Raw genomic sequence first — 230,686 nt, 5'->3', positions numbered from 1 at the left:
TTGGGGCTAGAAATTGTTTCATGCGCTCAGAATCTGGATTTTCGAATACTTTTTGTGGGGAACCACGCTCTTCCACTATACCTTGATGGAGGAATAACACCTGATTGGATACGTCACGCGCAAAGGCCATTTCGTGGGTTACCACTAACATGGTGCGCCCTTCCTCAGCCAGGCTACGCATTACCTTGAGCACTTCGCCCACCAATTCGGGGTCAAGTGCGGAAGTTGGCTCATCAAATAACATCACTTCAGGGTTCATAGCCAAGGCGCGAGCAATCGCAGCGCGCTGCTGCTGTCCACCAGACATGTGGGCTGGGTAATAATCTTTACGGTCGTGCAAACCAACACGCTCTAACAAGCCTTCTGCTTGCTCAATAGCTTCTTTCTTTGGGATGCCTAACACATGAACCGGCGCTTCAATGATGTTTTCTAATACAGTCATATGTGACCAGAGGTTAAAACCTTGAAACACCATCGACAGTTTAGAGCGAATTCGTTCTACTTGTTTATTATCAGAAGGTAAACGCTCACCATTGCGTAAGTGTTTGAAGCCAATCTTTTCGCTATGAAGTGCAATATCGCCTTGGGTTGGGATCTCAAGTAGATTCATGCAGCGTAAAAAAGTGCTTTTGCCAGACCCAGAAGAACCGATGATGGAAATCACATCGCCCTTGTTTGCGGTAAGGTCAATACCCTTAAGTACTTCATTATCGCCAAACACCTTGTGGATATTTGATGCTTCTAGTGCAGCCACATCACTCATATTTTATGTTTACCTTGTTAATGACTGCCTAAGCAACCAGCCTTGTTTCCTAAGGCGCGTAGTTATTGTTAAATAATTTGTTACACGTTCAACCCAACGAAAAGTATCATCGCAAAAGACAAAACTCAACATTTTATGGGGCATTTAGCTCTCTTATTATTACAAAACACCCTATTAAGCGATTTTATTAGCATCTTTATATTCAATCTGTATGCATAGATACGCCATTAAACGCCTGCGCAACGAATTTAATTTCAGTTTTAGAATTTTAGCTCGGTTTTTACCAAAAATATGCCTTTTAGTTCAGTTTGCGCCCAGCGATGCATTCTCTGTTGCGAAATTGTAAAATACCACTTCAAGATTAACCGTAATTAAGTGAGCCAAATCTCATTACTAATCCCTCTATTTTAGTAAGTAAATTACAGAATAAAGCCAGCAACTTCAGCTAAGCTTCGCTTTACCCCACAAATAAGTAGTAAAATTACACAAATTATGGGCTTTTTTGACACAGATCAAATTCCAAATCTTGCTTACTTTGATACAATTTTGCTATCTAAAGTAGCAGGTAAAAGTTGTGCTTAAGAACTACAAAACAAGCGGCCTAAGAATTACCGACAATAATATTCAAAATCGCCGAATTTTGTGTTTTTTTCATATATCTTTAACGCAGTTAATTTCAACACTTTCTAACTTTAGCTGCATACTGTTAATTCACGCTTTATACTCACTACCCTTATATGTTGTTCGTCCCATTGAGACGATTATCGCGAGTGAGAAGGATCTCAGGCTTAACATCACATAATTAAGCACCTGCGATTTACCGGTTTTTATATTTGTTTTTGAGGAAACTATGTCTAGTAACAACCACCAGTCTCAAGACGAAGAATTGAGCTATTCAGAAGCGCATCGACCGGCTTCTGAGTTTGAAACTCGTTCCGACTACTTAGACCACGAACTAAAAATCATGAAACCTCGACGCTGGGGTTTAAATTTACCAGGTCGTGACTTCCGCTTCGAATGGGAAGATTTGGTGCCAGCCATTGCCGGTACTATTGGTATTATCGCGATGTACTCTGCAGTAATGATGGCATGGGCTGATGGTCTAACCGAGCGTTGGGACCACATCAACCTAGGTACTGAGTTTGCTATTGAGGTAGCTCGAGTAGAAATGCTTATCCCTGCGTTACTTTTCTGTGTATTAGCTTCGGGGGTATTTAACCCGCGCGCTAACCTTGCAGGTAACCATGGTCCAATGATTCCATTGATTGGCGCCATCGCTTTAGCAGGTGCTCACCCGCTTGCATTAGCTATCTTACTTGGTGTGTTTGGTTTACTTCTTAGCTTCTTTAAAGGTGGCTCTAAACTGGTGAACTTAACCAGTGAAGGTGTTGCTGGCGGCTTGCTGGTATTCCTTGGCTTTGGCGGTACTATGTCCATGATTGGTGACATTCAATCTTGGTCTAAAGGTCTTGAATCTGTTGATGCTGGTATTGCTGCAGGCGAGATGGGCTATGTAGGCTTAGTTGTTTTAGCCGCTACCATTGTATTGTATGCATTCTTAGCAAAAATCGGTAAACGTTGGTTAGCGATTCCAGCCTGTGCGGTTATGGGTCTAGCAATTGCCTTAGCATTTGGCGCTGGTTTTGACCTTACTTTTAAAACCGAGATGGGCCTACCTAACCTAAACCCAGTTTACTGGTGGGGCTCTACTGAGCAAGGTTGGCAGTTAGGTTTACCTAACATGGAACACTTTATCGCTTCACTACCGTTTGCAATTTTAGCTGTAGCAATGTGGTCACCAGACTTCCTAGGTCACCGTATTTTCCAAGAACTTAACTACCCACGCGGTACAGACAAAGTATTAATGGATGTTGATGACACCATGACTACTTGTTCAGTTCGTCAAATTGTAGGTACTGCTGTAGGTGGTGGTAACATCACATCTAGCTGGGGTACTTACATGATCCCAGCCGCGATTGCTAAACGCCCAATTCCTGGTGGTGCAATTTTGCTTGGTTCACTATGTATCATCATTGCAATTTTAGGCTTCCCAATGGACGTTGCGGTATGGCCTCCAGTAATGAAGATTGCTTTACTAGTAGGTGTGTTCTTGCCATTACTAGAAGCAGGCATGCAAATGATTAAAGACACTAAAGATTCACAATCTGCTGGTATCTGTATCTTTGCAGCAGCGGTAACTAACCCAGTATTAGCTTGGGCACTGACAATGTTACTTGATAACAATGGTCTAATCGGTGATAAAGAACGTCCGAAGAAGCTATCTTTCGCAGATCGCATTGTTATCCCCGCTACCGTATTATTGATTTGTTTTGTAGCCATGATGGCTGTAGGTATGTTGGAAGGTAAATACGGTATTCCAGCATTGTTATAGTATTAAATCTTTACCTCTCGGAACAGGCGCTATACTTGTTCCAAGGGGGTTGGATAGCGGCTCTTTAGCTATCTGTTAAACCATAGAATATTCATTTGTATACCAACTTATAGGTGGGACAAAAAATGGCAGAGAAGAACGATGTTTTTGCTAGTGCTTGGGCAGGCTTTAAAGCCGGCGAATGGCAAAATGAAGTTAACGTTCGTGACTTTATTCAGACTAACTACACTCCATACGAAGGCGATGAAAGCTTTCTAGCTGGAGCAACCGAAGCAACGGATAAGCTTTGGGCCAAAGTTATGGAAGGCATTAAAGAAGAAAACCGCACTCACGCGCCGGTAGACTTCGACACTTCAGTAATCTCAACCATTACTGCTCACGATGCTGGTTACATTAACCAAGATTTAGAGCAAATTGTTGGCCTACAAACTGAAGCGCCACTAAAACGTGCGATTATCCCTAACGGCGGTATTCGTATGATTGAAGGTTCTTGTAAAGCTTACGATCGCGAATTAGATCCAATGGTAAGCAAGATTTACACTGACTACCGTAAAACTCATAACCAAGGTGTATTTGACGTTTACACTGGCGCTATCATGAAGTGTCGTAAGTCAGGTGTACTAACTGGTTTGCCAGATGCTTACGGCCGTGGCCGTATCATTGGTGACTACCGTCGCGTAGCACTTTACGGTATCGACTTCTTAATGGCTGACAAAGTTAAGCAACACCGTTCTTTAGAAGGCGACTTTGTAAACGGTTCTGACCTAGCTTCTACTATGCAGCTTCGCGAAGAAATCAGTGAGCAGCACCGCGCACTAGGCCAAATTAAAGAAATGGCAGCTAAATATGGCTGTGATATTTCTCGCCCAGCAGAAAACGCAAAAGAAGCTGTACAGTGGACTTACTTCGGCTACCTAGCTGCTGTTAAATCACAAAACGGCGCTGCAATGTCGTTTGGTCGTACTACCACTTTCTTAGATGTGTACATTGAGCGTGATATCGCTGCTGGCACACTAACAGAAAGCGAAGCACAAGAATTAGTAGACCACTTAGTAATGAAGCTACGTATGGTTCGTTTCCTACGTACGCCTGAATACGATGATTTGTTCTCTGGTGACCCAATCTGGGCAACTGAGTCTATCGGTGGTATGGGTACTGACGGTCGTACACTAGTAAGCCGTACAGCTTTCCGTTTCTTGAACACGCTATACACAATGGGTCCTTCTCCAGAGCCGAACATTACTGTTCTATGGTCTGAGCAACTACCTATTAACTTCAAGAAATACTGTGCCAAGGTATCTATCGATACTTCATCTATCCAGTATGAAAACGATGACCTAATGCGTACTGACTTCGACAACGATGACTACGCAATTGCTTGTTGTGTATCACCAATGGTTGTTGGTAAGCACATGCAGTTCTTCGGTGCTCGCGCTAACTTAGCTAAAACACTGCTTTACGCAATTAACGGTGGTATGGATGAGAAGCTTAAGATCCAAGTTGGTCCTGTTTCTGACAAGATTACCGATGAAGTTCTAGACTTTGACGACGTAATGAGTCGCCTAGATAGCTTTATGGATTGGTTGGCAGAACAATACGTGACCGCACTTAACTGTATTCACTACATGCACGACAAATACAGCTACGAAGCTTCATTAATGGCGCTTCACGATCGTGACGTTCGCCGTACAATGGCTTGTGGTATTGCAGGTCTGTCAGTTGCTGCTGACTCATTGTCTGCTATCAAATTTGCCAAAGTTAAGCCTATTCGTGACGAAGACGGTATTGCTACCGACTTTGAAATTGAAGGTGATTACCCTAAATTTGGTAACAACGACGACAACGTAGATGACATTGCTGTTGACCTAGTTAACCGCTTCATGAATAAGATCCGTAAGCTTAAAACTTACCGTGATGCGATTCCTACACAGTCAGTTCTTACTATTACTTCAAACGTTGTATACGGTAAGAAAACAGGTACTACTCCAGATGGTCGTAAAGCAGGTGCTCCTTTTGCTCCTGGTGCTAACCCAATGCACGGCCGTGATGAGAAAGGTGCGGTAGCGTCTTTAACGTCTGTTGCAAAACTGCCATTTGCTAACGCACAAGACGGTATCTCTTACACCTTCTCTATCGTGCCAAACGCACTAGGTAAAGATGACGATACTCAGAAGTCTAACTTAGCAGGCTTAATGGACGGTTACTTCTACCACAACGCTGACGTAGAAGGTGGTCAACACTTGAACGTTAACGTTATGAACCGTGAAATGTTGGTTGATGCGATGGAAAATCCTGAGAAATACCCTCAGCTTACCATCCGTGTATCGGGTTACGCAGTGCGCTTTAACTCGCTAACGCCAGAGCAACAACAAGACGTAATTACTCGTACTTTCACACAAAGTATGTAATTGAACGTTAAGTAGTTCTGCTTAGCAGAGACTGCGGTTATAATTAACCTTGCCCAAGTTTTTGGGCAAGGTTTTTTTTTGGAGAAACAAATGTCAAAGATTGGGCGAATTCACTCTACTGAGTCTTGCGGAACCGTTGATGGACCAGGGATCCGGTTTATTGTATTTATGCAGGGTTGCTTGATGCGCTGCCAATATTGCCATAACCGCGATACTTGGGATTTACACGATGGCAAAGAAGTTAGCGTTAGTGAGCTAATGAGTGACCTTACCCCTTATCGACGTTTTATGAATGCTAGTGGTGGTGGTGTCACAGCTAGCGGTGGAGAAGCAATACTACAAGCTGAATTTGTACGCGACTTATTCCGAGAATGTCAGGCTCAAGGTATTCACACCTGTTTAGATACCAACGGATATGTGCGTAAACATACCGAGGTCATTGACGAACTACTTGAAGTGTCAGATTTAGTCATGCTCGACATTAAACAAATCCATGATGATGTGCACCAAGATTTGGTGGGCGTAAGTAATAAACGTACCTTAGATTTTGCTCGCTACTTGCACAAGGTAGGGCAAAAAACCTGGATACGTTATGTTGTCGTGCCAGGCTTTACCGACGACGAACAATCAGCACACGACTTAGGCGAGTTCTTAGCACCTTTTGATAATGTGGAAAAAATTGAATTATTACCCTATCACGAGTTAGGTAAGCACAAATGGACGGCCATGGGCGAAGATTACCCACTTGCTGGCGTTAAACCACCGAGCAAAGACACCATGGAAACCATTAGCGGCATATTAAAGCAGTATCACGATAAAGTGATTTACTAATAGCATCTCGAGAATAAGCTATACATGATTATTTGCCCTATATGTCAAAGCGCGTTGAGCCTTCAAAATAAACAATGGTCCTGTGATAAGGGCCATTGTTTTGATCAAGCTAAAGAAGGTTATACCAATTTACTGGCAGTTCAGCATAAACACTCTAAGCAGCCAGGGGATAGCAAAGCCATGCTGCAAGCTAGGCAGCACTTTCTCAATCAAGGGCACTTTGCATTTTTGGCCGCGGCCGTCAATCAAATAATTAGCCAATATTCTGCCCGAAACATTTTAGATCTAGGCTGCGGAGAAGGCTATTACACACAAACCATTAGCAATCAGCAAAGTAATGCCAATAATGTAGTCGGCGTTGATATAGCAAAAGAGGGTATTCGCATGGCAGCTAAACGCTGCAAACATGCGCAGTTTTTTGTGGCTAGTAACCATCGCCTTCCGATTGCTGATAACAGCATCGACTTTACCGTAAGAGTGTTTGCCCCCAGCGATAATCAAGAGCTATTGCGTATTAGTAAGCCCAAAGCTTACTTGTTAAAAGTTGTTCCAGGCGCGATGCACTTGTCCAAACTGCGCACGATGTTATACAAAGACTTGCAAGCTCACTCAGAGCAAGCAGAAGGAATGCTAGGATGGCGGTTAATAGAACAACAAAAAATTGCCGAAAACACTACTTTAAACTACCCAGATATGAACGCGCTTTGTATGATGACCCCCTTCGCCTGGAAGAAAAACAAAGAGTTAGAGGAGCACCTTAAGCTAGGTGATAAGTTCGAAATGAACTTTGAATTTGTATTACAATTGTATCAGCGGGACTGATCGCTAAAATCATCAGCCAACACAAAACTCTTATCAAAACGTTTGAAGGCCTTGCGCAACAAATCTGCTAATTCTGCGTAACGAGGTTGAGTAACAGCCGGAGAAACACGTTCACCGGCCTCTGCCAATTTGTGATGTAAATCACGATACCAAGTAGCAAGACTTGGTGGAAGCTGTGAATTAGCACGACGTCCCAGCCAATACAAACCGTGTAAAGGCATCAGGAATATCACCAGCGCCATCATCACAGATTGTGGTAATATTTCAGTCAAATTAGCCATATACGGCATCATAACCGTAACTACTGCAATCGCAGGCATGGTTTTTATTGCCAGTGAAGTAGCAAAAATGACGCGATTCTCAGGGAAGATGGGGGCTAGCACAGGCTGCTTGGGCCAACGTTTCATGTATTCACGACCATCATTTAACATTTCAGAGAATTTGCCCATAGGGACCTCGCCACTCAAAATTGACCTAAACCAATAAACTAGTAATTTTTTTACATTTTTAGCCAGTTATTAGTATGACATATATGAATAGAATTTGCTTTCGGTTATCATTACAACGGCAAACGGTTTCATATAGATCAGCTTATTTGTTAAGTGTAGCTTGATTGAGACCAAGGCACTAGGTCAAATCTAATTTGCCTTAGTCAGAGACTTAAAATCTGAAATGAAAAACGTGTCTCGCAACGCCCAACGTTTTTCCTTTCACTGTCTATAATTGAACAAATTCAACAACAGGTGTCTATAAATGAGCAACAAGCTGGTACTCGTTCTTAACTGTGGTAGCTCTTCACTTAAATTTGCGGTGCTTAATGCGTTAAGTGGCGAAGAGATTATTTCTGGTTTAGCAGAATGCTTTAATTTGGAAGATGCGCGCCTAAAATGGAAAGCGCACGGTGAGAAAAACGAATCAAGCCTAGGTGCTTATTCTGCCCACCGCGAAGCAATTGAATTTATCGTAAAAAACATTTTAGAAACTAACCCAGAAATCTTAAACGACATTGTTGCCGTTGGCCACCGCATTGTTCACGGCGGAGAGAAGTTTACTAAATCAGCTATCATCGATGAGTCTGTAATAGAAGGCATTGAAGCATGTTCAGGCCTAGCTCCATTGCATAACCCAGCGGCTCTTATTGGTATTCGCGCAGCTCAAGCTTGTTTCCCTAAACGCCCACATGTTGCTGTATTTGACACAGCCTTCCACCAAACTATGCCAGAAAGCTCATACTTATATGCGCTGCCCTACAAGTTATATCGCGAGAAAAGCATTCGCCGTTATGGCATGCACGGTACCAGCCATTTATATGTATCTCGCGAAGCGGCAGCTATGTTGGAACAGCCAGTTGAACAAACTAACGTTATTACCGCTCACCTAGGTAATGGCGCATCAATTTGTGCAGTTAAAAACGGAAAAAGTGTTGATACCAGCATGGGCCTAACACCACTAGAAGGTTTAGTAATGGGTACCCGTTGTGGTGATATTGACCCAGCGATTATCTTCCATCTAGTTGATCGTGAAGGTTACACGCTAAAAGAAGTAAACAACATGCTGCACAAACAGTCTGGTTTAATGGGCTTAACAGAAGCAAGCAGCGACTGTCGTTATGCCGAAGAAGGGTACAGTGAAGGTAAAGAAGCCGCCATTCGTGCCATGAACGTATTTACCTACCGTTTAGCAAAAAGCATTATGTCTTACGCGGCAGCAATGGATGGTAAGCTAGATGCATTAGTATTTACCGGTGGTATTGGCGAGAACTCAGCGCTAGTGCGTAAGCTAACTATCGAAAAACTTGCCCTATTAGGCTTTAACTTAGATGAGCAAGCAAACTTGGATGCACGCTTTGGTAATTCAGGTAACATTAGCACTAGCTCAAGTCGTCCAATCTTAGTTATTCCAACTAACGAAGAAATGGTAATCGCACAAGATGCTGTGGCATTAACTCAAGCTTAATGCAGATTCATTATCAGGGCTGAGTGATACTCAGCCTTGTTTTATCACTTAACTTAAGAGGTACAGCCGTGGCTCGTACAATTATGTTAATCCCAGTTGGCGTTGGTGTTGGTGTAACATCCGTCAGCCTTGGTATGGTTCGCGCTATGGAACGTAATGGCGTAAACGTAAACTTTTTTAAACCTATCGCACAACCTAAAACGCGAGAGAAAGGGGCAGAACGCTCAACGGCTATTATCCGCCAAGCTTCGAACATTGTTCCGCCAGAACCTTTTACTCAGGCTTATGCAGAAAACCTCATCAGTGCTAACCACATCGACGACTTACTCGAAGGCATTGTAGCGCGTTTTAATTCTGCTACATCTGGCGCAGAAATCGTGGTAGTTGAAGGTTTAGTACCAACGTCTGAATCACCTTATGCGACCAACGTAAACTACGGTATTGCTAAAGCGCTAGACGCAGACATGGTATTTGTTACCAACCCAGGTAGCGATACGTCTCAGCAGCTAAAAGAGCGTATGGAAATTGCCTGTAACAACTTTGGCGGTTTAAAGAACAAACGCATTATTGGCTGCATTATTAACAAAGTTGGCGCGCCAATCGACGAGCACGAAATTACTCGTCCCGATCTGACTGAAATGTTCGATAACAAATCAGATCACTCTACCAACCTTGAAGTACTGCAAATGTTTGGCAAGAGTCCATTACGCATCTTAGGTTGCGTGCCTTGGAATGCACCGCTGGTTGCGCCACGTGCTCGCGACTTAGCTAACCACTTAAATGCCACCATCATTAATGAAGGTGACATGGATACCCGTCTCGGTCGTGTAACCTTCTGTGCGCGCAGTATTCCAAACATGGTTGAACACTTTAATGCAGGCAGTTTGTTGGTCACTTCTGGCGATCGCTCAGACGTAATTGTATCGGCCTGTTTAGCTGCCATGAACGGCGTTAAGATTGGTGCCTTGCTACTTACTGGCGGTTACCAACCTGAGCCACAAGTACTTAAGCTATGTGAAGGTGCATTTGCTACAGGTTTACCTGTTATGCTTATCAATTCAAATACTTGGCAAACTTCATTAGCGTTACAAAGCTTTAATGCAGAAATCCCAGTAGATGATTCTCAACGCATCGAATTAGTACAAGACTACGTTGCTGGTCACATTGATAAACATTGGATTGAGTCACTTACAGCTATCTCTGCTCGTGCTCGTCGTTTATCACCACCTGCTTTCCGTTACCAGTTAACCGAAATGGCGCGCAACGCTAACAAGCGTATCGTATTGCCAGAAGGCGAAGAGCCACGCACTATCGCTGCTGCAGCTATCTGTGCCGAACGTGGTATTGCGCGCCCAGTATTATTAGGTAACCCTGAAGTGATACAACGTATTGCTAGCCAGCAAGGCGTAGTACTCGGTGAAAGTGTTGAAATCTTCAATCCAGTTGATATTCAAGACAAATACGTTGCCCCAATGGTAGAGCTGCGTAAAGGCAAAGGCCTTACCGAAGTGGTAGCCAAAGAGCAATTAGAAGACAACGTAGTATTAGGTACTATGATGCTAGCCAACGACGAAGTAGACGGTTTGGTATCTGGTGCGGTTAACACCACCGCCAACACTATCCGTCCCCCGCTTCAGTTAATTAAAACCGCGCCGGGTTACAACTTGGTAAGCTCTATTTTCTTCATGCTACTTCCTGATCAAGTATTGGTATATGGTGACTGTGCAATTAACCCAGACCCAAGCGCTGAACAATTAGCAGATATTGCTATTCAATCGGCTGAATCTGCACTTGCTTTTGGCATCGAGCCACGTGTTGCAATGATTTCTTACTCTACTGGTAGCTCTGGCTCTGGTTCAGACGTAGAAAAAGTACGAGAAGCAACCAAAATAGCTAAAGAACGTCGTCCAGAATTAGTGATTGATGGTCCACTCCAATACGATGCTGCAATTATGGAAAACGTAGCGAAGAGCAAAGCGCCAAACAGCCCTGTAGCGGGTAAAGCCACCGTATTTATCTTCCCAGATTTAAATACCGGCAATACTACTTACAAAGCGGTACAACGTAGTGCAGACCTAATCAGTATTGGTCCAATGCTGCAAGGCATGGCTAAGCCAGTGAACGATTTGTCTCGCGGCGCACTAGTAGACGATATTGTTTACACCATTGCGCTAACAGCTATTCAAGCCGGCCAAAGAAAATAAAACACTAAAACGCATAAAACTAAAAAGCCGATCTATGATCGGCTTTCTTATCAACAACAAAGATAAATGAACTAAATAGCTAAACCAATCAACAAACCTTTTTCTTGCCATACTTTCACTTTAACACCATCTACCTCTAACTCTTTTTGCTTAATAATGTTTAGCCACTCTTCTGGCAGCTTGGCTTGATAAAAAGTGTGAACTTGTAAGCTTTGACGGTTTCTTACTTTTAACTGAGCGGCAATGCGGCCATCAATGCTGCAGTAGCGCCCCCCCATTATCTGCCATTTTTCTTTATCTAATAGTTGAGATTGAATTAGCTTAAAATCCAAACGGTTAAGATGCTTTTGAATATCATTAATCGATGAAGACATAACTTCCATTTGCATCTGGCTGTTATGGTTGTAGGCAATTTCTTTAGAAATAGCAGAATAGTTGATGCCAGCAAAAAACGCCAAATAGACAGTCACAGCCAACACACAAGAGACAGCGCTTGCCCAAGCCCATTGGCTAGCATCCATTCGCTTACTTTTAGCTAAGCCTTGCAGCTTGTTTACCTGTTTCTTAGACAGTTGCAGTTCTTGAAAATAATCTCGAGTAAGTTGCTTGAAGCTACCATCTTGCGCACCAAAGCTCATTTTAAGACACTTCCTCAATTAAGTGGCCAAACTCATCACTTAACCGTTTTTTTAGTCGAGATACTCGAGATAACAATGTGCCTCGAGCCACACCACTAGTAATGGCTATCTCTTGAACGCTCAAGCCTTCCACCGCCCACAAATACAGTAGCTCTCGCTCGTCCTCAGATAAACGCTCCATCACCAAGCCAACATGCTGCTGATCAATAAGCAGTAACTCCATATTTTGTAGGCTTTTTTCTACAATAGATGCATCAATGTACTGATCTTCATCCACCACTAACTCCAACTTTTTACGGCGGAAGTTATCAATAAATTCGTTGCGAATAACTCGCATCATGTAAGGTTGTAAGGGTTCTGGCGGTGGGTCTTTTTGCAACACTTTTTCGCAGCAGCTTTGTAGTAACTCGTAAGCCTGCTCACTACTGTGGCATAGTGAAAAGCCATAGCGGTATAACTGGTTAAGCAACGCATCCGAATATACCGGTCGAGCTTTACGTTTAAACAATTTCAGCATGCTATTTACTGCTAACTATCCAGCAGACATTCCTTTGTTATTTAAGTAACTCAGCGCTGATACGCCGAACAAGCTATCACTTACTCACTGTGCGATTAAACAAATAGTAAAACTTCATTCATGGCAGTATGTCTTGCAAACTCAATCGGTTATCACACCCAATTTAACTAACACTATTGTCTGCCGCAGCTAAAGCTAACTTTCATTTAACTCCATTTAAGTTGTTAATTAGTGACTTATCGATAGAGAACTTACAAAGAATAAACCAAATCATCACTAATACGCAGGCTACAGCTCCCATTTTTAGAGTTTTAACATGGCCAAAATTAAAAATTAGCCCCGAAACCAGCAAAATGACCTAGAGAGTAGCAAAACTAACGATTTTTAGATAACTAACAAAAACCAGCTACCACTATCTTCTTCATCTTAGGGCTGTAACAGACCTAAGGTCGATCAAATAGGCGCTTATGAAAACCGATTGACCTGTACCTAAGTAAAAAAGAACTACAACTCGGTAATTCGTCTACAGTTTTCTAAAAAATGCAACCACTAATATGGCACCACAAAGCATCGCTTCTTTTTTAGACAACATTAAAAAGTCATATAAAACAATAAGATATTTACAAACAGTGGTTTCATACACACTTTAATCCACAGAATGTGTGGATAAAAAAATAAAAAGACAATAGTTATACACAGAAAAAGGCAATTATTGAGCTATGCATAACTATTTATTCACATTATCCCCGCTTATTCTTCATCTGTAGGTACTTTGTGAATTAAAGCCTGAATTTGATGAGCAACCCCAACGGCTTCTTCTACGTCTAGCAATACAGCAATTCCCTGCCCTTCTTCTTGGTCAAACTCCGCCACTGCACTAATGGTATTTAATATCGGCTTGGCAAGGTGGCTTTCCACAACAAACAACAATACGTCTCGCTGTGCTTCTAGATTCAATCCAAAGAAGGTTTTTTTGCGATGCACACCTTCACCTCGCGCATTGTTTATTACCGTTGCACCAGTAGCACCAGCAGCACGTGCCGAATCGAGTACCACAGTAGTCTTTTGGTCATCAACAAAGGCAAGAATCAATTTAAATTTCATCGTCATCTCCTGACAAACTAGAACTTGCTAAGAAACTAGTGACTTGCGCATAAGCAAGCACCGAAATGATGGGGAATAAGCTGGCAAACGCAATTAAGCCAAAGCCATCAAGCAAGGGGCTACGCCCAGGTACCGATTCAGCTAAACCTAAACCCAGAGCGGTCACTAAAGGCACAGTAACCGTAGATGTGGTCACGCCTCCACTGTCGTATGCCAAAGGCACAATCGCTTTAGGAGCAAACAGGGTTTGTATCACCACTAAAATGTAACCTGCAATAATGTAGTAATGCAGCGGGTCGCCTACCACAATTCGATAACTGCCTAAGGCCAAACCTAAAGCCACACCAATTGCTACAGAGATCCGCAAACCACCTATTGATACAGCTCCGCCCGACACGCCATTAGCTTTAATGGCTACCGCTAACAGAGAAGGTTCGGCAATCGTTGTGCTAAAGCCAATAGCTGCAGAAAACAGATAAATCCAAGCATAAGCCGCCCAATGTTCCGACACGACATAAACCGCAGACTCATCTAAGCCCAAAAATTCTGCGCTGGTGAGTTGTTTTGCCATGGACTCGCCCAGTGGAAATAGTGCCTGCTCTAAGCCCAACAAAAATAACACCATGCCCAGCACAACAAATAGCGTGCCTAGTAACAGCTGCTTTGGCTGACTAATCGGCCGCTTAATCACCAAATACTGAAAGACCAATATGGTCACAACAATGGGGAAAATGTCCCCCAAGGTGCCAAACAGCGTCTCTAAGAAATTTAGGCTTGCGCTAATCAATAGACTATCCCGTAGAGCATCACAAACATCATCGGGGTTAAAGAGGCTAAAGCAATTAACCCAAAGCCATCAAGCAAGGGGTTACGGCCTTTAATCGCCGAAGCTAACCCCACGCCAAGGGCGGTTACTAAAGGTACAGTGATAGTAGAAGTGGTTACTCCACCAGAATCGTAGGCAATACCAATGATTTCTTGAGGCGCAAACATGGTAAGCAACACAATCAACAGATAGCCGCCAATGATAATTAGATACAGCGGCCAACCTTTTATGATGCGAATAACGCCAATCACAATTGCTAGGCCAACGGCAAAGGCTACACTTAAACGCAGCCCCGCGGCATACTCCTGCATACTGGTTTCGGTATTTTCAATATGCTTGGCTTGTGCGGCTACTTCTGCGGCCTCTTTGGCAACAGCCACTAAGGCTGGCTCGGCGATGGTAGTGCCAAAGCCCAAACAAAAAGCAAAGCTAAGCAGGGCTAGCAAACTACCTTTATTGGCAAAGGCATGGGCAAGGTTTTCGCCTATAGGAAACAGCCCTAGCTCTAAGCCCATCACAAAAAAGCTTAAACCAACAACCACCATTACAGCACCACTTAAGATGCTCAAAACATTGGGTAAACTGCTGTCTAGCACTCCCCATTGGAAAAACAAAACAACCACAACAATCGGCGAGATATCGCGAAGACTTTTAAGCAGAGAGGAAAATAGGTGAGAAAAACGAAACCCCATATACGCTCCTTGTATTAAACCTTTGAATTAAAGGCTTAATACAAGCTTAGCAGAGCGTTAGCTAACGCTGAGTAGCAAAGGCCAGTAAAGCGCTAAATTGTGATATTTGTAGCTAAGGCTGATTTTGGAAGATCATTACTTTTAAGCCATCATCTGGGCTTTTTTCGATTACCGCATCAGGCCTTGCCAGCGTTTCAATCAGCTTTAATTGGGGGGCTTCTGTGGCAATGGCATCAAGCAAAAAGTTACGCCCTAACCATGGAGCATTTAAACACAACATGGCTATGCCGTTTTCTGTGAGCAAACTCGGCAGCTGGCGAAGAATCCGTGGGTAATCTTTTTCGACCAAGAAACTGCCTTTTTGCATTGATGGCGGATCAGCAATCACCAATTCATAAGGGCCATGTTTGCGCAACTTACCCCAAGATTTAAACAAGTCGTGGCCAAAGAAACGGGCTTTTTTGTCATCCAGCTGGTTTAGCCGCAAGTTATCGCGGCCAACACTTAAGGCTGCTTTACTCATATCGATATTAACAACCGACGCAGCACCACCAGCAATCGCGGCTACGGCAAAACCACAAGTATAAGAGAACAAGTTAAGTATTTGTTTACCTTCGGCTTGCTGCTTTACCCATTCTCGCCCTTTGGCCATATCTAAAAAGATCCCAAAGTTTTGATGAGTGCCAACTTCAACCTTATAGCGTAAACCAAGCTCACTCACTTCACTCGGCGTTTGCTCACAACCCCATAAGTGGCTCACTGGAGCCATGGCTTGGTCACGCTGTTGCAAAAATACGCCCTCAACCAAAGGCTCGGCACTTAATTGATCCACTAACTGACCCACCAACTCTTCACTGAGAGGTGCATAAGCCACAATCAGCATGATTGGTGGTAGCCATTCAATATTGAAGGATTCAGCACCTTCTACGCAGTGGCCGCGACCATGTACAACACGTAATGCATTATCACTTAGCTGCGGAAGTTTAAGCTTCATCTACCGGTTCACTCTCTTTCTTTAAATCGTCTGGGTGGCTAAGGATACGCGAGAACCAGTGGCCACTGTTACTAGATTCCAAGCCAATTTTGATAATCATGGTTAAGGGTACCGATAACAACATGCCAACACTGCCAAACAACCAGCCCCAGAATATTAACGACAGCACCACTACCAGCGAAGACAAACCTAAACCTTTGCCCATAATACGCGGTTCAACTATGTTGCCCATCACCAAATTTACACCCACATACAAACCCGCCACAGCCAAAGCTTGGCTTGGTCCTAACTGCAACAAGGCTAGCAATACCGGTGGAACAGCGGCAATAAGCGACCCCACATTAGGAATATAGTTAAGCAAGAAGGCCAAAATACCCCACAATATGGCGTAATCTAAATCCAATAAGCTAAGCACGATTGTGATAGGAATTGCGGTAAATAAACTAATCATGGTTTTAACCGCAATGTAGCTATTAACGGCTTTTAGAAACTTATTTACCTGAGACATACGCACATCAGGATTATGAATTGCGTCGTGCATCCGTTGTGGCATGGTATCGGCTTCTAGCAACATAAAAATAGTCACTAACAAAATAATGAAGATGTTGGTTGCTGCTCCGCTTAAGCCTGTTAAGGTATTAGCAAATAGCCCCAGAATAACCCCAGGGTCAAAGTAATCAGTCACAATGCTCATCGACAGGTCGATATCAAAACCCGCTGCAAATGCACTTAAACCAGCCAATTGCACCAACAACTGTTCTCGATACACCGGAATAGAGGCTCTAAAGTCACTAATCGAGCTACCTACAACACCTGCTAACAGCATGATTAAACAAACAATTAGCAACAGTACCATCATTACCGACAATACCCGTGGAATTCTTAAACGGGTTAAAAAATTAACGATGGGGCTGGCAATAATGGCAATAAACATCGACATCAAAAATGGAATTAATACTGGTGTTGCAGCTTTCAGCCCTGCCAGTAAAACCACTAAGGCAGCGGCTGTGACTAAGCCATGGCGCATCGAGGTGGTTTGATTCACCACTCACTCCTAGAAATAACTGATTATGCTCAGCAGTTTAGCTTGCATAAGCGCTGGCGAAAAGGCTAAATAAAATCCTATAGCAAACGGGAGTAACCAGATGTTTTACTTATGTAGCCTTGGCAGCAACATTCAGCCACTCGAGCACCTTCCTGCTGCGCTATGCCAACTTAGTGAACGCTTGCATACACTCACCATTAGTTCGTTTATCGAAACCACGCCTTTTGATATGCAAACTGAACATAAATTTATAAATGCCCTAGGCTGGTTTGAATCGATGCAAAGCCCCAGCCAACTTAAACAGTTTTTTAATCAGCTTGAAGCTAGGCACGGACGTAACCGCAATGATCCGTTATCTAGTGCTAAAGACCGAAGTTTAGACATTGATTTAATTGGGCCAGTCGAACATAAAACTACCCTCGCCTATTTAGCCATAGACCCTTTTTTGCTCACTCTACAACGGCAACTATTTACCACCCCAACACAAATGCTCCCTCAAGCACTAGATATAAACCTGCAACTAAGCCCGCAGCAGTGCCTACCACTGGGTAAGCGACCTACCACCATCCACTTTAATCGAGCATCCGGTTAGGAACTCATTGTTAATCAATAACTCAATGGTTTGCCAAACCGGCGCTATGCCGCCTTCTTTAGCTAATGGGGTTTGTGCCAGCACCCGCTCACGATGCTGTTGATCATGCTCATCCAAAAATAACATCGGCCCTGGCTCTATGCCATTCACTCTCACCTCTGGTGCCCAATGGCTGGCGTAGGCTTTTAGCATATTAGCTAAGCCCGCTTTAGAAGCGCAGTAAGAGCGAAATTTAGCATGTGGCTGCTGAGCATAAATATCGGTCATCATCACCACACAACCTTTGGCTTTACATAATGCGCTATACATAGTCTCGTTAATCAGTTTTGGCGCCAACATGTGCACTGCATACATGGCGTCAAAAAACTCAGCTTGCTCAGCAGCGCTGTGGTTTGGCTCATCGCAAACAAATAACGAAGCGTTATGAATGAGTACGTCCAAGCTGTCGCAAAGTTTTGGTAGCTGCTCAACAAAGCCTAATAGCTGAGTGCGCTGGCTAAAATCGGCTTGTATTAATATAACCCCCAAGTCTCTTAGATCGTCTAGCTCTGCGCGCTCACTTCGATATTGACCAATAACCCGATAACCCAAGCCAACAAACTGATGTGCAAGAAAAAAACCCAAACGTCTGCCAACGCCCGTAATCAAAACCGTCTTCATCTTGCTTCCCATCCTCTAAATCTCTGCTATTGTTAACTAAATCAAAGAGTAACATGGCTAGCCCTAACAAGGACTGCTCAATATTATGAAAATACTACTTACCGGTGGAACTGGCTTCATCGGCAGCCGCTTAGTAAAACATTTACAATTTAGTCATGAACTGACGATATTGTCACGCAACCCTATTCGCGCCTATCAAAAGCTTGGGCATAACTTACTGGCTATTCCTTCTCTTAAAGATCTCAATAACCTTAACGAATACGATGCCGTTATTAACCTAGCGGGTGAACCCATCGCCAACAAACGTTGGACCGAGCAACAAAAGAAGCGTATTTGTGATAGCCGCTGGGCACTCACCGAGCGCTTAGTCGAGCTATTTGAACAAAGTGAGCAAGCACCAGAAACCTTTATAAGTGGCAGCGCCATTGGCTATTACGGCGAGCAAGGCCAACAAGCTTTAGATGAAACCAGCATCATCGAAGATGACTCCTTCCCTCATCAAGTATGTAAAACCTGGGAACAAATCGCTTTAAAAGCGGCAAACGAGCATACCCGCGTGTGTGTTTTGCGCACTGGCGTGGTCATTGGCATAGAAGGTGGCGCATTGGCAAAAATGTTGCCGGCCTTTCGTTTAGGTTTAGGTGGCCCAGTGGCCGATGGCCAACAGCAAATGTCGTGGATCCACATTAGTGACATGGTAGACGCCATAATATTTCTGCTCAACAATCAGCAATGCCATGGCGCTTACAACTTAACCTCACCTAACCCCGTCACCAATCAACAATTTAGCCAAGCGCTAAGCAAGCAACTTAAACGCCCATGCTTATTTCGTGCACCAGCTTGGGTGTTAAATACCGCAATGGGTGAAATGGCCAGCTTAATTACTGGCGGGCAAAAGGTGCTGCCAAAACGGCTAAGCGGAGAAGGCTTTAACTTTCGCTACAAAGAGCTAGACCACGCCTTCAAGGAAATACTGCCGCGTCGCTAGCGGCTAAAGTCCAACATCAATTAAGCCGTTTAAAGATGTAAGCAAGTAATACTAATAAGCTAAACGCTTTAACCTATAAGTTGTTTTCACCAATAGAATACGCCACCGTTTGGCTAATAGCCGCTAAAGGTAAACTGCTTTGTAACTGCCAACTGTTAAACACCTCTTGTACTGCTTTTAGCCCTTTAATACTGGTTGGCGCTTTGTTTATCACTCCACGATTAACCAAGTAAGCCACCACATCATTCGACAAGATAAAAGTATCTTTACCCATGCGACGCAAGGTATAAGAGGCAGAGTTACCGCCAAGGCGCGCACCTTGCTTCTTAAGCAGTAACCACAAACCTACAATGTCGTCGCTTGGCCACTGAGCCACAAACTTGGCAAAGCTGCCATGCTCGCTGGCAAGGTCTAAGATCATCTGGGCGTTATGTGGCACGGTGATGATTTTTTGGCGATTGCGAATAATGCTGACATCGTTACATAAACGTTCAATATGGCTGTCGTCCAGCATCAGCATTTTTTCTGGGTCAAAGTTGAAAAAGGCCCGCTCAAAATCTGGCCATTTGTTTTCTACCACTCGCCACACAAAGCCAGACTGGAATATGGTTTTAGTCATGGCCGACAACCAGCGGTCATCACTAATGCCAGCTAAATGCTCACTGCTTAAAGGGGTAGTCAGTAAATGTTGTAACGCAGCATCGCCACCTTTACGCTCCGCGGCTCGTTGCCAAATAGAAGAAAAGTCTTCAACCACAATCAATCCTTATTTGTTAAATCAGAGATGCCTAAGTGAGAATTATTCTATACCGCTTAGCACTATTGACTAAAGCCTGTTGTTTAGCATTTTTTAATAGCGACTGATTCGACCACACTGACAAAAATATTTAACATTAGAAATCTGTAACATAAAAGCGTTATAGTTTTCATAAACCTAAATGAAGATAGCGAAATATGCCCAGCAAACTTAAACATGATTTTGAGTTTGAGCCAGACTACGGATACACCTTAAGCCAACTTAAAGCGCTGCGCCCTGATGATCGACCCAGAGGTTTTAAAAGCTTTTGGCTAAACAAATATCAGCATGCCCTGCAAATTAGGCCCGACGTCGCTATTCAAGATTGCCACCAAGACACTCCCAACTGGCGCATTTTTAAGTGCTATTACAACTCGACTAAGCAAATGCGTTGCGGCGGCTGGCTGCTACTTCCCCACTCGGGTGTGGTAAAACAAGCAATCATTAGTGCCCATGGTTATGGTGGTATCGAACAAGTAGACTGCCCGGTATCGCTTAAAAATACAGCAGTGTTAATGCCCTGCTCACGGGGCATTGGCTTAAGTGCCAAAGCGCCTATTTCAGACAACCCCATGTGGCACGTACTGCACAACATTCAAGATAAAGAGCGCTACATTATTGGCGGTTGTGTTCAAGATTTATGGTGCGGAGTAAGCGCCTTGTTACGCCTATTTCCACAAGTTACTAATAAAATCGGCCTAATGGGCAGCAGCTTTGGTGGCGGACTAGGCATATTTGCTAGCGCTTTTGACCCACGCATTCAACGTGCTCATTTTCATGTTCCCACTTTTGGTAACGTAGCGCTTCGTTTAAAGCTGGCTACCCACGGCAGCGGCAAAGCATTACAAGGCTTTTACCAACAGCAACCCAAACTCGCATTAAGTACATTACGCTATTTTGACTCAGCCACCGCAGCCACTTACTTAAGGTGCCCTAGCCATTGGGCCTTGGCCTTATTTGACCCTTTTGTCGCACCACCTGGGCAGTTTTCGGCTTACAACAACGCTCCTCAGCCTAAACAACTCACAGTGCTAAAAGCAGGCCATTTCGACTACCCCGAGCAACAGCAGCAGCGCCAACAGGTTAATCAACAATTGGCTACATTTTTTGGTGAACTCACTAAGCATGAATAGAGAATATCATCGTTGGTGGAGCCCCAATTTGCATCGCGATATGGAGCTGTTGGTATTTGGTCACGCAGGGGCTAAAGTGCTGGTATTTCCTACTCGCGGCGGGCGTTTTTATGAATACGAGAACCTAGGGCTCGTTAACTCAATCGCTCACAAAATTAATGCCGGACAGCTGCAGTTATATTGTGTCGATAGCATCGATATCGAAAGCATGTATTGTTTTTGGGCCCACCCTGCTGGGCGAATTCAGCGCCACCAGCAATACGAAGACTACATTCTGCGCGAAGTACTGCCCTTAATGGCGCAGAAAAATGACCACCCTTGCACCATCTCTCACGGATGCTCCTTAGGTGCTTATCACGCCGCTAACATTGTATTTCGCCACCCTCACCTTTTTAACAGGTTGGCGGCTTTTTCTGGCCGTTTCGACCTTACTTGGCAGGTTGAATCTTTCAGTGATTTATTCGAAGGCTTTTACAACGACAACGTCTATTTTCACACACCTACCCACTACCTAGTAAACCTAAACTGCCCTCAACGCTTATCCGAGCTAGCCAATACCGATTTACTGTTCATTATTGGTAATCAAGATCCCTTCCTGCAAAATAACCACACCCTAAGCCATATTCTTAATCACAAAGGCTTAAATCATCGAATGATTGAATGGCAGGGCCGCGCCCACCGCGGACGTTACTGGCGAGAAATGGTGCCGCAGTATTTGTAGCGGTCAATTAAAATATGTAGGTCTTTAATATGTTTAAAAACAGATATCGTTTTATATGTTTATTTTTTTATTGTGCTTTGATAAGCAGTTGCAGTGAGAAGAATAACGAAATGAAACTATCAGAAACATTTTCAACGGAAACCACCAAGTTTATCGAAGCGGTTGTAGAAAAGAATTTTGACAAAGCTAACGAGCAGCTGCTTAAGGGAGCAAATATTAACGAAATAGGGCTTAACGGAATAACTCCGTTGCTCTGGGTTTATACTGATTCAAATGATGCGCATAAGCTAATAGAGTATATGCTACTCAACGGAGCAAACCCAAGTTACCGAGATGAACAAGGTTTCTCTGCATTGTATTTAGCTACAGGCGGAGATCGGAAAGAGATCCTTGAAGTGCTATTGAAATATGGTGGAGACCCTAATTTGGAAGCGCCAGAAAAATTGGGCGGAGCATTTAGAAGAACGATGTTAATGGTAGCCATTTCTAATTTTAGAGAAGAGTATTTTGATCTGTTATTGGATCATGGTGCAGATGTAAATTGGAATATAGAGGGCAATAAAGGTTCGCTAAATATAATTCAATCAACTATAAATGTCGGTCATTTTGATTGGACTTTATTTTTCCTTAAAAAAGGATTCAAGGGGAATTTACAAGAAGTTGCAGTGTCAGCTCATGTAAGAAAGGTATCCGATGACATGAAACCTTATAAACAAGACGTTTTTACTTATTTAGAAACTAAAGGCGTTAACATACAGCAAGCCATTGCGAATTTCGAAGCCAGAGGCGTTGTTCTTAATGAGTAAAGAAAATAAAGTTAAAAGGACACCTAATTTTTTTAACTAGTCCAAATAGAGGAAGCCTCACCCACAGCACATGTTAGTTAACCTGGGCTAGGGATAGGAAGTAACGATAACTCTGCAACCCAGTACTTAATCTAGCTTCATGTTTCTGTCGAGATAGTTTTGCTTAGTTTAAGGCGAAGGTGCGTGCCAATAGCTAGCCTACTGCAAGTAGCTTCAACACCGAAATAAGTAAAAATAGCCGCTAGAAACTAGTTTGTTATCCCGAGCTCAGGTTAGTTATTTGGACTAATATCCGTATTTTTTCGTGACCTCACTCCACCAAACACTCAAGCAACCTTGCTTCTAAATCATCATCTAGCTGATTAGCAATCACTTCTATGCGGCTTTCTAGACAATCGTCTAGCTCAGCTTCACTTAAGCCATCGCTGGTGTAGTTGTAAGCAAATACGCCGCTGCTAGTTATAAATACAGCTTTTATGCGCTCTACTTTTAAGCTTAATAGCAGCAAACACAGCTTCTTGCGATCGAATACTTTATTAGGGGCAAAACGCCAGCCTATACTGTTAAACCCTTCGCCTTGGTTGCTGGCTTTTAAGTAACCACTCTCTGGAATAACTTGCTCGGAGGCAAGTGGTTTATCGTGACCATGATGATGATGTTCATCAGGTGCATAGCTACCCGCCGTAGCGCCTTGCAGGCAGCTAATGTCCATCTGGCCGTTTTTGCTAAACAGAACTTGCGCACCTTTGCGCCCGTGTTGAGTAACATATTCACGTAGCTGTTGCTGCTCATCTGTTTGATAAAGATCTAACTTATTGCCTATCACGGTATCGGCTATGGCAATTTGTTGGTTGAAGGTTTCGTGGCTAGTGTAACGGGCATCACTAAGGTTTCTGGCATCCACTAGCGTAATGGTTTTATTTAACGACAGTACTTGCTGGTAGTACTCTGATGAGAGTACTTCTAACACTTCTTTTGGGTGGCCTAAGCCTGTTGGCTCTATTAATAAGCGGTCTGGCTTAGATTCACTCAACAACTGGTTTAATGCGATTTGCATTGGCAAGCCCGCAGCGCAGCACATGCAGCCTCCTGGAACTTCGCGAATATATACTTGTTGCTGCTGATGTTGACCTTGAAGCAAGGCGCCATCTATACCAATTTCGCCAAACTCATTTACAAGTACCGCCCAGCGTTCGTTTTCTGGTTTATTGCGCATTAGCTGCAAAATAGCTGAGGTTTTACCTACACCTAAAAAGCCAGTGATGATATTAGTGGGTACGGCGCTAATGGGCTGGCGCTTACTGCTCATGGTTTGTGTTCCAATTAATTAAAAAAGGTAAGCATTGCTGCAAAAACTAAGTATTGTTTATAGCATTACTTAACGGAGGAAAGAACGTTGATTACTAGACTAACTCAAGCAAGTCTTTAAGTTTAAGACTTGGTTTAATGATGGGGCTAAACAAGTAATACAGGTTAAAAAAGTTGAAAGCCTTAATGCTCTGGGCAATCGCAATTGTTGTGATCATGCTGGTGACACAAACGATAGTTCATCCAGTGGCCAATAGCTACCAACGTTGCGCCTAACAAGGTAAGCGATTTTTCGCCAATTTCCCCAATGCGGTCTTCACCAAGGGCAACTGCCAAAATCAATAGAGCCAAACCAGCAACACCCCATAGCAGCACTTTAGTTCGGTTGTGTTGTTTACATCCCATGGTGAGTGCATAAGCGCTAATGGGTATAACCGCTACTACCATCCAAAGGTGAAAAGCCTCGCTGTGTAAAGGTAGCGCAACCATGCTGGGAACCAAAACAAACAACAGAGGTAACGCCAAACAATGAATGGCGCACGCAAATGATAAACCGATGGCGAACTTATCGCCGATTGCTTGAGTGACTTTCATTCACTTTCCTTGTTTTAATGTTGATTGAATTAGGCCACTTGCTGAATACAGTCTTCGCATAGGCAGTTCATTTCCAATTGCTGACTAACTAAGGTAAAACCAGCCTGCTCGGCATTGTGTTTTAACTCGTTAATGGTTGAAGCAGCGATGCTGATTTCTTTTACTTTACTGCACTTACCGCATATCAAAAATTGCGGTACCCCATGGCTATGGCTGCAGCAAATATGCGCACATGCGACATATTTATTGGCCAAGCTAAGTTTGTGCACAAGATGCTCGGTTTCTAGAAAATCAAGGATGCGATACACCGACATGGCAGGAATGCTTTGGTCGAATAGTTGCTTACAATAATCGGTGAGTTCATAAGCAGAGAGCGCTTTGTTTGACTGCACCAAACCAGATAAAACCTGCTTGCGTTTGGTGGTTAAGCGTACACCTCGTTGCTTGCAGTGTTGCTCGGCATGTTGAATAACGCTATCAATTTGCATCATAGATTTGCTCATATTTTGTTTTACTTGGCTATCAATCATCCCTCGATAAAATGTTACGTTATATCATAACTTGAATTCAAGGCTTATTTTGATTTTATGTTCGAGGTAAATTGCAATGGCCTTGTTAATAGTAAAGCCAGATTGATCAACAAACCTTTAGGCGCTTTATAGGTAAGAGTAATAAAGAGGCTATTTGTTGCATCACTTATAGCCTCTTTAAGAATACGTTCAGAGCAATAACATAAAAGCTTTAACGCCGAATAATGATTGAAGCTTCTAGCTGAAAGCTACGGCCAAGCTCTTGTTCAATACGTGCTTTAAGCCCATCTAATTGTTGGTCGTTAAGTGAATGTTCACTAACCAACTGCAAATGCAAAGTGAGCGGCTTGGTACTTTGCGCTCGCACTGTTCGCAGCAATACCTCATTAAAGGTTTTACCTTGTAAGTGCTGCACTATTTGCGCTTCTTCTGATAGGCGGTTAAAACTAAATACCAATGGAATGCTCACAAGGGTCACGGCAACTAAAGCGATGCCTAACCCCTTTCTGGCGCGGGTAAACGGGGCAAAACCTAGCGCTAAAAACGTTAAAGCGGCCGAAAATACAATGCCGGCTAAGTTAGTTAAAAACAACAAAAAGGCGCCAGAGGCAACGCCAATATTGAGCCAGCCTAAGCCTATGCCAGTTACTGCTAAAGGCGGCACCAACGCCACCGCAATAGCAACGCCTGCCAAGCTTTTGGCTGCATCAATCCGCGCATGGGCATAAGCACCGGCAATGCCGGAGATAATCGCCACCCCTAAATCAAGCAGATTAGGGCTTAGTCGCGCCGAAATCTCGGGCGTAATCACTTCCATGGGAATAATAAAGCTGGCGCTTGCGGCAAAGCCCAAGGCTACACACAAGCCAGTAAACAAGGTACCTAAACTAGCGGTCATTAAGCTAGGATCTTGACGAGTAAGCGCCATAGAAAGCGAAATAATAGGCGCCATTAACGGCGCTAAGATCATCGCACCAATAATCACCGGTGCCGAGCTGGCATAAAGGCCAATGGAGGCTAGCAAAGTAGACAGGACCATCAAGGTTAAAAAGGCCGGCGAGGTTGTGGCGTTGTCACGCAGCAATTGGTAGAGCTCTTTAAACTCTTCTTTGGCGGCATGCGCTATCCAAGGCAGTGGCTTGGCAGCTAGGGCGTTAATTGCTTCACCCTCTGGTAAGTTGGCAATTTTACGGCTCTCTTTTACAGCTACGGCACTGTCTTGGCAAAGCATGCTAGCTGAGGGGAAAATACGTAAAGCACGGTGCTCGCAGTCAACGACTAAGCAGGTAGCTTTTGCGGGTATACCATCGTGCCAATACTCAAACTCACTCTCCGCGCTAAGCTGTATCGATTTAGATTTGATTAAACTAAGAAAACGCGGCTTTCTTACCGCCCGACCAAACATAGCGAGTACTAAAAAACGGAACATTTCCATGATGCTGCGAGGCGCTAACAGCATGCTTTCTAACATACCGTCGTTACAGTGAGTATCGGTAAGTATCCGTTTAGATAGCATTGAACCTTGAGCATGTTCAATAATAACCAGCCCCACTAACGAGGTCTCTAAGCAAGTATCACTTCCGGTGGTAAAACTAAGTTTTTGCGGCCTGATATCACCAATTTTCTTAATATTTTGCCAAGTTTGCGCGATGCGTTGTCGCCACGAACCATTGTGCCCGCCAGGGCGTAGGTTAAAGCTATGACCTACCACTAAGTGATTTAATACCACTTGCTGGTTACAACGCAGCACATCAATTTTTGTGGCTTCGGCTTGCCGAACCTCCGCCAAGGTTTGCTCTATAGAGCTAGCCAAACTAAAAGCACGACGGGCATGGTTTGCTTTAGGATGCGGCAATACTGCTACTATCCATTGTTGTTCTACCGCTAAGGCAATGGCGGTAGTTAAGGCTTCATCGCTAAGATAACAATAAACGACGCTGTCAGCTTTAAACTCGGGCGGTTGGTTCACATCCCACACTTTTGGCAATATTACATCGTCGAACAGCGGAACGAGTTTTTGACTCACCATATCACTGGCGTCGGGCTCAAATAACAAAAAACTATCGGCCATTCCTGTTTCCATACAAGAGTTTAGATTTTACCTCAGCATGGGGGTTGTCACTTAAAACTGCAAGTAACAGCGCTACCAGTGAGTACCCATTTTTTAGCGCTCTACTCATTTAGCACTGCCTAAATATTCTACATTTAGCCTTGATAACCATAGATTTTCTTTAATGCTTAAAATTTTTTTAGCATTAATAACAAATAAAACAGTTAAACAAGCTGCGCGACTAAAGCCTTAATTTGCGGGCATTTAGACGTCCATGCGGCTAACTAAACTTGAAAGTATCGTTCATTTTGTAAACACGACACCAAAAACCGCCGCTATTTTTTTCTAGTGTATTCTGCTATAACTTGCCTGAAACACTAAGGGTTCACGCTGTTTTGTAAGGATAGTGCAGAACATGAACTCAATAAAAATAACGAATTAAAAACACAACAAGGACCATTATGAAACGTGTCATTCAATCTGCGATTGCCGCAGTTACACTGTTATCAAGTGCTGCTTTTGCTCAGCAAACATTGTTACAAGAAATCACTGAATCTGGCGAGCTACGCGCTTGTTTTGATGCTGGCTACATGCCATTTGAAATGAAGGCCAAAAACGGCCAGTTCATTGGTTTTGATATTGATTTAGGTAAGCAAATGGCGCGTGCAATGGGCGTTAAATACGTACCAGTAAACACCGCTTGGGACGGTATTATTCCTACCCTACTTACTGGTAAGTGTCACCTAATTATGGGCGGCATGACCATTACGCCACAACGTAACATGCAAGTTAACTTTGCAGACCCATACGTAGTCATTGGCCAATCAATCCTACTTAGCCCTAAATTAGAAGGCAAAGTAACCAGCTACCGTGACCTAAACAGCGACCAATACACTGTGGTAACTAAATTAGGTACTACTGGTGAAGGTGCCATTAAGCGCTACATTCCTAAAGCTAAAGTAAACCTATTTGAAACCCAATCTGAAGCGGTACTAGAAGTGACTAACGGCAAAGCCGATGCCTTCATTTACGACTTACCGTTTAATGCGATTTACGCGGCAGAAAACCAAGGTCAGCTAACTCACCTAGATCAACCGTTCACTTTTGAACCGCTAGGTTGGGCTGTTCGCCAAGGCGATCCTGATTTCTTAAACTTCTTGAACGGTTACTTGCGTCAAATTAAAGGTGACGGCACCTACGACCGCATTTACGACAAGTGGTTTAAAGATGATGCTTGGTTAAAACAAGTTCAATAGTAAGACTTAAGTGGCTGCCCTTAGCAGCCACTTTTCTTTACTAAGCGCGCCTTAAGCGTGCTTAGTAAAGTAAAACCAAATATTAATAAAAGAGCTTCAGATGCAAACTCAAGCAAGCAAAATTCTGTGGAATGGCGTTTTTGTTGCCATTTTACTTAGCCTATGCGGACTCATTTATCTGTCGGGCGAAAAAATTGACTATAACTGGAACTGGCAACGTGTTGTTCCTTACATCGTAAATAACGAAGCAGCCAGCATTACCGCGCCGCAAGACGGCAGTATTGAAAGTAATGCAGCAGGCCAACTGCAACTAGTATCAGATGGTGGCGAGGTATTAGTAAATCTATCTGAGTTTGAAAACATCTCAGTATACGAAGGTGACCTAGTATTTGAAGGCGACCAACTAGCCTCCTCCGAGCAGTGGCGAATTGGCCCGCTCACCGAAGGCTTAATTGTTACGATTAAAATTTCATTATGGTCATTGGTTTTTGCCATTTTGCTTGGCTTAGTGATTGGCTTAATGCGTATCGCCGACAACCCAGCGCTGCGCAAACTATCCATCACTTATATCGAGATTATTCGCGGCACACCGCTGCTGGTACAAATCTTCATTGTGTACTTCTTCATTGGTACCGTATTCGATTTAGAACGCTTTACTGCAGGCGTGATTGCTTTATCGGTGTTTACTGCAGCCTACGTAGCCGAGATTATCCGTTCAGGTATTCAATCTATTCCTAAAGGCCAAATGGAAGCTGCCCGCTCTTTGGGTATGAACTACCCACAAGCCATGGTGAACGTAATTTTACCGCAGGCCTTTAAACGAACCTTGCCACCAATGGCAGGCCAGTTTATTAACCTGATTAAAGATTCTTCATTGGTATCGGTGATATCCATTACTGACCTAACCAAAGCCGGTCGTGAAGTTGTTAGTGGTAGCTTTGCACCTTTTGAAGTGTGGTTTACTGTAGCCCTACTTTACTTGGTACTTACCAGCAGCCTGTCTTGGGCTATTCAACGCTTAGAAAAGAGGTTAGCTGCCAGTGACTAAAGATTATCAAGGCAACGACATGATTGTTGCAAAGAACATAAACAAAATTTACCCCAATGGCTGCCACGCATTAAAAGACGTATCGGCAACGGTAAACCGTGGTGAAGTAGTGGTGATTGTGGGCCCTTCTGGCTCGGGCAAGTCGACGTTTTTGCGTACCTTAAACCAGCTAGAAACCGTAAGCAGCGGCACCATTCATATTGATGGTACCGATATGTACGCTAAAGGCACTAACATTAATAGCTTGCGTGAAGAAGTAGGTATGGTGTTTCAAAACTTCAACTTGTTCCCACACAAAACAGCCTTAGGCAATGTAATGCTAGCGCCACTTAAAGTGGCTAAACGCCCCAAACAACAAGCCGAAGACGAAGCCAAAGCCTTGCTACTTAAAGTAGGTTTAGCAGATAGAATGGGCAACTACCCTTCTCACCTCTCTGGCGGCCAGCAGCAGCGTGTGGCGATTGCCCGAGCACTGGCGATGCAGCCCAACATTATGTTGTTTGACGAGCCCACCTCGGCGCTTGACCCAGAAATGGTAGGCGAAGTATTAGATGTAATGAAAGGCCTCGCAGCCGACGGCATGACTATGGTGGTAGTGACCCACGAAATGGGCTTTGCCCGAGAAGTGGCAGACCGAGTATTGTTTATGGAAGACGGCGAGCTCTTGGTAGAAGCTACGCCAGAAGCGTTTTTCGACAACCCCAGCCACCCAAGGCTACAGCAATTTTTGTCGATGGTTCTTTAACGAAACCTTGAATTACACGACAAAAAAGGGAGCTTAAGCTCCCTTTTTTGTTTGCCGGCATTACGCCAATAATTTTGTGACTATTTTACTGACTTTTCCGTTTTATTCAGTAATTCTACGATGTTCTCGGAGAGCGGCCCTAGCTCTTGATATAGCTCGTCAGCTTTTTCAAGCTCATTGTTGTCATGTAATTCTAGGATCTCTTTTACAATTTGATGCAGCCGTGCATGCGGAGCTTCTATTTGTTTAAAATAACTTAATTGCTTATATTGCTTCGCTCCATCACTGTAATACCAACGACCTAATGCACATTCTTTATGTGAACAAGCTTGCTGCTTGGTAATCGCAGATACATCACCCTTCAAGAAGTCTCTCACTTTAATTTTCCATGCTAGATGGGCATTTCGCGCCATATCAAAGTCGAAATGGCTGGCGGGTTCTCCTAGATTATATTGGTTCAACTGCAGTTTTAGTGAAGTCGACATTTTAGTTAATTGCTCGATCTTAGATTCAAGCTGCACAATATTATCTGCAGTCTTATAAGATTGAACACTTATCGAAGTAACATTCTTATTCATTTCTTCTGTAACTTTCGACTGCTCTTCAGCAGCAGTCGCAATTTGCATATTCATGTCGTTCACATCAGCGACTGAAGTAACAATTTCGGTAAATGCATCCTCGGTTCCTTGGATTTGCCTAACGGACTGGTTCACTTTCTCTAAACCCTTCTCCATTGCAACTACCGCGTTACTGCTACCCGTTTGTAAACGTTCAATCATCGAATTTATTTCGACAGTGGATTGCTGAGTTCTAGATGATAAAACTCGGACTTCATCCGCTACTACTGCAAACCCGCGGCCCTGCTCTCCCGCTCGAGCCGCTTCAATAGCTGCATTTAGTGCCAGCAAGTTAGTTTGGTCAGCAATACCACTGATAGAATCTGTAATGTCACGTATTTGTTGACACTCTTGGGCTAATACATTTATTGAATCGGCAACTTTACTCACATCTGCTGACAGCTCAAGAATGGTCTCCCGAGTTTCACTCACCATTTGTTTGCCACTATTAGCTGCATTATCAGCAAAGGACGCAAGTTCCGCATTTCGTGCGGTATTTTCAGCGACTTCTGCAACGGTAGCGCTCATTTCATTCATCGCAGTAGCCACTAACTCTGTCTCGGAGTGCTGACGAGTCATACTATTTTTGGTCATATAGCTGGTTTCAGACAACACATCGGTTGCGACTACTAAATCTTGTGATGACTCAGTAAACCGCCCAATAATGGCTTTGAGCCTACCTTGCAGCATCTTAGTAGACATTACCGCTTCGCCAAGTTCATCTCTTTTCAAGATCTGAATATTTTCTGTTAGATCGCCTTCCGATACACGTTTAATAATGGTGTTTAAGCGCGCAATACGCATCACTACATCTCGATTAAACAAATAAAACAAACCAGTAAAAAGTATACTTATCCATACATTTGTAACAACATCGAACAATTCGCTGCTAAATAAATGGCCAGCAGTGAATTGAGTAACTAAAAAAGAAATAAATGCTAAGCCAATTAAGCTATTTACTTTAGTGCTTAATTGCATACGATCAATTAAGGTTGGCGAGGGGAAAGTCCGTTGTGGATTCTGTAATAACTCCACATAGAGAGATTGAGCAGTTTCGATTTGTTTTCTCGACGGGCAACTACGAATCGATTGGTAACCCACTTTTTTACCAGCTTCGAACACAGGGGTAACATAAGCATCGACCCAGTAATAATCCCCATTTTTGCATCTATTTTTTACCAAGCCCTGCCAAGGCTTATCAGCTTTTATGGTAGTCCATAAATCGGCAAAAGCAGCTTTTGGCATGTCTTTATGACGAACAAGATTATGATTTGAATCAACTAACTCTTGTTCGGTGTAGCCACTTACTTCAATGAAATCTTTATTGCAATATTTAATCACCCCTTGTAGGTCTGTGACGGACACTAGCGTAGCTCCCTCTGCAAAAGTGCGCTCTTTCCCTGCCATTTGTTACACTCCTAGCTATGACTTTATAAGGCTATTACCATAGTTAAGTTTAGATATTTTAATTATAAATACTATGATTATCCCTACATAAAAAAAGGAAAAACACCGTTTTCTTCAAATTAATAAATAGCCTTAAAACAATAGGATGTTTCACACACAACCACCATTTTGTTGGAGTCAACAACACTCACTTTAGAACTAGACATACTTGTAAGTTCACGAACGAATAAGAAAGTATTTAAGTAATAATTCATGCAGAAGGTGATAAACGATAGTAATTAACTTTAAGCATGCAAAGATTTAATCCTCTGGGGTCTACATAATCGTAATCTTGAAAGGGGGGGATTCGCAAACTTTTCTGAGCTAAACGGTATAACCGTCACCTCAGCACTCCCAAGCCTTTCGATAACAAATAATTATTAAATTAATAATTTTTAATAATTTCATAAAATCAACCAAGCTACATATACTTTCTCCATCGAAGCAAAACAACGCAACAGTTTACAAATTAAGGTTTGGAGAAGAATTATGAAAATGAATCATGTAGGCATCATGGTTGGCGACATGGATAAAGCAGTTGAGTTTTACACCAAAGCGCTTGGCCTAAAAATTGTTATGGACAACACTAAAGTGATTGAAGAGCGCGAAACTGCTATTGGCAGAATGTGTATTGCAGTATTTGGCGAAGGCTTCAAAGGTTTTAACATTGCTCACCTTGTGACCTCAGACGGTATTGGCGTAGAAATGTTTGAAATGAAAGAGCGCGCAGAGCGTCACGAAGTAGATTTCTCTTGCTTGGGCATCTTCCACTTCTGTTTACAAACCGATGACTTTGCAGGCGCCATTGAACGCACGGAGCAGTACGGCGGTAAAGTACGCATGGACATTATGCGCTACCACCCAGAAGATGACAGTAAACCAGCTAAAATGGTTTATTTAGAAGACCCATTTGGCAACTTGTTCGAACTTTACTCGCACACTTACGAAGACACGTATGCCTCTGATTACGAGTAAGTAATACCATAATATAGCTATCATAAAAGGCTTAGCAGGAGGCTGTAACAGATTCTGTGTATCTGCCATCTAGTTAATGTGTTTTTCTAGACGTTCCTCGAACTCGATAATAAACCGACTCATAGCTTGGCGCCAGTTTTGAATGGGCATTGTCCATTTCTTGCTGGCGTCTTTGATTGCTAAGTACACCATCTTGGTTGCGGCCTCATCGTTTGGGAAGAGTTTCCGCTTCTTTAGTGCCTTGCGTATTACGCTGTTGAGAGACTCAATCGCATTGGTGGTGTAAATGGCCCGACGGATATCTTCAGGGTAGTTAAAGAGCGTATTGAGGTTCTGCCAGTGATTGCGCCAAGATTTGGAGATTTGCGGATACTGGCTATCCCAGACTTCGCTAAAGCGCTCCAGCTCAAGTAAAGCTTCATCTTCTGTAGCTGAGCGATACACACGCTTCAGGTCGGCTGTAACCGCCTTGTAGTCTTTCCAGGATACATACTTCAATGAGTTTCGCACCATATGGACTATGCAAAGCTGGATATGTGTTTGGGGGAAGACGGTATTGATCGCATCAGGGAAGCCCTTCAGGCCATCTACACAGGCGATAAGTATATCTTCAACACCACGTTGATTGAGTTCAGTTAGAACACTCAGCCAAAACTTAGCACCCTCGTTTTCGGCTATCCACATGCCCATTAACTCTTTCTGGCCGTCGGTGTTAATGCCCAAAGCAAGGAAGATAGATTTATTGATAATGCGTTTGTCTTGGCGGATTTTGACCACGATGCAGTCGAGATAGACGATAGGATAAATGGCATCGAGTGGTCTAGATTGCCACTCCACAATTTCCTCCATCACCGCATTTGTGACACGCGAAACTAGGCTGGGTGATATCTCGGCCCCGTACCACTCATCGAAAGCATTCACGATGTCACGCGTACTCATACCTTGCGCATAGAGCCACAAGATCTTGTCATCCATGGAGGTAAATCGTGTTTGATGTTTTTTGACCAGCTTGGGGTCAAAAGAGCCAAGGCGATCCCTAGGAGTATCAAGCTCAAACTCTCCGTCTTCGGTTTTTACGCGCTTAGTGCTCTTTCCATTGCGGGTATTATTCGACTTGGAAGGTTTGTGTTTTTCATAACCAAGATGCTCATCCATTTCAGCGTTGAGTGCCGCTTCAACAGTGATTTTTTTGAGCATCTGGCTGAATTCAGTTAAATCATCGGGAGTTTTGATTCCCTTTGCAGCTTCTATAGCAAAAGCTTCAAGTGCTTTCTTATCCATGTGCCTATCCTTAGCCATTACGGCTTTAAGTTTAGACAGTTACACAGAATTTAGGACAGGCTCCTTAGCAGCGATGCTAAGCCTTTTGCTTTAGCTTTTTAAGTAAGCAAAATAACCGCCTGTATTCACCATTTTGCCTAATTCTAGCAATCTATTATTTAACGTGGTAAGCCTTAGATACGGCATAGCTATCTTCAAACCAGTTCCAACTTTTTACTTTTCCGTCAACAACATGAACACGCACTGCCCAACTAAATTTGCCAGTATCAATACCCGATTCATTGGCAATGGCGCTCATAGTGCCCATAAATACCGCTTGCTCACCATTGGCAAAGCTATAGTCGGTAGTCCAACTAGTTACCTTTAAACCCGCACCAAATTTAGGAAGAAAGCTGTTAAACACCGTTTCTTTACCCTGCCAGTTTCCAATCCAAGGAATATTGGAATCACCTTCGTTATGCCAAACAAAATCATCGCTCATTAGCAAATCAAGCTTCTCCATATCACCGGAGCCAGCCGCCCATAAAAACGCCTGAGCTGTCTCTAGCGTTTTGGCTGAGTCAACCTGCTTCACCGCATCAGAATCGGCGTGCACAGGGCTTAGCTGGAACATAGCAATAAGGCCAATTAACGTTAGCATTGAATTTTTCTTAATCATGGTATTTCTCCGAATGAGTTTTTGCTGCTTGGTCCAATCACTATACCTGTGCTAATTTTTAGATAAATTCACCAAATAAGCACTTTAGGTATGCAAAAATGCACAGTATTAGATGGGCCGACTTACAATATGTATTAGCCGTTGCCAATGAAGGCTCTTTATCGGCCGCGGCAAGGTCACTAGGTGTAAATCACAGCACAGTATTACGCCGACTAAATGCCTTTGAATATCGTCATAAGCTGCGGGTTTTTCATAAGCTGCCAACAGGCTATAAATTAACAGTGGAAGGTCGCCAGTTACTTGACTCTGCATTGTCTATCGAATCAACCGTTAAAAGCTTAGAGCGAAGAATGTTCGGCCAAGAAATGAAGCTGGAAGGGACGCTACGCTTAACAACCACCGACTCGCTATTGCGCTTTGTTTTAGCCAAGCACTTGGCTGTATTTCATCGGCTTTACCCGCGGATCCAGTTAGAACTTAATGTAACACCTCGTCGTTTGGAGCTTTCCAACTTAGAGGCTGATGTAGCGATTCGCCCAACTCAATCTCTGCCAGAAAATCTTAAAGGCATTAAGTTGTGTGAAATGGCTTTTGGCGTTTATGGAACGCCAAAATACATATCCAGCTTGAAGGGGAAACATCCTTTACGATCTGCGCATTGGTTAGAGATGAACCAAGGCAGCGCCTCTCACTTAATTTCAACATTCATTCCTGAGGAGCAAGTGGTGCTTAAAGCTGATTCATTCGAGCCGCTTCTTATGGCCGCCGAGCAGCATATTGGCTTAGCCTACCTGCCTTGTTTTGTTGGTGAATCTTCAGAGAAACTGCAAAGAGTGGACTTGAATGTAGAGCACAAACAAACTGGATTATGGATGATGACACACATAGATCTAGAAAACTCGGCCAAGGTAAAAGCCTTTTTTGACTTTATGGAAACAGAACTAAAGTCAGACCAAAACGTTTGGCGTACTTTAGCAATCTAATTGCTAATGGTTAAATGCTGTAGCTAAATCACTGGCTCTGATTGTCAGGGTTCGAGCAAATTCAGCTAAGGAAAATGTTGATACTAGAGCGTTTTTGGACAGAAATGCGCTAGCGCATTCGCTTATTCAAAGGTGCTTCGGATTAGCGTAAGTATGGGAAAGTGCTAATTAGCAATGTTACAGGGCATTCTTAAAAAGAAAGAGCCAGAATTTGTTTTCCGACTCTTTTATCTGATTTAAAGCGTCCCTGCGGCATGACGCTTAGCGATGTCTTTAAACAGCTCTAGCATTCCTTGATTAAATAAGAAATCATCACTCATCTCAAAGCTTTGGCATAAGTCCATGTCTGGGTGACCACAACGACTAAGGTTATCTAAGCTGTAGCCAGGAATATCTTTACCTATAGAGTGGATGAGTCTAGATATCCCTAAACCTTCGCCGCCACTACCGGTGCGGTCGTAATGATGAAAGCCCTTTGATGTTTGTGGCTTAGAGGGGTCACCAGTATTAAAAAAGCGCGGTAGGTTCTCTACAAACCATGCGGCTGCGCCAATGGGGAATTCATATTGCTCTACATAGCGATATGGTTCACCACTAAAAGGGCTAATACCATCATTCCAATAATAAATAATTAACATAGCCCCATCAAAGAAAAGCTGCCAATCTCGAACCGTATCTTTAAACCTAACATCAGTAATCTCGGCAATTTTTTTCCAAGCGCTAGGTAAGTTTTCCGGCTGGTATACGGGCCATTCTGGCTTGCGAGGCACTGGCACAAAAGTAGATGCATCAAATACGGGAGGTTTGTTCATAATTGTAATCCAGGAATTTCGCTAAGTTCTACCAACTGTACGGTGCCATTATTTTGCATGGTACTAAAGGTATCGGGATTTTTATCGTACGAAAAGGTTTCTAATATACCGTGTGGGGTATTGCCATTAGGGTTATTCATATTTTTGGTAAGACCGTTACCTAGCCAATGTTCATTGGCTCCTGCCTCTTTATATAAAGCTAAACGGTTCTCAAACAGTTTTTTGTCATATTCGCTAAAATTACCGTCTTTAAACATTAAGTTCTGTAGCTCCTTGTCCCATACGCCATGCTCTTTAACTTGATTTAGCGCAGTAACATCTTTATTAAACTTCGCACTGAACTCTGGCGTCATTATTTCATCAAGTAGCTCTGGATGGGGAATTCGGTCTGCCAACTCAGACTTCGAAAAGTTTTTCATATTGTCATAGTTCGGCACCATGGCGTAGCTTCCGGCCTTCTCGGTGGCTTTAGCTTTGTCGATAATGGCTAAGGTATAACTTGCCTTAGGGTCATAAGGTATACCCACTCCGGCAGTCACTAGCCTTGGGTCGGTATCCCTATCTTCTAGCTGGTCAAAAGTTGTGGACCAATACTTAACTTTTTTACCATCGTATTGGCCTAAGTATCCATCAGGCCCTGCATATTTTGTCTCCAAAACCCTTACAATATACTTGTCATCAATATTACCCGCTTTGGCTATCTCCAATAACTCGGCTTGAGTATATTTAGGTGTATAACCACCGTTATCAATAACCTTGGCTCTTGAGTCGTTCAATAAGTTTTCAGCTTCAGCAAAAGAACTTGGGTTCACACGTTTGCGTTGATGGTTTGGGACATTGCTTGGCTTTTGTTTACCTGCATCGGTAGGCACTTGTGCCCCCGCAGGTTTAGTAATCTGCTGCTCTACTTTGCCGCCAGTTCGGCCCGATTTAGTTTTAAATTGGGCTTTCTTTTTAAGCTGTTTAGCGAGAGTTTTGAACAAGCCACCGAGTTTATCTAAATGGCGCACCTTGTTAGCCGCTACTGCGGCGGTACCTGCACCTCCAGTAAGGGCGACTAGAACTGCGCCAAGCACAATATCAAATATGGCAGCGCCGCCCATTTCGGTAAGTTCGGTATGATGCTGTGCGTCGGCGAAGTCTTTTACAAATTGCAGTAAGGCCGTTTGGGTTTCATCGTCATCGCTAATAAAACTAGCAACTTCATAAGCCTCGGTGAGGTTTTCTTTGGTAATAGAGGCGGGGTCAAAGCCTAGTGCTCTTACATAAGTTCGGTGTTGCTCTGCACGCCAATTACTGGCAAAGCTTTCTGTCCAGCCTTTATCGTCATCAACGTTGTAGGCATCCCAGCCAGCGTTTAAAGCTCGTTTAAGCTGCCCTTGCGCAGAGCCAAGCTCTATAAGGTTATAGGTAAATTCAGCCGCGTCACCAAGCGCACCACCAGCCCCAGTTAATAAAGAGCCAATACTCGATGCGCCTTTTTGAAGCGAATTTAGCTCACCATATTCGGCCGCGATTTTAGCGCCCTCTGCTCGCTCGGCAGCAATGATGCTGTTAAGCACTCCAGCAATCTCAGCTCGAGTAGCAGCAATAGCGGCGTCATCGACTTGCTCGCCAAATTCAACATCAACATTATTGGGTTTAAGGTTAGGTAGATGCGCTAAACCATTGGCATCTAACGTGCCTTTTAATACTGTGCCGTCTGCTAAGCTTGCTTTGTAAGGCAAGTTAGCCGCAGGTGAGCCATCTGGTAGTGCGCAATACAAATCTAAGGCTTCACGAATGTCTTCACTAGATTGACCACCATGGCCTAAGGGCGCTTGAGCAGGTTTGGCACGAGTAACAACACTCTCTGGCAAAGTGGCAACAGGCATGCCGCCTTCGATATTAGAAGGCGGTGGCGGCGCTAAGTTTTTGCCTTTAAGAACCTTTACCTCACCGCTCACAATGCCATTACTAAGCCAAGCAATTTTCTGCTGCTCGCTTTTGTGGCTAGCCATGTAATCGCCAGACACGTGAAAGTAAAGTTTGTTTAAGTCGAACTGATAACCCCACATAGGGCTATGGTTTTGCAGTAAAGACTGCGCCCAATAAATATCGATGCTGTGATTAACGAGTTCACCTTGGTTTTCTGTGTGACCTGCGTGTCTTGGTAAAAACATATAAGACTGACCAAAAGCATCAACTAACAGGGTTTGATTAAACTTAGACTCCTCGAAGGGGTTAGCGTTTGCTTGCATTATTGCCTCTCAAACACGCTATCGATTTTACTACCTTAAACATGCGATTCCTTGCTTGTTCACTGGATTTAAATTGACTTTATAATCAATAAGGTCGTGATGCTATCAGGCTAGTAATAAGGGAGTCAATATAGATGTTGAAATACTCATTAAGCTTATCGCTAGAGATGATAAAAATTGGCTGAAAATACGAAGATTTGATTTGAGTTACTTTAGGCTTGAAACACATAAAGGGGCAAAAGCTTGTTACAACACCAGCCTTCACCTCGCCTTCAATTAAAACCCTTAACTGTAAGCTGAGTTGCTAAACAACAAAAAGCCGCCCAATAAGCAGCTTTGACATTTCCTGGCTGGCCAAGCCGTATTACTGCGACTGTTCTACCGCCACACTCACCGCAACACTGGCACCCACCATAGGGTTGTTGCCCATGCCGACTAAGCCCATCATCTCTACATGCGCTGGTACTGAAGAAGATCCTGCAAATTGGGCATCGCAGTGCATTCTACCCATGGTATCGGTTAAACCATAGGAAGCTGGCCCTGCGCCAACATTATCCGGGTGCATGGTTCGCCCAGTACCACCGCCAGAAGCTACCGAGAAGTATTCTTTGCCCAGTAACAAGCGCTCTTTTTTGTAGGTGCCCGCAACCGGATGCTGAAAACGCGCTGCATTGGTAGAGTTACCAGTAATGGATATATCCACACCTTCGTGATGCATTACTGCCACGCCTTCTACCACGTCGTCGGTTCCATAACAGCGAATAGAGGCTCGGTGTCCTTTACCAAACACTTTTTCTCGGGTGATATTGAGCTCGCCGGTTTGATAATCAAACTGCGTTTGCACGTAGGTAAATCCATTCATGCGAGCAATCATATAGGCGGCGTCTTTACCTAGGCCGTTAAGAATCAGGCGCAGCGGTTTGCTTCTTACTTGATTGGCATATTCAGAGATTTTAATCGCCCCTTCTGCAGCGGCATAAGACTCGTGACCGGCCAAGAAGCAAAAGCAGTCTGACTGAGTAGAAAGCAAGCGAGAAGCAAGCTGGCCATGCCCTAATCCCACTTTACGTTGATCGGCTACCGAGCCTGGTACACAAAAACTTTGCAAGGCCTCACCTATCGAGAGAGCAGCTTGCTCAGCGGTTTTATCTTGCTTTTTAATTGCAATGGCTCCGCCCAGTACATAAGCCCAGGCGGCATTTTCGAAAGCAATCGGTTGAGTGGTCAAGGTAATGTCATGTGGGTCAAACCCGCGAGACTGACACAGCTCTCGAGCCGCTTCCAATGATTCAATCTGATACTGGGCTAAGGTTTGCTCAATCCGCTCAATTCGGCGCTCTTTTCCTTCAAATTCTGCCATGATACTGCTCCCTATACCTTTCGCGGATCAACATATTGAACGCCATCTTCGAAGCGCCCATAATGAGATCTGCTGTCATTTAAGGCTTGATTAGCGTCTATACCATCGGCAATTGCACTCATCATTTTGCCCATTTGCACTATCTCATAACCGATGATTTCGTTGTCTTCGTCTAAGGCTATACGTGTAACATAACCTTCTGCTAGTTCTAAATAACGTGCCCCCTTCGCTTTGGTGCCATAGGCAGTGCCTACTTGCGAACGTAAACCCTTACCTAAATCATCTAAGCCCGCTCCAACAGGCAGGCCCCCTTCAGAAAAAGCGGTTTGACTGCGTCCATAAGCAAGGTTTTCAAAAATTGAGCGCATCGCTACATTAATCGCATCACAAACTAAATCAGTATTAAGCGCCTCTAATAGCGTTTTTCCGGTAAGGATTTCTGAGGCCATTGCTGCAGAATGGGTCATGCCCGAGCAGCCCACTGTTTCAATTAAGCACTCTTCAATGATGCCATTTTTCACGTTAATCGATACCTTGGTTGCGCCTTGGTGTGGGGCGCAGGTGCCCACCCCATTTGATAAACCTGAGATGTCGGTGACTTCAATGGCATTCACCCACTTTCCTTCCATGGGGATCGGTGAGTTTCGATGGTCGGGCCCGCGAGCAATCGGACACATTGACTCGATGGTATTGGTAAAAGACATACTTAACACTCCTCAATTCACACGTCTTATCAAGAGGATAGACGATAAGTAAACAAGTAAGCGGTCAATTCCTCAGCTAAGAAGAATTAACCGCTTTAGCGATGGTGTTGTTTGGTTATTTTTGTGGGATGTTAATAGGGCAAACGAGAGCAGTCGTTGTCACTTTGAATGGCTTGATACAGCGAATCTCCATTGCTAGCGTTTATCACCAGTTTAACTCTTACCCCACGATACAAAGACTGCTGGTCAACTTTGCAGATATCAGCCCTTACTTGTTGGGCGAGCAGTTCGATGTCTTTAGCACTAGAGCCTTGCTCAGCTAAGGTTAAATGGTAGTGAACCAAGTCTCCTTGAGCGCTGGCTGTTGCGTTAACTGACTCGAGCATAAACTGGCGTTGCTGTTGGTTATAGCTCGCTGCTAAAGCTTGAGCAGCTTGGTCTCGAGTGGGGAGCGGTTCGGCTAAAGAGGCAGAAGTAAAAGTAGTTAAACTAGCAGCCAATAAGCACTGTAAACCAAGATTGCGGATAAACATAAGCGGTACTCAATATTATACATCAGACTTTGAGTGTAGTAAGTACGGGCTTAAATCCACAATAGACAGAAACAGAAAATCACAACTAAGTGTTAGTTGTTCAATACAGAATAAGAAGGAAAATTGGTGGAGCTACGCGGGATCGAACCGCGGACCTCTTGCATGCCATGCAAGCGCTCTCCCAGCTGAGCTATAGCCCCGATAAACGGTAGGGTGTGAATTGGTGGAGCTACGCGGGATCGAACCGCGGACCTCTTGCATGCCATGCAAGCGCTCTCCCAGCTGAGCTATAGCCCCAAAATCACACTGCTTTCAACACAATATCTGTCGAAAGCGAGCAGAATTCTAAGCAGCCGGAACTAGAGTGTCAACCGTTTTTACCAAGAAACGAGCCACTTGCTCAATTAGCCAACAATTCAAGACCATTTATAGAATTTTGTTTAATGTTGGCAGCGGTAAACTGCAGTAACACAGTTGCCTTGCAGATTAAACTCCATGCTTTCGCAAAGAGACTCAACTAAACGCAGCCCCCTGCCCGAGTATTGTTGTTTAGCGCTTTTTTCAGCAGCGAGTGAGGCTTCAAAGCCATTGCCACTATCTGCCACTTTAATGGTAAATTGGCGAGCCTGCTTTCCATCAAACTCAATCGCAATGCTTACCGCCCCATCGGTGAGTTGTTTGGCTCTGTGCTTACGCTTGCGGTAATACTCTTCAAAACCACTGGCTGAAGTTTTTATCGCCGAATCTAGCCCTAATACACCGTGTTCAAAAGCATTGTTAAACAGCTCACTGACCACGGTAAATAAAATATTGCGGTCGGTTTGGTGTACCGATAGCTCTTGTAAGGTGGTCATTAGCAAGGGGATGGGAGTAAATTTTTTAAGGCTAGTGGCATCTAACTTAAGCGACCAGCTCCATTGCCCAGCAACTAAAGGACCAGTTTTATAAATATCGGTAGATTGTTGATTTGGCCTATTTAGTAAATCAGGAATCTCTACCATGCTAATGTCATCCAATTGCTCAGTACCCATACAAAATAGCTGCAATTCGTGCTGGATGCTGGCAATAAAAGAAGGGTGCGCAGCTTTGTTGGCGATTGCATTAACCAAGCGCTGCTCGCCAAACATCTCTCCACTGGCGCTCAGCGCTTCAGTTACTCCATCACTTAACAACACCACATGATCATAAGGTAACCAAGGTAGCGTTTTGAGCTTAAGTTCCACTTCGTTTTGAATACCCAGAGGAAGTGATTCAGACCTTAGACGCTCACGAATACCTTGTTGTTGAGTATTGTAAACAACTAGCTCTGGCATGCCGCCGTTCCACACCGTTAACGATTTTTGCTGAAGCGAGAGCTCTACAAATATACCAGCCATAAACATACCGGTGGGTAATAAGCGGTGCAGGCGACGGTTAATTTGCCGAAGAATGGCTTCACCAGTATAACCTTTGCGAGTCATGCCTCTAAAAATATCGGCAACGGGCATTGCACCTATTGCTGCTCGCAAACCATGCCCAGTAAAGTCACCCAGCAAAACATGAATATCGCCATTTGGCCGATACTCTGCAAAAACAACATCTCCGGAAAAGGTAGACGCGCTATCTAGCGATACAAGCAGTTCTTGGTCGGCACAATGTGAGTTAGCTACGGCACTACTAAACACCCGTTCGGCCAACTCCTCTTCTTCTTGAAGCTGGTTATGTAATCGGCTGATTTCACTGTAAATGGCTTTTGTGCGCTCAAACCCTAATGCTTTTGCTTTGAGCACCGCTTGATGAACCGGCTTAAATAGAATGTCGTCTCCGCCACAAGCAATGCATTTAACCAATGCATCCACTTCATTTTGCGCGGTAACAAATAAAACTGGGGTAAATTTGGGGGTACTTAAACGTTTGATTTCGGCAGTTGCTTGATAACCATCCATTACAGGCATCAATACATCCATGAACACAATATCGATGTCTTGCTGCTGAAACAGCTCTACGGCTTCTTGGCCATTTTCTGCAAATACCACTTGATAACCAATATCACCAAGTATTTTGCCTAACAGTAAACGGTTAATGCGAGTATCATCAACCACTAAGGCTGTACCTTTAACCGCCTTGTTAAGAAAACTTAGCGTATCAACTTCAAACACTAATTTTCGATTTTTAGTAGTTTATCAAAGTTAGCTATTTCTAGTATTTTTAGAATTGCCGGCGATGGTTTACGAATAGTTAAAGCCAGAGCTTGGCTTTTTTCGGCATGCTCTTTAAGCAATAACATCATGCCTAATGCCGAACTATCCATATAATCAGCACTGCTTAAGTCAAGAATTAGCTGGATACCCTCTACTGATACGTGCTCGTAGCAAGCCCTAAAGTCACGATGTAGGGAATAATCAAACCTGCCAGCTACACTGATAATAAGCTGCCCTGAATCTTGATCTAACTGACTACTAATAGACATCGAATCTCCTTATAACGATCACTATTGGTTTATGCGAAAAACCAAATTTAGTTTACTTAACTCAACCAAGTACTGAAGCTTCCCTTGCTTCAAACTTATTCATGCTCACTTGGTCATAACTTATTGCTTAATATCCACAAAAAAGCTTAGTGCACCCACAACAATAGCAAAAAAAAAGCCAAATACTAGGGTCTATTGATCTTTGCTGATGGTTTTTGCAGCAATTTATTAGCCATTTAGGCAAGGCAGTGAGTGTGCAGTTAAGTGGGCTTAATAATCACTCGCTAACGCTGAATAAATGGCTAATAAATGCTGCCCGAAGGGTTCGGATAAGCGAACTTTACTCTTTTTTTAAGCACTTCTTGCTTAGCCCACTAGGCTTCTAAGCGCTCGCCGCGATTAAAGCCCGCTTATCTCGAACAAAATTTCAACACCAAAGATCAACAAACCCTAGATGCTCAAGACTTTATTTACAAATAAGTCATTTGTAAATAAGCATGTTACAAATAGGCTTAGCAGCTTTAGCTCTAAACTAGGCTTTCAGCATGTTATGTCATTGTGTCAATTTGGTTACAGGGTTGGCATTGAAATGCAATATAGATGAGATCTAAAGAAGGTTTTTAATGTATAAACACTGGTCGAAAAACAAACTGTGAAGCAATTCAAGGTAATCGCTGCAGTGCTTGATGCAAGATGACTTATCTACTGATGCATAATATAGGAACACGATGAGTATTAGACTTCAATTGCAGTTCTTGCTGGCACTAGGCTTACTGCTTGCAGCTTGTGGCAGCATGTTATTGGTATAAACAAACTATTTACGCTAAGAAATAAAAAAGCCAACGCTTAGCGTTGGCTTTTTAAGTATTAACGGCGCTTTACCAGCTAGCTTTGTATGCGCGATATGCTTTATCTAACGACTTAGCTTGCTTCTTACTTACGCCAATATGGCTTAGTGCAAAGCGTAAACGAGCCCGACTCATGTCTGGACCAAGAATAGCCATAGCATCAACTACCGAGGTAGAACTGGTTTTGCCAGTAATCGCCACAAATATAGGCTCTAAGAAATCACGAATTTTAACATCTAAATGAGTAGATAATTGCTTAGCTACCGCAAATACCGTTTCTTTGTCCCATTGACGCTGCTCTTCTAGTTGCCAAATAAACATCTGTAACAAACTACGAATTTGCTCTTCTTCCAGTTTACCTGCGGTAAGCAACTCTGGTGCGTATTCTGGAATACCCGATACAAAGTGCCCAGCTAGAGGTGCGAGATCACTTAATACATCTAATCGTGCTTTTGCTTGCGGAATAATGCTCATCAAGGTTTCTTGATTGTAGGCCCACTCAACTAAACGTTGAGCTAACTGCTCATCAGTTAACTCTTCTCGGATCCATAAACCATTTAACCATTTAAGCTTCTCCACATCGAATACGGGGCCACCTAACGACACTCGCTTTATATCAAAATGTTCAACCATATCTGCCAAAGTGAATTTTTCACGCTCATCAGGCATTGACCATCCCATACGGCCTAAATAGTTAAGTACCGCCTCAGGCAAGAAGCCCATTTTACGATAGTAGTTGATACTAGTAGGGTTTTTACGCTTACTTAACTTACTTTTATCTGGGTTACGTAACAAAGGCATGTGGCCTAACATCGGCGCTTCCCATCCTAAGTCTTGATAAAGCTTAAGTAACTTAGGTGCAGAGTTTAGCCACTCTTCACCACGAAATACGTGAGTAATGCCCATTAAGTGGTCATCAACAACATTAGCCAAGAAATAAGTCGGTAAGCCGTCTGCTTTAAGCAGCACTTGCATATCTACTTGCTCCCACGGGATCTCAACCTCACCACGTAGGTAATCGGTAAAACTAAAGCTGCCCGACTCAGGAATTTTCATCCGTATAACGTAAGGCTTGCCTTCAGCTAAGTTGGCGGCAATTTCTTCGGCGCTAAGCTTTAGGCCGCGGCCGTCATATTTAGGTTGTAGGCCTTCTGCCATTTGTTGCTTACGCATTTCATCAAGCTCTTCTGAAGTTGCAAAGCAATAAAATGCTTTATCTTCATCAATCAGCTGTTGAGCGTACTTTTTATAAATCTCGCTGCGCTCGCTTTGACGATATGGACCTAAAGATCCGCCACAATCTGGACCTTCATCCCAGTTCAAACCAATCCACTTCAAGCTTTCGTATATAGCTTGTTCTGATTCACGCGAGCTGCGTGCTTGGTCGGTATCTTCAATACGTAGAATAAATTCGCCGTTATGTTGTTTGGCAAAACAGTAGTTAAATAATGCGATATAGGCGGTACCTACATGAGGGTCCCCCGTTGGTGAAGGTGCTACGCGAGTACGAACTGTCATATTTATTCTCTAGTTAAATAGTTGACCGAGTTGAATAGCGGGATTTTACCACACCCGCCAAAATTCGCTAGCTAGCAGCGACACTACGACTAGGTATAATTAGCCAACAATTTGCCCAATGCGGTAGCCTAAATAAGCATTTTGTCGAGAATTTGTGCAAGCAGTCAGTTTCCTTAAAATTTGCGTTGACACACACGCAGACCACCCTATAATACGCCCCCACAAGACGGTCGCTTAGCTCAGTTGGGAGAGCATCGCCCTTACAAGGCGAGGGTCACTGGTTCAAGCCCAGTAGCGACCACCATATTTAAAGTGAATGGTTCTTTGAACCGTTTATTAGTAAGACACAATTCGGTCGCTTAGCTCAGTTGGGAGAGCATCGCCCTTACAAGGCGAGGGTCACTGGTTCAAGCCCAGTAGCGACCACCATATTTAAACACTTAACATGAAGTGTTAGTGGTCGGTAAGGGCATAGCCCTACTCTCTGCATGGCGAGAATCACTGATTCAAGCCCAGTAGCGACCACTATATTTAGACAAATGGTTCATTGAACGGTTTGTAGTAAGACACAATTCGGTCGCTTAGCTCAGTTGGGAGAGCATCGCCCTTACAAGGCGAGGGTCACTGGTTCAAGCCCAGTAGCGACCACCATATTTAGACAAATGGTTCATTGAACGGTTTGTAGTAAGACAAAATTCGGTCGCTTAGCTCAGTTGGGAGAGCATCGCCCTTACAAGGCGAGGGTCACTGGTTCAAGCCCAGTAGCGACCACCATATTTAAAGTAAATGGTTCTTTGAACGGTTTACTAGTAATACAAAATTCGGTCGCTTAGCTCAGTTGGGAGAGCATCGCCCTTACAAGGCGAGGGTCACTGGTTCAAGCCCAGTAGCGACCACCATATTTAAAAGGCCTGCATCATTTGTAGGCCTTTTTGCTTTCCGCCAAATAGTTAACTCAAACCTATCGCTTAGCCATAAAAAGCGGGAGAGCAACGCCCTCCTCTTTGTTAGGCGAGGGTCACTGGTTCAAGCCCAGTAGCGACCACCATATTAAAAAGGCCTGCATTGTTTGCGGGCTTTTTTGCTTTCTGCCGAACAGAAAACTCGAACCTATCGCTTAGCCATAACGAGCGGGAGAGCATCGCCCTCCTCTTTGCTAGGCGAGGGTCACTGGTTCAAGCCCAGTAGCGACCACCATATTAAAAAGGCCTGCATTGTTTGCAGGCTTTTTTGCTTTCTGCCAAACAGAAAACTCGAACCTATCGCTTAGCCATAACGAGCGGGAGAGCGTTAAACGCTATATAGCATTTTTTAATAGATCATTTATCACTTGCTTCCTAAGCAGTTCAAGCTCGCCACTCTCTTGCATATCTATAAATACCGCGTCGATTTTCTCGACCAAATCGGCATGTTTTTTATGCACATAGTGATAGAGCAATTGCGACTTACCGGAGGGCCAACCACATGTACATTACCTATATCCATGGTTTTTCTTAACCACATACCGTTGACCCAAGATGAAATAGCAAAATCAATTTATTGTGCACTTAACATGGTCATCATCTTGGCAGATGTATTAAAAACCCTCTGAAGAGGAAGATCTCGAGTACATTCTTCAGCATGCTTCACGCCTCTCACTATCCCAACAGTATAAGGAGCTAAATCTGCGCACTGCTTTATATCTACATTCTGTACCGAACTAAATACTACCTGATCGATGTAGTTAATCGGAGTGGGTACTCGGAAAAGGTTTGGGTAACTATTGGCGATACTCCAAACACGGTGAACTTCACCATCAACCTCTCCTTGATTAGATTGTTTCATGGCTCGTTTGGGGGGCATGTCAACAAACTCGACCTCGATGCCCAGTTTCTAGTAGGCAACCTTGACCACTTTAGCGCCAATAGATGCAGTAAAGTTATTAGGGAGATTAGCGAAATACAAGGTCGTTGCTTCAGATTTAGCCTCGGCATGTATTGACCAAGAAAGCCATGACTAAAACAGCTTCATTTGAACGTCTTCTATTTCAGTTATCTACGTAGATAAAACTTAATTCACTCCTCTGTCAAACGCGAACTCTCATTGTTTGCAACTAACAATGAAAAGGCCAGCAACGAGCTGGCCTAAGTTTAGATCATCTAAAACGTCTTAATACTGCTTATAAATACTTAAGCCGTCCTCTGAAAAAGCGATAACTTTGAAGTCCTTATAAGCAGCTCCTTTTTTTGCCATGCCCGGCGAATGCTGTGGCATACCAGGCGCAGCTAAGCCTTTAATGTTTTTGGGGCGTTCTTTTAACAAGCGGGCTATATCACTTTCCGGTACATGCCCTTCGATTAAGTAGCCATCAATCACAGCACTATGGCAAGACTGCAGCTGTGGGGGCATGTCGTAGCTTTGTTTTAGTACGTTCCACTGTTGTTTGTGATGCACATTCACCTGATACCCTTTTTGCTCCATAATTTTGGCCCATTCGGTACAACAACCACAAGTGGGTGACTTATATAGCTCGATGCTAGTTTTAGCCAATACCGAACTGCTGAAGCAGACCAACAGGCTTAGTAGTATTTTGTTTAGTATTTTCATCATTATTCTCTTATTCATTCACTAGTAATTGTAGAGCCTGCCCATTAACTTGTAGGCTTACCGAAAAAGCTGGCGCAACAAACTGCACAGCTTGGGTATCTAAAGGCTCTATATGTAATGTTTGATTTATTGCCAAGGGACTAAGATCTACCGCTATAGAAACTAAGGTGTCATTTTTAACAACCAACTGGCTCAACTGTTTGGGTATAAGCTGCTGAGTTGTAATGTCGGTATCTTCACCGATACTCCACTCCACCAGCGGCATTGCACCTAAACTGGCTAGGTATTGCACAATCAACCCTCGTTGCTCTGGCGCTAAAACGTCGCTTAGCAACTGCATAGTAGGTTCATTTTCTAAGGCGTAATTAAGCTGATCTAAGCTGGCACCACGAATGTCACCTCCCACATTCCCCGCCCCATTCGCGTATTTACCATGGCAAGCTGCGCATCCATAACCGCCAATAGTTAAATACAGCTTTTCACCAAGTGCATTTTCATTCGGCTCCGCATAAGCCAAGTTTGCATGGGCGCTAAGCAGCATCGCTGCCACTAATCTATAAAACGACATGTTCATTATTGTTCCACTTTTGCCTTAGCACACTAAGACCTAATTTTTTTCGCTACCAAACAGAAAAGAGGTAGCGCCTTAATAACTAGGATTCAAGATAGTAGCCGTGTAAAAACACACCTGAAATACAGCCTGTTTATTCAATTCTATTATTCTTGACCAGTTGTTAAACTTAAGGAACTTAACCAATAGGAGGGCGATAAAGAGGCTCAGCAGTATTAAATAGGGCAATACTGCGGGTAGAGGAAAAAGCTAAAAGGCTGCTGGGGGATTCAGCAATATTGAATTCGAGCAGATTCATCAGCGGCGGAGCCATGCAGCTTACGGTACAACAACTCACCCCACCAAAAACTGCCTGAATAGGGTTGTACTCAGTAGTCTTGTTTGCAGGGGAATAGCCAGCATAAACATGGCAGTCTTGCATAACTTGGTGATCAGTTGAATCGATTACTTGTGGGCTAACAAGCAAGCTAGTACTAATGCTACTAAGAACAAACGCTAACACCACGCAAACAACTACCCCAAAACGCACATAACTCAATGGTACTTAACCACTCAACAAATTCTAAAGCTACTGTAGCGTCACCATTACACCATTGCAAGCCAGCATGTTGTTATCTTTGTACAATTAAACTCACAGTAGTTTTTTAGACCTCAATTTCACTAACTTACTTTCTAAATAACTATAAATATACATAATTCGACATCAAATAAGCTACTCAATACTTGGTTAAATCGAGCAGCTGCCTTTCAATAACTTGAAGAACCACCCAGTCTGGGGACAGACTCTCAAGCTCATTCTCTAATCTAGATAAGTCACTATTATGGTAATGGCCAACATATAATGGACTAAAATGATGAGCCCATAAATTTTGCTGTTTTTCAAAGAACGAATCAGCTAATACGATTGCACTTTTGGCATGAGCGATTCCAGTAGAGTATTTATAATTGTGGTGATGAATGCTCACAACCTTTTCTCCCTCCTCACAACGGCTATCTGATGAAGACTCCCAATTTAACTCTATGCACACGGAATCGAGGTCGTCCATCGCCGCGTTGTTATAGTTTTCATCTTCAATTAACGAAGGGTCAAGGCCTAATAGTTTACTAAGATCCCCTCCGTTAACTGACTGGTTTACCCAATCGCCTGAGCTACTTACGTGTTCGTCCATTTCATCCATGGAGTGTTTAAAAGCGATCCAAGCACCATAGTTTGTCCAGTGACTATCAGTTTTTTGATAAAGCCAATACTCTGTACTTTTTTCATCCTTCATAAACTGGCGTAAATCTAAAAGGTGGACATCAGAATCTACCGCTGCTTCGATGAGCTGTTGCGTCGCATAATTACCTTTAACGTAATTCCCTAGATACTCAGGATAGATAGTATGTTTATTAGGCACAAGAATAAGGAGAAACTGGCTGTTGTAGCTCTCTACCAGTGTTTGTATTGCTTTTACGCTTGCAGACCAACTTGCAACATCATTCTCCTGAAGAAAAGAACCATTTACTGTTGCGCTATAAACTTGATTGGTATTATCGCCTAAATACATCCAAGGGGCTTCTGTTCCCATGATCACAGAGTCTGGATCAGCGCTAATATGATACCTGTAAAAAAAACGGTTTATACTAGGTTTTAGCCAAGCAAACCCAAATGCATTAACTCGATTTCGCGTGGCTTTTTTAAGTGACTCGTAAGATGTAAACCCTTCCACATAATAAAACCAAGCTATCCCCATCAAAGGAGGAATCAACAACAAAAATAGAAAAACACTTAAAGTCAATTTAAATCTTTTTAATTCATTCATATCATTAAAAATCAAAGTAGAGGAAACTACTCTGTTGGCCAGAAAATATAGTCAAAACAGACACAATTAACAAAAAAGTAGTTAAAACACCCAAATACCGTTTTTTATTTTCACCATTTATTTCATAACTTTTGGCAACCTCGATAGCATTTGGTGACTTGACAACAATAAGCATTCCCCAAAAAATACAAATTGAAATCCATATCGATTGAATGCCAGCTGGAAGTATCAATAAAGATCCTGATAGAGAAAGGCCAGATCGAATAAACTCAACATCACTCCCTAGTTGATTAACATTAAACATTGCTTTTAATACTAACCACGCATCTGTTAAATCACTGGCTCTAAAGAAAACCCAAGTAACGTTAATAAAAATAAATGTTAATACCCAGGCGAATAGCTTTGGCATCTGAATCGCTGTACTTTCCCACATCCGATGAATGGCTAAAGCAACACCATGCAGCCCCCCCCAAACTACAAACGTCCATGCAGCTCCATGCCACAATCCGCCCAAGAGAAATGTAATAATAACATTTCGAATCGCTAGCGCCCTTCCATTACGGTTCCCCCCAAGGGGAATATAGAGGTAATCTTTTAACCAGCGAGACAGTGTCATATGCCATCTCCGCCAAAAATCCTTTATTGTCAGTGATTTATATGGAGAATTAAAGTTTAACGGTAGTTGTATATTAAACATTAAGGCGATGCCAATAGCCATATCTGCATAACCTGAAAAATCAAAATAGAGCTGCAGTGTATAGCTTAAGCTAGATTGCCACGCACTGATCATTTTCAGTGTTTCTGGTTGAGCAAAACCGGTATCAGCCCACACTGAAAATGTATCAGCCAAGACGACTTTTTTAAACAGCCCTATAGAAAAAAGTAACAATCCTATATTGATGTTTTTCCAGTTTACTTTTCTTCGAAAATGCTGAGAAAACTGAGGCATCATTTCACTGTGATGAACAATTGGACCAGCGATAAGCTGAGGGAAAAACGTAACATAGAGCACATAATTAAGAAAAGATTGCTCACTAACCTTTTCTGAAAAGCTGTCCAATAAAAAGCTTATTTGCTGAAAAGTAAAAAAACTGATAGCCAATGGTAGGACAACATTCATAAGATTGAAATCCAGACCAAAAACATCATTAATATTTATAATGATGAAATCCATATATTTAAAATAGGACAAAACGAGCAAATTGGAGACAACACCTATACTTACCCAAAGCTTTCTAATCCATCCGCTAGATACCAAGATGCATCGAGATAAGTAAAAATTAAAAACAACAGAAGAAACAATTAGAGCAAGGTAGCTAGGATTCCAAAAACCATAGAAAAAAAGAGAAGCGACAATCAACCAACATTTAGCAAAAGAATAACCTAAATACTTAGACACTAAAAAAAAAGCGACTAATGTAAAGGGTAAAAATGCAAATAAAAAAGCTTCCGAGTTAAATAACAAACCAACTCCCTAACAATCAATAAATATAACTTAAAACGTTAAGCTCATTACTCAGGTTAGGGGCTATTGTAGAGAGAAACTTAGAAATTGTCAGGCCTCTATTTGTTTCCTAAAAAATTGAATCATTTCATCACGGGTTTTACGGTGATTCAAATGGAAAATATCCATCGGGAATAGCAGCTCAATGACCCCAGTATCGAACATTCGTTTTACTTCATACTCATTGTGAGCAACATCTTGTTGATACATATAATTGAGCCAAGTCCGGTTGGTATGAATAATAAACTCCACCCGCATTCCGCCTAAACGCGCAAAAAACTTCATCATAGGGGTTTTTTCACTAGAGCCCACTGCCCTGCCGCGATACTCAGATCTATCGGTTAAGGTATCGGAAATGTCTTCTAGCACCATTAAGGAGTTTGCGCTAGAAGCGCTGCGCGTGAGGTGCTTTTGAAAGGCCTTAATATCGCTAACCGAATCGAGAACCGCCATTAAGCCAAGCTCGTCATCTACGGCCACCGCGGGATTCTTCTGGTTTTTGCGTAATAACTTTAATACTTTTGCTTCTGGCGGCTTTTTACGAATAGAAACGTAGATTGGAACTTTACGCTCGCCAACAGTAAAACTTCGGCGCTTTAACAAGGTGAGTTTTTCGCGATCGCCACGTTGAATAAGCTTAGCTTGCTGAGGATTTAATACTTTCACCTCGCTACAAGCGTAATCGTCGTTAAGGTGTTTTGAGTGTAAATAAACCGGGTCTAGCTCCCCAATCTTGAGCTCTTTACTCCACACATAGCCATTCAAAAACTCAAGAAACGCTGAAAACTTGTTTTCGATTTCAGTTTCTCGCTCACGCTGCTCGATGCTGCCAGCCAGGGTCATTAAAATAAGTTTACGTCGCGCTTCAAAGCGAGCTTTTTTGTGGTAGTCATCATTGAACATAATCAGCAATAACTCCACCGGATTATTGGTAACCTCAATTTCGTTGGTATTTTCAATATGCGAAGCATAAGGAGAAAGGATTTTCCCCTTAATTGAGTGAATAACCGCATCTGCAGTACGCGCATATTCATCAATCCGGCTCTCAATTTCGTTTAAGTTGCCATCAATACCAAACATATTGCCCAATAAAGACAAGGCTCGTTCGCTGCGTTGTTTACGCAAGCTTACGTCGTCAATCAAGCTCTGAATTTGTGAAAAGCTGTCGATGCCCAAGAACTCAAATATCTGACTTCGCAGCGCCCGGTATTTAGACACATTATTACTATCTTGCTGCAAGCGTTTTACCCAGCTGCGAACACCAGTAGAAAATGGGTGAGCTACAAAGGCATCACGGCTTACCGCAAAGGGACCATCCTGCTGAAGCGAAGTAAAAACACTATTTGGAGAAAGAACCGACATAAATAACCTAAATCACCAAGTACAACTAAACTCAAGAATTAACGAAGCAAAATATACACCAAAAGAGGTAATAATTCAGAGGAATCACTATTTGCCCTATTTTCTTACCACGATGCTCAGCAAAACCAAGCTACGGCTAAGTTAAGCGCAGTAAACACTGGCTAGCCGCAGGCTTAGTTAAGTGATCAACAATCGCACCCAAACGATGCAACAAACGCGGTTAATCGGGCTTTCTTAGGTAAATAAGCCAATAGCCTAGCCCCACAAATACCCCTCCAACAATGGTGTTACCTAAAGTGACCTGAAACAAATTATTGATGAAGAAGTTGCCAAAAGTGAGATCGGCAAAGTCAGCAGGGCTTAAACCAATAGCTTGTCAAAACTCGCGGCCTACAAGATTTTTAATGCCAATGGCCATAGGTACTTGGAACATATTGGCAATACAGTGCTCGTAGCCCGCCGAGACAAACATTGCTACCGGCAGAATCATCACTATTACCTAGTCAGTTAAACTGCGGGCGCTAAACGTCATCCATACCGCAATACATACTAAAACATTACACAGAACGCCCAAGGCTACCGCTTGAAAAAAATCATTGTGCAGCTTGTGCTGGGCAATACGCATGGTATTGATACCAACCTCCCCTTCGGCAAAGGTATATTACTTGGTCATTAGCATTAGCATTAGCGAGACTAGGACAAAAGCACCTGCCAAATTACCAAAGTAAACAAATGACCAGTTAACACATAAGCTTTTCCATGAGATTTTACCGCTGGCTCTTGCCACCAGCGTCAATACAGAGCTAGTAAACAATTTACCACCGGTAATAATCTCAAAAATCAGGCCCAAGCTAAATGCCAAGCCGCCGATTGAACGAATAAAACCCCAAGGAAAATCTCCCGCACCAGTGGTTACGGTGGTATAAAAACAAAGGCTATGCCGATATGTGCGCTAGCAGTAAGGGCGAGTAAAAGTACTTTAAGCGGATCTTTGGTGGCTTTACTTACTCCAACGTCGACAGCACGTTCAGCCATTAGGGGTGGAAGCAAAGAATCGAATTGACTCATAGGGATCACTGTATTGGCGGTGGTTAATCAAGCGTAGCTGAATCGACAAATAACAGGCCATTTAAGCCAAGCGTTCAAAGCGACTGCTAATGACTATTCAACAAAAAGGCCCGCTAGCAAACTAGCGGGCCTTTATAGTAGTGATAATGAGAGAGTTTCACTTAGCTTTGCAGCAAATCAACTAATTGTTGTTCATTCCATACTTCAATGCCTAAATCTTGGGCTTTAGTCAGCTTAGAACCTGCCGCATCACCGGCAATCACAATGTCGGTTTTCTTTGAAACACTGCCGGTTACTTTAGCGCCTAAGGCTTGCAGCGCTTGTTTAGCTTCGCTTCTGCCAAGTTGGCTTAAGGTGCCAGTAAGTACAATTACCTTACCGTTCATGGCCAAGTCTTCTTCTGCCTTATCTTCTATCGCAGGCCAACTGAGTTGTTCAGCCAGCGCATTCACGAGTTCAGCATTTTGCTCTTGCGTGAAGAAGAAACGCAGATGCTTAGCAACAATTTCACCTACATCGGGCACATCTTGCAGTTGTTCAAGGCTAGCACCGGCTATTGCGGGTAAGCTTTTAAAATGTTGAGCAAGGTTGCCAGCAGTGGCTTCACCTACCTCACGGATCCCTAAGGAATAAATGAAGCGCGCCAAAGTGGTCTCTCGTGCTGCTTCAATACCTGTAAGCAACTTATCGACAGACTTCTCGCCCATGCGCTCTAAGCTCAACAAGGCGTCACGTTGCTGCGCAAGGTGAAACAAATCTAAGGGGGTTTGCAGTAACTCAGCTTCGACTAACTGCTCTACCAACTTGTCCCCAATACCGTCTATATCTAAAGCTTTACGGGCAACAAAGTGTTTTAGTGCTTCTTTACGCTGCGCACCACAACGCAGGCCTGCAACGCAACGTGCAACTGCTTCACCTTGGATGCGCTCGATGGCGCTATCACACACCGGGCAGCTTTCGGGAAAAACTATCTCTTTTGCATCTTCCGGGCGACGCTCAAGGATAACTCCAGCTACCTGCGGAATCACATCACCAGCTCTGCGTACAATCACGCTATCACCAATACGCACCGCTAAACGCTCAATTTCATCAGCGTTATGCAAGGTGGCATTACTCACCGTAACACCACCAACAAAAACCGGCTCTAAACGAGCCACGGGAGTTATCGCTCCGGTTCGCCCAACCTGAAATTCAACATCTCGCAATATGGTGATTTCTTCTTGGGCCGGATATTTATGGGCAGTTGCCCAGCGAGGTGCTCGCGCAACAAAACCCAATTGTTGTTGCAGTTCCAAACTATCGACTTTGTATACAACGCCATCAATTTCATAGGCGAGGCTATTGCGGCGCTCCCCAATCTCTTGGTAATAGGCAAAACACGCCTCACTGCCGCTAACAGTGCGAACTTCAGGACACACCGGTAAACCATAATTTTTTAAGCTTTGTAAATTCTGAAAATGACTTTGACTTAAGCTTTCACTCACCACGCCCAAGGAGTAGGCATAAAATGCCAAAGGACGCGTGGCGGTGATTTGCGAGTCTAACTGTCGTAAACTTCCTGCTGCTGCATTGCGTGGGTTGGCAAAGCCTTTTTCACCCTTTTCGATTGCTTGTTGGTTAAGCTTTTCAAAACCCGCCTTAGGCATGAATATTTCGCCGCGCACCTCTAATCTTGCGGGCCAATTATTACCCCGTAAACGCAGAGGAATAGAGCGAATGGTTTTCACATTCTCGGTAACATTTTCACCGGTGCTGCCATCTCCACGCGTTGCAGCTTGCTGCAGCACACCATCAACATACAATATACTCACGGCTAAGCCATCAAGCTTGGGCTCGACGCAATAGGTAATTGCATCAGCAGTTACCAGTCGCTCTTGCAAACGTTTATTAAAGGCACTTAACTCTTCCTCACTGAATACGTTGTCTAAGGACAACATCGGCATTTCGTGCTGAATTTGATCAAAGGCTGATAGTGGCGTTCCGCTAACACGCTGGGTAGGCGAGTCGCTGCGTAGCAGTTCTGGATGAAGCTTTTCTAAGCTCTGCAATTCTCGAAATAAGCGGTCATATTCAGCATCAGGAACCGAAGGCTCATCCAATACGTAATACTGATAGTTATATTGCTCGAGTTGAGTTCTTAGCTGCTCAATTTGTTGTTCTGGCTTGTCCATGAGAGACCTTTCAAATAAAAAAGCCTTCCCAAATACATGTATTGGAAAGGCTTAAAAGTACACATAATTTATTAGTTTACGAGCAGTTGCTTACGCTCGTATTCACGCACCCGTTGCTCATAGTGATTAACGGTTTGCTTGGTCAAAGGGTTACGCTGATCATCCAACATAATCGCGTCCAAATCTTTAGCCAAGGTCATTGCTGCGTTATACATTAAGGCAAAGTTTTTAGTCGGTTCGCCCTTACATGGCACTGTCATGAAAATGCTCACGCCCCGGGTTTCCAGTTGGTCCATGGCATCAATATCAAAAGTGCCAGGGTTAACCATATTAGCCAAACTAAATATCACCGGACCAGTGCCGCTGTTATCTAAGTGACGATGAAAAATATCCATGTCACCATGGCGCAAACCAATTTTGTCTATGCTTGCTAACAGCGCAGCACCTTTTAAGTAACGGCCACTCTGAGCCATAACATTTAAGATAAACACGTCATCGGGTGCATTAGGATCGTTAACCGGCTCTTGGGGTTGTTCGATTTCTGGCTCAAGCAGCTCTTCTTTGACTTCGTCCATATCAAAGGCGAACTCTGGTTCGCTAGGCGTAGGGCTGACTTGTGGCTGAACATTACTTGGCTCGTTCTCAGGTTGAGTGTTTAAACCTGTTAAACCTTGGTTGTCGGCTATGCTCGGTGCTTCGTCTACCGCAGAAAAGCTAAACTCGGGCTCTTTACGCTGCGCTGGCGAACTTAATTCAGCTGCAAACTCTGGAGTGGATTCAAGGTCTGCAGACTTAACTACAGGCTTCTCTACCGAAGCAATTTCTTGCTGATTAATCGCATCTTCAATAGGGTCACCAATAACCCGAGCTTGCCCTACTCCTAGGTCATCAAAACCTTGGTCGTCACGTGTTGCTGAAGATTCTTGAGCCCCTAAAGATTGTTTGGGACTAACCAGTTTTTCAGGTCGTTGTTTGCGGCTACTCCAAAAACCATGAGCGAGCAAAGCAATAATTAAAATGATCCCAACAACGATAAGTACGATGCGTAATTCCTGCATTTAACTGTTCTCTAAAGCTATTATTCCACCATGGCTATCGCTTCTGCGATATCCACTGCTACCAAGCGCGATACGCCTGGCTCCTGCATTGTTACCCCGGCAAGTTGCGAGGCCTTTTCCATTGTCACTTTATTGTGACTGATAAATATAAATTGAACCGTATCAGACATACTATGCACTAAATCGGCAAAACGTCCCACATTTACTTCATCTAGTGGTGCATCTACCTCATCAAGCATACAGAATGGCGCAGGATTTAAGCGAAATATGGCAAAAACCAAGGCCAAGGCCGTCAGCGCTTTTTCTCCGCCCGACAATAAACTAATGCTAGCATTCTTTTTACCCGGAGGTCGCGCCATTATGGTTACGCCAGTTTCGAGCAAGTCGTCGGAAGACAGTTCAAGCCAAGCCTTACCCCCGCCAAAAACCTTGGGGAAAAGCTGCTGTAAGTCTGCATCTACTTTAGCAAAAGTTTCACTAAATTTAGAGCGAGTTTGACGGTCTATTTTGGCGATTGCCGTTTGCAGCACTTCAATGGCGGCTTCTAAATCAGTAAGTTGCGTGCTTAGCTCTTGATAACGTGCATTCTGCTGTTCAAATTCTTCTTCCGCTGCTAAGTTCACCGCGCCTAATCGCTTCAAGCGTGCATCTACCTGACTTAGTTCACTGGCATAGTCGTCTTCTAAGCTGGCTTCTGGCAACGATAACTCAAGGTGTTTTAAGTTTTCACCTTGCTCCGCTAGTTGCTCTAACAGTACGGTTCGACGCGCTAACAAACTTTGCTGCTCAATTCGTTGTTGCGTACCTTGCTCAATCAGTTCTTTTAAACGTAGCTGTGCACCTTTTAGCTGCTGAGCCAAAGCTTGCTGTTGTTCAACACTTTGGTGGTGCGCTTCGCTAGCGCCTGCTTGCAGCTCTTCCAATTCCAAGTGTTGCTCTAGCAGCTGTTCAATTTGCTCACCAAGCAGAGCTAGTTGCTCATCATGCTCTTCGGGCTGCGCCTGTAACTGCTGTTCAAGCTCGGCCAACTTTTGCTGCTGATAGCTTTGCTGCTGCAGTTGGGCTTGGTATTTTGCTTGCTGTTGCTGCAATAACAATTGCTGCTGATGACTAGCCTGCTGCTGTTGCTGCAAACTCAAGCGTTGCTGCTTTAAAGCATCTGTCGCCAGTGCAGTTTGTTGTTGCAAGTATTTTTGCTTTTCGCTTTGCTGGTTTAATTCAGCCTGATGCTGCTCAAGCTGTTCTTCAAGCAATAACTGCGATTCTTGATCTTGCTCCAGCGTAATCTGCAGTTCGGCGATTTGCTGCTGTATTTGCTCGGCTTGTTGCTTGGCAAAGGCTTGCTGTTGCTCTAATAAGGCTAAGCGGCTGCGCCAGTCGGCAATCTCGGCTTTCACAGTCACTAAGTTTTGACTTAGGCCTTTTATCTGTTCAGTCTGTTGCTGAAATTGCTGCTGCAGGTCTTGCTGCTCAAGCTTTAGCTGAGTAGCGTTTTCCTCCAACTGAGCCAATAACTCATGTAGCTGCTGGCGCTCTTGTTGCAGACTTAACAAAGAATGTTGGTAGTTAGGTGGGCTCAACTGCTGCCAGTATTTCCCTACCCACTCGCCTTTGGCAGTTATCAATGATTGTTCATGACTTAGATGCTCTCGCAAGCTTATCGCTTGCTCAAGATTATCGACCACTAGCACTTGACCGCATAAGTATCCAAGCTCAACATTCTCTAATTGCTCGGCTAAGCTGCTCAACGCTGTTAACTGAGGGGCGAGCTGATGACTTACCGCAGGAGCCACTGCGCTTAATGCTAAGGGAAACTGGGCGTCTAGTTGCTCACACCACTCCGCTTGTAGCCATGTACCTAAAACCACATCTGCAGCCAACTCCCAACCTTCCTTCACACCCAGAACGTCAAGCAGTGGCTGCTGAGCAGTCTGCTCAACTTGCCCAAGCAATTTATCTACACCCTGCAGGCGGGTTTCTTCAGCAGTTTGCTGTAATTGTGTTTGTTGCAATTGTTGTTGGCAGGCCGTTAGATTGTCGGCTAAGTGCTGCTTAGAGTCCTCGGCCTGTGCCAACTGCATCTCAAGACCTTGTTGCTTGGGTTCGCTTTCGTCGAGCTGCTGAGTTAAACGCTGCAGGGCTGCTTCATCACCATCGGCGGTATGACTTAAGCTTTGCTCTAATTGAGCAATCTGCTGCTTATGGCGCTGCTGCATTTGCTCACAATGGCGCAATTGGGCTTCGCACTGCTGCACAGCATGACGCGCCTGTTGGCTCGCAGCTAAAAAGGCATTACTCTCAGCTAGGGCATCGGCATGCTGTTGCTCGGCATCTTCCAGCTGTGGTTCTAACTCTAACAACACTTGCTGCTGCATTTCTTGTTGCAACTCTAGTTCTGCGATGGCTTCTTGTTCCAGCGCTAACTGCTCACTGAGCACCTCTAAGCTTGCCTTAATGTCAGCTTGCTGAGTTAAGTTGCGGTCGCGACTTTGTTGCGACTGACTTTGTTGTTGCTTGGTATGTAATTGTTGCTGCTCAAGTTTCGCCAACTCAGTTTTAAGTTGGTAACTTTGCTGCTGCAGATTTTGAATCTGTTCTTGCTGCTCTGCAATTTGATGGTTAAGCAAGCTAAGCTGGTTTTCCGTTTGAGTTATCAGGTGTTCTTCGTGCCTTTGTTGCTGTTCGGCCTGATCATTCCCCTGATTGCCTTTATCAATGCTCGCGTCTAACTGGCGCAACTCTTGAAGGCAAATAAGCGCTTTTAGTTCACGATGACGTTCTCGATACTGGCGATAACGTTTCGCCGCTTGCGCTTGGGTTTTAAGCTTACTGACTTGTTGCGCAAGCTCTGATTCGATATCTCGCAGACGCAGAATATTTTCATCGGTGTGTTTAATGCGCAACTCCGTTTCGCGTCGGCGTTCTTTATACTTAGACACGCCAGCGGCTTCTTCGATAAACACCCGCAGCTCTTGTGGCTTCGACTCGATTAAACGGCTAATCATGCCCTGTTCAATAATCGCGTAACTGCGCGGACCAAGACCAGTTCCTAAAAACAAATCGGTAATATCACGTTTACGGCATTTAGCACCATTTAGCAGATAGTTGTTTTGACCATCTCGAGTGACCTCTCGGCGAACGGCAATCTCAGCGTAACTAGCAAACTCTCCGCCAATTCGCCCTTGCTGGTTATCGAAAATCAATTCCACCATGGCTTTAGATACAGCGGCGCGCTTGGTTGAACCATTAAAAATAACATCGGTCATAGAGCCACCGCGCAAATGGCGGGCATTGCTCTCACCTAATACCCAGCGAACAGCGTCGATCACGTTTGACTTGCCACAGCCGTTTGGCCCTACTATGGCTGTCATATCGGTGGGAAAAGGGATGGTGGTTCGGTCAACGAAAGATTTAAACCCGGCGAGGCGGATTTGTTTCAAGCGCATAAATGATTTTGCTTAATTTGTTGCTATTGTTAAGCAAGACTTTACCAGAGCTATCAACGCTTTGTAATATATGAGTCCATAAACAAACGAGGGATCACAACAATGACGCAGCATTCGCTTGCTTCTCGCAGCGGAATTTCTTACATCGCCCAGGGTTTTAGCTTAATTACTCAACCTGGTCTTCGGCTTTTTGTGATGATTCCTCTAATCGCTAACATCTTGTTATTTGGTGCGGCATTCTTCTTTTTATACCAACAGTTAGGCACTTGGGTTCAACAAATTATTGATTATCTGCCAAGCTGGCTAGATTGGCTAAGCTGGTTAATTTGGCCAACGGCGATAATCGCTATTCTGATGGTGTTTGGTTTTACCTTTAGCATTATTGGAAATTGGATTGCAGCGCCTTTTAATGGCTTATTAGCTGAAAAAGTAGAAATGCACCTTAGCGGCAAAAAAATCGACGACATGTCGGTGGTTGATCTGATTAAAGATTTGCCTCGCATCTTCTCTCGAGAGTTACAAAAATTATGGTATTGGCTGCCCAAAGCTCTGGGATTATTACTGCTGTTTTTAATCCCAGCTATTGGCCAAACTATTGCACCTGTACTGTGGTTTTTATTCTGCGCTTGGATGATGTGCATTCAGTACATTGACTACCCCTTTGATAATCACCGTATTCCATTTACCACTATGCGCGACCAACTCAAACAAGATCGTATTCGTAATAGTGGCTTTGGGGCGATCGTTTTATTTTTTAGCACCGTACCCCTATTAAACTTAATTATTATGCCGGTAGCGGTGTGTGGTGCTACAGCGATTTGGGTCGATAGTTATCGAAGCAAATTGATAGAGGAAAAGCCATAATGAAAACCAAATATCTATTATTTAGCTTAGTATTAAGTGCCAGCTTGCTGGGCGCGGGGTCTGTGGTGGCAGCAGCCAATTCGCTGCAAAAAATAAATTACAGCGAAGCCCAAGAAATGAATTTAACCAAAGTGGCGCAAAAAACCTTTTTGAGCAACTTAGACCTAGATTTAGCCGAAAAAGATGCTGTGGAATGGGCGAGTACTCAAAATGCTAGCTATTACTCGGTTTACACTGTAGAGCGAAGCCCGAAAAGAGATCGCTACCGCGTATCCATTGTAGTTTACAGCAACTAAGCAGCGAACTCTGGTTTATCACTATATTGAGCAGCAATATCGACAAATTGCTGCTCACACCGGCAAAATGCCTCTACCACAGCGGGGTCAAAATGCGAGCCCTTCCCTTCTAAAATAATCTGTTTAGCTTTGTCGTGAGAAAAAGCAGGTTTATATACCCGCTTAGAAATAAGCGCATCATAAACATCTGCCAAGGCCATTAAGCGGGCACTTAAGGGAATATCACTTCCAGCTAACCCTTCGGGGTAACCACTTCCATCCCATTTCTCGTGATGAGATAAAGCGATTTCTTTAGCGTATTGCAGGAAGGCCGCATCCTCACTGCCAAACTGGCGTTCAGCTTCGGCTAAAGCATTGGCTCCTATTTCAGGATGCTGGCGCATAATCTGCCACTGTTCATCATCAAGTTGACCGGGTTTAAGCAAAATAGCGTCGGGGATCCCCACTTTACCTATGTCATGTAAGGGGGCTGACTTATAGATTAAATCAATAATCTGAGGACTTAATAAATTACTAAAACCTTGCTCATTTTGCAGCGCCTCTGCCAAGGCTTTAACGTAGTACTGCGTGCGTAGAATATGCGCACCGGTTTCATTGTCACGGGTTTCTGCTAGTGTCGCCAAACTGTGAATGGCAATATCTCGTGTTTGCTGAAGCGACAAAGTACTGCGTTGCAAACTAGCAATCATTGAATTGGTGCGCTGGGCTATCAAGCCAAATTCATCACTACTACTAATGGTGACCTGAGTATCTAATTGGCCAGCTTGTACCTTAGCCAAGCTATGATTTTCATTTTCTAACAAACGCTTTAGGTTGCGTGAGTAACTGCTTATTACCCGCAGCACGTAAGCCAGTACTACCAGCAATACAAAGCTGAGTTCAATAACAATATAACGCTGAGCCACATCTATCGGGTAGAGGTCTGAACCAACATTTACTAACCAGTCTAAATCCTTATTAATCACCAAAAAAATAACACCAGCTAACACAAAAGCGCTGGCCGCGGCGAAGGCTGAAAATTTTTGACTCACAGAATATGGTTGCGGCTTAATCTGTAAGTGTTGGCCAGCACTCTCTAAGTCTTGAGCAATTTGCCACTCCTTAAACAAGGCTAAATCTGCCGCTACATAAAAACCCAAAGCAGCCAACCCCAAGATAACCTTTAAGTTTGACTCCCAAGGCGGCTCAAACATCATTAAGTTATAACTAACGATGCTTAATGCCATGATTAAAAACAGTGAAAAATCGAGAATGAACTGAGCTCTTACTTGTTGTTCCTTTGACTTCTTTTCTATTGCCAAACAGGCAAAGCGCCTCGCCAACAAGGTGACAAGAAAGCTAATAATGATAGGGAGTAATAGTTGAAGTGGCGTTTGCGCTTCCAAAAAGGGGCAAACTTGAACGCCATAAATAGAGAACAACACCATGGCCATTAACCAGTGTTTACTCGCCAAACGCGCAACTTTTTCCATTTGTATCTCTCATCCTTATAGCTGTTAAACGCAATTGGGCTTCGATGTTAAGTTATACCAGACCGCTGTATATTAACTATTAAACATAATAATGGGATAAAGATAATAGTTAAGCAGCTCGCAATTTGGGCACTGATTACTTGAGGTTGCCTCATCACCTAGTCCAATCGCAGCATAAAACGAACAATGCTTAAAGCTTCAATAATAGACCCAGAGCCAGCTATGACTGCGTTTATTCACGAGTCTTCTACAAATCCTAGCTTTATGGCATATCAATTTATCTCTTAATTACATAACGTTATAAATAAACGTTACTTCCCCTTCCCAAATAGCGCGTTATGCTAGTAACACAGTAATGCTGCTAAGTGCCGATAACCACTGATTGTAGCAAGCCTATTAACCTTAAAAAGGACGTTTCAATGAGTAAGATTTACGAAGATAATTCCCTGACTATCGGTCGCACTCCGCTAGTTCGCCTTAACCGCGTAAGCAAAGGTAACGTACTCGCTAAAGTAGAAAGCCGTAACCCAAGCTTCAGTGTTAAATGTCGTATTGGTGCAAACTTAGTATGGGATGCAGAAAAGAAAGGCTTATTGGGTCCAGGTAAAGAAATCATTGAACCTACCAGTGGTAATACCGGTATTGCTTTAGCATTTGTTGCAGCATCTCGCGGTTACCCAATCACCCTTACCATGCCAAACACCATGAGCTTAGAGCGTCGGAAATTGCTTAAAGCATTGGGGGCTAACTTAGTACTAACTGAAGGCGCTAAAGGCATGAAAGGCGCTATCGGTAAGGCTGAAGAAATTCGTGATGGCAACCCAGAGAAATACGTATTACTAGGTCAATTTGATAACCCAGCTAACCCAGAAATTCACGAGAAAACAACTGGCCCAGAGATTTGGGAAGATACAGACGGTGAAATTGATGTGTTTGTAGCAGGTGTGGGTACCGGTGGCACAATTACAGGTGTTAGCCGTTACATTAAACTGGAACAAGGCAAAAGCATCACTTCTGTTGCAGTAGAGCCAGTTGACTCTCCAGTTATTGCGCAAGCTAAAGCGGGTGAAGACCTAACGCCTGGTCCACACAAAATCCAAGGTATTGGTGCAGGCTTCATCCCTGGCAACCTAGATTTAGAAATGGTTGACGCGGTTGAGCAAGTAACCAACGAAGACGCAATAGCGATGGCTCAACGCTTAATGGAAGAAGAAGGTATTTTAGCGGGTATCTCTTCAGGCGCCGCTGTTGTAGCTGCTAATCGTATCGCTGAAAAGCCAGAATTTGCAGATAAAACGATTGTCGTTATCTTGCCAAGTTCAGGTGAACGTTACTTATCGAGTGCTTTATTTGCCAACATTTTTACTGAACAAGAAAACGTTCAATAGGCAAATAAAACTAAGCAACAACAAAGCAACCTGCATAGGTTGCTTTTTTTTTGCGACACAGACTTTATTTTCATAGAAAATTAACCATTAAGACTTGTGCAACAAAACTGCAAAAACTATACTCAAAACCGCTAAATAATACGCTCAACAATGTATCCCTTTGTAACAAAAGGTATCAAACTAGATACATTGTTTACATCGATAAATTAGTATTATTCATTAAATTACATACACTTAAGAACAAAACACTTATGTAATTTAAAGTAACACTGTACAGCCAAATAAGAAAAATTGACGTAGATTAAACTTTACTCGAGGTTTTTGCGTTATTTTTTTCTCGAAAACGTTTTACTAATAAGCGTCTAAGCTTATATCGAGCTAGAGGCGACATAATTTTATTTGAGGAATGATTGTATGTTTGAGAAAAGTGTTGTTATCACCGCCGAAAATGGTCTTCATACTCGCCCTGCGGCACAATTTGTAAAAGAAGCTAAAGCATTTTCTAGCGATATCACTGTTGAGAGCAATGGCAAGTCTGCCAGTGCCAAAAGCCTTTTTAAACTACAAACTCTTGGCTTAACTAAAGGCACTAGTGTGGTAATTCGCGCTGAAGGCGAAGACGAAACAGCCGCTGTAGAAAAACTAGTTGCGTTAATGGATGAACTTGAATAAGTCAGAATTGTTATAAGTCCGTTAATCAGTTCAACTAAATAGGTGTAGGTTATGATTTCAGGTATTCTGGCATCTCCAGGAATTTCAATTGGTAAAGCACTGCTACTTGCGGAACAAGAAGTGGTGATTAACCAAACAAATATCGACGCAGCGCAGGTAGAAAGCGAAATACAACGCTTTTTCGATGGACGTAATAAAACTTCTGCACAGCTCGAAGAAATTAAAATAATGGCAGGTAAAACCTTTGGTGAAGAGAAAGAAGCTATCTTCGAAGGACATATCATGCTGTTAGAAGATGAAGAGCTTGAAGAGGAAATTCTAGCCTGCATCAAAGATAACTTGCTTAGCGCCGACAATGCAGCTCATACCATTATCGAGCAAAACGCGCAGATGCTAGCCGAGTTAGACGACCCTTACCTAAAGGAACGCGCAACAGACTTTCGCGACATAGGTTCTCGTTTAGTTAAAAACATTCTAGGCGTAGAGATTGTTTCTTTAAGTACCATTACTGAAGAAGTAATTTTAGTCGCCAACGATTTAACCCCTTCAGAAACAGCTCAAATTAACTTAGATAAAGTACTAGGTTTTGTTACTGATATCGGCGGTCGAACTTCTCACACTTCTATTATGGCTCGCTCTTTAGAGCTACCAGCTGTTGTGGGTACCAACGACGTTACCCAACAGGTTAAAAATGGCGATATTATTGCGTTGGATGCACTAAACAATGAAGTTGTTATCAACCCAAGCGATGAGCAACTTGCCACCTATAAACAGCGCCAACAAAGCTACATTGATGAGAAAGCTGAACTAGCCAAGTTAAAAGACCTACCTGCGGTTTCTTTAGATGGCCATCAAATTGAAGTATGTGCCAACATTGGCACCATTAAAGATGTAGACGGTGCTCACCGCAACGGCTCAGAAGGTGTTGGTTTATACCGTACCGAGTTTTTGTTCATGGATCGTGACTCGCTACCTAGCGAAGACGAGCAGTTCGAAGCTTACAAAGCTGTAGTAGAAGCGATGCAAGGCCACCCAGTGATTATCCGTACTATGGATATTGGTGGCGATAAAGACTTACCTTACTTAGATTTGCCAAAAGAGATGAACCCATTCTTGGGTTGGCGTGCGATTCGAATCTTCTTCGACCGTGAAGAAATCATGAATACTCAACTTCGTGCGCTATTACGTGCTTCTGCTTTTGGTAAAGTACGTATCATGTTCCCGATGATTATTTCGGTTGAAGAAATTCGCCAGTTAAACGGTGTACTAGATACACTAAAAGCCGAGTTACGTGCCGAAGGCATTGCTTTTGATGAAGAAGTTGAAGTTGGCGTAATGGTTGAAACACCAGCGGCGGCGGCTATTGCTCACCATTTAATTAAAGAAGTAGACTTCTTTAGTATTGGAACCAACGACTTAACTCAGTACACTTTAGCAGTAGATCGTGGCAACGAGCTTATTTCTTCACTCTATAACCCACTGTCGCCAGCAGTTCTTACTTTAATCAAGCAAGTGATTGATGCATCACATGCTGAAGGTAAGTGGACAGGCATGTGTGGTGAGCTAGCTGGCGATGAAACTGCCACCCTATTATTGATGGGAATGGGTTTAGATGAATTTTCGATGAGTGCCATTTCTATACCAAGGATCAAAAAACTGATCCGTAATTCGAACTATGCTGATGTTAAGAAATTAGCCGATCAAGCTTTAGCGTTGCCTACAGCCGCTGAAATTGAAACGTTAGTTGACACTTTTGTTAAACAAAATTCGGTCTGTTAAGATAGTTACAACTGCACAATACATAAGAATTTAGGAGCGCCACAATGGGTCTATTCGACAAATTCAAGAAAATGGTTTCAGATGATAGTTCAAGCAAAGGCGGGATCGATATTATCGCCCCACTATCAGGTGAAATCGTTCCTATTGAAGAAGTGCCTGATGTAGTATTTGCTGAAAAAATCGTGGGCGATGGTATCGCGATTAAGCCAAGCGGTAATAAAATGGTAGCGCCATGTGACGGTACCATTGGTAAGATTTTTGAAACTAACCACGCGTTTTCATTAGAGTCAACCGACGGCGTAGAACTGTTTGTTCACTTCGGTATTGATACCGTTGAGCTCAAAGGTGAAGGTTTCACGCGTATCGCGGCTGAAGGCCAAGAAGTGAAACAAGGCGATGTGATTATTGAGTTTGATCTAGCCGTGCTAGAAGAAAAAGCAAAATCTACGCTAACGCCCGTGGTTATCTCTAACATGGACGAGATTAAAGAGCTAATTAAAAAATCTGGCTCCGTAACCATTAGCGAAACACCGGTACTAACCATTATTAAATAAATTGGGCTTTTGCCTTAGTGATTAAACCACGCTATTTAGCGTTAATGCCGATCAGTTAAGACAGATCCATTGACGATCTTTCTAGGTATAGCAAAATCCGATGTCATTAATGGCATCGGATTTTTTCGTTTATGGACGTCTCACAAGCACTCAACATCATCAATGACTGGAAGCCCAATCAAATTGAAACACTGGCTGATTTGTTACCCCTTGAGCTCATCAATGATGCCTATGCTTTGTCCGATACGGTTACGCTGAGAAAACGCAAGCTGTCGCTTGAGTCACTGGTCTGGTTGCTTGTTGGAATGGCGCTTTATAATGACAAATCGATAGCCAATATCGTGAATCAGCTCGATATTGTTGACCGTGAAGGTAAGCCTTTCGTTGCGCCAAGTGCACTCACGCAACGGCGTAAACAGCTAGGCGAACAAGCGATACACGATGTCTTTCAACTCATGTCAAAGCGCTGGTGCCAACAAGCCAACTTCGCTCACTGGAATGGTTTAACATTACTCGGTGTTGATGGTGTCACTTGGCGTACTGATGATTCTAAAGAGAACAGCGATGCATTTTCTCGACCTAAAGGCACACAATACCCACAAGTGCGCATGGTGTGTCAGATGGAGTTAAGCACACATCTCATCACCGCCAGTGCTTTCGACGACTACAACGTCAACGAAATGGTGTTAGCCGAAAAGCTGATTAAAGATACGCCAGACCATAGCCTAACGATGTTCGACCGTGGCTTTTATTCGATGGGGTTACTGCATGCTTGGCAGAGTGCAGGTACAGAGCGCCACTGGCTTCTGCCATTAAAGAAAAACACTCAATATACCGTGCTGAGAAGCTTTGGGCGTAACGATAAACTTGTCACCCTTACTAGTAATCCTAGAGCGCGTAAGTTATGGCCAGAACTATCCGAAACGATGACTGCTCGTCTCGTGACCCGCAAAATCAATGGCAAGACATTTGAGGTACTCACCTCCATGATTGACCCGATGCGCTTTCCCGCAGCAGATATTGGTTCATTGTATGGACACCGTTGGGAAATCGAACTGGGATACCGAGAGCAAAAACAGTTTATGTTGGGAAGGCGTTTGACACTCAGAAGCCGTAAACCGGAGCTGGTGCGCCAAGAGCTATGGGGCATTTTGCTGAGCTATAATTTGATACGGTATCAAATGGTTGAAATGTGCTTTGTGTTGAAAGGGAGCTACTTACCTTACCAGCTGAGTTTTAATGGCGCGTTAGCGCATGTCATGAGGTTATTGGTAGGACTGCCTTATTCCAGCCCAGGGGCAATTCCTCGGCAGCTCAAGCATTTTTATGGGATGGCAGAAAGCCTCATTCTTCCGCCAAGGCGAGAACGAACCTTTCCAAGGTGCGTTAAGCCCAGACCGCAGCGATACGCTAGAAACAAAAATGCCGTTCACCTTAAGTGAACGGCATTGGCTATTTAGCGTGGTTTTTTTTGCCTTAAATTTACTCAAAGCCTACTAATTTCCCTACCAGCTTAATTGGTCGATGAGCTTTGCCTTCAGCTCTGGTATTCTTAGCCAAAATAAAAAAGGGAACATACATGTCTGCAACAAACATAGTAATGTTCGGCATCCCCAACTGCGACACTATTAAAAAAGCCCGCCGTTGGTTAAACGAACACAACATTGAATTTAGCTTCCACGACTACCGTAAAGATGGTGTTAGTGTTGAACAAATTAGCCATTGGTGTGAACAGCTGGGTTGGGAAGCCGTTTTGAACAAACGTGGAACCACCTATCGCCAGCTAAGCGACCAACAAAAAGCTGACCTAAATAAAGATACAGCCATTCAACTGCTGGCCGAGCACCCAGCAATGATTAAGCGCCCATTACTTCAAGTTGACCAGTCTTTCACGCTTGGTTTTAAAGCCGACCAATACCAACAACTCTTTTCTCCGGAAGCATAAATCCATGTCAGATAGCCCCGTTTTACACTTAGCAAAAGATCTTATCAGCCGTCCGTCGGTGACCCCAGAAGACTGCGATTGCCAAAAACTAATGGCCGACCGACTAACTGCTGTTGGTTTTAACATTGAAGAAATGGTATTTGAAGACACCACCAATATGTGGGCGCGTAAAGGTGATACCGGCCCACTGTTTTGTTTTGCTGGACATACCGATGTAGTACCTCCTGGGCCTGCAGAAAAATGGCATACCCCACCCTTTGAGCCCACTGTTATTGATGGCATTCTACATGGGCGCGGAGCGGCTGACATGAAAGGCTCTTTAGCTGCCATGGTCGTAGCTACTGAGCGATTTTTGGCTGATTACCCTAATCACAAAGGTTCTATCTCGTACTTAATCACCTCTGATGAAGAAGGTCCTTTTATTAATGGTACAACCCGCGTGGTCGATACCTTAATGGCACGTAACGAACTGATTGATATGTGCTTGGTGGGTGAGCCATCCTCTACTCATCACGTGGGTGATGTAGTTAAAAATGGTCGCCGCGGCTCATTAACTGGAGATTTAACAGTAAAAGGTGTGCAAGGCCATGTGGCTTACCCCCACCTAGCTAAAAACCCTATTCATGATGCAGCACCAGCTCTTGCAGAACTTGCGGCAATGCATTGGGATAACGGTAATCAATTCTTCCCACCAACAAGCTTTCAAATTGCCAATATTCACGCTGGTACAGGTGCTTCGAATGTGATTCCTGGTGAGTTAGATGTTCAGTTTAACTTCCGCTACTCAACTGAGCTAACCGATAGCGAGATTGTAAAACGGGTACACAATATCTTTGATAGCCACGGCTTAGATTACCAATTAGATTGGACCTACAATGGCCAACCATTCTTAACTGAGGAAGGCGACTTCTTGTCTGCTGTGAGCAACGCGGTAAGCAAGGTAACCAAGAAAGCTCCTGAGCTACTCACTACTGGAGGCACGTCTGACGGTCGTTTCATTGCAAAAATGGGGACACAGGTGGTCGAGCTTGGCCCAGTTAACGCTACTATTCATAAAGTGAATGAGTGCGTTAAAGTGGCAGATTTAGAACAGTTAGCAGATATGTACTACGAGCTGTTAGTAAACGTTCTTGGCGGCAATGAGTAAACTTGCCAAGCCTCTAGCCCTTTATGGGCTAGACAAGAGCGAACTAATTGATGACCCCGAGCTTGCTTGGGTTCATCGCCTGGTTTTATCTGATCTCAAAAAGCTTATCAAAGCGGCTGCGCAGGCTGGGTTTAACCTAAGCATTTTTAGTGGTTATCGGGATTTTCACCGCCAACTGGCAATCTGGAATAACAAATGGAATGGTCTGCGTCCAATTCTTGATGCCAATAGTCGCCCACTGGATATCTCAAACCTAAGCGATGAGCACAAGCTGCATGCTATTTTGCGTTGGTCTGCTTTACCTGGCACCAGCCGCCACCATTGGGGTACCGATTTTGATTTTTACGACCCCAAACTACTACCATCAGGAGCTCGTTTAGAACTCATCCCCCAAGAGTATGCTGAGCAAGGTTGCCAGCACGCCTTATCGATATGGTTAAATGAATATGCTCAAGATTTTGGTTTTTTCTACCCTTATCTGCGCTTTAAGGGCGGCGTAGAGTTTGAACCATGGCACTTGAGCCACCTAGCCACCAGCCAAACAATGATGAGCAAACTCGACGCTAGCCAAACCCTAGAACACTTAAGAAATAATCAGGTAGCAGGCTTCGCTTGTATTGAGCAGCACATAGAACAAATTTTTAGCCAATACGTTACCAATATTTGTTTACCGGAGACCTAATGCCAAGCTTGTATGCCACCTTGTTTGTTAGCCTTGTTAGTTGTTCCGCACTGGCCTTTCTTGTATTGATGCTGGTTTTACATAAGGGAGAGTTATGCCCCGGGCAAACAGGCAGAATTCAACGCCAATTAAGCACGCTTGTTAGCTTTATAACCTTGGCAGGTTTAAGTGGCTTTGAAAGCCAACAAGCGACTTGGTTAGTAGGCTTAGTCTTCGCCAGTGCATTAATCGGTTGGGTGCTTACTTTCAAAATCAACAAGCTTAAACACAAACGTAGCCTAAATATTAACCTTTGGTGGTTAATGGGTACGCCACTATTAATAGCCGCTACGGTTGTTTTGCTGCAACATAGTATTGGGATCTTTAGCTTTATTGCTTGTGCGGCGGCGATTGCTCACTGGCTAATGGTTAAGGCTAAACACCGCTTAACCAGCTTCGATAAGCTACTGCCGTTTGCCGGGCTTGCTGCGGCAATGTGTAGCCTTGTGGCAGTGTGTATTTATCTCGTTTTAAACCAAGCTCTCTTGGAACAAGCCGATACAGTTAAGCACTTTGTAGTAATGAGCAGCTTGTTATTGCTAGCGACTCTGTTGTGGTTATTCCCGCAGCTAAAGAAAACAGCCCCACCAGCCCCTTTGTTATTGGCCGTGGCGTTTATTAGCTTTATTTCTAGCCTTAAGCTTCAAGCGCTCAGCGTTTAACAGGCCAAACTAGCTCTGGCACAGCTAGTTTGAGTACCCACACAACAAGATTTGGAGACTTACCATGGCTATCGGATACGTTATTCTTATCATTGCTCTGGTATTGGGTTTTATTCTTGGCAATCTGATGCTGCTCAGGCACATGGACCGATTTAACATCAAGAAAAAATTGCCCAAATCAAAAAAATCGCATGACTCAGAGCAACGTTAAATCGCCCTATAATCGTAAACTCCACAAGCTTTACTAGTGCTGTTCCTTTTGCTTTTCTAAAGCCTGTAAATAAACATCTCTAGCCTTGAGTGAACCGGCTTGCTCGGCATCTTCAACAAGCTTTACGCTTACTGCTCTTTACCCTAAAAAACCGCTTGTCTAATAAGTTACTCAAACATTACATCTACTTCAGATTCAACATGAACAACTGTTTTTTCGCTGGCAGAGTTAGCTCCAACAGTATCAGAAGTATGCAACTCAGCCCAAACACTGCAGACCTTAGCTCAATGCTGACGACTTAATACGCTAAGGGTAGTTAACAAATTGGCAAGGCTATCATCAACATCAGTAAATAAAAAAGGCCTCTTAAAGAGACCTTTCAAATCTAACCAAATGTAAATGGGTATTATCGAGACAAACTTTCGCTTGTGTCTAAGCCCATCTTCATCAAGATGGCCAAGTAGGGATACAAGGCTTTTACTTCACTTGGCTTAAGTACAACACCTTCATTATCACTTAAGGTAATTTGAGTAACATTGCCATTTGAACCCACCGTAAAAATGTAGTCTTTTTCTTCAAACTTCATGGTGCTTAAACCATAATTTTCAAGAATTTGTTCCGGTGGACGCTCGTAAGTAAGATACAAGCTGCCAGAGTTAGCGATGTAATCGGTAATAGTGAAGCCCGCTAGAGGTAATACTAAACGCAAACGCTTCATGGTTTTTTCCATGTTAGCACGCGCTTTGTAGTAAGCTGCACCGCTGTCGTTTACTAACACCAAATTCACCGTCTCGTCGTAAAGTTGCTCTTTTTCGGCCTCACTCATGGCGGCCAAACGGGCCTCTTCACGTTGTGCTGCAAGCTGCTGCTCTAAGGCTTCACGTCGCTCGCTTACATAGCCAATTAAGCGATTAAGCTCTATCACGGCGAGTCGCTGCTTGTCGAACTCATCTAAATCAATCGCCAAGTCTCCACCGTCGCGATAAATTTCACCGTCGATAAAGCTTACCTTTAGACCCGCGGTTCGACCATGAGGTTTAACTTCTAGCTGATAGGTAAATTTTTGGCGCTGCTCCATTACCTTATCACTAGAGAAAAACCACCAACTACCTTCAATTTTTTCTACATCAACCAACCAATTGGACTCAATTAAGGATTGCTGCTCATCGCGGCGGGCAATTGACGAATTACGATAAGAAATGTAATCGCTAATGGTTTGCATCATTGTAGCGGTTGTCTCGGTAGCAGTTTGAGCTTGCAAAATATCAAACCAAAAGATCAGCCCTTCATCGGTGTCTTCAATACGGCTCCCAGCAATTAAAGGGATAATCTGAACAGGGGCTCGAACATCCACCGCGGCACCAACAAACACTTCAGCTTCAGTGATTGGGGTTGGGATAACAAACTCACTACTTTGCTCGGGCGACATCACCCCTGCAGGAATAACTAAAGGCTCTATTTGGCTAGCCTCTAAATACTCAAAACCTCGCTCAGCCTGGCGGTGTTTCTCACCGCTATTTGAGCATGCTGCCAGAGTCACCAATAGACTGCCAAAAAACACGACTTTCATCGTTGAAAAAGAAACTAGTTGCATATCCCACTACATCTACAAACAAAAACATTTGCTGGTAAGCGATTTCGTTATACGAAAACAATCCAGAGTAAGGGCGCTATACTACTTAGCCACTTTCATAAACACAAGGTGAAAACATTCAGGGCTTGATACAAACTCACCTTTTGCTTAGAGCTAAGTTTTTATACGCTAGAATTCACCGCTTTAAGCAAGTATCCTGACACACTAAATCTAGCTAAATATGTAAAACGGAATATGAGTCAACATCTTGTGGTCACTGCTGTTGGCAGTAATCGGCCAGGCATTGTAAATCAACTCACTCAGCTTGTTTCTAGCTGCGGTTGTAACATTGTGGATAGCCGAATGGCACTCTTTGGTTCGGAATTTACCTTAATCATGCTAGTTGCTGGCACTCATAATTCCGTTATTCAAATAGAAACTCGCTTACCGGCTAAGGCGCAAGAATTGCAGTTGCTAACGGTAATGAAAAAAACCTCGCGCCATGAGTTGATCGATTACTCTCATGCCGCCGTTTTGCAGTTAACTTTACCTGATGCAACCGGGGTGATTAGCAAAGTGACCCAGTTTATCAGCGACCATCAAATGAATATGGTGAGCTTAAAATCGAATCTGTTCACCAAGAATAATATTGAGATGTTACACGCTGAATTTGACGTTAAGCTAAATCAAACCCATCAACCAGAACAAATTGAACAGGCGTTTGCGCAACTATGCCAAGAGTTAGGCAGCGAGCAGTTTGATTTACAAATTTTGTCGAATTAAGCACCACGATAAAGGATACCTTTAATGAACACATTGACGGCCGGAGCTGCAGCTCCGCAATTTGATTTGCCAAACCAAGATGAAAAGCGCATTAAACTTAGCGACTACGCGGGTAAAAAAGTATTGGTGTATTTTTACCCTAAGGCCTTAACGCCTGGTTGCACTACTCAAGCCTGCGGTTTGCGTGACAGCATTGAACAGCTCAAAGCTGCCAACACTGTAGTATTTGGAGTAAGTCCAGATCCGGTTCAACGTCTGCCTAAATTTATAGAAAAGCATCAACTCAACTTTGATTTACTGTCTGACGAAGATCATGCAGTTGCCGAACAGTTTGGGGTTTGGGGTTTGAAGAAATTTATGGGTAAAGAATACGATGGGATTCACCGCATTAGCTTTTTGATCGATGAGCAAGGTCAAATTGAGCATGTATTTAATAAGTTTAAAACTAAAGAGCACCACCAAGTAGTGCTCGATTACTTAAACCAATAATTACTCTTCAAAGGTTGGGGGCTTAGGGTCCTCAACTTTTTCAATGTGATGTGGCCAAGCATTCATTACTGCTTTTACTAAGGTCGCAAGCGGAATAGCAAAAAACACTCCCCAAAAGCCCCACAAGCCGCCAAATACAAGTACAGCCACAATAATCGCCAGTGGGTGTAAGTTAACTGCTTCTGAGAACAAAATCGGTACTAATACGTTTCCATCAATGACTTGAATAATGCCGTATGCCAACATTAGATACCCAAATTGAGGGCTTAACCCCCACTGGAATAATCCAACCATGGCCACTGGTAGAGTAACAGCAAACGCGCCAATAAAGGGAATAAGTACCGACAAACCCACTAACACGCCAAGTAACGCCGAGTAACGCAGATCCATAATCGCAAATACGATATAACTGGCCCCACCCACGAGCAGTATTTCAATCGCTTTACCGCGAATATAGTTAATCACTTGGCCATTCATTTCCGACCATACTTGAGTTAACAAACGACGATCGTTAGGCAAAAAGCGAGACACGCTATTCAGTAACACCTGCTTGTCACTTAGCATGAAGAACACCATCAAAGGTACTAATACGCTATATACCAACACGGTAGCTAAATTAATAATTGAAGATAAAGACGATTGCAGGACTCGCTCCCCCACTCCCATTAAGCGGGTTCTAATATTGTCTACCACGCTTTCTACCAAAGCACCGTCGATAAACTCTGGGTATTGCTGTGGCAGAGACTCAAGCCATTGCTGAGTGCTATTGAGCATCACCGGGTATTCACTGAGTAAGTTCATCCCCTGCCCCCAAACCGTAGGCAATACTCTTAACACCGTGAAGGTAGCAATCAGGAAGAATATGAGTAGCACTAAGGCGCTAGCTAATCCTCGGCGAAACCCATGATGAGCAAGAAAGCTTACAGGCCAGTCCAGCAAGTAAGCTAATACTAAAGCGATCAACAATGGAGCCAGCAGGTTACTAAAAAAGTACAACAGTACAAAACCAATCACTAACACCAGTGCCATAGCCACCGCTTCCGGATCCGAAAACATACGGTGGTACCATTTTGATAAGACATTAAACATAGTTACAGCTTTAATCCTTTAGCGGTTGGACAGTTATGGTGACGCAAAAACTATGAGCATCTTGCTCTATTCTTACATCATGCCCTAATCGACGAAAATACTGGGGGATATCACTACGTGATCCGCTGTCCCCCAACAACAATTGAACTTGATCACCGACTTTAGCTTGTTTTAGCCAAAGCTTACTTTCTAATAACGGGTAAGGACAGTTATGTTTCTGTAAATCGAGGCAAAGCATTTGTAATAATTACCATAAAATAACCAAGACATTATTACAGGCAATTGTGCAGGACTCAATTTATAGCTTTTGAATAACAAACAAAATCGGGGTATTCTCGCGGTACAAATGCAAAGATATTGGATTTCAATGACGCGTTTCGCACATTTCGTTTTAGCAGGCCTGCTTTTTGGTTACGTCCCCCTTATGTCTGCCAATAATCAATTGCCTGAAATAGGCACAGCTGGTGCGTCGGCCTTATCTATCGATAAAGAAATAATGTACGGCAATGCCTACATGCGAATTATTCGCGCCAGTAGCCGTATGACCAACGACCCGGTGTTATCCGAATATGTTACTGAACTAGGCAATCAACTTGTTGCTAAAGCTGACTTAGTGCGCACTCCTTTTAACTTTTTTTTAGTCACAGATAATGAAATAAACGCTGCTGCTTTTCTCGGTGGCTACGTAAAGATTCATACCGGTTTATTTTTATATGCCGATACTGAAAGTGAATTTGCTTCTGTTATTGCTCACGAAATCGCCCACGTCACTCAGCGCCACATTGCGCGCAGCATTGAAAACCAAGCGGCGGCTCAAAACTTATCAATGGCTGGCATGTTAGGTTCTTTATTGCTAGGCATAGCCAACCCCGTAGCTGGTATCGCAGCACTACAAGCTACCATGGCGGCAGGTGTGCAAAACTCAATTAACTACACCCGCGCTAATGAATTTGAAGCAGACCGAATAGGCCTGCGAACGTTAGCAAATGCTGGCTACGACCCAACGGGCATGGGTAACTTTTTTGGCAAGCTATCTGAGAAATACCGTTACGCCAGCAAGCCACCACAAATGCTAATTACCCACCCATTACCAGAAACGCGAGTCAGTGAAGCACGCGCTCGGGCTAACCAATACCCAAATCGATATGTTGCACCTTCGCTAGCGTTCCAATTTGCCAAAGCTCGTATTATCGTACGTCATGGTACATTCTCTCCATCTGAAGCCTTAGAGCACTACAACCGAGTAATAGCGCGTAAAGAATATCGAATTGAAGATGCAGCCCTTTATGGTCAGGCCTTAGCTCTCTTTGGCATAGGAAAATATAGCGAGTCAAAACTCATCGTTGATGGTCTTGCCAAACGCCACCCTGATAACCTTTTTGTTATAGATACTCAAACTGACATCGATTTGGCCATGAAAAACTACCAGCCAGCAATTAAGCGCTTAGAAGTTGCACAAACTCGCTATCCCAATAACCAAGTTATTGTGCTTAATCTAGCCCATGCCTTAAATGAAAACGGTCAGTTTAAAGAAGGCGCTAAACTGTTAGACCGCTACCTGCGCGAAAAACCAAATGACGCCCTGGCTTGGGGAGAACTTAGCCGCACTCAACGCAGGCTCAATAATATGGCCGCAAGCCATATTGCACAGGCCGAGTATCTTTCTTTGTATTCTGATTATCGCCGTGCCATTGACGAACTTCATAGCGCATACAACCTAACAGAAAACAATCTCGAGCAAGCTCGTATTCAAGCCAGAATTGAACAATTTAAAGTCGCAGAGCAAGAGCTCGAATCGCTCAACTAAGATGTACATAAGGAACAAGCATGTCTACGATTAAAATCCTTCATAACCCGCGCTGCTCTAAAAGTCGCCAAACCTTGCAGCTTCTTCAAGAAAAAGGCATCGAGCCAGAAATTGTGCTTTATCTAGAAACACCTCCGAGTGAAGCAGATATCACCAAGATACTGGACATGATGCAATTTGAGCCTCGGCAGTTAATGCGCACTAAAGAGGCGCTCTATAAAGAATTGAATTTAGCCGATGCATCGCTTACTCCTGCTCAACTGGTAGCGGCAATGCATGCAAACCCTAAACTGATTGAACGCCCAATTGTGATTAATCGAGATAAAGCGCGCATTGGCCGACCACCAGAACAGGTGTTAGAGATTGTCTAAGCTAAGTACTTCTCAATTATTACTGATAGCCAAAAGCAGTTACTTAATGCTGCTGGCTTGGGTGCTATTATGGCATTTATGGCTATCACCACCAGTTGATATTAGTCTAGGTTTAATGTTGGCCTTTTGGGTCGTGCCATTGCTGTTCCCACTAAAAGGCATTCTGGCCGGTAAACCTTATACCTATGCCTGGAGTTGTTTTGTGCTGCTGCTATATGTGCTTCACAGCACCACGCTGTTAGTCGTGTCCGACACCGAACGCTGGTTAGCTGCAGTAGAATTAGTATTAGTACTCAGTGCGTTTTGGTTTGGGTTACAGTACGCGAAGTTTCGCGGTAAAGAGCTAGGGATAGGATTAAAGAAGCTAAAGGATAAAGCTAAAGACTAAAGCTCTAAGATCTCTTTCACAAAGGGAACGGTTAACTTTCGTTGAGCAGTAATGGAAGCTTGGTCTAACAGATCAAGCTTGTTTAGCAAAGTAGGCATATCACGCGATAAACGCTTTAACAGAAAACGAGCCACCTCTAATGGCATCTTCAAACCACGTAATTCTGCCCGTAGTTGCAAAGCACTCAGCTTTTGCTCGTCATCTAGCTCATGTAATTTATAGGTTACGCCCCAGTTTAAACGAGACTGTAAATCGGCCAAGGCAAAAGACAGCTGAGGTGCTGGCGCATTGGCGGTAACAATTAAACGGGTGGTAGACGCTAATTCTTTTCGGCGATTATAAAAATCAAAAATCGCCTCTTCCCAAGCCGAAATGCCCACAATCGCGTCAATGTTGTCTAAACACACCAAAGCCATACTTTCTAGACCCTCAAGCATTTTAGGAGACATAGCCGCATGACGCTCTAAGGGTAAATAAGCACTTGCTGCGCCAACGTCGGCCATTTCAGTGCAACTGGCATGCAACAAATGGGTTCGCCCCGACCCTTCACTGCCCCACAAATAAAGCATCCTCTCGCCTTTATCTAAAGCAAGATTGCGCAGTGCACTTAAAAGCTGTTGATTGTCGCCTGGGTAAAAACTCACCAAGGTTTCATCATCAGGTAAAAGTACAGGAAGTGATAATTGCGGGGAAAAGCTCAAATTGATAAATAATGGCTGATACAAAACTTACGGTATTGTACCAGCTCGCTATTAAGATGAAAAATTTTTGCTATTGGTAAAAATAAAACTTTGTTCGCGTTTCATCCGCTTGCAGGCGCGGGGCAATATCAAGTGAAGATTTAAGGTCTTCCCAAGGGCTAAGCAATTGCACCTCAAAAGTAAACGTGTCTTGTTTTACATTGTGTAAGGTTACTCTTGCCACACTAGGTTGCTGGTTAAGAAAGCGCTCCAGCTCAACATATTTGTTCATGCTGGTTATGTTAGTAAAGCTAACCAATATTGCTTCATCGGCATTCTCGCCTAATATCACGCCATAGCGTTCGGCCAAACTGGCGCTTACTGCACTCATAGCAGCTGCGCTAACGTCTGCTAGTGGCGCTTGTACTTGGCCGCTATCAAGTTGTATTTGGCTTGCGCTGTCTAACAATCGCCATTGGATCTGCCAATTTTGACCTTGCGGATATTGGCGAAAGCTCAGGATAAGTGGCACAGAATAACGCTCACTAGCTGCGTACAATGGGCCATCAAAACCGCCCCATACATCATTGACGCTCACCGCCATAGTATCTTCTAAATCCATAACAGGAAGGCGAACAGGTAAACCTAGTAGCTGCGCCCGTTTCCGGCCAGCCTCTAACCAATCTTGTTGAGCACTATCGGCTAACAATGCTCGGTTAAAGTTCTGCTCGCTGGCATACCACAATACGATATCTGGGCGTTGCTTTCCCCATAAACGCAATTGAGCTTGCATCAACAGCTGGTTTACTTTTGCTTCGTTAAACAGCACCGATATAGCATCGTCACGGTAAGCAAACTGTTGAATATACGGATTAATATTGGCTCTTGCTTTTGTGACCAATGGATTAGCATTGCTAGCTTGCTCCCCAGTTAAGCGCAGTACCAATAACTCGAAAGCATGTCGCTGATCTTGTTGGGTATCGCCAGTGGCTTGTGCCTCAATTCGGTAAAGTTCCTCTTGCAGCGAGGCTTGAACCGGCAACATCACCACTGCCAAACTAAGTACCAACAACCACTTTCTAATCACTGCGCTCTCCTAGAGATTCAATTAACTATTTTTGACGTTCTATTTAGTACCAAAAATCTTATCGCCGGCATCCCCCAAACCAGGAAGAATGTAGCCATGCTCATTTAGCTTTTCATCAATTGACGCAGTATACAAGACCAAATCAGGGTGTGCAGCCTCCAAAGCTTTTAAACCTTCAGGAGCGGCCACTAATACCAATACTACAATGTCTTTACAGCCTTGCTCTTTTAATAAATCGATAGTGGCAATCATAGACCCACCAGTAGCCAGCATAGGGTCTACTACAAGGGCCAAACGCTCATCAATTTGGCTAACAAGTTTATGAAAATAAGGAACCGGCTCTAAAGTCTCTTCATCACGGTAAATCCCAACCACACTGGTTTTTGCTGATGGCATATGCTCTAAAACACCGTCCATCATGCCAAGCCCCGCACGTAAAATAGGCACAACAGTAGCCTTTTTACCTTTAATTTGCTCTACCTTCACAGGGCCATTCCAACCGGCAATGGTCACTTCTTCTATTTCGAGATTGGCTGTTGCTTCGTAGGTTAATAATGCAGAAACTTCACGCGCTAATTCACGAAAACGCTTTGTGCTAATGTCAGCTTCGCGCATTAGCCCGATTTTGTGACGAACTAAAGGATGTTTTACTTCAACAACTTTCATCTCTATTCCTTTGATTTACCAAATTGTGAGCCGTTAGTTTAAATCAGACTCAATGGAGATATGTTAGCAAATATCAACAAAATGTCTTAGTTATCGTTTATTACTGTTACCAGGCCGCTAACACTGCTAAAATATCGCGAAATTTTTTTCTATGTTCGTTGCAAGGTAATCCCGTGACCAAACAAAACACCCCTCTGAGTTATAAAGATGCTGGCGTTGATATCGAAGCTGGTAATGCATTAGTAGAACGTATCAAAAGTGTTAGTAAACGTACCCAGCGCCCAGAAGTAATGGGTGGACTAGGAGGCTTTGGTGCATTGTGTCAATTGCCTACTGGTTACAAAGAGCCTGTATTAGTTGCTGGCACCGACGGCGTTGGAACAAAGTTACGCTTAGCACTAGATTTGGAAAAGCATGACACCGTTGGTATCGACTTAGTCGCAATGTGTGTAAACGATCTTATTGTACAAGGTGCTGAGCCGCTATTTTTCTTAGATTACTACGCAACCGGTAAACTTGACGTTGATACCGCAGCAGACGTTGTAAAAGGCATTGGTCAAGGTTGTGAGCTATCTGGCTGTGCCTTAATTGGCGGTGAAACTGCAGAAATGCCAGGCATGTACCATGGCGACGACTACGACATCGCAGGTTTCTGTGTGGGTGTTGTTGAAAAGTCAGAAATTATCGATGGCACCAAAGTAGCAAGCGGTGACGCGTTAATCGCTTTAGCTTCTAGTGGTCCTCATTCAAACGGCTACTCACTAATTCGCAAGATCCTAGAAGTATCGAATGCCGATCCTAAACAAGTTTTAGGTGATAGCACGCTAGGTGAAACCCTATTGACCCCAACAAAAATCTACGTTAAGTCGGTATTAGCCTTGCTTAAGCAATGTGAAGTACATGCTTTATCACATATCACTGGTGGTGGTTTCTGGGAGAACATTCCTCGCGTATTGCCAGCTGGCGCAAAAGCAGTGGTTGATGAAAATAGCTGGCAATGGCCAGAAGTGTTTAACTGGTTGCAAGAGAATGGCAACGTGGCTCGTGAAGAAATGTACCGCACCTTCAACTGTGGTGTAGGCATGGTTATCGCTTTACCAGAAGCTGAAGTAGACGCTGCTCTAGCTTTATTAGCAGAGCACGGCGAAACAGCTTGGAAAATCGGCCACATTGAAGATGTAGCTGAAGGCGAAGGCCAAGTAGAATTTAAATAGGGTAAATAATGGCACGCAACATTGTTGTATTGATTTCAGGTTCAGGGACTAACCTGCAAGCCATTATTGATGCCTGTAAAGAGGGGCGTATCAACGCCTCTATTTCTGCAGTAGTAAGCAACAAGGCCGACGCTTATGGCCTTGAGCGCGCTAAGCAGGCAGCCATTAACACGGTAGTTGTAAACCCTAAAGAGTATAGCGATCGCGAAAGCTATGACATGGCTTTGGCTGAGGTGATTGAGCAGCATAACGCTGACTTAATCGTGATGGCCGGCTTCATGCGTATTCTTAGCCAAGCATTTGTAGAACGTTTTAGCGGCAAGATGCTAAACATTCATCCCTCTTTGCTACCGAAGTACCAAGGTTTAAATACCCATCAGCGCGCCATTGATGCCCAAGACCAAGAACACGGTTGCAGCATTCACTTCGTCACCCCCGAGTTAGACGGAGGCCCGGTAATTTTGCAGGCCAAAGTTCCCGTATTTAGCGATGATGATGCCGAAACACTAGCAGCAAGGGTACAAGTGCAAGAACATGCCATATACCCATTGGTCGTTAATTGGTTTGTTGAAGGACGATTGAGCATGAAAAATGACAACGCCCTACTCGACGGCAATATACTCCCTAGTAGCGGCTACGCTAACTCATAAAAAAAGCGCCTAAAGGCGCTTTTTTCTATTTGTTTTAGCTTAAAGCTTAGTTAGCTTAAAAAGCTTTATTGCACTTCACCGTCTTTAAACAATACATAAGAGCCGCTAGCAATTTTTTGCCATTGTTCGTTATTGGTTAAAGGCTGAGTGGCAATCATTGTCACTACATCATTTGGCGTAGTTTCTTTATAAAAGTCGATGGTAACATCGGCATCTGCCAACTGAGCCTCGCCAAACGGCGCACGACGAGTGATCCAATGCAGGTTAGTTGAACAATAAGCCATCACAAACTCGCCATTGCTCAACAGCATATTAAATACGCCTTTTGCACGTAGCTGATCGGCTAGGCTCGCCACAAATTTAAACATGGCTTTCATGTTGGCGGGTTTACGTGGGTACTTAATACGCAGCTGTTCGAGGATCCAACAAAAAGCACGCTCGCTATCGGTTGCACCAATTGGCCTAAAAAAGCCAGTATCAAGCGCTTTATAACCCTTTAACTGACCATTGTGTGCGTAAGTCCAATTTTGTCCCCATAACTCACGGGTAAAAGGATGGGTATTCTCTAGAGAAACACACCCGCGGTTAGCTTGACGAATATGTCCTACTACTGCCTGGCTTTTAATCGGAAAAGCTTGAACCAACTCTGCAATTTTAGATTTACAACTTGGTGCAGGATCTTTAAAACTGCGACAACCCTTACCTTCATAAAAAGTAATGCCCCAGCCATCTACATGCGGGCCTGTCACTCCACCGCGCTGCACCAAGCCGGTAAAGGAAAAGCAAATATCGGTAGGAACATTGGCACTCATTCCTAGTAATTCACACATACAACCACTCGCTACTTAGATTACGGATATAACAGGCTTACTCAGCCATATACTTCTCAATTAACTGAATCAAGATATGAATCACTTTTATGTGAATTTCTTGAATACGGTCAGCAAAGCCAAAGTGTGGCACGCGGATCTCTACATCCGCTTGCCCAGCCATTTTGCCACCGTCTTTGCCAGACAAAATAATTACTTTCATACCTTTGGCTTTAGCCGCTTCTATCGCCTTAATGATATTGCCCGAGTTACCACTGGTGCTAATGCCAAAAAGAACATCACCAGCTTGACCTAATCCTTCAATATAGCGCGAGAATACATACTCGTAGCCATAATCATTACTCACGCAAGATAAATGGCTAGGATCTGAAATAGCAATAGCCGGATAAGCAGGGCGGTTTTCACGATAGCGGCCGGTTAACTCTTCGGCAAAATGCATTGCATCACAATGAGAACCACCATTACCACAAGATAATACTTTGCCTTGCTGCTTAAAGCTGTCAGCTAACAAGCGAGCCGCTTGTTCGATCGCGTCAATGTTTTTCTCATCGGCAATAAAAGCATTTAGAACAGTTACCGCTTCTTGTAACTCTTCAACTATCAAATTTTTCATCTAGGTTCCCTTATCTGGGCAAGGCTTATTTGCTGCACACTATAACGTTTTTTTTAGTCATAATCAGCGTTCTATTCAGCGCATAACTCAATTTATTAACTAAAAAATACAGCTAAACTTATGTTGATATTTTGTAAAAGACTTGAATTTTGTTAACTACTACGTTACAAATACCCAAAGAGGTCAGACCTCTTACAAGTCCAAGGAGAGATTGATGCAAAGTTACTTACCCCTTTTAGCTGCCATTGGTGGCCTGTTATTAATGGGCGGGCTCGCTTATTTTAGAGCTTCGTTACTGGCTTTTACCTTAGTGCTAACCGCCTCACTGGTTGCTTACAATTTCATATCGCCTTTTAGCGAGCTATTTTGGTTAGCCTATTTATTAATAGTAGGAGGCTTGAACTTTAAACCTTTGCGTCAACAGCTAATCTCTAAACCGCTGTTCAAAATCTTCAAAAAAGTGATGCCCGAAATGTCGCGTACCGAGAAAGAAGCCATCGAGGCGGGTACCACATGGTGGGAAGGCGATCTGTTTCGCGGGGCTCCAGACTGGAAAAAGCTTCATAGCTACCCGGCTCCGCGCCTGAGCCCAGAAGAACAAGCCTTCTTAGATGGTCCGGTTGAGCAAGTATGTGCGATGACTAGAGACTGGGAAATAACCCATGAGTTAGCAGACTTACCTGAAGAAATTTGGGACTTTTTAAAAGAACATAAATTCTTCGCCATGATCATCAAAAAGAAATACGGTGGCCTAGAGTTTTCTGCCTACGCGCAATCTTGTGTGCTACAAAAACTCGCCAGTATTTCCGCGGTACTCTCAAGCACTGTAGGTGTCCCCAACTCGCTTGGTCCAGGTGAATTATTGCAACATTACGGAACAAAAGAACAACAAGACCATTACCTCCCCCGTTTAGCTGAGGGTAAAGAAATTCCTTGTTTTGCCTTAACCAGCCCAGAAGCGGGCTCTGATGCGGGATCGATTCCTGATGCTGGAGTGGTTTGCATGGGTGAATGGCAAGGTGAACAAGTGCTAGGTATGCGAATTACTTGGAATAAACGCTATATCACCTTAGCACCAGTGGCCACTATTTTAGGCCTAGCATTTAAATTATCAGATCCCGACAAGCTACTTGGCGAGCAAGCAGAGCTTGGTATTACCTGCGCACTTATTCCAACCGACATTGAAGGTGTTGAAGTAGGTCGTCGCCACTTTCCGCTTAACGTTCCTTTTATGAACGGCCCTACCCGCGCTAACGACCTATTTGTGCCTATCGACTTTATTATTGGTGGTAAAGAAATGGCAGGCCAAGGTTGGCGCATGCTTGTGGAATGTTTGTCGGTTGGCCGTGGAATTACCCTGCCTTCTAGTGCAACCGGCGGCATTAAAAATGCGGCTTTAGCTACCGGTGCTTACGCTCGTATCCGTCGCCAATTCAAGTTACCCATTGGTAAAATGGAAGGAGTGGAAGAGCCTTTAGCTCGATTAGCAGGTAACGCCTACATAATGGGAGCGGCTTCTGACTTAACCGTAACCGCCATCGACCTTGGCGAAAAACCATCGGTGATTTCTGCCATAGTAAAATACCACCTAACCCACCGAGGCCAGCGCGCTAGCATTGATGCAATGGACGTAGTGGGCGGTAAAGGGATTTGCTTGGGTCCTAAAAACTTTTTGGCTCGCTCGTATCAAGGTGCGCCTATTGCTATTACCGTTGAAGGCGCAAACATTCTAACTCGTAGCATGATTATTTACGGGCAAGGCGCCATTCGCTGTCATCCATACGTGCTTGCAGAAATGGAAGCCACTCAACACCCCGATTTTAATCAAGGCTTACAGCAGTTTGATAGAGCGCTATTTAGCCACCTTGGTTTTGCCACCAGCAACTTTGTTCGCAGTTTTTGGTTTGGCCTAACTAGCAACAGATTAATTACCACCCCCTACTCCGACCAAACAGCTACTTATTACAAGCAGTTAACTCGCTTTAGTAGCAATTTGGCGCTGTTGTCTGATGTCGCTATGGGAACGCTAGGTGGTAACTTAAAACGTAAAGAACGAGTATCAGCACGCCTAGGTGACATGCTAAGCCAGCTTTATTTGTGTTCGGCCACTTTAAAGCGTTACGACGATGAAGGCCGCAAACAAGAAGATTTGCCTCTATTGCACTGGAGCATGCAAGACTCTTTGTTTCAATTACAGAATGCCCTAGATGAGTTACTGCTTAACTTCCCCAATAAATGGGTAGGTAAAGTAATGCGCTTAGTGATGTTCCCGCTAGGTAAGCCCTTCCATGCGCCAAGTGATGTGTTAGACCATAAACTTGCACGTATTCTACAAGAGCCAAGTGAAACCCGTAATCGCATAGGACAAGGGCGCTTTGATAGCCGAGTAGAAGGCAATGTTTATGGAGAACTAGAGCAAACCTTGGAGGATGTACTGGCTTGCGAAGCGCTATACGACAAAGTATGTAAAGCACTAGGCGAAAAACGTCCCTTCACTCAGCTTAATAAACTTGCCGACGAAGGCATAAAACTCGGTGTAATTAACGCCGAAGAAGCCGCCTTAATGCGCCGAACAGAGCAAGGCAGGTTGGCTGCAATTAACGTAGATGACTTTGACCATGAGCAGTTAGAGAATCGCCCTAGTCTAGCCAAAACAGACGCAGCGGATTTAGACTCCGTCGCTTAATACCAAAATTCATCAATCAAAAATAAGCGAGCAACAATAGCTCGCTTTTTTTTATCAGTATCAGAAGCAAGGCATTGAATTTGAGTCTAAAATACACTTAACTAAAAGAAAAACATAAGCAATGGATAGCGAATGAGCGACGACATCTTTTTACTAGATGACACAGCCACCGAAACTCAAGAGCAGCAAGATCAATGGAAACTATTGGTTGTTGACGATGAGCCGGAAGTTCACCACATCACCAGCATGACTTTGTCGCAGTTTGTTTTTGACAACAAATCGATATTATTTCTACATGCCAACTCAGCCCAAGAAGCCAAACTTATATTGGCACAACACAACGACATCGCCTTAATTCTATTAGATGTTGTAATGGAAACCGATGATGCCGGTTTATGTTTAGTTCGTTATATTCGCCAAGAACTTAAAAACCAAAGCGTTCGTATTGTGTTACGTACTGGGCAGCCGGGACAAGCGCCTGAAGATGAAGTGGTAGAAAACTACGACATTAACGACTACAAGGACAAAACCGAACTCACCTCTCAAAAACTACGCACTCTAATTCGAGCAAGCTTACGCTCTTACCGCGATATTTGTTCGCTGGAGAAACATAAACTGGGCCTAGAAAAAGTTGTTAAGGCCTCGCGCGGCATATTCGAAAAAAATGCTTTGTTTACTTTTGTTGAAGGCGCCTTAGAACAACTGGCTGTAATACTAAATTTAGAAGATAGCTGTATCTATCAAGTTGAGCAATACGCCTACCAGGTTAATGCAGCCCAATTGCAATTACTGGCTTACCAAGGACAACAGCGCCCAAGTAAAGCACATCAGCAACTATCAGAATTTCCTGATACGCAGCAAAAAATATTCAGCCAAGCAATAGATCAAAAAACCAATGTATTTCAGGATAACGCCTTAGCGATTTACTGTGAAAATAGCGCTTACAACTTATTATTTTATATCACTAGGAATACGCCGTTTAACCAAGCAGACCAGCATTTCATTAACTTGCTTAGTGAAAACATCGTGGTTGCTTTAGAAAACATTCGGCTTAACGAAGTGATTAGCACCAACCAAAAAGAAGTTCTATATCGCCTAGGGGAAATCGTTGAAACCCGCTCTAAAGAATCGGGCATGCACGTTCGACGAGTTGCCCTTTTTACCGTTTTACTCGCCGAGTTACTTGATTTACCAGCCATGAAAGTTGAACAGTTAAAGCTGGCATCCCCCTTACATGATGTAGGCAAAGTGGCCATTCCCGACGCAATACTGCATAAACCGGGCAAACTTACCCCCGAGGAATGGGAAGTCATGCAAACCCATGCTGCCATTGGCGAAAACATGCTTAAAGACTCAAATATTGAAGTAATGCAACTTGCTTCGGAAATCGCTGGCTCGCACCACGAGAAATGGGATGGCAGTGGTTACCCAAGAGGCTTAAAAGGTGAAGAGATCCCAATTAGCGGCCGTTTAACCGCCATTGCTGATGTGTTTGATGCCCTAGGCAGCATACGCTGTTATAAAAATGCCTGGAATGACCAAGAGATTATTGAGTATCTGGAGCAACAACGCGGTAAACAGTTTGATCCTCAGCTTGTGGATGCGCTGCTCAACAACTTTGCTCGATTTGTAAAAATTAGAGATAAGTATCAAGACTAAGCCTACTAATTAAGGCTTTGAGTAAACCTTAAAGCCTAATCACCCAAATTTCAGGCACAAAAAAACCTCGCTTAACGAGGCCCTTGTTTAGTAGTGGCGGAGTGGACGGGACTCGAACCCGCGACCCCCGGCGTGACAGGCCGGTATTCTAACCAACTGAACTACCACTCCGCATATACTAACGTCACGATTGTATTACTACTTTAATGCTGGCGGAGTGGACGGGACTCGAACCCGCGACCCCCGGCGTGACAGGCCGGTATTCTAACCAACTGAACTACCACTCCTACGCATTAAATTGTTTCGTCGTTGGCGGAGTGGACGGGACTCGAACCCGCGACCCCCGGCGTGACAGGCCGGTATTCTAACCAACTGAACTACCACTCCGCTACATCGAAACATTACACACAGACTAAACAGACTTGGCGGAGTGGACGGGACTCGAACCCGCGACCCCCGGCGTGACAGGCCGGTATTCTAACCAACTGAACTACCACTCCGCAGAACCATCTCGTCTGGTGCGGCGCAGATAATACGGTTATGCCTATTACGAGTCAACAAAGAATTACCTTATTTCTTTAAAAACCCGTTCAAGCGCTGATGTTTTAGCCAAAGCGTCGAGCTTTTAGCCAAACCCGCCCACAAATCATTCCGACGGCATCTTTAAGCTACTGGCTTCATCCATTTTAGGCTCTGGGCTTAGTTCCGCTGTAGTCGCTTCTCTAGCGCCTTTTAATGCCGCCTCAAAGGCCTTACGTTTTCGCCACCATATGAAACCAAAGGCAGCACCTGCTAACAGCAAAAATCCAAAGACATAAAGTAAAATAACTAGCCACAGCGACATTTCTGGCTCTGGAATAACCACCTCTTCTATTACTACTGGCGCTGGAGGCGGTGGCGGCGGAGGAAGGATCACAAAGTCTTCCTCAGGCAAGTCGATAACAATTTCGCGATTTTGAATAGTGGTGGCTAACAATGTCCCCATCACTCGGTAGCGCCCTTGCTCGGTAGGCGTAGGAAGATCTACGGTAAACTCATCACTCTCAGCATAAGTTTGAAAGTCCTGCTCCCAACCAACGTTATTATAAACTTTACCGCTGATAACCACTGACTCAGGCCTAATTTCGTCAGTATCTATCACCAAAGCCATCCGTGCTTGACGCTCTTCATCTTTAGGCGACATAACCTTTATTTCTATAGGATTGGGATATATCAACACAGGGAAGATTTGCGCTCGCGTAAAAACCTGATTTAAAGTACTGACAATCATTTCATACTTGCCAGGGCGGGCTTCTAGCTTAATAAAAGTAGTAAACACGCCATCGTCGGCATACTCATCATAATCTTTGCCATTATCAAAAAACTTACCTAACTCATCGCGACGCACTTCTACAGTTTGGTCTTCGAGCAATTGCTGGCGCATCAATGCAACATTCATTAGTGCTTCTTGTAGCATGACTTCTAAGTCAATCCGCTCCCCTTTACTACTTAGGCGCGCCGTTACACGCAAACGCTCTCCTTGATAGAGTTGATGAGGGATCGGGTCAACGCTTAAGTCGATATCACTGAGAATACGAATGCGGTTACGGCCTTTGTTTTCAGCCACTGCCTGCCAAGGGCCTCGCATCGGATTTTCAATGGTCACAATGTCCAACTCGTCAGTTTCTAACCAACTCACGTTTTGTGGTACATCCCAAGCGTAAATCTTACTACCATCGGGGCGCACTAAAATAGCGGCTGGAGAACCAGGTGAGCGATAGAGAAGAAAAGTGGCCTTATCAATAGATTGATCGAGGCGAAAGCGGTTATCGATTAAAGGAATGTCTCGATTTTCGAATACAGTTGATGCTTGCACAGGTATCATCACACATAACAACAACCACAAAATTTTATTTATCATCAAGTTTAGTTACGCCAGAGACACTGGCCTCCCTTTTTCTCAACAAGATCCAAGCGCTCTTGGTGTGCGTTGAGTTCTTGTTCTGTGGCACGTACCACTTTTAGAGGGGCTCGATTAGAATCAACCAAACGCACGCCAACTCCATCCCCACTGCCCTTTTGCTTTAAATTTAACTTATTTTGGCCACCGGTCATTTTTAAGAAAACGTCGGCCAGCAATTCGGCATCCAATAATGCGCCATGGTAGGTACGTGATGTGCGATCTACACCATAATAGTCACTTAAAGAATCTAAGTTCTTACGCGATGGTAAGGGCTTATTGCCAGCTAATTGCACTTCTCGTTTATTGTATTCACCACGCCGCGCCACCAATAATGAATCAGTGATAGTACAGATATCGGCACATTTAGGCATCGCTTTAGTTAAGGTGCGCGACATCATCTCAAACTCGTGATCTAGGAAGCTAATATCGAAGTTTGCGTTATGTGCCACCAACTCGCCACCACGGATAAACTCAACAAAATCATGGGCAATATCTCTAAATAAAGGCTTATCTGCGACAAATTCATCGGTAATACCGTGAACTTGAATCGCCTCTTCATCTATCAACTGCTCAGGGTTGATATAAACATGAAAGGTATTACCGGTTAGCTTTCGATCGATAACTTCGACACAACCAATTTCAATAACACGGTGTCCTTGGTAGATAGGTCCGCCACTATCATTCATACCGGTGGTTTCAGTATCAAATACAATTAAGCGATGGCTCTTGGATTGGTTCACAACAACTCCTGTGCGACACTAAGCAGATAATCCAGCAAGTTTAACAAAAATATGGCAAAAGAAGTCCACTTGTTTACCGATGGCTCATGTTTAGGTAACCCAGGTCCTGGTGGATATGGCGCATTATTAGTTTACCAAGCACATCGCAAAGAGCTTAGCCAAGGCTACCGACTAACCACCAACAACCGGATGGAAATGCTAGCTGCCATTATTGGCCTAGAAAGCCTAACCCAAGCCTGTAAGGTGGTATTAACTACCGATAGTCAATACGTTCGCCAAGGTATTACCCAATGGATCCACAACTGGAAAAAGCGTGATTGGAAAACCGCTGCAAAAGCCGAGGTGAAAAATGCCGATCTATGGAAGCGCTTAGATGCAGCCTGTCAACGCCATCAAGTTGAATGGCATTGGGTAAAAGGTCACGCAGGACATCCTGAAAACGAACGAGTAGACGACCTCGCCCGCGAAGCTGCTACTAATAACGCAAACTTAATCGATGAAGCTTACGAGCAACAAACCTAACCGCTAATTGAGGACGTAACCGGAATGCGTTGTTTCACCCTCCAGGCTTTTTTAACCGGAGTTAATGGTGCTCGGCGTTTACGCGCCACAATAAAATACGCTGATGCTGTAGCGCGAAAATAGCGTTTTCCCCAGCGCTCAAACCATTGTGGTGCGGGCCGACTATTTACAAACGAGGTGTAAGCAAAACGCTCATCATTTAGTACTTCAAACCCCAAAAGGTTTAGCCAGTCTTTAACCCGCGCTGGCGTGAACATTCGACATGACCAAGGCATTCCACGCTTTCTAAATGGAAAATAACGACGCATCCCCAACAAACTAAATGGGTTAAAACCACTGATAATCAGGTAACCATCGGCTGTGAGTACTCGCTCGACCTCACGTAACATTTGATGGGGATCTTTCGAAAAATCTAAACTGTGGGCTAGCAGGCATAAATCGATACTGCTTTCTTGAAAAGGTAGTTGCTCGGGATGAGCACGTAAGCCAATTAAGTGCCCTTGTTTAGCCACATTTAATTGATGACGTATCATCGAGGCATGGCAGTTTAACTGAGCGCTCAAATTTCCTAGCTTTAACATGTGATAACCAAAGGCTACGGGCAGGTGTTGGTCAAGCAAACTTTGCTGCTGTTCCATCAACCAATCACCTAATGGCAGATCTTGCCAGAAGTCAGGGCTTGCAATTACTTCACGAATTTTCGCCGGCTTCATCAATTCCCCATACCAATCTACTGAAGTTAAAGCAATAATGTGTCATCGACTTTAACGACAGAGATATCATAATGCAAATCATCCATATACCCGCCTTTAATGATAACTATATCTGGTTAATCAAAGAGGCAAATTCAAACGATTGTGTTGTGGTTGACCCAGGAGACGCTGCGCCGGTAGAACAGCGACTTAAAGATATTAGCGGCCAGTTAAGCGCCATACTTATCACTCATCATCATGCCGATCATATTGGCGGTGTTGAAAGGCTATTAGCCAGTTATCCGCAGGCTAAAGTTTACGCTCCCAAAAACGCTAAATACACCTTTAAACATCAAGCAGTAAAAGAATCAGATAGCTTCACACCCGAAGGTTTAAACCAGCCTTTCTCGGTGCTTGAAGTGCCAGGCCACACCCTTGACCATATTGCATACCTAAGCAAAGGTCACTTGTTTATTGGCGATACTTTATTTTCGGCGGGTTGTGGAAGGTTATTTGAAGGTAGCGCCCAACAAATGCACCAGTCTTTAGAAAAAATTAAGAACTTACCAAGCGACACCCTAATTTATGCAGCGCATGAATATACTCAAGCCAACTTACAATTTGCACTTAGTGTAGAGCCAGATAATGATGAACTACTGAGCTACCAGCAACAAGTCAGTAAACTGCGCCAAATGGGTCTACCTAGCCTGCCTACTAGCTTAAATCAGCAATTGGCAATAAATCCCTTTTTACGCTGCAACAATGCAAATATTAAGGCAGCAGTTGAGTTGGCTGAATTACAACCATTAAACAATGAGATAGCAGTATTCGCTGGCCTAAGATCATGGAAAGACCGCTTCTGACTTGCCAAACTAGCCTTAGCTCAATACCATTGAGCACTGAATTTTACGCAAATGGATAAATCATGAAAGCGCTCATTGTTGGCCTTTTTTCTTTATTATTGGGCGCTTGCCAACTCACTAATCCTCAAGTTACTGAACAATTAGTAGATGCTAATACTGTAGACGCTAGCGAGCAGCAACCTAAAGTAGAACAAGCTAATAAAGTTGAAGAAGCTAAGGTTCAAGTACAGCCTGAAGCAGAGCCAGAACCTCAAGCTCCGGTTTATCACGACGTTTGGGTTAGAATTGAGGACCAACTGGCCATTCCTCTTCCAGAGAACAACAAACGCCTACAAGCCCAACTTAACTGGTTTTTAAAACACCCCGACTACATGCGCCGTGTATCAGTTAGGGCCGATCCTTACTTATTTTTTATTGTCGAAGAAATAGAACGACGCCAAATGCCTTTGGAGCTAGCACTTTTACCCATCGTAGAAAGTGCTTTTCAACCCTTTGCATACTCCCACGGGCGTGCAGCAGGTATCTGGCAAATTATCCCCGGTACCGGTAAACGCTTTGGCCTTGAGCAAAATTGGTGGTACGACGGACGCCGCGATGTATATGCTTCTACTCATGCCGCACTAGATTACCTCGAGTATCTACATAAGTACTTTGATGGCGATTGGCTACATGCGCTTGCTGCCTACAATTCTGGCGAAGGTCGCGTTCGCCGCGCGATTCGCGCTAACGCTAAAGCCGGTAAAGCTACTGATTTTTGGTCGCTAAACCTGCCCAGAGAAACCCGCGCTTATGTGCCTAAACTATTGGCACTAAGCCAAATGTTGCAACATCGCGATGAGTACCAGCTAAATATCCCTGAAATTGCCAACCAAGCGCATTTTGAAAAAGTTGATACTTATAGCCAAATCGATTTAGCGCTGGCGGCCGATTTAGCCAATATCAAACTTGATCAGTTACATAAACTGAACCCAGGTTTTAACCGTTGGGCTACCGCACCTAATGGCCCGCACTACTTGTTAGTACCAAAGAAAAATGTGCCTAATTTTGAAGTAGCCCTTGCTTCTTTGTCTAAACAAGAGCGCATGCAATGGGCGCGTTATAAAGTGAAGTCAGGTGACAGCCTTAGTGTCATCGCCAAACGTTATAACACTACCAGCAAACAGATCCGAGAGCTTAATCAGCTAAGCAGCAATACTATTCGCATTGGTCAACATTTGTTGGTACCAGTATCTTCGCGTAATCAAAATGCTTACACCCTTAGCCAAAGCCAACGTTTAGCTAGCCAACAAAACAAACCTCGTGGCGACATTAAGCTAAATTACACGGTCAAGTCAGGAGATAGTTTTTGGAGCATTGCGCAGAAATATAAGGTGTCGCACCGCAATATTGCAAAATGGAATAGCATGGCACCAACCGACACCTTAAAACCGGGTAAAAAGCTGGTGATTTGGCAAAAATCTCAAGCCAATAAAAACCACATTCAAACCGTTACTTATAAAGTACGTAACGGAGACTCGCTGTCTCGCATTGCACAAAAATTTAACGTGTCGGTGACCGACTTATTGAAATGGAATGACCTAAACAAAAACCACTATTTACAGCCAGGTCAAAAGTTAAAACTCTTTATTAATGTGGCTGAAGTTAGCGCTTAGAAAAACCAAAATGCACCAACAAGGCATTGTGATCAGAGCTCTCGGTCACAATGCTCTTGCTTTGATGAACCCGCAAGCCCCGATAAAACACATGATCTAAAGCCTTGCCAAAAAAACGGGTTCGATTATCGGGTTCAAACCTCACCGTTCGTAGTCGATGCGCTGTAATAAACTGCTCAAGCACAGTTAAACGTGCACTGCTCCATGTATTAAAATCACCTGCCAGTATCACTGCACCTTGATAACTTGCTAGCCAAGGCCCAAGCTGCTGAAGCTGCTTTAAATAGTCCTCCTCACTCAAAGTGAAATTAATGCTATGCATGTTAATTAACAACAATTGCTGCTGTTTCCATTGGTACAACTGCATTAAGGCAGACTTTGGCACTCTTATCCATGGCTCGGTACTTAGCTCCAAACAACTTTCTTCACTAGCAAATTTGGCCAAGTTCATCACTCCTAAGCCATCACCAAGCCACTCAAAGGCAATGGCCTGGTATTGATGCCATACCTCTGCCTTAGACCAAGCCAACATGCGCGCTCTACTTGCTTCTTGTAGCAGCATAAAATCGGCTTGTTGCGAGAACTGTTCTAGCTGTTCTATCCAACCATGATTTTGCCCTTTATAGCTGTTCCATACTAAAACCGAAAAGTCATTGGCATCTGGCAGGGCTTGGATATTTTGAATATTCGCGGGGTGATAATCGAGTGTTTGGTTAGCGCAAGCTGGCAGTTGCGCATAAGCCGCAGAACTTAATAAAACTAACGAAGTGCTTATTAACAGAGCTTGGAAAAACCAACCAATCACTCGCACATTAAGTCCTCTCAAAGCTATAAATACAAAAACAGAACCGGAAAACAGCCGGTAAATAGAAAGATATTCTGGCAAAGCCTAGCGGCCTGACAAATTTGCGACATACTTGAGCTATGATCAAACAATGGATAAACAAATGCAATCTCAAGAGCCAAGGACGCTAGTTCCCATTTTTGCTGGCGGCGGTACACGCTTACCCGCCCATATCGGGATTTTAGCTGGCTTAAAAGAGCTAAATGTACACTTTTCTCATATTGTAGGTGTATCGGGCGGTAGCATTATTAGTTCTTTGTTTGCCAGTGGCATGGATGTAGAGCAAATAAAAGCCATTGCCTTAGATACCGACTTTGAGCAGTTCAAAGGCTTTTCGCTAATAAGCTTGCTACGAAATGGCGGGCTTTGCTCCGGCGACAAGTTTGAGGAGTGGGTTGATGACCTACTCAATGGCGTCACCTTTAGTCAGCTTCCAATGCAGTTACATGTTGTAGCCACCGATGTACGCTCTGGCTCACCGGTAGTCTTTGATGCTACACGCACCCCTCACGAAAAAGTATCGCGCGCGGTACGTTTTTCTATGTCTATTCCTCTCATTTTTTCTTTTAAGCCCTACCAGGAGCACTTAATGGTAGATGGCAGTATCTTGTCGGAAGATGCTCTTCATCAAGATTGGGCCGAAGATGGCACCCCTGTCATCTGCTTTAGACTGCGTGGCGACAATGACATAAAACCATTGCAAACTAATGGAATTTTCCCCCTTGCCGCTTACATTTCATTATTAATTAGAACGTTCATGACCACCATTTCAAGAGAGTATGTTAATGAGAAGTTTTGGCATAGAACCATAGTGGTAAATACTGGTAATACCTCGCCGGTCGATTTCCACCTCAATGAGGAAGCGAAGCTTCGGCTGTTTGATACCGGCTATCAAACAGCAATCAACATCGTTCCAGCCAAAATATGGCACCAACAACATCCTGCTCCCCAAGCTGACAACAAACATATTTAAAACAAAGGCTTGATCACATTTTAAAGCGCCCGTATCGCTTCTCAAGCTGTAATGTGTTTAGCCGTCTACACTTAAAAAAAGTCTAATAATAAATTATTCGGAACGTAGACTATGTCACTAACTATACGCCAACGCTTACTCGTTTTATCACTAGCGCCCGTGCTTATTTTGGCCGTTAGTATTTTGCTCCTGACCATCTCCGAGACCCAAAAGCTCACCCAAGGGCAATCTAAAGAAACCCGAGAAAACATGGTTAATATGAAAAAGGATGAGCTAAAAGCCTATATGAGCTTAGCCTACTCTGCGGTTGCCGAAATCTATGAAAATGGTGGCACCTTGGAACAAGCATTACCCATATTACAACGCCTAGAATACGGCGAAACTGGATATATGTTTGGTTACACCAATAAGGGCGTTCGGGTATTTATGGGCACATTGGATAAAGGCATTGGCGATAATTTTTGGTCACTGCAAGACAAACAGGGCCAATACTTAATTCAAGACCTGATTAAGGCGGCGAAAAAAGGTGAGTTTTACACTTACTATTTCCCGAAACCTGGCGGCAGTGAAGCCTTACCAAAACTAAGTTACGCCATTTACTTAGACCGCTGGGATCTAATGATGGGCACTGGCTTTTATACCGATGATGTAGAAGCGGTAATTACAACTTTAGAAGAGCATGCCAAAAGCAGCCTTCAATCATCTCTAACGTTCTTAGGGCTAACGGCTGCTGTTCTACTCGGCTTCGCACTCATCATTGGTTACTTTATAAACCGTAGCATTATGGCCCCGCTACAAGACTTAAATAATTCCTTTGAAAAGCTCGCCAGTGGCGATGCAGACTTAAGCGCACGACTCGACACCAACTACGTGCATGAGTTTGGTCAACTAGCGACTAACTTTAATGCCTTCATCGAATTACTCCACGAAATCATCAGCATGGTAGGTACTGTTGCTCATGATGTAGCCAAAGAAACCTCTTCAATGTCGGACCGTGCCAATAGCGTTGACCAATTACTGGTAGAACAACGTGAAGAAACCGAACAAGTGGCAACAGCAATGACCGAAATGACTGCTTCTGCTCACGATGTTTCTGACAACGCTAATCAAGCGGCAAACTCTGCCCAACAAGTGGATAGCAATGCAGGCCAAGCGATGAGCACCGTGGGTACTGCGGTAACTACCGTGCAACAGCTGGCCGATGAAATAGGCCAAGCGAGTGAGGTGATAGGTAAGCTTGAAGGGGATGTGCAAAATATTTCTTCTGCTTTAGGAGTGATTCAAGGCATTGCCGAACAAACAAACCTGCTGGCCTTAAACGCAGCCATTGAAGCGGCCCGAGCTGGTGAACAAGGCCGAGGCTTCGCGGTGGTAGCCGATGAAGTTCGCCAATTAGCCAGTCGTACCCAACAAAGCACCGGTGAAATTCATGGAATGATTGAGCGCCTCAAGAGCGGCTCCGATGCTGCTGTGTCAGCTATGAATAGTAGCCAAGAGCGCAGTGGTGAAGCCGTAAGCGGTGCTAACGCGGCCAGTGATGCGCTGCAGCTTATTAAAGAATCCATTCAACACATCATGGATATGAACGCGCTCATTGCTACTGCCACTGAAGAGCAAAGCCATGTAGGCCAAGAGATCTCTCAGCGCATTGTGCATATTGCAGACCAATCGAGCCAGTCGGCCGGCCTAGCACAAGAGAATCGCAGTGGCAGTATTAATCTTAACGAGCGAGCGGAACAACTCGAAGAATTAGTCAAACGCTTCACTTTATAAAGAGCTTTTAGCAAAGCCCCTTAATTAGAAGGGGCTTTTTTATACCTAATTCTAAGTAGCAGAATCAATTCACAAAAAAGCTTAATTGCTTGTGCTAGTCTGCCGATAAGAGCTCAACAATTCCTCTAAAATTTATCAACCGCAGGGAGCGAACTATGTCTCTAACTATACGCCAACGTTTACTTATTTTGGCCTTAGGGCCGGTTCTTATTTTGGCAGCTAGCATGCTTTTCTTAAGCTACTCCGAAACGCAAGCACTTAGCCAGGCTCAATCTTCAGAAACCCAAGAAAACATGATGGAGATGAAAAAGGCTGAGCTAAAAGCTTATTTGGATTTGGCTTATTCTTCGATAGCTGATATTTACGAAAGCGGTGGAAGCCTTGAGCAAGCCATGCCAACGCTTAAACGATTAAAATATGGCGAGAGTGGTTACATATTTGGCTATGATAAGACCGGGGTGCGTAAATTACTTGGCGCTAGCGATAAAGGCATTGGCGACAACTTTTGGTCACTGCAAGATAAACAAAATCAATACATTATCCGTGATTTACTAAAAGCATCAAAAACCGGCGAATTCTATACTTACTACTTCCCTAAACCAGGTGGTAGTGAAGCATTGCCAAAACTAAGTTACGCCATCTACCTAGATAAATGGGATTTGTTTATTGGCACAGGCTTTTATACCGATGATGTTGACGCTGTAATTGCAAAACTGAAAGCCGAAGCCCAAGCTAGCCTCGAGTCGTCAATGCTATTTATCTTCATTACCGGTATTGCCCTGCTCGGCTTAGCCGTGGTGATCAGTTACTTTATTAACCGCAGCATTATGGCCCCACTGCAAGATTTAAATCAGTCCTTCGAAAAGCTTGCCAGTGGCGATGCAGACTTAAGTGCCCGCCTCAGAACCGACTATGTTCATGAGTTTGGTCAATTAGCCAATAATTTTAATGCCTTTATCTCACTCCTTCACGACATTATTAGCATGGTAGGTAAAGTTTCTTCTGATGTCGCCAAAGAAACCTCGTCGATGTCTGATCGCGCCAATAGCGTTGACCAACTGCTTGTGGAGCAACGTGAAGAAACAGAACAAGTGGCCACGGCGATGACTGAAATGACCGCTTCGGCTCATGACGTATCCGACAACGCTAACCAAGCAGCCAACTCAGCGCAAGAAGTTGATACCAATGCAGGCCAAGCTATGACAACGGTAGGCAGTGCGGTCACCACCGTGCAACAACTAGCCGATGAGATTGCTCAAGCCAGTGAGGTAATTAGCAAACTAGAAGGCGATGTACAGAATATTTCCTCGGCTTTAGGGGTAATTCAAGGTATTGCCGAACAAACCAACCTATTAGCGCTGAACGCAGCCATTGAAGCGGCACGCGCTGGTGAGCAGGGCCGAGGGTTTGCGGTTGTTGCCGACGAGGTACGCCAATTAGCCAGCCGCACCCAACAAAGCACCGGCGAAATTCATGAAATGATTGAACGATTAAAAAGTGGCTCTGACGCAGCGGTAACTGCAATGGATACTAGCCAAGAACGCAGCAGCGAAGCCGTTAGTGGCGCCAATGCCGCTAGTGATGCGCTACAGCTGATTAAAGAGTCGATTCAGCACATCATGGATATGAATGCGCTTATTGCCACCGCAACCGAAGAGCAAAGCCACGTTGGCCAAGAAATATCTCAGCGTATTGTGCAAATTGCCGATCAATCGAGTCAATCCGCCAGCCTCGCTCAAGAGAACCGCGCAGGCAGCCTTAATCTTAACGAGCGTGCCGAGCAACTAGAAGAGCTGGTAAAACGCTTCACGTTGTAAACTCGAACAGCCTTTCAATAACAAAAAAGCCACCCTAAGGTGGCTTTTTCATTTAGTACTGTTTAACCAACATTAACCCGTGCATTACGGAACATGCGCATCCAAGGGCTATCTTCGCGCCAGTCATCTGGATGCCAAGAGTGTGCTACCGTGCGGAATACACGCTCTGGGTGCGGCATCATAATAGTTACTCGACCATCCTTTGAAGAAAGGCCAGTAATACCTAGCGGTGAGCCATTAGGGTTAGCTGGATATTGAGTTGTCGCTTCGCCATAGTTATCTACATAACGTAGCGCCACAGTACCACTGCTCGCTAAGGCATCTAGATGCGCTTGGTCACGCACTTCCACACGGCCTTCACCATGAGAAACTGCGATAGGCATTTGTGAACCCGCCATACCATTTAGGAAGATAGAAGGAGATTGCTGCACTTCTACCAAACTAAAACGTGCTTCAAAACGCTCAGATTCGTTGCGTACAAAACGCGGCCATAAATCGGCACCAGGGATTAGCTCGCTCAGGTTTGATAGCATCTGACAACCATTACACACACCAAGAGCAAAAGAATCGTTACGCTCGAAGAATGCACTGAACTGCTCGCGCGCTCGGCTGTTGAACAGAATCGACTTAGCCCAACCTTCACCAGCACCAAGTACGTCACCGTAAGAGAAGCCACCACAAGCCACTAAACCGGCGAACTTATCTAGGCTCACTCGGCCAGCCAAAATATCGCTCATGTGCACATCTACTGCAGCGAAACCAGCTCGGTCAAAGGCGGCTGCCATTTCGTGATGCGAGTTAACACCCTGCTCACGTAAAATAGCCATTTCAGGTTTTAGCCCCTTAACAATGTAAGGCGCGGCCACATCTTCGTTGATGTCGAAACTTAAACCGATATTTAGGCCAGGATCTGCGGCATCAAATTTGGCATCAAATTCTTGCTTGGCACATTCTGGGTTATCACGCAGCGCTTGCATTTGGTAGGTTGTTTCAGCCCAAATACCGCGGTAATGAGTGCGCGTATTCGCCAATACAACTTCACCGTTACGGGTGAAGCGAATCGCATCATCATCGTTTAGTGAGCCAATAACATGGCTACAAGAGGCTAAACCGTGTCCAGCTAGAACGTTTAGTACGGCTTCTTTTTCTTCAGTTTTAACCTGAATCACCGCACCAAGCTCTTCACTAAAGAGCACGTCTAAGCTATCACCAGCCAATAAGTCTAGCGCTACGTCTACACCACAGTGTCCAGCAAAAGCCATCTCAGCAATAGTTGTGAACAAGCCACCATCACTGCGATCATGGTAAGCAAGCAGTTTTTGCTCAGCAGTAAGTACTTGAATCGCGTTGAAGAAGCCTTTTAGTAGCTCTGGTGAATCTACATCCGGTACTTTATTACCAAGCTGTTTATAAACCTGCGCTAAACAAGAGGCGCCCAAACGGTTTTTACCTTGGCCTAAGTCGATAAGAATGAGGTCGGTATCGCCAGCGTCATTTCGTAATTGCGGGGTAACCGTTAAGCGAATATCTTCAACTTTAGCAAAAGCACTAATAATTAAAGAAAGTGGCGAAGTCACCGATTTTTCTTGACCTTCATCTTGCCAAGCAGTCTTCATCGACATCGAGTCTTTACCTACCGGAATAGTAAGACCCAATGCTGGACAAAGCTCTTCACCTACTGCTTTAACTGCAGCGTATAAACCTGCGTCTTCGCCTGGGTGACCAGCTGCTGACATCCAGTTAGCCGACAACTTAATGTTGTTTAACGAACCAATGTTAGTGGCTGCAATGTTAGTTAATGCTTCCGCTACCGCTAAGCGTGCCGAAGCGGCATGGTCAATCAGTGCAGCAGGCGTACGCTCACCCACCGACATGGCTTCACCATGATAGGTATCGTAACTTGCCGCTGTTACCGCACAGTTAGCAACCGGAACCTGCCAAGGACCAACCATTTGATCACGCGCCACTAAACCGGTCACACTACGGTCACCAATAGTGATTAGGAAGGTTTTCTCTGCAATGGCCGGTAAACGTAACAAACGTTCTGCGGCTTCTGCTAAATCAAGCTTATCGCCATTAAAGGCCGGGCCATTAAACGTTGCAGTTTTAACGTCGCGATGCATTTTAGGTGCTTTACCTAAAAGTACTTCTAGCGGCATACGAATAGGATCGTTGTTAAAGTGAGAGTCGTGAAGAATCAAATCACGCTCTTCGGTTGCTACACCAATAACCGCATATAAGGCACGTTCGCGCTTACAAATCGCGTCGAACACATCCAAATGCTCAGGTGCAACAGCCAACATGTATCGCTCTTGAGATTCGTTACACCAAATCTCTAGTGGCGACATACCGGGTTCATCATTTGGCACGCTGCGCAAATCAAAAATACCACCACGGCCGCCGTCATCAACCAGTTCAGGACAAGCGTTCGATAAACCGCCAGCACCAATATCGTGAATGAACGCAATAGGGTTAGCATCACCTAGCTGCCAACAACGGTCGATAACTTCCTGACAGCGACGCTCCATTTCTGGATTTTCACGCTGTACAGAAGCAAAATCTAAATCTTCACTTGATTGACCAGAAGCCATTGAAGAGGCAGCACCACCACCTAAACCAATGTTCATGGCTGGGCCACCAAGTACAATGATTTTAGCACCAACCGGAATCTCACCTTTCTCCACGTGATCTTCACGAATGTTACCTAGGCCACCCGCCAACATGATTGGTTTGTGGTAACCGCGTACTTCACTACCGTTAAAGCTTTCTACTTGCTCTTCGTAAGTACGGAAGTAACCCAAAATATTCGGGCGACCAAATTCGTTATTAAACGCCGCGCCGCCTAAAGGTGCTTCAATCATGATTTCTAAAGCATCTACAATGCGGCTTGGCTTACCAAAGTCACTTTCCCAACTTTGCTCAAAACCTGGAATACGTAGATTACTAACGGTAAAACCAACCATGCCAGCTTTAGGTTTAGAACCACGACCGGTTGCACCTTCATCACGAATTTCGCCACCAGAGCCAGTAGCTGCGCCCGGATATGGAGAAATAGCCGTTGGGTGGTTATGTGTTTCTACTTTCATCAAGATATGAATATCTTCTTGATGGTAGTTGTATTGCTTGGTTTCAGCATTTGGGAAGAAGCGGCCAGCCACTGAACCGGTCATTACCGCTGCGTTATCTTTATACGCCGACAACACGTAATCGCTGTTTAGCTCATAGGTATTTTTAATCATTTTGAACAATGATTTTGGCTGTTTTACGCCATCAATTGTCCAATCAGCATTAAAGATTTTATGGCGGCAGTGCTCTGAGTTTGCTTGAGCAAACATCATTAGCTCTACGTCATTAGGGTTGCGCTGCATTTTTTCGAAATTTTCTACTAGGTAGTCAATTTCGTCATCGGCCAAGGCCAAACCTAATTCTTGGTTAGCTTGTTCTAAGGCTTGCTTACCGCCAGATAGAATGTCTACCGACTCAAACGGTGCAGGGCTTGCGTGTTCAAACAATGCGCTAGCTTGTTCGGTTTCTGCAAATACCACTTCCATCATACGGTCGTGAATTAGGCTTTTAAGCTGTTTGCTTTGTTGCTCGTTCAGTTCGCTACTGGTATCTACATAGTAAGCAATACCGCGTTCTAAACGCGTTACATTGGCTAAACCACAGTTATGTGCAATATCACTTGCCTTAGAAGACCAAGGAGAAATTGTACCTGGACGGGGAGCTACTAATAGCAACTCGCCAGTAGGCTGATGCTCGGCAATAGTAGGGCCGTAGGTCAATAACTTATCTAATACTTGTTGTTCAGCATCAGTTAAATCACTTGAGATATCAGCAAAATGCATAAACTCAGCGTAGATAGCTGTAACAGGAAGGTCTTGCTCTGCGCAGCGTTTTAACAATTGCGCAATTCGAAACTCAGATAGTGCAGGTGCACCACGTAGTACCAACATATTTATGTGCTCGCTTTTCCAGATGGAGGTGGGAGGGGGAAAATTGCGCGTATTATAGATAAAAACTGCGACAATGGTAAACAAAACGTTAGCTTGACGAGGAAAACAACGCTTAAAGCTAGACAGCCAAGCGTATATCCCTAAAATCGAATAAAAATAATAGTGTGGAAACCAGATTTGATGATTAAAAAGCAACGCTTCACCCTGCTTCTAGCGTTGCTCGCTTTGTTTGTATTACAAGGCTGCGAACCCAACCCCTTTGTCTCAGAGCTAGAGCAAATTCGTCAACGTGGAAAACTGCGCGTGGGCACCTTGTACAGCCAGCAAGTGTTTTACTATGACCAACATGAACAACCCACGGGCATGGAATACGAGCTATTAGAGGACTTTGCTAACTACTTAGGCGTTGAGTTGCAAATGGTGCCTTTATATAACCAAACAGAGCTTTATCGAGGTTTACATAACAATCAGGTCGATCTCTTAGCCGCAGCGCTATCGCCAACCAATGCGCTTCGCGAAAATTTTCGCTTCTCTCCTGAGATATATAAAGTAGACGCCAAGGTCGTCTATAAAAAAAATACTCGCCGCCCGCGTGATATTAGCCAAGTGGATTCTCCATTATGGATTACCACAGGTAGCTATCATCAGCCTTTGCTTAAGAGCTACCGCAAAGAAAACCCAGAATTAACCATTGAAGCCACAGACCGCCTAGACAGTAGCGAACTACTCAAAAGCATTGTTGATGAAGACATCCGCTTCGCCTTGGTGGATGACACCACCCTCGCCTTGCATCAGCGCTTTTACCCAGATTTAGCGGAAGCTTTTACCTTAAGCGAATCTACGTCTGTTGTTTGGATGGTAAACCGCCTGCGTGATGACAGTTTATATAGCGCATTGATCGAATTCATTGGTGATAAACACAGCAATGGTGATATTACTCGGTTGTACGAACGCTATTTTGGCCATATTCAGCGTTTCGATTATGTCGATACCCGAGCTTTCTTACGCTCTACCAGTACTCGGCTACCCAAATACGAAGAGTGGTTTAAGCAATATGCAGGTAAGTTAGACTGGCGCCTTATCGCAGCAGTGTCTTATCAAGAGTCTCACTGGCGCCCGCATGCTAAATCTTTCACCGGTGTGCGCGGCATGATGATGCTGACCCTACCAACAGCTAAATCGGTGGGAGTCACTAATCGTTTAGATCCAGAACAAAGCATTCGTGGCGGGGCTGAATACTTACAAAAGCTGATCGACCGAGTGCCAGACAGCGTTCGCCAAGACGACAAAATATGGTTTGCCCTTGTTTCCTATAACATTGGCTTTGGCCATATGTTAGATGCCAGACGAATTACCCGCATGCGTGGCGGTGATCCAGATGCTTGGGTAGATGTTAAAGAAAACCTGCCACTGCTTATGCGTAAAAAGTGGTATCAACAAACCCGCTATGGTTACGCGCGTGGACAAGAAGCCTACAATTATGTAAACAACATTAGGCAATATTATCAAAGCCTTTTGTGGCTAGATGCGCAGAAAAAAGAATCGCAACGCCGTCAGGAGTTAATGAAGAATCGCCCACCTTATCCAGTGAATAATCCCAGCATTGAGGCTAGCGAACCAAATAAAACAGAAGTTGACACCATTAACTAAAGAATAATCTTGACGATTTGTCACATTACTGTCATGTTTTATGCTTAATCTGTAATGGAGATTAAAAACTGTAAAGCGTCCTGCCTACGCAATGGAGAGGATAGTATGATTAGAAAGAAACGCGTTACCCTTCACTCGCCACGTCGCCGAATTCAATTGGCTCGTCAGCACCGTAAGGTTTTGTTAAGACAACGTTCTTATGTTTTGTCTGAAATGGGTTTAGTCAGCGTCGCTGAGTAAACTACTGCTCTGTTGTTTTTTTCGCAGCTTGTGTTGTTCACGACGCTTGCGAAAAAAACGACTAATGTTCTCACTGCACTGCTCCGCTAATACTCCAGCTTCTACCTCAGCTCGGTGATTTAACTGCTCACAATCAATAATATTAAACACACTTCCCGCAGCGCCTGTTTTAAGATCGCTAGCACCATAAACCAATCGTTTCACGCGTGCGTGCACCATCGCTCCTGCACACATCGAGCAGGGCTCTAAAGTAACGTAAAGCGTGGTATCTAATAGCCGGTAATTGCCGATTTTCTTGCCTGCTTCTCGCAGTGCCAATATCTCAGCATGGGCTGTAGCATCGTTAAGAGTAATCGTTTGATTCCAGCCTTCTCCCACTACTTCGCCTTGGTAAACAACCACTGCTCCAACTGGCACCTCTCCTTGTGCTTCTGCTTTATCTGCTAACTGCAGTGCATATTTCATCCAGTCAATATCGGTATTGTCCAAGTACTTATCCTTGCCTGTTTTTCTCACCACATTGTAAACCTGAAAGCTGCCTGACTAAAGCCCCCAATAAGCCCACTACTCTCTAACAAAAACAAAAAAGCCGGCACAAGGCCGGCTTAGCTATTTATTGAAACGTTTATTCAGCAGGCTTTTCTGCAGGTGCTTCGCTAGGCGCAGCCGCTTCTTTAATACTTAGACGTACACGGCCTTGGCGGTCTACTTCTAGTACTTTAACTTTCACAATGTCGCCAACAGTTAGGTGGTCAGAAACATTAGCAACACGCTCTTGAGAGATTTGCGAAATATGTACTAGGCCATCTTTACCTGGCAAGATTTCAACAAATGCACCGAAGTCAGCAAGACGAACAACTTTACCTTCGTAGAATTGACCCGCTTCAACTTCAGCAGTTAGCTGCTCAATACGCTTAATCGCTTCTTGAGCTTGCGCGTTGTCAGTTGCTGCAACTTTCACTGTACCGTCATCTTCGATTTCGATAGTAGTGCCAGTTTCGTCAGTAAGTGCACGAATAGTTGCACCACCTTTACCAATTACGTCTTTGATCTTCTCTGGGTTGATCTTAAGCGTATGGATACGTGGAGCAAACTCAGAAATCTCTTCACGAGAAGTACCGATAGCTTGGTCCATAACACCTAGAATATGTAAACGTGCACCTTGCGCTTGGCGTAGGGCAATTTCCATAATTTCTTTAGTGATACCTTCAATCTTAATATCCATCTGCAATGCAGAGATACCTTCAGAAGAACCAGCCACTTTAAAGTCCATGTCACCTAAGTGATCTTCATCACCTAAGATGTCAGAAAGAACAACGAACTTGTCGCCTTCTTTCACTAGACCCATTGCAATACCCGCAACAGAAGCTTTAATTGGTACACCCGCATCCATAAGTGCTAGTGAGCTACCACAAACAGAAGCCATAGAGCTTGAACCATTTGATTCAGTGATTTCAGATACTACACGTACAGTGTATGGGAAGTCTTCAGCACTTGGCATTACCGCTGCAACACCACGCTTAGCCAAACGACCATGGCCAATTTCACGACGCTTAGGTGAACCGATGAAGCCCGTTTCGCCAACACAGTATGGAGGGAAGTTGTAGTGAAGCATGAAGCGAGATGTTTGCAAGCCAGCTAGCGAGTCAATCATCTGTGCATCGCGTTCTGTACCTAGTGTACATGTTACAAGAGCCTGAGTTTCACCACGAGTGAATACAGCGCTACCGTGAGTACGTGGTAATACGCCAGTCATTACGTCTAGCGCACGAATCATATCGGGTTCGCGACCATCGATACGTGGCTCACCAGCAATAATGCGTGAACGAACTACGTTTTTCTCTAACTTGCCTAGCTCGTCACCAATTTCTTGGCTGTCTAGGGTTTCGTCTTCAGCAGTTAATGCTTCAACAACCGCTTTTTTGATTTCGCCAACTTCAGCGTAACGCTCTGCTTTGTCGGTAATTTGGTAAGCTTCAGTTAACTTAGCTTCTGCTAATGCTGCTACTTTATCTTTAAGTGCAACGTTAACTTCTGGCGCTTCCCATTCCCAAGCTGGTTTAGCCGCTTCTTCACACAGTTCGTTAATGGCAGTAATTACCGCATTTGATTGCTCATGACCATAAACAACCGCGCCAAGCATTACTTCTTCTGAAAGTAATTCAGCTTCTGACTCAACCATAAGAACGGCACTTTCGGTACCTGCTACAACAAGGTCTAGCTTGCTTTCTGGTAGTTCTTCGGTGGTTGGGTTAAGAATGTAGTTACCGTCGATGTAACCAACACGAGCGGCACCAATTGGGCCATTAAATGGAATACCTGAAAGGCTTAGCGCCGCAGAAGTACCAATTAGCGCAACGATGTCTGGTTGAACTTGTGGATTAACCGAAACCACCGTTGCTATCACTTGTACTTCGTTTACGAAGCCATCTGGGAACAATGGACGGATTGGACGGTCAATCAGACGTGCGATTAAGGTTTCTTCTTCCGAAGGACGACCTTCGCGCTTGAAGAAACCACCAGGAATTTTACCTGCTGCGTAAGTACGTTCTTGGTAGTTCACAGTCAACGGGAAGAAATCTTGGCCAGGTGTAGCAGTTTTTTTACCCACTACCGATACAAATACTGTTGTATCGTCCATAGTAACCATTACAGCAGCTGTAGCTTGACGAGCGATAGCGCCAGTTTCAATGGTGACTGTATTCTCACCGTATTTAAACGTTTTTACGATAGGATTCACGTGAATTTCCTTTAATTTATGTTCTCTTTTCAATTCGCGCTAAAGTATAAAGCAATGGCTTGTCAAAAGATAACTTTATCCTTACTAAAACCACTGTTATCACACCACTTTGTGACTTTTATTTAAGCAACAAAAAAGGGAGCCATTCGGCTCCCTTTCGGTATTCTTTCTTGGCGACGTTAAAATTAACGACGTAGGCCCAATTTAGCGATCAATTCAGCGTAGCTCGCTTGGTTTTTACGCTTCAAGTAGTCAAGCAATTTACGACGCTGGCTAACCATGCGTAGTAGACCACGACGGCTGTGGTGATCGTGGATGTGCTTCTTGAAGTGACCTTGCAAGTGGTTGATCTGTGCAGTTAACAACGCAATTTGAACCTCAGAAGAACCAGTGTCTCCTGCTTCACGTGCGTATTCTGCAACGATTGCTGCTTTTTCAGTGCTACTTAGTGACATACTAACTCCTAAAAATGTAAATTTACTCTCCGCCAATCACTAACTCAGCGAAGAAGGACGCGCATTATATAGTGCGCCCCAATCAGTTGCAAGCAACTCGCTTAACTATCGCTATTTTGAATCAAGCGTTTAGGTGCCACTAAGCCATCATCGTTTAATTGGCCAATGCCAACAAAACGATGCTGCTCACCAATGGTTAACCTAAACACATCATTTAACGGGGCGCCAGCGACTTGCATCGCTTGGCCTTGCATTAAATATCCACCTAATGCTTCAGGAATATTCACTTCAGCTAAGTGCGCAACGGCAGTGTCCATTGGTAATAGCAAAGGATCAAGTAGCTCTTTTGGAGCGATATCTTGCTCGTTAGCTTGTTCTAATAACGCCTCTAACTGTTCTGGTGTCACCATTCGTTCGCTTGGGTAAGTCGCTACCTGCGAGCGATGTAACCTAACTACATGCGCACCACAACCTAGCATTTCACCTAAGTCATCAATAATAGTGCGAATATAAGTACCTTTGCTGCAATGAACATCTAAGGTCAGCATATCGCCATCTAATGAAATGAAGTTGTTTTCATAAACAGTAATTGGCCGCGCTTCACGTTCAATCGTAATGCCTTCTCGAGCATAAGAATACAAAGGTTTACCGTTATGTTTTAGCGCAGAAAACATAGAAGGCACTTGATTTATCGCACCACGAAATGATGCTAGTGCAGCTTCAATCTCTGCGTGATTAACATTCACATCACGCTGTTCAACCACTTCCCCATCGGAATCAGAGGTATTAGTTCGAACACCGAGTTGAGCAGTAACCTGATAACGTTTATCGGAATCTAACAAAAACTGTGAAAACTTAGTGGCTTCCCCTAAGCAAATTGGCAGCATACCAGTGGCAAGCGGATCTAGAGCTCCGGTATGTCCGGCTTTTTGAGCAAAATAAATTCGCTTAACTCGCTGCAAAATTCCGTTTGAAGAAACGCCAGTAGGTTTATTCAGCAGAAGGATACCGTCAATAGCTCTACCCTTTTTTCTGCGTCCTTGTCCCATTACTCGCCCTCTTGCTCTTCACCGTTGCCCAAGCTACGACCTGAAGCTTCGGCTTTTTGTTGGTCTTCTTTAACCGCTTTAGTCGCCAGCTCTGTCATACGCAAGCCTTCACGTAGTGAGCCATCATATTGAAAGCGTAATTCAGGTACAGCGCGCAGGCGCATTGCTTTAGCTAACAAATGACGAACGTAACCCACGTGCTCTTCTAGCGCTTCTAAGCTAGCTTTTACCGCTTCTTCGCTATCATCTAAAAATGTCACAAACACTTTAGCGTAGGCAAGGTCACGGGTTACTTCAACAGCAGATACTGTCACTAAACTCAAACGTGAATCTCGTACTTCGCGTTGCAAAATCATCGCAACTTCTTTTTGAATTTGTTGGGCTACCCGATCTGGGCGGCTAAATTCTCTAGGCATCACATTTCTCCTGATACCACTCCCAAGGGAGTATTGAAAACACAAATGGGGGCGCAAGCCCCCATCTTAGAGATTAATTAAGTGGCGAGCTTACAAGCTACGCTTAACTTCAACAATCTCAAATACTTCGATTTGGTCACCAGCACGAACATCATTATAGTTCTTCACGCCGATACCACATTCCATGCCGTTACGAACTTCGTTTACGTCATCTTTAAAGCGGCGAAGTGACTCTAGCTCCCCTTCATAAATAACCACGTTATCACGTAAAACACGAATTGGGTTAGAACGCTTAACCTGACCTTCAAGTACCATACAACCTGCAATTGCGCCAAGTTTAGGAGACTTAAATACGTCACGAACTTCAGCCAAGCCCATAATTTGTTGTTTAAATTCTGGAGCAAGCAGGCCAGTCATCGCACTCTTAACTTCATCGATTAAATCGTAGATTACGCTGTAATAGTGTAAATCTACGCTTTCGGTTTCGATGATACGACGTGCGGTTGCATCGGCACGAACGTTAAAGCCAAGTACGATAGCGTTAGACGCTGCGGCTAGTGTTGCATCAGTTTCGGTAATACCACCAACACCACGACCGATAATGTTCACTTTAACTTCATCAGTTGAAAGCTTAGACAGAGAATCAGCAATCGCTTCAAGTGAACCTTGTACATCAGATTTAAGTACAATATTAAGCTCTTGAACTTCACCTTCTTCCATGTTGGCAAACATGTTTTCAAGTTTAGATTTTTGCTGACGCGCTAATTTAACATCACGGAATTTACCCTGACGGTAAAGTGCAACTTCACGGGCTTTCTTCTCATCACGAACAACAGTCGCTTCGTCACCGGCTTGCGGTACGCCCGACAGACCTAAAATCTCAACAGGGATTGAAGGACCGGCAGACTCGATGTCTTTACCATTCTCATCTTTCATAGCACGGATACGTCCGTACTCAAGACCACATAGAATGATATCGCCTTTTTGCAGCTGACCGTGTTGTACAAGAATAGAAGCAATTGGGCCACGACCTTTATCAAGACGAGATTCGATTACCACACCAGATGCTGCGCCAACATGACTAGCAGTAAGTTCTAGTACATCAGACTGAAGCACAATCGCTTCTAATAAGTCATCAATACCTTCACCACTTTTCGCTGATACGTGAACAAATTGCACATCGCCACCCCAGTCTTCTGGAATCACATCGTGTTGCGATAGTTCAGTTTTAACGCGATCAGGATCGGCAGCTTCTTTATCGATTTTGTTTACCGCAACAACTAATGGCACCTGCGCAGCACGGGCGTGCTGAATAGCTTCAATAGTTTGAGGCATTACACCATCATCGGCAGCCACAACCAATACAACAATATCGGTTGCTTTAGCACCACGAGCACGCATAGAGGTAAACGCAGCGTGTCCTGGAGTATCTAAGAAGGTGATCATGTTGTCGTTAGTTTCAACATGGTAAGCACCAATGTGCTGGGTAATACCGCCTGCTTCACCATCGGCAACTTTAGCGCGACGAATATAATCTAGTAGCGAGGTTTTACCGTGGTCAACGTGCCCCATGATAGTTACAACTGGTGCACGAGTTGTTTGCTCACCGGTTGATTCCGCTTCTTGCATTACTTGTTCTTCAAGCGCGTTTTCTTTAACTAGAACCACTTTATGGCCAAGCTCTTCTGCAACCAAGGTTGCGGTTTCTTGGTCAATAACTTGGTTAATGGTCGCCATTGCGCCCATTTTCATCATTGCTTTAATCACTTCAGTGGCTTTAATCGCCATTTTATTAGCTAACTCACCAACTGAAATAGTTTCGCCAATACGTACTTCACGCTCTACCGGTTGAGCAGGCTTGTTGAAGCCATGCTGCATGGTAGTTGGGGTAGCAACTTGACGCTTATTACCTTTGCGGCCACCACGACGATTGTTATTGTTATCGTCGTTTTGCTTAGCCTTACGCTTCTTACGGCGAGGAGCTTCAGCTTTTTGCTCTTGCTCATCTTCTGCAGCACGAGCATAAGTAGAGGTTGTCGTGTGGTAATCGGCAGATTCTTCACGCTTTTTGCGGGCTTTTTCTTCTTCGGCCCAACGCGCGGCATTTTCTTCTGCTAGCTTCTTCGCTTCTTCGGCTTTTTTCTCAGCTTCAGCCTCAGCTTTAGCTATTGCCGCTTCTTCTTGTTTACGTAAGATATCGGCAGCTTCTTTCTCGGCGGCTAATTGCTCAGGAGATTTTTCTGCGTCAGACTGTTTTTCAGCTTCTTTAGCTTTAGCCGCGGCGGCCGCAGCTGCCGCTTTTTCTTCGCGCTTCACTTTCTCTTCCGCTTCACGCTTAGCTTTCTCTTCAGCGGCTTTCTTCGCAGCAGCTTCAGCTTGGATACGTGCAGCTTCTTCAGCTTCTAGGCGTGCTTTTTCTTCAGCTTCTTGCTTAGCTTGCTCTTCTACCGCACTACGCTTAACGTAAGTTTTTTTCTTACGCACTTCCACTTGAACTGCGCGAGACTTACCGCCAGTACCAGACACACTTAAGGTGCTCTTGGTTGTACGCTTTAAGGTCATGCGGCTTGGCGAGCTTTCTTCGCCATGCTGTAATTTTAGATGCTCAAGAAGCTTAGTTTTCTCTTCTTGAGTAACATTGTCAGTTAAAGACTTTTTAATACCAGCATCTGCAAATTGCTGAATTAATTTATCTTCGTTTGTTCCCACGTCGGTCGCGAGTTGTTTAATTGAAACTTCTGTCATCGGGCTATTGTCCTCCGTCGACCTTATTCTTCGTCGCCAAACCAGCAAATCTGTCTGGCGGCCATAATCAGTTCGCCGGCTTTCTCTTCCGACAATTCTTCAATATCTTCTAGCTCATCTATACCTTGCTCAGCAAGATCTTCCAAGGTAACAACACCTTTGCTTGCCAATACAAACGCTAAATGGCGTTCCATACCTTCAAGAGCAAGTAGCTCCTCACTTGGTTCGGCGTTTTCTAAAGACTCTTCTTTAGCTAAGGCTTCAGTGACTAACGCTGCTTTAGCTCGCTCGCGCAACTCATTAACGATATCTTCATCTAGACCATCAATGCTTAAAAGTTCACTTACCGGTACGTAAGCGATCTCTTCTAAAGAAGTGAAACCTTCTTCTGCAAGCACCGTTGAGAACTCTTCATCAATGTCTAAATATTTAACAAAGGTATCGATAGCCTTTTGAGCTTCAGCTTGGTGTTTGTTATTTGCATCTTCTACGGTCATTACATTAAGTTCCCAACCGGTAAGTTGAGAAGCAAGACGTACGTTTTGACCGTTACGACCGATGGCTTGAGCAAGGTTATCTGCTTCAACAGCAATATCCATAGAATGGCTATCTTCATCTACAATGATTGAAGCCACTTCTGCTGGTGCCATCGCATTAATAGCAAACTGAGCTGGATTATCGTCCCACAGCACAATATCTACACGTTCGTTATCAAGTTCACCAGAAACGGCTTGAACGCGGGCACCACGCATACCAACACAAGCACCAACCGGATCGATACGACGGTCATTACTTTTCACTGCAATTTTTGCGCGAGAACCTGGATCACGAGCAGCAGCTTTAAGATCTATCATCTCTTCAGCAATTTCCGGTACTTCGATACGGAACAACTCAATCAGCATTTCTGGGCGAGTACGGCTCATAAATAACTGAGCGCCACGTGCTTCTGGTTTCACTTCGTATAGCAAACCACGAACACGATCACCTGGGCGGAAGGCTTCACGTGGAAGAGATTCTTCGCGATGAATAACCGCTTCAGCATTGTTACCTAGGTCAACAATGATATTTTCACGACTTACCTTTTTAACGACGCCCGTTACCAATTCATTCACTTGGTCAAAATATTGTTCAACAACTTGTGCGCGCTCTGCCTCACGTACTTTTTGCACGATAACTTGCTTAGCAGTTTGCGTAGTAATGCGGTCAAACACTACCGATTCAATTTGCTCTTCAACATAATCACCAAGTTCAATTTCTGGCTCTTCGTATTGGGCTGCTTCTAAAGTAATTTCACGGTAGGGATTTTCAATCGCTTCTTGGTTTTCTACGACCATCCAGCGACGGAAGGTATCAAAGCTACCGTCTTTGCGATCGATATCAACGCGAACTTCAATATCGCCTTCATACTTTTTCTTGGTTGCTGTAGCTAAAGCAATTTCCATAGCTTCAAAGATTTTTTCACGCGGTAGAGCTTTTTCGTTCGATACCGCATCAACAACCAACAAGACTTCTTTGTTCATTCCTGACCCTCTTTAGTCAAACTGGGGAACCAGATGCGCCTTTTGTACATTACCTAGCGCAATCCGATGTTGTTCTTTGTCTACTGCTAACACGACAGTGTCGTCTTCAACAGCAATAATTTCACCCTGCCATTTGCGGCGATTATTTACCGGCATACGTACCTGTAAAAAAGCAATCTCACCAATAAAACGTTGATAGTGTTCCGCTTTAAAAAGAGGGCGTTCTAAACCAGGAGATGACACCTCTAGGTTGTACTCTGTGCTAATTGGATCTTCAACATCCAAAATAGCGCTAGCTTGTCGACTTACGTCGGCGCAATTGTCGACATTAATGCCGTTTTCGTGGTCAATAAACAAACGCACGATAGAGTGCTTACCAGCACTAACATATTCGATACCTAAGAGCTCAAAACCCAGCGCTTCAACCGCCGGAGTAAGCATATCAGTTAATCGTTGTTCTACAGTTGCCAAGGTTCCCCTCCAGAAACAAAAAAAGGGCGTAAAGCCCAGTTCTAGCACCTAAGGTGCGGCGAGAAAATAACAAAAAGCCCCGATGAAGCGGGGCTTTAAAATTTCTGAGCCTTTAACACTATCGCTTACCTAAGTATTTGATAGTTGGTTGCGGGAGCCGGATTTGAACCGACGACCTTCGGGTTATGAGCCCGACGAGCTACCAGACTGCTCCATCCCGCGTCCGATTGCCGAGGATTATATCAATCACTCTGACAGGATGCAAAAATAACTATTGGTGCCGAGAGCGGGACTTGAACCCGCACGTCCATAGGACACTACCCCCTCAAGATAGCGTGTCTACCAATTCCACCACCTCGGCTAAAATTAGTTCGGTACGTCGCTACCAGGGTTTGCTGGTGATGCTGGAACGTCAGCATCTTGAAGCACTTGTTCAGCTGAAGGCTGAGACAAATCACTCCATTCATCAACTTGCTGAGTGTGTTTAGCTGAAAGGTTGCCTAACACCAAGCTGATTACAATAAACAACGTTGCACAAATAGCGGTTGCTCTAGTTAAAAAATTGCCTGAACCAGAAGAACCAAATACTGTGTTCGATGCGCCAGAGCCAAAAGATGCGCCCATGTCGGCACCTTTGCCTTGCTGAATTAACACTAAACCGATTAAAGCCAGCGCAATAACTAAATAAATTACTAATAAAATCTCGTACATTCTCTTTCACCTAAGTGTGGGTCGGTCTTTAATCCGACCGTCATTTAGTGAAACACAAGTCACCAAAGCGGGCGAATATTAGCGAACCTCTGCCACTAATACAAGCGCCAAGCTAAAAAAACTTCTACTCTGTGTTCAACCGTTTAATTATTGTTCGCTTTAGTTGCAAGCAGCTCTTACAGCATCAGCGATTTCGTTAGCGCATTGCTCTACTAGAGCAGAATCCGCCCCTTCAACCATTACGCGCAGTAATGGCTCTGTACCTGATTTACGTAGCAATACTCGGCCAAAGTCACCTAGTTGATTCTCGGCTTTGGCTTGAGCTTTTTTCACTAAGTCACTGCTTAATGGATCGCTATCACCTTTAAAGCGCACATTGACCAGTAGTTGAGGATAAAGCGTTAAATCACTTAGTAGACCTCGCAAACTCTGTTTTTGTGCCAACATAGCAGCTAGAACCTGCAATGCAGCAACGATACCATCACCGGTTGTGGTATGACCCAGGCAAATAATGTGACCAGAGTTTTCGCCGCCGTAAGTCCAGCCGCGCTCAGACAATTGCTCCATAACATAGCGATCACCAACTTTTGCCCGGCTAAATGGAATATCCATTTCGGCAAAGGCTTGCTCTAGAGCCAAATTACTCATTAATGTGCCAACAACACCGCCGCTTAAATGGTTATTTAACTTTGCGTCTTTGGCCAAAATATAAAGAATTTCGTCACCGTCAACTTGCACACCATGTTGGTCAATCATCATGACGCGGTCACCATCACCATCTAGTGCGATTCCGAGATCCGCTTTGTGCTCTAAAACTTGTTCAGCTAATAAGCCGGTATCTGTAGCACCACATTTCTCATTGATATTCAGGCCGTCTGGCTGGTTACCGATGGCTATCACTTCTGCGCCCAATTCACTAAATACTTTTGGAGCAATGTGGTAAGTGGCACCATGTGCGCAATCAACCACAATTTTAAGACCGGATAAATTGAACTTATTTGGAAAAGTACTTTTACAAAACTCAATATAACGGCCTGCAGCATCTTCAATTCGGCGAGCTTTACCTAATGCAGCCGAATCTACACAGGTCATTGGATTATCTAATTCAGCTTCAATCGCTAATTCCACTTCATCGGGTAGCTTAGTGCCATTAGCAGAGAAAAACTTAATGCCATTGTCGTAATAAGGGTTATGAGAGGCACTAATCACAATGCCCGCTTCAGCCCTAAAAGTACGAGTTAGGTAGGCAACTGCTGGGGTCGGCATAGGCCCAACAAAGCTGGCTTGAACACCCGCTGCAGAAAGACCTGCTTCTAGAGCAGATTCCAGCATATAGCCGGAGATACGAGTATCTTTACCAATTAATACTTTACGTGTTCCTGTGCTCGACAAGACCTTACCGGCTGCCCATCCTAGTTTTAAAGCGAACTCGGGGGTGATTGGGTACTCACCCACCTTACCGCGAACACCATCCGTGCCAAAATATCGTCTTGTCATTACTTACTCATCTGTACTTTTGAATAAACCTTTAGTGCATCAGCCGTTTCTTGAACGTCATGTACACGAAATATGTGTGCTCCCTGCTGCGCAGCTAATACAGCACCAGCCACACTTGCTGCCATTAAACTATCTGGAGATTTACCCAGCAGCTTACCAAACATGCTCTTGCGGGAGACGCCCGCCAAAATAGGCAAGCCGAGCTGCTTAAACTCATTTAATTGAGCAAGTAGCTGAAAATTGTGGTCAAGAGTTTTACCAAAACCAAAACCAGGGTCAACTATTATATTCGATTCAACAATGCCTGCCGCTACACAGCTCTCAACTCGTTGCTTTAAGTAAGTAATTACTTCGCTCACGACATTATTGTATTGAGGGTTAGCTTGCATACTTCTGGGTTTGCCTTGCATATGCATAATGCACACAGGCACCCCTGAATCAACGGCAACCCCTAGCGCCCCTGGATTTGTTAAGGCGCAAACATCGTTAATGATATCAGCGCCTGCTGCAACAGCTTGCTGCATCACTTGAGCTTTATTGGTATCTATCGAAACCAAGCAATCAAAACGCTGTTTAATAGCCTTAATCACACCAACGGTTCGTTGCAGTTCCTCGGTTAATGAAACTTCATCAGCGCCAGGTCGGGTCGACTCTCCCCCCACATCGATTATATCAGCGCCTTCCTCAAGCATTTGTTCTACACGTGCCAGCGCTTGCTCATGGGAAACATAAGAGCCACCATCGGAGAAAGAGTCTGGCGTAACATTAAGAATGCCCATAATCACCGGGCGTTTGAATTGATGAGTACCAATATTGAATGCAATTGTCATTTTCTTTACTTACAAAAAAGCCCTGTAAGCGACTTACAGGGCTAACAACTTAATTTAAGCCTTACTGAGCAGGGTCTTCACCTATGGTTTTAGGTGGCTCAGGTGCATCAGTTTTTGCGTCGTCAGCTTTAGCTTCATCGCCTTTGTCATTCGATTCAGGGGGTGTTGGCTTGTCTGAATCATCCCAATCAGCCGGTGGACGAGGAGTTTTCCGCTCCATTAAATCGTCAATTTGTCTTGCATCAATGGTTTCATACTTCATCAATGCATCTTTCATTGAATGAAGTATATCCATATTTTCTGTTAACAAAGATTCAGCGCGCTGGTAGTTACGATCAATGACCGAGCGAATTTCTAAATCTATAGCCTTAGCAGTATCATCAGACATATGCTTAGTTTTAGCAGCACTGCGCCCTAAAAATACTTCGCCTTCTTCATCGGCATATAACAATGGCCCCATCGACTCTGATAAGCCCCATTGGGTAACCATCTTACGTGCTATTTCAGTAGCTCGCTCAATATCGTTGCTGGCACCAGTTGACACTTTCTCATCACCGTAAATAATACGTTCAGCTAAGCGACCGCCGTACAGACTAGATATCATGCTTTCTAAATGCTGTTTGCTATGGCTGACTCTGTCTTGCTCAGGCAAGTACATTGTTACACCTAAAGCGCGACCACGTGGAATAATACTCACCTTATAAACTGGGTCATGCTCTGGAACCAAACGACCAACAATTGCATGGCCAGCTTCGTGGTAGGCCGTCATCTCTTTCTCGGCTTCAGTCATCACCATCGATTTACGCTCGGCGCCCATCATGATTTTGTCTTTAGCTTTTTCGAACTCTTCCATCGATACGGTGCGCTTGCTACCGCGAGCGGCAAACAATGCTGCCTCGTTAACTAAGTTAGCTAAATCTGCACCAGAGAAACCCGGTGTACCGCGTGCAATAACAGCGGCATCTACACCATCACCTAAAGGCACTTTACGCATGTGTACCTTTAGAATTTGCTCTCGACCACGAATATCTGGTAAGCCAACCGTTACCTGACGGTCAAAACGACCAGGACGAAGTAATGCTGGGTCTAATACGTCTGGACGGTTAGTTGCAGCAATAACAATAATGCCCTCATTACCTTCAAAACCATCCATTTCAACTAGCATTTGGTTTAGTGTTTGCTCACGCTCGTCGTGCCCACCACCTAAACCAGCACCACGTTGGCGACCTACCGCATCAATTTCATCGATGAAGATAATACACGGTGCAGACTTTTTAGCTTGCTCAAACATGTCACGAACACGTGAAGCACCAACACCTACGAACATTTCTACGAAGTCTGAACCAGAAATAGTAAAAAACGGTACTTTAGCTTCACCAGCGATAGCTTTAGCAAGTAAGGTTTTACCGGTACCAGGGGGACCAACCATGAGTACGCCAGTAGGAATTTTGCCGCCGAGCTTTTGGAACCTAGTTGGATCACGCAAGTAATCAACTAACTCTGCCACTTCCTCTTTAGCCTCATCACAACCAGCCACATCCGCGAAAGTGGTCTTAATTTGATCTTCACTCATCAAGCGGGCTTTACTCTTACCAAAAGACATTGCGCCTTTACCACCACCACCTTGCATTTGACGCATGAAGAATATCCATACACCAATAAGCAATAGCATTGGGAACCAAGAGATAAAGATAGAGGTTAGTAAACCCTGCTCTTCTGGTTGCTCACCCAACACCTTTACATTGTGGTTGATAAGATCATTAAGCAGGTCTTTATCGTGCAAGGGAATAATAGTGCTAAATTGCTCACCAGTACGCTTGATGCCTTTAACATCTTGCCCACTAATACGCACTTCTCGGATCTGTTCTTGATTCACTTCCTTTACAAAGGTGGAATAGTCCATTTGCCGACCACTGCTTGAATCAGGGCTAAAGCTTTGGAATACAGACATCAAAACCACAGCTATTACCAGCCACAGAATCAGATTTTTTGCCATGTCACTCAAGACGAAAACCTCACCGGTTATTTTTAAATAAGAATTATTATCTAGCGTACTATAGTTTAAAGCCACTAGCCACTATATAGACTTCTCGAGAGCGAGCCCTTGAGGAATCTGGCTTACGAGTTTTCACACTGGTAAACATAGAACGTACTTGTTGGAGATATTGATCAAAGCCTTCGCCTTGGAATACCTTTACTGCGAAGCTGCCTTTTGGCGCAAGCACTTCACGACACATATCTAATGCTAGTTCAACTAAATACATTGCACGTGATTGGTCAACATTATTGTTGCCACTCATGTTGGGTGCCATATCTGACAACACAACATCCACTTTCTTCTCACCTACTCGCTCAAGCAAAGCGTTTAGCACTTCTTCTTCGCGAAAATCGCCACAAAGAAAATCCACGCCAGCGATTGGGTCCATAGGTAGAATGTCACAAGCTATCACATGACCATCTAAACCCACTTGCTCCACGCAGTATTGTGACCAACCACCAGGCGCAGCGCCAAGGTCTACCACAGTCATGCCCGGTTTTAACAACTTGTCTTTATTTTGAATTTCTTCAATTTTAAATACCGCTCTTGAACGCAAGCCAAGCTTTTGGGCTTTTTGCACATAGTGGTCGTCAAAATGTTCAGTTAACCAGCGCTTAGAGCTGGCAGTATGTTTTTTATTGGTCACAAATAGTTTCCACTATAGTTACAAAACCGCACGGTATCATGATTATAAAATAGTATTAGTGTTTAGATGGCGCTAGAATGTGATTTTTTCAACCCCGAGTAAGCAGAAAGTTTCATGCAACTAACTAACAAACAAAAACAGCACCTGAAATCCTTGGCTCATAACCTAAAGCCAGTGGTAATGCTTGGCTCAAATGGATTGACCGAAGGAATTTTGGCAGAAATAGAAGTCGCCATTGCTCATCATGAATTGATTAAGGTAAAAATTGCTACCGATGATCGTGAAATGAAACAGCTTATTGCCGATACCATTGTAGATAAAGTTTCAGCGGTAAAGGTTCAGGTGATTGGCCATATATTAATTATCTATCGCCCGAGTGAAGATAAAAAGATTGAATTACCACGCAAATAAAAAAAGCGGCTTTAGCCGCTTTTTTTTATATCTAAACTGCAATAGAAATTGGCTGGTAGGGCTCCGGCTGAGGCTCTGAACCTGAACTACCACCATACTTGGCATAAAACTCAGCAATCGCTAATTGTTGATTAACTTGCTTTTGTTGCTCTAAATTACTGTTAATGCTTTCTAAAGCTTTAAAACTTACCGGGTTGCTTTCACTACTTTTGGTTTCGTTACCCGTAGAGCTGGTATAGTAAATATCTAATAAGTTTTGCTGATGATTAACTGCTGAAACGCCAACAACAACGTTACGCTTAGCATCTATTTCCGCTTGTTGCTTTTGCTGATAGCTCTCAACTTCTCCACTAACATATAAGCGCGCATTACGCTGTTCTTCTGGAGACAATTGATCATATTTATCGGAGATTTTATCAACAATATCGCCATAGCTAGGCTTATTTGTGGTGCTAGCAATTGAGCTTGGCGTAGAAGCGGCAGAAGGCAGGTACGCATGCGTTGAGTTAGAAGTTATTGCTATCGACATTAAATCACCTTTAAATCAGTTAATAAACAACCAATCCATGGTGAAGTTTTAGACTATAACAAACATCAACTTGGCAAACAATTAATCATCTGCATATCTAAAATAAACCAACAGAATAACCAAACGAAATCACTTTTTAGCAGTCTTTTAAACCAACCTTATGCCAAGGGCAAAAACTCAGCCAATTGGAAATTTTTCACAACTACACAATCCATTCCCGCATTATGCGCGGCTTGAATACCAAAAGGAGTGTCTTCAAACACTAAACAGCGCTTTGGCTCAACGTTTAAACGTTGCGCTACTTGCAGAAAGGTGTCCGGTTCCGGCTTGTGCGCAGCCACGTCTTCAGCGCACACCATAGCCTGAAAATAGTCAGTAAGCTTAAGATTATTGGTAATTCGATCCATGTTAACGCGTTCAGCGCCAGTGCCTAAACCCAGCTTTTTGCTGCTTGCGAATTCAGCCAGTACCTCACAGCTTGCAGGTATCCTCTCAACCTTATGCCACAACGCATCAAACCCCGCGCGTTTATCGTTCAATAGCTTTGGGCCGTCGATATCTACTTGGTAATGTTGCTGATATTGTTCTGCAATTTTGAGTGTTGGCATACCGCCGCGGTCTGCTACAAAATTAATGTGAACAGGCAAACCTTGCTTGTTTAAGGCTTCTTCCCAAGCTGCTAAGTGTGCAGGCATTGAGTCAACTAAGGTGCCGTCCATATCAAAAATGAAGGCGTCATACTTTGCGTAATCTATCGCTAACAAGGTGTTTCTCCAATAAAAAACGCAGCATAACGCTGCGTTTTTTAACAAGTTCTGAATCTAAATATATTCAACCGCTACAATTTCGTACTCAACTTCACCACCTGGTGTAACCACAGTGACTTCATCTTCTACGTTTTTACCAATGAGTCCACGAGCAATTGGCGAGTTGACCGAAATACGATTTTGCTTAATGTCGGCTTCATCATCACCCACAATGCAATAGGTCACCTCTTTATCTGTGTCAAGGTTTAACAAGGTAACTGTACAACCGAAAATCACCTTACCGTTGTTGGTCATTTTGGTCACATCAATAACTTGAACGTTACTTAACTTACCTTCAATATCTTGAATACGCCCTTCACAAAAACCTTGCTGCTCTCGTGCAGCGTGGTATTCAGCGTTTTCTTTAAGATCGCCATGCTCACGAGCTACCGCGATATCGTCAATAATTTTTGGACGAACCACTGTTTTTAAATGCTCTAACTCTTCACGTAATTGCGTTTCGCCACGCACCGTCATAGGAACTGGTTTCATACTTAATAACTCAACAAAACTAGAAAAACAGAAAAAAATTTGGCTGTCGATGACAGCCAAATTTACTTGTACTAATAATTGCAGTGTAACGCTATTTTACGCTGCGGTGAAGCTCTTCACCACTTTGCTTATAACGATATTCGCCAATTAGCTGATACGTTTATGCAAATCTTGAACAGAAGTCACAGTGCCGCGATCATCAGCATTATGAGCCTGGCAAGTCGCAAAGGCACCGTTAAGCGTAGTCGTGTAATTAACTTTTTGCGCTAACGCAGCTCTACGCAATTGACGTGAATCTTCAATAGATTGACGACCTTCAGTAGTGTTAATCACGTAGCTATATTCACCGTTTTTCAAACGGTCAAGAATATGCGGGCGACCTTCATGAACCTTGTTCACCAAGCGAGGGTTTATGCCTGCTTCACCTAAAGCAACTGCGGTACCGTGAGTAGCATCTAATTCGTAGCCAAGTTCAAGCAACTTAGCAGCTAGCTCTGCTACACGCTTCTTATCTGAGTTACGAACCGATAGCAATACTCGACCACCTTTAGGGCCATCGTTACCAATACCTAGTTCAGCTTTAGCGTAGGCTTCAGCAAACGTATCACCTACTCCCATCACTTCACCGGTAGAGCGCATTTCTGGGCCTAAGATTGGGTCTACACCATGGAATTTGTTAAACGGTAATACCACTTCTTTAACCGAGTAAAACGGTGGAATAATCTCTTTTGTGATTCCCTGCTCGGCTAAAGAAATACCCGCCATTACGCGTGCTGCCACCTTGGCAATAGGCACACCGGTAGCCTTAGATACAAACGGTACAGTACGTGCAGCACGTGGATTTACTTCAATTAAGTAAATCTCGTCATCTTTAACTGCAAACTGGGTGTTCATTAAACCAATTACACCTAATTCTAAGGCTAGCGCACGAACTTGCTCACGCATACGATCTTGAATTTGTGGGCTTAGCGTATAAGCAGGCAATGAACAGGCCGAATCACCAGAGTGAACGCCCGCTTGCTCGATGTGCTCCATAATGCCGCCGATAACCACATCCTTGCCATCACAGATAGCATCGATGTCAATTTCAACCGCATCATTTAGGAAGCTATCTAAAAGAACCGGTGAGTCGTTAGACACACTTACAGCCTCTTTAAAGTAGCGACGTAAATCTTGCTCATCGTAAACAATTTCCATTGCACGGCCACCTAGTACATAAGATGGACGAACAACCAATGGATAACCGATACGCTCTGCTGAGATAACAGCTTCTTCTGTAGTTGAAACTGTATCGTTTTCTGGTTGCTTAAGCTTCAAGCGATCAACTGCAACTTGGAAACGTTCACGGTCTTCAGCGCGGTCAATCGCATCTGGAGACGTACCAATAATTGGCACGCCAGCCGCTTCTAATTCACGCGCCAGCTTAAGTGGTGTTTGGCCACCATATTGAACAATAACACCGGTTGGCTGTTCTACACGCACAATCTCTAGTACGTCTTCAAGCGTTACCGGTTCAAAGTACAAACGGTCTGAGGTGTCATAGTCTGTTGAAACGGTTTCTGGGTTACAGTTAACCATAATGGTTTCGTAACCGTCTTCACGCATCGCTAGCGCAGCGTGTACACAACAGTAGTCAAACTCGATACCTTGACCAATACGGTTAGGTCCGCCGCCCAACACCATGATTTTCTTCTTATCAGATGGTTGAGCTTCACACTCTTCATCGTAAGTTGAATACATGTAAGCTGTGTCGGTAGCAAATTCAGCGGCACAGGTGTCCACTCGTTTGTATACTGGCAGCACTTCTAAACGATGGCGTAACTTACGGATTTCTTTATCCGATACACCGGTTAATTTAGCTAAACGAGCATCGGCGAAACCTTTACGCTTTAGCTTACGTAGTGTTACTTCATCTAAACTGGCTACGCCGTCTTTAGCTACTTGGTTTTCTAACAATACAATGTCTTCGATTTGTACCAAGAACCAGCGATCGATATTGGTTAAGGCAAATACATCTTCAACAGACATGCCTGCACGGAAAGCATCAGCGATATACCAAATACGGTCTGCACCGACATTTTGTAGTTCGTGACGAATGGTTTCCATTGCATCAGGTGCATTTAGGTCAACAATTGGATCGAAGCCGTCTACACCCACTTCTAAACCACGCAAGGCTTTTTGTAGTGACTCTTGTTGGTTACGACCAATCGCCATAACTTCACCCACCGACTTCATTTGAGTGGTTAGGCGATCGTTAGCACCAGCAAATTTCTCGAAGTTGAAGCGAGGGATTTTTGTTACAACATAGTCGATTGAAGGCTCAAACGAAGCAGGTGTTTGGCCACCAGTAATGTCGTTTTGCAATTCATCAAGGGTAAAGCCTACTGCCAATTTAGCTGCAATTTTAGCAATTGGGAAACCAGTCGCTTTAGATGCTAGTGCAGATGAACGAGATACTCGCGGGTTCATCTCGATGATAACCATACGGCCAGTATTTGGACAAATACCAAACTGTACGTTAGAACCACCTGTTTCAACACCAATCTCGCGCAGAACTGCAAGCGATGCATTACGCATCAATTGGTATTCTTTGTCTGACAAGGTTTGCGCTGGTGCTACAGTAATTGAGTCACCAGTGTGTACACCCATTGGGTCGAAGTTTTCGATGGCACAAACGATAATACAGTTATCGTTTTTATCACGTACCACTTCCATCTCGTACTCTTTCCAACCGATTAAGCTTTCATCAATCAACAGCTCGCTGGTTGGTGAAAGATCTAGGCCGCGGGCACAAATCTCATCAAACTCTTCTTTGTTATAAGCAATACCGCCACCGGTGCCGCCCATAGTGAAAGAAGGTCGGATAATACATGGGAAACCAACTTCTTCTAATACGCCGTAGGCTTCTTCCATTGAGTGAGCAATGCCCGCATTTGGACAAGCTAAGCCAATGCTTTTCATTGCTTGGTCGAAACGATTACGATCTTCTGCTTTATCGATCGCATCAGCCGTCGCACCAATCATTTCAACATTGTATTTCTCTAGCACGCCTTTGCTTTCAAGCTCTAGCGCACAGTTTAATGCGGTTTGGCCACCCATGGTTGGCAATACTGCGTCTGGGCGTTCTTTTTCAATAATTCGCTCTACCACTTCCCAGTGAATTGGCTCGATGTAAGTTGCATCAGCCATCTCTGGGTCAGTCATAATAGTAGCGGGGTTAGAGTTAACCAAGATGACTCGGTAACCTTCTTCACGCAAGGCTTTACAAGCCTGAGCGCCAGAATAGTCAAATTCACAAGCCTGGCCGATAACAATTGGGCCTGCGCCCAATATTAGAATACTTTTTATATCACTACGTTTTGGCATAAGTTCTGCTGCTCTCTACCTACGCTTGGCCGTTAAGGCGCTGCTCAATTAATTCAATGAAGTGGTCAAACAATGGCGCTGCATCATGCGGACCAGGGCTGGCTTCTGGGTGTCCTTGGAAGCTAAACGCTGGCTTATCTGTACGATGAATGCCTTGCAAGCTTTGATCGAACAATGAGAAATGAGTCATTGTTAGATTTTCTGGCAAGGTTTTTTCATCTACTGCAAAACCATGGTTTTGCGCAGTAATCATTACGCGGTCATGTTTGATATCTTTAACCGGATGGTTACCGCCGTGATGGCCAAATTTCATTTTCACTGTTTTAGCACCACTGGCTAAAGCGAGAATTTGGTGACCTAAACAAATACCAAATACTGGGATATCTGTTTCAAGGAAGGTTTTGGTAGCTGCGATTGCATAATCACATGGCTCTGGGTCGCCAGGGCCATTAGACAAGAAGATGCCATCAGGGTTTAAGGCAAGTACCTCTTCAGCTGATGTTTTAGCCGGAACCACGGTTAGTTTACAACCACGGTCCACTAACATACGCAAAATATTGCGTTTAACACCAAAATCATAAGCAACTACGTGAAACTTACTGTCTTCACTATCGGCAGGAAGCCCAGCTTTAAGATCCCAAGAGCCCTGCGCCCAAGTGTAAGTATCAGCCGTGGTAACTTCTTTGGCGAGATCCATCCCTTTTAAGCCGGGGAAGGCTTTCGCTTCAGCTAAAGCTTGCGCTTCATCTAAATCTTCACCCGCTACAATACAACCCGCTTGCGCACCTTTTTCACGAAGAATACGCGTTAGCTTGCGGGTGTCTATATCCGCAATACCTACTACGTTTCTTGCTTCCAAATATTCACTTAAGCTTTGTTGGCTACGGAAATTACTCGCCACCAAAGGCAAATCACGAATAACTAGACCACAAGCGTGGATAGCATTCGATTCTTCATCTTCTGGGGTGGTTCCGTAGTTTCCGATATGGGGGTAAGTGAGGGTGACAATTTGGCGAGCATATGAGGGGTCAGTTAAAATTTCTTGGTATCCGGTCATCGAAGTATTAAAAACAACTTCTCCAACGGCAGAACCATTGGCTCCGATTGCGGTTCCACGGAACACGGTACCGTCTTCTAATACCAGCAGCGCTGATTTGCTCAAGGCAACCTCCTAACAAAGAACTGTCGACACGACAAAGTTGAACTAAAGGGTAAACTTTAGCCCAATACGATAAAATTTTGGCAAATTCCGCGGATTATAGAAGAGATATTGAAAAAGGTCTATCAATTTTTATACAAACTTATAAAAACAAGCTTTATGGTCCAGTTTAAGAAGAAACCCCTCAAAACATAATGTTTCCTTGGATAGGAAAGGACTAGAAGTTTACGCTAATTGTAAAGCATATCAGCTACTGAAGACGCTAAATAAAAAAGCCGCTCTGGTATGAGCGGCTTTATATAAGTGACTAACTACTTACTGCTGTAGGTTAACTGAAATGTTTTTACTAACTAAATCAAAAGTAAGAACATAAGTTCCAGCTGCTGCAGGGGTAAATTGAATATTACCGCTATCATCAGCTAACGCCAAAGAACCTTCAGCAACATTCACATCAGCATATCCATGCTCGTAAGTTCCCCAAGTACTGCCAGTAATTTTGAAACTAACGGCCGAGTCCGTTGTGAAAGTAATTGTGTAGCTAGCACCATTTACGTATGTCATAGAAGATTGAGCGTTGTGAGACCATTCATTTAAGCTTCCAGGCATATGCATAGCGATATCAGCAAACGCTTCTTTTAGCACCTCCTCTTGAACAACAGGATTAGCAGAATCAGTCGCATCTAAACTTAATGTGTAGTAACCAGCTTGAGTAAAGTTAACAGCACAATTGCTTGCGCCACAGCCCCAATTCGCTAAACCCCAATCACCTAACGTGAATTTGTATTCTTGAGACTCTAACAACGCAACGTCTGCTGAATAGATGCCATCACCGCTATAACTAGCTTCTGTGCCATCTACTGTCCACCCGTTCATACCACCAGCCACATAGACTTTAGCTAGTCCCATTGGCGGTACATCACCTTTATCAGATTGTGGTAGACCCATACCACGCTCGCCATCTCGAACCATATTAAATACGGCTGATGACCAAGCAGGAACGGTAAACTTACCGTCAGCAAAACTTGCGTCTCCAGCAATTGAGTTTGCATCTGAGTGAGCATCACTCAATTCAAGGTTAGCAAGAACAATTGGAGCCCCTTCGCCATCAATAAAGTTGTTTACCATCTGAGATTCAGGGGTAGCATTCACAATGACAACAATGCCGTCTAAATTAGCATCTAAGTCTGTTTCTTGAGTTAAACCATTATCAATTGTCATAACGATTAAACCAGGTGTCTGACTAGACCCTACATTTCGGAAGTCAACTCGGTCAATGATTTCTTGACCACTAGGTAGCGTCATCAAAGGTGAAGCTTTACGTAAACGAAGCAACTCTTTGTAAACATCAACAGAGTTCATCATGTCAATTGCTGCAGGTTGCGCTTTATCAGTTAACACACCAGCGATAGTGGCATAGTTAGCCTGATCTTTGTCTGCTGCAGGTAGACCTTTATCCCAGTTGTTGTCCGCTAAAGTAAAGTCAACCTTGTTATACCAATCGCCATAATCATATGAATCCCGCTGCATAGATTTAGAACGTAGCAACTCAACACCCATGTGAGTAAATGGAATAGCTTGACCTAGCATCACTGTTGATAAAGCTACCCCCTGCATTTTAACGCGGTCTTCAGCGCTAGCTTCATGTGACACTTTGTACATGTTAATGTCCCAAAGCGTTTGGTTATCATGCTTTGATACATAGTTTTGTATTTCCCAAGGTTCTTCAGCGTAACCAGCTTCTTGACCATTATAATCAACACTGCTGCCGTACATGGCTACATCATCTTTAGTCATCATCAAGAAATCGCTAAGGTTAGCCGCCATTCCCAAACGAGTTAAATCTGCTTGATGTAACGCTCTAGCCTTTTCAATATCACCTGGAGTTTGACCATCTTCATTAGCTTCACCTTCTAAGGAAACTAATTCATTTGGCAACACATAAGCTCCATTACCAAAGCCCTGAGCAGCTCTGATACCGTCAGCTTCATCAAATGGGCTACCGCCTCGAACCGCATCACGTAAACGGTCAGAGAAAGACCCTATACCAGTGCCGCCCAAATTTTTCTGAGTAGCTTGAACGAAACGGCGGTCATCTTGAACTTCACCGAAGTTCCAACCTTCACCGTAAAAGTAAACTTCTGGATTAACAGCTCTAGCAGCCTCTAATGTACCAATCATTTGCTCTAAAGGATGGTGCCCCATTAAGTCCCAACGATATGCGTCGATTTTGTATTGCTCTGTCCAAAGCTCAAGAGAATCATCAATAAACTTGGCGTACATTGCATGCTCAGGAGCAGTATTGTCACAACATGTCGAAGTTTCGACCATGCCAGTGTCAGGAACTAAGCGCTGATAATAAAGAGGAACTACTTTATCTAGAACCGACTTATCATTTAGACCAGATGCATTAGTATGGTTATACACCACGTCTACAACTACATTTAACCCGAGTGTTTCTTTAACCGACTTAACCATTTCACGGAATTCTAAAATACGAGCTGTGCCTTCCGCGTTGGTTGAGTAAGAGCCTTCTGGCACGTTGAAATGATAAGGATCATAGCCCCAGTTATAGCTATCTACACCACGAACGTACTCATTAAGAGCTTGAACTTTTGGCGACTCTATTCCGTCTTCATCGCTTAACTCAGCAAATACTTCGGCTAAAGTTTGTCCGCTACCACAATAAGAAGAAAATTCTGACTCATTTACTGCTGGGTTAACAGAACACAACTTACTAAAGGCATCATCGATATTTGCAACTTTTGCAGGATCTTCGTTAATTGTTGCTAGGTCAAATACCGGCATTAAATGTAAATGTGTTAGTCCTGCCTCACTCAGTGATTTCAAATGCTCGGTTGGTACAGTACCTTCTTCAGTGAATGCTAAGTACTTACCTTTATTTTCAGTACTAACATCTAATGAAGAAAAGTCTCGTACGTGAGCTTCATAAATAATCATATCGGACAAATCACTACCCAACTGAGAATGCGGAGCTTCTAAAGAATCCCATCCTGCTGGTTTTAGATCATCGGCATCTAAATCTACAACTTGGCTGTATAAAGAGTTCATCGACAAACTTAGCGAATAAGGGTCAGTAACCTCATAACCATAAACTTTTTGCTTACTTGGGTTAAAAACAGTTAAAGCGTAACGGTAATAGCTACGATCTACATCTCCATTAGCTGAGCTTACACTCCAACTACCTGAAGCTTTATCCTCAACCATTGGGATGCGTTCACGTTCTGTTTTGTCATTGTTATATAAAACTAACTCAACATTTGTCGCCGTCGGAGCCCAAATTCGGAAAGTTGTTTGATCTGCTCCAACAACCGCACCAAATTCTAGTTCAGTAGCTGCTTCAGCATACAATGCATCTAGAGCTCCCGCATATTGAACAGCCGTAACAGAACGCATTTCACCAGCTTCATCAGAAGCTATGGCAACAACGCTGCCTTTTAATATATCTGATAAAGAAATTGACTCAGGAAGGCTTGGTAAGCTGAATGCTGGGTAATTAGCTAAATGTGGAAATTTCGCTTTCTGTTCATCAGATAAGGTGCTACCAGACAAAACTATCGATGACCCACTAACTACACCATCGGAAACAGAGAATTCGCCATCATGGGTAAACATCAACTGAACCATAGATGCTCCATCACCACCTCTCCAGGCGATGGTCTTATCATCTAGCATGATTGCACCAATAGTATTGACCTCAAATCCAGCAGAAGGACCCGCTTCTTCAAATGCAACATCTCGACTAGCAAACTGAGTACTGTTACTAGGCATAAAGGTAATTGAACGATTTTCGCCCATTGTAGCGACATCAATTCTTAGGTCATCGCCAATTAACTTATCTTTGTTTTCGTTAGTACGGAAAATAACATTGAAGCAGCCTTCGTCGGCATCAATAGGTAAATACCATACAGGACCGAACTCATCTGAAGTATCAGGGGTAACACTTACATCATCCCACCCGTTATTTAGAATGCTGTCACTTAACGGAGAATTATCACATCCATCTTTCCAAAGATGAAGGTTCATTGAGTCATAATCATCTGCAAAATCACCCATTGGATCATAAATCTGTAATGCTATTTGACCGCTACTTGCAGCTTCATGATCTCCTGGAGCCTCTACTTCAGGTAATACAACATCAGTACCAGCTTGAGGCAGGCCTTGACCAGTTAACAATAAATCGCCTCTTGAGCCCTCAATCAGGTCACTGCTTCCTTCTGCAATACCAACGTTTTTACCCGCTAAGCTTGCGCTAGCAGTAAATGAGGCCTTTTCTTCTAGATTCTCGTCAAGAACTTTGAAATCCGTACATGTATCAAGCTCACTTACATTAATAAGCCAAGAAGGACCAAAGTCATCATTTCCTTCCGCTGTATAAGAGCTATCAGCACATTGCAAAACCCAAGCATTATATTCTGTCGCTCGGGCACTAAGTGCTACTTGGGCTGAAGCTCCATTAGCAACTTCGGCCACGTAACTAAATCCAAACTGTTCCGCTGAAGGTGCAGGTGCTGCACCAGGTAAAACAATTACGGGATCAGTTTCAACTACTTCTGGCACTGAAACCGAAGGCTCTTGTACCTCCGGTACAATTTCTGTTTTGCTACTGCCACAAGCTGTAATTGCAACTGCTACTACGAATGGCATGGTAAGCTTAGCTAGCCTACTAATTTTTATATCCATGTCAGCCTTTCCTTTCCTTTTACTGAACCGATATTCAGTAAATTACTGTTTTTATGTTTGGGTTTTATTTGCTCTCGCCTTCCATTGGACGAGATGCACATAAGTTAGGGGTTCAAGACCAAAAGGACTGTGACGACAACGTAACTTTGAGTAACACAATGTCACATTACTGTATTTTTTATAGGCTTTGTGAGACCGCTCAAAGAACATAATCCTTGAAAACGCTTTCAAAAAAACTCTTGATAACGCTTTCAATAGTTTTATCGGGATAAAATACTAATGTAAAATTTAAGGAATAAAAAACGTCGCATTGCGACGTTTATTTATAAAAAGCAATAAAGATTAATAAAGCTTATTTATTAATCATTCAAACCGAGTACATCTCGCATGTTGAATAAACCATTAGGCTTGTCTTGTAACCAAGATGCCGCACGTACTGCGCCATTAGCGAAGGTCATTCTACTCGATGCTTTATGCGTGATCTCTACGCGCTCACCAATATCAGCAAACATCGCGGTATGTTCACCCACTAAGTCACCGGCGCGAATGGTAGCAAAGCCAATGGTATCTCTATCACGCTCGCCAGTAATGCCTTCGCGGCCATATACTGCTACTTTTTTAAGATCACGCCCCAGCGTATCGGCAATCGCCTCTCCCATACCCAAGGCCGTTCCTGAAGGAGCGTCTACTTTATGGCGATGGTGGCCTTCAATAATCTCGATATCAGTGTAATCGCCCATCACTTTAGCGGCGACTTCTAAAAGCTTAAATACTAGGTTAACGCCAACACTCATGTTGGGCGCAAACATAATAGCTATATCTTCGGCTGCATCTTTTAACTGCTGCTTTTGTTCATCACTAAAACCGGTGGTACCAATAACCATCTTCTTATTGTTGGCGCGCGCCCACTCAACATGAACCAAAGTAACAACAGGTGCAGTAAAATCAATAATTACATCGATATCATCTTTGGCTTGTTCAATGTTATCCACAATGGCGATATTCAATTTGCCTAAACCCGCTAGCTCACCAGCATCAACACCGATTAAGCTTGAACCAGGGCGTTCTGTTGCCGCACCTAAGGTTGTGGCCGAACTTTGATTTACTGCTTCGAGTAAATTCTTACCCATTCTTCCGTTACAACCAACAATTGCCACTCTAACTTGCGACATGTTTATTCTCCTTTGAAACTGGCCACACCCGTCTTAATTTGTGGCTCGACTATAGCAAAGCAAGCTATATAAAACGAGGTTTAGCCTAAATATCAGCCTAAAGTGCTTAAAAACCTATTTAACCTGAACTCGGAATAAGAAAGTGACGAGAATTCTACAACCCAGTACTTAATCTAGCTTCATGTTTCTGGCGAGATAGTTTTATTATCCCAAGCTCAGGTGACTTGCTCTATTGAGAGCGCTCGTACTAAAAAGGCCACTACCTATAAGTAGCAGGGCGGGATCGCACTTTGTTAACTAATATGATCTAATTGTGCCAAACCCTCAGCAGCACAGTCATTTTGAACCTTATTGAACACTTATCTGTTGTAGAAGATACTCGATCGGACATCAACCAGAAACACAACCTTATTGATGTTATGTTCCTTGTGATCAGCGCTATCGCATCGGGATGCGAAGGTTGGCAAGACATTGAATTTTTTGGAGAAGAAAAACTCGACTGGTTAAGAAAATATCGACCATTCGAGCATGGCATCCCTCGAAGACACACGATAGCTCGCATCTTGCGTTCCGTTGTTGCGGAATCTTTGCTTGAAGCTTTGGCTCTTTGGATTAACGAACAACGAACTACTCAGAACAAACCCATTATCGCTTTTGACGGAAAGGTTCTACGGGGCTCCTATCGTAACGACAGGAAAACAGCATTGCAGTTGGTCACGGCTTACGACACCGAGCGTGGCCTCGTTCTAAGCCAAAAGCCGACTGAGACTAAAAATGGTGAAATAAGCATTGTTCGTCAAATGCTTGATGTCATTAATGTAAAGGGTAGTGTTGTCACGGTTGATGCACTGCATTGCCAGCGTGAAACACTAGAAAAAATCAAAGAAAAACAAGCGCATGTTGTTGTCCAGGTTAAGAATAATCAGCCCAAGCTTAGAGCGGCTGTTGTGGAGCAGTTCCAAGCGATTTTTGATGCAGGTAAAGAGAAAATAGTCACCGAGGTCAAAGAGAAAAAACATGGTCGCAGCGAAGAGCGATACGTATTTCAGATAAAGGCCAAATTGCCCGACGAATTGGCGAAGAAATGGCCGACGATAAGAAGCATCATAGCAGTGGAACGCCATCGTGTGATCAATGGTAAAGGTACTGTAGATACCTCTTACTACATTAGTTCTTTGTCGCCAAACCACAAACTACTGGGCCATTATATTCGCCAGCATTGGCGGATTGAGAACAGCCAACATTATGTTTTAGATGTTGTTTTTAAAGAAGATAGCTCTCGTATTACTTTAGATGGTGCCGTTGAAAACATTGCGTTATCTAGACGTTTTGTGATGAATATGCTCAAGCAATGCGAATGTGGTGCGCCGAGCCAAAAAGTGAAGCTGAAGAAAGCGGGTTGGAACGATGATTATAGGGCAAGAGTCTTCTTTGGGTTATAAATCCATCAAAGTATGCTCCCGCCCTGCTATAAGTAGTGGCCTTTTTAGTTAGAAAGAAACTCAGTAACAACGGTTTAAACAGTAATAATTACGCGGCTTCACCGGATTTAACCAACTTTGGTTTAGCTTTCTTTGTAGCTTGTGCCGGGTTACGCTGACGCTCGTAAAGAAACTTAAGCACTTGCGAACGATAATGGTTGTACTCTTGATCATCAGCGAGCGCAACTCGGTCACGCGGTCGCTCAAGTTTAACATCAAGCACTTCACCAATGGTTGCCGCTGGTCCATTAGTCATCATCACAATTTTATCTGACAACAATACTGCTTCATCTACATCGTGAGTAATCATGATTACCGTATTGTTTAACTCTTGCTGGATTTCCATTAAAGAGTCCTGCAAATGAGCGCGAGTTAGCGCATCGAGCGCGCCAAACGGTTCATCCATCAGCAGTACTTTTGGTTGCATGGCTAACGCGCGAGCAATGCCAACACGTTGCTTCATCCCCCCCGAAATCTCATCTGGTCGCTTATGCGCTGCATGGCTCATGTGAACAAGCTCTAGATTGTGCTCAATCCAGTCTTTCATTTCAGCCTTAGATTTTTGCCCTTTAAATACTTCTTTTACCGCCAATTCAACATTTTGATAAGCAGTAAGCCATGGCAATAAAGAGTGGTTTTGAAACACAACTGCGCGGTCTGGACCAGGCTGAAATACCTCTTTTCCTTCTAATACCACACCACCTTCTGTTGCGTTATATAAACCCGCCACAATGTTTAACACCGTAGATTTACCACAACCTGAGTGGCCAATTAAGGATACAAACTCACCCTTTGCAATTTTCAAGTCCACCCCATTTAATGCTCGGAAAGGACCATTTTTAGTGGGGAAATCAATACTAACGTGATCAATTTCTAAATACTGAGACATAATGTTTTCCTTATCCTATCGCGCACTTTCTGGGCTTGAATGAGAAATAATTTTTTGTAGGCTTACCATTAACCAATCAAGTACATAACCAATTAAGCCAATGACTACTACTGCCACCATGATACGCCCTAGTGAGTTAGAACTACCGTTTTGAAACTCATCCCACACAAATTTACCTAGGCCAGGGTTTTGCGCGAGCATTTCTGCTGCAATAAGTACCATCCAGCCAATACCGAGTGAGATACGTAAGCCAGTGAATATCATTGGCAGAGAAGCTGGAATGGCGATTTTGGTCACTTGCTTAGACCAATGTAACTGAATCACTCGCCCAACGTTTAACCAGTCTTTATCAATAGATGCAACGCCCGTCGCGGTGTTAATTAGTGTTGGCCATAGCGAACATAAGGTTACTGTAATGGCCGAAGTCACGAATGACTTAGAAAACATTGGGTCACTGCTTACATAAACCGCACTCACCACCATGGTAACTATTGGTAACCATGCTAATGGCGAAACCGGTTTAAGAATCTGGATAATCGGGCTAACCGCGCCATAGAGTTTTTTATTCAAACCACAGGCAACCCCAATTGGGATAGCAATTAAACTGGCAAGTATAAAGCCGGTGAATACCGTATATAAACTGGTAAGTATCTGGTCAAAGAAGGTTTCCTTGCCAGTGTAAGGCCGTATTTTTACTTCTGCATCAGGATTTTTAGCCAGCTTCTTCGCATTGCGAGCTTCTTGACGTTCATAGAAGGCCTCTTCTTTCGCACGCTCCTCTTTATGCTCTACCACTAAGCCTTGGTATTGCTCCCAAACTTGAGCTGGGCCAGGCAAGGTTCCTAGGCTAGTTTGTACTTTTGCCGCTGATACACTCCACAACAACAAGAACAAAGCAATGGCCAAAATAGGCAGGCCTATTCGTTCAAATATTTCGGTACATTGCTGCTTTGGGTTTTCACCGCTAGCCAAACGAACCACGGGTACCATAGGGCTTAATCCTACAGTTTCTAAAGAGTGAATTAACTTGTCTTTCATCTCTACAACTCCTTTTGCAAATCTCGATGCCGGGCCCTTAAGCCCGGCCGCTCTCAATAACGATTCGGCTTAGATCTTGTCGTCTTTTTTCAGGCCAATCGAAAACTTCTCAAGATACGCATTGGGTTTTGAACCATCGTAAACAATGTTATCAATGAAATGTTTTTGTGGCGGTTTAAAGCCACTCTCGGTAGCAAAATCAGGAAACTCGCTAGCATCAATCACACCATCAGCAATTAGCTCTTTCGCGGCAATTGCGTAAATGTCTGGGCGATATACTTTCTTAGCGATATCCATATACCAAGAGTCTGGTTTGTTATCAGAAATTTGTCCCCAGCGACGCATCTGCGTTAGGTACCAAATCGCGTCACTGTAGTATGGGTAAGTCGCGTTGTAACGGAAGAATACGTTAAAGTCTGGCACTTCGCGCTTATCGCCTTTCTCGTATTCAAAAGTACCTGTCATGCTGTTGGCAATTACGTCGTGGTCGGCACCAACATATTGGCTTTTAGAGAGAATTTTAACGGCTTCTGGGCGGTTTTTGTTGTTCTCTTCATCCAACCACTTAGCTGCACGAATCATTGCTTTCACTACGCGAATGTGGGTATTTGGATATTCGTCAGCCCAACCTTTACTTACACCAAACACTTTCTCTGGGTTGTTTTTCCAAATCTCATAGTCGGTAACAACTGGAACACCAATGCCTTTAAATACGGCTTGTTGGTTCCAAGGTTCACCCACACAGTAACCGTAGATAGTGCCAGCTTCCATGGTTGATGGCATTTGCGGAGGTGGCGTTACAGACAACAGCGCATCAGCATCAATTTTGCCAGAGGTATCGCCTTTGTGCGGCGCGTAGTAACCGGGGTGAATACCACCAGCAGCTAACCAGTAACGTAACTCGTAGTTATGTGTAGACACTGGGAATACCATGCCCATGTTAAATGGCTTACCTTGGTCGACGTAACTATCCACTACCGGCTTAAGCGCATCGGCTTTAATTGGATGAACAGGCTTACCATCTTTATGTGGCACGTGCGGTTTCATCTGTGCCCAAATATCGTTTGATACGGTAATTGCGTTACCGTTTAAGTCCATGCTGAACGCTGTAATAATGTCGGCTTTAGTACCAAAGCCAATGGTGGCACCTAAAGGTTGACCAGCCAACATGTGAGCGCCATCTAGCTCACCGGTAATTACGCGGTCTAATAATACTTTCCAGTTAGCTTGCGCTTCTAACTGAACATACAATCCTTCGTCTTCGAAGTAGCCTTTTTCATACGCCACTGCAAGTGGAGCCATGTCGGTAAGTTTAATAAAACCAAACTTAAGATCTTCCTTCTCTGGCTCTCCCACTTCTGCATGGCTGAAGCCAATAAAACTGGCCGATACCACTGCAGCGGCGATGGTCGTCTTAATGATTTTTTGTAAGCTTAATGGTGCTGATTTCTGCATTCCCTGCTCCTAATACCCAGTTGGAAGTAACTAATTTGTGATAACACTTAGGGAGTAGCTAAGGATGTGCCAAGATCTAGATCACATTTTTTTAACACCAAAAATCATTAACTTACAAACACAATTACCCCTAAAGGAGTATTCGTGTTTTTTCATAAAATTCACTAACTTAGAACAGCCACGCACAACTTTGGCGCATAAAAAAACCGGCTTAAAGCCGGCTTCTATTAATTGAAATTACTATTAGCCAAGAATAGCTAGTAACTCAACTTCAAATACTAGGGCTGCAAAAGGAGGAATTGCTGCACCTGCACCTTGAGAGCCATAAGCAAGCTCTTGAGGAATGTACAGCTTCCATTTGTCACCCACTTTCATGCGTTGTAGCGCTTCAGTCCAACCTTTAATTACACCATTTACAGGGAATTCTGCAGGTTGACCACGCTGTACAGAGCTGTCGAATACTTCGCCAGAAATTAAGGTGCCTTCATAGTGAACTTGTACTTTGCTGCTAGCACTTGGCGATTCGCCTTCACCTTCAACTAATACTTCGTATTGAAGACCAGATTCTGTTTTGTTAATTTCTGGGCGTTTGCCGTTATCAGCTAAGAAATTTTCGCCTTCAGCCATTGCTTCTTTATGTTGCTCAGCTTTTTTTGCTTCAATTTCTTTAGTAATTTCTTGGAAAGCCGCACTAATAACTGCTTCATCAAGCTGTGGTTGCGCGCCTTGCATTACGTCACGAATACCGTCAAGCATTGCATTCACTTCTAAGCCGTCGAATGCTGCACGCTCAATTTGCTCACCAATTTGAAGGCCGTAGCCGTAACTTGCTTGCGCTGCTGCGCCTTGATATTTATCGCTCATTTGAACTCTTAATTCTGATCGTTAAAAAGAGCCAAAAGATTACCACAAAGTCACTAGAAAAACCGTTGGTCTGCGGCTAAATGCGCCTTTTTTTGAACAAAGTAACTGCTGGCAAATTCTACTTGGCGTTGCTCACCAGTAAATTTAAAGCCCATATGGCGATAAAAGCCCTGTGCATGCGGGTTATCTTGCATCACCCAGCAGTACACATCCTTCTGCGCAGTGCTCTGACAAGCTTGTTCCAATAAGGCTCTGCCCCAGCCTTGGCCAATGACATCCGGTTGTAAATACAGTGCCGCTAATTCAATCTCTGGCGCTTGCTTCTCCAGCATTAAAAAACCCTGTATGCCCGTCGTTTTTAATACCCAGATTTGGTTTTCTTCACAGCTAAGACGTTGCAGCCACAGTTGCTGATGCAGTTCAAATGGTAGGGCTTGAAACATATCGGCAATGAGTTGCTGAGAGTAGACATGCTGCCAGCTTCGTCGTTGAACCCGGCAGATGTCTTCGGCATCACTAAGACTAGCTAGTTTTATCAATATCTGGCTCTTTAGAGATATTTTTAGTATCAAAACTGGCAGGGCGAATACACTGAGGGTTTTTGCCTTGGGCAATGGCTTGCTTTTCTAGTTGAATGGCACGCGGCATACGTTCTTCTAAATCAGCAATACGCGTTTGATTTGAAGGGTGAGTTGACAAAAACTCGGGGACTGAACCACCACCCGCTTTAGCCATATTTTGCCAAAGAGCGACACTCGCGCGAGGATTAAAACCGGCGCTGGCCATTAAGTCTAAGCCCATTAAATCTGCTTCGCTTTCTTGGGTACGACCATAGGGCAGTAACACGCCGTATTGCACTCCTAAACCAAGTGCAGCCATAGCGGCTCCCTTATGTTTTACATCGTCACTTACGCCAATTGCAACAGCAGCAACCGCAGTACCAATTCCCGCTATTTGGTTTTGCGATAACCGCTCGTTGCTATGCTCCGCTAAAACATGAGCTATCTCATGGCCTATAACCGTCGCCAACTGATCTGGAGTTTCGGCCACCTTGATTAATCCGGTATATACACCAACATGCGCACCTGGCAATGCAAACGCATTAACTTGCTCAGAATCAAATACTACGACTTCCCAATCTTCATCACCATAGTGACCGGGGATTTCAGCAGTAACCGCATTAGACACACAAGCAACATAATCATTAGTGGCTTTATCGGTATAGATCTTTTCCTGCTTTTTAATTTCTTCAAAAGATTGCGCACCTAAGGCACTCATCTTTGAGTCATCATAAAGCAATACCCGTTTACGCCCGGTAGGAGAAGCAGAGCAGCTAAGCAAAGCAGCAATAGAGCTAACTATAATGGCGTTTTTTAAGATCTTATTCATTCATGCATTCCATTTCATTACTGCCTATTTAGGCAATCACTCCTTTAATACTAGCGGTAAGCCAGCACTAACAAATACTACTTTATCGGCTTTTGCCGCTAAGGCTTGGTTTAGTCGCCCAAGTTCATCGGCAAACCTACGACCCATAGCGTTGTCTGATACCAAGCCCAAACCCACTTCGTTACTCACGATAACCACATCACTGCTCAGTTCATCTAAGCATGTCAGCAGTGCACAAGACTGCTGTTGAATATCAACTAACTGCTGCTCTACAGATTTATTGGTACATAGCCACCACCCCAACCAAGTAGACATGCATTCTAACAATATTGGCCGGCTTCTACTGGAATAGGAGAGTAATACTTCGCTTAATGCCTCACCAGTGAAATCTAGCTCATGTGTCTCAAAGGTAGCCTTTCGTAAAGATTGATGATGAGCAATCCGTTGGCTCATTTCTTCATCGCTCGCCATCGCAGTAGCAATATATACTGGCTTCTGCTCACTGTTCCTTTGGAACTGCTGTTCAGCCCAAGAACTTTTGCCGCTTCTAATGCCACCTAAAACAAGACTTATCATCATGCAACCTAATGATTTTTTCAAAGGATAGCATAGTCAATGGGCCACTTTAAACGCTGATAATTGGGCACTATGTATTTATAGTAAGCATAAAAAAAGCGGCTAATAGCCGCTTTTCTTTAGGTTTTTTAATTAACTGGTTAAGTCATCAAAAAACTTTTTAACTCCATCGAAAAACCCCTCGGCTTTAGGCTTGTGCTTGCCGCTAGCAGAGCCTCCACAGCTTTCCTCAAAGTCTTTAAGTAGCTGCTTTTGGGTTTCGTTTAGCTTAACCGGCGTTTCTACGATTACTTTGCAGATTAAGTCGCCAATTGGGCCACCACGTACCGATTTAACGCCTTTGCCTCGCATTCTAAACATGCGACCAGTTTGCGTTTCGTTAGGTACTTTTAGATTAACTCGACCATCTAAAGTAGGCACTTCAATCTCGCCCCCTAAAGCAGCCAAGGTGAAGCTAATTGGCACCTCGCAGTAAAGGTTGTTTTCTTCACGCTTAAAGATGGGGTGTTCTTTAACATGTACTTGTACATATAAATCGCCGGCTGGAGCACCGCTCTCGCCCGCTTCACCTTCACCTGATAAACGAACGCGATCACCAGTATCAACGCCAGCAGGGATGCTAACTGATAGAGTTTTTGAGCGCTCGTAACGACCTTCGCCATGACACTTATGGCAAGGATCAGAAATAATTGAGCCTTTACCCTTACAGGTAGGACAAGCTTGCTGAACAGCAAAGAAGCCTTGACGCATCTGTACTTGGCCTTGACCATGACAGGTACCACAAGTTTTTGGCGTAGAGCCTTTTTTAGCGCCGCTACCATTACACTGCTCACAGTGCACTAGAGTAGGTACACGAATTTCTTTCTTAACACCTTTAACAGCTTGCTCTAAGCTCAACTCTAAGTTGTAGCGAAGATCTGAGCCACGCTGAGGCTGACGACGACCACCGCCGCCACCGCGTCCACCACCAAAAATATCACCAAAGATGTCGCCAAATGCGTCGCCAAAGTCGCCGTGTCCGCCACCAAAACCACCAGCGCCGCGGTTTGGATCAACCCCTGCGTGACCATAGTGATCGTAAGCTTCTTTCTTTTGAGGATTACTTAGTACTTCATAAGCCTCTTTCACTTCTTTGAATTTCTCTTCAGAAGCTTTATCACCTTTGGTACGGTCTGGGTGAAATTTCATCGCCAGACGTTTATAGGCTTTTTTAATGTCTCGTTCGCTGGCATCTTTGCCTAGACCAAGAACTTCGTAATAATCACGTTTTGACATAATGGGTGTTCTACTTCTCGCAACCAAACCAGTTGAAAGTAATGGCTTTTGATAGACACACGGGCGTTGTTCACACAACGCCCGTTATTTACTTACTAAAAGTGCTTAGACAAATTACTTTTTGTCGTCTTTCACTTCTTCAAACTCAGCATCAACTACGTCGTCTTGGGCAGGAGCAGCTTGCTCTGCGTCAGCTTGACCGGCATTCGCTTGTGCTTGTTGCTGTGCAACTTCCATTAGTTTTTGAGACGCTTCGATTAAAGCTTGAGTTTTCGCTTCGATCTCTGCTTTATCTTCGCCTTTGCTAGCGGTTTCTAACTCGCTAACTGCAGCTTCGATTTTCTCTTTATCTTCAGCAGGAAGTGCTTCACCAGCTTCTCCAATTTGCTTACGAGTACCGTGTACAAGTGCATCTGCTTGGTTTTTAGCTTGAACTAATTCTTCAAACTTCTTGTCTTCTTCAGCATTGGCTTCAGCTTCATTTACCATCTTGTTAATTTCCTCATCCGACAAACCAGATGAAGCTTGAATGGTAATTTTCTGCTCTTTACCGGTATCTTTATCTTTAGCAGATACGTGTAAAATACCGTCGGCATCCAAATCGAAGGTTACTTCAATTTGTGGTACACCACGTTGTGCAGGACGAATACCTTCTAGGTTAAATTGACCTAAAGATTTGTTGTCTGCCGCACGCTTACGCTCACCTTGGATTACGTGAACGGTTACCGCGCTTTGGTTATCGTCGGCGGTTGAGAAAACCTGTGACCCTTTAGTTGGGATGGTAGTGTTCTTTTCAACAACACGCGTCATAACACCACCCATTGTCTCAATACCTAAAGACAGTGGCGTAACATCTAGTAACAGTACGTCAGTTTTGTCACCAGACAATACTGCACCTTGAATGGCAGCGCCCATAGCTACCGCTTCGTCAGGGTTAACGTCTTTACGTGGCTCTTTACCAAAGAACTCCGTAACCGCTTTTTGTACAAGTGGCATACGTGTTTGGCCACCCACTAAGATTACATCGTTAATGTCGCCCACTGATAAGTCAGCATCTTGTAGAGCAATACGTAAAGGCTCTAAAGAACGTTGCACTAACTCTTCAACCAAAGACTCAAGCTTAGAGCGAGTAACTTTGATGTTTAAGTGTTTAGGACCTGAAGCATCAGCAGTGATGTAAGGTAGGTTTACATCAGTTTGCTGGGCTGAAGATAGCTCACACTTAGCTTTTTCTGCCGCTTCTTTTAAGCGCTGCATCGCCAGTGGATCTTGCTTAAGATCGAAACCTTGATCTTTCTTGAACTCTTCTACTAAGTAGTTAATTAAGCGGTTATCAAAGTCTTCACCACCTAAGTGAGTATCACCGTTGGTTGCCAATACTTCGAAGGTTTTCTCGCCGTCTACTTCGTCAATCTCAATGATCGAAATATCGAAAGTACCACCACCTAAGTCGTAAACTGCAACTACGTTGTCGCCTTTAGCATTATTTACGCCGTAAGCAAATGCCGCAGCAGTTGGCTCGTTGATGATACGCTTAACATCAAGACCCGCAATACGACCCGCATCTTTGGTTGCTTGACGCTGAGAATCGTTAAAGTAAGCAGGAACAGTAATCACTGCTTCTGTTACTTTTTCACCTAGGTAGTCTTCCGCAGTTTTCTTCATTTTTTTCAAAACTTCTGCAGAGATTTGTGGTGGCGCTTTCTTGTCGCCTTTCACTTCTACCCAAGCATCACCATTGTCAGCATTAACAATGTTGAATGGCATAATTTCGATATCGCGTTGAACTTCGTCGTCGGTAAAGCGACGACCGATTAAACGCTTAATAGCGAATACAGTGTTCTTTGGGTTAGTAACCGCTTGGCGCTTAGCTGGTTGACCAACTAAAGTTTCGCCGTCGTCGGTATACGCAATAATTGAGGGAGTTGTGCGATCGCCTTCTGCGTTCTCAATTACTTTAGGGGTATCGCCGTCTAATACTGCAACACAAGAGTTAGTGGTTCCTAAATCGATACCAATAATTCTACCCATGATGGTGTTCTCCAAATTCTGGTTGTAACTAATATTTCGTTGTTGAGAACTAAGTGGGGGCAGCAAATTGCTTTTCAAGGGAAAAAATAAAAAAAACTCACTAAAAACCTATTCTAGCAAATTATTCAAGAGTGCTTAGGTATTGAGCACGCCACCACGCATTAAGTTCATAAAACCAACAAAAACCACCCAAAGCAGTGCTAAAAATGGCTATTTTTATAACCTGTGATACTATGCGCGAAACTTTAGGTTATATGCAGAGTTAAATCCTGCATAAAATACAGAGAGAAGGGAAATGAAAAACGATTCAAAACTGAGTCTTACTCATAAAATACTAATAGGTATGATTACCGGTATTGGCTTAGGGGTGTTCTTACAAACCTTTTTTGCTGAGTCTATCTTAGTCAAAGATTACATCGTTGACGGCGTTCTTAATATTGCTGGCTCAATCTTCGTATCCAGCTTGAAAATGCTAGTGGTTCCATTGGTATTTGTTTCTTTAGTATGTGGTGTATCTTCAATGAAGGACACTGCTCGTTTGGGTCGCCTTGGCGGAAAAACAGTACTACTGTATTTGGCTACCACTGCGATTGCTATTTCACTAGCCATGGCAGTTGCATTACTTGTGCGCCCGGGTACAGGTATAGAACTTACCAGTGAGGCGGCATTTGTCGCTAAAGAAGCACCAAGTATTAGCCAAGTTATCATTGATATGTTCCCCGATAACCCTATTGCCTCTATGGCTCAAGGCAACATGTTGCAAATTATCGTGTTTGCATTGTTATTTGGTATCGCAATCGCAATTTCTGGTGAGCCAGGCAAGCGCATTGGTAAACACTTTGAAGACTTCAATGTAGTAATCATGAAGTTAGTAACCATTTTAATGAACCTAGCCCCTTACGGCGTATTTGCGTTACTAGCGAAATTGTTCTTTGAAATTGGTTTTGACGCGATTGCTAGCTTACTCAGCTACTTCATGGTGGTATTGGTTGTATTACTACTGCATGCCTTGTTGGTTTACCCTTCACTACTAAAAGTACTTACTGGTTTAAACCCGCTTATTTTCATTAAGAAAATGCGTGAAGCTATTGTATTTGCTTTTAGTACTGCCTCTTCAAATGCGACTATTCCAGTCACTATGGAAACAGCTACTCATAAGCTAGGTGTACGTAACTCAACTGCTTCGTTCACCGTACCTTTAGGCGCCACCATCAACATGGACGGCACCTCAATTATGCAGGGTGTAGCCACTATCTTTATTGCAACGGTGTATGGCATTGACCTAACCGCAGGCAATTTCTTAATGGTTATTGTTACGGCAACGCTTGCGTCAGTAGGTACCGCAGGTGTTCCGGGCGTTGGTTTAATTACCTTAGCAATGGTATTGCAACAGGTTGGTTTACCGGTAGAAGGCATTGCGCTAATTATAGGTGTAGACCGCTTATTAGATATGGTGCGCACCGCAGTAAACATTACTGGTGATAGCATGGTGACGGTTGCCGTAGCTAAATCGGAAGGTGATTTAAACATAGAGACCTACAACAACCCTCAAGCAGGCTTATCTGAAGAAGAGGTACATCTTCCTCACGGTGAATCAGATACCAGCTTGGCCTCGGCCGAAAAAGCCTAGGCTTATATAAACACCAACAAAAACGCGGCCATGGCCGCGTTTTTTTATCGTTAATAATGCAGTCTAACTATTGCCAGATATCGAGATATCTAGATTGTTTAAAATACCGTTTTGTATAGAGTAAATGCAGCCATGCACCGACAATTGTTGGCCTTTACTCCAAGCATTTTGCACGATAGATGTTTGCGATACGTTTTTAACTTGCTCCACAACATTTAGCTCACACAAGCGGTCAGCACGCTGTTTCTTGTCTTCAATAGCATCCAGCTCCGCTTGATGGTAACGGTAAACATCTTTAAGATGGCGAAGCCAGTTATCAATCAAACCAAACTGTTCGTTTTCCATCGACGCTAACACCCCGCCGCAACCATAATGCCCAGTAACGATAATGTGCTTAACTTTTAATACATCTACTGCATATTGAATAACCGACAAACAATTTAAATCAGTATGCACAACAACATTAGCAATATTGCGATGGACAAATACTTCACCCGGAGGTAGCCCCGCAATCTGATTTGCTGGAACTCTACTATCACTACAACCAATCCACAAAAATTCAGGGTTTTGCTGTTCAGACAAATCACAGAAAAAGGTTGGATTCTGTTCTTTTATATTTTTAGCCCAGCTACGGTTATTCTCTATTAGCTGATTTAAATCACTCATACGACCTCTAGTTGACAACACATCCCTATAACGCGAGGTATATATTGCCCGATGTGATAGATAACCGCTACTACTTACCGCAGTATTTACTCATCAAATGGCAGCTCATTTTGCACCGAGTTTTGCTGCTGTTGCTCAGCTAACTTCTTACGCTGCATACGAATAAAACGCATTCTACGCTGCTTGGTTAGCCGTAATATGTTCTGCTGCTGAGCAGGCGCTAAGGTTTGCCATGCAAAACGTTCTTCTCGATTTCGGAAACAGCCCATACACAAACCGCGGCTATTTGTTTGACAAATACCACGACAAGGATTGGGGATGTCGAAAATCTCTAACTGTTCCATTTGCAGCAATGCTTACCTTTTGAGCAATACGATTAATTTTTATTCATAGCTCTACAATGGCATAGCCAAGCAACTTAGGTCAAAAAATTCGCCAAATCGAGAGCTTAAATCAATCTAATATTCAGACATAAAAAAAGGGCTCGAAAGCCCTTTTTCTATGTAGCGACAAAGTACACTATGCGCTAGTGTCTACCGAAGCTGCTTTAGAAATCATCACCATTGCTGGACGCAATAAACGACCATTTAACTCGTAACCTTTTTGCAAAACCGCTACTACAGTGTTTGGCGCTACACCTTCAACTTCTTGCATACCCATCGCTTGATGCTTCTCAGGATCAAACGCTTCATCCTGTGGTGAAACCACTTCTATACCAAATTTTTTCACCGCATCAATTAAGGTTTTAAGGGTTAGTTCAACGCCTTCAACCATCGAAGTTAACGCTTCATCTTCACGATTAGCGTGTTGCAAAGCCATTTCCATGTTGTCAATAACTGGCAGCAATTCATTAGCAAACTTTTCTAAAGCAAACTTGCGCGCTTTTTCTACTTCTTGAGCAGAGCGGCGGCGAATGTTTTCTACTTCTGCTTTGGCGCGAATAACACCGTCTTTTTGGTCAGCCACAGTTTGTTCCGCTGTTGCTAAACGCTCAAGTAACTCAGCTACGCTAATTTCTTCACCAGCAGACTCTGCAGCTTGTTCTTCCACTTCAGTTTCTAGCTCTGCTTCTACCGATTCAACTGGTTGCTCTACTTCGTTTTCCGCTACCACTTCTTCAGCTTGTGGTTTGTTTTGCTCACTGCTCATGCAGGGTCTCCGTAATTCTTCACAAATAACTTAAATCTGTTGCATATTATGGGGATCAAACCGCCGCTTTCAAGTGATAGTCACGATAAAACTGGCTGAGGAGCAAAACCACACGTTATAATCACTAGCAACACAATGTTAAATCAACAAGTTATGACTCAAACCTTCAACACTATTGGTTTAATTGGCAAACCCCACCACGAGGGCGCCAATAATACCTTAACAGCGCTCTACCATTGGTTGCTTGAACAATCATATTGCGTATTGGTAGAAGAGCAGACCGGCCAACAACTCAGCATTGATGGGCTTAATCTGGTTAGCATTAACCAAGTAGGCGAACAAGCTGATTTAGCCATTGTGGTTGGAGGCGATGGCAATATGTTGGGAGCAGCGCGAGTATTATCGCGCTACGACGTTGCCGTGCTAGGGGTTAACCGCGGCAACCTTGGTTTTTTAACCGATTTAGATCCCTTTAACTTTGAGCATCCTTTAAAAGAAGTATTGCAAGGCAAATTCATAACCGAGAAACGCTGCTTATTAGAAGCCAAAGTGCTGCGCCATAACGAAGTTAAAAGCCATAATAGCGCAGTAAACGAGGTGGTACTGCACCTTGATAAAGTGGCCACCATGTTAGAATTTGAGGTGTATATAAATGACCACTTCATGCTTAGCCAACGCGCCGATGGACTGATTGTGACCACCCCCACTGGGTCTACCGCCTACTCGCTATCGGCTGGAGGACCGATCCTCACGCCAAATTTAGATGCAATAGCTTTGGTGCCAATGTTTCCTCATACCTTAAGTTCGCGCCCCATTGTGGTAGACAGCGATAGCGAAATTAAACTTAAGTTGTCACATGACAATAGTGAGCACATGCATATTAGCTGCGATAGCCATGTATCACTGCCGGTAATGCCGGGTGATGAAGTGATTATTCGCAAACAAAATCATCCGTTGCGCCTAGTTCATCCTAAAAGCTATGATTACTTTAAGATCTTAAGAACTAAGCTCGGCTGGGGAAGCCGCCTGTTCTAAGCAAACATGTAATAAGGAAGTTTTATTTTGCCAGCTACACCAAGCCCTCGCGTTAACCAACGCCAAGAAGTTGTAGAAATAATGCGACAATTGCGTTTTGGCGACGTTTTAGATGTGCAGTTTGTAAAAGTAGGTAATGTACGGATTAAATGTAAGCTTATTGGCTTAGATGACGCTAACTTTCTTATCTTTGCTGTGCCTAAATATGCCCAACAAGGCCATGGCGACGTATTGGTGGAAGGCATGGCTTGCGTGATCCGTTCAATCATTGAGGGAGAAGCTGGTCAGTGTATTGCATTTCGCAGCATCATTACCGACATCATCAAATCCCCTAAGCACTTATTGTTTGTTAAATATCCATCTGAAGTAGAACGTTTTAGCCTACGCAAACAGCAGCGCGCAAGTACGCGTATTCCTGCAACAGTCACTCACCGTTCTTCAGTGAGCGACCAGCAAATTGAAAACGATTTAAGCTTTGACGGCATTATTCTCGATTTATCCGCCGGTGGTTGCCGCTTCAAAATGGCGTGGCCAGAAAGCAATGGCAAACTGTTGCTTGATAGCGTGTTTGTGTACATTCGAATTCCCGGCAAACCAGAGAATGACACAGTAATCGAAGGCAATATAAAAAGCCAAAGCCGAGATGGTCATAACCATATTGCTGTGGGTATTAAGTTTCAAGGTGATACCGACCTAAATGAACTATTTGCTCACCTAGCCTTAGACGTATAAAAAGGTTACTAGGCACAGTAACGATCTAAAAGGTCCCACAAACGGTCCACTTCTTGATGAGTGTTATAATGCATACAACCTACACGTAACACCCCACCTTTATCCATCACCCCCAATTGCTCCATCATGCCTTGCGCATAAAAATGCCCATGCCACGTGGCAATATTATGCTCGCCCAACATAGCGGCAATTTGCTGCGGCTGAGTATTTGGCCAGCACAACGAGAACGTTGCAGTGCGCATGTGTGCACGCTGCAAGCTACTCTCACCGTAAAGCGTGGCTTGCGGATGGGCAGCCAAGCGCTTCAAAAAATGCTCGCTTAAAGCTTGTTCATGCGCGGCAAACTGCTCAAAACTGGCGGTTAATGCTGCTCGCTTATTTTGCTGTGGGTTCCAATCAGCCAAGTAGTCAACTGCTGCACTCATGCCTGCAATAGCCGCAAAGCTTTGGGTGCCGGTTTCAAAACGACCAGGACCAAGATTAGTCGCGGGCTCAACTTTATAAGGTTTGAGCAGCTCCAGCCAAGGATCGGCTACATAAGCAATACCAAGGTGAGGCCCAAAAAACTTGTAAGCCGAACAGAGCAAGAAGTCGCAGCCCAGTTGTTGCACATCCACTAAACGATGTGGCACATAATGCACCGCATCCACATAAACCATTGCGCCTACGCTTTTCGCTTTATGGATAACTCTTTGTAAATCAACAATGCTACCGCTGGTATTAGAGGCATAAGTAAGCGCAATAAGGCGGGTATTAGAATTTATCAATGACTCTAGGTGCGCATAATCCAAATTACAGTTAGCCGGGTTAATTCTCACTTGATGCACCTTAGCCCCTTTGTCGGCAGCTGCCTGTTGCCAGCTCGACACATTGGAATAATGATCAAGTGCGGTCACCAGTATTTCATCATTAGCTTGCCAGTCTCGGCTTATTGCTCTACTTAACTTAAAGGTTAAGGATGTCATATTGGCATCAAACACAATGTTATTAGCGCTAGCAGCATTCAATAAGGTTTTAGTCTGCTGCCTCCCTTTTTCTACAACCTGTTCAGTATGCTTGCTACTAGCAAAAGCGCCGCCTAAATTAGAATTACCTTTTATAAAGTAATCGTTCATGGCTTGCAGCACTGAAGCGGGCAGTTGCGCGCCCCCTGGCCCGTCTAGATAGATTAAGGGCTCTTCATCCCCCCTAGCATTTAAGGCAGGAAACAGCTTGCGTGCAGCCTCTACAGAAAAACTCATGCTTCATCCTTTGCTGTTAATACAAATACATCCATAAAGCCCGGTTCACTGGGGCGATGAGCACGAATTGGCCTTGCATAGTGCCAAAGTTTACTGTCATCAAGTAGCGCGACTTCACCACTGTCTAGTGCTAAGGTCATAATCGGTGCTTGATGTTTATCTTTAAACACCATGAAGTCTCCACCATCAATATTATGACGACGAATGCCCACTACGGCGATATGGCTAAATCCATCTTGATGCACTCCTTCAGGAGCAACTGGTGTATCGGAAGCCTGCGCGGCAATTCTAATTTGATGAATTTCAATCTCTTGCTGTTCACTTAAGCTATTTGCTTCCAAGAAAAGGGCACACATTTCATACATGCCTTTAGAAGCAGTAATGCTCTGCTCAATATCCTCAAACTGACGAATAACATCGCCTTGAAAGTGATTCACCTGTTCACTTTGCACAAAGCTCCGACCTGGCAGAGCTTGCACCTTTCCATCATTAATACGAACAACAGAATAGCGACGTAAACGGTATTGCCCATCGGCATGCTTAGTATGAGGAAGATTATCAAATGAAGACGATAAATCGTGCACTGCGGCACCGCTTAAATGGTTTAGCTGTAGTAAACAGTCTGCGTGAGTGTTCATGGTTCAATCTCTGGTTAACAAAGTGATAACATTAAGACTAATAATAAACAGCTGCCAGCGCCACACCAAACAGCATTAAGAATCACAAATTACTATAAATTCAACATTTAAAACCAAATGATATTTCCAGGATTAGTTAAAACACCAAACCGTAACAACTAATCAGTGGCTTAAAGAAAAACTCTCCAGTTTTTCCTTAAGCCACTGATTTAATGTAGATTAAAAACGATATTTTATGCTTTAAGAAGCCAATGATTGCTTGCCTTTAAGATCTGGATTGTCGAAGCCCTTGATTAGCAACAAGCTACTCGCTGCCACTAACCAAAAGCCGATCACCACTGGATAACAAGTTTGGTTGAAGCTAAGGCCGATAAGGCTACCAATGGGAATAGCCACCAGCGTAGAAATACTCGCCACAAACGCCGAGCCCATTCCTGCAATTGCTCCTAAAGGCTCCATGGCTAAAGAGTTTAAATTACCAAACAAAATACCAATGCAGAAAAATGCTGGGATCAAATAAGCCATTAACCACCAAAGAGGAGGCACTCCGCTGCTAGCTATTAGTAATAAACAAAATACGCTCGTAAGGGCAAGTAAGCCCCACAACGCAGCCTTAATCATTAAGCGCATGCCTAACTTAAGTACAAAACGACCATTCACTAAGGATGCAACACCTACGGCAATCGCCGCTAAAGCAAACAGCAGCGCAAAGTTGTCGGCTTGATTGTAGAGTTGAATAAACAATAATGGCGCGCTATTTAAGTAACCCATAAAAGCGCCAAAAATAAAACCAGATACAATGGTGTAAACCAGCGCACTGCGCTTTTGCAGTAAATGCTTAAGCCCTTCTACAAAGCTTTGTAATGTTAGAGGGCGACGTTTATCCAAGGTTAAGGTTTCTTCTTGTCCCCGCCAAAAGCCAAGACCAGTAGCAATAGCCATAAGCAATAACATGCCGAAGATCCAACGCCAGTGGGCCAAACCTAAAATAACTTGGCCCACCGCGGGGGCCAAAATCGGCACGACAATAAATACCGAAAACACCACAGACATAATGCGCGCCATTTCAGCGCCTTTTAACTTGTCGCGCACTAAGGCCATAGTAATAATTCTTGGCGCTGCTGCGCCCATACCTTGCAGTACTCGCCCGGCGATAAGCCAAGCAAACGAGCTAGACAATACACAGATAATGCTACCTACAATAAATAGTAGGTAACCAACATAGATAGGAGGTTTTCGGCCAACTGCATCTGACCATGGCCCATAAACAAGTTGGCCAATCGAAAGGCCTATAAACAGTGATGTGATGGTCCATTGGGCATGCGCGGGATTAGCCAGTTCGAAATCTTCGGCAATAGCTAACAGCGCCGGTAGCATCGCATCAACCGACAAGGCCACCAACGACATCATGCCCGCAAGTAAGATAATAAAGGCTTTAGAGTGGGTACTGCTGTGTTTCACCAACTACTCCCTAGTACAACAGTGAGCTGTTGGTTATATCACGCTCAAATCGCAATAGCGATAAACAATAACAGCGCAGCTAATTTTTAACTTTTATCGTCAATTTAAGTGCATAAGCCACAACAAAACGTTGTTATCTTTTAAACACTAAGAACTTAATCCTGTTTACTTTTGCCATCAAATAACATCGATACCAAAGCAATAAAAGCAGAGCCAAGCATCAATAATAATGACACAGCATTGAGCACTGGTGTTGACCCTTCGCGTAAACGGTCATACATAGCAATAGTCAGCGGCGCGTCGGACCCCACCAGCATTAAGGTAGTATTAAAGTTTTCGAAAGACATTAAAAAGCTAACCACAGCAGCTCCGATTAAAGCGGGGCTAAGAAACGGCAATACCACTGTAACAAAAGCTACCCAAGAGTTAGCCCCTAGGTTTAGCGCCGCCTCTTCCAAGCTAAAATCAAACTTACGTAAGCGAGCTAACACCACCAAGGTGGCAATAGTGGTAATAAATGCTACTTGGCCAATCACCACCAACACAAAACCTGGCCTCAACCACTCTAACTCCCAAGCAAAGCTGTTCTCAATGCTGTTCGCCAAGCTGCTACTGGCGACTAAAATCGCCACCCCTAAAATCACTCCAGGTATCACTAAAGGCAACAATAAACCAATGTATAACCAGTTCTTCCCTGGGAAATCAAAACGAATGAACAGCCAAGCATTAGCCGTGGCAAGCAGTAAGGAAAACAAGGTAACAAAACACGCTATCGAAGCACTCACCGCAATGCTAGATAACAAACCATCATCATAAAGAATGCCCAGCTTAGGCTCAGTTTGACCAATAAACCAATCCAAGGTGAAGCCTTGCCAAGGTAGTGCCGCAAACAAACTATCATTAAATGCAAACACCGCCACAATGCTTAATGGCAGTGCCAAAAAGACTAAAAACCCCACCATATAGAACTGATAAAAGGATTTAGCAGGGCCACGTAATTGATGCAGCATAAGGCACTCCTAACGTCCCAAAGTACGACTAAATGATTGGCCACTTAGCTTTAAACCCAGCGCCACGACTAAGGACGAAACCAGCAATAAAATCACCCCAAAGGCAGCGCCCAACTCCCAATTAAAACGCGTAATAAACTGAGTGAAAATCTGTTCGGTAAACCATAGGCTATCTTTTCCGCCCAATAAACGCGGTGTTAAATAATTTCCTAGGCAAAGCATAAACACCATGATGCAACCCGATACAATACCGGGCATAGCATAAGGGACAATTATTGAGGTAGTAACGTTCCAACCATTGCCGCCCAAATCGTAACCGGCTTCTATTAAGCTTTGATCCAAGCCCTCCAAAGTGCTTACCAATGGCACCACCATGAACAACATTGAGGTATACACCAACCCTACCAACATGCTCACATCGTTGTACAAAAATTCAATCGGTTGCTCGGTCAACCCCAGAGCCATTAAACCTTGGCTAATCACACCAGATTCACGTAGCAATATCATCCAACCGTAAGTGCGCACTAACTCACTGACCCAGAAAGGCAGCAAGCAACTTAACAACAGCAAACGTTTAACTTTACCTTGCGCTACCTTAGCAATGAAAAAGGCCACCGGAAAACTTACCAGCAAGGTGATGAAAGTGGCTAACAACGACATCCACACAGTGCGCAACAAAGTTCGCCAATAGAGCGGCTCGCCCAAAAACTGTTGGTATTGGTACCAACCTACGCTGTCCCCAGCCACATAATCCCGTTTGATGAAAGACAGCTCTAGCATCTGCAAATGTGGCAATACAATAAGCAGAACAAACCACAGTACAAAAGGAAGCAGTAATAAGTAAAACCCAAGCCCTTTAGCTTTCACCCTTCACCTCTTGGCTAATACAAATTGCTTGTTTAGCATCCCAAAATATTCGTAACTTACTGCCCGGAACTATGTGCTGCAAAGAAAAACTGGCACCTGGAGCCACTCGGTAACTGTCTTGATGGTGAGTATCTTTAACCACTAAGGTGGAACTTGCGCCATCAAACAAGCATTCTTCAACTTCTACATCAAACTGGTTATCGGCTTGAACTTCCCTTCCCGCTTCACAAATTCCAATGGCTTCTGGCCGCACAAATACATCCACCAGCGACTTTTCTGCTTGATCAATAGTAGTCGCTACGATCAGGTGGCGACCTCGAGCGGTTTTAAGTAAAGCAACACCTTGTCGTTGTTCACACACCACTGCTGAATGCGCATTGGTTTGGCCAACGAATTTGGCCACAAACGCCGTATTCGGTTGATAATACAGCTGCTGCGGACTGGCTACCTGTTCAAAGCGGCCATTGTTCATTACCGCCACCTTATCTGACATCACCAAGGCTTCAGATTGATCGTGAGTAATGTAGATAAAGGTTGTGCCAAATTCGCGCTGCAAGTGCTTTAGCTCAACTTTCATTTTTTCACGCAGTTTTAAATCTAGTGCGCCTAAGGGCTCATCAAGCAACAGTAAACGAGGCTCCAGTACTAAGCTGCGGGCAATCGCAATGCGTTGTTTTTGCCCGCCCGATAACTGAGTAATTTGCTTGTTTTGACTGCCATCTAAGCCCACTCGCTCTAACACATCTTTAATCTTATGCCGTCGCTCGTTGGCTTTAATACCACGGCGCTTTAATCCGTAAGCAATGTTCTCCGACACATTCATGTTCGGAAAAAGAGCCAGGTGCTGAAACACCATATTCACTGGGCGCTTATTTGGCGCTAGTTCGTTAACCCGCTTTTGATGGATCTGAATCTCTCCTTCACTGGGTGATTCAAAGCCAGCCAACATTCTTAATAAGGTGGTTTTACCGCAGCCAGAAGGGCCTAAAATAGAGAAAAACGAGCCAGCCTCAACTGAGAAATTAAGCTTATCTACTGCTGTAAATTCTGAGAAATGCTTCGAGAGGTGTTTACATTCAAGATCATATTTAGCGTTTGCCGCCATAGTACTTCCAAATAAAGCAGAGGGGCGCGAGCGCCCCAATAAAACTAGTTGGCCGCTTGTACGCGATCCAGTACTTTGCCTTCCATAGCTTCTAAACCAGCAGGAACAGCGGGGTACCACTTAATGTTGTCGATGTCGTCGCTACTAAAGCTGGCGTTAAACTGCGACTTCGCCAATTCGTTTACGTAAGCGTCTGAACCTTTAGAAGCGGTGAAGTTACCTGCAGCTTCGGTAATTTTAGCTGCTACTTCAGGGCGCATAACAAAGTTAATCCACTTGTACGCAGCATCTACTGCTTTAGACTTTTTAGGAATGGCAAAAGTATCAATCCAACCCAAAGCTCCAGATTTAGGCGCTACAAACTGGATATTCTGTTGATCACGATTTAGCTTCCAACCGCCAGCATCCCAAGCCATAGCGGCAACTACTTCATTAGAACGCATCAAGTTCATTAACTCGTCGCCGCCAGACCAGTAGGTCTTAACCAAGGGCTTACATTCCACCAGAGCCTTTTCAACTTTGTTCAATATTTCTTGGTACTTAACCGGATCAGCGTAAGCAGCAAACGGATCTTCACCCAATGCAAAAGCAAAACCGATTAAGGTTGGGCGCTTTAAGCGATAAGAAATTTTACCTTGGTACTGCTGCTGACATAGGTCGGTGTAATCGGCCACATCTTTTGCCATTTCACCATTTACCACCAAACCGCTGGTTCCCCACACATGAGGAACACCAAATACTTGCTCGCCTACAGCGGTATTCTTTTTGGTAGCATCTAACATTGAAGTAATAATTTGGGTCTGGTCAATACGAGCTAAATCAATAGGCTGATATATGCCAAACTGCTGTTGCACACCGGTGATACGGTCTTGGCTAGGTTGGGCTAAATCAAAGCCCGAGCCGCCAGTTGCGCGAAGTTTAGAGATCATGTCTTCGTTGTTTGATTTAGTCACTTTTACTTCAATGCCGGTTTCTTTCTCAAACATTTCGATAACTTCTTGTGGTGCATAGCCGCCCCAAGTAAGCAAACGTAAAGTTTCAGCATTGGCCTGCGCACTTACCATTGCGCCCATGCTAAGTGCCAAGGCACTTAATGATAAACGTTTATTCAACATAATCTCTTCCATGTAGTTCTACGGTTAAATGGTTTACCGACAAAAGCGGCTTATTTACAACAAGTATTTGATAAACATGCACCAATTTAATGACACTAATGTGACAAGTAAAAGCGTAGTCGTAAAATTAGAAGGCGTGAAGCAGTGAGATAAAGTATCGTTTAGAAAAGAGCTGTATTAACTAAAACTATAAAGCCATGCGAGACAAGGGCTGGCAAGATTCAAATTTCAGTGAGACCAAATCTCAGTCTCAATCTCGAATGACACAATTAGCTTTAAGAATTTTGCCTTGCATCAATTCCATTGGGGCTATATATTTATACAGTTACTGTATAGATAATCAGGTAGGGATATGCTCACTCAATTAAGCGTACAAAATTTTGCAATTGTTCGGTTTCTTGAACTCGACTTACACCAAGGTATGACCACCATCACTGGTGAAACCGGTGCTGGTAAATCTATTGCCATTGATGCGCTAGGCGTATGTTTAGGCAATCGCGCCGAAGCCTCAGTAGTTAGGCAAGGGGCAGATAAAGCCGAAATTAGTGCCCAATTTGATTTAAGCAATAACCAAGGTGCCCAGCTTTGGCTGCAGCAAAATGAACTGCTAAGTGATGATGAGTGTATTCTGCGCCGAGTGATCACTAAAGAGGGACGCTCGAAAGCCTATATTAATGGTACCGCGGTGCCCGCTGCGCAGTTAAAAAGCTTGGGCCAATACCTTGTCAGTATTCATGGCCAGCACGCCCATCAACTATTATTAAAGCCAAGTCAGCAACTAAGCATTGTTGACCAATATGCAGCTCACCCTCAACTTATCCAAGATGTAAAACAAGCCTACCAAGCTTGGAAAAGCCTATGTAATGAGAAAGAGCTAGCAGAACAACAACAAAATGAATTAGCTGCACAACGTCAGTTACTTGAATACCAAGTCAAAGAGTTAGATGAATTTGCCCTGCAGCCGGGGGAATACCAAGATATTGAGCAACAGCACCAATGTTTGTCTCATAGCACCGAGCTACAACAATCAAGCTATCAACTTACTCAGCTACTTGGCCACGATGAGCAAGTAAATGTATTAGATATGCTGGGACAAGCCTGCAAAACCACCAGCCAACTGCTCGAATTAGACCCTAAGTTAGATGCAATCAATAACCTATTGCACGAAGCACAAATCCAAGTAGAGGAAGCCACTCAGCAATTGAGCAATTACAGTGAGCAATTGGAGTACGACCCAGAGTTGTTTGCAGAATTAGAAGCGCGCTTAAGCCAAGCTTTAGAGCTTGCAAGAAAACACCAAACAAACCCAGAACAACTGCCAGAGCTTCATCAGCAGTTACAACAACAACTAGAGCACTTAAGCCAACAAACTGCACGTTTTGAACACCTTACCGAAGATATTGGTAAGGCATGGCAACAGTATTTAGCTAAAGCCAACAAGTTGTCTAAAAGTCGCGAGCGCGCCGCCAATAACTTAAGCAAACAAATCACCAAAGAAATTCATAAACTAAGCATGGCAAAAGCTCAGTGTGAGTTTTCTTTACAAAGCGATGAGCAATTTACCAACGCCAACGGCATTGACCGAGTTGAACTGCTGGTACGCACCAACCCAGGCCAACCCATGCAAGCCATCGAAAAAGTCGCATCCGGCGGCGAGCTCTCACGCATAGGCTTAGCGATTCAGGTAATTTGTTCTGCCAGTATCTTAACCCCTACACTAATTTTTGATGAAGTGGATGTGGGCATTAGTGGCCCAACTGCTGCAGTGGTTGGCGGCATGTTGCGCCAGCTAGGTAAACAATGCCAAGTATTGTGTGTTACTCACTTACCGCAAGTTGCAGGCCACGGCCATCAACAAATGCTGGTAAGCAAACAGCAAAAGAAAAACGAAACGATAACAAACATGCAAGCCTTGGATACAGAACAGCGCCTTGGAGAACTAGCCCGCTTGCTTGCAGGTGATGAAATTACCGCTTCGGCGCTAGCAAACGCCCAAGAATTATTGATTAAGGATTGAATTCTTAGCATTCCAAGCTTCTTTTTATGGCAAGGCTTAGTTATGATGCTTGCCTTAACAAGGAGCTTCGATTCACATGCGTTTTACTGCCAAAATTTTTGTTCTACTAGCCAGCATTGGCCTAAGTGGCTGTTCTGCCTTCGACTGGATGGTATATAAAATTGATATTCCACAAGGCAACTACATTGATGATGCCAAAGTTGAACAGCTCCGCATTAACATGACCAAGGAGCAAGTACGTTTTGTACTAGGTACTCCAATGTTAATAGACGCCTTTGATAAAGAACGTTGGTATTACTTATACAGCTATCAAAGTGGTAACGGTGATTTTGAAAAACGTGATTTAGTGATTCAATTTGTGAACAACCACTTAGCCTTTATAGAAGGTGACTACCAAGTTAGTGAAGACTTTATGCAACCGCTTGACGCTGGGTAAACGCTAGTATCATCAAAAAAGAGGCTGTAACAGATTCTGTGTATCTGCCATCTAGTTAATGTGTTTTTCTAGACGTTCCTCGAACTCGATAATAAACCGACTCATAGCTTGGCGCCAGTTTTGAATGGGCATTGTCCATTTCTTGCTGGCGTCTTTGATTGCTAAGTACACCATCTTGGTTGCGGCCTCATCGTTTGGGAAGAGTTTCCGCTTCTTTAGTGCCTTGCGTATTACGCTGTTGAGAGACTCAATCGCATTGGTGGTGTAAATGGCCCGACGGATATCTTCAGGGTAGTTAAAGAGCGTATTGAGGTTCTGCCAGTGATTGCGCCAAGATTTGGAGATTTGCGGATACTGGCTATCCCAGACTTCGCTAAAGCGCTCCAGCTCAAGTAAAGCTTCATCTTCTGTAGCTGAGCGATACACACGCTTCAGGTCGGCTGTAACCGCCTTGTAGTCTTTCCAGGATACATACTTCAATGAGTTTCGCACCATATGGACTATGCAAAGCTGGATATGTGTTTGGGGGAAGACGGTATTGATCGCATCAGGGAAGCCCTTCAGGCCATCTACACAGGCGATAAGTATATCTTCAACACCACGTTGATTGAGTTCAGTTAGAACACTCAGCCAAAACTTAGCACCCTCGTTTTCGGCTATCCACATGCCCATTAACTCTTTCTGGCCGTCGGTGTTAATGCCCAAAGCAAGGAAGATAGATTTATTGATAATGCGTTTGTCTTGGCGGATTTTGACCACGATGCAGTCGAGATAGACGATAGGATAAATGGCATCGAGTGGTCTAGATTGCCACTCCACAATTTCCTCCATCACCGCATTTGTGACACGCGAAACTAGGCTGGGTGATATCTCGGCCCCGTACCACTCATCGAAAGCATTCACGATGTCACGCGTACTCATACCTTGCGCATAGAGCCACAAGATCTTGTCATCCATGGAGGTAAATCGTGTTTGATGTTTTTTGACCAGCTTGGGGTCAAAAGAGCCAAGGCGATCCCTAGGAGTATCAAGCTCAAACTCTCCGTCTTCGGTTTTTACGCGCTTAGTGCTCTTTCCATTGCGGGTATTATTCGACTTGGAAGGTTTGTGTTTTTCATAACCAAGATGCTCATCCATTTCAGCGTTGAGTGCCGCTTCAACAGTGATTTTTTTGAGCATCTGGCTGAATTCAGTTAAATCATCGGGAGTTTTGATTCCCTTTGCAGCTTCTATAGCAAAAGCTTCAAGTGCTTTCTTATCCATGTGCCTATCCTTAGCCATTACGGCTTTAAGTTTAGACAGTTACACAGAATTTAGGACAGGCTCTCAAAAAAGCCAGATAGATCATCTGGCTTTTTGGTTTTCGCTGTCTGTGCTTTTGGCTTTTGGCCTACCGCCGGTTACCTTACTAGCCCGCCCTTCCGCTTTTGCCCGCTCGGCACGAATTTTTCGCAACTCTTTGGGGTCGGCAATTAACGGACGATATATTTCAACCCTATCACCATCCCTCAATTCCTGAGTGAGTTTTGCTGCGCGGCTAAAAATACCAACCGATGCCTTTTCAGGCTCAATCTCAGGGAAATGTTGCACAATGCCAGATTGATAAATGGCCTCTAAAATACTGCACCCTTGCTCTACCTTTAGTGCCAACAACACTTGATTCTCTGGCAAGCCATAAACCACTTCTACATTTATCTGATTCGACACCGTTAATATACCTGCTTGGCCCGCTCGACAAAGGCTTGCACCATATTGCCAGCTAATTCATTAAATACACGGCCAAACGCCGCAGCTATTAATTTATTGCTAAACTCAAAATCTAAATCCAACATCACTTTACAAGCTTGCTCATCTAAGGCCACAAAGTTCCATACTCCTGTTAACGATTTAAACGGGCCATCCACCAATTTCATTTGAATTGACTGGTCCTCAGTAAGGGTATTTTTTGTCACAAACTTATTTTTAATGCCTGCTTTAGCAACCCCAACTTGCGCAACCATGGTAGACGGGCTTTCTTCTAATATCTTACTGTTTACACAACCGGGTAAAAACTCTGGGTAAGCATTTACATCATTCACTAATTGGTACATTTGCTTAGCGCTAAACATCACTAAGGCACTACGGTTAACTTGCGGCATGAACCCACTCTTTCATCAAATCTACGCACATTTTATCATTAGCGGAACTAATCCGCACATTATCAGTTTTAAAGCCCCGCCGCATCGGTATAATAGCCCCCATGAGCAAGAAAAAATCAAAATCAAAAGCTGGTTCCAACACCATTGCGCTAAATAAAAAAGCGCGTCATGAGTACCGTATCGAAGACAAATTCGAAGCGGGCATGGAACTACAAGGCTGGGAAGTTAAATCCATGCGAACCGGGAAGGTAAATATCGCCGAGAGCTACGTATACGTGCGCGACGGTGAAGCCTTTATCTCTGGTTTAAACATTCAACCTCTTCTTTCTGCCTCTACTCACGTAGTAGCAGATCCAACCCGCATTCGTAAATTACTACTTAATCGTCGCGAGCTGGATAAACTCATTGGCGCGGTGGAGCGCCAAGGCTACACCATTGTAGCTACCGCCTTATACTGGAAAGGCTCTTGGGCCAAACTAGAAATTGGTTTAGCCAAAGGTAAAAAAGACCAAGACAAGCGTGAAGATGAAAAAGATCGCGAATGGCAACGCACTAAAGACCGCGTAATGAAGCATAGCTTTAGGTAATTGTCCCCCTATTGGGCAAATAAGCAGCGTTTAAACAACACTGTATATCCGCACGCAGTTGGCTTGTGTTACAATGTTTGAGAAATTCCGGGGCTGAATTGGATTCGACAGGATCAGGAAGGCTTGTGGAGCATGTCGTGGGGCGGTTTGCCACGTAAAAAGCCGCAAAAAAATAGTCGCAAACGACGAAAACTACGCACTAGCAGCTTAATAACCTGCTAGAGCACTTCTACCCTAGCTTCCGCTTGTAAGACGGGGATTTATAGAAGTTCAAACCCAAACAAGATAGCGAGGGATGCTTTGACTAGAGAGCTGAACCGCGAAATAGAATTCTGGTATGTTAGTAAGTGGCGTGTTTGTTCGCAGCTTGCTAACGAGAATAAAGACAAACTAAGCATGTAGCGCCATTGGTTAGAATGGTTTTGGACGCGGGTTCGAAACCCGCCAGCTCCACCAATTCTACAAACGAAGACACCTAAGGGTGTCTTTTTTTGTGCCTAAAAAGCACCAAAACATATATAACTATATATGTTTCAACATCTTATAGATCCACTACATTGTGCTAATTGATTCTTTTTGATTCCGTGACATCTCATTATTTTAGTGTTACTTATAGTGTACCGATCAAAAAACAACCAACACTTGGACCACTAAATGGCAAGAGTAGTAAAACCTTTAACACACACTGAAGTAAAAAATGCCCAAGCGGTAGGTAAAGATCTCAAGCTTTACGATGGTGGAGGGTTACAGCTAAGAGTGAGAGTTAGTGGCACCAAGTCTTGGGTTTTTGACTATTTCACTCCCCTAACCAATAAACGCACTCGGATTACATTCGGCAAATACCCCGCTATTTCGCTTCAGGAAGCCAGAAGATTAAGAGATGAAGCTAAAGCACTACTAGCTAAAGGCATTGACCCTAAAGAAGCCAAAAACGAAAAAGTTAAGGAACAGAAGCTAACTGAATCAAATACACTCTACTCTGTAGCCAAGAGCTGGCTGGAGGTTAAAAAGTCTAAAGTAACAGCTGATTACGCATTAGACATATGGCGATCTCTTGAATTGCATATTCTACCGATATTGGGTGCGAGGCCTATAAGCTCAATAAGAGCCCCTGAAACCATAGATGTAATAAAGGCAATTGCAGCAAGGGGAAACTTTGAAACTGTAAGGCGAGTAATTCAACGACTAAATGAAATTATGACTTATGCCGTGAATACAGGAGTAATTGAATCCAACAGGCTAACAGGCATTAAAGCTGCTTTTGAGACGCCATCTAAAAAACATATGCCCAGTATAAGACCTGAAGAGTTGCCTGAGTTAATGCTTGAACTGAGCCGAGCTCAAATAAGCTTTATCACAAGATGTGTAATTGAGTGGCAACTTCATACAATGACAAGACCAAGTGAATCCACAGGCGCAATGTGGTCTGAAATCGATTTCGTTAACTCCTTATGGGTTATTCCCAAAGAGCGTATGAAAAACCGCAAAGAACATACAATTCCACTTTCTACTCAAACGCTGGGCTTACTTGAAATGATGAAACCTATAAGCTCGCAATCTAAGTTCATTTTCCCCTCAGCTAAAAGTCTAGAGAAGCACATTCACCCGTATTCGCCCAACATGGCACTAAAAAGAATGGGTTTTAAAAGCAGGTTAGTTGCACATGGGCTTAGAGCGCTAGCCAGTACAACTTTAAACGAACAGGGATTCGACAAAGATGTCATAGAAGCCGCATTATCGCACTCAGATAAGAATCAAATACGCAGCGCTTATAACCGCTCAACTTACTTAGACGCTCGTAAGAAGATGATGCAATGGTGGTCAAGCCATATTGAGGATGCAGCGAGGGGAGCAATTAATTTAAGCAGCCACACGAAGCTAAGGAGTGTTGTTTAATGACTAGAACCATTGATAACCTCTCTTTACCCACTGAGTTAGATTCATGGTCTTTTTCTGATTTGAGAGCCAAAAGTGAACAAATTAAAGTTCTAAAATCGCACTACGGTATTCCAGAAAATATTGACTTACTAGAAAAGCTGCATGGCTTAAGGTTACTTCATGATGGGCTACGAGCAATACCTAAATCACCCACCAGCTCTCAGTCACATAATCGACTAGAAGCTACTGAAATACTATTGCAACAAACCCTCGTTGGACTACGTAGCTTATCTATTGATGAGATAGACCGAATAGGCAACAAGACTCTTATTGAAGACACAGTCGCGAAGCTCCTTGCTCTGTATCCTTTGGTTAACTCAGCTAAACATAGCTTTAGTACGAACAAGAATGAAGCAGGCGCACCTCGCGATGTAGCAGCTTGGCAAACGATAGGTAAGCTACTACAGGTCTACGAAGAAACAACCGGAAAAATAGCTACATTTTGGGTAGACGACATTAGACGGTCAGAGGCGATCACCTTTAGTATTGAGGTCCTATCCATCCTAGAAATCAACCATATAACGGAATCCTCAGTCATAGAAAAAGTTCGCTTCTATGTAAACAAAGCTAACAAACAGCAAAGTGAGACTAATTAGAAAAAAAAAGCTTAATTATCCCCACTAAAACACTAAACGCGCATCTCTTAGGATTATATAGAACCTATAAGCATGAAGAAGGACAAATAAGATGCGCTACTTTCCAACCGAAAGAGTTGTACGTTTACCAGAAATAATCGAAGTAACAGGCCTTTCACGCTCAGCCATTTATTCACGAATAAACAACAAAACCTTTCCACCTCCATTCTCTTTAGGGGGAAAAGCCGTTGGCTGGTTTGCTTATGAAATAGAGAGCGTCACTTTTGCGTGGTCTAATGGGATGCCCCCTAAAAAAGTAAGGAAACTGATAGAAGAGCTTTTAAGTAAACGAAAAGCCAAGCTCTGATGCTAAGGCCGAGAATGAGAACACACCAAACAAATAACTTGTTTTTGTATTTAGCTTAATCAAACAGAATTTGGGTCATAAGCCCTATTGTACAAGTTTACAATTGAAGTGTTTAAAGCTGACCAGCTAGGATTATTGATAATATGTATTCAAATATTTATCTAAGCGTAACTACTAATCTAAATCACTACGAATGTCTTCTTGAAGCTGTCAACCATGACCAGTAACGGGTTGTATCGAGTAATTACATACAAGGATTTACACTGGTGGGTGCAGGGTAATCATGGAGGGTTAAATCTATCCGCGATTAAGAGGATAGTAGACCAGCTAGAAGCAATGTTAAGTCACCACAATAAAGTGCTAGTACTTCGATTTGATTTACATTGTAAATCATACTCACCCGACAACCGCGAACTAAGCAAATTCTTAAAACAACTAAAGATTAAACTAAAAGCCAAATACGGCTTTGTTAGAATTGGTTATGTATGCTGTAGAGAAAGAGCAAAAGCCAATGCTCAGCATTATCACTTAGCACTCTTTTTAGACGGAAACAAAGTCAACTACCCATCAAAAATATGCGAGATGATTGAATGCACTTGGAATCAAGGCTCGGTTTACTTCCCCAAAAATCGATATTACAAGCTTACTCGAGATGACTTCAACCCCATACTGGAAACTGTTTTTAGATTATCTTACCTTGCGAAAACAAGAAGCAAAGAAGGTACGCTGCCTCAGACGAAAAAACACTTATCGAGCAGGATACAAAGGGGCCCCCGCTTTAGGTTTAAAAACTAACTATGTTTAAGCCGCCAGCCCCGAGGAAAAATTTTTAACTTATATAAAACACATGTTAGATGCACTAGCTCATATTCGAGCTGACACTATCGATTGTACCGCATAACCTAATCTTACAACTCGCATGCTTAGCGAGGTAACTCATTTTTGGACATAAGCGTGTTTGGCTGGTCACTTGTGCAAAGGTGTTTCGGATTAGCGGAAGTATGGAACCGTTCGAGTTAACGCCCAAATATGGGGCCGTAATGTAAGCGCGAAGCGCTGAAATGTAGGTCCCAGCTGCGTAGCAGCGCCATGATTTGTTTGTTAGTTGTCTTTGCTCAACGCTTCATTTATCGCGACGCCAATATTTAGGTATTGAACTTCAAGTTCAAAAAACATATCTAAAACTTCAGTAGCCGGACATGACGGATACACATTGCCACCATATTCGAACTCGGAAACAACATATTGAGCAATGTTATTTTCGTAATCCAGATTAAACTCTTTGATCGGGATTACCCTATGCTTATTCATATTCACCAGTGCTGCCACATATTTGAACTTATAATTCTCTCTAACTATCTCAACAGCATTACTAACACCAAGCAAGCTTGTGAGTTCAGAATGTTTTAGACTTTTGGATACATTGTAAAATGTTATGTCTCGCTCTCTTTTTGGCGCTATTATAGGAAAGCACGCGCAAATAATTTGAGCAAAAATATCTGCAATAGAGTGAAGCGTTTGAACATGAGCTATTAAATGAGCTAATGACCCGATCCTTGGATCTTTTCCGTCTCCAAAAACTGATTTCTCAACATGCTTTACTTCTTGTTTTGAGACTAAAGTTGCATGATATCCATGGAATTTGGATAATTTAAGCTTCCATTGAATTGAAGCTACTTGCCCTTCAAAATACTCGAATTTTTCTCGAGGCATCTGATCTTTAACCAACGTCAGTAACTGCCCGTTTTTCCAATCTACCATCATACCTCCGAATTATTGTGACAACTAACGTTGCCCACAGCCGCGAGCGATAGCGAGTCGAAGGCCCGCCCGCAGCAACGCGGAGGGGTTATTTAGGGCCTGTTGTTGCTGGGCCTTGTTATGAGTAGTTTTAGCCTTAAAACAAATCACGTGATGCACCTGGGAGCAACTTTGAAAATTTCTTTTTACCTAACACGCCGTATAAGAAAAACACCGGACCGAGAACAAGGCCAACCCAAAGGTCTGAGCTGTTTAATGAAAGAAATAGAAATAAAGCCGTCCCGAGCATGAGAAGTCCTAAAGGTACTGCTAGCACTCTAATGATCATTGTTGATGCAGCTTCTTTCATGTTCGTGCTTACTACTCATAACGCTAAGTAGGCCGCACGTGCGGCCTATCTCATTCAATGAGCGCGCGGCCTATCACCAAAAACAAGACCTTTATCACATTCGCTCATCAATTAATGATTTGATATTAACCCGTTGTCTACCTTAGTTTTTTACTCGGCGTCAATCAATCGTCGAGCCACTTCTTTCATTGATTGCTTTGACAAATGACGCAAACGAAACCAGAAACACTGTACAGGTACACAGTTAAAAAGTGCGCAAACCTTGAAAGCTAAACTAATTCCAAGATTCCCTCGTTACCAACTAGTAAAGTCGAGGTCGAAAGCTACATTGTGAAGTGTCAGATTGGGTATAAGCTAGTACATATTAGAGTGGATCAACCTGACCGCTAGTGACCTTAATTGCTTTTGAAAACCCTTTAGCACTAAAACACTCACCATCAATACAAACCTCATTTTTTTGTTTTAGCTCATTTAGCAAATATTTATGCCCTTTTAAGGTCGAAGGCCAAGTTTTAACAGTATCTTTATAGTTGATCTCAGCCAAGGTGTTTAGTTCATTAACAATACTCGCCATCTCCCTTAATTCAGCTTTAGTCAAAGCAGGAGCCGCACTATTTACACCAGAAATCTGTGATAATGACAATATCGCCGAAGCTTGCTGCTTTCTCGATAGTTGTTGGTATCTCTCATACTTTGGCCTTGCATTGTCCAAGTTAGACTGCTCTCTTTGATCAGCCTCTTTACTGGTTGTACATATTTCTTTCATAGAGACCAAAACACCGTTTATCTCAGCTGGTGCAGCTTCCCTAGCTTTAGTAAAATGGCATTCTTTTAGCTCTCTAACATATAGAAGATTAGTTTCCCCCATTACGACCAAACTTTTAGATGGCATATTTTCTAAGCTTGTTGAAGCAGTTTCATAATCTTCCAACCTCCAATCGCTTGCAGAAACGAAATCTGAAAGACAAAGTGAAGGCACAACTACCAAAGCTAGAGTGAGTACCCTTGATAGGTCTACCTTGTCATCTATACTTCTCATGCATTTCCCCTCAAACCAATAGAAAAAGACAAAACATTTGTAGAGTAACAGCTACAACTAAATAAAATAGACATTCTGCGAACACTCAGGTTGTTTCATCTATGGCTAACGTTAACCAAAACAATGGCAGATTTTTAAAAGGAACGGATAAAAGGCGTTTAAGCTTCGATGTTTACTCTAAACAACTAGAGCTTACTACCTACTTATCTGGCAACGTTGAAGAAGCAATACAATTACTTACGTCAACATTTCAGAATGAATGCTGTCCATTAGAGCTAAGATTGGAGGCAGCAAAAGAGATACTAGATAGAGGAATAGGGACTACGCGTACAGGTTAAACTTAAAGGGAAATATAGATGACAGACCTGACCATCAAGTCAATTAGCGTGACTAATTCATAATAGGTCTAACATCACCCCCTTATAGCTGCTTTCAGCTATGTACTGTTTCCTAGCCGTTAAACAGAAGTTTTCTTTGGTTAAAAAAATTGCTGTTACACGAACCATTAAGTGGTCCATATAGAGCCCCCCTCGCAGAACTAGATAATATATCATTTATTTTCAAAAGCTTAACCCAAAACCTCGCTTCCGCCAGCTCCACCAATTCTACAAACGAAGACGTCCTAGGGCGTCTTTTTTTGTGTCTCATATTTACTGTCCAAGTTATGTAAATCCAAATATTCTTATGCCCTTTTGTTGATATAACTTGATAAACTGCGGCTAACGACAGCGGCAAGATTATTTGTGGCAGCGTTACTGCACGCCCAACAGTGTATTTGGGTTTATAAAATGGTGGATTAAGTGTTTCTTTTAGTAAGTTTTTTGTGTCTTGCTATTTTTGTTTCATTTTTATGTTCTGTGTTAGAGGCGGTGCTGCTTAGCGTTTCCCCTAGCTATATTCAGCTGCAACAGCAACAATATCCTAACGTTGCAGAGCGACTCGCCAAGCTAAAGGCGAGTATCGATAAACCGCTGGCGGCAATTCTTACCCTAAATACTGTTGCTCACACTGCCGGTGCCGCTGGCGTGGGTGCACAAGTGGCCGAGCTTTATGGCTCACAATACTTAGCCATTTCATCAGCAATTATGACGGTACTGGTATTAGTATTGTCTGAAATTGTGCCTAAAACCTTAGGAGTAACTTACTGGCGCCAGCTTGCGCCGTTTGCCTCTTGGTTGCTGCCTTTGATGATTAAAGTGTTTTACCCTTTTGTGTGGTTAAGTGATCGCATCACTGCACGTATTGGTAAGCAACAAGAAGATTTTTCAAGCTTGCGTGACGAAATTAGTGCTTTAGCCGAACTTGGTCACCAACAGGGAGTGATAGAGCAAGGCGAGTCGCAAGTATTACGTAATCTACTTCAACTAGAAAAGTTAAAGATTACTGAAGTGATGACTCCGCGCGCGGTTGTGCAGCGTGTTGAACTAAACAGCACCGTGGCAAGCTTTGTTGAAGAGCACTTAAGCCAGCCGTTTTCGCGTTTTCCGGTATACCAAGGTGAGCGCGACAACTTTGTCTCTTACGTGCATAAACAAGATGTTTTAGGCGCAGCTGCAAGCGGCAATAGCGACACACAAATAAGTGATTACTCGCGTAAGTTGCTAATGCTGCCAGCTAGCGTAAGTGTTAGGCATGCTTATCAAAGCTTGTTACAGGCTCGAGAGCTTATTGCTGCTGTAGTGAACGAATACGGTGAAGTGCAAGGCTTGCTTACCATGGAAGACATTATAGAAACCCTGTTGGGCCAAGAAATCACCGACGAAACTGATGCCATTGAAGACATGCAGCGCTTAGCCCGCTTCCAGTGGTTACGCCGTTTACGCAGCAAAAACCAACGCTATAGTCGCTAAGATCTAACGAGCCTAGAAGCAAACGTAACTTTAAGCAAACTGCCAATCTTTAAGCGCTAAAATCGACGGTTTTAGCGCTTTTTTCTTATTTATTAAGCTGTTCTTTAGCTGCTTCTACTTTGGCAAAGTCTAAACCTAGTTCTTCTACTGCTTCTTTAATCAAAGCAGGTTTTTGCATCACCTGCCCCATCAGCAATTGCAATTGCTCTTGTGGCAAACCTAATTGGCTAATAGTCGCCATAGCAGCAAGGGGGTTTTGAGTAAGTACTTCAAAAAGCTCACTGATTTGCTGGTCACTAATATTGTTCTCTCTCAACATGGCAAGAATTGGGTTCATCACATTACCTTTTAGACGAAATAAAATTAGGCGACAGTTTAGCTTTGTAGGTATGGAATTGACCAGTACTCATAGCAACAACTTTGCAAATTACGGGTCGAGTATCTCGCCATGTCGTTCATAAAAAAGCCAGCGTGGTGCTGGCTTTAATGCTTCATGAGGCTAGCATCTAGTAGGTTTTGTAAGGTAAAAACTTACCCGACAACACTACGTTTACTCTATCACCTTTAGGATCGGCCTCGCGCTTGATGTCCATTGAGAAATCAATAGCGCTCATAATGCCATCGCCAAACTCTTCGTGAATGAGCTCTTTAATGGTGCTGCCGTATACATTTACGACTTCATACCAACGGTAGATAAGCGGATCGGTTGGTACGGCGGTAGGCAGTGAGCCTTTGTAAGGCACAATTTGTAACCACGCGATGGCTTCGTCACTTAACTCAAAAATATCGCCCACGGTTTCAGCTTGGCTTTTATCAAAGGTCATTTGCCCTAAACACGCTGCAGTTGTCCACTCTTTCGATAAACCAATGGCGCTGGCTACCTCGCTCCACTTAATGCCTTTTCTCACCTTGGTTGATACAATTTGTTGAGTTACTTCTTCTCTACTTGATATCATTTTTTGCTTCCTTCCTTTGATTGAAAAACGAAACAACTCGGTGGTCACCTAAGTAATAGGTACACCACCATAGCTGCTAAAATTGCAGAGATCCCTTGCCATACTGCTACCGGGTTACGCTCTACCAGCGGAGCACGAGTCTTATTCAAAAACGCTTTGTTGGGTTGGCGTAAATCACAGAGGAATTCGGTGATTTGGTCGTAACGTTTTAAGGGGTTTATGTGCAGTGCTTTTTCTAGGGCATCGTCTATCCAAGCTGGGATTTCGCTGTCACTATCAATCACCGATTGATAACGTAAGCGCTTTTGCGCTGCATGGCTTTTTGCCCCCGCCACTTTAGTACCGTAGGGATAGCGGCCGCTTAGCATGTAGTAAGTAATTACTGCCAACGAAAACTGCTCTGCGCGGGTACTTCCGCCTATACCCAAAAATAACTCCGGCGCCGAATATAACGCAGTGCCTAGCAAATGTTGCTGGGTAATGTCTTGAGTTTGCTCTGCAAGACCTGCGGCCCATACCGAGCCAAAGTCGATAATTTTAATGGTGCCAGAGCTATCAATCATAATGTTGTCTGGCTTAAGATCTTGATGCAGCATATCCATGCGATGAAAGGCACGTAGGCCTTTGGCAATTTGTTCTACAATCTCCCTCACCTTAGCCAGTTCTGGCTTGGGATTATCGGTAATCCATTGGGCTAAGGTTTGCCCTTCTATATATTCAAATACCGTATAAAGGTAGTTACGTTGGCGCGGGTTGCGGCTTGCTTTTAACACATAGGCACTGTTAATACGCCGCGCTATCCACTCTTCGGTATAAAAGCGCTCTAAATAATCGGGATCGTCGCGCAAATCTACCGAAGGTGTTTTTAGTATCACCTGCTCGCCGCTTTGTTCATCCGATGCTAAAAACACGTGGCTTCGGCTACTGGCATGAATTTGTCGAACAATGGTGTAGTTGTCTATGCTCATTCGAGCACTTAACTCTGGAGGAAAAGGTAAAGTCTCTATTTGCTCTTTAAGCTGCTGAGAGCTTTGTTCCGCTAGTCGCTCTACCTTTATAATTTGTAAGCTTAAGTTGTCATCGCTGCCTGCCTGATAGGCTTTATCAACAATTTGCGCTGCCGCTGCTTCTAAATCGTTGGCACACTGGGCAATAGTATTGTTGATAAGCTCTGCATCAACAAACTCGTACACACCATCGGTAGCTAACAAAAAAATATCGCCAGGGCTCACGGGTAGCGTGTGGTAATCAAACTCACAATATTCATCAATACCCAGCGCACGGCTTAGGTAGCTTTTATTGTCATTCACCCATAGTCGGTGATCTTTAGTGAGTAACTCTAAGCCCTGCTGATTGAGGCGATACACTCGGGTATCACCAACATGAAAAATATGCGCCTTATTGCCTTTAATCACTAAAGCACTAAGCGTACAAACATAACCTTTGTCTTTGTCATAATGGTAAGGGCTTTGTTGCGACTGGCTATATAACCAAGAGTTGGTGGCGTCTAAGACCTTTTCGGCAGCATGCTGGACTGACCAAGTCTCGGAGGTGCAGTAGTAATCATCTAAAAAACTTTTTACTGCGGTTTCACTGGCTATTTGACTCACTTCGCTGCTGCTTATGCCGTCGGCCATCACAGCAGCAAAGCCTTTATGATTGAGTAGAGAGCCACGCGGAGTATAACTTCCATAACTGTCTTGATTAATGTCTTTGCGACCTTTATCAGAACATTGACCGATGGAGATACTCAGCTGGCTCGTCATCTACTGTCCTTCAATTAAGCGTTGCTGGTAGCCGCTTTACTTGGCGCTTCAACTGCTGCTTTAGCTACTTTGCGTTTAGGCGCAGTTCTTACATGGGTGGTGTAAAGTGTTAAACCAGTGAAGGCTAAACCACCTACCAGGTTACCCAATGCAGTTGGAATTTCATTCCATAGGAAGTAATCCATGATTGAGAAATCACCGCCCATAATCAAACCAAATGGGAATAGGAACATGTTAACTACTGAGTGCTCAAAGCCCATGTAGAAGAACAAGAAGATAGGCATCCACATGGCGATTACTTTACCGCTAACGTTAGTAGAAATCATTGCACCTACAACGCCCATTGATACCATCCAGTTACACAACATGCCACGGATGAAAATAGTAAACCAACCCGCAACACCATGTTCTGCATAACCTACAGTACGTGCTTCACCAATGGCGGCAGCTTTAGCACCTACAGCGCCCGCTTCAATGTTAAACCCGTAGGTAAAGATAAAGGCCATCATGAAGGCAACGGTAAGTGCGCCAGCAAAATTACCTAAAAATACAAAGCCCCAGTTTCTTAGCATGCCTTTAACATCAACCCCAGGCCGCTTATCTAACAGGGCCAAAGGCACCAGTACAAACACACCCGTTAATAGGTCAAAACCCATTAAATAGAGCATACAGAAACCAACAGGGAACAAAATAGCCCCAATCAGGAAGTTGCCTGTATTCACTGCCATGGTAATGGCAAAAATTGCTGCCAATGCCAAGATGGCGCCAGCCATAAAGGCTCGAATAAGAGTATCTCGTGTTGACATGAATACTTTAGATTCACCAGCGTCAACCATTTTGGTTACGAACTCCGCAGGAGCTAAATAAGACATAATATTTCCCTATATTGCTTAAGTAGTAGATTAAAACTGTTGGCTGGTTCAGCTCACTATGGTTGCCCGAGGTGGCTTCACCTTTACAAGCAAAGCAAAACAATACTATTGCTAACTTGCGCTTAGGTCTGTCCCTGACCTACAAAGGGGAAATTGCAATTGTTAAGCCAAGTACCACAGAAAACACACAAAACCCTAACAACACAGCAACTACAGCCTGACTTTCAAATACAATGTGGCAAAACAAAAAATGTTTATTTAACGGGATTTGCACCGTGATGTTGACAATTGCACCAATAAAGGCCAACCGACAAGTTGGTGCAGCAAGCTACTACCGCAACTCCCCAAGCTTGGGCAGCTCAATGATGAAATTAACCGCTAGCTAACACTTCTTCATGAAACATCATTGGCTTTTAGCACTGCGATAAACTACGCATCAAAAACTGTTATTCTGCTTTAAAGTAATGCCAAACAAGTAAACGCTCGACATGATAGGAAGCACTAATGAAGCCTGAGATGCGCCACGCCATTATGGAAAAAGCCGTAAAGGCCTTACAAGCGGGTAATTATAGCCAAACTTTATCTACCATTGGCAAAATCAATAAGCTTAAGTCTCAGCAAGACTATAAAAGCCTAGAGTTAGAGGCGTATGTACTTTTTCAACAGCAGAAACTAGAGCGTGCTTTAGCCAGCTATAAAAGTTTATTAGCGCTATGCGAAAACCAACAACAACGAAGCGCTACATACAAAAACATGGCTAAGGCAGAAAAACTACTTGGCTTATTTTCATCGGCCATTGAGCATTTTGAACAAAGCTTTAGCTTAACCGGTGAGGCAAATAATGCCGATGTAGCTGCAGCTCTGGGCGAGTGCTACTTAGAAGAAGATAGATATCAAGACTTAGGCAGCTTGGCAGAAAAAATGAAAATGTGGCCGGGGCAATTTGCACCAGCTCAAGCATTACTCATATCTAGCGCTAAACGTCAAAATCAACGAGCGCTCATATTACGCCTAATTGAAGAGCTATTGAGCCACAGCAAGTTTGTAGAAGAGTGGCAACTAGAATTTTCCATAGACACCCTAATGTTCATTCGCGAGCACCAACACGCCGAACAACTGTTACAGCAAGCGCAAATTGATTTTGTAAATAAAGCTTGGATAAGTTTTTACCAGGCAGAACTAAGCGCAAGGAACGGTCACAGCGAACACGTCATAGAGTTGTTGAGCGATGAACTTATTGACCGCCTCGACTTTATGCGTCAAAAGGCGGCTTTTAAACTACGGGCAGAAGCTTTCGATAAACAGAAAGACTACTCAGCAGCCTTTGCCGATTTTTCGGCCATGGCGAGTTTGAATCACCAACGCGTTCAAGGGCAAACGCGCACAGACAAAGTGGCAGAATTTCAAAAGCTAGACTTGTCTTTCATCAAACAACAAGCTCAGGCCAATGAACCACAACCGGTATTTATGATGGGCTTTAATCGCTCTGGCACTACTCTGCTGGAGAACATATTAGATACTCAGCCGAACATCGTTGCCTTAAGTGAAACTCGTTCTATTTATAATTTAACTCAAAGCATCACTAGCCAATTGAATAAACGTTATCCGCAAGATCTAGCCACACTAACAGAAGATGAGTTACAACAATTGCGTGAGAAATACTTTAGCTACATCCAAAGCTTAGGTTTGGCTCCGCAGGCCAATAGTCTTATTGTGGACAAGTTTCCGCTTTATACGGTAGATCTGCCATTCATCTTGCAGCTCTTCCCTAAAGCGAAGATTATCTTTTGTTTACGCCATCCAATCGACACATGCTTGAGTAACTTTCAGCAAAACTCTGCCAATAACCAAGAGCAAGCCTGGCTTAACCAACTAGGCGATTGCTTTAAGCGCTACCAGCAAGTATTCAAGCTGTTTAATCGCTACCAAGCAGAGTTAGCCTTAGATATTCATTTTGTACGTTATGAAGACTTAGTTGAAGATTTAGAGAAAGAAGCCAGCAAAGTGTTTGAGTTCCTCGGGATGTCTGCAAACAGTAACTATTTAGAGTTTGAGAAACACGCCCAACAAAAAATTGTTATGTCTGCCTCAAGTAACCAAGTAGTTAAACCGATTTATACAGAGTCTCGCTACAAGTGGCTTAACTACCAACAATTCTTGCAACCTCATGTTCCTAAGGTGGCCGAGTTTATTGAGCAGTTTGGCTACCAGCACGACGCTCCCCAATAGAGCTTTAGGGGGCTTAGCGTTGTACTTAAGCCCCTTAAAATTGGTTTAATCTAAAGGCTTATATACAAAGTTTGCTTTTATAATGCCGTGATCCGTGGCACCTAGTTGCTCGTAATGCTCATCGTTTAAATGATCGTTAAATACCTCTAAACCTTTAAAGGCCCAAATTCTATCGCGGCTTTTATCGTAAAACTGCTCACTGAGTAATATATGATCCAAGGATTCAAGCTGGTTGTTATGCACATGGGTGTAATAAACATCACGCTGACTACGATATTGCTGCATGGTACCCGCTGAATACAAGGCGTTATCGGCCCCTCCTCGCGCATCACCGTCTAATAAAAAGCGCGGTTGCTCGGTAAGAATATTCAAGGTGTTGCTGGCTTGACCATCATTCAAGTCGCCTAACACAATCACTGGCGTATCGGTGTGTTTCATTTGCTCAGTTAAGATCATTCTTAACGCTACAGCCTCCGCGGTGCGGCGCAAAGTAGAGATGGCATAACCCAAGGCATTACGATGCGGTTTATGCTGCGCATCGTCATACCAATCTTCATTATCTATGCGTGTAGGTCGTTTCGACTTAAAATGGCAAACATATACATGTACATTCTCCTCATCAGCATGAGGCTTTATTTGAAAATGCAGTACCGGGCGAGAGAAGCTATTGATATCTAAGTCTAAGGCGCCGGTTTGCGCATCATCCCCTTCGCTGGCTAACTTAAAGCTTGCTGGAAACTGACTAATCCACTCCGCTTGCCCAACCAGCAATTCATTACGCACTGCTGCTGCACAAGCAATTTTACCTTGATGTCCATCGGGCACCAGTAACTGATATTGAGAATCTAAGCCAGCATTTTGAAACAAATCCAATAAAGCATCGGCATGCCACAATTCTTGAAAACCCCATAAATCCGCACCAATAGTTTGCAACTGATTAACTAACCAACGCAGCTTATTGTCGTACTCGTTTGGCAGCCAACCTTGTCGATCCCTATACATAGGTAAATTGGGTCTATTGAGGTTTAAAGTGTTAGCTGTTGCTACAGAAAATTTCACCGCCATGGCTTGCTCCGCTTAATTAGTAGTCTCTCATTAAGCAAGTATGGTGCAATTTAACAGTTTTATTATTGCGGATTTATGATTTTGGTTTTAGGCAAAAGTTATAGCAAACTTTAAGCGGTATAAGGCCTTAAGAACCAAATGTTTTACTCACAAAATCTTGCATTTATGAGTTAGCTACTTAGGCAAATGCGCTTTTATTATTTGATACAACTCTGGCCTATGCTCGGCGATCTCTGTTGGGCTTAATCCTTCAAGAGAATGCGGATACTTTAACCATTGCCTGGTTTCATGCAGGTAGTAATCTGGCACTCGGTCGGTTTTATTGCGCTCTGGCTTAAAATACGGAACAGCAACCCGAATATCACTAGGAGTGTTTAACCTCGCTAAGCGGCTCAACTCACTAATAATCGCTTCAATAGAGCGGCCGGTATCGAATACATCATCAACAATCAACAAACGGTCATGCTGCTGAACATGCTTAACCAAGTAGTTGAGCCCAAATACTTTAACCTGCTTTGCTTGACTATCTATCGCTGCAGCGTACGAAGAAGTGCGAATGGCAATGTTATCACTAGCAATGCCGTGATAAGCCAAAAATTCTTGAACCGCGATACCAATCGGTGCACCGCCGCGCCACACCGCAATAATAAAGCTAGGTTTAAAACCACTTGCCAATACTTTTTCGGCCAAGCGAAATGAGTCTTCGAGTAGCTCTTGCCCGGTGATGTAAAGTTTGTCGCTCATAATTACCTACGATTAAAACTGACCTTTTGGTCAAAGGTGTAGTATAAAACTATCATTATAGAACTCGTAAACTCAAGGACACTTTTCATGCCAATGAGCCAGCCGACAGCCCAATTACAAAAGCACTACTTAGATGAAGATAGCTTAATTCAAGATTCCTTTCGTTTAGCTGTGCATATTTTCGAGAGTGGTTTTCGCCCTACTTTTATCGTTGGCCTGTGGCGCGGAGGCAGTGCTGTAGGCATTTACGTGCAAGAGTGTTTACAAACCTTAGGAGTTAAAACCGACCATATTTCGGTACGCACCTCCTATCAAGGGCAAGCCAATTACCATCAAATACTCCAAGAGCCAGAGTCAATAAGAGTTCACGGTATTCAGTACTTACTGGAAAACCTAAACGTTGATGATAGTTTGTTGATAGTGGATGACGTGTTTAGCAGTGGCCACAATGTAGAAGCAGTGATTAAGCGTTTAAAATCGAAACTAAAACGCAATATGCCTAGCCAAGTTAAAATTGCCACCTTATGGAAGCGACCTAAGTTTAACCAAACATCGTTAAAGCCCGATTTTTGCCTGCACCAAACCGATCAATGGCTGGTCTTCCCCTATGAATTAACCGGCTTGAGCGTAGAAGAAATACAGCAACACAAGAGCTTTGCAGCGCCACTGATTAAACCAAAGTTATTGGGGTAAAGTTCTTCAGACAAAAATAAAGCGGCTTAGTAGCCGCTTTATTTTTAATCGGAGCTAAATTAGTGCTGATATTCGTAAGCACCAATATCAAAGGCACTACCATTCGGCCTAGCGTTCCCATCTAGGTCGGTAGTAATCGAATCACTCAAGTCTAAACCGTTGTCGATAGCAATCGAATCAGGTAACAAACGATAGCTGTCTTGTGGGTCTACGCCGGGAGTGTCGGTGAAAATGTTATCTACGTTTGCATTTTCAGAATAATCATTAGGAATAATATTATTTAGAGCATTCAAGTTGTCAAAATAGTAACTCCTAAACTCATTACTTACTATAATATTGTTCTTGAACTCTGCAGAAGTTTGTAAATCACCAACTACAATCCTCCCGACATTAATAAAAGTATTGTTTAATATAGAAGTACTAATCTCTGCCTCAGAATTTCTCCAAAGAGAAGCATTATCATCTTCTTCAAATATAAATACGTTGTTGTTTATTTCAGTCTGCTCAGCAGATTTTAGTAATGTGCTATAAAAGTAGTCGACTTCATTTTCTATTTTGTTGGAAGTAAATGTTAAAGCTCCCGAGCTCACAACTATACCATCACCATAACCCTCTCTGATAAAGAACTGATTATTAGTAAACAAGCCACTCGCCACCTGAAAATTACTTTCATCAAGATACACTTCAAAGCCATCTAAAGTTAAGTGATAGTCAGACTGAACGGCAGGATATTTATAATAATCAACTTCTTTTGACTCCAACCAGAGCTCAACATCGCCATTTGAGCGCAAGTTTATAGCTTTAGCTAATGTTAGGTTTCCAATATAACTTCCAGGTTCTACGACTATAATCTCATCATCTGATTGATCAATTTGGTCTTGAAGAACCGTCATTTTATGGCCAAAAGAATACTCAAGATTGGCGGTGGTAGTGCGAATCAACTCGGGGTTATATACAGTGCTCACTTCCAATTCTAGCTTTGCAGTCCCTAATTCACTGGGTGAACTAAAGTCCACGTTCAAGTAATCATAGCTCGCTAAATCAAAACACTTAAAGTCACGCTCATTAACCGTACACTTTGCTCCCCAAATAGGCGATGAAACTGACACTATTGATAAGCTAGCATCTTCACTAACTAATACACCACTCACAGTGGACTTGTCTATTTCCATGTAACTTCTAGGGTCACTATTTATTTGGATTTGGTCTTGAAAGCCATCATCCATATCGCCTATAGCGTAACCTGCTTTACTATCTTTCACCCAGTAAGCTAAATCACTTCGCTTCGGTTCTAGATTAAAACTCAAGTAATAGTTATTGTAGGGCAAAGTAACATCCAAGTTTAGATGTGTTTGAACTCTAGTTTCATCATTAAAGGTTACAGCGAGTTCAACCAGCACATTCTGTTCGCTATAATCTGCTAGGCTAGCCAAATCTACACTTGGACAAACCAACAAAGCTTTACCTTCTTCTGACTCGATTTCACAACCATAAGCAGTATTGACTATTGACCAAGAATGAACAGAAGGGAGTGGCATTGTTACCTTAGTGGAAGAGACTAAGGACCTTAAACCTTCAGAAATATCACCATTAATATAAACTTCAATATTAGTGCTCGCTTCTACAAAAGCTTTACCATATTGAGAGTCATAACTAATATACATATGAAAATTAGGAACAGAGTACTGATTAGTAGGGTCCGTGTTTGCCATAAATTCATAAAGATCAATAAAACCATCTAAATCTGAGTCGGTTGCTTCATTTGATACATTCGGGTCTAAGCCATAATCACTTTCCCAAAAGTTAGGTAACCCATCGCCGTCATCATCTGCTATATCGCTATAACTTTGGTCGTTCAAATACCAAGAAGGAACTCTAGTGTCCAACTCAAAAACACCATCTTTATTACTATCAACCTTAACTTGGACAAAAGAATCGGCAGCAACTAGCCTCACTTCGCTCAAGTCATTAGATATCAGCAATGTCCCTGTAATAAGATTATTACCATCATCGACACTAATCGTATCAGGGGTTAACAAATCAACATAACCAGCATCAGAAAAATAAATCCTTCCTGATATAAGCTGCTGATTATATTCATTATTGCAAGAATGAGTTGTTACTTTTAAATCTTTATCTAATATAGATATTTTATCTGTTTCAAGCAGCATATTGGAATTAACAAGCTCTTCACAGGTGTTTGCTCCTGTCACCTTGACCATACCGTTAATCAAGGTGTATTCATCGCCAATTTGATAACGGAGCTCTTCATAATAAATATCAAAGTTCACTGGCTCGTAGCTGCTCAAATCCCACTTGTGGTAATCTGTGACAACTCGACCAGAAAGCATGCCTGAGCCATCATCACAATTGCTATAACTTACTTCTAGTTTGCCAACACCAGTTTCTTGATTAAGGTTCTCTGAGATAGTTTGTGAACCGCCGTAAGCACAACTTTGAGTTTCTGACGCTCTAGCCCCCACCTCTTTAGATCTAGCGCCGTTAGCTTGTAAAGACTGCATTTTTCTTGCACTCAATGATAGAGCGTCGGTATCCCCCTCAAACAAGTACTGCAGCGTAGGGTATATATCATCAGCGGTTAGTGAAGCACTTTTAGTGCTACCCTCATACTTTTCCATAAGCAGGTCAGCTGAAACTTGTGGCGTGGAAATAGTGGTGCTTCCCCCGCCTCCATCACCACCTCCACCACCGCAGGCTGTGGTTAGTAGAATAAGAGTACTTATCAGTGAAAATTTGAACGATGAGTCAAAGCTGTACACGCTAACATCCTTGTTAGTTATTGAAGTTGATGGAGTTTATTGACTTGGTTAAAGCCAGTCGAGTTAAATTATGATTAAGTATGATGTAAATCAATACCCCATTTGTGGGATATTCACGTCTTAGCTTTTTTACGTGTCTAATAATGCTGATTAGCTTTTCGATAATTACCTTGGTAATCAAATATCCGATGCTCAATAACCCAGTAGTGCTTTTGCTTTTTAGCAATAACAAAATCGGGGGCTACAAGTTTTGTTATTAATGCTTCTGCTTCTTTTGCATCGTTAATTAGCGCCGTTTGCTCAGAGACTCGACGACTAAACACGGCGTTAAATTGTTGCTTGGCTTTGGCGTAGTCAAAGTTAAAGGTTTCACTGAGCTCTGCGCCATCTTCATCGTGATAAACCAATTTAAGTTTATTGCCATCGCAGCTGGCCGAGATGCCACTGCACCTTAACACTTTACGATCTTTTAACTGCAGCGCATCTTTAAGCTGCTTGTCTGGGTCAATTAATTGAAAGCCGCAGCTTTGACATTGCCGTGCTGCAATATCGTTTTCGGCATTACATTGTGAGCATTGTTTGTATTTATAGCGGTAAGTACATTGGATTTGTTTTGCTGGCTCGCCTGGGTCTGCTACTAACCCTTGGCAACGTCGACCATAATGCTCAATAACATCACCATCTTTATCGGTAATGCCCCAAAACATATTGGCAAATAGGCATTGCGGGCAACTTACCTGCACCAAGGTACTGTTAGGGTTGGGTTTTACTTCGCCAATTTCCGGCTGATAGAGATCGTAGTTATTACCTGCATAATCAACAATTAGGCAATCAGTTTTATCTTTAAATAAACGTAAACCTCGGCCGGCGATTTGTTGATACAAGCTTACCGAAGCAGTGCGCCGCAAAATAGCAATTAAGTCCACATGTGGTGCGTCAAAGCCAGTGGTAAGCACCGATACATTAACCAAAAACTTAAGCTGCTGGCGCTTAAACTGTTCAATTAAGCTGTCTCGCTCAGCATTGGCGGTAGCGGCAGTGATAACCGCGGTTTGCCCTTCGGGCAAATAGTGTGCAATTTCTTTGGCATGGTAAACCGAAGCAGCAAACACCATTACGCCCTTGCGATGTTCTGCAAGTTTTACTAACTGCTTACAAATGGCTTGAGTCACCCTGGGGCAGCCAGCTAAAAACTGATCCAACTGTGCTTCGCTGTATTGCTGCGGTAAATCATCAAATTGATAACGCGCTGCGGGCGCATCCACCACCAGCGGCTTAGTTAAATATCCTTTAGTAATGAGATAGCGCATCGGCAGCTCGTAAATACATTTTTTAAACCAAGCTTGGTCGCTGCCACGCACATAGCCGTGATAATGATGTTGGTAGATCCACCCTCTATCTAAACGGTACGGAGTAGCCGTTAAACCCAGCACTTTTAGTTGGGGGTTTTGTTGCTTTAAATGCTGAATAATTTGCTGATACTGGCTGTCATCGTCTTCGCTTACCCGGTGACATTCATCAATCACTAGCAAAGAGTAGTAGCCGGAAAAAGCTTCAAGGTTGCGACTTAGAGACTGCACACTGGCAAAGGTAACTGGAAGTTGGTTTTGTTTTAAGCCTAAACCTGCGGCATAAACGCCTGACTCAAAACCATAGTCTTTAAACTTTTGATGATTCTGTTCGACCAACTCTTTGACATGGGCCAGCACTAGAATAGGGTGACGCGCTAAACGCGCAAGTTCGGCAATCACGATGCTTTTCCCAGCACCAGTTGGTAGCACCAACACAGCGGAATCGTCACTTTTTCGAAAATGAGCGAGAACAGCATCTACCGACGCTTGCTGGTAGTCACGCAGTTGAAACACTACTTGTTAACCTTAAGCTAGTTAAAAATCGGCTTATTATGCCATGTTTAAGTCGGTGTGCTTTATAGTAATTATTTCGTTGTTTCATAAAGCGGCTACCAAATTGGCATTAAAAAAGGCGGCAGGAGCCGCCTTGTTCAAAAGGTATAAATACTAAGGTAACACTTCACAGCTTGGCGCTTCAAAGCTTCCGTTGTATCCACCTTGCAGACCAAATGAGGTACTTTGGCTAGGCACTAAACGAGCGTTGTAAACTTCGTTCACGGCAGTTAAACCTAAACCATCACTTGAGGCTTGGTATTTAGCATTCCAGCCATTTACTAAACTAATTGGTTGAGAGAAGCTTAGGTGAACTTTCCACCCTGTTACCTCTTCACCGCCAGCATTAGTCACCTTAAGGTTGCCTAATACAAAGCCTGTATTCCAAACATTGGCTTCACCAACAGTACAAGTAAGTTAATAATCCCCACCGCCTACAGGAGGCTGTTCACCCGCTTTAACATTTAAGTTTAAGCTAGCTTCTGCTGATAACTCTTCACCTTGCTCATCGATAGCAATTCCCATAATCACTACCTGCCCTTCTGTCTCTGGCATTGTGAGTGATACCTTACCGCTGCAAACGAAGAGCTTAACCATGCCATGCTAACTCATGAACGCTCTCATTAGGCCTCACACCATTTTTGGCAAACCTTACTTTGAGGTTTTACTCAATAATGAAACTAGCAAGCAAAAAACAGTTCTCAAGGCCTTTATTGACAAATATAAAACTAATCAAGGAAAAGATTTTTGTGATGAAATGAAAAGGAAAAAATCGGGCTTACTTCATGCTAAATGTTGTGCGAGGTCGCGAACGACAACAGGTAAGACCTGTACCATTCGAAGTAAAACAGCATTTTATGATAAAAATTTATTTAACGGCTTAAATAAAATCAAGCGCTTAGTGCTTCATCCACTTCAACGTCACGGTATTTCACTCGTTTATAAACCAATACGGCAACCATGCTTAAGTTGGCGGTTAACACCAAAGATGTGCTTACCGACAGTAATGGGTCTGCCACTACAAACACCGTATAAGACCACGCTAATACCGCATTACATTGGAACATTATCCAACTTAAAAACGAGATATCTTTAGCAGGGCCTTTTATCCGCATTAAGCGAATGATTTGCGGGCTGAAGGACAAAATAGAAATGATCCAACTGAAAGGATATAAAAATTGAATAAACTGTTCCAAGTAAATCTCCGATAGCCAAAACGCGCCATCCGAGGCGAACAGTCATACCATTAGTGCAGGCAAAAATTAGTGAGTAATTCTAAAGTTGCGCGATAATACACCAGCAAAGCCAACTGGTCAAAATACAATCAAGTAATTACTCAACTTTATGTTGATACATATCTTGGTCTGCCAAGGCCAATATGCCTTCTACCTCCATATTAAGATCAACATCTGCATAACCAATCGCCACTGTGTACAAGGGTAAGTCTTGCTCAGAATACTTAGCAAACTGGTCGGTAAAGCGCTGAGCAATGGCATCAAAATCAGAATCATGCTCAATTAATACTAAAGCAACGAACTCGTCCCCTCCCATGCGACCAATAACATCAGAACTACGTACACATTTGCGCATCGCTTTAGCCACATCAATCAACACCTCATCCCCTACAGCATGTCCGTAGTTATCGTTAATTTGCTTAAACTTGTCTACATCTAGGTAGAACACGCCCAAGCGAGAGCCCATGCGTTTTGCTAAGCGGATCCGCTGCTGAGCTAAAGAGCAAAATCCGCGGCGGTTGTTTAACTCGGTTAAAGGATCGGTAACCGCCAACTTTTGCATGTGAGTGTATAGCTCTAGCAAAGACAAATCGGCTTCTAAAATGTCTTTTAACTGCTCGATAAGTTCAAAGTAGGTATCGTCGTACTTGGTTTCACGATAATCCATCACACAAAAAGTACCAAAGGCTTTCCCGTTAGGCCAAAAAACCGGTACGCCTAAATATGAGCGAAACCCATCGCCATGCACCTCTGGGTTACTATCCCAACAAGGATCTATCATAGCATTGGCTACATACAAGCTTTTACGCGTTTCAACAATTTTGCGACAAAAGATATTAGCTTCTGGTTCAACCACCATCCCAGCATTGTAGGGGTTAGTTTGCTGATCACTAGCGATGGTGACCTGATAACCACTTGGCGTGTGTTGAACCAAGAACCCAGCAGGTGCATCAAACAATTTAGCCAATAAATTCACAGTACGCTGCCATTTGGTAAGAGATATTAGGTCATTTGGGTTGGATAAAATCCATTGCTCTGGGTCAATCGCCGGCTTTAAGGGCATCTACATCTCCAAAATAAACAAATTTACCAAGTTAGCTAAGTAAGACCTTAGCTAAGCTGATAAATTAAGTTTATGAAAGAAGTACTTATAGTGCCCGCTATCAATAATCGTTAGCTAAGACTTGAAGCCTGAGCAACTGGCAAGAAATATTTACTCTAGCTAAAGAAACTGGAGTGAACATAAGTCGATTTTTTAATTAAAACTATTTATAGCCACCACCGCAGCCAAAGTTCTGCCTCATATCAATTTGCTCTTCGGTAAGAAAAGCGCCTTGCTTGTTGGTATTAGATTGCTTGATAGAGGCCAACAAATCCTGATTATAGTTTTGATTATCTTCTGTCTTATTATCGCCCCTGCTGGTGGTTGCTTGGCTAGAACAGGCTGAATTAGTACGCAGATTATTACCGGAATTGCAGATTTCATCTCCCAGGCCTCGACGCAACATTTTTTAAAACTTAATCTGAGCTCAGTTCAAAGTCATCCTGCTTTTCTTGAAAGACGAAGAATCGAAGCTTAATTAAGTCACATCAAAAAAAGATCTCGATGATTTTGCTAGCCTATTCGCCAAGCCTTAGGACTCATCAATGACTAATACCAAAATCAACAAGACAATTGAAAACTTCACTTGCATTGAAGAAGCATTGCGCTACTTCGAGATCGACTTTGATAAGGGTTTTATTAATGAATCCAGAGACTTGTTAGTTAAACGTTTTGGCGGCAACCTCATCTTAAGTAAAGCTGATGACTGGTTTTCGGCACGCCGAGCTCTAAAGAATGCTTACTGCAAAACCCAGCGTGAGCGTTTAGACAAACATACCCGCTCGGCTTGTCGCGGCTGTACTTCCTGTGAACGCCGGTAAAACTTGTCAGTAAACCTCTAGCCAGCTACACCTTTATAGCGGCCAATTGTGATTGTTTTGCGGTACACATATTCACCGTGAACACAGCGGCGTAATTGCAGACATAAGCAGCAACGCTAACAAGAATAAAACTCACTAGGGCTCTCCCCCTTGCCCTTCTACCTTTTAACAGCAAAACTATTACCAATAGCAGACCTCTTGGTATCGCAAATCTAATATTAACTCCAGCCCGATTGTGATCCCGCTCTATAGCCACTTTGCTTTTTCTTGCAAATCACTCATGTTTTTTCAATGCTGAGTCGGCAGGCTAACGGGAAAAATATAATGAAAATAAGGATTACCAGCATCACGCTAAGCTGTGCTTTAGCGGCGTTTTCTAGCCCAGCTCTGGCCGACACTCAGCAGCCAGAACTCACTATATGGACGGGCAAAAGTTACCAACAAATGCAGCTTATTGCGAAACAATTTAGCGCAGATACCGGCATTATTGTTGAGGTGAAACAACCCGTAGACATCACTGGAAACTTTGAAATTCAAGCTCGCAATGGTGAAGGACCAGACATCGTATTTTGGCCGCACGACAGAATGGGCGATTGGGCAAATGCTGGTCTAATTAAACAGTTAAAACCCAGCCAAGCGCTACAAGATTCCGCGGTAGGCTACGCTTGGGACGCTGTGAAAGTTGAAGGCCAAATATATGGCTACCCGATAGGTGTAGAAGCGATAAGCCTTATTTACAACAAAGCGCTAATTAATGAAGTTCCTACTAGTTTTGAGGAAATCTTCGCTCTAGACAAGCAGCTTCAAGCGCAACAACGAACCAAAGCCATTTTGTGGGACTACAACAATACCTACTATACATGGCCACTATTTGCTGCAAATGGCGCTTATATCTTCGGCAAGCAAGGTGGGCAATACGATGTTAAAGACACCGGGGTTAACCACCCCAGCGCTATGTATGCCGGCAAACTACTAAAAGACATGCTCGACCAACAAATAATGCCGCGTAACGCGGACTATTCAATCATGGATATGCAGTTTGTTAAGGGCAAGGTAGCCATGGTAATTAATGGGCCTTGGTACTGGGATGAGTTGGAAAGTGTAGGTATGGATTTTGGCGTTGCGCCGTTACCTAAAATTAATGGTAAGCCCGCCAAAGCCTTTGTAGGCATTTGGAGCGCCATGGTGAATAGCGCAACGAACCAACCCGCATTGGTAGAGGAATTTCTAAACTACTACTTAATGAATGTAGACAACCAACGCTTACTGTTTAGCAGCGGCGACATTGGTGCCATGGCAAACTTACAGTTACAGCAAGAATTAATTGACGACCCAAAAGTACAAGCGGTTTATGCCAGTGCAGCACAAGGCGAACCTATGCCAAATGCTGCAGCAATGGGTAAGTTTTGGGCCGCCATGGCTACCAGTCTCACCAACATCACCACCGGTAGACAGGCCGTAGATAAGGCCCTAAATGCAGCCGCTAAACGGATTACTCGTTAAAAAGTTATTAAGGCTGAGCTTTCACTCAGCCTCATTAACCTCCTAAACAATGCCTCGAGATAAGCCCATTTGTCGCCCTTCTTCCATCTCCCATTGCACACCGTAAGGATCTATCCAATAAAAGAAAGTAATAGGGAAACCGTCTAATTTATCAGGATGATAGCTGTTGTTGGTATTGATCATTGTTACCCCAGAGTGGGCTTTTAAGTAATGAAATACTTCATTACAGTTGCTCACTTCCATTGCAACATGACGAGGCCCACCCAAATCGTAGGTTTTAGCTTGTGGAGGTAGTGTAGAGTTACCTTTAGGATAACGATAATGCATTAGCTCCAAATACATACCAGCTTGCGGATGCTTTAAAAAACGCACATCTACATCCACTTTCCCATCACTAATACCGGCATCCAAAGCAAACTCACTCATGGTTACACCTTGGTAGTCCATCAACTCACCTTGAGCATCTCTGGCCATTTCAAAGCCTAGGGCAGACTGATAAAACTCGGTGGCTTTCTCTACATCATCCACAACAATATTGATATGAGACATCCCTAAAACAAAATGCTGCATATCATGGGCTTTAATTTTATCTAGCAAGATACCTTTACTCACATCACTTATTGCCGTGCAATAACGAACCTGTCGACCAGACTTAATATGCTTAGAGCACAGAAGGTAATCTTTATCTTGTCCTTTTTCTGTATCACTAGGGCCTTGGGTAATTTCAACATCCCACAGCTCCGAGCTAAACCAGTCTTGATTAATGAGATACGCAGCAGCAATCAGATCAAAGGGGTTAAAGCCGCCCGCTCCAAAGACTAACTCCCACTCAAGTAACCAAGGTTCCGACTTTTCTGCCAAATACCTAGCAACTTTACTGGTTTTAAGCATACCCAGTAGATCATGTTGCTTAATCCAAAATGGCTTACACGCCTCATAAGGGACTAGAACGAGGCTTATTTGCGTATCTAAAATGAGCTTGTAAGCATCCACATCGGCTTCAAAGTTTAAATCTCGAAACGGCTTGGGCTGATGATGACCAGAAACAAAATGATCATCGATGCTTTGTCGGCCGGCTAGCAGTACAATTTCATCTATATTATTAATAAGTTGTGGATAATGCTTAATGAGTAAAGCAATGTTGGTGGCCGCGCCAATCCCTAATATCTTAAGCGAACCTTCCTCCAAAGCCTGAGCCATCGCTTTAACACCTTCAGGAATGTCGGTAACTTCTGCCAGAGGCTTGGCTGCGCCTTTACTCACTACAACACTGTTTGGGCCAAATCGCTTGATAAAATCGCTAGCAACGGCGGTACTTACTTCAATATTATCGGTATTGCCCAAGGTGCTACTTATGCCTACAACATCAACTTCAACTGAGCGCAGCAAAGCTGCAATTGCATAGCCATCATCTACATCACAATAGCTTACTAAGCTATTTTTCTGACCTAAGGTGATATCACTATCTATCCAAATACGCGCTTGTTGTTTAACTGTTTTGATCATCGGGAGAGTCCTGCTGGGAAGTCCATTGAGTTAATTCGATAGCATTGCGACCAGCAGCTTTAGCACGATACAAAGCTTGGTCTGCAACTTTATATAGCTGATCAATATCTGATAGTTGAAGAAGGTCATCAGGACGAGCAAAACACACACCTATGGACATAGTTACTACATCAAATGGTGCATTCTTAGGATGCTCAATTTCCAAACCTTCTAGTTGCTGACATAACTGAATCGCAATAGGGTAAATGTCATCAGCTTGTTGAGTTTGTAGTAATACCACAAACTCCTCTCCACCCAAACGAAAAGCCATATCGGTATCTCGCTTCATGGTAGATTGAATTGACAAGCCAACTCGCCTGAGCACTTTATCTCCTTCAGGGTGGCCTAAATTATCGTTATAAGCCTTAAAATTATCCAAATCACAAATTAGAAAACCTAAACATTGCTTGGCTCTTTTTGCTTGATTTAGATAATCGTTAGAACAAACATTGAAATAGAAGCGAGAGCCTAATTGCGTTAATGCATCTACCTCAGAGAGCTGCTCTAGTTCTACAATTTGTCCTTGAGTACGTTTTACTAGTGTTTGAAATTTCCGAGCGAGCACACCAACTTCATCTTTTCGTTCCAATTCTGGCATGTTTGATATATCCACATCCCTTAATTGGGCACTCATGGCAGTTGCTAATCTTTTAATCGGTCGCACAATCCACCAGCTTGCCCAAACAATCAAAATCACTGAAAACAAAATAGCGGTTATAGCTTCTTTCAGTAACTGGGTTAAGATCTCTTGCTGTAATTGATAAAGGTGCTTAGCATCATAGAACAAATAAATGCTTCCCTTTTGTTGATTACGTAAAGCTAAATGCAAAAACAATTGCTGACTTTCAGAATTAAGCTGATAGCCACCTTGCTCGATGTTGGGTAATGGAAACTTACCTTGAAACTCTTTTTGTCTACCAATATCGAGATAATGGCGTAATAAACGCTCTTGAGCCCGCCCAATCAAGAAAGTTAGCTTAACGTGGTCTGCATCCTCTGCTTCTAAGCGCCGATTTAACTCTGCTAACTGCGCTTCTTCCTCTGCAAGCTCGTCTTTTTCAATATTGGTTTTCCATACCACTCCTGGAGTTTTAATGTAAGAAAAGCCAAAACGTTTCGCTGAAAAGTCTGAATTTGCTTCCACAGAAAAGAACAAAAGGTTTTCAGCCGCTGCGTATAACTTTAATGCGGAATCAAGCTTAATATTAGTGTAATTAAGGCCAGCAGCCGAGGGGGAGACCAAATCGATGATCGCGTTGCTGTTGGTGCGAGCACTACTCACTGCATGTGAAATGCGAGTGCCCCACTCGCTGTGATAGCGATTGTAGGTCATGGTAAAAACCAGCCAAATGACTAAAATAAGGTGTGACACCAACAGTAACTGGCTAATTTTTAACCTGTTAACTACATTTGCGAAGGGCATGTAGTTTATTTATCGTTAAATAAATCAATCACTGGAACGCTACAGGTACCATTTATACAAATATCTTGATAAGCAGTATGACAGCGGCTACAAAATTCCGGCTCAAAGGTAGGATGTTGAGAGCTAATATCATTTCCCTGCGTATCATAGGTGCCATATATAGGCTCACCAGCTAAATGCTCAGTAACAAACACCACGCCTGGGGTTTCATATACCCCTACTACGGTTACACCATCATCATAAGGACCATGGGTAGAATACTGGTCTACCTTGTCGGGATGAACATAGGTAGTGAGTTTGGTGCCTTTTCCGTCATTAATCCAGTTATATGCTGCCACCGCTTCTTGAATAAACAGCGGCGTTTCTTCCGGAAGAACGACATCTTTACCTGGCACCATGCTAATGCCTACTACAGTCCATTCTCGCCAATCTGGCGGGTAACTGGCAATTGAATCAGCAAATACCGAAGCACTAAATATAAACAACAACTTAGCTAAAAAAAATCGAGATAAAGCCTTCATCTAACGTCCCTGTAATTAAATTCTCCAACCGATACTAAGGCTAAGTTCTTGATTTAAGCAAGCTCAAAAACATCAATTATCTAAGCATTAGCTATTTTTGTGAAATTAAAATCATTGTTGTAAACATTAAAAAAGCGGCAAAAGCCGCTTGTAAAAACTAAAGCTAAATCAGCCCTCAAAGAACTTGTCCAATGCTTTTAAAGGAGAGCTAAGCAAAATAGTGTAGATTTAATCATCTAAGTTATCATGCAAATCTGAAGGCTTACTTGAAAGCCAGTAGGGCGGCTACTTTTTATTGGGATTGTTCGCTATTAAATTCAGGCTTCATGTGTTATTTACCAAACTAGCCAGCACTTAAAACAAATACTGTTGCATGTATACCGTATATTTATCACCTTCATCCACCCCACTTTGCTGCACAATAAATGCCCCGAGTTTATCTTTGCTTAACCATAGCTCGCTGCTCTCTCCTTCGGTATTCAAAGCAAATCCATGGCTAACATACACTCGGTTTGCAGCGCTTAATGGTTTCTCTCCTAAGTACTTAACTTGATACTGAATAATGTCAAACTCATCAAGATCTAGCACTTTGAATACCTGGGTGTTTTGATGATCAATGGATGCCATCAAGTAATCAGGAAAACTCAAAGAATCAGAATCAAAATCGCTGCGTTGCAAAATAGCATCAGGAGCTTGCTCAAAACGGTTTAGCAATAGAGCCATGCCATTAGAGTTATGCTGATTCTCAATCAACTGCAACAGCTTATTGGTCCATGTGGAGTTGCTGCTAGCTTGGTTTTCTAAGGCATTGATATGGATACCTTGCTCTAATTTATCATTGCCAAAAATTAAATAGCTTTCTTGATTTTCATCAACCTTAAAAGCGAACTGTTTCAAAGCTCCATTATCTAACATTACTTTTCCGCTGCGCTGGTAAAACTCCTTAAACCACAGAAAACTAAAATCTAATTCCACCTCCTCCTCAATGACTAAGCCATTAGGAAATTGGTTATCGATGATTCGGTTCCGTTGGTATACGCCCACCACATCCCCTTCCACCTCAACCTGATAAATAACGGTTCTTGACTCATGCGCAGCAGCCACTACTTGGGCGCCAAACATACTACACAAGCCAATAATCAGTAATACTCTGCAACGCTGCATTACCCTCATAGCTACCACTCCTTGTTTTGCTGCCTATTAAAATTCGTAGGCTACGCCCATCAACACTCCTAACGATTTGCTTTGATAGAACGCAATATTGCTATCGCCTTTATCATAAGATGCCATCAGGTATACCGAGGTATTCTCAAAATCAAAAGGTTGGGCATAGCCATAAATGGCGTTTATAGCAAAATCGTCATCGCCCTGAGTTTGGTTAAATATCGGATTACGGCCCTTGTAGTCACGCTTAGCATAATTAATGTAAAGGCTGGTGAAGTGGCGCTCGGCAAAGCTGTAGGTGGTTTCTAAGGCAAAGGCGTAGGCATCAAACGCCATTGCATCACCATCGGTATCAGCCTTGGTATAGGTAAGCTGAGGAGTCACGGTAAATCCATCTTCATCGTAAGCCAAAATCTCTGCAGAGATTCGGTGATACTTGCCGTCACGTTGCATTCGCTTTTGTTCGTTAGCATCTAAACCAAAGGCTTGACCACTACGCTCGTTTTCTATATCTGCTGCCGCAAAGCCGTAACGCAAGGTTAGTGGCGTATCAAATAAATAACGCCAAGCTACCCTAAAACCACTGCTATCAGCATCGGTTTTTTGCCGCGCACTGCCGGTTAAATATGGGTCTTGCCAAGTCTCACTAAAACCTGGCAGCTTAGGGAAATACGCCAGTTCTAACTGCGAATACTCGCCCACCATTTGGGTAATACCCAGTTCAACTTGGTCTTGACCACGTACAATGTTTTCTTCTTGTTGACCTAAGAAAATCTGGGTTTTCTTGTTAGCGAAGGTGTAGTTTAGCTCCGCTAAAACAGCTAGGCTTACACCGCTACTTTTATTGCCCGAGTTATTAAGATCCTGAGTCAGCGCGTTATCGTCATCAGTATCAAACTGAGATTGTTGCTGGCCCACCATGCCACCTAACAATAACTCAAAACCAAACCCAGCCTCATCGTCTACATAACCAGTAGCATTGGCAGCACCAACAGATGCAAACGTAGCGAGTACGCTACTTGTTAATAGACGCTTAGTGTGAAATTTTTTCATCCTGTTCCCTATCCCTTTAATAGACTTTCAAGCATGCGTTTGCATGCCGAGCAACCACTTGTTGAGCACATTGTAAAATGCGACAAATTCTCACTCAGTCAGTCTTATGTCAGGGATAGTCACTGTTTTCCGATATTCCAAACTAGATATTGAGAATTAGTTTACATTTAAATGATATTTGTCGTAATTTTGTAAGTGGTAATTGCATCGACCTAAGGGCTCTCTAAAATGAGCCAGCTGAGGGAGTTGTCTATGCAGGGAAACAAGTTGAGCCAAGAACAAAAAAAAATCGTATTAATTGAAGATGATTCGCGCCAACAACAGTTGGTGGCTACGTTCTTGCGCAGCGAAGGCTTCGAGGTAATTTCTTCAGAACGTGGTGATCAAGCGCCAGCGCTAATTGCCAAACATTCTCCAGATGCAGTGCTGCTAGACTTAATGCTGCCAGGCATGGACGGCATTCAAGTATGCCAAGTTGTTCGTGACTTTTATTCTGGGCCGATCTTGATGGTTACCGCTCAAGGCGATGATGTAACCGAAGTGTCTGCGCTCAATTTAGGGGTAGATGACTTTTTAAGTAAACCACTACGCCCACATGTATTGCTCGCTAGGCTTCGCTCTGCACTGCGCCGCAGTGAACGCGCCAGTACCATCGATGCCTTGCAGCTAAGCAATAGCGAACCGGTTCGCCATCCTAACCGAATTAGCAGCCAAGAGCTGATTGCCGACAAAACTCAGCGCCGCATTTGGCTAGGTGAGCAACTGCTAGAACTTACCGACGCCGAGTTTGACCTACTTTACTTTCTTATGGACAACGCAGGCCACGTATTACCGCGCGATGTGCTATTTAGAGAAATGCGTGGCATTGATTACGACGGCCTCGACCGCTCGCTAGACATGCGAGTATCAACTATACGTAAAAAGCTAAACGACAATACGCCACCTTACCGCTACATTAAGTCGGTGCGTGGTAAAGGCTATTTATTTGTAAAAGCAGCATAGCGAGCTAACCCCGCTTGATTACTTTATTTCTAAAGCTGTTTCTGTCATCGGTGTTATCAATTATTGCCGCCACCTTTATTTACGGCGTGATTATTGAAGAAAAAGTGCAGCACATTGAGCGCGAACAAATACGCAAAATTGTGCTGCCTATTTATTACCTACTAGACCGAGATCTGCTGCAAGCAGAGAATCCAGACGTAAATAAAATACTCACTCGCTACCAAGAAGAATTCCCTTTCTTTATCCGCATTTTTCCGATTACAGAACTAGACGCAGAAGCCCGCTTAAAGCTAATGCGTAACGGCGAATACATATCGGTTAAAAGCAACTTTTTAGATGACGACGACATCGTTCTTTATTACCAATGGCCAGACCAACAGGTTCTCGAGTTAGATTTAGACGAAGAGTTTGTTGATTACGGTGATTGGCTATTTTGGTACATGGTAGCGCTAATAGGTGGCTGTTTAGCCGCTACCGTAATGTGGTTCTCTTTCTCCATTACTCGCCATACCTATCGTTTGGCTAAAGTCACTAAGGCGCTCGGAGAGGGAAATTTTGATGTGAGCGCCAACGAAAAAGCGCCTTCACCGATTAATCACATGGCGCGTAGCTTAAATAGCATGGCCGCTAAACTTAAGTCGCTGATTCAAGAACAAGACTCGATGACCATGGCGGCGTCTCACGAACTTAAAACCCCGATTAACAATCTGCGTTTTGCCTTGGATATGACGCGCTCAATTACCGACATGAAAACCATGCATGAGCACATTCAAGAGATGGATGAAGACTTAGATAGCTTGGAAGACCTAACTCACGAGTTAATTAGTTTTTCTCAGCTAACTAAAGCGCGTGAAATAAACCCGCAATCAATTAACCCCTACCCTTTGCTTTACAACATGTGTGAGCGTCTCTCTAAGCTTAGCCCCAAACTAAAGATTCAAATTGAATGTCCGGTGGGTTTGAGTTTAATGGCCGATGAAAAGCTAGTGCGCCGCGCTTTAAACAACTTGATCGTAAACGCTCAAAAGTATGCCGAAAAGCTCATTCTTATCCGTGCTTATGTGGTCAACAAATCGGTCATTTTTGAAGTACATGATGATGGTAGCGGTGTACCCGAGAAATACCGCGAATCAATTTTCCTGCCCTTTGCTCGGGTAGATGATAGCCGCAGCCGCCAGAGCGGTGGTCATGGTTTAGGTTTATCTATTGTCGAGCGAATTGTCACCAACCACTGCGGTAAAGCCAGTGTAAGCGATAGCCAACTAGGCGGCGCTTTATTTACCCTAGAGCTACCACTATTCCAAAATAGCGAAGACCACAAAGAATAATTAGCTGCCCCCTTAATCATTGCCTTTTCGCTGAGCGGCGTTACCATGGTGGGCTCAAATTAATGACTAGAAGCTCGCACCATTGACCGCTCAAGCCCCTGCTAATACCGTTGTTGTCCTCGATTTTGAAACCACTGGTTTATCGCCAACTCAAGGCGATAGAGCCATAGAAATTGGTGCCGTATTACTAGAAGATGGCCAAGCTACAGCGCGCTTTCAAGAGTTGATGAACCCAGGCTTTCGCATCTCTTCTTTTATCGAAAACTACACGGGTATCACTAATGCCATGTTGCAAGGGGCAGCTCCTTGCGATGAGGTAATGGAGCGTTTTTATCAATTTGTTGGCCAGCACAATATGGTGGCGCATAACGCATCCTTTGATCAGCGTTTTTTAGAAGCCGAGTTTGCTCAAATAGGCCGACGACTTAACGGCAACTTTGCTTGCTCGATGTTATTGTCACGCCGGCTATTTCAAGACGCGCCCAACCACAAATTGGGCAGCTTAGTCGCTTACAATAACATCGACAATGATGGTGTTTTTCACCGCGCCTTAGCCGATTCTGAAATAACAGCCAAGCTTTGGCTGTGTTTACTCGAGCAATTAGAGCAACACTATTCGTTAATAAATCCAAGCTTTGCGCTAATGCAGCAAATTAGTCGCAAGAGCAAAGCAAATGTAGCGAGCTTTTTACACAAAATTGCGTAACAATGTGTGAGATAAAACAAACCATGAATTTGCGCCAAGCTTGGGCTATTGCAACACGCGAGTTTCCCGCTGCCATATTCATTCACTCGCACACATTCACCCGCAATTATAGGTGTTCCATGAAAATACTTGTCCGTAACCTCGCTCGCAGCATTACAGAAGCCGACTTACTCGCTTTATTCGAAAGCCATGGCGCTGTAGAAAGCTGCGATTTGGTATTGGATAATGAGACGGGCAAATCTAAAGGTTTTGGCTTTGTCAGCATGCTTGACGAAACAGAAGCCAATGCAGCCATTGCCGCGCTAAATTCAAGCAAGCAAGCAGGTAATAAAATACGGGTTAAGTTTGCCGAAGAAAAAGGTCCATCTGAGCAACAAACTGTTTGGCCAGAGTCTGAATAAACTTCAGCCATTAGCGAGTAAGCCCCTTACTCGCTAATAAACCTAATTTGCCGTTGCGGTTTTAAAATCACTATCCCTTTGTTCGCTAACGCAGCCACCACTTGCTGAGTAAGCTCCTGTTGTTCACCACTTTCACTGGCCTCACTTAACAAAGATTGGCTTGCATAGGCGCAGCTCACCAGCAAGCTGTCGGGAAAGCGCTGAAAGTTAACACTGTGGCTAATCCACGCAAAACCCTCACAGCGTTGCTTAGCGTCCTCACATACCTCGGTTAAAGCCGCTACGATGTCCTTATCGCGTTTTTTGTCCATCTTTCGCATTAGTTTGCTTGCTCGTTTAAATTATTTGCCACTAGTTATCATTACCGGTTAGTAAGCTTGGTGCTTTAAGCTGTTGATTAAGCTGCTCGGCACGCGCTTCGGGCGAGCCGCTTAATGCCCCTAATAAATGATACAAGCACGGTACCACAAATAGCGTGACTAACGTGGCCAGCAACATGCCGCTAAATATTACTATACCAATAGCAAAGCGCGTTTCGGCGCCTGCTCCCGTAGCCAACAACATTGGCACCGCACCCAACAAGGTGGTCATGGCAGTCATAATAATCGGGCGTAGGCGATTGGTGGCAGCTTTAATAATCGCTTCTTTAACCGCTAAACCTTGGTCACGCAACTGATTAGCAAATTCAACAATCAAAATACCATTCTTGGTTGCCATGCCAATTAACATCAACAAGCCAAGCTGGCTGTAGATGTTAAAACTCTCTCCGGTTATCAACAAACCCAGCAAGCCTCCTAGTAAACCTAAGGGCACCGTAAGCATTACAATGGCTGGGCTAATAAAGCTCTCAAATTGAGCCGCTAATACCAAGTAACAAACCAATAAGGCCAATGCGAATAACAACCAGATCTCGCGTTGGTTATCGTAAAACTCTTTTGATTCGCCGGCGTAATCAACCGTATAACCACTGGGTAAAAGCTCGCTAGACGCTTGATTTAAAAAGCTCAGAGCTTCGCCTAAACTTACGTTGTCACTTAAGTTGGCTTTTAAGTTAATCGACTTTTTACGCTGGTAATGGAACAAGCCGCGAGCCGAAGCAACATCTTGCGCCTCTACCAAGGTATCTAAAGACACCAAAGCGCCAGTATCACTGCGCAAATACACTTTGCTTAAATCACTGGGTGATTGAAATTGGTTTTCATCGGCTTTTAAGTATACGTCGTACTCTTCACCAAACTCTTCAAAACGAGTTTGAGCACGTCCTCCCAGCAGCACCTCTAAAGTGCTGGCAATGTCATTAACGCTAATGCCTAACTCTCTGGCTGCTAGTCGATTAACATGCAGTAATATCTCTGGCGTTGTAGGGTTGTAGTCCAGCTGCACACCATGCATTAGGCCACTGTCTTTGGCTTGCTGCTCTAACTCTAAAGCGTATTGATAGAGCTGGGTGTAGTCGTCACCTTGCAATACAAACTGCACTGGCTCACCCATTCGTCCGCCAAAACTAGGTTGGTAAGGATACACTTTAACATCGGCGACATCATGAGCCGCATCGCGGATCATCTCTACCACTTCGCCAGCATCTTGGCTACGCTCACTCCAATCTTTTAAGCGAACAATAAAAAAGCCTTGGTGATCTGCCCAACTGCCAAATGCAGGTGCCGAATAGTTAAGGGTTTCGATTGGCCCGTCATCACTCATCATCGGCAATAGCCGCTGCTCAATCTCAGCCATGCTTTTAACCATGCGCTGGTAGCTCGTTGCTTCTACACCGCCAACATAGACGTTAACCACGCCTCGGTCTTCTTTTGGCGCAAAGGCAGGTTGTTGCTGTTGATAGGCCCATACCAATAAACCCATGCACAAAGCCACCACCGCAAGTGCAGAAAATGTAAAGTTAATAATGCGAGTTAACAGCTTGGCATAAGCCTGCTGCAGAGTGGTCATGGCGCGCCCTACCGAGCGGCTCATCCAGGTAGCTTTGTTGGGATTTTTTTCAAACAACTTACCGGCCATCACTGGCGCTAAGGTTAGAGCAATTAAAGAGGAGAAGATCACCGCAGCAGACAGCAATACAGCAAATTCGGTAAACAGATCACCGATTTTTCCTTGCATAAACACCAAAGGCAAAAACACCATCACCAGTACAACGGTGGTAGCAATTACTGCAAAGTTGAGCTCTTTAGCTCCTCGAAATGCGGCAACTAATGGCGGCTCGCCAGCGGCGCGGTGGCGAATAATATTCTCTACCACCACAATCGCGTCATCCACCACTAAACCAATAGCCAAGATTAAAGCCATTAGCGTCACTAAGTTGATGCTGTAGCCAAATAAATAAGCCACTGAAAACGCAGCAACTAGTGATACCGGAACGGTTACTGCTGGAATGATGGTTGCGCTTAATCGCCCTAAAAACAGGTACAACACCGCCACCACCAGTAGCGCACAAATTAGCAAGGTGGAATACACTTCGCTAATGGCCTGGCGAATAAATACAGTGCTATCGTAATCAACCGTAAGTTCTGCACCAGAGGGTAGAAAGCGCTGCAATTCCGCCAACTCTTTTTTAACCGTATCTGCTACTTCTAGCGGGTTAGCCTTAGACATTGCCACAATGCCCAAACCCATGCTGTCCACGCCGTTACTTTTAAAAGTAGTGGTGTCTTTTTTAGCGCCAACGTAAATATGCGCGATGTCTGACAAAGTAACGTGGTCACCGTCAAAGTTGGCAATTTGTAGCTTGGCAAAGTCGTCAGCCTGTTGGTACATGCGCTCCATGCGCACCACAATATTTAAACTGTCGTTACGCACGTAACCCGCTGGCAATTGTAAGTTTTCACGGTTTAAGGCATCAATCACATCGTTGGTGGTTAAGCCGCGCCCAGCCATTGCGGTGGGGTCTAGCTCCACATACATCACCCGTTCAACCAAGCCCGAGGTATTTACCGCACTCACGCCGGGCAATAAGCTAAGGCGCTCAATTAAGATCCGCTGGGCAAAATCGCTAAGCTCTACTCTGTCTTGCAAAGTAGCAGTGAGATTAAGCCACATAAACGGAGCTTCTTCGCTGTCGTTTTTGCGTACCACCGGTTCATCAACATCATCAGGCAAGCGATTACGCGCTCGGCTCACCGCATCACGCACATCGCTCACCGCGGCCAACATATCCGAGCCTTGCTTAAAGGTAATGGTAATGCCTGACCAGCCATCCCAAGACGATGACCAAATATAATCAATGCCATCAATTCCGCTAAGCTCGTCTTCAATCGGCTTGGTGATTTGTGATTCAACAATGGAAGAGGCACTACCGCGATAAGGGGTACCAATAGACACCACAGGGCTTTCAATGTCGGGCATTTCTCGCACTGCTAGCTGGCTATAACCCACAACCCCAAACAGCATCAGTAGCAAACTTAATACTATCGCCGCTACCGGACGATACATCGACAGGTCAGATATTTTCATTAGTTGAGTACTTCAACCTCGATGCCATCATGCAGCTTCACCAGACCTTTGTTTACCACCTGTTCACCAGCATTTAAGCCACTGAGTACTTCTACTAAGTTGTCGCCGCGCTGGCCTAACTCCAACTCAACTTTTTCTGCAACTTGTTGATTAACCCGATAAGCAAAACGGCGATCGCCGTTATAAGCAATCGCCTGTAGGGGAATTAATATCCGCTCGCTAGCACTTAAATCTAATTCGCCAGTGACCAAAGTACCTGGAGCAATGCCTGCTTGCTGATTGTCGATAGACAATTGAATGAACACATTTAAGCTTTCGCCGCGCACTCGGCTGTCAATGCTAGTTACTGAGGCATTAAACATACGTGAGCTTAAACCTGCTTGGTGCAGCTTAGCCTGTTGCCCTACCTTAATTCGGCCTAAATGGCGCGCGGCAACCGGAACGTTAAGGCGTAAAGTATTGGCATCATCTAAGGTGGTGAGCACGGTATCTGAGTCAACTAACTGTCCTGGGCTTAAATCTACAAGGCCGAGTTTGCCACTAAATGGCGCGCGAATAGCCCTGTCTTGCAACGCGGCTTCTGCTAACGCGAGCTCGGCTTGTTGCATAGCAACTTGAGATTCGTAACGATCCACTTCGGCTTGGGTGGTAGCCCCTTTAGGTAATAACTGCAGTAGATTTTGATGCTGACGAAGAATGTCATCAAGCCGTGCTTGTTCACGCTGCAACACTGCACGTTGGTGGCGGTCATCCAATTGAACCAACAATTGGCCTGCCCGCACGGCTTGGCTAGAGCTAACAGCAATCGTGTCTATGCGACCATCCACCTCTGCTTTCACATTTACCGAATGTGCAGAGAACACATTGCCTAATAAATGCACTTTTTCGCGGAGCTTACCTTGCTCTACCGTTACCACTTCTACGGTAACGGGTTTACTTGATGTTTGTTCTGTTTGAGCCGCGTCGTCACTGTAATACATCCATGTAACAACAGTAAGAAGCGCCACCACAACTAAAATGATGCGTCGCATTACTCTTTACCTTTTCAAACTGAGAGAGGACTCTAGCGCAAGCAAAGGCCATAGGTCTATCTTTAGTTGATTACAAACTGCATAAATGCGAAACAAGCAGCATCATGCACTACAAAAGATAAGAATAAACAAATTATAATTAAAAATAGTCCTGAATAATGAAATTAATTACCTGAAGCAGGTCGCTTTAAATTTTTGCAGCAAGACTTCCCTCGTCTATCTACGCTTATATTGTTTGCAAATTTACAACTACTCACCCGTTCTTCAATGGGCTTGCAATATTTGCGAAACGAAACTGGCACGAACACCTAGAAAAACAATACGAAAAAGATTTGTTCTGCAAGATATTGCCATTAGATAAGTCTGCCAATAACCGTTAACTAAAGCCTAAGCGATCTATTTGCCACTTTTATACGTTTTATTGATGAGCGTTAGGTGAGGTGAAAGATTGGATAGTTTACAACGAAACTACAAGCTACTGGGGTATGCTGGTTTAAGTGTTTTTATCGCTTTAGCATTGGCGGTGATAATTGGAGCACCAAATATTGGCTCATCGCCTACCCAATTGTTTTTGTATTACAGCGTGAGCATTTTGTGTTTTTTGTCCGGTAGCTTATGGGCACAAACCGTCTCGGGAAATGCATTTGGCCCAGCTCAGTTATTCATAAGCAATACCCTTACCTTGCTAGCTTGTGCTAGCTTGACCATTAACTCTCCAACTTTTGCACTCGCAGTATTAGCCTGTGCTTTTAGCTACCTTTACTACTGCGAATGGCACAGTGCTAATCCCAGCCGATTAGGTAAAAGCTACCAATCTATGCGCTTTAAACTCACCACAGTAGTAGTACTTTGCCACTTTGTGGTTCTTAGTCATCAGTAATCTGGAGCCTATGATGCAATTACGAATTTTTTATGATGCCCAATGCCCACTTTGCGCAGAGGAAATGCGTCAACTCAAGTTTTTTGACCATCGCCAACTCATTGAGCTGCAAGATATTAATCAAGCAGATTTCACCAGCAAATATCCACATATTGACCGTACCGAAGCCAGCGACATACTGCATGCCGAAACAGAAGAAGGCGCCTTACTGCTAGGCTTAGATGTTACCGCGCAAGCGTGGGGGTTGGTCAATCAGAAACCTTGGATACAACTACTCCGTACCCCTTTATTACGTGGAATATCAGACAAAGCCTATTTAGTTTTTGCCAAAAACCGCTTCAAAATATCTAAACTGTTAACCGGTAAAGAGCGCTGTAATGAACAAAGCTGCGGCGTGGGCAAACAGTTTGATTGATCAACAAGGACGCCCATAAGATGCAACGACTAGTCGATGTCAATTTAGTACTTCGGGTCTACGAAAAGATTTGTCGCTTAGGAAAAAAGCAGCGAGACCACTACTTGTATGAAGGCCTAAGTGCCAGTTCAGACTGGGACGGTTATACCATTGTTGTTGCTAACTCCCAGCTTGAGCTAAGCGTGTTTTTTCATAACAAGTATCAGTTCTCTAGTCACGACGATAAAGCGATTGAAGGCTTTATCAAACAGCTCAAATTTATTGACCAACAGTGAATGCTGCGAGATCTAGCTCGCAAACTAAGGCTCCAAGGCTACTGGTCAGAGCTCCAACTGCTACAGTAACAGTTTTTTAACAAGTGAGCAGGAAGCTTATTGTGTCGAAGCCAGTCCAGCAATGGTTTAAGGAATATGCGCGTAGCCATCAACATCCCACAAACAAGGCCATCCACTGGCTTATGGTGCCTGCCATCTACTTTAGCATTGTGGGCTTGTTGTGGTCAGTCCCTCTACCGGGAACAAATTCAGCCAACAGCAATGCCTTATGTTGGATCAATTTAGCCAGCTTGCTAGCCATACCGGTTCACGTCTTTTACTTCCGCTTGTCTAAACCCCTTTGTTTAGCCATGGCGCTGTTTACTGTTAGCTGCTTTTTGGTTTGTGATTTGATGACTCAGTTCAGCCCTTTGGCCCTATGGAAAGTGAGCCTAATAATCTTTGTTGTCGCTTGGATTGGCCAATTTATCGGCCACAAAATAGAAGGTGCTAAACCTTCCTTCTTTGAAGATATTCAGTACCTACTAATCGGTCCGCTTTGGCTGATGGGTTTTGTATTCGATTACCTAGGTTTAGATTACCAACAAAAATAAGCCGCCAAGTTTAGCAAGCCAAAAAAATACCCCGCTTTAGAGCGGGGTATTTTTAAACAAAGCGATAACTAAAGCTTATTTCTCAGCGTAACTATCGTGAGTTGCTTTTAGCTTGTAGAAGGTTGCTTGAGAGTAATCATCTAAATCGCCAGAGATGTTTTGGTTGTAAACACCGGCTTTAAAGTACATGTACTTACCACCAACATCGTAGCCACTGTCGCTCATGTCAACTACCTGAACAGCGTCTTCTTTGCCTTCTCGAGAAACGGTAACAGTCATGGTGTTGCCAACCACTTCGATACGGTAGCTAAATACTTCGCCTAGCGCGATACCATCTTCACCAACCTCAGCCGTTAAATCACCTACTAGCGGATAGAAATCCTCTTTGGTGGCGTCTTGGCTTTCGTGAGCAAAGTAAACAGCACCAGTTGCTTGGTTTGGTAGCTTACGGTAGTACAAACGAATTGGCTCATCGTTTTGATCGTGGATTTGACCAATGATAAAACGACCGACTTCGTTAGCAGCACCAGTAGTGGTAGCGTGGTCAATTTTAAGAGTAGCTTCTAGAACGCCATCAATACCGCCGGCAGCTTTTAAGTCTGCTTCAGGAGCGCTTGAGAATACCCAGTTATTTTTGTTCACGCCCTTAGTGCTATGTGACATGTTACCGCGACGCAGCATTTCACGAAGCTCAGTACGCGCATACTTAGTGTTTTTAGAGGTACGAACCCCTTTCACGTAGGACTTAAATACTAGACCACCATCGTCTGCTGTATAGAAAATTTCCGGGTGCTGATAACCGTTTGCAAGGTTCCACTCAGATACATCATCTGGACGGCCATCTTTATCGTGATCAAATGGTTGAGAAAGGTACCAGTAAGACAAGTCAAAGTTTTCACTTGGCGCATTCCCCGCTAACGGTGTTTCTGGCAACGCGGGGGTTGGAGGAAGCTCAGAGCGCAAACAGTTTACTGTGGTTTCACATGGATAAACCGCAGGCGCACCAAAGTCGCCAGAACGCAGGTCTTTACGAGCTTCTTTACGCGCTTTTTCCGCCGCTTTCATTTCCGCAATCATAGACGCTTCAGCAGCAACTACTGCGCTGGTGATAATGTGGCTTGATGGACACGCGTTAATACTACAGTTAACAGCTGCTAGTTCAGTAACACTGTTCCAACCATTTTTAGTGTTGCCGTGTCCAACATATTTTACGTAGCGAGCGTTTACTGCAGGCTCGAACTGAAATCGCTCTAAACCTAAAGCTTTACCAGAGCTCTCTTGGCCCTCTAAAACAGTGGTCCAATTTTCACCATCAACACTCATTAGAATATCAAACTTAGACTGACGCTGATTACCTTTGCTAAAGGCAGCCTGAACGGCATCAAACTCCTTAACCGAGCCGTAGTCTAGCATGGCCCATTCGCCATCACCGGCGGCTGACCAACGCGTTGTAATGTCTTGGTCGAATAAACGGTCAGGGCCGTTACCATCATGGCTACTTGCAGTAATGGCTACTGGCGTTAATAGAGCTTCACCCGTTTCTTTGTTATTGGCAAACTTTTCAACAGAGTCAGGAGCAGAAGTTGATGTACAGCCTACGGCTAAAAAAACAGAAGTTGCTAGTAAGCTTTTAAGATAGATATGTTTCATGTATCCATTCACCTAATGTTGTATAAATCAACCATACAGTTTGTATATGATCGATTCAGTGCTGTGTGTTGACGTGGAAATTACAGCTATCTCCGTTTCCACATTATCTGAAACCCTATACGAGAGCGTTTTCAAATCTAATGAACCACAAAGATAATATAATTTAATAATACAAATACACATGAATGTTGATAAATGCGATTAAGATCTAATCCTGCGGTTCGCAATAGTGATCTATGTTCAAAAAAGCTTACTCACATTTAGGGGCTTACTAAGCAATTTAAGTTTACACCTCGGGGAAATACCGGCTCTAAATTCATCTTGCGGGTTCTATGATATTAAGCGGTTAATACTCTGTAATTGCTTTTAAGAGATATGTCCTGTTTAAATTAACTTCTCTCTATGCTGGTTTTGGTAATGGGGGAAATTTTAATTTATTGGCTAGGGATAGAAGGCTTATGTATGACAACTTACGCTTTGTATACGCAGCTAAAAAATAAGCCGCAAATGCGGCTTAGTCTATTTACACTTTTATATTTATATTTTCGCCGAGACCAGCTCTAGTCGCAGGTGCGGCTTCTGGTAAATCAGCTGCGGCCACCAACTCTTGCACCGCTTTACCGTCTTGCTCTTGCTGACTTTTCGCCAGCTTGGCTGAAATCACTTCCATTGATTGCGAAGTGCTTGCTCCACTGATTTCCATTCTACCTCCTATTCCTGGATATCAAGTCTGTAACGGCAAGATTGAGCTTTTCTTTAGTTAAATTTGCCATTTAGTTATCGCAAGCTTCCGTCATGAGCTGATGCTCACCTTTATTTTCACCTTCAATAATCACAAAATCGCTAACAAACTGGTAGCACTGCAGCTCCCCCTGCATCGCCAAGGCTTTAATGGTAATTACTCCGCGGTTACCTGAACTGCGACTATGCCATTGCTGTTTAGCACCTTGTTTTGGCTGTTCCATCAGCTTCATCATAGCTTGTTGGTATTGCTCCCGATCTTCGACACTAAAGCTGGCTAAAGGCTCAAAGCCCAAACGCTCTGTAGTGCTGTCACTCATGCTCCCAATAACATTAAATGGGGAGCTCAATACTCCGCCGACAAAACCGGTTACTAAGCCCCTGCTGGCCTCTTTCCCGGCCTCTTCAGCTTTGCTAACTAGCTCGTCAGCACTAGCAATCATCTCCGGAATTTCAACCCTTAAAGCCTCACTTTCGGCCAAAATAAGTGGTACTTGTGGCACCACTTTAGCAATCTCTTCGTTAGTCGCACGTACCGTAGTATTGGTATCGTCTACACGTTTTAATATGGCCGGTAGTTCACCGCGCCAAGCCTCAGACTGCAATAACACTGGCTTAATGGCTTGGCTAATTGCAGCTACCTCATCAATAATTAGAGGAAGTTGAGTATTAATAGCATCGACTCGGCTTAGCACTTCAGGGATCAGTGATTGATAACCTTGGCTCTGCTCAATAATTTGCGGAATAAAAGCTTGCAACTCCACAATTTGCGCCACAATAGGGTCAACCCGCTGAGCAGTGCTATCTACCTGCTCTAACATACTGGGCAACTGGATGCGCAATTGGCGAAGCTCTAAAGTAAAAAATACAATCGCCGCGGCTAATGTAAATAAACCTAAGGCGGTTAGCGCCCGAACAAAGCGTAAAAGACCTTCCATTTAATCCGTTTCCATTGACTCTTTCGCACAACCATAACTGATCTGTAAAGCAGAGTCTGCGTAAACCGCGGCAAAACCATTAATACCAAGCACGCTAAGTAAGTGTTCAGAAATAACGCAGCAAAAATGCTCGAGAGTAAGGCAGGATTTTTCGATAAGTAGTTATTCTACAGCCAACATTCTAACGCAGTTATCGAGTGTTTTAACCAGTTAGAATGAACGAGTACTTAGGGTCTGTTGATCTTTGGTGTTGAAATTTTGTTCGAGATAAGCGGGCTTTAATCGCGGCGAGCACTTAGAAGCCTAGTGGGCTAAGCAAGAAGTGCTTAACAAAGAGTAAAGTTCACTTACCCGAACCCTTCGGGCAGCATTTCTTAGCCATTTATTCAGCGTTAGCGAGTGATTATTAAGCCCACTTAACTGCACACTCACTGCCTTGCCTAAATGGCTAATAAATTGCTGCAAAAACCATCAGCAAAGATCAACAGACCCTAGTACGATTGGTATAATAGCTTTAGCTGTGACTAATTGAAGCTGATACAATTACTCGGTGAGAAAACAATAGGCTTCAACATGACTCAAGTAAACAATCCCCTGCACGGCAAAACTCTCCAAAGCATTCTCGAAGAACTGGTTGAATTTTATGGTTGGGAAGAATTAGGTGCGCGCATTACCATTCGCTGTTTCACCCACGACCCGAGCATTAAATCTAGCCTTAAGTTTTTGCGTAAAACGCAGTGGGCACGTGACAAAGTAGAGCGTTTATACCTACGAATGAAAGGCTTAGCATAAGTTTTCAGCACCACTCAATACCTTATCGCTAGCGAGCAAAGCTAATCGAACATATAGTAATAATGCAGCTAAGTTGCTGATTACTAAATAGAGGCTAATTGTGGAACTTCGACTAATACTCAACGGAAAGAAAGCTCACCAGCCCGAAATACGCAAAGCGGTGCAACAACTGCGCAAACAAGGGCACGACATTCAAGTACGAGTCACTTGGGAAGGTGGAGACCTTGAACGGTTAGTCGCCGAGGCCCACCAGCAAGGTTGGAATTCAGCAGATAAAAAACTAGTTATTGGTGGTGGTGATGGTTCGGTGCAAGAGGTGGTTTCTGCGCTTATGCAATACCCCGCAGGGCAACGCCCAAGCCTAGGAGTATTGCCACTGGGTACAGCCAACGATTTTGCCACTGCCTGTGAAATCCCCGATACCGCCTTAGCCGCGCTCGAATTTGCATTATCAACCAGCGCCAAACCGGTTGATGTAATACAAGCGACCGATTTAGAAAACCAGCAAAAATTCTACTTTATGAACGTGCTCACCGCAGGTTTTGGTGCACAAATCACCGCCGAAACCCCAGTTGAGCTTAAAAACTTTTTAGGGGGTGGCGCTTATACTCTCTCGGGCATTATGCAAGCGCTAAACTTTAAACCTTATATCGGCAAGATAAGCAGCCCCGACAAGCAGTTTTCTGGCGGCATTATCATTGGTGCCTTATGTAACGGTAAACAAGCTGGTGGCGGCCAAGTATTGGGGCCAAATGCCTACCTAAACGATGGCTTAATGGATGTTTGCTTAGTGCGCGACTTTCCCGCAACAGCCTTAAGCCAAGTTCTGCAAGAGGCTGCAGCCTTTAGTAGAGGTGAAAAAATCTCACCCGACTATGTTGTCTCTTGGCAAACGCCTTGGTTAGAAACCAAATCTGAGCAGTTTATTCCTACCAACCTCGACGGCGAACCGCATAAATTTAACCACGCGCGCTTTGACGTTGTTCCCAATGCTTTGCCGCTAATAGTGGCCGACTGTTGTCCTTGTTTAATGCCTTAAAGGGCAGACGAGCAGCTAATTCTTTAGCCTCTAAGGCTTGCTTAACTGCCCTAGCTTAGCGAGTTTCGACTAAGCTGAAAGGTAGGCCAGCAAGCTAAGGAGGCTAAACATGTTAGGTGAAAACCACGCACTTATTTTTGAGTTTCCAGAACATCGGGATAAAATTCATCAACTTAAAGTAGCAGACAGCGATTTTAATTCCCTCGCTAAACGCTACCATCAACTCGACCATAAAATACGCGGCTTAGAAGCCACGCAAGTTCCCGCAGAAGACCAATACTTCATGCAACTGAAGCTACAACGCGTTCATCTAAAACAACAAATATTTAATATTTTGTCGCAGTCCTCGTCAGCAACAGTAGAATAGTTAGTCCGCAAGATAAGCCTAATTAGTTAATCTTATTCGCTTTTACTTGAACCTTGTTGCAAAAACTACCTATATTGAATCCAATTTTTATTATTGCTTATTACGTAAGGCTAAAAGGAATTACTAATGCTAAAGCAGAAAAATAAAGTATTACTGCTGTTTGCACACCCGTCGCAAGATCGATCTGAAATCAATATGCCTATGTTCAAGCTTGCCAGCAAAATAGATGGTGTAACCGCCATCGATTTATATCGCGAGTATCCCACTTTTCGAATCGACGTAGACAAAGAGCAACAACGCTTACTGGCACACGATATTGTGATTATGCAGTTTCCGCTCTATTGGTACTCTACCCCCGCGCTCTTAAAAGAGTGGCAAGACTTGGTGCTGGAATATGGCTTCGCTTATGGCCACGAAGGCACCATGCTGCATGGTAAAACCTTGCTTTGCGCCATTACTGCAGGCGGTGCAGAAGCAGCCTATAGAAAAGAAGGTTATAACCATTTTACTATTCGTGAATTACTGCACCCCTTAGAGCAAACTGCCTCACTAACCGGTATGCGCTACTTAGCGCCTTTCACCCTATTTAGCTCTCGAACTGCCGCCGAAGAGCATCGCGACAAAAAACATTTAGAAGATTGGACTCAGCTACTTAAGGCGTTAGTGAACAATCAACTCGATTTTGAACTTGCAGCCGGTTTAGCCAAACTAGATGTACAAAATACTGACCTTATCAAGGAGTTGCTATGACCGGTTACTTCTTACAAGCCTTTGTTTACTTAATTGCCGCCGTGCTGGCCGTGCCACTGGCCAAACGTTTAGGTTTAGGCTCGGTATTGGGCTACTTAATTGCAGGGGTGATTATTGGTCCTGTAATTGGTTTGGTAGGCGCCGAAACCGCCACTATTCAACACTTCGCCGAGTTTGGCGTAGTAATGATGTTATTTGTGGTAGGCCTAGAACTAGAGCCTAGAATGCTCTGGAATATGCGCCATAAACTTATTGGCCTTGGCGGCTTGCAAGTAGGCATCACCACCTTGGTGGTGATGTTAGCCTGCTTGGCCTTTGGGCTGCAGTGGTCGTTCGCTTTGGCGGTTGGTTTAATTTTCTCGCTCTCCTCTACCGCCATTGTGCTGCAAACCTTTAACGAAAAAGGTTTAGGTAAAACCGATGGAGGCCGCTCTTCCTTCTCGGTATTGCTGTTTCAAGATATTGCAGTAATCCCCATGCTAGCGCTTATTCCTTTGCTAGCTTTGCCAGAGCTAGTGGCCTTATCCGAAAAACTTGGTGCTGCAGCTGCCGAACATGGTGATAGCTTAAACCTAGTAGCTCACCTACCCGGCTGGGCTTACGCCATTGTAGTGGTAGTAGCCATTGTAGCGTTAGTGGTTGGTGGCCACTACCTAAGCCGCCCACTGTTCCGTTACGTAGCTAGCTCTGGGCTTCGCGAGATATTTACCGCCGCCACTTTAATGTTGGTTATTGGCATTGCCGCACTAATGGGCTTGGTAGGTTTATCGCCCGCCTTAGGCGCATTTTTAGCTGGCGTGGTACTCGCCAACAGCGAGTTTAGGCATGAGTTAGAATCCACCATCGAGCCTTTTAAAGGGCTACTGTTAGGTTTGTTCTTTATCACGGTGGGTGCGGGTGTCGACTTTGGCGTATTGCAATTGCATTGGGGTAAAGTTATCGCCATGGCTTTAGCCATTATGCTAATCAAAGCCGCCATTTTATTTGTTCTAGCGATTATCTTTAAGATTAAAAACAGCGACCGCTGGCTGTTTGCCCTTAGCTTGGCGCAAGCCGGTGAATTTGGCTTTGTACTGCTTAACTACACCGTGCAAAACCACGTTATTCCGCATGACTTATCGCAAATCCTGTCGCTAGTTGTGGCCTTCTCAATGTTCTTAACACCGAGCCTGTTCATACTCTATGACAAAGTGATTTTGCCACGTTACGAGCGCTCCGAGAATCATCAAGAACCCGATGAAATTGATGAAAAAGGCACGGTAATTGTGGCGGGCATTGGTCGTTTTGGGCAAATCATCAACCGCTTTTTAGTGGCTAACGGCATTAAAACCGTGGTGCTCGACCACCAAGCGGGCCAAGTAGAATTAATGCGTAAAATTAACATTAAAAGCTACTTTGGCGATGCCACCCAACCAGACCTATTGCATACAGCGGGGATAGAAGAAGCCAAGCTTATGGTGGTCACCATCGATGATAAAGAGAAGGTGCGCGACATTGTTAAATACGTAAAGCACGCGCACCCGCATGTGCGTTTAATGGTGCGGGCGTTTGACCGCGGCCATGCTTACGAACTGCGCAGCTTAGGTGCCGATCACATAATTACCGAGGCCTACTACTCTGCACTAGAAATGGGTGGCCGAGCACTTAACGAATTGGGCTTTCACCCCTTTAAGTCTGAACAGCTTAAAGCCGCGTTTGACCAGATAGAAAAAGACAATAAAGAAAAGCTCTACCAAACTTGGTTAGCGGGTAACGAAGACAACCGCTTTAGCAACGACTACCGCGAACTGTTTTTGCAGTTAGAAGAGTTACTAGGCAAAGCCATGAGCAAAGATCGCAGCGACGGTCACTCGCTTACCGAACGCGGCTGGACACCACCACCTAAAAACTATCAAGACGACTTTAAGCAATAGTCATTAGGGTCTGTTGATCTTTGGTGTTGAAATTTCGTTCGAGATAAGCGGGCTTTAATCGCGGCGAGCACTTAGAAGCCTAGTGGGCTAATAAATTGCTGCAAAAACCATCAGCAAAGATCAACAGCCCCTAATACACACAGCCCCATAGCAATAGCCATGGGGCTGTTTGTTTTTAAGCGGGTAAAGCTGGCTGCTAGGCGTTGCAGTCAATCTTCGCTTAAGGCTTAATAGGGCAAATTTTTGATATTAAGCGCAGTATGCATATCAACCAAGCTGAACGAGACGCCCTTTATAAAGTCATCTACTCCCGCCGCGATGTACGCAAAGACTTCTTAAGCACCCCAATTAACGACGACGTTATTCAACGTATTCTAGCCGCTGCTCATCACGCGCCCAGCGTAGGTTTTAGTCAGCCTTGGGATTTTATTTTGGTAAGTAAAGAGCAAACCAAACAAGCGATTAAACAGGGTTATCAAGCCGCCAGTGAAGAGTCGGCCAAACAGTTTGCTGATGATAAACGCGAGACCTACCAAAGCTTTAAACTTGAAGGCATTTTAGAAGCGCCCTTAGGCATTTGTGTTACCTGCGATAGAGAACGCAACGGGCCTGTAGTAATAGGCCGCACCATAAAGCCAGAGATGGACTTATACAGCACCGTGTGTGCTATTCAAAACATGTGGCTGGCCGCCCGCGCCGAAAACCTTGGCCTAGGCTGGGTAAGCATTATTCACGACGAGGTTCTTCGCTCTGCCCTTAACATTCCAGAGCGTTTAGAAATTATTGGCTACCTGTGTATCGGCTATGTATCCGGCTTTGAAGACAAACCAGAACTGGAGCAATTTGGTTGGCTAAAACGAGAGAACTTAAGCCAACTGGTTCACCACGAGCAATGGTCAGATAAATCAAAGTAAACAAGGTAACTGCCTATCTGGTGTTAGACCACAACACATCAGTAAAAGCTCGCTATCGTATTCAATCAATTGATTTAAATTGACTCTGACACCTTTTGTTACCTCCAGCTACCCGATTAGCAGCGTGCTATTTGTTTGCGCTATGCTCATTTAAAACTATGAATGACGCTCTCTCAAGCAACTCGTCGTAGGTTATGATTTCTACGTTTCGAGAATCTCTACGGAAAAGTTCGAGAGTTTTGCGTTTCATTTTTTTAATACCTGGGGGTTCAACAGCTTTATCAACTTGCTCCCAGCTACCAACAATTAGAACTGTTTTCGAGTCGTAAGCATTCTGATTAATTTCCCGATAATCATCCGCATATAAATCTCGCGTTGTTTCAATTTTTAACGTACCACTAGCTTTCTGCTCTAAAATTTGTGAGTAAGCTTCCATCAACTCTTTTGATAACTTCCAACTCTTCGCTCTATTCTGGGCAGTCCCAAATAGTGGGGTTGTCGGTAATTTAAGTTCAACAAATGTAGTGAACTTATTGTTACCCATTAAGAAGTCAGCAATAACTCCCTCACTACCACCGGCATTAGTATCTGACGCATGAAACTCCTTTTGTAAGATACCTTGGAATCGGTAGTCCAAGCCATAACCAAAAATCCATTGATTTGCTGCAAAGAAATGCTGCCATGCCGTTTCGTCTTTTGTATTGGGCTTCCCAATATCGACTTTGTACTGTGGTAGGTGGTTTGAATACAGCAATTTTTTGAATATTTCGAGCTGGGATTTACGGTAACCCGTATTAACTAGATCCTCAGTCGTGATCATTCCTTGAGACAATAAATCTCTCACGACTTCCCCGCCATCAGAGCCTGATAGTAACGTAGTTATTTTCTGTTTAGTCTCAGTGTCAAGTACATCCATTGAGTCATCAGATAGTTTAATGCGTCGCTCAGCAATCCCTTTAAGATCTAGTTCTTGAATGAAGTTCAAGAACGTTTTTAGCTGCTGCATATTAAACCAGGGCGAGATCATGAACGCTTTCGCCCTTTGATTTGACGCCGATCGCCGTCTGTGATCATATGCTCTCTTTTTGGGAGCCCTCACCATGCACATCAAATCGTTTCAGGAACACTTTAAGCCCGTCGAAGACCCTCGCCAAGGAGCCAAGGTGCGTCACCCGCTGTTCGATGTGTTGTTTGGTACCTTGTGTGCGGTGATTTCCGGCGCAAAAGGCTGGCACGATATTCGTGAATACGTGCTTGGCCACCACGACTGGTTTAGGGACCACGGGCTTTTTAAACTCGGTGTTCCTGTCGATGACACCTTTGCCCGGATCATCTCAAGCGTTGAACCTGAACAGTTCAGAGAGAGCTTTCTGGTGTGGATGAAAGCGGTACATGAACTAACTGAAGGCAACGTTGTTGCTATCGATGGCAAAACGCTCCGAGGCTCCTACAATCGCGACGAACGCAGTAGCGCCATCCACATGGTCAGCGCTTATGCGTCAGCCAATAAGTTGGTTCTCGGACAGCTAAAAACCGACAGCAAGAGCAACGAAATCATCGCAATCCCGGAACTGATAAAGATGCTTGAGCTGCGTGGCGCACTGGTCACCATTGATGCCATGGCATGCCAGACCAAGATCGCTAAAGCCATTGTTAAGCAAGGTGGTCACTACCTGCTGGCGGTAAAGGGCAATCAGAGCAACCTGGCAAAAGCGGTACAGGCAGCATTCAGTAAGCAGCGCGGGCAATCACCTGACGCACAAGAGCTTCAGACTGAAACAGGTCGGGGACGGATAGAATCCCGAATCAGCCACGTACTCAGAGCAGATGCGCTGGAAGGCGATTTCAGTAACTGGTGCAGCCTGAATACCATTGCTATGGTTGAGAGCTATCGCACCGAAAAAGGCAAACCGACCAGCCTTGAGTACCGTTACTACATCAGTTCTAAAGAGATGACAGCGACGCAAATTGCCACTGCTGTTCGCGAGCATTGGGCCATTGAAGCGATGCACTGGGTGCTCGATGTCAGTTTGCAGGAAGACGCCTGTCAGATATTTAAAAAGAACGCAGCGGAAAACCTAGCTTGTCTGCGCCATATGTCATTGAACATGCTGCGCTCTGAGCCGACTAAGGCCAGTATTCCGACGAAGCAGAAGCGCTGCTGGATGAAAACTGAAAACCTCGAGAAGGTGTTGGTCGCCGGGTTCTCAGCAATGGCTGATAGCTAAGTTTCGACGCAGACAATCGGTCAAAAAACATTCATGCGCTTGCCCTGCATATTAAACTTAGAAAGCTCAATAACTTGCTTTTCCTCTCCGCTAACTAACTTGCATAGTTTAATTCCCTCGATATCATCTTTTTCTTTCAGGTAAACAACTTTCATCATAGTGCGTGGAGCAAGCTGAATATGAAATTCACTTTCGTCAGAGAAAATGACTTGGAAAAACCTGCCTTTTTCAAAGGTATGATTATAGAGAGTCTCTAGCTTTGAATTTCTAATCACATCATCTTCTGTAGGCTTAAAACCTGGAATCTCAAACACCGATAACCTCTTATCTATCGTTTACTTTGAAACTGCTAACGCTGCCAATAAGCGGTGAGTGGAGCGTACTTAATTTGTTTGCTATGCGAACTGGGCTAACCATGACTCTTGAATTTTTAGTTTAGAGCCGAACAACTCCCTCATTTCTTCGATCGAGTTGAACCGATAGTTCTCCAATTTTTGCTCTGCAGAAACGAAAAATATGGGAGTTTCAAACAAGGCTGCCGTTTCGTCCTGAAGACCTAACTCTGTGACTTTAGAAATTAGGTAATCGAGAGAATTAAAGTTGTTATCTTGGTAGATTTCATCCGAATCAACTCCGCTCAAACGCAATAGCTTAGTCAATGAGTTCCTCATATTCACCGCATACCTATATGAAAAATAATCCACGATGTCATCCTGCTCTCGTAGCATCAAAGGTCTACCATCAAAAGCTCCACTTATATGCGGAGATTTCTTTTTTATCATGCCTTTTCCGGTAAAAAAGCTAGTAAAAGTGGAAGCAATAGTTGTAACAGATTTGATCACTCGATTTTCGAAGTAATTCGGTACTCTGCTCAAGACTATTGATACTTCATCAGAGCAAACGCAAGCACCTAACACGATATTTTGAGAGTCATGTGGGCATTTGCGGCGTATTACATCGAAGGTATTTTCCATCGCATCCCACATTATTCCTTCAAATGCCTTATGACGCATGGTATCTCTTAGGTATTTTTTGCTAAGCCCGATCCCATCTAGGCGAACCACAAAATAAATATGATCATCATATTTCGAGAAACGCTCAGAAGTTTCCTCAATGTCTTTAAATCGAAATTCTTGAGAAAGGTGCTCAGTTAATGATTCCATAGAAGCTCCTAATTAAGTTCGTATAACATTTGATTAATGCGACTTTGCAAGCATGCGTACCCTACAAGGTAACAATGCTCAAAGCAGCCAAGCCCCCAAAGCTTCATTTATCATACAGTAACAGCACACTTTCAAATAACAACAAACTCAACAAGATACCCTTTACTTGAGTTAGCTCACTTTTGTTCAGTAATCAAAAGATAATAAAGCTTCCAATAGCAGGAGTGCATAAAGGAGCAAACCTCCCCCTTCATTATCGCCGAGTCACGCAAGTGCCAAGCGATTAAGCCGAGCATTGTTTGAGCCTAGCGAGTTGCGCAGGCGCGCTTGGCACTGAGTAACGAGGAAATAAGATAATGCGGGGCAGCCTTTCTTTTGCTTCGTAAGCTTTAGCTGAGCAAAGCTTATGACGTCGCCGACAGGCGAAACTAAACACCATCGTCGATAGTAAGCTACTCCCTCCCCCTTCATTATCGCCGAGTCACGCAGGTGCCAAGCGATTAAGCCGAGCATTGTTTGAGCGTAGCGAGTTGCGCAGGCGCGCTTGGTACTGAGGAACGAGGAAATAAGATAATGCGGGGCGACCTTTCTTTTTGCTTCGTAAGCTTTAGCTGAGCAAAGCTTATGACGTCGCCGATAGGCGAAATTCCCTAAAACCAAAGGGATATGTAATATCTATTTCCCCCCAAAAAGCCAGCTAGCGCGTCTATTCACTCACTGGCTCCTAAACCAAAACCCTAGCAACTAGGCCTTATAACTTGGGTAATCCGTTAGGCCTTTTTCGCCACCGCCAAACAGGCTGTTTGGATCGTGTTCGGCCAGCGGGTAACCATGCTCTAGGCGTGCGGGTAGATCGGGGTTTGCTACAAAGGGGCGGCCAAAACCAATCATGTCGGCGAGGCCTTCTTCAATAGCTTGTTGGGCGCTGTCGGCTTTGTAACGACCAGCGTAAATAAGTACACCTTTAAAGGCATCGCGCAGCGCTTGTTTAAAGGCTTTTGGCGTTTCTGGCGCGTCGTCCCAGTCTACTTCGGCAATGTGCAAATACACGATATTGTGTTTATTTAGCAGCGCAGCAGCGGCGGTGTAGGTTTCTTCCGGCTTGGCGTCTACGGTGCCATTTAAAGTCGTGAGCGGAGCTAAGCGCACGCCTACTCGCTCGGCGCCAATGGCGTCTACCATGGCAGCAACTACTTCATCTAAAAAGCGCAGACGGTTGGTTAAGCTACCGCCGTATTTATCGCTGCGTTGATTCGATTCTGAATCGATAAACTGGTTAATCAAGTAACCGTTGGCGGCGTGAAGCTCGATGCCATCAAAGCCTGCGGCAATGGCATTAAGCGCTGCTTGGCGGAACTGCTGAATAACTTCATCAATGTCTTGTTGAGTCATTTCACGCGGGGTGACTACGTCTACAAAACCTGGTTCGTCGCTGCCGTTATCAATAAACACTTTTACATTTTCGGCTTTAATGGCAGAAGACGAGATTGGCTGTTCGCCGTTAATATTGTCTGGGTGAGTCACTCGCCCTACATGCCAAAGCTGGGCGAACATAGTGCCGCCTTTGGCGTGGACAGCATCGGTGACTTTTTTCCAGCCAGCAATTTGTTGTTCGCTATAAATGCCCGGTGTCCAAGCGTAGCCTTTACCCATTGGCGAGATTTGAGTGCCTTCGGATACGATTAAGCCAGCACTAGCACGTTGTGCGTAGTAGCTGGCCATCATTTGATTTGCTACATCGCCCGGCTGAGTAGCTCGAGAGCGAGTCATAGGTGGCATAACGATGCGATTATTTAGGGTGTGAGTACCAAGCTTTATTGTGTAAAACAATGATGTGGTCATGAGTGAGGTTCCTAGTCATTTGCTAACAGCATAATAGCAACAGCTCAGTTATCTATTTAGATCAAAAACAACAAATTAATGTTGCACTGACGGCAAAGAAGCTGAGCCCCAATTTAGCGCGATAGTTGCCAATTTCTCGGCAACTCCGCATACTCTAAGCTGGTTTAATGAAGGGGTTGCTTATGTCTGCTGGTATTTCTTTACGCATCGATATTGTGTCGGATGTGGTCTGCCCTTGGTGCATTGTGGGTTACTTACGCCTGCAACAAGCGCTGTCACAAGTTGACGAGAGTATTCGCCCACATATTGAATGGCACCCCTTTGAGCTAAATCCGAACATGCCAAGCGAGGGGCAAAACTTACGTGAGCATATTCAAGAAAAATACGGTAGTACCCTTGAGCAAAGTGAAGCGGTTAGAGAGCAACTAAAAAGCTTGGGTGATGAACTTGGTTTTAGTTTTAAGTTCAGCCCTGACTCTCGTATCTACAATACTTTTGAAGCCCATCAACTGCTGCATTGGGCACAACCTTACGGCAAACAAACCGAATTAAAACTGGCATTGTTTGATGCTTACTTTAGCCAAGCTAAAGATCCTTCAAACCGCAATACCTTGTTAGATGTGGTTGAAAGCATTGGCCTAGGCCGAGATTTAGCCGAGCGAGTGTTGGTAGATGAAATGTATGTTGAAGCAGTAAGAGACAGCCAGCAGCAGTGGCAAAATCAGAACATTAGCGCGGTGCCAGCTTTTATCTTTAATAATCGTTACTTATTGTCTGGCGCGCAGCCTGTGGAAACCTTACTACAAGTGATTAACGAGTGTACCAACAGCGCTAGTTAGCGCCCACCAACTTACGTTGCAGCTTAAGGAAGCGGCTGCCTTCAGATAAGCAAATGCCTAGGAAAGCTAGTTAGACTTAGTTGGCGCCAATCAGTTTACGTTGCTGTTTAGGGAATCGGCTGTCTTCGGATAGCCAAATACCCAAGAAGTGTTGGCTAAATAACTTATCTTCTAACGAGCCCAGCAACTTACCATTTAAGTAAAACTGACCTTGATTAGCTGACTCAGCCACTAGCTTTAGTTGGTCGCCTTTTTTTAAGTCTGGCCAAAGTTGTGAAAGCTCTGCTAACCATTGCTCACAAGGTGCTTGCTCGCATACTCCTAGGCGCTGCCACTCATCCTCGGTTGCTTCTAGCAATTTATCGCGTTTAATTTTGCGTAGGTAATCAATGGTGAGTTCCATTGGGTAACGGTTTTGCTGGTAACGCCCATCTGGGCTGTGCAAGCTAACCGTGTAAATGGGCCAAAACAATACTTGCAACTTAGCGTTACCCACCAGCTGCATTTGTGTTTCTGCTTGGCTAGAAAACGCCAATAAAATACTGGCTAATGCCATGGCTTTAAACATAGCGTTTCTCCAATAGCGAATTAGCTAAGTAAGCAAAGCCCGCCCACAAGGGGAACAGAATAAGCAGACCTAATATTGCATCGGGCTGTATCGCAAATACCTGCGCTAAACTGGCTAGGTAGTAAGAAACTGGCCCCATCACCGCCACAAACAAGGGCATAAAAGGTTTAGGGAAACTGGCTAGGCTTGGCAATAACAAGGCAAAGCTTGCCCAAAGCAGCATCATAAACAGCGGTAAATTGGGCGAGCTAAAGCTAAGCACGCCCATTTTTACTAAACTGAAATCCAGAATAACGCCCACCACGCAAAGCATGGCACAAGGTATTAGCACAGCCCATTGGTAACGGCGAACTTGCAAAGCCACTAAGCCGATTAACCCCAGCGCCATAAACATCACCGCTTGCTGCCCCCAAAAGAAGGCCGCTAACCAGTTAAGTTTAAATAGCAGCAATACCGGCCATTGCATGAGCTTAGGCCTTAACCAAAGTAAGTTGCTCGGTACCAATGTTATGACTTCTAAAACCTGCTTCGCAGTAAGCAAAGTAGAAATGCCATAGGCGGTAGAACTGCTCGTCGAAGCCGAAGCGTTGATTGTTGTTATGCTGCTGTTGCACCCGCTGATGCCAGTGCTGGAGGGTTTCGGCGTAGTCGATACCTATTTCTAGTCGCTGTAGAGATTGTAAGCCTTGCTTGGAAAAGAGCTGTTTGAGCAGCGATGGCGAAGGTAAGAAGCCACCAGGAAATACATACTGCTGAATAAAGTCGACACTTTTACGATAGGCCGAAAAACGGCGGTCATCAATGGTAATCGCTTGAATAAGCATTAAACCACCGGCCTTTAACCTGTTGGCACATAGCTCGGCGAAACCCGGTAAAAATTTCTCGCCCACAGCTTCGATCATTTCAATAGAGACCAGTTTGTCGTACTGGCCTTCTAAATCGCGGTAATCTTTATTTAGCACGGTAACTAAGTGACTGAGCTTACGCTCCGCTACCTTCTCCACCACATAGGCGTGCTGTTTGTCTGAAATGGTGGTGGTGGTTACCTTGCAACCATAATGGCTAGCCGCATACATTGCCAACCCCCCCCAACCGGTGCCAATTTCTAATAGATGATCACTAGGTTGCAACTTGAGTTGCTCACATATCCGTTTAAGTTTGTTGTCTTGCGCCTCGGCTAAGCTAATGTCTTGGCCGCCAAAAATGGCTGAAGAATACTGCATTTGCGGATCAAGAAACGATTGATAGAAATCGTTGCCAAGATCGTAGTGAGCCAGAATGTTCTTTTTCGCTTGGCGTTTGTTGTTGCGGCGAAAGAAGTGCTGCACTTTAAACCACGCATCGGTGAACCAGTGCAGTTTTCTGTCTAAGCTATCGAGGTGATCTTGGTTGTCGGCCAACAGCTGCAGTAAGCGGTGCAGATTAGAACAGCGCCACAACCCTTCCATGTAGGTTTCGCCTGCAGCAATGCTACCGCCTTTTAAAATACGAGAAAAAACTTGAGAATCGAGGATATGAACTTCAACGGTTTCGGGGTGGTCAGCTTCACCTAAATGAACCGACTCGTAACCTGCTTGACTCATTAAAATGGCGCCGCCTTTTAAACCGTCAAAGGTTTTTAATACCAGGTGGCGGGTCCAATCTAAACCACTGGAAACTGAAGCAGAAGAAAGCGATTTTGCAGTAGCCATAGTTTTTCCTTAGGGCAATTTTATTTATTTTTTAGCACTGGCTGGATGACTATAAAAAGGCACTTTTTTCATCCATAGCTTTAATGCTTGCCAGTAAATTCCTGTAACAACCTTGAGAGTCATTAAAGGGTATGAACTTATTACGCGGCGAAGGCTAGAAGAGTTTAATGGCTGCTTAATTAAATTTATGCCAGCACTAAACTCTTTCTGCTCGCGCCAGCAATTAATCACAATATTAACCTGCTGTTGCACCAGCTTTACTTGCCAGTGATAACGCATGTCCATGGGATTAAAAGGGGAAACATGAAAGGTTTTGTCGTGATCTTTTAGCTCGTTTAAATCCAGCCAATATTGGTGTTTTTCTTTCCAAGGAGTATTGGTGACTTCGGCCAGCATGTAATCAAACTTATCGCCGTCGCCATAGAGCACAAAGTTAACCGGGCTAAAGTACCAACCCAAGCAGCGCAGTTGACCAAGTAAGACCACTTGCTTGGCTTGGTAGTCGGGCTGAAAACGCTGCTGAGCGCGCAAGGCTTTATCACGGATAGTGCCTTGTTCGCTGCCTAAATAGTCGCCCGCTTTTAAGCGAAACCAAGGTAAAACACGCCCAAAACGTTGCAGCTCTTGCTGCACGGTTTGTTCTTCAGCCAAATCAATCCAGGCGTAATACAGCCGATAATTAAAGCCGTGTTTACGCGGCACAAAGCGTTGGTGAAAAGTATCGCCAAAGGCGATAGCCGAGTGTTCTATGCTCATAGGTCCACTCCAAACTTACGACACACCTCCACAGCCGAGCGCACGCCATCTTCGTGAAAACCGTTGTGCCAATAAGCGCCACAAAAGTAGCTATTGTTGTGCCCACAAATAACGTCGCGTTGCTGTTGGGCTTGGTGGCCGTCTATGGAAAACACCGGATGCATGTAATTAAAGCGCTTAATCACTTTATCTTCGGCTATCGGCTCTAGGGGGTTTAGGGTAACGCAAAACTGCGGCGCATCGCTTAAGCCCTGCAAACGGTTCATGTCGTAGGTAACACTGGCTAGGCGGTCGCCTCTATCACCACTAGGTGGTAATAGGTAATTCCAACTGGCTCGCGCACGATGAATGCTTGGCAATAAGCGCTCGTCGGTATGCAGAATTACTTCGTTATTTTGATACTTGAGTTTGCCTAGTACCGAACGCTCATCATCACTGGCCTGTGCGCCTAACGCCGACAACGCTTGGTCACTATGACAAGCAAAAATTACCGCATCCCCCTGCCATTGCCAGCCATCGCTGGTTTCAATTTTAACGCCTATATCATCTCGCTGAATGCTACTCACTTGGCTGTTCAAACGGATCTGCTCATCTAAACCCGCTAACAGCGGCTTAATGTATTGTTTTGAGCCCCCAGGGATGACATACCATTGCGGCCGGTTGGCTACGTCTAACAAACCGTGATTCACAAAAAAGCGAGCAAAAAACTGCATCGGAAACTGCATAATGCCGTTTAACGAAGAAGACCAAATGGCCGCGCCCATTGGTAATAAGTAGTTCTCTTGAAACATGCGCGAGAAGCGATGCTGCTCTAAAAACTGGCCAAGGCTTACCGCGGTATCGATGTCTACCGCGGCTTTAGCTAACTTATTGAAACGCAGTATTTCATTTATAAACTTGTAAAAACTAGGTTTGAGTAAGTTGCTGCGTTGGGCAAACAAGGTATTTAAATCGTGGCCGTTGTACTGCAAGTTGAGCTCGGGATTTACCACACTAAAGCTCATTTCAGTTTCTTGAGCTTGAATGCCCAACTTGGCTAATAACTTATTAAACAGAGGATAGGTGCGGTCATTAAACACAATAAAACCGGTGTCTACTGCGTGCTCTTTGCCCTCTATAGTGACTTGGTTAGTAGCGGTGTGGCCACCTAAGTAGTCGTTTTGCTCTAATAGCGTTACTTCATGCTGCTCTTTTAATAAGTGCGCACAGGTCATGCCGGAGATGCCGGCACCTATAATGGCGATTTTCATTCTATCTATGCTCCTTCCTTGTGAGCTAAACGGCGACAGATATTTTGCTGCCAGCGATATGGCAAGCAATTGAGTATGTGCAGAAAGCCGCTGAATAAGCTAGGGAAGTTAATCACAGTTTTACCTTTATTGAGGCCTTTGATGATTGCTTGACTAGCTTGCTCGGGGCTAATAATACTGGGCATAGCAAAGTTGTTTTTGTCGGTGAGTGGGGTTTTAACAAATCCCGGTTGAATACAATGAACACTCACCTGTTTGTCACCCAAATCGGTTCCTAGTGCTTGAGCTAAATAATGCACCGCGGCTTTGCTACTGCCATAAGCGCCTGCTTGGCTAAAGGGCAATAGATGAGCAAGGCTACCAACTAACGCCAGTTGAGAGCCGGGCTTTAAGTTAGCCCATAAAGCATCTAAGCAGTTAGCGATGGTAAGCACATTGCTTTGCCACACTCGCTCAAACAGTTTGGCGTCGAAACGCTGAGGGTCTAAGTATTCACAATTGCCGGCACACAACACAATGAGGTCCATTGCTGGCAAATCGGCAAAGCTGCTGCGCACCTGTTCTAGCTCGCCAAGTTCTACTTGCAGCGGCGCGATGCCTTGTTCGGCTAGGTCTTGCAAACGCTGTTGGTTACGCCCCTGCCCCCACACCGTATGGCCTAGCTTTTGGTAATCAAGCGCTAACTGCTTGCCAATGCCGGAACTTGCACCAGTGATTAGAATGTTCATTGTGCTAGTCCATTTTTTAACTTTTTGGATAGCCAACCAATTACCGGAATATGGTCATGCAGCATCGCGCTTACGTCGTAGTAGTCACGGTGGTAATAAATTTTGTCGTTAAACTTAAGGTGGCTAATGCCATCTAACGACAATATCCGCCCGTTGCCTAATTTAGGATGGGCAAACTGCATTTGCCAAGTAAGGCTGAACTCACCGTCTGCGATTAGCCTAGAGTGAAACTCAAAATGGCATTGGCTGGTATTTTGTAAAAGATGTTCAAAATAGCTACGTAAGTCTGGTAAGCCGTGAAGATGGTGCAAAGGGTCGATAAACTCGATATCGTCGGCATAAATATCAGAGAGGCGCTCAACCTGCGCCATGCCTAGCTCGCTGTAAAACTGCTCTAGATGCTTAACAATATGCGGTGCAGATGCCGTGATACTCATTCAATTTTCCTTTCCCAAACAAATCTAAGCATATGTTTCTATTGTCGTTAATCATAGTACGTCAGATAAATTAAGAAAGATCATTCATCCTTTTGGCAACTTTTAGCGTTATATAAGACAAACCACCCATTTCTAGGAATATTTACTTGAGCAGTAGTTGTTGTTTTCCGCTAATGATCTCTCGCGAGCACTTCATGCCGCAGCGCTTCGCTCGCATTAAGGGGCAAGGCATGGTTTTTACTACCAGTTTACGCGCGGCGGAAAAAGCTGGCGGGGTTTGGCTAGCTTTCCAAGACAGCGATGGCAACAGCGCAACCAATGCTGGCGACTTAGTCTGCTTTGCTCAAATAAGTCATATTGATTGGCTAAGCGAATCGGAAATAGAAGCCGAGTTTAAAGTATTGCACTGGGGCAAAGTAAGGTCGAATAAGCCGAGTTTTTCCTCTGCTTGGTTATCACATACCTTGTGTGCCGAAAAAACTGAACTTTGGCTTAACACTTACCAACAAAAAAACACTGCAGCACTGCAAAGTGCTTTGGCCAACATCAACTTACAATATCCAGAATTACAAACTGCTAATTTAGAGCAAAGTATGCAAAGCGACCAAGTAAAAACCCTTTGTTGGCGCTGGTTAGAACTGCTGCCACTGCCCATTTGTACCAAGCAACGCTTGCTTAAATCACCCTCTGCTTCCTTGTGTATTCGATATTTAGGATTTATTTTGCGACAAAGTGATCGTTTTACACACCTTACCCGTTAACTTGTTATCAATCCGCAAACGATTTTGGCAATATGGAAATACACAGTTCAGTATCAAAAATCGGTGGGTCCAAAACACCTATGGCGAGTCAAGTAGCACAGCCCAATAGTGACGACGAAGTAGCCTTGTTGCTAGCAAATATTGCCAGCAAACAATGCAGAAAAAGTTACGACTTATTATTCCGCCAAGTTGCACCGCGTTTATTAAACCTAGCGAGAAAACAGTTTGTTGATGAGTCACTTTCTTTGGAAATGGTACAGGAAACCATGTTGAAGCTTTGGCTTAAAGCAGGTCTGTACGACTCTTCCAAAGGAAACGCAATGACTTGGATTTTTTCAGTATCAAGAAATGTAAAATTTGATTTGATGCGTAAAGGAAAGCACCAACAAAGTTGGGTGCAAGGCGACGACCTTTGGCCAATCTTAACTGAAGAAGAAGATGCCGATAAGGTGTCTACCGAAGACCAAGAGTTGGTGAGTCAAGAGCTTCGGCACCAAATTGACAAATTGCCAGAAGAACAAGCAGATATAGTAAGGCGGGTTTACTTACATGGTGAATCGCAACAACAAGTGTCTGAAATATTAAACCTGCCGCTTGGCACTGTGAAAAGTCGCCTTAGATTAGCGCTTAAAAAAATGAAGGAGGCATTGGATGACTAGCATTCAATTTCATCCGGCTGAATCAAGCCTAGAGTTGTACGCCGCGGGTCAGTTAGATCCTGCCATGAGCATAATGGTAAGCGCCCACTTGGAATACTGCCCAGTGTGCCGTCAGCAAGTTGCCGCAGCAGAACACAAATTAGCTTCTCAACTTGAGCAAGCCCAGCCCGAAGCGATGAACAGCGAACTCGACTCGATGTTGGCAATGATTATGCAACAAAGCCCCGATAGCGTTATTGAAGCAAACCAGCCCGCCTTGCAGCAAGAAATCATGCTTGGTAATAAGCGCTTCCCAATGCCCCGCGCTTTGCAAGCTCACCCGCAACATATTGGTCCTTGGGGACGTTTACCGGGTAAAATTCAACGTGCTCGAGTGGATGCAGTAAGTGACAGTAAAATGAACTTCATTTACATGGATCAAGACAGTGCATTGCCAGAGCATACCCACCAAGGGCAAGAAATAACCTTGGTACTGGCAGGCACCTTTATTGATGACGCCGGAACTTACGTACCGGGTGACTTCATCATTCAAGATGCACAAAACAAACATACGCCGCGAACAGCAGCTAACCAAGATTGCTTATGTCTAACCTTGTTAGATGCACCTTTGCACTTTACCTCGGGCTTAGCTTCCCTACTAAACCCGTTTAGCCAGCTGTTCTTTAAATAAACAATATTTAAAAGCAAAAAACCAGCCGATTGGCTGGTTTTTTATTAGCTGTTATTTTAAAGACTCTCGCATTCGCTGCTGAACCACATCAACCAACAAGTCTGGCTGAAACTTAGAAATGAAACGATTACAGCCAACTTTCTCTACCATGGCATCGTTAAAGCTGCCGCTTAACGAAGTATTTAAGGCAATAAACAGTTCGCCCATTCGCTCATCACCACGCACTTCAGCAGTGAGTCGATAGCCATCCATTTCTGGCATCTCGGCATCGGTGATCATTAATAAAATTTCATCGTAAACCGATCTCCCCTCGTCGGCCCAGCCTTTAAGCATGTTTAAAGCTTGCAAGCCATTTTCGGCTTCAATAATCTCCATACCCAACTGGCCTAAGGTTGCTTTAACTTGGCCACGAGCAGTAGATGAATCGTCTACTACCAGTACTCGCTTGCCATTTAGCAAATGCGAGACTTCCTCATCTAAGGCATCTTCTGAAATAGCAACGTTGTAGCTAACAATTTCCGCAAGCACTTTCTCTACATCAATAATTTCTACAATGCGGCTGGCATCGTCATGCTCTATGCGAGTGATGGCGGTTAAATAATTGCTACGCCCTACCGAAGACGGTGGCGGTAAGATGTCTTTCCAGGAAGTGTTCACAATGTGCATTACTTCGCCCACCATGAAACCTTGAACGCTGCGGTTGTATTCGGTGATGATTAGGTTGCAATCGGTCTTGGCCTCCTCTTTTGCTGGCGGCATCTTGATGGCTGCTCGTAAGTCGATTACGGGAATAGAGTGCCCTCGAATAGTTACCACCCCACTAATGTGTGAGTGAGAACCAGGCAACTTATTCATTCGAGGTAACTTAACCACCTCTTTAACTTTAAATACATTAATCGCAAACAACTGTGTAGAGTTGAGTTTAAAAATCAACAGTTCTAAGCGATTTTCGCCGACAAGCTTGGTGCGTTGATCCACTGTGGCTAAAACACTAGACATACTACTCAACCTATTCGATGTTAGACAATTACTTCATTATAGACATCTCATACCACTGAGCAAAAACGCAAGTAGCTGTAGAGGCTTGATTTAGCGCACTAGGACACAATTTTCACTCTTTCCTCGACAAATATTCACAACATTAAGCCAACAAATTGGTGCGGACATGCTGCATATTTTAGCATTTTCATTACAATGACTTTCTTTACAAAACATGCTCTGGGATTACGCCCCATAAGGCAGGAAGCTAAGTCTATGAAAGAAATAACTATTTGCGCCGTTTATAAATTTGTTCGCCTAGATAACTATAAAGAGCTTCAAGAACCCTTGTTAGCGTTAATGAAGCATCAAAAAGTGCGAGGCACTTTATTACTGGCCGAAGAAGGCATAAATGGCACCATTGCCGGTCCAGACGCTGGAATAAGCGCAGTGTTAGCTTGGCTTAAAAGTGATAGTCGATTAAGCCAACTTACCGACAAACGCTCGTACAGCGAGCAGCAACCCTTTAACCGCTCTCGGGTTAAGCTTAAAAAAGAGATTGTAACCATGGGTGTGGAGGGCATCGACCCAAACCATGTGGTTGGCTCTTACGTTAAACCTGAAGACTGGAACGCCTTAATCGCCAACCCAGAAGTGATGGTGGTTGATACCCGCAACAACTACGAAATTCAACTAGGTAGCTTTAAGCAT

General features: G+C 43.8%; 212 protein-coding genes, 13 tRNA genes, 1 other RNA gene and 3 pseudogenes (2 of these 229 running past the window's edge). 88 read left to right on the top strand and 141 right to left on the bottom strand.

Annotation, left to right across the window (positions count from 1 at the left end; all coding sequences use genetic code 11):
• Positions 1 to 763 carry the 5' portion of an ABC transporter ATP-binding protein gene (locus tag K5L93_RS16295; protein ID WP_016403704.1) on the bottom strand. 8 nt of this gene lie to the left of the window's left edge, so the window shows 763 of its 771 coding nt (coding positions 1-763); its start codon is at positions 761 to 763; the stop codon falls past the left edge of the window.
• Positions 764 to 1,613: 850 nt separating this feature from the next.
• Here K5L93_RS16295 and K5L93_RS16290 point away from each other — a divergent pair.
• The 4 genes from K5L93_RS16290 to K5L93_RS16275 all read left to right on the top strand — a co-directional run bounded on the left by K5L93_RS16290 (position 1,614) and on the right by K5L93_RS16275 (position 7,216).
• Positions 1,614 to 3,155, top strand: coding sequence for a DUF3360 family protein (locus K5L93_RS16290; RefSeq protein ID WP_220720768.1), 1,542 nt, complete (start codon positions 1,614 to 1,616; stop codon positions 3,153 to 3,155).
• 125 nt (positions 3,156 to 3,280) lie between these two features.
• Positions 3,281 to 5,563 (top strand): formate C-acetyltransferase, encoded by a 2,283-nt coding sequence (gene pflB, locus K5L93_RS16285; protein WP_220720767.1) that lies wholly within the window; start codon positions 3,281 to 3,283, stop codon positions 5,561 to 5,563.
• Positions 5,564 to 5,653: 90 nt separating this feature from the next.
• Positions 5,654 to 6,394 carry a pyruvate formate lyase 1-activating protein gene (gene pflA, locus K5L93_RS16280; RefSeq protein ID WP_040307632.1) on the top strand — a complete coding sequence of 247 codons (741 nt, stop codon included), beginning with the start codon at positions 5,654 to 5,656 and terminating at the stop codon, positions 6,392 to 6,394.
• Positions 6,395 to 6,418: 24 nt separating this feature from the next.
• A complete protein-coding gene (locus K5L93_RS16275; protein WP_373869980.1) occupies positions 6,419 to 7,216 on the top strand; it encodes a putative RNA methyltransferase in 798 nt (265 codons plus the stop codon).
• Here K5L93_RS16275 and yfbV read toward each other — a convergent pair.
• Positions 7,204 to 7,665, bottom strand: a complete 462-nt coding sequence (gene yfbV / locus K5L93_RS16270; RefSeq protein WP_220720765.1) for a terminus macrodomain insulation protein YfbV — start codon at positions 7,663 to 7,665, stop codon at positions 7,204 to 7,206. The two genes, K5L93_RS16275 and yfbV, sit on opposite strands and share 13 nt — an antisense overlap.
• A gap of 304 nt (positions 7,666 to 7,969) precedes the next feature.
• Here yfbV and K5L93_RS16265 point away from each other — a divergent pair, with 304 nt between their 5' ends.
• Together K5L93_RS16265 and pta are read left to right on the top strand one after the other, a co-directional pair.
• Complete coding sequence (locus tag K5L93_RS16265; RefSeq protein WP_220720764.1) at positions 7,970 to 9,172, top strand: acetate kinase; 1,203 nt, start codon at positions 7,970 to 7,972, stop codon at positions 9,170 to 9,172.
• Positions 9,173 to 9,240: 68 nt separating this feature from the next.
• On the top strand, positions 9,241 to 11,376 hold the full coding sequence (gene pta / locus K5L93_RS16260; RefSeq protein ID WP_220720763.1) for a phosphate acetyltransferase: 2,136 nt from the start codon (positions 9,241 to 9,243) through the stop codon (positions 11,374 to 11,376).
• Positions 11,377 to 11,447: 71 nt separating this feature from the next.
• On the opposite strand, the gene K5L93_RS16255 is transcribed toward pta, so the two are convergent.
• The 7 genes from K5L93_RS16255 to K5L93_RS16225 form a co-directional block, all read right to left on the bottom strand.
• Complete coding sequence (locus K5L93_RS16255) at positions 11,448 to 12,014, bottom strand: hypothetical protein (RefSeq protein ID WP_220720762.1); 567 nt, start codon at positions 12,012 to 12,014, stop codon at positions 11,448 to 11,450.
• A gap of 1 nt (position 12,015) precedes the next feature.
• A complete protein-coding gene (locus K5L93_RS16250; protein ID WP_220720761.1) occupies positions 12,016 to 12,531 on the bottom strand; it encodes an RNA polymerase sigma factor in 516 nt (171 codons plus the stop codon).
• A gap of 750 nt (positions 12,532 to 13,281) precedes the next feature.
• Positions 13,282 to 13,635, bottom strand: coding sequence for a P-II family nitrogen regulator (locus K5L93_RS16245; protein ID WP_220720760.1), 354 nt, complete (start codon positions 13,633 to 13,635; stop codon positions 13,282 to 13,284).
• On the bottom strand, positions 13,625 to 14,422 hold the full coding sequence (locus K5L93_RS16240) for a DUF1538 domain-containing protein (protein ID WP_152779585.1): 798 nt from the start codon (positions 14,420 to 14,422) through the stop codon (positions 13,625 to 13,627). The genes K5L93_RS16245 and K5L93_RS16240 overlap by 11 nt, the downstream gene beginning before the upstream one ends.
• A complete protein-coding gene (locus K5L93_RS16235; protein ID WP_016403914.1) occupies positions 14,419 to 15,153 on the bottom strand; it encodes a DUF1538 domain-containing protein in 735 nt (244 codons plus the stop codon). Before K5L93_RS16235 ends, K5L93_RS16240 begins: the two co-directional genes overlap by 4 nt.
• Before the next feature lie 112 nt (positions 15,154 to 15,265).
• The gene (locus K5L93_RS16230) at positions 15,266 to 16,147 is read right to left on the bottom strand and encodes a class I SAM-dependent methyltransferase (protein ID WP_220720759.1); all 882 of its coding nucleotides are present in this window, start codon (positions 16,145 to 16,147) and stop codon (positions 15,266 to 15,268) included.
• Positions 16,137 to 17,192 (bottom strand): AI-2E family transporter, encoded by a 1,056-nt coding sequence (locus K5L93_RS16225; protein WP_220720758.1) that lies wholly within the window; start codon positions 17,190 to 17,192, stop codon positions 16,137 to 16,139. The genes K5L93_RS16230 and K5L93_RS16225 overlap by 11 nt, the downstream gene beginning before the upstream one ends.
• 100 nt (positions 17,193 to 17,292) lie before the next feature.
• Here K5L93_RS16225 and K5L93_RS16220 point away from each other — a divergent pair, with 100 nt between their 5' ends.
• Positions 17,293 to 17,784 carry a 2-amino-4-hydroxy-6-hydroxymethyldihydropteridine diphosphokinase gene (locus K5L93_RS16220; RefSeq protein ID WP_220720757.1) on the top strand — a complete coding sequence of 164 codons (492 nt, stop codon included), beginning with the start codon at positions 17,293 to 17,295 and terminating at the stop codon, positions 17,782 to 17,784.
• On the opposite strand, the gene K5L93_RS16215 is transcribed toward K5L93_RS16220, so the two are convergent.
• A complete protein-coding gene (locus tag K5L93_RS16215; RefSeq protein WP_220720756.1) occupies positions 17,731 to 18,444 on the bottom strand; it encodes an SDR family NAD(P)-dependent oxidoreductase in 714 nt (237 codons plus the stop codon). The genes K5L93_RS16220 and K5L93_RS16215 overlap by 54 nt on opposite strands.
• 85 nt (positions 18,445 to 18,529) lie before the next feature.
• Here K5L93_RS16215 and K5L93_RS16210 point away from each other — a divergent pair, with 85 nt between their 5' ends.
• Entirely contained in the window at positions 18,530 to 19,432 is a 903-nt protein-coding gene (locus tag K5L93_RS16210) for a TIGR01777 family oxidoreductase (protein WP_220720755.1), read from the top strand.
• Between the two features lie 73 nt (positions 19,433 to 19,505).
• On the opposite strand, the gene K5L93_RS16205 is transcribed toward K5L93_RS16210, so the two are convergent.
• On the bottom strand, positions 19,506 to 20,189 hold the full coding sequence (locus K5L93_RS16205; RefSeq protein ID WP_220720754.1) for a DNA-3-methyladenine glycosylase I: 684 nt from the start codon (positions 20,187 to 20,189) through the stop codon (positions 19,506 to 19,508).
• Between the two features lie 197 nt (positions 20,190 to 20,386).
• Between K5L93_RS16205 and K5L93_RS16200 the strand changes: the two genes are divergently transcribed.
• The 3 genes from K5L93_RS16200 (at position 20,387) to K5L93_RS16190 (ending at position 22,888) form a co-directional block, all read left to right on the top strand.
• The gene (locus K5L93_RS16200) at positions 20,387 to 21,361 is read left to right on the top strand and encodes an acetylxylan esterase (protein WP_220720753.1); all 975 of its coding nucleotides are present in this window, start codon (positions 20,387 to 20,389) and stop codon (positions 21,359 to 21,361) included.
• Positions 21,354 to 22,082, top strand: a complete 729-nt coding sequence (locus tag K5L93_RS16195; protein WP_246615073.1) for an esterase family protein — start codon at positions 21,354 to 21,356, stop codon at positions 22,080 to 22,082. Before K5L93_RS16200 ends, K5L93_RS16195 begins: the two co-directional genes overlap by 8 nt.
• A gap of 110 nt (positions 22,083 to 22,192) precedes the next feature.
• The gene (locus tag K5L93_RS16190; RefSeq protein WP_220720752.1) at positions 22,193 to 22,888 is read left to right on the top strand and encodes an ankyrin repeat domain-containing protein; all 696 of its coding nucleotides are present in this window, start codon (positions 22,193 to 22,195) and stop codon (positions 22,886 to 22,888) included.
• A gap of 310 nt (positions 22,889 to 23,198) precedes the next feature.
• On the opposite strand, the gene K5L93_RS16185 is transcribed toward K5L93_RS16190, so the two are convergent.
• The 4 genes from K5L93_RS16185 to K5L93_RS16170 all read right to left on the bottom strand — a co-directional run bounded on the left by K5L93_RS16185 (position 23,199) and on the right by K5L93_RS16170 (position 27,391).
• Positions 23,199 to 24,197 (bottom strand): CobW family GTP-binding protein, encoded by a 999-nt coding sequence (locus K5L93_RS16185; protein WP_220720751.1) that lies wholly within the window; start codon positions 24,195 to 24,197, stop codon positions 23,199 to 23,201.
• A gap of 182 nt (positions 24,198 to 24,379) precedes the next feature.
• Positions 24,380 to 24,790, bottom strand: a complete 411-nt coding sequence (locus K5L93_RS16180; protein WP_220720750.1) for a MerC domain-containing protein — start codon at positions 24,788 to 24,790, stop codon at positions 24,380 to 24,382.
• 29 nt (positions 24,791 to 24,819) lie between these two features.
• Complete coding sequence (locus tag K5L93_RS16175) at positions 24,820 to 25,293, bottom strand: Fur family transcriptional regulator (RefSeq protein WP_246615072.1); 474 nt, start codon at positions 25,291 to 25,293, stop codon at positions 24,820 to 24,822.
• Positions 25,294 to 25,531: 238 nt separating this feature from the next.
• A complete protein-coding gene (locus K5L93_RS16170; RefSeq protein ID WP_220720749.1) occupies positions 25,532 to 27,391 on the bottom strand; it encodes a TIGR00341 family protein in 1,860 nt (619 codons plus the stop codon).
• Between the two features lie 440 nt (positions 27,392 to 27,831).
• On the opposite strand from K5L93_RS16170, the gene K5L93_RS16165 reads away from it, so the two are divergent.
• From K5L93_RS16165 to K5L93_RS16155, 3 genes are all read left to right on the top strand, one after another.
• Positions 27,832 to 28,626 carry a transporter substrate-binding domain-containing protein gene (locus tag K5L93_RS16165; RefSeq protein ID WP_016403930.1) on the top strand — a complete coding sequence of 265 codons (795 nt, stop codon included), beginning with the start codon at positions 27,832 to 27,834 and terminating at the stop codon, positions 28,624 to 28,626.
• A gap of 100 nt (positions 28,627 to 28,726) precedes the next feature.
• Positions 28,727 to 29,674, top strand: a complete 948-nt coding sequence (locus tag K5L93_RS16160) for an amino acid ABC transporter permease (protein ID WP_220720748.1) — start codon at positions 28,727 to 28,729, stop codon at positions 29,672 to 29,674.
• 19 nt (positions 29,675 to 29,693) lie between these two features.
• A complete protein-coding gene (locus tag K5L93_RS16155) occupies positions 29,694 to 30,419 on the top strand; it encodes an amino acid ABC transporter ATP-binding protein (RefSeq protein WP_220721537.1) in 726 nt (241 codons plus the stop codon).
• 80 nt (positions 30,420 to 30,499) lie between these two features.
• On the opposite strand, the gene K5L93_RS16150 is transcribed toward K5L93_RS16155, so the two are convergent.
• On the bottom strand, positions 30,500 to 32,443 hold the full coding sequence (locus tag K5L93_RS16150; protein ID WP_220720747.1) for a methyl-accepting chemotaxis protein: 1,944 nt from the start codon (positions 32,441 to 32,443) through the stop codon (positions 30,500 to 30,502).
• A 528-nt stretch (positions 32,444 to 32,971) separates the two neighbouring features.
• Here K5L93_RS16150 and K5L93_RS16145 point away from each other — a divergent pair.
• The gene (locus K5L93_RS16145) at positions 32,972 to 33,457 is read left to right on the top strand and encodes a VOC family protein (RefSeq protein WP_220720746.1); all 486 of its coding nucleotides are present in this window, start codon (positions 32,972 to 32,974) and stop codon (positions 33,455 to 33,457) included.
• A 69-nt stretch (positions 33,458 to 33,526) separates the two neighbouring features.
• Here the strand turns inward: K5L93_RS16145 and K5L93_RS16140 are convergent, their stop codons facing one another.
• On the bottom strand, positions 33,527 to 34,738 hold the full coding sequence (locus tag K5L93_RS16140) for an IS256 family transposase (RefSeq protein ID WP_220718244.1): 1,212 nt from the start codon (positions 34,736 to 34,738) through the stop codon (positions 33,527 to 33,529).
• 154 nt (positions 34,739 to 34,892) lie between these two features.
• Entirely contained in the window at positions 34,893 to 35,396 is a 504-nt protein-coding gene (locus K5L93_RS16135) for a nuclear transport factor 2 family protein (RefSeq protein WP_220720745.1), read from the bottom strand.
• 98 nt (positions 35,397 to 35,494) lie between these two features.
• On the opposite strand from K5L93_RS16135, the gene K5L93_RS16130 reads away from it, so the two are divergent.
• Positions 35,495 to 36,379: a LysR family transcriptional regulator gene (locus tag K5L93_RS16130; RefSeq protein WP_220720744.1), complete on the top strand. Its 885-nt coding sequence runs from the start codon at positions 35,495 to 35,497 to the stop codon at positions 36,377 to 36,379.
• Positions 36,380 to 36,615: 236 nt separating this feature from the next.
• Here the strand turns inward: K5L93_RS16130 and K5L93_RS16125 are convergent, their stop codons facing one another.
• From K5L93_RS16125 to gltX, 10 genes are all read right to left on the bottom strand, one after another.
• Entirely contained in the window at positions 36,616 to 37,191 is a 576-nt protein-coding gene (locus K5L93_RS16125; RefSeq protein ID WP_220720743.1) for a hypothetical protein, read from the bottom strand.
• Positions 37,188 to 39,431, bottom strand: a complete 2,244-nt coding sequence (locus K5L93_RS16120) for a hypothetical protein (protein ID WP_220720742.1) — start codon at positions 39,429 to 39,431, stop codon at positions 37,188 to 37,190. The genes K5L93_RS16125 and K5L93_RS16120 overlap by 4 nt, the downstream gene beginning before the upstream one ends.
• A 364-nt stretch (positions 39,432 to 39,795) precedes the next feature.
• Complete coding sequence (locus tag K5L93_RS16115; protein WP_220720741.1) at positions 39,796 to 40,791, bottom strand: GGGtGRT protein; 996 nt, start codon at positions 40,789 to 40,791, stop codon at positions 39,796 to 39,798.
• An 11-nt stretch (positions 40,792 to 40,802) separates the two neighbouring features.
• Positions 40,803 to 41,495 (bottom strand): iron-sulfur cluster assembly scaffold protein, encoded by a 693-nt coding sequence (locus tag K5L93_RS16110; RefSeq protein ID WP_220720740.1) that lies wholly within the window; start codon positions 41,493 to 41,495, stop codon positions 40,803 to 40,805.
• 131 nt (positions 41,496 to 41,626) lie between these two features.
• Entirely contained in the window at positions 41,627 to 42,028 is a 402-nt protein-coding gene (locus K5L93_RS16105) for a hypothetical protein (RefSeq protein WP_220720739.1), read from the bottom strand.
• Positions 42,029 to 42,152: 124 nt separating this feature from the next.
• A tRNA-Ala gene (locus K5L93_RS16100) sits at positions 42,153 to 42,228 on the bottom strand.
• A gap of 21 nt (positions 42,229 to 42,249) precedes the next feature.
• Positions 42,250 to 42,325: transfer RNA gene (locus K5L93_RS16095), tRNA-Ala, on the bottom strand.
• A 143-nt stretch (positions 42,326 to 42,468) separates the two neighbouring features.
• Positions 42,469 to 44,166, bottom strand: coding sequence for a fused response regulator/phosphatase (locus K5L93_RS16090; RefSeq protein WP_220720738.1), 1,698 nt, complete (start codon positions 44,164 to 44,166; stop codon positions 42,469 to 42,471).
• Positions 44,166 to 44,477 (bottom strand): STAS domain-containing protein, encoded by a 312-nt coding sequence (locus K5L93_RS16085; protein WP_220720737.1) that lies wholly within the window; start codon positions 44,475 to 44,477, stop codon positions 44,166 to 44,168. The genes K5L93_RS16090 and K5L93_RS16085 overlap by 1 nt, the downstream gene beginning before the upstream one ends.
• A gap of 878 nt (positions 44,478 to 45,355) precedes the next feature.
• Positions 45,356 to 46,843 (bottom strand): glutamate--tRNA ligase, encoded by a 1,488-nt coding sequence (gltX, locus tag K5L93_RS16080; protein WP_220720736.1) that lies wholly within the window; start codon positions 46,841 to 46,843, stop codon positions 45,356 to 45,358.
• 228 nt (positions 46,844 to 47,071) lie between these two features.
• On the opposite strand from gltX, the gene K5L93_RS16075 reads away from it, so the two are divergent.
• The 5 genes from K5L93_RS16075 (at position 47,072) to K5L93_RS16055 (ending at position 47,742) form a co-directional block, all read left to right on the top strand.
• Positions 47,072 to 47,147: transfer RNA gene (locus K5L93_RS16075), tRNA-Val, on the top strand.
• Between the two features lie 49 nt (positions 47,148 to 47,196).
• Positions 47,197 to 47,272 (top strand) — tRNA-Val (locus tag K5L93_RS16070).
• A gap of 146 nt (positions 47,273 to 47,418) precedes the next feature.
• Positions 47,419 to 47,494, top strand: a tRNA-Val gene (locus tag K5L93_RS16065).
• A 47-nt stretch (positions 47,495 to 47,541) separates the two neighbouring features.
• Positions 47,542 to 47,617, top strand: a tRNA-Val gene (locus K5L93_RS16060).
• 49 nt (positions 47,618 to 47,666) lie between these two features.
• Positions 47,667 to 47,742 (top strand) — tRNA-Val (locus tag K5L93_RS16055).
• A gap of 637 nt (positions 47,743 to 48,379) precedes the next feature.
• On the opposite strand, the gene K5L93_RS16050 is transcribed toward K5L93_RS16055, so the two are convergent.
• The 12 genes and pseudogenes from K5L93_RS16050 to smc all read right to left on the bottom strand — a co-directional run bounded on the left by K5L93_RS16050 (position 48,380) and on the right by smc (position 62,411).
• A complete protein-coding gene (locus tag K5L93_RS16050; RefSeq protein ID WP_220720735.1) occupies positions 48,380 to 48,667 on the bottom strand; it encodes a transporter substrate-binding domain-containing protein in 288 nt (95 codons plus the stop codon).
• A gap of 324 nt (positions 48,668 to 48,991) precedes the next feature.
• Entirely contained in the window at positions 48,992 to 49,432 is a 441-nt protein-coding gene (locus K5L93_RS16045) for a DUF411 domain-containing protein (RefSeq protein WP_246615071.1), read from the bottom strand.
• A 7-nt stretch (positions 49,433 to 49,439) separates the two neighbouring features.
• Entirely contained in the window at positions 49,440 to 49,997 is a 558-nt protein-coding gene (locus tag K5L93_RS16040) for a c-type cytochrome (RefSeq protein ID WP_220720734.1), read from the bottom strand.
• Positions 49,998 to 50,178: 181 nt separating this feature from the next.
• A complete protein-coding gene (locus K5L93_RS16035; protein WP_220720733.1) occupies positions 50,179 to 50,538 on the bottom strand; it encodes a hypothetical protein in 360 nt (119 codons plus the stop codon).
• 178 nt (positions 50,539 to 50,716) lie between these two features.
• Positions 50,717 to 51,802 carry an alginate O-acetyltransferase AlgX-related protein gene (locus tag K5L93_RS16030; protein ID WP_220720732.1) on the bottom strand — a complete coding sequence of 362 codons (1,086 nt, stop codon included), beginning with the start codon at positions 51,800 to 51,802 and terminating at the stop codon, positions 50,717 to 50,719.
• A gap of 4 nt (positions 51,803 to 51,806) precedes the next feature.
• A complete protein-coding gene (locus tag K5L93_RS16025) occupies positions 51,807 to 53,267 on the bottom strand; it encodes an MBOAT family O-acyltransferase (RefSeq protein ID WP_220720731.1) in 1,461 nt (486 codons plus the stop codon).
• A gap of 90 nt (positions 53,268 to 53,357) precedes the next feature.
• Complete coding sequence (locus tag K5L93_RS16020; protein ID WP_220720730.1) at positions 53,358 to 54,668, bottom strand: hypothetical protein; 1,311 nt, start codon at positions 54,666 to 54,668, stop codon at positions 53,358 to 53,360.
• A 376-nt stretch (positions 54,669 to 55,044) separates the two neighbouring features.
• Positions 55,045 to 55,548 (bottom strand): annotated as a pseudogene (locus tag K5L93_RS20115) (formate/nitrite transporter family protein).
• Positions 55,549 to 55,580: 32 nt separating this feature from the next.
• Complete coding sequence (locus tag K5L93_RS20110; RefSeq protein ID WP_246615070.1) at positions 55,581 to 55,736, bottom strand: hypothetical protein; 156 nt, start codon at positions 55,734 to 55,736, stop codon at positions 55,581 to 55,583.
• Positions 55,737 to 55,897: 161 nt separating this feature from the next.
• Positions 55,898 to 57,907, bottom strand: a complete 2,010-nt coding sequence (gene ligA / locus K5L93_RS16010) for an NAD-dependent DNA ligase LigA (protein WP_220720729.1) — start codon at positions 57,905 to 57,907, stop codon at positions 55,898 to 55,900.
• Positions 57,908 to 57,978: 71 nt separating this feature from the next.
• Positions 57,979 to 58,965 (bottom strand): cell division protein ZipA, encoded by a 987-nt coding sequence (gene zipA / locus K5L93_RS16005; RefSeq protein ID WP_220720728.1) that lies wholly within the window; start codon positions 58,963 to 58,965, stop codon positions 57,979 to 57,981.
• A 20-nt stretch (positions 58,966 to 58,985) separates the two neighbouring features.
• Positions 58,986 to 62,411: a chromosome segregation protein SMC gene (gene smc, locus K5L93_RS16000; RefSeq protein ID WP_220720727.1), complete on the bottom strand. Its 3,426-nt coding sequence runs from the start codon at positions 62,409 to 62,411 to the stop codon at positions 58,986 to 58,988.
• Positions 62,412 to 62,513: 102 nt separating this feature from the next.
• Here smc and cysZ point away from each other — a divergent pair, with 102 nt between their 5' ends.
• Positions 62,514 to 63,275: a sulfate transporter CysZ gene (gene cysZ / locus K5L93_RS15995; RefSeq protein WP_220720726.1), complete on the top strand. Its 762-nt coding sequence runs from the start codon at positions 62,514 to 62,516 to the stop codon at positions 63,273 to 63,275.
• The gene (locus K5L93_RS15990) at positions 63,275 to 63,571 is read left to right on the top strand and encodes a hypothetical protein (RefSeq protein ID WP_220720725.1); all 297 of its coding nucleotides are present in this window, start codon (positions 63,275 to 63,277) and stop codon (positions 63,569 to 63,571) included. The genes cysZ and K5L93_RS15990 overlap by 1 nt, the downstream gene beginning before the upstream one ends.
• Here the strand turns inward: K5L93_RS15990 and K5L93_RS15985 are convergent.
• Positions 63,568 to 65,043, bottom strand: coding sequence for an HD-GYP domain-containing protein (locus K5L93_RS15985; RefSeq protein ID WP_220720724.1), 1,476 nt, complete (start codon positions 65,041 to 65,043; stop codon positions 63,568 to 63,570). The two genes, K5L93_RS15990 and K5L93_RS15985, sit on opposite strands and share 4 nt — an antisense overlap.
• A gap of 419 nt (positions 65,044 to 65,462) precedes the next feature.
• Between K5L93_RS15985 and cysK the strand changes: the two genes are divergently transcribed.
• The 10 genes from cysK (at position 65,463) to K5L93_RS20210 (ending at position 74,122) form a co-directional block, all read left to right on the top strand.
• Entirely contained in the window at positions 65,463 to 66,431 is a 969-nt protein-coding gene (cysK, locus tag K5L93_RS15980; RefSeq protein WP_016403636.1) for a cysteine synthase A, read from the top strand.
• Positions 66,432 to 66,845: 414 nt separating this feature from the next.
• Complete coding sequence (locus K5L93_RS15975) at positions 66,846 to 67,103, top strand: HPr family phosphocarrier protein (protein ID WP_016403637.1); 258 nt, start codon at positions 66,846 to 66,848, stop codon at positions 67,101 to 67,103.
• Between the two features lie 51 nt (positions 67,104 to 67,154).
• Positions 67,155 to 68,882: a phosphoenolpyruvate-protein phosphotransferase PtsI gene (gene ptsI, locus K5L93_RS15970; RefSeq protein WP_220720723.1), complete on the top strand. Its 1,728-nt coding sequence runs from the start codon at positions 67,155 to 67,157 to the stop codon at positions 68,880 to 68,882.
• Between the two features lie 44 nt (positions 68,883 to 68,926).
• Entirely contained in the window at positions 68,927 to 69,436 is a 510-nt protein-coding gene (gene crr, locus K5L93_RS15965) for a PTS glucose transporter subunit IIA (RefSeq protein WP_220720722.1), read from the top strand.
• A 131-nt stretch (positions 69,437 to 69,567) separates the two neighbouring features.
• Complete coding sequence (locus K5L93_RS15960) at positions 69,568 to 70,878, top strand: IS4 family transposase (RefSeq protein WP_220718387.1); 1,311 nt, start codon at positions 69,568 to 69,570, stop codon at positions 70,876 to 70,878.
• Positions 70,879 to 71,015: 137 nt separating this feature from the next.
• Entirely contained in the window at positions 71,016 to 71,381 is a 366-nt protein-coding gene (locus tag K5L93_RS15955; RefSeq protein ID WP_152779656.1) for an ArsC family reductase, read from the top strand.
• A 4-nt stretch (positions 71,382 to 71,385) separates the two neighbouring features.
• Positions 71,386 to 72,528 carry a succinyl-diaminopimelate desuccinylase gene (gene dapE, locus K5L93_RS15950; protein ID WP_220720721.1) on the top strand — a complete coding sequence of 381 codons (1,143 nt, stop codon included), beginning with the start codon at positions 71,386 to 71,388 and terminating at the stop codon, positions 72,526 to 72,528.
• A complete protein-coding gene (locus K5L93_RS15945; RefSeq protein WP_220720720.1) occupies positions 72,521 to 73,210 on the top strand; it encodes a M15 family metallopeptidase in 690 nt (229 codons plus the stop codon). The genes dapE and K5L93_RS15945 overlap by 8 nt, the downstream gene beginning before the upstream one ends.
• Complete coding sequence (locus K5L93_RS15940; protein WP_220720719.1) at positions 73,210 to 73,911, top strand: HI_1241 family integral membrane domain; 702 nt, start codon at positions 73,210 to 73,212, stop codon at positions 73,909 to 73,911. Before K5L93_RS15945 ends, K5L93_RS15940 begins: the two co-directional genes overlap by 1 nt.
• A gap of 64 nt (positions 73,912 to 73,975) precedes the next feature.
• Entirely contained in the window at positions 73,976 to 74,122 is a 147-nt protein-coding gene (locus K5L93_RS20210) for a DUF2897 family protein (protein WP_220720718.1), read from the top strand.
• A gap of 406 nt (positions 74,123 to 74,528) precedes the next feature.
• Here K5L93_RS20210 and bamC read toward each other — a convergent pair whose 3' ends face one another.
• Complete coding sequence (bamC, locus tag K5L93_RS15930) at positions 74,529 to 75,716, bottom strand: NlpB/DapX family lipoprotein (RefSeq protein WP_220720717.1); 1,188 nt, start codon at positions 75,714 to 75,716, stop codon at positions 74,529 to 74,531.
• A 234-nt stretch (positions 75,717 to 75,950) separates the two neighbouring features.
• Here bamC and K5L93_RS15925 point away from each other — a divergent pair, with 234 nt between their 5' ends.
• On the top strand, positions 75,951 to 76,478 hold the full coding sequence (locus K5L93_RS15925; protein WP_220720716.1) for a glycine cleavage system transcriptional repressor: 528 nt from the start codon (positions 75,951 to 75,953) through the stop codon (positions 76,476 to 76,478).
• 24 nt (positions 76,479 to 76,502) lie between these two features.
• On the top strand, positions 76,503 to 76,967 hold the full coding sequence (gene bcp, locus K5L93_RS15920; protein WP_220720715.1) for a thioredoxin-dependent thiol peroxidase: 465 nt from the start codon (positions 76,503 to 76,505) through the stop codon (positions 76,965 to 76,967).
• Here the strand turns inward: bcp and K5L93_RS15915 are convergent, their stop codons facing one another.
• Both K5L93_RS15915 and K5L93_RS20290 read right to left on the bottom strand, forming a co-directional pair.
• Entirely contained in the window at positions 76,968 to 78,023 is a 1,056-nt protein-coding gene (locus K5L93_RS15915; RefSeq protein WP_246615069.1) for an AI-2E family transporter, read from the bottom strand. It abuts the gene before it with no gap.
• Between the two features lie 43 nt (positions 78,024 to 78,066).
• Entirely contained in the window at positions 78,067 to 78,294 is a 228-nt protein-coding gene (locus K5L93_RS20290; RefSeq protein ID WP_220720713.1) for a sulfurtransferase TusA family protein, read from the bottom strand.
• Positions 78,295 to 78,423: 129 nt separating this feature from the next.
• Between K5L93_RS20290 and bepA the strand changes: the two genes are divergently transcribed.
• The 3 genes from bepA to K5L93_RS15895 are packed head-to-tail and all read left to right on the top strand — an operon-like array spanning position 78,424 to position 80,622.
• Positions 78,424 to 79,863, top strand: a complete 1,440-nt coding sequence (gene bepA / locus K5L93_RS15905; RefSeq protein WP_220720712.1) for a beta-barrel assembly-enhancing protease — start codon at positions 78,424 to 78,426, stop codon at positions 79,861 to 79,863.
• A 20-nt stretch (positions 79,864 to 79,883) separates the two neighbouring features.
• Positions 79,884 to 80,234 carry an arsenate reductase (glutaredoxin) gene (gene arsC, locus K5L93_RS15900; protein ID WP_220720711.1) on the top strand — a complete coding sequence of 117 codons (351 nt, stop codon included), beginning with the start codon at positions 79,884 to 79,886 and terminating at the stop codon, positions 80,232 to 80,234.
• Entirely contained in the window at positions 80,227 to 80,622 is a 396-nt protein-coding gene (locus K5L93_RS15895; RefSeq protein WP_220720710.1) for a DUF2069 domain-containing protein, read from the top strand. The genes arsC and K5L93_RS15895 overlap by 8 nt, the downstream gene beginning before the upstream one ends.
• Here the strand turns inward: K5L93_RS15895 and hda are convergent.
• The 3 genes from hda to upp all read right to left on the bottom strand — a co-directional run bounded on the left by hda (position 80,619) and on the right by upp (position 83,055).
• Positions 80,619 to 81,323: a DnaA inactivator Hda gene (gene hda / locus K5L93_RS15890; RefSeq protein ID WP_220720709.1), complete on the bottom strand. Its 705-nt coding sequence runs from the start codon at positions 81,321 to 81,323 to the stop codon at positions 80,619 to 80,621. The genes K5L93_RS15895 and hda overlap by 4 nt on opposite strands.
• A 70-nt stretch (positions 81,324 to 81,393) precedes the next feature.
• The gene (locus K5L93_RS15885; protein ID WP_220720708.1) at positions 81,394 to 82,389 is read right to left on the bottom strand and encodes a DUF2066 domain-containing protein; all 996 of its coding nucleotides are present in this window, start codon (positions 82,387 to 82,389) and stop codon (positions 81,394 to 81,396) included.
• Between the two features lie 39 nt (positions 82,390 to 82,428).
• On the bottom strand, positions 82,429 to 83,055 hold the full coding sequence (gene upp, locus K5L93_RS15880; RefSeq protein WP_220720707.1) for a uracil phosphoribosyltransferase: 627 nt from the start codon (positions 83,053 to 83,055) through the stop codon (positions 82,429 to 82,431).
• A 173-nt stretch (positions 83,056 to 83,228) separates the two neighbouring features.
• On the opposite strand from upp, the gene purM reads away from it, so the two are divergent.
• Positions 83,229 to 84,269: a phosphoribosylformylglycinamidine cyclo-ligase gene (purM, locus tag K5L93_RS15875; RefSeq protein WP_220720706.1), complete on the top strand. Its 1,041-nt coding sequence runs from the start codon at positions 83,229 to 83,231 to the stop codon at positions 84,267 to 84,269.
• An 8-nt stretch (positions 84,270 to 84,277) separates the two neighbouring features.
• Positions 84,278 to 84,919 carry a phosphoribosylglycinamide formyltransferase gene (gene purN / locus K5L93_RS15870; protein ID WP_220720705.1) on the top strand — a complete coding sequence of 214 codons (642 nt, stop codon included), beginning with the start codon at positions 84,278 to 84,280 and terminating at the stop codon, positions 84,917 to 84,919.
• Between the two features lie 65 nt (positions 84,920 to 84,984).
• Here purN and K5L93_RS15865 read toward each other — a convergent pair whose 3' ends face one another.
• Complete coding sequence (locus K5L93_RS15865; RefSeq protein ID WP_220720704.1) at positions 84,985 to 85,749, bottom strand: class II glutamine amidotransferase; 765 nt, start codon at positions 85,747 to 85,749, stop codon at positions 84,985 to 84,987.
• A 37-nt stretch (positions 85,750 to 85,786) separates the two neighbouring features.
• Complete coding sequence (lpcA, locus tag K5L93_RS15860; RefSeq protein WP_152779719.1) at positions 85,787 to 86,362, bottom strand: D-sedoheptulose 7-phosphate isomerase; 576 nt, start codon at positions 86,360 to 86,362, stop codon at positions 85,787 to 85,789.
• Positions 86,363 to 86,576: 214 nt separating this feature from the next.
• Between lpcA and fadE the strand changes: the two genes are divergently transcribed.
• Complete coding sequence (gene fadE, locus K5L93_RS15855) at positions 86,577 to 89,048, top strand: acyl-CoA dehydrogenase FadE (RefSeq protein ID WP_220720703.1); 2,472 nt, start codon at positions 86,577 to 86,579, stop codon at positions 89,046 to 89,048.
• Between the two features lie 132 nt (positions 89,049 to 89,180).
• A complete protein-coding gene (locus K5L93_RS15850; protein WP_220720702.1) occupies positions 89,181 to 90,707 on the top strand; it encodes an HD domain-containing phosphohydrolase in 1,527 nt (508 codons plus the stop codon).
• Positions 90,708 to 90,801: 94 nt separating this feature from the next.
• On the opposite strand, the gene K5L93_RS15845 is transcribed toward K5L93_RS15850, so the two are convergent.
• The 6 genes from K5L93_RS15845 to dnaQ all read right to left on the bottom strand — a co-directional run bounded on the left by K5L93_RS15845 (position 90,802) and on the right by dnaQ (position 93,389).
• Positions 90,802 to 90,878, bottom strand: a tRNA-Asp gene (locus tag K5L93_RS15845).
• Positions 90,879 to 90,917: 39 nt separating this feature from the next.
• Positions 90,918 to 90,994 (bottom strand) — tRNA-Asp (locus tag K5L93_RS15840).
• A 23-nt stretch (positions 90,995 to 91,017) separates the two neighbouring features.
• A tRNA-Asp gene (locus tag K5L93_RS15835) sits at positions 91,018 to 91,094 on the bottom strand.
• Between the two features lie 36 nt (positions 91,095 to 91,130).
• Positions 91,131 to 91,207 (bottom strand) — tRNA-Asp (locus K5L93_RS15830).
• A 146-nt stretch (positions 91,208 to 91,353) separates the two neighbouring features.
• Complete coding sequence (locus tag K5L93_RS15825; RefSeq protein WP_220720701.1) at positions 91,354 to 92,562, bottom strand: TIGR03503 family protein; 1,209 nt, start codon at positions 92,560 to 92,562, stop codon at positions 91,354 to 91,356.
• Positions 92,563 to 92,612: 50 nt separating this feature from the next.
• Entirely contained in the window at positions 92,613 to 93,389 is a 777-nt protein-coding gene (gene dnaQ / locus K5L93_RS15820; protein WP_220720700.1) for a DNA polymerase III subunit epsilon, read from the bottom strand.
• Positions 93,390 to 93,440: 51 nt separating this feature from the next.
• On the opposite strand from dnaQ, the gene rnhA reads away from it, so the two are divergent.
• The gene (gene rnhA, locus K5L93_RS15815) at positions 93,441 to 93,911 is read left to right on the top strand and encodes a ribonuclease HI (RefSeq protein ID WP_220720699.1); all 471 of its coding nucleotides are present in this window, start codon (positions 93,441 to 93,443) and stop codon (positions 93,909 to 93,911) included.
• Here the strand turns inward: rnhA and K5L93_RS15810 are convergent.
• Positions 93,908 to 94,624 (bottom strand): class I SAM-dependent methyltransferase, encoded by a 717-nt coding sequence (locus K5L93_RS15810; RefSeq protein WP_220720698.1) that lies wholly within the window; start codon positions 94,622 to 94,624, stop codon positions 93,908 to 93,910. The genes rnhA and K5L93_RS15810 overlap by 4 nt on opposite strands.
• A 71-nt stretch (positions 94,625 to 94,695) precedes the next feature.
• Between K5L93_RS15810 and gloB the strand changes: the two genes are divergently transcribed.
• The gene (gloB, locus tag K5L93_RS15805) at positions 94,696 to 95,466 is read left to right on the top strand and encodes a hydroxyacylglutathione hydrolase (RefSeq protein WP_220720697.1); all 771 of its coding nucleotides are present in this window, start codon (positions 94,696 to 94,698) and stop codon (positions 95,464 to 95,466) included.
• A 62-nt stretch (positions 95,467 to 95,528) separates the two neighbouring features.
• A complete protein-coding gene (locus K5L93_RS15800; RefSeq protein WP_220720696.1) occupies positions 95,529 to 97,118 on the top strand; it encodes a lytic transglycosylase in 1,590 nt (529 codons plus the stop codon).
• Here the strand turns inward: K5L93_RS15800 and K5L93_RS15795 are convergent.
• Positions 97,108 to 97,929 carry an endonuclease/exonuclease/phosphatase family protein gene (locus tag K5L93_RS15795; protein WP_220720695.1) on the bottom strand — a complete coding sequence of 274 codons (822 nt, stop codon included), beginning with the start codon at positions 97,927 to 97,929 and terminating at the stop codon, positions 97,108 to 97,110. The genes K5L93_RS15800 and K5L93_RS15795 overlap by 11 nt on opposite strands.
• 136 nt (positions 97,930 to 98,065) lie before the next feature.
• Here K5L93_RS15795 and K5L93_RS15790 point away from each other — a divergent pair, with 136 nt between their 5' ends.
• The 3 genes from K5L93_RS15790 to K5L93_RS15780 all read left to right on the top strand — a co-directional run bounded on the left by K5L93_RS15790 (position 98,066) and on the right by K5L93_RS15780 (position 102,525).
• A complete protein-coding gene (locus tag K5L93_RS15790) occupies positions 98,066 to 98,935 on the top strand; it encodes a patatin-like phospholipase family protein (RefSeq protein WP_246615068.1) in 870 nt (289 codons plus the stop codon).
• A 111-nt stretch (positions 98,936 to 99,046) separates the two neighbouring features.
• Positions 99,047 to 100,708 (top strand): methyl-accepting chemotaxis protein, encoded by a 1,662-nt coding sequence (locus K5L93_RS15785; protein ID WP_220720693.1) that lies wholly within the window; start codon positions 99,047 to 99,049, stop codon positions 100,706 to 100,708.
• A 155-nt stretch (positions 100,709 to 100,863) separates the two neighbouring features.
• Positions 100,864 to 102,525 (top strand): methyl-accepting chemotaxis protein, encoded by a 1,662-nt coding sequence (locus K5L93_RS15780; RefSeq protein WP_220720692.1) that lies wholly within the window; start codon positions 100,864 to 100,866, stop codon positions 102,523 to 102,525.
• 62 nt (positions 102,526 to 102,587) lie between these two features.
• On the opposite strand, the gene purL is transcribed toward K5L93_RS15780, so the two are convergent.
• The gene (purL, locus tag K5L93_RS15775; RefSeq protein WP_220720691.1) at positions 102,588 to 106,481 is read right to left on the bottom strand and encodes a phosphoribosylformylglycinamidine synthase; all 3,894 of its coding nucleotides are present in this window, start codon (positions 106,479 to 106,481) and stop codon (positions 102,588 to 102,590) included.
• 180 nt (positions 106,482 to 106,661) lie between these two features.
• On the opposite strand from purL, the gene mltF reads away from it, so the two are divergent.
• Together mltF and K5L93_RS20205 are read left to right on the top strand one after the other, a co-directional pair.
• Positions 106,662 to 108,131 (top strand): membrane-bound lytic murein transglycosylase MltF, encoded by a 1,470-nt coding sequence (mltF, locus tag K5L93_RS15770; protein ID WP_220720690.1) that lies wholly within the window; start codon positions 106,662 to 106,664, stop codon positions 108,129 to 108,131.
• Between the two features lie 105 nt (positions 108,132 to 108,236).
• Complete coding sequence (locus K5L93_RS20205) at positions 108,237 to 108,371, top strand: hypothetical protein (RefSeq protein ID WP_281422568.1); 135 nt, start codon at positions 108,237 to 108,239, stop codon at positions 108,369 to 108,371.
• On the opposite strand, the gene tadA is transcribed toward K5L93_RS20205, so the two are convergent.
• From tadA to rlmE, 15 genes are all read right to left on the bottom strand, one after another.
• Entirely contained in the window at positions 108,351 to 108,860 is a 510-nt protein-coding gene (gene tadA / locus K5L93_RS15765) for a tRNA adenosine(34) deaminase TadA (RefSeq protein ID WP_220720689.1), read from the bottom strand. The genes K5L93_RS20205 and tadA overlap by 21 nt on opposite strands.
• Before the next feature lie 136 nt (positions 108,861 to 108,996).
• Entirely contained in the window at positions 108,997 to 111,111 is a 2,115-nt protein-coding gene (gene pnp, locus K5L93_RS15760) for a polyribonucleotide nucleotidyltransferase (protein ID WP_220720688.1), read from the bottom strand.
• Between the two features lie 185 nt (positions 111,112 to 111,296).
• Entirely contained in the window at positions 111,297 to 111,566 is a 270-nt protein-coding gene (gene rpsO / locus K5L93_RS15755; RefSeq protein WP_220720687.1) for a 30S ribosomal protein S15, read from the bottom strand.
• Between the two features lie 101 nt (positions 111,567 to 111,667).
• Complete coding sequence (truB, locus tag K5L93_RS15750) at positions 111,668 to 112,615, bottom strand: tRNA pseudouridine(55) synthase TruB (protein ID WP_220720686.1); 948 nt, start codon at positions 112,613 to 112,615, stop codon at positions 111,668 to 111,670.
• A complete protein-coding gene (gene rbfA / locus K5L93_RS15745) occupies positions 112,615 to 113,031 on the bottom strand; it encodes a 30S ribosome-binding factor RbfA (RefSeq protein ID WP_220720685.1) in 417 nt (138 codons plus the stop codon). The genes truB and rbfA overlap by 1 nt, the downstream gene beginning before the upstream one ends.
• Before the next feature lie 90 nt (positions 113,032 to 113,121).
• Positions 113,122 to 115,776 carry a translation initiation factor IF-2 gene (gene infB / locus K5L93_RS15740; protein WP_220720684.1) on the bottom strand — a complete coding sequence of 885 codons (2,655 nt, stop codon included), beginning with the start codon at positions 115,774 to 115,776 and terminating at the stop codon, positions 113,122 to 113,124.
• 23 nt (positions 115,777 to 115,799) lie between these two features.
• Positions 115,800 to 117,296, bottom strand: a complete 1,497-nt coding sequence (gene nusA / locus K5L93_RS15735; RefSeq protein WP_220720683.1) for a transcription termination factor NusA — start codon at positions 117,294 to 117,296, stop codon at positions 115,800 to 115,802.
• Positions 117,297 to 117,308: 12 nt separating this feature from the next.
• Entirely contained in the window at positions 117,309 to 117,767 is a 459-nt protein-coding gene (gene rimP / locus K5L93_RS15730; protein ID WP_016402377.1) for a ribosome maturation factor RimP, read from the bottom strand.
• Between the two features lie 145 nt (positions 117,768 to 117,912).
• Positions 117,913 to 117,989, bottom strand: a tRNA-Met gene (locus K5L93_RS15725).
• 53 nt (positions 117,990 to 118,042) lie between these two features.
• Positions 118,043 to 118,128 (bottom strand) — tRNA-Leu (locus K5L93_RS15720).
• Positions 118,129 to 118,133: 5 nt separating this feature from the next.
• On the bottom strand, positions 118,134 to 118,478 hold the full coding sequence (gene secG / locus K5L93_RS15715) for a preprotein translocase subunit SecG (protein WP_220720682.1): 345 nt from the start codon (positions 118,476 to 118,478) through the stop codon (positions 118,134 to 118,136).
• 159 nt (positions 118,479 to 118,637) lie between these two features.
• Entirely contained in the window at positions 118,638 to 119,975 is a 1,338-nt protein-coding gene (gene glmM, locus K5L93_RS15710; RefSeq protein WP_220720681.1) for a phosphoglucosamine mutase, read from the bottom strand.
• The gene (gene folP, locus K5L93_RS15705) at positions 119,975 to 120,805 is read right to left on the bottom strand and encodes a dihydropteroate synthase (RefSeq protein WP_220720680.1); all 831 of its coding nucleotides are present in this window, start codon (positions 120,803 to 120,805) and stop codon (positions 119,975 to 119,977) included. The genes glmM and folP overlap by 1 nt, the downstream gene beginning before the upstream one ends.
• A 61-nt stretch (positions 120,806 to 120,866) precedes the next feature.
• The gene (gene ftsH / locus K5L93_RS15700; protein ID WP_220720679.1) at positions 120,867 to 122,810 is read right to left on the bottom strand and encodes an ATP-dependent zinc metalloprotease FtsH; all 1,944 of its coding nucleotides are present in this window, start codon (positions 122,808 to 122,810) and stop codon (positions 120,867 to 120,869) included.
• Positions 122,811 to 122,859: 49 nt separating this feature from the next.
• Positions 122,860 to 123,489 (bottom strand): 23S rRNA (uridine(2552)-2'-O)-methyltransferase RlmE, encoded by a 630-nt coding sequence (gene rlmE, locus K5L93_RS15695; protein ID WP_016402382.1) that lies wholly within the window; start codon positions 123,487 to 123,489, stop codon positions 122,860 to 122,862.
• Between the two features lie 114 nt (positions 123,490 to 123,603).
• Between rlmE and yhbY the strand changes: the two genes are divergently transcribed.
• The gene (gene yhbY, locus K5L93_RS15690) at positions 123,604 to 123,900 is read left to right on the top strand and encodes a ribosome assembly RNA-binding protein YhbY (RefSeq protein WP_016402383.1); all 297 of its coding nucleotides are present in this window, start codon (positions 123,604 to 123,606) and stop codon (positions 123,898 to 123,900) included.
• Positions 123,901 to 123,931: 31 nt separating this feature from the next.
• Here the strand turns inward: yhbY and K5L93_RS15685 are convergent, their stop codons facing one another.
• The 7 genes from K5L93_RS15685 to dapB all read right to left on the bottom strand — a co-directional run bounded on the left by K5L93_RS15685 (position 123,932) and on the right by dapB (position 136,125).
• Positions 123,932 to 124,429, bottom strand: a complete 498-nt coding sequence (locus K5L93_RS15685; protein ID WP_220720678.1) for a hypothetical protein — start codon at positions 124,427 to 124,429, stop codon at positions 123,932 to 123,934.
• Between the two features lie 158 nt (positions 124,430 to 124,587).
• A complete protein-coding gene (locus K5L93_RS15680; protein WP_220720677.1) occupies positions 124,588 to 125,193 on the bottom strand; it encodes an HAD family hydrolase in 606 nt (201 codons plus the stop codon).
• Between the two features lie 57 nt (positions 125,194 to 125,250).
• Positions 125,251 to 125,727 carry a transcription elongation factor GreA gene (greA, locus tag K5L93_RS15675; RefSeq protein ID WP_220720676.1) on the bottom strand — a complete coding sequence of 159 codons (477 nt, stop codon included), beginning with the start codon at positions 125,725 to 125,727 and terminating at the stop codon, positions 125,251 to 125,253.
• A 147-nt stretch (positions 125,728 to 125,874) separates the two neighbouring features.
• Positions 125,875 to 129,093 (bottom strand): carbamoyl-phosphate synthase large subunit, encoded by a 3,219-nt coding sequence (gene carB, locus K5L93_RS15670; protein ID WP_220720675.1) that lies wholly within the window; start codon positions 129,091 to 129,093, stop codon positions 125,875 to 125,877.
• 19 nt (positions 129,094 to 129,112) lie between these two features.
• Positions 129,113 to 130,255, bottom strand: a complete 1,143-nt coding sequence (carA, locus tag K5L93_RS15665) for a glutamine-hydrolyzing carbamoyl-phosphate synthase small subunit (protein ID WP_016402388.1) — start codon at positions 130,253 to 130,255, stop codon at positions 129,113 to 129,115.
• A 312-nt stretch (positions 130,256 to 130,567) separates the two neighbouring features.
• Entirely contained in the window at positions 130,568 to 134,953 is a 4,386-nt protein-coding gene (gene pulA, locus K5L93_RS15660) for a pullulanase-type alpha-1,6-glucosidase (RefSeq protein WP_220720674.1), read from the bottom strand.
• A 359-nt stretch (positions 134,954 to 135,312) separates the two neighbouring features.
• The gene (gene dapB / locus K5L93_RS15655) at positions 135,313 to 136,125 is read right to left on the bottom strand and encodes a 4-hydroxy-tetrahydrodipicolinate reductase (RefSeq protein WP_220720673.1); all 813 of its coding nucleotides are present in this window, start codon (positions 136,123 to 136,125) and stop codon (positions 135,313 to 135,315) included.
• 341 nt (positions 136,126 to 136,466) lie between these two features.
• On the opposite strand from dapB, the gene K5L93_RS15650 reads away from it, so the two are divergent.
• Entirely contained in the window at positions 136,467 to 137,567 is a 1,101-nt protein-coding gene (locus K5L93_RS15650; RefSeq protein WP_220721412.1) for an ISAs1 family transposase, read from the top strand.
• 88 nt (positions 137,568 to 137,655) lie between these two features.
• Here the strand turns inward: K5L93_RS15650 and K5L93_RS15645 are convergent, their stop codons facing one another.
• The 9 genes from K5L93_RS15645 to dnaK all read right to left on the bottom strand — a co-directional run bounded on the left by K5L93_RS15645 (position 137,656) and on the right by dnaK (position 147,123).
• Positions 137,656 to 138,495 (bottom strand): ABC transporter ATP-binding protein, encoded by an 840-nt coding sequence (locus K5L93_RS15645; RefSeq protein WP_220720672.1) that lies wholly within the window; start codon positions 138,493 to 138,495, stop codon positions 137,656 to 137,658.
• Between the two features lie 15 nt (positions 138,496 to 138,510).
• The gene (locus K5L93_RS15640; protein WP_220720671.1) at positions 138,511 to 139,533 is read right to left on the bottom strand and encodes an ABC transporter permease; all 1,023 of its coding nucleotides are present in this window, start codon (positions 139,531 to 139,533) and stop codon (positions 138,511 to 138,513) included.
• A gap of 69 nt (positions 139,534 to 139,602) precedes the next feature.
• The gene (locus K5L93_RS15635; RefSeq protein ID WP_220720670.1) at positions 139,603 to 140,988 is read right to left on the bottom strand and encodes a CmpA/NrtA family ABC transporter substrate-binding protein; all 1,386 of its coding nucleotides are present in this window, start codon (positions 140,986 to 140,988) and stop codon (positions 139,603 to 139,605) included.
• A 243-nt stretch (positions 140,989 to 141,231) separates the two neighbouring features.
• Positions 141,232 to 141,852, bottom strand: a complete 621-nt coding sequence (gene bamJ, locus K5L93_RS15630) for a BamJ family beta-barrel-assembly machinery protein (RefSeq protein ID WP_016402394.1) — start codon at positions 141,850 to 141,852, stop codon at positions 141,232 to 141,234.
• Positions 141,853 to 141,905: 53 nt separating this feature from the next.
• The gene (locus K5L93_RS15625; RefSeq protein ID WP_220720669.1) at positions 141,906 to 142,391 is read right to left on the bottom strand and encodes a GNAT family N-acetyltransferase; all 486 of its coding nucleotides are present in this window, start codon (positions 142,389 to 142,391) and stop codon (positions 141,906 to 141,908) included.
• The gene (locus tag K5L93_RS15620; RefSeq protein WP_220720668.1) at positions 142,375 to 143,241 is read right to left on the bottom strand and encodes a M48 family metallopeptidase; all 867 of its coding nucleotides are present in this window, start codon (positions 143,239 to 143,241) and stop codon (positions 142,375 to 142,377) included. The genes K5L93_RS15625 and K5L93_RS15620 overlap by 17 nt, the downstream gene beginning before the upstream one ends.
• 36 nt (positions 143,242 to 143,277) lie before the next feature.
• Entirely contained in the window at positions 143,278 to 143,817 is a 540-nt protein-coding gene (gene cobU, locus K5L93_RS15615; protein WP_220720667.1) for a bifunctional adenosylcobinamide kinase/adenosylcobinamide-phosphate guanylyltransferase, read from the bottom strand.
• Between the two features lie 132 nt (positions 143,818 to 143,949).
• Positions 143,950 to 145,092: a molecular chaperone DnaJ gene (gene dnaJ / locus K5L93_RS15610; protein ID WP_220720666.1), complete on the bottom strand. Its 1,143-nt coding sequence runs from the start codon at positions 145,090 to 145,092 to the stop codon at positions 143,950 to 143,952.
• 114 nt (positions 145,093 to 145,206) lie between these two features.
• Complete coding sequence (dnaK, locus tag K5L93_RS15605) at positions 145,207 to 147,123, bottom strand: molecular chaperone DnaK (RefSeq protein WP_220720665.1); 1,917 nt, start codon at positions 147,121 to 147,123, stop codon at positions 145,207 to 145,209.
• 295 nt (positions 147,124 to 147,418) lie between these two features.
• Here dnaK and K5L93_RS15600 point away from each other — a divergent pair, with 295 nt between their 5' ends.
• Positions 147,419 to 148,753, top strand: a complete 1,335-nt coding sequence (locus tag K5L93_RS15600; protein WP_220720664.1) for a dicarboxylate/amino acid:cation symporter — start codon at positions 147,419 to 147,421, stop codon at positions 148,751 to 148,753.
• Positions 148,754 to 148,816: 63 nt separating this feature from the next.
• Here K5L93_RS15600 and can read toward each other — a convergent pair whose 3' ends face one another.
• The 3 genes from can to grpE form a co-directional block, all read right to left on the bottom strand.
• Positions 148,817 to 149,419: a carbonate dehydratase gene (gene can, locus K5L93_RS15595; RefSeq protein WP_220720663.1), complete on the bottom strand. Its 603-nt coding sequence runs from the start codon at positions 149,417 to 149,419 to the stop codon at positions 148,817 to 148,819.
• 86 nt (positions 149,420 to 149,505) lie between these two features.
• Entirely contained in the window at positions 149,506 to 149,763 is a 258-nt protein-coding gene (locus tag K5L93_RS15590; protein ID WP_220720662.1) for a DUF1289 domain-containing protein, read from the bottom strand.
• 175 nt (positions 149,764 to 149,938) lie between these two features.
• Positions 149,939 to 150,568, bottom strand: a complete 630-nt coding sequence (gene grpE / locus K5L93_RS15585; protein ID WP_220720661.1) for a nucleotide exchange factor GrpE — start codon at positions 150,566 to 150,568, stop codon at positions 149,939 to 149,941.
• 153 nt (positions 150,569 to 150,721) lie between these two features.
• Between grpE and nadK the strand changes: the two genes are divergently transcribed.
• Positions 150,722 to 151,603: an NAD(+) kinase gene (gene nadK, locus K5L93_RS15580; protein ID WP_220721535.1), complete on the top strand. Its 882-nt coding sequence runs from the start codon at positions 150,722 to 150,724 to the stop codon at positions 151,601 to 151,603.
• 27 nt (positions 151,604 to 151,630) lie between these two features.
• Positions 151,631 to 152,335 carry a flagellar brake domain-containing protein gene (locus K5L93_RS15575; RefSeq protein WP_220720660.1) on the top strand — a complete coding sequence of 235 codons (705 nt, stop codon included), beginning with the start codon at positions 151,631 to 151,633 and terminating at the stop codon, positions 152,333 to 152,335.
• Between the two features lie 8 nt (positions 152,336 to 152,343).
• Here the strand turns inward: K5L93_RS15575 and K5L93_RS15570 are convergent, their stop codons facing one another.
• The 7 genes from K5L93_RS15570 to K5L93_RS15540 all read right to left on the bottom strand — a co-directional run bounded on the left by K5L93_RS15570 (position 152,344) and on the right by K5L93_RS15540 (position 159,772).
• Positions 152,344 to 153,576 carry a cysteine desulfurase-like protein gene (locus K5L93_RS15570; protein WP_220720659.1) on the bottom strand — a complete coding sequence of 411 codons (1,233 nt, stop codon included), beginning with the start codon at positions 153,574 to 153,576 and terminating at the stop codon, positions 152,344 to 152,346.
• Complete coding sequence (locus tag K5L93_RS15565; protein ID WP_220720658.1) at positions 153,573 to 154,214, bottom strand: 2OG-Fe dioxygenase family protein; 642 nt, start codon at positions 154,212 to 154,214, stop codon at positions 153,573 to 153,575. Before K5L93_RS15565 ends, K5L93_RS15570 begins: the two co-directional genes overlap by 4 nt.
• A 240-nt stretch (positions 154,215 to 154,454) precedes the next feature.
• Positions 154,455 to 155,675, bottom strand: a complete 1,221-nt coding sequence (locus K5L93_RS15560; RefSeq protein WP_220720657.1) for a multidrug effflux MFS transporter — start codon at positions 155,673 to 155,675, stop codon at positions 154,455 to 154,457.
• Positions 155,676 to 155,830: 155 nt separating this feature from the next.
• Positions 155,831 to 156,685 carry an ABC transporter permease gene (locus K5L93_RS15555; protein WP_220720656.1) on the bottom strand — a complete coding sequence of 285 codons (855 nt, stop codon included), beginning with the start codon at positions 156,683 to 156,685 and terminating at the stop codon, positions 155,831 to 155,833.
• Between the two features lie 9 nt (positions 156,686 to 156,694).
• Positions 156,695 to 157,552: an ABC transporter permease gene (locus tag K5L93_RS15550; protein ID WP_220720655.1), complete on the bottom strand. Its 858-nt coding sequence runs from the start codon at positions 157,550 to 157,552 to the stop codon at positions 156,695 to 156,697.
• The gene (locus K5L93_RS15545; RefSeq protein ID WP_220720654.1) at positions 157,542 to 158,657 is read right to left on the bottom strand and encodes an ABC transporter ATP-binding protein; all 1,116 of its coding nucleotides are present in this window, start codon (positions 158,655 to 158,657) and stop codon (positions 157,542 to 157,544) included. Before K5L93_RS15545 ends, K5L93_RS15550 begins: the two co-directional genes overlap by 11 nt.
• A gap of 44 nt (positions 158,658 to 158,701) precedes the next feature.
• Positions 158,702 to 159,772: an extracellular solute-binding protein gene (locus tag K5L93_RS15540; protein ID WP_220720653.1), complete on the bottom strand. Its 1,071-nt coding sequence runs from the start codon at positions 159,770 to 159,772 to the stop codon at positions 158,702 to 158,704.
• Between the two features lie 352 nt (positions 159,773 to 160,124).
• Between K5L93_RS15540 and recN the strand changes: the two genes are divergently transcribed.
• Together recN and K5L93_RS15530 are read left to right on the top strand one after the other, a co-directional pair.
• Entirely contained in the window at positions 160,125 to 161,789 is a 1,665-nt protein-coding gene (recN, locus tag K5L93_RS15535) for a DNA repair protein RecN (protein WP_220720652.1), read from the top strand.
• A 76-nt stretch (positions 161,790 to 161,865) separates the two neighbouring features.
• Positions 161,866 to 162,225, top strand: coding sequence for an outer membrane protein assembly factor BamE (locus K5L93_RS15530; protein ID WP_220720651.1), 360 nt, complete (start codon positions 161,866 to 161,868; stop codon positions 162,223 to 162,225).
• Positions 162,226 to 162,276: 51 nt separating this feature from the next.
• Here K5L93_RS15530 and K5L93_RS15525 read toward each other — a convergent pair whose 3' ends face one another.
• The 3 genes from K5L93_RS15525 to K5L93_RS15515 form a co-directional block, all read right to left on the bottom strand.
• Complete coding sequence (locus tag K5L93_RS15525; protein ID WP_220718244.1) at positions 162,277 to 163,488, bottom strand: IS256 family transposase; 1,212 nt, start codon at positions 163,486 to 163,488, stop codon at positions 162,277 to 162,279.
• An 81-nt stretch (positions 163,489 to 163,569) separates the two neighbouring features.
• Positions 163,570 to 163,932 carry an RnfH family protein gene (locus tag K5L93_RS15520; RefSeq protein WP_220720650.1) on the bottom strand — a complete coding sequence of 121 codons (363 nt, stop codon included), beginning with the start codon at positions 163,930 to 163,932 and terminating at the stop codon, positions 163,570 to 163,572.
• A 2-nt stretch (positions 163,933 to 163,934) separates the two neighbouring features.
• On the bottom strand, positions 163,935 to 164,363 hold the full coding sequence (locus K5L93_RS15515) for an SRPBCC family protein (RefSeq protein ID WP_220720649.1): 429 nt from the start codon (positions 164,361 to 164,363) through the stop codon (positions 163,935 to 163,937).
• A 101-nt stretch (positions 164,364 to 164,464) separates the two neighbouring features.
• Between K5L93_RS15515 and smpB the strand changes: the two genes are divergently transcribed.
• The 6 genes from smpB (at position 164,465) to K5L93_RS20285 (ending at position 168,625) form a co-directional block, all read left to right on the top strand.
• The gene (gene smpB, locus K5L93_RS15510) at positions 164,465 to 164,950 is read left to right on the top strand and encodes an SsrA-binding protein SmpB (protein WP_220720648.1); all 486 of its coding nucleotides are present in this window, start codon (positions 164,465 to 164,467) and stop codon (positions 164,948 to 164,950) included.
• Positions 164,951 to 165,039: 89 nt separating this feature from the next.
• Positions 165,040 to 165,406: a transfer-messenger RNA gene (ssrA, locus tag K5L93_RS15505) on the top strand.
• Between the two features lie 198 nt (positions 165,407 to 165,604).
• Entirely contained in the window at positions 165,605 to 166,846 is a 1,242-nt protein-coding gene (locus K5L93_RS15500) for an integrase domain-containing protein (protein WP_220720647.1), read from the top strand.
• Positions 166,846 to 167,484 (top strand): hypothetical protein, encoded by a 639-nt coding sequence (locus K5L93_RS15495; protein ID WP_220720646.1) that lies wholly within the window; start codon positions 166,846 to 166,848, stop codon positions 167,482 to 167,484. Before K5L93_RS15500 ends, K5L93_RS15495 begins: the two co-directional genes overlap by 1 nt.
• A gap of 91 nt (positions 167,485 to 167,575) precedes the next feature.
• Positions 167,576 to 167,830, top strand: coding sequence for an AlpA family phage regulatory protein (locus tag K5L93_RS15490; RefSeq protein ID WP_220720645.1), 255 nt, complete (start codon positions 167,576 to 167,578; stop codon positions 167,828 to 167,830).
• Between the two features lie 216 nt (positions 167,831 to 168,046).
• On the top strand, positions 168,047 to 168,625 hold the full coding sequence (locus K5L93_RS20285) for a YagK/YfjJ domain-containing protein (protein WP_220720644.1): 579 nt from the start codon (positions 168,047 to 168,049) through the stop codon (positions 168,623 to 168,625).
• Positions 168,626 to 168,931: 306 nt separating this feature from the next.
• Here K5L93_RS20285 and K5L93_RS15480 read toward each other — a convergent pair whose 3' ends face one another.
• The 3 genes from K5L93_RS15480 to K5L93_RS15470 all read right to left on the bottom strand — a co-directional run bounded on the left by K5L93_RS15480 (position 168,932) and on the right by K5L93_RS15470 (position 170,979).
• Positions 168,932 to 169,591: a hypothetical protein gene (locus K5L93_RS15480; protein WP_220720643.1), complete on the bottom strand. Its 660-nt coding sequence runs from the start codon at positions 169,589 to 169,591 to the stop codon at positions 168,932 to 168,934.
• Positions 169,592 to 169,727: 136 nt separating this feature from the next.
• Complete coding sequence (locus K5L93_RS15475; protein WP_220720642.1) at positions 169,728 to 169,940, bottom strand: hypothetical protein; 213 nt, start codon at positions 169,938 to 169,940, stop codon at positions 169,728 to 169,730.
• 364 nt (positions 169,941 to 170,304) lie between these two features.
• On the bottom strand, positions 170,305 to 170,979 hold the full coding sequence (locus K5L93_RS15470) for a hypothetical protein (RefSeq protein WP_220720641.1): 675 nt from the start codon (positions 170,977 to 170,979) through the stop codon (positions 170,305 to 170,307).
• A gap of 800 nt (positions 170,980 to 171,779) precedes the next feature.
• On the opposite strand from K5L93_RS15470, the gene K5L93_RS15465 reads away from it, so the two are divergent.
• A complete protein-coding gene (locus K5L93_RS15465) occupies positions 171,780 to 172,829 on the top strand; it encodes a CNNM domain-containing protein (protein WP_220720640.1) in 1,050 nt (349 codons plus the stop codon).
• A gap of 85 nt (positions 172,830 to 172,914) precedes the next feature.
• On the opposite strand, the gene K5L93_RS15460 is transcribed toward K5L93_RS15465, so the two are convergent.
• The 4 genes from K5L93_RS15460 to K5L93_RS15445 form a co-directional block, all read right to left on the bottom strand.
• Positions 172,915 to 173,166 (bottom strand): DUF2999 family protein, encoded by a 252-nt coding sequence (locus tag K5L93_RS15460; protein WP_220720639.1) that lies wholly within the window; start codon positions 173,164 to 173,166, stop codon positions 172,915 to 172,917.
• 169 nt (positions 173,167 to 173,335) lie between these two features.
• Positions 173,336 to 173,785 (bottom strand): cyanase, encoded by a 450-nt coding sequence (gene cynS / locus K5L93_RS15455; protein ID WP_152779823.1) that lies wholly within the window; start codon positions 173,783 to 173,785, stop codon positions 173,336 to 173,338.
• 44 nt (positions 173,786 to 173,829) lie between these two features.
• Positions 173,830 to 175,551: a bifunctional protein-serine/threonine kinase/phosphatase gene (locus K5L93_RS15450; RefSeq protein ID WP_220720638.1), complete on the bottom strand. Its 1,722-nt coding sequence runs from the start codon at positions 175,549 to 175,551 to the stop codon at positions 173,830 to 173,832.
• Positions 175,552 to 175,565: 14 nt separating this feature from the next.
• Positions 175,566 to 176,423 carry a formate/nitrite transporter family protein gene (locus tag K5L93_RS15445; RefSeq protein ID WP_016401003.1) on the bottom strand — a complete coding sequence of 286 codons (858 nt, stop codon included), beginning with the start codon at positions 176,421 to 176,423 and terminating at the stop codon, positions 175,566 to 175,568.
• A 504-nt stretch (positions 176,424 to 176,927) separates the two neighbouring features.
• On the opposite strand from K5L93_RS15445, the gene K5L93_RS15440 reads away from it, so the two are divergent.
• A complete protein-coding gene (locus tag K5L93_RS15440) occupies positions 176,928 to 178,652 on the top strand; it encodes a tetratricopeptide repeat-containing sulfotransferase family protein (RefSeq protein ID WP_220720637.1) in 1,725 nt (574 codons plus the stop codon).
• Positions 178,653 to 178,697: 45 nt separating this feature from the next.
• Here the strand turns inward: K5L93_RS15440 and K5L93_RS15435 are convergent, their stop codons facing one another.
• Positions 178,698 to 179,717 (bottom strand): endonuclease/exonuclease/phosphatase family protein, encoded by a 1,020-nt coding sequence (locus K5L93_RS15435; protein ID WP_246615067.1) that lies wholly within the window; start codon positions 179,715 to 179,717, stop codon positions 178,698 to 178,700.
• Positions 179,718 to 179,891: 174 nt separating this feature from the next.
• A complete protein-coding gene (locus K5L93_RS15430; protein ID WP_220720636.1) occupies positions 179,892 to 180,461 on the bottom strand; it encodes a phosphoribosyltransferase in 570 nt (189 codons plus the stop codon).
• A 93-nt stretch (positions 180,462 to 180,554) separates the two neighbouring features.
• On the opposite strand from K5L93_RS15430, the gene K5L93_RS15425 reads away from it, so the two are divergent.
• Positions 180,555 to 181,154 (top strand): phosphoribosyltransferase, encoded by a 600-nt coding sequence (locus tag K5L93_RS15425; RefSeq protein WP_373869979.1) that lies wholly within the window; start codon positions 180,555 to 180,557, stop codon positions 181,152 to 181,154.
• A 59-nt stretch (positions 181,155 to 181,213) separates the two neighbouring features.
• Here K5L93_RS15425 and K5L93_RS15420 read toward each other — a convergent pair whose 3' ends face one another.
• From K5L93_RS15420 to K5L93_RS15395, 7 genes and pseudogenes are all read right to left on the bottom strand, one after another.
• Entirely contained in the window at positions 181,214 to 183,934 is a 2,721-nt protein-coding gene (locus tag K5L93_RS15420; RefSeq protein WP_220720634.1) for a choice-of-anchor Q domain-containing protein, read from the bottom strand.
• A 137-nt stretch (positions 183,935 to 184,071) separates the two neighbouring features.
• Positions 184,072 to 185,799 carry a DNA repair helicase RadD gene (gene radD / locus K5L93_RS15415; protein ID WP_220720633.1) on the bottom strand — a complete coding sequence of 576 codons (1,728 nt, stop codon included), beginning with the start codon at positions 185,797 to 185,799 and terminating at the stop codon, positions 184,072 to 184,074.
• Between the two features lie 153 nt (positions 185,800 to 185,952).
• Positions 185,953 to 186,237, bottom strand: a pseudogene (locus K5L93_RS20105) (cellulose binding domain-containing protein); the annotation flags it as partial.
• Between the two features lie 18 nt (positions 186,238 to 186,255).
• Positions 186,256 to 186,393, bottom strand: coding sequence for a hypothetical protein (locus K5L93_RS20100; RefSeq protein WP_246615065.1), 138 nt, complete (start codon positions 186,391 to 186,393; stop codon positions 186,256 to 186,258).
• A 335-nt stretch (positions 186,394 to 186,728) separates the two neighbouring features.
• The gene (locus K5L93_RS15405; protein WP_220720632.1) at positions 186,729 to 187,034 is read right to left on the bottom strand and encodes a hypothetical protein; all 306 of its coding nucleotides are present in this window, start codon (positions 187,032 to 187,034) and stop codon (positions 186,729 to 186,731) included.
• Between the two features lie 136 nt (positions 187,035 to 187,170).
• The gene (locus K5L93_RS15400; RefSeq protein ID WP_220720631.1) at positions 187,171 to 188,136 is read right to left on the bottom strand and encodes a sensor domain-containing diguanylate cyclase; all 966 of its coding nucleotides are present in this window, start codon (positions 188,134 to 188,136) and stop codon (positions 187,171 to 187,173) included.
• 202 nt (positions 188,137 to 188,338) lie between these two features.
• Positions 188,339 to 188,581 (bottom strand): hypothetical protein, encoded by a 243-nt coding sequence (locus tag K5L93_RS15395; protein ID WP_220720630.1) that lies wholly within the window; start codon positions 188,579 to 188,581, stop codon positions 188,339 to 188,341.
• Between the two features lie 139 nt (positions 188,582 to 188,720).
• Here K5L93_RS15395 and nifW point away from each other — a divergent pair, with 139 nt between their 5' ends.
• Positions 188,721 to 188,996, top strand: coding sequence for a nitrogenase-stabilizing/protective NifW family protein (nifW, locus tag K5L93_RS15390; protein WP_220720629.1), 276 nt, complete (start codon positions 188,721 to 188,723; stop codon positions 188,994 to 188,996).
• A gap of 324 nt (positions 188,997 to 189,320) precedes the next feature.
• Positions 189,321 to 190,499 carry a maltose/maltodextrin ABC transporter substrate-binding protein MalE gene (gene malE / locus K5L93_RS15385; RefSeq protein WP_220720628.1) on the top strand — a complete coding sequence of 393 codons (1,179 nt, stop codon included), beginning with the start codon at positions 189,321 to 189,323 and terminating at the stop codon, positions 190,497 to 190,499.
• Between the two features lie 42 nt (positions 190,500 to 190,541).
• Here malE and K5L93_RS15380 read toward each other — a convergent pair whose 3' ends face one another.
• The 5 genes from K5L93_RS15380 to K5L93_RS15360 all read right to left on the bottom strand — a co-directional run bounded on the left by K5L93_RS15380 (position 190,542) and on the right by K5L93_RS15360 (position 196,205).
• A complete protein-coding gene (locus K5L93_RS15380; protein WP_220720627.1) occupies positions 190,542 to 192,005 on the bottom strand; it encodes a nucleoside hydrolase in 1,464 nt (487 codons plus the stop codon).
• Positions 191,989 to 193,377, bottom strand: coding sequence for a sensor domain-containing diguanylate cyclase (locus K5L93_RS15375; protein ID WP_220720626.1), 1,389 nt, complete (start codon positions 193,375 to 193,377; stop codon positions 191,989 to 191,991). The genes K5L93_RS15380 and K5L93_RS15375 overlap by 17 nt, the downstream gene beginning before the upstream one ends.
• A gap of 95 nt (positions 193,378 to 193,472) precedes the next feature.
• The gene (locus K5L93_RS15370) at positions 193,473 to 193,988 is read right to left on the bottom strand and encodes a hypothetical protein (RefSeq protein WP_220720625.1); all 516 of its coding nucleotides are present in this window, start codon (positions 193,986 to 193,988) and stop codon (positions 193,473 to 193,475) included.
• A 354-nt stretch (positions 193,989 to 194,342) separates the two neighbouring features.
• Entirely contained in the window at positions 194,343 to 195,161 is an 819-nt protein-coding gene (locus K5L93_RS15365) for a hypothetical protein (RefSeq protein WP_220720624.1), read from the bottom strand.
• Between the two features lie 27 nt (positions 195,162 to 195,188).
• Positions 195,189 to 196,205, bottom strand: coding sequence for a surface lipoprotein assembly modifier (locus K5L93_RS15360; protein ID WP_220720623.1), 1,017 nt, complete (start codon positions 196,203 to 196,205; stop codon positions 195,189 to 195,191).
• A gap of 252 nt (positions 196,206 to 196,457) precedes the next feature.
• Here K5L93_RS15360 and K5L93_RS15355 point away from each other — a divergent pair, with 252 nt between their 5' ends.
• The 4 genes from K5L93_RS15355 to K5L93_RS15340 all read left to right on the top strand — a co-directional run bounded on the left by K5L93_RS15355 (position 196,458) and on the right by K5L93_RS15340 (position 199,642).
• Positions 196,458 to 197,207, top strand: coding sequence for a response regulator (locus tag K5L93_RS15355; RefSeq protein WP_220720622.1), 750 nt, complete (start codon positions 196,458 to 196,460; stop codon positions 197,205 to 197,207).
• 14 nt (positions 197,208 to 197,221) lie between these two features.
• Positions 197,222 to 198,535: an ATP-binding protein gene (locus tag K5L93_RS15350; RefSeq protein WP_220720621.1), complete on the top strand. Its 1,314-nt coding sequence runs from the start codon at positions 197,222 to 197,224 to the stop codon at positions 198,533 to 198,535.
• Positions 198,536 to 198,617: 82 nt separating this feature from the next.
• On the top strand, positions 198,618 to 199,241 hold the full coding sequence (locus K5L93_RS15345; protein ID WP_220720620.1) for a 3'-5' exonuclease: 624 nt from the start codon (positions 198,618 to 198,620) through the stop codon (positions 199,239 to 199,241).
• A gap of 119 nt (positions 199,242 to 199,360) precedes the next feature.
• The gene (locus K5L93_RS15340; RefSeq protein ID WP_220720619.1) at positions 199,361 to 199,642 is read left to right on the top strand and encodes an RNA recognition motif domain-containing protein; all 282 of its coding nucleotides are present in this window, start codon (positions 199,361 to 199,363) and stop codon (positions 199,640 to 199,642) included.
• 26 nt (positions 199,643 to 199,668) lie between these two features.
• Here the strand turns inward: K5L93_RS15340 and K5L93_RS15335 are convergent, their stop codons facing one another.
• From K5L93_RS15335 to K5L93_RS15325, 3 genes are read right to left on the bottom strand one after another with little or no spacing between them, the layout of a single operon-like run.
• Entirely contained in the window at positions 199,669 to 199,962 is a 294-nt protein-coding gene (locus K5L93_RS15335; RefSeq protein ID WP_220720618.1) for a hypothetical protein, read from the bottom strand.
• Positions 199,963 to 199,993: 31 nt separating this feature from the next.
• Positions 199,994 to 203,107, bottom strand: coding sequence for an efflux RND transporter permease subunit (locus tag K5L93_RS15330; RefSeq protein WP_220720617.1), 3,114 nt, complete (start codon positions 203,105 to 203,107; stop codon positions 199,994 to 199,996).
• Entirely contained in the window at positions 203,107 to 204,138 is a 1,032-nt protein-coding gene (locus K5L93_RS15325) for an efflux RND transporter periplasmic adaptor subunit (RefSeq protein ID WP_220720616.1), read from the bottom strand. Before K5L93_RS15325 ends, K5L93_RS15330 begins: the two co-directional genes overlap by 1 nt.
• Before the next feature lie 448 nt (positions 204,139 to 204,586).
• Between K5L93_RS15325 and K5L93_RS15320 the strand changes: the two genes are divergently transcribed.
• From K5L93_RS15320 to K5L93_RS15305, 4 genes are all read left to right on the top strand, one after another.
• Complete coding sequence (locus tag K5L93_RS15320) at positions 204,587 to 205,018, top strand: DUF3429 domain-containing protein (protein WP_220720615.1); 432 nt, start codon at positions 204,587 to 204,589, stop codon at positions 205,016 to 205,018.
• Positions 205,019 to 205,031: 13 nt separating this feature from the next.
• A complete protein-coding gene (locus K5L93_RS15315; protein WP_220720614.1) occupies positions 205,032 to 205,433 on the top strand; it encodes a thiol-disulfide oxidoreductase DCC family protein in 402 nt (133 codons plus the stop codon).
• A gap of 20 nt (positions 205,434 to 205,453) precedes the next feature.
• On the top strand, positions 205,454 to 205,708 hold the full coding sequence (locus K5L93_RS15310) for a DUF3081 family protein (protein WP_220720613.1): 255 nt from the start codon (positions 205,454 to 205,456) through the stop codon (positions 205,706 to 205,708).
• Between the two features lie 101 nt (positions 205,709 to 205,809).
• Positions 205,810 to 206,301, top strand: coding sequence for an Mpo1 family 2-hydroxy fatty acid dioxygenase (locus tag K5L93_RS15305; protein ID WP_220720612.1), 492 nt, complete (start codon positions 205,810 to 205,812; stop codon positions 206,299 to 206,301).
• Positions 206,302 to 206,376: 75 nt separating this feature from the next.
• Here the strand turns inward: K5L93_RS15305 and K5L93_RS15300 are convergent, their stop codons facing one another.
• The 3 genes from K5L93_RS15300 to K5L93_RS15290 form a co-directional block, all read right to left on the bottom strand.
• Positions 206,377 to 207,951: a polysaccharide lyase family 7 protein gene (locus K5L93_RS15300; RefSeq protein ID WP_220720611.1), complete on the bottom strand. Its 1,575-nt coding sequence runs from the start codon at positions 207,949 to 207,951 to the stop codon at positions 206,377 to 206,379.
• Between the two features lie 523 nt (positions 207,952 to 208,474).
• On the bottom strand, positions 208,475 to 208,654 hold the full coding sequence (locus K5L93_RS15295; RefSeq protein ID WP_220720610.1) for a hypothetical protein: 180 nt from the start codon (positions 208,652 to 208,654) through the stop codon (positions 208,475 to 208,477).
• Positions 208,655 to 208,724: 70 nt separating this feature from the next.
• Positions 208,725 to 209,630 carry a hypothetical protein gene (locus K5L93_RS15290; protein WP_220720609.1) on the bottom strand — a complete coding sequence of 302 codons (906 nt, stop codon included), beginning with the start codon at positions 209,628 to 209,630 and terminating at the stop codon, positions 208,725 to 208,727.
• Between the two features lie 573 nt (positions 209,631 to 210,203).
• Here K5L93_RS15290 and K5L93_RS20250 point away from each other — a divergent pair.
• The 6 genes and pseudogenes from K5L93_RS20250 to bluB all read left to right on the top strand — a co-directional run.
• Positions 210,204 to 210,416, top strand: a pseudogene (locus tag K5L93_RS20250) (VF530 family protein); the annotation flags it as partial.
• 106 nt (positions 210,417 to 210,522) lie between these two features.
• Complete coding sequence (gene yegS / locus K5L93_RS15280) at positions 210,523 to 211,461, top strand: lipid kinase YegS (protein WP_220720608.1); 939 nt, start codon at positions 210,523 to 210,525, stop codon at positions 211,459 to 211,461.
• Positions 211,462 to 211,570: 109 nt separating this feature from the next.
• Positions 211,571 to 211,828: an HP1242/YdcH family protein gene (locus K5L93_RS15275; protein ID WP_220720607.1), complete on the top strand. Its 258-nt coding sequence runs from the start codon at positions 211,571 to 211,573 to the stop codon at positions 211,826 to 211,828.
• Positions 211,829 to 211,954: 126 nt separating this feature from the next.
• A complete protein-coding gene (locus tag K5L93_RS15270) occupies positions 211,955 to 212,578 on the top strand; it encodes an NAD(P)H-dependent oxidoreductase (RefSeq protein ID WP_220720606.1) in 624 nt (207 codons plus the stop codon).
• Positions 212,575 to 214,491, top strand: coding sequence for a monovalent cation:proton antiporter-2 (CPA2) family protein (locus K5L93_RS15265; RefSeq protein WP_220720605.1), 1,917 nt, complete (start codon positions 212,575 to 212,577; stop codon positions 214,489 to 214,491). The genes K5L93_RS15270 and K5L93_RS15265 overlap by 4 nt, the downstream gene beginning before the upstream one ends.
• Before the next feature lie 260 nt (positions 214,492 to 214,751).
• Positions 214,752 to 215,405 (top strand): 5,6-dimethylbenzimidazole synthase, encoded by a 654-nt coding sequence (gene bluB, locus K5L93_RS15260; RefSeq protein WP_220720604.1) that lies wholly within the window; start codon positions 214,752 to 214,754, stop codon positions 215,403 to 215,405.
• Positions 215,406 to 215,532: 127 nt separating this feature from the next.
• On the opposite strand, the gene K5L93_RS15255 is transcribed toward bluB, so the two are convergent.
• Positions 215,533 to 216,411, bottom strand: a complete 879-nt coding sequence (locus K5L93_RS15255) for a Shedu immune nuclease family protein (protein WP_220720603.1) — start codon at positions 216,409 to 216,411, stop codon at positions 215,533 to 215,535.
• 94 nt (positions 216,412 to 216,505) lie between these two features.
• Between K5L93_RS15255 and K5L93_RS15250 the strand changes: the two genes are divergently transcribed.
• Entirely contained in the window at positions 216,506 to 217,633 is a 1,128-nt protein-coding gene (locus tag K5L93_RS15250; RefSeq protein WP_220718649.1) for an ISAs1 family transposase, read from the top strand.
• Positions 217,634 to 217,653: 20 nt separating this feature from the next.
• Here the strand turns inward: K5L93_RS15250 and K5L93_RS15245 are convergent, their stop codons facing one another.
• The 3 genes from K5L93_RS15245 to K5L93_RS15235 all read right to left on the bottom strand — a co-directional run bounded on the left by K5L93_RS15245 (position 217,654) and on the right by K5L93_RS15235 (position 220,638).
• Positions 217,654 to 217,947 carry a hypothetical protein gene (locus K5L93_RS15245; RefSeq protein WP_220720602.1) on the bottom strand — a complete coding sequence of 98 codons (294 nt, stop codon included), beginning with the start codon at positions 217,945 to 217,947 and terminating at the stop codon, positions 217,654 to 217,656.
• 81 nt (positions 217,948 to 218,028) lie between these two features.
• A complete protein-coding gene (locus tag K5L93_RS15240) occupies positions 218,029 to 218,796 on the bottom strand; it encodes a tRNA(His) guanylyltransferase Thg1 family protein (protein WP_220720601.1) in 768 nt (255 codons plus the stop codon).
• Between the two features lie 744 nt (positions 218,797 to 219,540).
• Positions 219,541 to 220,638 (bottom strand): alkene reductase, encoded by a 1,098-nt coding sequence (locus tag K5L93_RS15235; protein ID WP_220720600.1) that lies wholly within the window; start codon positions 220,636 to 220,638, stop codon positions 219,541 to 219,543.
• A 167-nt stretch (positions 220,639 to 220,805) separates the two neighbouring features.
• Here K5L93_RS15235 and K5L93_RS15230 point away from each other — a divergent pair, with 167 nt between their 5' ends.
• Positions 220,806 to 221,477 (top strand): DsbA family oxidoreductase, encoded by a 672-nt coding sequence (locus tag K5L93_RS15230; protein WP_246615064.1) that lies wholly within the window; start codon positions 220,806 to 220,808, stop codon positions 221,475 to 221,477.
• A gap of 76 nt (positions 221,478 to 221,553) precedes the next feature.
• Here the strand turns inward: K5L93_RS15230 and K5L93_RS15225 are convergent, their stop codons facing one another.
• Genes K5L93_RS15225 through K5L93_RS15195 form a run of 7 tightly spaced genes read right to left on the bottom strand, consistent with a single transcriptional unit; the run spans position 221,554 to position 226,907 of the window.
• Complete coding sequence (locus tag K5L93_RS15225) at positions 221,554 to 222,045, bottom strand: chalcone isomerase family protein (protein ID WP_016400951.1); 492 nt, start codon at positions 222,043 to 222,045, stop codon at positions 221,554 to 221,556.
• Positions 222,038 to 222,511, bottom strand: a complete 474-nt coding sequence (locus K5L93_RS15220) for a DUF2878 family protein (RefSeq protein WP_220720599.1) — start codon at positions 222,509 to 222,511, stop codon at positions 222,038 to 222,040. Before K5L93_RS15220 ends, K5L93_RS15225 begins: the two co-directional genes overlap by 8 nt.
• A 4-nt stretch (positions 222,512 to 222,515) precedes the next feature.
• Complete coding sequence (locus K5L93_RS15215; RefSeq protein ID WP_220720598.1) at positions 222,516 to 223,736, bottom strand: SAM-dependent methyltransferase; 1,221 nt, start codon at positions 223,734 to 223,736, stop codon at positions 222,516 to 222,518.
• Positions 223,737 to 223,760: 24 nt separating this feature from the next.
• The gene (locus tag K5L93_RS15210; RefSeq protein ID WP_220720597.1) at positions 223,761 to 224,492 is read right to left on the bottom strand and encodes a DUF1365 domain-containing protein; all 732 of its coding nucleotides are present in this window, start codon (positions 224,490 to 224,492) and stop codon (positions 223,761 to 223,763) included.
• Entirely contained in the window at positions 224,489 to 225,742 is a 1,254-nt protein-coding gene (locus K5L93_RS15205) for an NAD(P)/FAD-dependent oxidoreductase (protein ID WP_220720596.1), read from the bottom strand. The genes K5L93_RS15210 and K5L93_RS15205 overlap by 4 nt, the downstream gene beginning before the upstream one ends.
• 5 nt (positions 225,743 to 225,747) lie before the next feature.
• Positions 225,748 to 226,470 (bottom strand): SDR family NAD(P)-dependent oxidoreductase, encoded by a 723-nt coding sequence (locus tag K5L93_RS15200; RefSeq protein ID WP_220720595.1) that lies wholly within the window; start codon positions 226,468 to 226,470, stop codon positions 225,748 to 225,750.
• Positions 226,467 to 226,907: a nuclear transport factor 2 family protein gene (locus K5L93_RS15195; RefSeq protein ID WP_220720594.1), complete on the bottom strand. Its 441-nt coding sequence runs from the start codon at positions 226,905 to 226,907 to the stop codon at positions 226,467 to 226,469. The genes K5L93_RS15200 and K5L93_RS15195 overlap by 4 nt, the downstream gene beginning before the upstream one ends.
• A 146-nt stretch (positions 226,908 to 227,053) precedes the next feature.
• On the opposite strand from K5L93_RS15195, the gene K5L93_RS15190 reads away from it, so the two are divergent.
• The 3 genes from K5L93_RS15190 to K5L93_RS15180 all read left to right on the top strand — a co-directional run bounded on the left by K5L93_RS15190 (position 227,054) and on the right by K5L93_RS15180 (position 228,997).
• Complete coding sequence (locus tag K5L93_RS15190) at positions 227,054 to 227,668, top strand: hypothetical protein (protein ID WP_220720593.1); 615 nt, start codon at positions 227,054 to 227,056, stop codon at positions 227,666 to 227,668.
• 80 nt (positions 227,669 to 227,748) lie between these two features.
• Positions 227,749 to 228,327: a sigma-70 family RNA polymerase sigma factor gene (locus K5L93_RS15185; RefSeq protein WP_220720592.1), complete on the top strand. Its 579-nt coding sequence runs from the start codon at positions 227,749 to 227,751 to the stop codon at positions 228,325 to 228,327.
• The gene (locus K5L93_RS15180) at positions 228,320 to 228,997 is read left to right on the top strand and encodes a ChrR family anti-sigma-E factor (RefSeq protein WP_220720591.1); all 678 of its coding nucleotides are present in this window, start codon (positions 228,320 to 228,322) and stop codon (positions 228,995 to 228,997) included. The genes K5L93_RS15185 and K5L93_RS15180 overlap by 8 nt, the downstream gene beginning before the upstream one ends.
• 51 nt (positions 228,998 to 229,048) lie before the next feature.
• Here K5L93_RS15180 and K5L93_RS15175 read toward each other — a convergent pair whose 3' ends face one another.
• The gene (locus tag K5L93_RS15175) at positions 229,049 to 229,996 is read right to left on the bottom strand and encodes a chemotaxis protein CheV (RefSeq protein WP_220720590.1); all 948 of its coding nucleotides are present in this window, start codon (positions 229,994 to 229,996) and stop codon (positions 229,049 to 229,051) included.
• Positions 229,997 to 230,251: 255 nt separating this feature from the next.
• Here K5L93_RS15175 and trhO point away from each other — a divergent pair, with 255 nt between their 5' ends.
• Positions 230,252 to 230,686, top strand: the start of a protein-coding gene (gene trhO / locus K5L93_RS15170; RefSeq protein WP_220720589.1) for an oxygen-dependent tRNA uridine(34) hydroxylase TrhO. Its footprint extends 549 nt past the window's final position; 435 of the gene's 984 nt are visible here — the first part of the coding sequence; the start codon lies at positions 230,252 to 230,254; its stop codon lies beyond the right edge, outside the window.

Origin of the sequence: Agarivorans litoreus (genome assembly GCF_019649015.1) — a bacterium.
GTDB classification, from domain to species: domain Bacteria; phylum Pseudomonadota; class Gammaproteobacteria; order Enterobacterales; family Celerinatantimonadaceae; genus Agarivorans; species Agarivorans litoreus.
This window is presented reverse-complemented; position numbering and strand designations above follow the sequence as displayed.

Bases quoted from the DNA above. Each gene is read 5' to 3' on its own strand.
- K5L93_RS16290 (WP_220720768.1), top strand. From the start codon at position 1,614: ATGTCTAGTAACAACCACCAGTCTCAAGACGAAGAATTGAGCTATTCA.
- pflB (WP_220720767.1), top strand. From the start codon at position 3,281: ATGGCAGAGAAGAACGATGTTTTTGCTAGTGCTTGGGCAGGCTTTAAA.
- pflA (WP_040307632.1), top strand. From the start codon at position 5,654: ATGTCAAAGATTGGGCGAATTCACTCTACTGAGTCTTGCGGAACCGTT.
- K5L93_RS16275 (WP_373869980.1), top strand. From the start codon at position 6,419: ATGATTATTTGCCCTATATGTCAAAGCGCGTTGAGCCTTCAAAATAAA.
- yfbV (WP_220720765.1), bottom strand. From the start codon at position 7,665: ATGGGCAAATTCTCTGAAATGTTAAATGATGGTCGTGAATACATGAAA.
- K5L93_RS16265 (WP_220720764.1), top strand. From the start codon at position 7,970: ATGAGCAACAAGCTGGTACTCGTTCTTAACTGTGGTAGCTCTTCACTT.
- K5L93_RS16255 (WP_220720762.1), bottom strand. From the start codon at position 12,014: ATGAGCTTTGGTGCGCAAGATGGTAGCTTCAAGCAACTTACTCGAGAT.
- K5L93_RS16250 (WP_220720761.1), bottom strand. From the start codon at position 12,531: ATGCTGAAATTGTTTAAACGTAAAGCTCGACCGGTATATTCGGATGCG.
- K5L93_RS16245 (WP_220720760.1), bottom strand. From the start codon at position 13,635: ATGAAATTTAAATTGATTCTTGCCTTTGTTGATGACCAAAAGACTACT.
- K5L93_RS16235 (WP_016403914.1), bottom strand. From the start codon at position 15,153: ATGGGGTTTCGTTTTTCTCACCTATTTTCCTCTCTGCTTAAAAGTCTT.
- K5L93_RS16230 (WP_220720759.1), bottom strand. From the start codon at position 16,147: ATGAAGCTTAAACTTCCGCAGCTAAGTGATAATGCATTACGTGTTGTA.
- K5L93_RS16220 (WP_220720757.1), top strand. From the start codon at position 17,293: ATGTTTTACTTATGTAGCCTTGGCAGCAACATTCAGCCACTCGAGCAC.
- K5L93_RS16215 (WP_220720756.1), bottom strand. From the start codon at position 18,444: ATGAAGACGGTTTTGATTACGGGCGTTGGCAGACGTTTGGGTTTTTTT.
- K5L93_RS16210 (WP_220720755.1), top strand. From the start codon at position 18,530: ATGAAAATACTACTTACCGGTGGAACTGGCTTCATCGGCAGCCGCTTA.
- K5L93_RS16200 (WP_220720753.1), top strand. From the start codon at position 20,387: ATGCCCAGCAAACTTAAACATGATTTTGAGTTTGAGCCAGACTACGGA.
- K5L93_RS16195 (WP_246615073.1), top strand. From the start codon at position 21,354: ATGAATAGAGAATATCATCGTTGGTGGAGCCCCAATTTGCATCGCGAT.
- K5L93_RS16190 (WP_220720752.1), top strand. From the start codon at position 22,193: ATGAAACTATCAGAAACATTTTCAACGGAAACCACCAAGTTTATCGAA.
- K5L93_RS16185 (WP_220720751.1), bottom strand. From the start codon at position 24,197: ATGAGCAGTAAGCGCCAGCCCATTAGCGCCGTACCCACTAATATCATC.
- K5L93_RS16180 (WP_220720750.1), bottom strand. From the start codon at position 24,790: ATGAAAGTCACTCAAGCAATCGGCGATAAGTTCGCCATCGGTTTATCA.
- K5L93_RS16175 (WP_246615072.1), bottom strand. From the start codon at position 25,293: ATGAGCAAATCTATGATGCAAATTGATAGCGTTATTCAACATGCCGAG.
- K5L93_RS16170 (WP_220720749.1), bottom strand. From the start codon at position 27,391: ATGGCCGATAGTTTTTTGTTATTTGAGCCCGACGCCAGTGATATGGTG.
- K5L93_RS16165 (WP_016403930.1), top strand. From the start codon at position 27,832: ATGAAACGTGTCATTCAATCTGCGATTGCCGCAGTTACACTGTTATCA.
- K5L93_RS16160 (WP_220720748.1), top strand. From the start codon at position 28,727: ATGCAAACTCAAGCAAGCAAAATTCTGTGGAATGGCGTTTTTGTTGCC.
- K5L93_RS16155 (WP_220721537.1), top strand. From the start codon at position 29,694: ATGATTGTTGCAAAGAACATAAACAAAATTTACCCCAATGGCTGCCAC.
- K5L93_RS16150 (WP_220720747.1), bottom strand. From the start codon at position 32,443: ATGGCAGGGAAAGAGCGCACTTTTGCAGAGGGAGCTACGCTAGTGTCC.
- K5L93_RS16145 (WP_220720746.1), top strand. From the start codon at position 32,972: ATGAAAATGAATCATGTAGGCATCATGGTTGGCGACATGGATAAAGCA.
- K5L93_RS16140 (WP_220718244.1), bottom strand. From the start codon at position 34,738: ATGGATAAGAAAGCACTTGAAGCTTTTGCTATAGAAGCTGCAAAGGGA.
- K5L93_RS16135 (WP_220720745.1), bottom strand. From the start codon at position 35,396: ATGATTAAGAAAAATTCAATGCTAACGTTAATTGGCCTTATTGCTATG.
- K5L93_RS16130 (WP_220720744.1), top strand. From the start codon at position 35,495: ATGCACAGTATTAGATGGGCCGACTTACAATATGTATTAGCCGTTGCC.
- K5L93_RS16125 (WP_220720743.1), bottom strand. From the start codon at position 37,191: ATGAACAAACCTCCCGTATTTGATGCATCTACTTTTGTGCCAGTGCCT.
- K5L93_RS16120 (WP_220720742.1), bottom strand. From the start codon at position 39,431: ATGCAAGCAAACGCTAACCCCTTCGAGGAGTCTAAGTTTAATCAAACC.
- K5L93_RS16115 (WP_220720741.1), bottom strand. From the start codon at position 40,791: ATGGCAGAATTTGAAGGAAAAGAGCGCCGAATTGAGCGGATTGAGCAA.
- K5L93_RS16110 (WP_220720740.1), bottom strand. From the start codon at position 41,495: ATGTCTTTTACCAATACCATCGAGTCAATGTGTCCGATTGCTCGCGGG.
- K5L93_RS16105 (WP_220720739.1), bottom strand. From the start codon at position 42,028: ATGTTTATCCGCAATCTTGGTTTACAGTGCTTATTGGCTGCTAGTTTA.
- K5L93_RS16085 (WP_220720737.1), bottom strand. From the start codon at position 44,477: ATGTCTATTAGTAGTCAGTTAGATCAAGATTCAGGGCAGCTTATTATC.
- gltX (WP_220720736.1), bottom strand. From the start codon at position 46,843: ATGACAGTTCGTACTCGCGTAGCACCTTCACCAACGGGGGACCCTCAT.
- K5L93_RS16050 (WP_220720735.1), bottom strand. From the start codon at position 48,667: ATGAAACAATCTAATCAAGGAGAGGTTGATGGTGAAGTTCACCGTGTT.
- K5L93_RS16045 (WP_246615071.1), bottom strand. From the start codon at position 49,432: ATGATGAAAATACTAAACAAAATACTACTAAGCCTGTTGGTCTGCTTC.
- K5L93_RS16040 (WP_220720734.1), bottom strand. From the start codon at position 49,997: ATGTCGTTTTATAGATTAGTGGCAGCGATGCTGCTTAGCGCCCATGCA.
- K5L93_RS16030 (WP_220720732.1), bottom strand. From the start codon at position 51,802: ATGAATGAATTAAAAAGATTTAAATTGACTTTAAGTGTTTTTCTATTT.
- K5L93_RS16020 (WP_220720730.1), bottom strand. From the start codon at position 54,668: ATGTCGGTTCTTTCTCCAAATAGTGTTTTTACTTCGCTTCAGCAGGAT.
- K5L93_RS20110 (WP_246615070.1), bottom strand. From the start codon at position 55,736: ATGAGTCAATTCGATTCTTTGCTTCCACCCCTAATGGCTGAACGTGCT.
- ligA (WP_220720729.1), bottom strand. From the start codon at position 57,907: ATGGACAAGCCAGAACAACAAATTGAGCAGCTAAGAACTCAACTCGAG.
- zipA (WP_220720728.1), bottom strand. From the start codon at position 58,965: ATGCAGGAATTACGCATCGTACTTATCGTTGTTGGGATCATTTTAATT.
- smc (WP_220720727.1), bottom strand. From the start codon at position 62,411: ATGCGCTTGAAACAAATCCGCCTCGCCGGGTTTAAATCTTTCGTTGAC.
- cysZ (WP_220720726.1), top strand. From the start codon at position 62,514: ATGACGCAGCATTCGCTTGCTTCTCGCAGCGGAATTTCTTACATCGCC.
- K5L93_RS15990 (WP_220720725.1), top strand. From the start codon at position 63,275: ATGAAAACCAAATATCTATTATTTAGCTTAGTATTAAGTGCCAGCTTG.
- K5L93_RS15985 (WP_220720724.1), bottom strand. From the start codon at position 65,043: ATGGAAAAAGTTGCGCGTTTGGCGAGTAAACACTGGTTAATGGCCATG.
- cysK (WP_016403636.1), top strand. From the start codon at position 65,463: ATGAGTAAGATTTACGAAGATAATTCCCTGACTATCGGTCGCACTCCG.
- K5L93_RS15975 (WP_016403637.1), top strand. From the start codon at position 66,846: ATGTTTGAGAAAAGTGTTGTTATCACCGCCGAAAATGGTCTTCATACT.
- ptsI (WP_220720723.1), top strand. From the start codon at position 67,155: ATGATTTCAGGTATTCTGGCATCTCCAGGAATTTCAATTGGTAAAGCA.
- crr (WP_220720722.1), top strand. From the start codon at position 68,927: ATGGGTCTATTCGACAAATTCAAGAAAATGGTTTCAGATGATAGTTCA.
- K5L93_RS15960 (WP_220718387.1), top strand. From the start codon at position 69,568: ATGGACGTCTCACAAGCACTCAACATCATCAATGACTGGAAGCCCAAT.
- K5L93_RS15955 (WP_152779656.1), top strand. From the start codon at position 71,016: ATGTCTGCAACAAACATAGTAATGTTCGGCATCCCCAACTGCGACACT.
- dapE (WP_220720721.1), top strand. From the start codon at position 71,386: ATGTCAGATAGCCCCGTTTTACACTTAGCAAAAGATCTTATCAGCCGT.
- K5L93_RS15945 (WP_220720720.1), top strand. From the start codon at position 72,521: ATGAGTAAACTTGCCAAGCCTCTAGCCCTTTATGGGCTAGACAAGAGC.
- K5L93_RS15940 (WP_220720719.1), top strand. From the start codon at position 73,210: ATGCCAAGCTTGTATGCCACCTTGTTTGTTAGCCTTGTTAGTTGTTCC.
- K5L93_RS20210 (WP_220720718.1), top strand. From the start codon at position 73,976: ATGGCTATCGGATACGTTATTCTTATCATTGCTCTGGTATTGGGTTTT.
- bamC (WP_220720717.1), bottom strand. From the start codon at position 75,716: ATGCAACTAGTTTCTTTTTCAACGATGAAAGTCGTGTTTTTTGGCAGT.
- K5L93_RS15925 (WP_220720716.1), top strand. From the start codon at position 75,951: ATGAGTCAACATCTTGTGGTCACTGCTGTTGGCAGTAATCGGCCAGGC.
- bcp (WP_220720715.1), top strand. From the start codon at position 76,503: ATGAACACATTGACGGCCGGAGCTGCAGCTCCGCAATTTGATTTGCCA.
- K5L93_RS15915 (WP_246615069.1), bottom strand. From the start codon at position 78,023: ATGTTTTCGGATCCGGAAGCGGTGGCTATGGCACTGGTGTTAGTGATT.
- K5L93_RS20290 (WP_220720713.1), bottom strand. From the start codon at position 78,294: ATGCTTTGCCTCGATTTACAGAAACATAACTGTCCTTACCCGTTATTA.
- bepA (WP_220720712.1), top strand. From the start codon at position 78,424: ATGACGCGTTTCGCACATTTCGTTTTAGCAGGCCTGCTTTTTGGTTAC.
- arsC (WP_220720711.1), top strand. From the start codon at position 79,884: ATGTCTACGATTAAAATCCTTCATAACCCGCGCTGCTCTAAAAGTCGC.
- upp (WP_220720707.1), bottom strand. From the start codon at position 83,055: ATGAAAGTTGTTGAAGTAAAACATCCTTTAGTTCGTCACAAAATCGGG.
- purN (WP_220720705.1), top strand. From the start codon at position 84,278: ATGGCACGCAACATTGTTGTATTGATTTCAGGTTCAGGGACTAACCTG.
- K5L93_RS15865 (WP_220720704.1), bottom strand. From the start codon at position 85,749: ATGTGTGAATTACTAGGAATGAGTGCCAATGTTCCTACCGATATTTGC.
- lpcA (WP_152779719.1), bottom strand. From the start codon at position 86,362: ATGAAAAATTTGATAGTTGAAGAGTTACAAGAAGCGGTAACTGTTCTA.
- fadE (WP_220720703.1), top strand. From the start codon at position 86,577: ATGCAAAGTTACTTACCCCTTTTAGCTGCCATTGGTGGCCTGTTATTA.
- K5L93_RS15850 (WP_220720702.1), top strand. From the start codon at position 89,181: ATGAGCGACGACATCTTTTTACTAGATGACACAGCCACCGAAACTCAA.
- rnhA (WP_220720699.1), top strand. From the start codon at position 93,441: ATGGCAAAAGAAGTCCACTTGTTTACCGATGGCTCATGTTTAGGTAAC.
- K5L93_RS15810 (WP_220720698.1), bottom strand. From the start codon at position 94,624: ATGAAGCCGGCGAAAATTCGTGAAGTAATTGCAAGCCCTGACTTCTGG.
- gloB (WP_220720697.1), top strand. From the start codon at position 94,696: ATGCAAATCATCCATATACCCGCCTTTAATGATAACTATATCTGGTTA.
- K5L93_RS15800 (WP_220720696.1), top strand. From the start codon at position 95,529: ATGAAAGCGCTCATTGTTGGCCTTTTTTCTTTATTATTGGGCGCTTGC.
- K5L93_RS15790 (WP_246615068.1), top strand. From the start codon at position 98,066: ATGCAATCTCAAGAGCCAAGGACGCTAGTTCCCATTTTTGCTGGCGGC.
- K5L93_RS15785 (WP_220720693.1), top strand. From the start codon at position 99,047: ATGTCACTAACTATACGCCAACGCTTACTCGTTTTATCACTAGCGCCC.
- K5L93_RS15780 (WP_220720692.1), top strand. From the start codon at position 100,864: ATGTCTCTAACTATACGCCAACGTTTACTTATTTTGGCCTTAGGGCCG.
- purL (WP_220720691.1), bottom strand. From the start codon at position 106,481: ATGTTGGTACTACGTGGTGCACCTGCACTATCTGAGTTTCGAATTGCG.
- mltF (WP_220720690.1), top strand. From the start codon at position 106,662: ATGATTAAAAAGCAACGCTTCACCCTGCTTCTAGCGTTGCTCGCTTTG.
- K5L93_RS20205 (WP_281422568.1), top strand. From the start codon at position 108,237: ATGATTAGAAAGAAACGCGTTACCCTTCACTCGCCACGTCGCCGAATT.
- rpsO (WP_220720687.1), bottom strand. From the start codon at position 111,566: ATGTCACTAAGTAGCACTGAAAAAGCAGCAATCGTTGCAGAATACGCA.
- truB (WP_220720686.1), bottom strand. From the start codon at position 112,615: ATGGGACAAGGACGCAGAAAAAAGGGTAGAGCTATTGACGGTATCCTT.
- rbfA (WP_220720685.1), bottom strand. From the start codon at position 113,031: ATGCCTAGAGAATTTAGCCGCCCAGATCGGGTAGCCCAACAAATTCAA.
- infB (WP_220720684.1), bottom strand. From the start codon at position 115,776: ATGACAGAAGTTTCAATTAAACAACTCGCGACCGACGTGGGAACAAAC.
- nusA (WP_220720683.1), bottom strand. From the start codon at position 117,296: ATGAACAAAGAAGTCTTGTTGGTTGTTGATGCGGTATCGAACGAAAAA.
- secG (WP_220720682.1), bottom strand. From the start codon at position 118,478: ATGTACGAGATTTTATTAGTAATTTATTTAGTTATTGCGCTGGCTTTA.
- glmM (WP_220720681.1), bottom strand. From the start codon at position 119,975: ATGACAAGACGATATTTTGGCACGGATGGTGTTCGCGGTAAGGTGGGT.
- folP (WP_220720680.1), bottom strand. From the start codon at position 120,805: ATGACAATTGCATTCAATATTGGTACTCATCAATTCAAACGCCCGGTG.
- yhbY (WP_016402383.1), top strand. From the start codon at position 123,604: ATGCAACTAACTAACAAACAAAAACAGCACCTGAAATCCTTGGCTCAT.
- K5L93_RS15685 (WP_220720678.1), bottom strand. From the start codon at position 124,429: ATGTCGATAGCAATAACTTCTAACTCAACGCATGCGTACCTGCCTTCT.
- greA (WP_220720676.1), bottom strand. From the start codon at position 125,727: ATGAAACCAGTTCCTATGACGGTGCGTGGCGAAACGCAATTACGTGAA.
- carB (WP_220720675.1), bottom strand. From the start codon at position 129,093: ATGCCAAAACGTAGTGATATAAAAAGTATTCTAATATTGGGCGCAGGC.
- pulA (WP_220720674.1), bottom strand. From the start codon at position 134,953: ATGGATATAAAAATTAGTAGGCTAGCTAAGCTTACCATGCCATTCGTA.
- dapB (WP_220720673.1), bottom strand. From the start codon at position 136,125: ATGTCGCAAGTTAGAGTGGCAATTGTTGGTTGTAACGGAAGAATGGGT.
- K5L93_RS15645 (WP_220720672.1), bottom strand. From the start codon at position 138,495: ATGTCTCAGTATTTAGAAATTGATCACGTTAGTATTGATTTCCCCACT.
- K5L93_RS15640 (WP_220720671.1), bottom strand. From the start codon at position 139,533: ATGAAAGACAAGTTAATTCACTCTTTAGAAACTGTAGGATTAAGCCCT.
- K5L93_RS15635 (WP_220720670.1), bottom strand. From the start codon at position 140,988: ATGCAGAAATCAGCACCATTAAGCTTACAAAAAATCATTAAGACGACC.
- bamJ (WP_016402394.1), bottom strand. From the start codon at position 141,852: ATGAGCGATAAATATCAAGGCGCAGCAGCGCAAGCAAGTTACGGCTAC.
- K5L93_RS15620 (WP_220720668.1), bottom strand. From the start codon at position 143,241: ATGAATAAGATCTTAAAAAACGCCATTATAGTTAGCTCTATTGCTGCT.
- cobU (WP_220720667.1), bottom strand. From the start codon at position 143,817: ATGATAAGTCTTGTTTTAGGTGGCATTAGAAGCGGCAAAAGTTCTTGG.
- dnaJ (WP_220720666.1), bottom strand. From the start codon at position 145,092: ATGTCAAAACGTGATTATTACGAAGTTCTTGGTCTAGGCAAAGATGCC.
- dnaK (WP_220720665.1), bottom strand. From the start codon at position 147,123: ATGGGTAGAATTATTGGTATCGATTTAGGAACCACTAACTCTTGTGTT.
- K5L93_RS15600 (WP_220720664.1), top strand. From the start codon at position 147,419: ATGAAAAACGATTCAAAACTGAGTCTTACTCATAAAATACTAATAGGT.
- can (WP_220720663.1), bottom strand. From the start codon at position 149,419: ATGAGTGATTTAAATCAGCTAATAGAGAATAACCGTAGCTGGGCTAAA.
- K5L93_RS15590 (WP_220720662.1), bottom strand. From the start codon at position 149,763: ATGGAACAGTTAGAGATTTTCGACATCCCCAATCCTTGTCGTGGTATT.
- grpE (WP_220720661.1), bottom strand. From the start codon at position 150,568: ATGAGCAGTGAGCAAAACAAACCACAAGCTGAAGAAGTGGTAGCGGAA.
- nadK (WP_220721535.1), top strand. From the start codon at position 150,722: ATGACTCAAACCTTCAACACTATTGGTTTAATTGGCAAACCCCACCAC.
- K5L93_RS15570 (WP_220720659.1), bottom strand. From the start codon at position 153,576: ATGAGTTTTTCTGTAGAGGCTGCACGCAAGCTGTTTCCTGCCTTAAAT.
- K5L93_RS15565 (WP_220720658.1), bottom strand. From the start codon at position 154,214: ATGAACACTCACGCAGACTGTTTACTACAGCTAAACCATTTAAGCGGT.
- K5L93_RS15555 (WP_220720656.1), bottom strand. From the start codon at position 156,685: ATGCTGCATCAATTACGTGGCCCTGCTAAATCCTTTTATCAGTTCTAT.
- K5L93_RS15545 (WP_220720654.1), bottom strand. From the start codon at position 158,657: ATGGCGGCAAACGCTAAATATGATCTTGAATGTAAACACCTCTCGAAG.
- K5L93_RS15540 (WP_220720653.1), bottom strand. From the start codon at position 159,772: ATGTTGAATAAACGTTTATCATTAAGTGCCTTGGCACTTAGCATGGGC.
- recN (WP_220720652.1), top strand. From the start codon at position 160,125: ATGCTCACTCAATTAAGCGTACAAAATTTTGCAATTGTTCGGTTTCTT.
- K5L93_RS15530 (WP_220720651.1), top strand. From the start codon at position 161,866: ATGCGTTTTACTGCCAAAATTTTTGTTCTACTAGCCAGCATTGGCCTA.
- K5L93_RS15525 (WP_220718244.1), bottom strand. From the start codon at position 163,488: ATGGATAAGAAAGCACTTGAAGCTTTTGCTATAGAAGCTGCAAAGGGA.
- K5L93_RS15515 (WP_220720649.1), bottom strand. From the start codon at position 164,363: ATGCCGCAAGTTAACCGTAGTGCCTTAGTGATGTTTAGCGCTAAGCAA.
- smpB (WP_220720648.1), top strand. From the start codon at position 164,465: ATGAGCAAGAAAAAATCAAAATCAAAAGCTGGTTCCAACACCATTGCG.
- K5L93_RS15500 (WP_220720647.1), top strand. From the start codon at position 165,605: ATGGCAAGAGTAGTAAAACCTTTAACACACACTGAAGTAAAAAATGCC.
- K5L93_RS15495 (WP_220720646.1), top strand. From the start codon at position 166,846: ATGACTAGAACCATTGATAACCTCTCTTTACCCACTGAGTTAGATTCA.
- K5L93_RS15490 (WP_220720645.1), top strand. From the start codon at position 167,576: ATGCGCTACTTTCCAACCGAAAGAGTTGTACGTTTACCAGAAATAATC.
- K5L93_RS20285 (WP_220720644.1), top strand. From the start codon at position 168,047: ATGACCAGTAACGGGTTGTATCGAGTAATTACATACAAGGATTTACAC.
- K5L93_RS15480 (WP_220720643.1), bottom strand. From the start codon at position 169,591: ATGGTAGATTGGAAAAACGGGCAGTTACTGACGTTGGTTAAAGATCAG.
- K5L93_RS15475 (WP_220720642.1), bottom strand. From the start codon at position 169,940: ATGAAAGAAGCTGCATCAACAATGATCATTAGAGTGCTAGCAGTACCT.
- K5L93_RS15470 (WP_220720641.1), bottom strand. From the start codon at position 170,979: ATGAGAAGTATAGATGACAAGGTAGACCTATCAAGGGTACTCACTCTA.
- K5L93_RS15460 (WP_220720639.1), bottom strand. From the start codon at position 173,166: ATGAACCCAATTCTTGCCATGTTGAGAGAGAACAATATTAGTGACCAG.
- cynS (WP_152779823.1), bottom strand. From the start codon at position 173,785: ATGATATCAAGTAGAGAAGAAGTAACTCAACAAATTGTATCAACCAAG.
- K5L93_RS15450 (WP_220720638.1), bottom strand. From the start codon at position 175,551: ATGACGAGCCAGCTGAGTATCTCCATCGGTCAATGTTCTGATAAAGGT.
- K5L93_RS15445 (WP_016401003.1), bottom strand. From the start codon at position 176,423: ATGTCTTATTTAGCTCCTGCGGAGTTCGTAACCAAAATGGTTGACGCT.
- K5L93_RS15440 (WP_220720637.1), top strand. From the start codon at position 176,928: ATGAAGCCTGAGATGCGCCACGCCATTATGGAAAAAGCCGTAAAGGCC.
- K5L93_RS15435 (WP_246615067.1), bottom strand. From the start codon at position 179,717: ATGGCGGTGAAATTTTCTGTAGCAACAGCTAACACTTTAAACCTCAAT.
- K5L93_RS15430 (WP_220720636.1), bottom strand. From the start codon at position 180,461: ATGAGCGACAAACTTTACATCACCGGGCAAGAGCTACTCGAAGACTCA.
- K5L93_RS15425 (WP_373869979.1), top strand. From the start codon at position 180,555: ATGAGCCAGCCGACAGCCCAATTACAAAAGCACTACTTAGATGAAGAT.
- K5L93_RS20100 (WP_246615065.1), bottom strand. From the start codon at position 186,393: ATGCCAGAGACAGAAGGGCAGGTAGTGATTATGGGAATTGCTATCGAT.
- K5L93_RS15400 (WP_220720631.1), bottom strand. From the start codon at position 188,136: ATGCCCTTAAAGCCGGCGATTGACCCAGAGCAATGGATTTTATCCAAC.
- K5L93_RS15395 (WP_220720630.1), bottom strand. From the start codon at position 188,581: ATGTTGCGTCGAGGCCTGGGAGATGAAATCTGCAATTCCGGTAATAAT.
- nifW (WP_220720629.1), top strand. From the start codon at position 188,721: ATGACTAATACCAAAATCAACAAGACAATTGAAAACTTCACTTGCATT.
- malE (WP_220720628.1), top strand. From the start codon at position 189,321: ATGAAAATAAGGATTACCAGCATCACGCTAAGCTGTGCTTTAGCGGCG.
- K5L93_RS15380 (WP_220720627.1), bottom strand. From the start codon at position 192,005: ATGATCAAAACAGTTAAACAACAAGCGCGTATTTGGATAGATAGTGAT.
- K5L93_RS15375 (WP_220720626.1), bottom strand. From the start codon at position 193,377: ATGACCTACAATCGCTATCACAGCGAGTGGGGCACTCGCATTTCACAT.
- K5L93_RS15370 (WP_220720625.1), bottom strand. From the start codon at position 193,988: ATGAAGGCTTTATCTCGATTTTTTTTAGCTAAGTTGTTGTTTATATTT.
- K5L93_RS15365 (WP_220720624.1), bottom strand. From the start codon at position 195,161: ATGAGGGTAATGCAGCGTTGCAGAGTATTACTGATTATTGGCTTGTGT.
- K5L93_RS15360 (WP_220720623.1), bottom strand. From the start codon at position 196,205: ATGAAAAAATTTCACACTAAGCGTCTATTAACAAGTAGCGTACTCGCT.
- K5L93_RS15355 (WP_220720622.1), top strand. From the start codon at position 196,458: ATGCAGGGAAACAAGTTGAGCCAAGAACAAAAAAAAATCGTATTAATT.
- K5L93_RS15340 (WP_220720619.1), top strand. From the start codon at position 199,361: ATGAAAATACTTGTCCGTAACCTCGCTCGCAGCATTACAGAAGCCGAC.
- K5L93_RS15335 (WP_220720618.1), bottom strand. From the start codon at position 199,962: ATGCGAAAGATGGACAAAAAACGCGATAAGGACATCGTAGCGGCTTTA.
- K5L93_RS15330 (WP_220720617.1), bottom strand. From the start codon at position 203,107: ATGAAAATATCTGACCTGTCGATGTATCGTCCGGTAGCGGCGATAGTA.
- K5L93_RS15325 (WP_220720616.1), bottom strand. From the start codon at position 204,138: ATGCGACGCATCATTTTAGTTGTGGTGGCGCTTCTTACTGTTGTTACA.
- K5L93_RS15315 (WP_220720614.1), top strand. From the start codon at position 205,032: ATGCAATTACGAATTTTTTATGATGCCCAATGCCCACTTTGCGCAGAG.
- K5L93_RS15310 (WP_220720613.1), top strand. From the start codon at position 205,454: ATGCAACGACTAGTCGATGTCAATTTAGTACTTCGGGTCTACGAAAAG.
- K5L93_RS15300 (WP_220720611.1), bottom strand. From the start codon at position 207,951: ATGAAACATATCTATCTTAAAAGCTTACTAGCAACTTCTGTTTTTTTA.
- K5L93_RS15295 (WP_220720610.1), bottom strand. From the start codon at position 208,654: ATGGAAATCAGTGGAGCAAGCACTTCGCAATCAATGGAAGTGATTTCA.
- K5L93_RS15290 (WP_220720609.1), bottom strand. From the start codon at position 209,630: ATGGAAGGTCTTTTACGCTTTGTTCGGGCGCTAACCGCCTTAGGTTTA.
- K5L93_RS15275 (WP_220720607.1), top strand. From the start codon at position 211,571: ATGTTAGGTGAAAACCACGCACTTATTTTTGAGTTTCCAGAACATCGG.
- K5L93_RS15270 (WP_220720606.1), top strand. From the start codon at position 211,955: ATGCTAAAGCAGAAAAATAAAGTATTACTGCTGTTTGCACACCCGTCG.
- K5L93_RS15265 (WP_220720605.1), top strand. From the start codon at position 212,575: ATGACCGGTTACTTCTTACAAGCCTTTGTTTACTTAATTGCCGCCGTG.
- bluB (WP_220720604.1), top strand. From the start codon at position 214,752: ATGCATATCAACCAAGCTGAACGAGACGCCCTTTATAAAGTCATCTAC.
- K5L93_RS15255 (WP_220720603.1), bottom strand. From the start codon at position 216,411: ATGCAGCAGCTAAAAACGTTCTTGAACTTCATTCAAGAACTAGATCTT.
- K5L93_RS15250 (WP_220718649.1), top strand. From the start codon at position 216,506: ATGCACATCAAATCGTTTCAGGAACACTTTAAGCCCGTCGAAGACCCT.
- K5L93_RS15240 (WP_220720601.1), bottom strand. From the start codon at position 218,796: ATGGAATCATTAACTGAGCACCTTTCTCAAGAATTTCGATTTAAAGAC.
- K5L93_RS15235 (WP_220720600.1), bottom strand. From the start codon at position 220,638: ATGACCACATCATTGTTTTACACAATAAAGCTTGGTACTCACACCCTA.
- K5L93_RS15230 (WP_246615064.1), top strand. From the start codon at position 220,806: ATGAAGGGGTTGCTTATGTCTGCTGGTATTTCTTTACGCATCGATATT.
- K5L93_RS15225 (WP_016400951.1), bottom strand. From the start codon at position 222,045: ATGTTTAAAGCCATGGCATTAGCCAGTATTTTATTGGCGTTTTCTAGC.
- K5L93_RS15220 (WP_220720599.1), bottom strand. From the start codon at position 222,511: ATGCAATGGCCGGTATTGCTGCTATTTAAACTTAACTGGTTAGCGGCC.
- K5L93_RS15215 (WP_220720598.1), bottom strand. From the start codon at position 223,736: ATGGCTACTGCAAAATCGCTTTCTTCTGCTTCAGTTTCCAGTGGTTTA.
- K5L93_RS15210 (WP_220720597.1), bottom strand. From the start codon at position 224,492: ATGAGCATAGAACACTCGGCTATCGCCTTTGGCGATACTTTTCACCAA.
- K5L93_RS15205 (WP_220720596.1), bottom strand. From the start codon at position 225,742: ATGAAAATCGCCATTATAGGTGCCGGCATCTCCGGCATGACCTGTGCG.
- K5L93_RS15200 (WP_220720595.1), bottom strand. From the start codon at position 226,470: ATGAACATTCTAATCACTGGTGCAAGTTCCGGCATTGGCAAGCAGTTA.
- K5L93_RS15195 (WP_220720594.1), bottom strand. From the start codon at position 226,907: ATGAGTATCACGGCATCTGCACCGCATATTGTTAAGCATCTAGAGCAG.
- K5L93_RS15185 (WP_220720592.1), top strand. From the start codon at position 227,749: ATGGCGAGTCAAGTAGCACAGCCCAATAGTGACGACGAAGTAGCCTTG.
- K5L93_RS15180 (WP_220720591.1), top strand. From the start codon at position 228,320: ATGACTAGCATTCAATTTCATCCGGCTGAATCAAGCCTAGAGTTGTAC.
- K5L93_RS15175 (WP_220720590.1), bottom strand. From the start codon at position 229,996: ATGTCTAGTGTTTTAGCCACAGTGGATCAACGCACCAAGCTTGTCGGC.